Origin of the sequence: Pseudomonas oryzihabitans (assembly GCF_032027545.1) — a bacterium.
In the GTDB taxonomy this organism is placed as follows: domain Bacteria; phylum Pseudomonadota; class Gammaproteobacteria; order Pseudomonadales; family Pseudomonadaceae; genus Chryseomonas; species Chryseomonas oryzihabitans_F.
This window is the reverse complement of record NZ_JAVSJB010000003.1, coordinates 56,970-284,598: the sequence shown is the minus strand read 5'-3', so window position 1 is coordinate 284,598 and position 227,629 is coordinate 56,970. Positions and strand designations below refer to the sequence as shown.

Genomic DNA, 227,629 nt, shown 5'->3' with positions numbered 1-227,629 from the left:
ACCGCCAGGCAGTTGTCGATGGCGGCGGGGGTGGTGCCCCAGTCCTCGTGCAGTTTCAAGCCGATGGCGCCGGCGCGAACCTGTTCTTCCAGCGGCCCGGGCAGGCTGGCGTTGCCCTTGCCGGTGAAGCCGATGTTCATCGGGAAGGCGTCGGCGGCCTTGAGCATCTGCGCCATGTGCCAGGGACCGGGGGTCACGGTGGTGGCATAGGTGCCGGTGGCCGGCCCGGTGCCGCCACCGATCATGGTGGTGGTGCCGCTCATGAGCGCCTCTTCGATCTGCTGCGGGCAGATGAAGTGGATGTGGGAGTCGATGCCACCGGCGGTGAGGATCATGCCCTCGCCGGCGATGACCTCGGTGGCGGCGCCGATGGGCACGCTGACACCGGGCTGGATATCCGGGTTGCCGGCCTTGCCGATGGCATGGATGCGACCGTTCTTGAGCCCGACGTCGGCCTTGACGATGCCCCAGTGATCGACGATCAGGGCATTGGTGATGACGGTATCCACCACCTCGGCGGCGAGTAGCTGGCTCTGGCCCATGCCGTCGCGGATGACCTTGCCGCCACCGAATTTCACTTCTTCGCCATAGACGGTGTGGTCCTGCTCGACCTCGATCCAGAGATCGGTATCGGCCAGGCGCACCCGGTCGCCGGTGGTGGGGCCGAACATGTCGGCATAGGCTTGGCGGGAGATTTTCATAGGTGTGAATCCCGAATAAGGGTGGTCCGGTTTGCCCTCTCCCCGGCCCTCTCCCGGAGGGAGAGGGGGAAGAGCGAGTGGCACGGTATCTGTTCTCGAGCCCCCTCTCCCCCTGGGAGAGGGTTGGGGTGAGGGGCCCGCCCCTACAACTTGCCCATCACCCGCCCGGCGAAGCCGTAGACGGTACGCAGGCCTGCCAGCTCCACCAGTTCCACCTCGCGGCTCTGCCCTGGCTCGAAGCGTACGGCGGTGCCGGCGGCGATGTTCAGGCGCATGCCGCGGGCCAGGGCGCGATCGAACAGCAGGGCGTCGTTGGTCTCGTGGAAGTGGTAGTGGGAACCCACCTGGATCGGCCGGTCGCCGCTGTTGGCGACGGTGAGGCTCAAGGTGCGGCGGCCGGCGTTGAGTTCGATGTCGCCGTCCTGGATCTGGTATTCGCCGGGGATCATGGGCGTTGCTCCAGCATGAGTTGCATGAAGGTGAGGTCCAGCCAGCGACCGAACTTGGTGCCGACCTGGGGCATCTGCCCGGTGGTGAGGAAGCCCAGGCGTTCGTGCAGGCGGATGGAGGCCAGGTTGCCGCTCTCGATGGCGGCCACCATCACGTGCTTGTCGCAGGCGCGGGCGCGTTCGATGAGCACCGTCATCAGCCGCGGGCCGATGCCCTGGCCGCGCTGGTCGTTGCGTACGTAGACCGAGTGCTCGACGGTGTGGCGAAAGCCATCGAAGGGCCGCCAGTCGCCGAAGGCGGCGTAGCCCACTACCTCGCCTTCGGCGTTCTCGGCCACCAGGATGGGGTAACCCTGGTCGGCGCGCAGGTCGAACCAGGCCTGGCGGTTGGCCAGGTCGACGAGGTTGTCGTTCCAGATCGCCGTGGTGTTGGCCACGGCATCGTTGTAGATGGCCAGGACCGCCGGCAGGTCGGCGGGCGTGGCGTCGCGGACGATCAGGCTCATGTGGCCTCCCTAGGCGATGGGCTGGTGGACGGTGACCAGCTTGGTGCCGTCGGGGAAGGTGGCCTCCACCTGGATCTCCGGGATCATTTCCGGGACGCCTTCCATCACCTGGTCGCGGGTCAGCAGGGTGGTGCCGTAGTGCATCAACTCGGCCACGGTGCGCCCGTCGCGGGCGCCTTCGAGCAGGGCGGCGGAGATCAGCGCCATGGCTTCCGGGTAGTTGAGCTTCACACCGCGCGCCAGGCGGCGCTCGGCCACCAGGCCGGCGGTGAAGATGAGCAGCTTGTCTTTTTCGCGGGGCGTCAGGTCCATGGGTGTTCCGGTTTGGCAGGTTCGGTCAAGGGAAGTCGGTCGATCATCGCGGCCACGGGCCGCTCCTACAAGAGCGTTGCGGCCTCAGGTGCTCCAGATCCGCGGTGGCATGGCTACGCGGCCGAGCAGGGCCGGGCGCAGCAGGCGCCAGACTTCGATCAGCCAGGCGCGGGCCTGCAGCGATTCGGCGGCCAGGCAGCGGGCGACCACCAGGCCGGGCAACTGGGTCAGGTCACCGCGTACCGGCAGGGTGAGCGCGCGGCAGCGTTCCAGGGTGTCGGCGTCCAGGGTGCCGGTGATCAGCAGGGTGGCGAACACTGGTTGACCGGCGAGGCCGATGGGCGAGTCCAGCAGGCGATCCGCACCGATGAGACGCTGGCGTTCGTGCCACAGTGGAGTACCGTCGCGACGGATGTCCAGGTGCGCCTGGAACAGGCCCTCGGTGAAGCGCTCGGCACTGGCCGGACGACCCAGGGCGACGATGTCCCAGTAGCAGAGGCGGGCGTCACCTTCCAGCTCGATGCGGGTGGCGAGATGGGCCTGGGCGCCGGAGAAGACGATGGTCTCCTGGGGCAGCCATTCCAGGGTGGCGCCAGCGGCGACGCGTAGCTCGATCTGTTGGTGCGCTGCGCTGCCGGCGCGATACCACTTGGCTGCCCCCGGGCTGGTGAGCTGGGCCCAGGCTGTCTTGCCGACGCTGACCTCGATGTCCAGCCGATCACCGCCGGCGATGCCGCCTGGCGGGTGCACCAGGATGTGCTGGCAGACCTCGGGGCCTTCGGCGTGGAGGTGCTTCTGCACCCGCAAGGGGCCGAGGTGGCGGCGGGTGGTGGGGCGGGTCCAGTCACCCTGGCGGGCATAGGCCAGCTCCAGGCGCGCCAGCCAGGCCGGGGTGAAGAGGGCAGGGGGCAGGGCGGAGGTCATCGTGGGGTGGTTTCGTTGTTCTGGTTGGGGCGGTTTGGGTTGGCCTTGCAAGAATCTGACCGGGTGGATGGGATTGGGTGGGTGTTGGTGTTTGGATTGTTGTTGGGTGTCCTGGTTGATTACCAGTTGTTCGGCGGGTTTTCGTTTCGCTCACCTGGGCGAGTTGCTTTTGGCTGTTCGGTAGGTTGGTGTTGAGCGCAGCGAAGTCCAACAAGTCGCAGTTGATATTAGGTGCCTTAGCTGATTATCGAGTGCTTTGATGGTTTTTGTTTCGCCCACCCGGGCGACTCACTTTTTTCAGTCGCGAAAAAAGTAAGCAAAAACGCTTGCCCCGGTCATCCGGCCCTCCGCTACGCTGCGGGTCCGCTCACGCCAGCGCCGTTCCGGGGTCGGTCCAGACGGGCCGTCCATGGCCCGCTGGACCTCTCGCCGCCTCCATGCGGCTCGACCCCTGCACGGCGCTGGCGTGAGCCCTCCTGAACGGAGCGACTCGCTAGCCTGAAAGTTTCGGTTGAAGAGCCGTAACCGTCCGTAGCGTGGACAACGGCGAAGCCTTGTCCACCATGTTCAGCACTTCGCATAGCGGAAAACACTGCGGTTTTCCAGGCTACAAATCCTGTGAACACCGAACTCTCAGGCTGGCGCCCCGTCCCCGTCAGTGAGGCCGAGTGTAGGTGTCGCGGAGGGGGATGTGAGGCAGGAAGCCGAGCAAGGCGCGAGGGGCAGGATGCCCCTTCGTGCCGTGCCCCTGGAGCGGCACCGGGGCGAGGGGACCCGGAGCGTAGCGTAGGGCCGAAACGTGGGGACAGCGTTTTTGGTTACTTTTGTCCGGGGCGCGCAGCCGCGACTGGCAAAAGTGACTCGCCCGGGTGGGCGAAACAGAATCTCCCCCAAAAATTCGATAAGCAGCCAGAACACCGATAAGCCAGACCTGAAGCACTGTAATGCTGGACTTCGCTGCGCTCAGCGCCAACCCACGTCAGTTGGCGTTCGGCGCGCCGACCCTTTCCTACGAAATTCCCCGCCACTGCCTCGGACTTACCTGAAACCACCGCCGAAACGCCCGCGAAAAGGCGCTCGTCTCCGAGTACCCGAGCAGCGGAGCCAGGTCGGTGACCGGCAGTCGCTGCCGGAGGTAGTGCTGCGCCAGATCGCGGCGGACGCCCTCGACCAGGGCCGAGAAGCTCGCGCCCTGGTCGCGCAGGCGGCGTTGCAGCTGGCTGGTGGAGAGGTCCAGGCGCTGGGCGATGGTCTCCAGGCTGGGTTCGCCCAGGGGCAGCGCCAGGCGTACCGAGGCGCGGACTTCTTCGAGCAGTTCCACCTGCGGCAGGCGCTGGCCGAGTTGGCGAATGGCGTCCTGCACCACCAGGAGCAGCAGCGGATCGTGGTCGGGCATGGCCCGGCCGCGCAGGTCGGCCTTGGGTACCAGCATGGCGTTGCACGAGTGGCCGAAGCTGACCGGGGCGTCGAACAGCCGCCGGTGTTCGTGCCAGCCCTCGGGGCGCGGGTGTTCGAACTGCACCGCGCGCGGCGCCCAGGTCGGGCCGAGCACGTGGCGTAGCAAATTGAGCAGCATGCCCAGGGTCAGTTCGGCGTCCTGGCGGCGGGCGACGATGGCGCCGTGGCGGACCTGGTAGTCGAAGCGCCAGCAGTCGCCGGCGTCCACCAGCCGGATCAGGGTGCTGTGCTGATGGAAGGGAAAGGCGGCGGCGAAGTTCTGTAGCGCCGCTTCGGCGGTGGGCGAGCAGAGCCCCACGTAGCCCAGTAGTCCCAGCATCTGCGGTTTGAATTGCTGGCCGTAGTGCAGGCCGAAATTGTCGCAGCCGGACTGGGCGGCGGCTTCCTCCAACACCCGGCAGTAGTTGCCCAATCCCAGGCTCAGGGTGGGGTGCTGCAATTGCTCGGGATCGATACCGGCGGTACCGAAGATGCGGTCCACGTCGCCACCGTGGCTGGCGATGACGGCATCCAGACCGCTGGCGGCAGCGGAGAGCACGCCGAGGTTGCGCGACGGTGAGGTCAGGGCGGCGAAGCCGGAGGCGGCCAGGGGCATGGGTGGGGTCCATGGAGAGATTAGGCACGGATGAAGCAAAGGCTGTGCCCCTGGGCGAGGAATGTCCGCTGGGGACCGCCAAGACGCCGAGGGTTTCACGGTATTACGGCCCTTGGCATGCCTCATCGTAGGGCGGCTTCCGTGGAGGTGCACTCTGGTGGTGCGGTCTCGGGTAGCACGCTGGGAAGAGGGGTAACGCCGACTTGACCTGAGGTCGCAGCGACCGTGCTGACGGGTCAAGTCGGCGTAGCCCCAGGCTCGCTAAGCTCGAAAAAGCCGGGCATCGCGGGATCGCGGTTGCCCATTCGGATCACGTCGCTACAAGGGGAGTGGCCTGTCATGACCAACGAGAAACTCAAGCCGACCCTCGGCACCCTGCATCTCTGGGGTATCGCCGTGGGCCTGGTGATCTCCGGGGAATACTTCGGCTGGAGCTACGGCTGGGGCGTCGCCGGGACCCTGGGCTTTCTGATCACCGCCCTGGTGGTGGCGGTGATGTACACCTGCTTCATCTTCAGCTTCACCGAATTGACCACCGCCATTCCCCATGCGGGAGGCCCCTTCGCCTACAGCCGGCGGGCCTTCGGTCCGGTCGGCGGCACCCTCGCCGGGATCGCGACGCTGATCGAATTCGTCTTCGCCCCGCCGGCCATCGCCATGGCCATCGGCGCCTATCTCAACGTGCAGTTTCCCACCCTCGATCCCAAGCTCTGCGCGGTGGCGGCCTACTTCATCTTCATGACCCTGAATATCCTCGGGGTGAGCATCGCCGCCACCTTCGAGCTGGTGGTCACGGTGCTGGCGGTGATCGAGTTGCTGATCTTCATGGGCGTGGTGGCGCCGGGCTTCAGCCTGGCCAACTTCACCAGCGGCGGCTGGGCGGGCCAGGATCAGTTTTCCCTGGCCGCGGTGGGTGGCATGTTCGCCGCCATTCCCTTCGCCATCTGGTTCTTCCTCGCCATCGAGGGCGCGGCCATGGCCGCCGAGGAAGCCAAGGACCCCAAGCGCACCATTCCCAAGGCCTACATCGCCGGCATCCTCACCCTGGTGACCCTGGCCATCGGCGTGATGATCTTTGCCGGCGGCGTGGGCGACTGGCGTGCCCTGTCCAACATCAACGACCCGCTGCCCCAGGCCATGAAGGGCGTGGTGGGCGATAACTCGATGTGGCTGCACCTGCTGGTGGGCATCGGCCTGTTCGGCCTGGTGGCCAGCTTCCACGGCATCATCCTCGGCTACTCGCGGCAGTTCTTCGCCCTGGCCCGGGCCGGCTTCCTGCCCCATGGCCTGGCCAAGCTGTCGCGCTTCCAGACGCCGCACCGCGCGGTGCTGGCCGGTGGCGTGGTGGGCATCGCCGCCATCTTCAGCGACGGTGTGGTCAGCCTGCAGGGCATGACCCTGACCGCCGCCATGATCACCATGAGCGTGTTCGGCGCCATCGTCATGTACATCATGAGCATGCTCAGCCTGTTCAAGCTGCGCCGTAGCGAGCCCAACCTGGAACGCACCTTCCGCGCCCCCGGCTATCCGGTGGTGCCGGCCATCGCCCTGGTGCTGGCAGTGGTCTGCCTGATCGCCATGGTCTGGTACAACACCGTCATCGCCGTGGTGTTCCTGGGCCTGATGGTGATAGGGGCGCTGGTCTGCGGTCTCAGCCGTAGACAGGGCAACATCGCCCCCGACGCCGCCTTCGGCGAGGCCTGAGCAACGCGACCCCAGGAGGTAGCATGAGTGGTTTCCAGCACAGCGTGGGTGGCCAGACCTGGCGCTTCGCCGATCTCAAGGAGCTGTTGGCCAAGGCCACCCCGGCGCGTTCGGGCGATGTCCTGGCCGGCGTCGCTGCCGGCAGTGACGTGGAGCGGGTGGCGGCGCAGATGGCCCTGGCCGAGGTGCCGCTCAAGCGCTTCCTCAGCGAGGCGGTGATCCCCTACGAGGCTGACGAGGTCACCCGGCTGATCCTGGATACCCATGATGCCCAGGCCTTCGCCCCGGTCGCCCATCTCAGTGTGGGCGGCTTTCGCGACTGGCTGCTCGGCCCGGCGGCGGACGAGGCCAGTCTCGCTGCGCTGGCGCCGGGATTGACCCCGGAGATGGTCGCCGCGGTGTCCAAGATCATGCGCATCCAGGACCTGATCCTGGTGGCGCAGAAGGTGCGGGTGGTGACCCGCTTCCGCAACACCATCGGTCTGCGCGGGCGGCTGTCGACCCGCCTGCAGCCCAATCACCCCACCGACGATCCGGCCGGCATCGCCGCCAGCGTCCTCGACGGCCTGCTCTATGGCAACGGCGATGCGGTGATCGGCATCAATCCGGCCACCGACAGCACCAGCGGCATCTGCGAGCTGCTGAAGATGCTCGACGCGGTGATCCAGCGCTACGAGATCCCTACCCAGTCCTGTGTCCTGACCCATGTCACCACCAGCATCGCCGCCATCGAGCGCGGTGCGCCGGTGGACCTGGTGTTCCAGTCCATCGCCGGCACCCAGGGCGCCAACGAAAGCTTCGGCATCAGCCTGGCGCTGTTGCAGGAGGGCTATGAGGCGGGGCTGTCGCAACGGCGCGGCACCCTGGGCGACAACCTCATGTATTTCGAGACCGGGCAGGGCAGCGCCCTCTCGGCGGGAGCGCACCATGGCGTCGACCAGCAGACCTGCGAGGTGCGCGCCTACGCCGTGGCCCGTCAATTCAAGCCGCTCTTGGTGAACACCGTGGTCGGCTTCATCGGCCCGGAATACCTCTACAACGGCAAGCAGATCATCCGCGCCGGCCTTGAGGATCACTTTTGCGGCAAGCTGCTCGGCGTACCCATGGGGTGCGACATCTGCTACACCAACCATGCCGAGGCCGACCAGGACGACATGGACATGCTGCTGACCCTGCTGGGTGCGGCGGGCATCAATTTCATCATGGGCATCCCGGGGTCGGACGACGTGATGCTCAACTACCAGACCACCTCCTTCCACGATGCCCTCTATGCGCGCCAGGTGCTGGGCTTGCAGCCCGCCCCGGAATTCGCCGCCTGGCTGGACCGCCTGGGTATCCTGCGACTGGAGGATGGCCGCTTCCGTCTCGGCGAGGGCTTGCCCGCGCCGTTTCAGCGGGTGTTGGCGCAGTTGTAGGAAGGATCGCGGCCATGGGCCGCTCCTACCGATACGGAAGGAGCTTGTAGGAGCGGCCTATGGCCGCGATAAGGCTGCATCGGCGGACCGCTATGGCCGCGATAGCCCTTGCAGACAGACACCGAATCGCTCAGGAGTCTCCCCATGAATCCCAACGACACCGCCCGTCCCGACCCCTGGGCCGAACTACGTCGCCTGACCCCGGCGCGGATCGCCCTGGGCCGCGCCGGCACCAGCCTGCCCACCGCCGCCCAGCTGGATTTCCAGGCCGCCCACGCCCAGGCCCGCGATGCCGTGCACCTGGCCTTCGATCACCAGACCCTGCGTGAAGGCCTGACCGCCCTGGGCCGCGAGACCCTGGTGCTGAAGAGTGCCGCGCCGGATCGCCATACCTATCTGCAACGTCCCGACCTGGGCCGCAAGCTGTCCGAGGAGTCCGCTCGCGAACTCGGGGCCTATGCCGCCGACCATCCCGAGGGCTTCGACGTCGCCGTGGTGATCGCCGACGGCCTCTCCGCCCTGGCGGTGCATCGCCATGCGCTGCCATTCATCGAGCGCCTGGCCGACCAGGCCGAGGCCGAGGGCTGGCGCTGGGCCCCGGTGACCCTGGTGGAGCAGGGGCGGGTGGCGGTGGGTGACGAGATCGGTGGCCTGCTCAAGGCGCGGCTGCTGGTGATGCTGATCGGCGAACGCCCGGGCCTGAGCTCGCCGGACAGTCTCGGTCTCTACTTCACCTACGGTCCGCGTCCCGGGCTCAACGATGCCTATCGTAACTGCATCTCCAACGTGCGCCTGGAAGGCCTCGCCTATGGCCTGGCGGCGCACAAGCTGCTCTATCTGATGCGCGAAGCGAATCGCCGCAAGCTCTCTGGCGTACAACTCAAGGACGAAGCCGAGGTGCCGCTGCTGGAGGGCGGCGAGGAGAACGCGCGAATCGGCAATTTCCTCACCGACCAGTGAGCGAGCCTGGCGCTCAGTCCGGCCTGAGCGTCTTGCGCAAGAAATACCGTGCGAAGCCCGGCGGATAGTCCGCCAGCTCGCCGAACACCTCATAGCCCAGGCGTTCGTAGAAGCCCCGGGCCTGGAATTCGTGGGTGTCGAGCCAGGCGCCGTGACAACCGCGGCTGCTCGCTTCGGCCTCGGCGCGCAGCAGCAATTCCCGGCCAGCGCCCTGGCCGCGGACCGCCTCGTCCACCGCCAGCAGTTGTACATAGAGCCAGCCGTAGCTGGTATAGCCCCAGAGGCCACCCAAGGGGAGCCCATCGCGGGTCAGGGTAATCACCAGCGCGCGATAACCACTCGAACCGACCTGGGCCTCGTTGTAAAGGCGCAACGGTACGCCGATGGCCTGGCGCAGGTCCTCCCGTGCTTCGTCGGTGAGGTGGTAGTCCAGCGGCGTTGCAGCCACGGAGGTGGTCTCAGGGAGAGGATCGTCTGAGCATAGCGCACCCCTGCGGCGTGACCGGTGGGTTCTGCCGCTTTCGCCGCACCGGCCTTGGAGTAGCATGTACCTTCACCCATTTCGCGGATGAGCCATGGACATACGTGAAGGTCGTGCCCGGGTCGGCACGCTGGAGCTGGCCTACGAGGATTGGGGCGATCCCGCCGATCCGGCGCTGCTGTTGATCATGGGCTTCGGCGCCCAGTTGCTGCTCTGGCCGGAGGGCTTCTGCGAGGCCCTGGTGCGGCGCGGCCTACGGGTGATCCGCTTCGACAATCGCGACGTTGGCCAGTCCTCGCGGCTGAGCTGGCCGGGTGGCCGGCCGCCGTCGTTGTGGCCGGTGCTCGGGCGGGCCCAGTTGGGCAAGACCAGTCCGGTGCCCTATCGCCTGGAGGCCATGGCCGCCGACGCCGTCGGCCTGCTCGATCACCTGGGCATCGACCGCGCCTTCGTGCTGGGCGGCTCCATGGGCGGCATGATCGCCCAGATTCTCGCCGCCGACTGGCCGCAGCGGGTAACGCGGTTGGGCATCCTGTTCTCGTCGACCAACCAGCCGCTGTTGCCACCGCCGTCGTTCAGGCTGCTCGGCAGCCTGCTGTTGCGGCCGCCGGCCGAGCTACCGATGGACGCGGCGATCGCGCGGCAGAAGGCGCTGCTGCGGGGCATCGAAAGTCCCCGCTACCGGCAGAGCGACGCCGATCTCGAACGGCTGGTGCAGCGCATCCTGGCGCGCGGCGTGGACGTGGACGGGGTGCAACGCCAGCTGTTCGCCCTGCTCGGTAGCGGTGATCTAAGACCCTTCGCCCACCGCATCCAGGCGCCGACCCTGGTGGTGCACGGCGCCTGCGACCCGCTGCTCAAGCCCGCCTGTGGCCGCGCCGTGGCGCGCGCCATCCCCGGGTCGCGCTTCGAGCTCATCCCCGCCATGGCCCACGACCTGCCGGCGCCGCTGTGGCCGCGGTTGAGCCAGCTGTTCGCCGACTTCTTCCTGGCGTCCTGATCCCGCGCTCAGATGGCGGGACGGGGCCTCAGGCCCTCGATGATCAGGGTTTCGAGGCCTTGCAGAACTTCGTCGAAGAAGTCCGGATCGCTCAGGGTGCGCCCGCAGAGGGCCTGCACCTGCACGCGGAAGTCCGCGTAGTGTTGGGTGGTGGCCCAGATGCTGAAGATCAGGTGGTGCGGGTCCACCGGCGCCAGCTTGCCGGCGGCGATCCAGGCGCGGATCACCCGGACCTTTTCGACCAGCAGGTCGTGCAGACTGCTCTGCAACTCCGGCAGCAGCAGCGGCGCGCCCTGGATCATCTCCAGGCAGAACAGCCGGGACTCGGCCGGCCGGTCGCGGGACATCTCCAGCTTCTGGCGCAGATAGCCGCGCAGGGCGTCGAGGGGTTCCTGGTCTTCGCTGAAGGTGCGCAGTGGGCTTAGCCAGGTGGCGAGCAACTGACGCAGCACGGCCAGGTACAGCTCTTCCTTGTTGCTGAAGTAATAGAGGAGGTTGGTCTTGGAGACATCCGCCTGCAGCGCGACCTGATCCAGGCTGGCGCCATGCAGGCCGAAGCGGGAAAAGATGTCGAGGGCCGCACCGAGGATCTGCGCGCGCTTGGCCTCAATCTGCCGTAGCCGTCGCTGCTGGGCGGCCGGGCTGGGGGTACGGGACTTGCGTGGGGGTGAAACGTCACTGGCCTGACTCACGAACTGCTCCTTGGGCCTTATCGATGTCTGACGCGTGCCAGTCACTCGATGAACGGTTTCAGGCACGGTCGCTCGGTTCGCACCATCCTGGCGACGAACAAATGGCGGTCACCGTGATGGTCGCCAAGGGTTCAACTCTAGCATGTCGAATGGCCGTCCATGCCCCGGATTCGGGCGTCCTGCACAAACCAGGTGCTCCAGTGTGGACCAAATAGTCTGAAATTAATTCGGTACTTGATCCAAGTGTTTGATTGGGCTGAATTTTCAGAACTTGGCAAGCTTTCTGCTCTCATCCTGCAGCAACGGCGCCTTCGGGTGCGTTCCGGTTCCTGACTGTGGAGAGTGCGAGCGATGAACATCGGTGTCTTCATTCCCATCGGCAACAACGGCTGGCTGCTCTCGGAAAATGCGCCGCAATACCGGCCCACCTTCGAGCTGAATCGCGAGATCGTGCAGCGTGCCGAGCACTATGGCTTCGACTTTGCCCTGTCGATGATCAAGCTGCGCGGCTTCGGCGGTAAGACTGAATTCTGGGACCACAACCTGGAATCCTTCACCCTGATGGCGGGCCTGGCGGCGGTGACCTCGCGCATCAAGCTGTTCGCCACCGCCGCGACCCTGACCCTGCCGCCGGCCATCGTTGCGCGCATGGCATCCACCATCGATTCCATTTCCGGCGGACGCTTCGGCGTCAACCTGGTCACCGGCTGGCAGAAGCCCGAGTACAGCCAGATGGGCCTCTGGCCGGGCGATGAGTTCTTCGCCAGTCGTTACCAGTACCTCGGCGAATACGCCCAGGTGCTGCGCGATCTCTGGGGTACTGGTCGCTCGGACTTCCAGGGCGCGCATTTCCAGATGGACGACTGCCGGGTAAGTCCCCAACCCCAGGCGCCCATGGAGATCGTCTGCGCTGGAGCGAGCGATGCCGGCCTGGCGTTCGCCGCCGAGCACGCTGACTACAGCTTCGTCTTCGGCAAGGGCGTCAACACGCCCAAGGCCTTCGCCCCGGCGGTGGAGCGGTTGCAGGTAGCCACCGCCAAGACCGGGCGCGACGTCACCTCCATCGCCCTGTTCATGATCATCGCCGCCGAGACCGACGAGGCCGCCCGCGCCAAGTGGGAGCACTACAAGGCCGGTGCCGACGAGGAGGCCATCGCCTGGCTCGGCGCCCAGGCTGCCGCCGACACCAAGTCCGGCAGCGATACCAACGTGCGCCAGATGGCCGATCCGACCTCGGCGGTGAACATCAACATGGGCACCCTGGTGGGTTCCTTCGCCAGCGTGGCACGGATGCTCGACGAGATCGCCGAGGTGCCCGGGGCCAGCGGGGTACTGCTGACCTTCGACGACTTCGTCCAGGGCGTGACCGACTTCGGCGAGCGCATCCAGCCGCTGATGCACAGCCGCCGTCACATCGACCTGCTCAAGGAGAGTGCCTGATGAATGCCGTGGAAACCCTGGCGGGCTATGCCCTGCCCGCGAGCGACGCCGAAGCCCTGACCCTGCCGGCGCGGCCCGAGCCGCTGCGGCTCAAGGCCAGCGAGACGGCCCTGATCGTGGTGGACATGCAGAACGCCTATGCCAGCCAGGGCGGCTACCTGGACCTGGCCGGCTTCGACGTCTCCGCCACCGGGCCGGTGATCGAGAACGTCGCCGCGGTGGTGGAGACCGCCCGCGGCGCGGGTATCCAGGTGGTCTGGTTCCAGAACGGCTGGGACCCGGAGTACCGCGAGGCGGGTGGCCCCGGTTCGCCCAACTGGCACAAGTCCAATGCGCTCAAGACCATGCGCAAGCGACCCGAGCTGCAGGGGCAATTGCTGGCCAAGGGCGGCTGGGACTACGCCCTGGTGGATCGGCTGCAGCCGACGGCGGCAGACCTGGTGGTGCCCAAGACTCGCTACAGCGGTTTCTACAACACCAACCTGGACAGCCTGCTGCGCGCCCGCGGCATCCGTAACCTGGTATTCGTTGGCGTCGCCACCAATGTCTGCGTGGAGTCGACCCTGAGGGACGGCTTCTTCCTCGAATACTTCGGCGTCTGCCTGCACGACGCCTGCCACCAGGCCGGCCCACGCGCGGCCCATGACGCTGCGCTGTTCAATATCGAGACCTTCTTCGGCTGGGTCGCCAGCTGCGCCGACTTCCACACCACCTTCGCCAAGGACTGAGCCACCATGCCCAAGCAAGCCGTGATCCCCGCCGGTACCGGTACTCCCATCGCCCCCTTCGTGCCCGGCAGCCTGGCCGATGGGGTGCTCTATGTCTCCGGCACCCTGCCGTTCGATGCCCAGAACAACGTGGTCCATGTCGGCGACGCCGCCGCCCAGGCGCGCCATGTCCTCACCACCATCCAGGGCGTGGTGGAGGCGGCGGGTGGCTCCATGGCCGACGTCACCTTCAACATGATCATGCTCACCGACTGGGCGAACTACGCCGCCATCAACGCGGTGTACGCCGAGTTCTTTCCCGGCGAGAAGCCGGCGCGCTATTGCATCCAGTGCGGCCTGGTGAAGCCGGACGCCCTGATCGAGATTGCCAGCATCGCCCATGTCGGCTAGGACGAGCGCCGTACTCTGCCCCCGCTCCGTACCGCCCCCTCTCCCTCAGGGAGAGGGTTGGGGTGAGGGCATCGCCAACCACTGAACCACCGAGGACCGCCCATGCACGTCGAACTCCATGGCCGCCAGGATCCGGCGGCCGAGACCCTGCTGCTCAGCTCCGGGCTGGGCGGCGCCGGGGCCTTCTGGGCGCCGCAACTGGCGGCCCTGGGCGAACGCTTCCGGGTGGTGGTCTACGACCAGCCCGGCACCGGCAAAAGCCCAGCGGAATTGCCCGCCGACTATCGTATCCAGCACATGGCCGAGGACCTGCTGGCCCTGGCCGATCGCCTGGAACTCGACCACTGCCTGTTCATGGGCCATGCCCTGGGCGGCCTGGTGGGGCTGCAGGTCAATCTGCTGCGGCCGGGGCTGATCCGCCGCCAGGTGCTGGTCAACGCCTGGAGCCGGCCGAATCCGCATACCGCGCGCTGCTTCGCCCTGCGCCAACGGCTGCTGCGCGACAGCGGTGCCGCGGCCTACGTCCAGGCCCAGGCGATCTTCCTCTATCCGGCCACCTGGATCGCCGAGCACGACGAGCGCCTGGCCGCCGACGAGGCCCATGCCCTGGCGCACTTCCCAGGTGAGGCCAACGTGCTGCGGCGCATCGGCGCCCTGCTGGCCTTCGACGTGGACGCCGAGCTGGCGCGGATCGAGGTGCCGACCCTGGTGCTGGCCAACCGCGACGACGTGCTGGTGCCCTGGACCTCGTCCCAGCGCCTGGCCGCGGGTCTGCCCCGGGCCACCTTCCAGTTGCTGGAGTGGGGCGGCCACGCCTCCAGTGTCACCGACCCCACCACCTTCGACCAGGTGGTACTCGACTATCTCAGCCAAGCTCGCGAGGAATAGCGCCATGTCCGTTGCCCATGCCTTGCCGCCTGCCACGACGCCCGCCGTCCCGGTCGAGCGCGATCTCTTCCGCGGTGCCATGGCGCGCCTGGGCGCGGCGGTCAACATCGTCACCACCGATGGCCCGGCCGGACCGGCCGGTTTCACCGCCACCGCCGTGTGCAGCGTCAGCGACAGCCCGCCGACCCTGCTGGTCTGCCTCAACCGTGGTGCCTCGGTGCATCCGGCCTTCAGCGCCAACGGGGTGCTCTGCGTCAACGTCCTGGCCGCCGGCCAGCAGGCGCTGGCCAACCTCTTCGGCGGCAAGACCGCCATGCCCGAACGCTTCGCCGCCGCCAGTTGGACGCGCCTCGCCAGCGGCGCGCCGGTGCTGGATGGCGCCCTGGTGGCCTGCGACTGCCGTATTGCCGAGGTGCAGTCGGTGGGCAGCCATGACCTGTTGCTGTGCGAGGTCCTGGGCGTGGCCGAGCCGGGTGGCAAGGGGGGGCTGCTGTACTTCGACCGGCGTTATCACGAGCTGGGTTAGTCGGGGCTGTTGGGCTTCCGTAGGTTGGGCTGAGACTCGCGAAGCCCAACATCCCCAAGCTGCCAACCATCCGTATTCACTCCCTTCGCCCGTTCCCATCCATCCCCTGGCACCACCGCGAGCCACCCCGGTGCACGCTGATCGCTCAAGGTGCAGCGTGCCACTGACGGGTCACAGACTTTTTATCCAACCTGCTGTTTTCGTATGGTTTTTTAGTTTTTACCAAATGGTCCAAAGCTGGCACAACGGTTGCACTTGCCCTGCTGCCGTCCTGCCCGGTGAACGTGTGTCGCGCTGTCTCCTTTCGTCCCATCATCGCGAGGTCCGTCATGCCGCTGTCCAGTGTTCCCATCATCGATCTGGCCCCCTATTTCGACGGCTCGCCCGCCGGCAAGCAGGCGGTGGCCAAGGCTGTCGACCAGGCCTGCCGCGATATCGGCTTCCTGGTGATCACCCACCACCAGGTGCCCGACGAGCTGGTCGAGCGCGTCTCGCGCCTGTCGCGGGCCTTCTTCGATCTGCCGCTGGCGGAGAAGCGCAAGGCCGATCGGCCGCGCCCGGACCAGGTGCGCGGCTACAGCGCGGTGGCCGAGGAAAGCCTGTCCTACAGCCTGGAAGAGGCGGCGCCGGGAGATCTCAAGGAGTCCTTTTCCATCGGTCCGCTGGACGTCCCGGAGACGGCCTACTACCGCGGTCCCGAAGCTGGGCCGCACTTCGCGCCCAACGTCTGGCCCACGGCCATCCCCGGTTTTCGCGAGGCCTATGCCGAGTATTTCGCCGCCATGAGCGACCTGGCGCGCACCCTGATGCGCCTCTTCGCCCTGGGGCTGGAGTTGCCTGAGACCTACTTCGACAGCCGCATCGACCGCCACATCAGCATGTTCCGCACCCTCTGCTATCCGCACCAGAAGGAAGCGGCGCTGCCCGGCCAACTGCGTGCCGGCGCCCATACCGACTACGGCAGCCTGACCATCGTCCGCCCCGATGACGCCCCCGGCGGCCTCCAGGTGCGCAATGCCCAGGGCGAGTGGGTGGACGTGCCCAAGGTGCCGGGCGGCTTCGTGGTCAACATCGGCGACCTGATGATGCAATGGACCAACGACCGCTGGGTCTCCACCCTGCACCGGGTGGTGAATCCGCCGGCGGATGCCGGCTGCGATACCCGCCGCCAGTCCCTGGTGTTCTTCCACCAGCCCAACTACGACACCCTCATCGAATGCCTGCCCGGCTGCGCCACGCCCGGCACGCCGCCGCGTCATGCGCCCATCACCTCGGGCGACCACCTGAGGTCCAAGTTCGTCAAGCAGACCACCTTCGGCGGCACCCAGGCCGGCGTGCGGGTGGCCTGATGCCGAGCCTTTCCTACGTCAACGTCTTCGCCCATGACGTGGTGGCCCTGAGCGGCTTCTACCAGCGGGTGTTCGGCTTTGCGGAGATCGAGGCGATCCGCTCGCCGATCTTCCGTGGCCTGGACACCGGCAAGACCGCCATCGGCTTCAATGCGCCGGAGGCCTATGAACTGCTGGGGTTGGGCGAATTCGCCGGCAGTCAGGGTTGCCGTTTCCTGCTCAACCTGGAGGTGGGCAGCCGCGCCGAGGTGGACCTCCTGGTGCCGGTGGCCGAGGCCGCCGGTGCCCGCCTGTTGAAGGCGCCCTACGAAACCTACTACCACTGGTACCAGGCCGTGCTGCTGGACCCGGAAGGCAACGTGTTCCGTATCAACCACATGCTGTGAACAAGACTAAGGACGAGACGATGCTGAGCAGATGGCTGGGAAGAGTGGCGTGCGTGCTGGCGCTGGTAGGACTGGGCGCCGTGGCGCGGGCGGACGACGAGGGTTTCACCCTCAAGGGCGAGCCGAAGATCGCCATGCTGTATTTCACCGCCAAGAACGACGGCGGCTGGACCCAGGCCATGGACGAGGCGCGGGTGAAGATCGAGAAGGAACTGGGCATGAAGATCCAGTTCGTGGAAAACGTGCCGGAGACCGCCTCGGCCATCCGCCCGGCCGCCGAGCGCTTCATCAAGCGCGGCGCCAACATCGTCATCGGTACCGCCTTCGGCTATTCCGACACCTTCAAGCAACTGGCCGAGCAGTATCCCGAGGTGGCCTTCCTCAACGCCTCGGGCACCACCAACGGGCGTAACCTGGAATCCTTCTATGGCCGCACCTACGAGAGCCAGTACCTCTGTGGCATGGCCGCGGGCGCGGCGTCCAAGACCGGCAAGCTGGGCTTCGTCGCCGCCAATCCCTTCGGCGTGGTGAACTGGACCATCAACGCCTACGAGCTGGGCGCCCGGCAGATGAATCCCAATGCCACCCTCACGGTGATCTACACCGGCAGCTGGAACGATCCGGTCAAGGAGCGCGCCGCCGCCGCCGCGCTGATCGACCAGGGCGCCGATGTCATCGGCCAGCACGTGGACACCCCCACGCCGCAGATCGTCGCCCAGGAGCGTGGCGTCTACGGCACCGGCCACCACCGAGACATGCGCCAGTTCGCGCCCAAGGCCACCCTCTGTTCCTCGGTGTGGGTCTGGGATCGCTTCCTGGTGCCGGAGCTCAAGCGCGTCATCGCCGGCCACTGGAAACCCGCGCCCCACGGTGCCTTCGTCTCCATGGCCGATGGCGGCACCGACATCGCCGGCTTCGGCGACGGCGTGCCCAAGGCGGCCCAGGAGAAGATCCTCGCCGAGCGCGAGGCCATCCTCAAGGGCAAGCAGATCTACGCCGGTCCCTTGAGCGACCGTGACGGCAAGGAGCGCGTCGCCGCCGGTCAGGTGCCGTCCGACCCGGCGCTGTGGCAGATGGACTGGTTCGTCCAGGGCGTGACGACGCAGAAGTAGAGCGCCACCGGCGCGGCTGCGCGCCCTGGGTAGGGTGGAAAACCGCACAGCGTTTTCCACGCAAGCGATGCTTGGACCGATTTGGCGATCCCCATGAAAAGACACAACGCCCTGCACCTGCGTGGCGTCGGCAAGACCTTCGATGGCTTCCAGGCGCTGCAGCAGGCGGATTTCCTGGTGCGCTGGGGCGAGGTGCATGCGCTGCTCGGCGAGAATGGCGCGGGCAAGTCGACGCTGATGAACATCGCCGCCGGCCTCTATGCGCCGGAGACCGGCGAACTGCTGGTGGACGACAACCCGGTGCGGCTGCGCGGTCCGGCGGACGCCGCTCGGCTGCGCATCGGCATGGTCCACCAGCACTTCAAGCTGGTCCGGCCGTTCAGCGTCGCCGAGAACGTCCTGCTCGGTCTGCCAGCGGGGGAGGGCAGTCATCGACGCCGCCTGGCCGAGATCAGCGAGCGCATCCGCCAGCAGGCCGCCGCCCTCGGCTTCGCCATCCGCCCGGAGCAGCGGGTGGCGGAGCTGTCCATCGCCGAGCAGCAGCGGGTGGAGATCCTCAAGGTACTGCTGGCCGGGGCACGCATCCTCATCCTCGACGAACCCACCGCGGTGCTCACCGATGGCGAGGGCGAGCGGCTGTTGCAGACCCTGCGCGCCCTGGCGGCGGAGGGCGCCGCCGTGGTGCTGGTGACCCATCGCATGCAGGACGCCCTGACCTACGCCGACCGCCTCACGGTGATGCGTGGCGGTCGCACCCTGCGCAGCCTGGACCCCGCCGAGGTATCGGTGGACGAACTGGTGCGCCTCACCGTGGGTGACGCCCAGCCGCTGGCCGACACCCCGCGGCGCGCTGCCGGGGCACCGCTGTTGACGGTGCGCGGCCTGCGTACCCCCGAGCGCGGTGGCCGCCGCGCCCTGGACGGTATCGACCTGGAGCTGCGCGCCGGCGAGATCTATGGCATCGCCGGGGTTGGCGGCAACGGCCAGGGCGAACTGGCCGACGTCTTGATGGGCCTGCCGCAGCCCTACGAAGGCGAGGTGCGGCTGGAGGGCTTCGGCGATCTGGCCGCGGCCGCCAGCGCCCGACGCCGCGACCTGCGCATCGCCGCCATTCCTGCCGACCGCTATGGCAGCGCCCTGGCCGGAGGCCTGTCGGTGGCCGACAACTTCGCCATCGGCGCGGTGCACAGCGGTCGCTTTGGTGGTTTCGCCCGCCTGGATCGCCGCGCCCAGGAAGCGGCGACCCAGGCGGCGGTCACGCAATTCGATGTCCAGGGCGTGCGCTCGGTCCGGCAGAAGGCGGCGCTGCTCTCCGGTGGCAACGCCCAGAAGCTGGTGATCGCCCGGGAATTCGGTCGCGAGCCGCGGCTGGTGCTGGCCCACAGTCCCAGCCGCGGCCTGGACGTCCGTGCTGGTGCCGAGGTACAGGCACGGCTGCTGGCCGCCCGCGAGGCCGGCGCCGCGGTGTTGCTGATCAGCGAAGACCTGGACGAGGTACTGGCCCTCGCCGACCGCATCGGGGTGATGAGCGCCGGGCGCCTCGTCGCCGAATTCCAGCGACCCGCCGATCGCCAGGCGATCGGCCATGCCATGGTGAATCATGCTTGAACCCCTGAATCCTCCCCTGGCGCAGACCGCGGCCGCGCCACCGCGGCAACCGCTGTTCAGTCGTCGCTATACCCTGGAGATCCGCCAGCAATTGGCCTGGCCCTGGCAGGCGCTGATCCTGGGTCTGGCACTGCTGCTGGGTCTGGGCCTGTCGGCCGCCATTTTGGTCCTGGCCGGGGTACCGGCCGGCGAGTTGCTTAACGAATTCGTGGTCGCCACCCTGTTCGATGCCCAGAGTCTGCAAGCCACCCTGTTCCAGGCCGCGCCGGTGATCCTGGTCGGTCTGGCCGGCTGCCTGGCCTTTCGCGCGCGCTTCTGGAACCTGGGCCTGGAAGGCCAGATGATCTGGGGCGCCATCGGCGCCACGGCGGTGTCCCTGTTCGAGATCGGTCCGGAGGCCCTGCGCCTGCCGCTGATGCTGGTGGCGGCGCTGCTCGGCGGCCTGCTCTGGGCGCTGGCGCCCCTGCTGCTCAAGCTGCGCCTGGGGGTGAACGAGATCATCGCCTCGCTGATGCTCAACTACATCGCCGCCAACTTCCTGCTGCACCTGGTGTTCGGCCCCTGGAAGGACCCGCGCGACGCCTTTCCCTATTCGCCGCTGTTCCGCCCCTTCGAGCGGCTGCCGGAGTTGCTGCCCGGGCTGAGCCTGGCGGTGCCCCTGGCGCTGCTGGTGGCGGTGCTGGCCTGGTGGTTCGTGGCGGTGAGTCGCGCCGGGCTCTACCTGAGATTCGTCGACGCCAATCCACGGGTGGCCGGCGCCGTAGGCGTGCCGGTGCGCGCCACCATCCTCGCCACGGTACTGGCCTCCGGCGCCCTGGCCGGGCTGGCCGGCTTCGTGGTGGCGGCGGGGCAGGAAGGGCGACTGACCCAGTCCTTCTACCAGGGCTACGGCTTCTCCGGGATCCTCATCGCCTTCCTGGCGCGCAACAACCCGCTGGCCGCCGCGGTGGTGGCCTTCCTGGTGGCGACCCTGTTCGTCGCCGGCCGCAACCTGCAGGTGTTCTACCAGATCCCCTTCGCCATGGTGCAGCTGATCCAGGCGCTGATCGTCATCTGCGTGGCGTCCTCGGACTTCTTCATCCGCCATCGGCTCAGACGCAGCCAGGGAGGTGCCGCTTGAACCTGCTCGCCAGTTGGCTGGGTAACGTCCCCGACTTCGCCGTGCCCTACGCCCTGGCGGCGCTGGGGCTGATCCTCACCGAGCGCTCCGGGGTGCTGGCCCTGCACGCCGAGGGCCTTATGCTGGTCGGCGCCCTGTTCGGCATCGGCGCGCAACTGGCGCTGGGCAACGCCGGCCTGGCGCTGCTGGCGGCCATGGGCGCGGCGGCGCTGGTCTCGCTGCTGTTCGCCGTCATGGTGATCTGGCTGCGCATCAACCAGGTGATCGCCGGCCTGACCCTGGTGTTCTTCTGCCAGGGCCTCACCGGCCTGCTCGGCACCCTCTGGGGCTGGACCAACCAGCCGGTGGCCGGGCTGCCGGCGCTGGCGCTCTGGCCGCTGTCCGAGCTGCCGCTGGTGGGGCGGCTGTTCCAGCAGAACCTGCTGGTCTACCTGACCCCGCTGATCTTCCTCGCGCTGATCGCCTGGCTCGAACGCACCACCCCTGGCCTGCGCCTGCGGGCGGTGGGCGAGAACCCCCAGGCGGCCGATGCCGCGGGTCTCTCGGTGGCGGGCTACCGATTGCTGGCGATCCTCGCCGGCGCGGCCCTGGTGGGTCTTGCGGGCGGCTACATCGCCGTGCTCAGCACCAAGCTGTGGATCGCCGAGATGACCGGTGGCCGTGGCTGGATCGCCGTGGCCCTGGTGATCTTCGCCCGCTGGTCGCCCTGGCGCGCCCTGGCCGGGGCGCTGCTGTTCGGCTGCATCGAGGCGCTGATTCCGCAACTGGCCGCCGCCGGGGTGCGGCTGTCGCAATACTTCATCCTGATGGCGCCCTATGCCGTCACCCTGGGTGTGATGATCTGGGTGGCCCTGGCCGGGCGTGACCGCCTCAGCCAACCCGGCGCCCTGGGCGAAGCCTATGTTCGCGAGGAACGCCGATGAGCCTGCGCGCTTTCGTCTATGAAGAACCCCGGCTGCTGGCGCGGGCGGACTTCACCGATTACCTGGACCCCGCCACCACGGCGGTGCTGTCCATCGACCTGCACCGCGGGCACTTGGACGCCTCACCGGATTGCCCCTGCCCGGCGCCACGTGCCCGTGACCTGGTGGCACCGGTGGACGCCTTCCACCGCCAGGCCCGCGCCCTGGGCGTGCGCATCGTCCATGTGAAGTCGGTGCTGCGCGCCAATGGCGCCGACGACCTGGGCGGCATCCCCGCAGCCTGGCGGCGGACCTTCCCGCTGCACGTCGGGCCGATTCCCAACGCTGACGCCCATGCCCTGGAAGGCTCGCCCTGGACCGAATTGCTCACCGAGGTCCTGCCCGAGGATCTGCGGGTGGAGAACAAGCGGCGGCTGTCGGCCTTCTATCCCACCGACCTGGACTTCCTGCTGCGCAACCAGCGCATCACCACCGTGGTGCTGGATGGCGGCTTCACCGACTGCTGCGTGCTCAACACCGCCTTCGACGCCAGCAACCGCACCTACCGGGTGATCGTCCTGCGTGACCTGGTGCGGGGGACCGACGAAGGCCTGGAGCGGGCGGCGCTGAGCATGGTCTCCCTGCACCTGGGGCTGGTGATGGAGTCCCAGGACCTGCTCGCGGCCTGGGGTGTGGACGGCGCTGTCAGGGCAGCGTCGCCATCCGGCTGAAGGCACGGAAGCGCTCCTTGAGATTGCCGGGCCGGGCGCCCTGCCAGAGTAGCTGCCAGCCCGGCGGCACCGCCGTGGGTTCGTGCCACTCGTCCTGTACCACCAGCACCTGGCAGGGCACCTGGCGCAGGCTGGCCTGTTCCTGTGGTGGATAGCCACTGTAGACGTGCAGCATGGAGCGCTCCGACTCCCCCAGGCCGTAGCTGGCCACGCAATCCGTCTGTGGCAGCACCCGCTGCAGTTCGGTGAAGGGCCGGGCATAGCTGTTGCCCAGGTCGACCCAGGGCAGCCAGAGGCTGTTGGCCAGGGTCCAGCTGACGGTCAGGCCCACGAACCAGACGCTGGCGGCACCCAACTGCGCACGCAGCCCCAGGGTGACGCCCCAGCCGACCAGGGCCAGCAGGGCGACCGCCCAGGCAAGGATACTCAGCGACAGGCGTTCCGCGATCGGCAGGTGATCGCGGACCAGGTGCGGCCAGGGCAAGGCCCAGCCCAGGGCCAGGCCGATACCGCCCAGAGCCAGCAGGGCGATGAGGGGCGTCCAGAAGGCCACGCTGGCGTCACGCCCGAGGCGGGCGATGGCCGGTGGTGGCTCCAGCCGCGCGGCCAGTAACGCCAGGGCGGGAAACAGCGGCAGCAGGTAGAGGCTACGAAAGACCGCCGACTTGAGCAGCACTCCCAGGCAGACGATGGCATAGAGCGCCACCGTGGCCAGTCCCGGATGCCGGCCCAGCCGCTTCAGGGGGCTGCCGCCGCGGCGATAGAGCTGCCAGAGCGTGGCGCCGAGCAGGACCAGCCCGGTGGGAAAGGACAGCGCCGTCAGGTCCGCCAGGCTGGAGAGCAGGCCGTCGGTATCGCTGTTGCGTGCCTCCAGGCCGAAGAAGCGGCCAATGTTGTTGGTCCACAGCCAGGTATGGAACAGCTCGGGCGCCCGGTGCCAGAGCAGTGCGGGCCAGATCAGCAACCAGGGCAGGGCGGCCAGGGCCGCGGCGAGCAGCCAGCGGCGGTTGGCTGGCTCGACCAGGCGGTGGGGCCAGCAGAGGGCGCAGAGTCCGCCACAGAGGCCCAGCACCCCAGGCACCAGCAGGCCCTTGCTCATGAAGGCGATGCCCAGGCCGCTACCGAACAACAGGCCGCGCGCCCAGGGCTTCTGGCCGTCGTGCAGGTAGGCCGCCAGTCCCGCCAGGCCCAGGGTGGCGCCGGCCAGTTGCGGTACGTCAGCGATCAACAGATGGCTGTGCTGCACCACGCCGAGCATGCCCAGCAGGGCGAGCAACGCCTGGCGCGCGCGACCGGGCAGCAGCTGGTGGGTCAGCCAGGCCAGCGCGGCCAGGGTCACCAGCATCCAGCCCAGCACCGCCAGCCGCGCGCCGTCCGGCTCACCGAGCCAGGGCGAGAACAGCCGGGCGGTGAGGGCGCCGCTCCAATACATCAGCGGCGGCTTTTCCATGAAGGGCGCGTCACCGACCCGGGGGATCAGCCAGTCCGGGGTGGTGAGAAAATTCCAGACCATGCCGAAGGAGTAGGGCTCGTCGGCCTTCCACAACCCACGGCCGAACAGCCCGGCGAGCAGATAGGCGGCCAGGCAGCCGAGCAGCAGCGTCCGCTCCAGCTGTGCGGCTTTTGGGGAGGCAGAGGAAGAAGAGGGGAGCACGGCAGGGACTCTTGGCGGAATCCTGCCGGTATACGGGAGTTGGCTTAGAGGGGGCTTAAGGATGTGACGGGGGTGACTGGTATGGTGATTAGGGCCAATCGCGGCCATGGGCCGCTCCTACAAGGCCAATCCAGCCCTGTAGAAGCGGCCCATGGCCGCGATTGCTGATCTTTGTGCCTTTGCTACTTATGGAGGTCTGCTGAGGCTTTTTGTTTCGCCCACCCGGGCGAGTCACTTTTGCCAAGTCGCGGCTGCGCGCCCCGGACTACGTGCCCCGGACAAAAGTAACCAAAAACGCTTGCCCCACCATCCGGCCCTACGCTTCGCTCCGGGTCTGCTCACGCCAGCGCCGTTCCGGGATCGGCCTACACGGGCCGTCCATGGCCCGTTAGGCCTCTCGCCGCATCCATGCGGCTCGACCCACTCCACGACACTGGCGTTCGCCCTCCTGAACGGGGCGATTTCGCCAGCCTGAAAGTTTTGGTTGAATAGCCACAAAAGCCATAGCTCGTAGCGTGGACAACGGCGAAGCCTTGTCCGCTGCTCACGATCATCGGTGGAAAACTCTTCCCAACGACAACCTGACTCCGCTGGAATCGCGGCCATGGGCCGCTCCTACAGGCTGCGATGTTTTTCGTAGGAGCGGCCCATGGCCGCGATAAAGACTGCCAGTGGAAAACGCTGCGCGGTTTTCCACGCTACAGATACTGGAAATACCCAACTCTCAGGCTGGCGCCCCGCCCCGTCAGTGAGGCCGAGCTCCGGTGTCGTGGCGGGGGATGCGAGGCAGGACGCCGAGCAAGGCGCGAGGGGCAGGATGCCCCTTCGTGCCGTGCCCCTGGAGCGGCGCCGGAACGAGGGAAACGTAGCGAAGCGGAGTAACGGCCGCAGGCTGGCCCGAAGGGTGAGCGAAGCGAATCACCCGGAGCGCAGCGGAGGGCCGAAACGTGGGGTGTGCTTTCTTTTGCTTACTTTTCTTTGCACAAGCAAAGAAAAGTAAGTCGCCCGGGTGGGCGAAACCAAAACCATCCGAGCACTCGATAACCAGCTAAGACACCTAATGCCCAAGCCGTTGGGCTTCGCTCCGCTCAGCCCCAGCCTACGGACCCACCTGCCGCGGCATCAGGCCAGATGCCTCAACCGCTCCACCAACTGCCCGTGCAACTCCGGATCGCCACAGGCCAGGATGGCGCCACCCTGCTGGGCATCACCGCCATCCCAGGCCGTCATGCGCCCGCCGGCGCCTTCGATGATGGGGATCAGCGCCTGGACGTCGTAGGACTGCAGGCTGGCTTCGATGATCACGTCGACGAAGCCCGAGGCCAGCATGCAGTAGGCGTAGCAATCGCCGCCGAAGCGGGCCAGCTGCACCTCGGCGGCCACGGCGTCGAAGGCCGCCAGGCGTTCGGGGCTGTCGAAGATGTCGCGGCTGGTGCACATCAGCCGCGCCTGGGCGAGGCTGGCGCAGGGGCGGGTGCGCAGCGGCACGCCGTTGCGCCAGGCGCCAGCCGGGGTGCCCAGGTAGCGTTCGCCGGTGAAGGGCTGGTTCATCACCCCCACCACCGGGCGGCTGCCGTCGTTGAGCGCCACCAGGGTGCCCCACAGCGGCAGGCCGGTGATGAAGGCGCGGGTGCCGTCGATGGGGTCCAGCACCCAGGTCAGGGGGCTGCTACCGGCGACGTTTTCCTCTTCTTCACCGAGGATGCCGTGATCCGGATGCTCGGCCTGGATGAGTTCGCGCATGGCCCGTTCGGCGGCCTTGTCGGCCACGGTGACCGGGTCGTAGCGGCGTCCGGCGCTGGCCCCATCGCCCTTGTCGTCCACCGCCAGCTGGGCGCGGAAGTAGGGCTGGATGGCCACGGCGGCGGCGTCGGCCAGGCGCTCGGCGAAGCGTTCGTAGTAGGAAATCTCGGCAGCGGTCAGGCTCATGCTCATTTCACCAGGCGCGCGTCGAGGCTGTTCTGCGCCAGGCGCTGGGCCTGCTCGCGGGTCATGCCGAGGCCGTCGTGCAGGGCCATGAAGTTCTCGGTGACGTAGCCGCCGAAGTAGGCCGGGTCGTCCGAGTTGACGGTGACCTTGAGGCCGCGGTCGAGCATCTTCAGGATGGTGTGCTGGCTCATGTCGTCGAACACGCAGAGCTTGGTGTTGGACAGCGGGCAGACGGTGAGCGGGATCTGCTGGTCGATCAGGCGGGCCATCAGGCGCTCGTCCTCGAAGGCGCGCACGCCATGGTCGATACGCACCACCCCGAGCTGGTCCAGGGCCTCCCAGATGTACTCCGGCGGACCTTCCTCGCCGGCGTGGGCCACGGCCGGGAAACCCTCGGCGCGGGCACGGGCGAAGACGCGCTTGAACTTGCTCGGCGGATGGCCCTGCTCGGAGCTGTCCAGGCCGACGGCGATGAAGTGGTCGCGGAATGGCAGCGCCTGGTCCAGGGTGGCCTGGGCGGCGTCTTCGGACAGGTGGCGCAGGAAGCTCAGGATCAGCCCGCTGGTCACGCCCAGCTGCCTTTCACCGTCGGTCAGCGCCTGGGTGATGCCGCGCACCACCACCTCGAAGGGAATGCCGCGATCGGTGTGGGTCTGGGGATCGAAGAAGGGCTCGGTGTGGATGACGTTCTGCTCCTTGCACTTCTGCAGGTAGGCCCAGGTCAGGTCGTAGAAGTCCTGCTCGGTGCGCAGCACGTCGGCGCCGGCGTAGTAGAGGTCGAGGAATTCCTGCAGGTTGCCGAAGTTGTAGGCGGCGCGCAGGGCTTCGACATCACCCCAGGGCAGGGCGACGCCATGGCGCTCGGCCAGCTTGAACAGCAGCTCGGGCTCCAGGGTGCCTTCCAGGTGCAGGTGCAGTTCGGCCTTGGGCAGGGCATTGAGCCAGTCGTACATGGAAACCTCGAATCGCGTGTGGAATGGAACTGCTGATGATTGTCGCACGCTTTGCCCGGTCCTTCGCGGCCAGGCGGGTTCCCCCTGACCGATGTACGGTGGTTCGGGACCTCAGAAATTCCCAGCGCTCCACGCTTTGGGCCAGCAAAAGGCCATAACCCCTGCAGCGAGTCGTGATCTGACTACAATCGGGACGCATGGCTCCAAACACCAGGCGTGAGGTATCCGTGCAGACCGTTCAGGATCATGTTGGCGGCAAGAACAACAATCTCAATCTGATTCGCATGATCGCGGCGCTCGCCGTGGTCTTCAGCCACAGCTTCGCCATCTCCAGTGGCACCCCCACGGCGGAGCCCGGACGCGAGAGCCTGGGCATGACCCTCGGCGACATCGCCGTCGATATCTTCTTCATCACCAGCGGTTTCCTGGTCACCAAGAGCCTGCTCAGTCGGGCCGATATCATCGACTTCGTCTGGGGCCGCGCCCTGCGCGTGGTGCCGGGCCTGCTGGTGATGCTGGTGCTGACGGTGCTGGGCCTGGGTGCCTGGCTGACCCGGGCGCCCTTGCAGGACTACCTGAGCGACGGCCAGACCTGGCTCTACCTGCTGAAGAACACCGGCCTGATCGCCGGCGCCGAGTTCGACCTGCCCGGCCTGTTCGAGGGCAATCCGTTGCAGACCATCGTCAATGGCTCGCTATGGACGCTGCCCTTCGAGGTGGGCATGTACGGCGCCCTGGCGCTGCTGTGGCTGGCGGTGCTCTGGCTGCGGCTGGACAGTCGCCACTTCCAGCGCGCCATCCTGCTGTTCGCCGCGGGTGCCGCGCTGTTCAAGCTGTTCGCCTACTACTTCTTCGCCAGCGAATCGCACCTGCTGCGACTGTTCCAGATGTTCTTCCTGGGCGGCGCCTTCTATGTGCTGCGCGGCTACATCCCGCTGTCGCGCGCGGCCTTCGTCGCGGCCGTGGCGCTGCTGGCGGTGGCCACGCCGGACCGCGACAGCTTCTTCCTGGTCTACAACCTGGTACTGGGCTATGTGCTGCTCTACCTGGCCTTCGTCCCGGCCGGGCGCATCCGCGCCTTCAACGAGGTGGGCGACTACTCCTACGGGCTCTACATCTACTCCTTCCCGGTGCAGCAGACCCTGGCGGCGGTGATCCCCGGTATCGAGGCCTGGACGATGGTGATCCTGTCCATCGGCATCACCCTGCCGCTGGCGGTGGTGTCCTGGTACCTGGTGGAGCGCCATGCCCTGGGCTATCGCCAGGTCTGTGCCCTGGGTACCAGGGCGGTGTGGAGCCGCCTGGTGCCGCGCAGGTCAGGGGCGAACTGAGGCGCGGTCAGCGCTCGTCGACCCAGACGCGCATCTCGCCTTCACCACGATTGGCCCAGGCGTAGTAGGGGATGAAGGTGAGTCGTTGCGGACTGGCCTGGGGCGGCGCCGAAGCCTGGCGGTAGAGCGGCTGGGCGGCGCTGTCCGAGGCATTCCAGCGCAATCCCTCGGCGCCCAGCTGCACCACCTGCTGCAGGGGCGCACGGCCATGGATTTCCTGGAATCGGGCCGTCGGCGGCAGCGACAGGTTGTGCAGGTCGGCGCCGTTGTCCGCCTGTTCCAGGCAATAGACCAGCGGCCCGCGCTGCACCGCCACCTTGCCGGCCAGTTGGCGGACCTGCGGATGGGCGCGCAGGCGTTGCGGCGCCATGGGCAGGTCCAGTTCCACCCGGTCGCCGGTCCGCCACTCGCGGCACAGGTGGCAATAGCCGTCGCGGCTCAGGGGCGCCAGGTCGACCGGCTCGTCGTTGATCCGTAGCGCCGGCGCCGGGCACCAGTCGGGCAGGCGCAGGGCCAGGGTGAAGGTGCCGCCCTGGGACGCCCCGGCCAGCTCGAAAACGATGTTGCCCTGCCAGGGATAGTCGCTGCGCTGGCGCAGTTGCCAGCGTTGGCCGGCGAGGCTGAAGTCGAGATCGCTGCCCACGTAGAGATGCACATAGAGGCTGTCTTCGCGCTGCAGATAGACATAGTCCTCCAGCGAGCCCAGCAGGCGGGCGATGTTCGGCGGACAGCAGGCGCAACCGAACCAACGCTGGCGCACGGCGTGGACGTGGTCGTAGCGGTGGCTGCCGGCCAGGGTCGCGGGGTGTACCTCCAGTGGATTGACGTAGAAGAAGTGCCGGCCGTCCAGCGCCATGCCAGCCAGCACGGTGTTGTACAGCGCCCGCTCCAGGACGTCGGCGTAGCGGCCTTCCGGGCTGATTTCGAGCAGGCGCCGGGCGAACATCACCAGGGCCACCGAGGCACAGGTCTCGGCGTAGGCGGTGTCGCTGGGCAGGTCGAAGTCGCAGGTCAGGGATTCGCCGTGGCTCTGGGCGCCCACCCCGCCGGTGACATAGAGCTGGCGCTGGGTCAGGTTGTCCCAGATGCGCCGGCAGGCGGCGGCCTGCTCGGCGTCGCCGGTGAGTCGGGCGAGGTGGGCGACCCCGGTGTAGAGATAGAGCAGGCGCACCGCATGGCCGATCGCCTTGTCCTGCTGGAGGATGGGTGCGTGGGCCTGGCTGTAGGCCTTGTCCTTGATCATCCAGGCCGGGCCGTGACTGGGCCAGTGGAAGGTGCGGCCGCGGCGCTCGTATTCGGCGTCGTAATAGTGCGGCTGCTGGCCGCGCTGTTCGACGAAGTAGCGGCCCAGCGCCAGATAGCGCGGCTCGTCGGTGACCTCGTAGAGCCGCATCAGTGCCAGTTCGATCTCCGGGTGGCCTGGATAGCCGGGCAACTGCCCGGGGCGCGGACCGAATACCTGGTCGATGTGGTCGGTCAGGCGCCGGGCGATGTCCAGCAGGGCGGTCTTGCCGGTGGCCTGGTAGTAGGCCACGGCGGCCTCGATCAGGTGGCCGGCACAGTACAGCTCGTGGCATTCGGCGAGGTTGGTCCAGCGCGCCGCGGGGGCCTTCACGGTGAAGTAGGTGTTGAGGTAGCCGTCCGGTTGCTGGGCCGCGCCAATCAGGGCGATCACCTCGTCGGCAGTGGCTTCCAGCGCCGGGTCGGGCGCCTGGGCGAGTTGGTAGGCCACCGCCTCCAGCCATTTGGTCACGTCACTGTCCTGGAACACCATGCCGTGGTGTTCGCCCTGGCGCTGGCCGGCGGCGATGCGGAAGTTGTCGAGGGCGTGGCTGGGCTCGGCGGCGTCGACCCGGTCGTTGAGCGCTTCCCATTGGTAGGGGATGACCACGTCGCGGACCAGTTGCCGATAGGCGCTCCAGAAGGGGTCGTCGAGCCGGACGCGGGGCGTTTTGAGAAGGGGCGTTGACATGGAATCCTCCGGGGGAAGTCAGGCGGCCTGCAGGTCGTCGGCGAGACGCTGCATGAAGGGACGATCAAGCTTGCAGAAGGCCAGTACGCCGGCCAGCGCCAGGTGCAGCAGGGCAGGGACCAGGGTCTCCAGCAGGGTGATGGCGGACAGCGACGCCGGGGTCTGGGCGGCCTGGCCGGGATGGTAGGCCACCAGGGTGAAGAGGACGCTGATGATCAGGGCGCTGGAAGCCCAGGCCAGCTTGATGCAGAACAGGTTGGCGGCGAAGTTCAGTCCCGAGGAGCGCACCCCGGTCTTCCAGCGGCCGTAGTCGTCGGCGAAGGCCATGAAGGAGAAGTGCAGCGGCAGCGTCATGCCCTGGACCAGGCAGGTGGCGAAGATCAGGCCGAGCCAGAGCCGGGCGTGTTCGGCGCCGGTGGGCACCAGGTACAGCCCCAGGCTCCAGACCGCCAGCAGCAGGTTGATGCCCAGGTACAGCCGGAGTGGATCGATGCGCCGCGACAGTGGCGGTACCAGCAGGGCACCGCCGGTGGTGGCCAGGGCCACCATGGCGAAGAACAGCGAGGTATAGGCCGTGTCGCCATGCAGCACATAGGTGATGAAGTAGAGGTAGCCGCCGCCGCGCACGTTGAACACGTTGATCAGCAGGAAGGACAGCGCCAGCATCAGCAGGAGCTGGTCGTTACGTCTCATCGCGGCCAGGTGCTGGCGCAGTCCGAAGTTCCCCAGGGTGGCCAACGGCACGCGTTCGCGCACACTGAAGAAGCACCAGAGGAACATGGCCACCGCCACCCCGCAGAGTAGGGTCACGCCCCAGCGATAGCCCTGCGCCTGGTCGCCATGGCCGAAGGCGGCGACCATCCAGGGCAGGCCCACCGATACCAGCAGCCCGGCGAGGCCACAGAGCATGAAGCGCCAGGTCTGGCAGGACACCACTTCCTGCTGGCGGGTGGTCATGGCGTTGATCAGCGCGCAGTAGGGCACGTTGATGGCGCTGTAGCTGAGCGACAACGCCAGGTAGGTGAGAAAGGCGTAGACCAGCTTGGCGGTGGGGCCGAGATCGGGCGTGCTGAAGGTCAGGATACCGGCCAGGCCGATGGGCAGGGCGGCCCACAGCTGCCAGGGGCGGAAGCGACCGAAGCGGCTGTTGGTGCGGTCGGCGAGGGTGCCCATCAGCGGATCGGCGAGGGCGTCCACCACCCGCAGCACCAGGAACAGGGTGCCGACCACGGCCGGGGTGAGGCCGAAGATGTCGGTGTAGAAGAAGGTGAGGAAGTTGGCGATGAGGCAGGTGATGATGGTACCCCCGGCATCGCCGAGGCCGTAGCCGAACTTTTCCGCACGAGACAATTCCGCCGCCGACGTGGCCGGCGCGAGCGTAGCGGGGCTGAGGGCCGAGGTGGTCATGGTGGCTTCTCCCTTTCTTGTCATTATTGGAGGCGACCGTCGAAGAGGACGGTCAGGGCCGGTTCCTGCCGCCGCGAGGGCGGTTGGCCTGGAGACTAGGTTGGCATCGCCGGTCAAAGGCCGACAAGGGAGCCGGGACGTATAAAAACGGGACGATTCCGACTTATCTTGCTGGACTAGGCGAAGCGATGAATGCCGAAGGGGTGGCCATGCTGCAACTGAGTTTCACCAGTCCGCTGCGGGTACAGAACGGCGGCCATTTCATCTCCCGCGGGGTGGGGCGCCATCCGCGGCGCATCCTCGATTCCTACGAGTTGATCTACGTCGACCGCGGTGTGCTCGGCCTGCGCGAGGAAGAGGCGGAATTCGTCCTCGCTGCCGGTGAAGCCTTGCTGTTGCAACCGGGACGCCTGCACGAGGGCTTGGGCGACTTCGATCCCGAGCTGAGTTTCTACTGGCTGCACTTCGAGCTCGCCGCCGAGCCGCTATCGGGCAACGGCCTGACGGTGCCGCAACGCTCGCAGGTGCAGGCGCCGGAACGCTTCGTCGCCCTGCTGCGGTTATTTCTCGCCGAGCAGGAGGACGGCGCCCCGGCCGCGGCCCTGGAGTTGTTGTTGCTGGCTCTGCTGGAACGCCTGGCGCGCAGTCCCCTGGCCAGCGCCGCCCAGGGCGCCGGGGTGGCCCTGGCCTATCGTGCCCGCCAACTGATCAGGACTCGTTTCGGCGAGGCGCTCGGCGCCGCGACGCTGGCCAGTGCCCTGCGCTGCAATCCCGACTACCTCGGCCGGGTGTTCCGCCAGACCTTCGGCATCACCCTGACCGAGGCCATCCATCGCCAACGTATCACCGCCGCCGAGCGTCTGCTGCTCAACGCCGAACTGCCCTTGGCAGGCATCGCCGAGCGTTGCGGCTTCGGCGACAGCGCCTATTTCCGCCGGCTGTTCCGCCGCCAGCGTGGCATGACCCCGGCCGCCTACCGGCGGCTGTACTGCAAGGAGCACATCAACTCGGCGTGAGCGATCACCACTGCGCCGGAGATGCGAGCGTTTTATCATCCACGGCGGTCGTAACAAGGCATTGCTCACTCAAGGACGCTCTTCTCCATGCTCGCCGCCCTCAAAGACGAAACCCTGCTGCTGGTCGCCATCGGTGCCACGGTGCTGGCCTATGTGTTCGAACACGCGCTGCTCGGCGGTGGCCAGACCCTGGCGTTGGTCGCCGCCGGCGGCCTGATCGCCGCCATCATCTGTGCCGCCATGCGCGTGGCCCACCATGCCGAATTGCTGGCGGAAAAGGTCGGCGACCCCTACGGCACCATGATCCTGACGCTGTCCGCCGTGCTGGTGGAGGTGATCATCCTGGCGATCATGATGAGCCACGACCACTCGCCGACCCTGGCTCGCGACACCATCTACGCCGCGGTGATGCTGGACATGAACGGCATCATCGGCCTGGCCGCGCTGCTCGGCGGCCTCAAGCACGGCGAGCAGCCCTACAACGACGACTCCAGTCGCAGCTACGGGGTGATGATCATCACCGCGGTGAGCATCTCCATGCTGGTGCCGGAGTTCATTCCCTCGGCCCAGTGGCACGTCTATTCCTTCTTCACCATCGGCGCCATGGCGCTGCTCTATGGGCTGTTCCTGCGCATGCAGACCGGTCCGCACAGCTACTTCTTCAGCTACAACTACCCCGAGAAGAAACGCAAGCGCCCAGTCGTCGAAGGCCAGGAAGAGGCAAGCGGCCATGGCGAGAGCAGTGCGGCGCTGTCCATCGGGATGCTGATCGTCGGCATCGTCGCCACCGGTGCCCTGGCCGAGGTGATGTCCAAGTCGCTGGACACCGGCCTGGAAGGCCTGGCCGTTCCGGCGCTGGTGCCGGCCCTGGTGGTGGCGGTGATCTCCGCCAGCCCGGAGATTCTCACGGCGCTGCGCGCGGCCATGGCCAATCGCATGCAGTCGGTGATCAACATCGCCCTGGGCGCCAGCCTGTCCACCGTCATCCTCACCGTACCGGTGGTGGAAGCCATCGCCCTGTATAACGGCCAGCCGATCCAGATGGCCATGACCCCGGTGCAGACGGTGATGATGGCGGTGACCCTGATCGTCGCCGCCATCAACCTCAACGACGGCGAAACCAACGCTATCGAGGGCATGACCCACTTCGTGCTGTTCGGTACCTTCATCATGCTGACCATCCTTGGACTCTAGTGTGGCGTTTCAGAAGTTGACTGCACAATTTTGGCGGCGCTTTTTCGGCCTGGGCAGCGTTGCCACTCCTCGCCATAGCCCTGCTATGACTCGTCGCGGCGCCTTGCCAATCGGGGCGCCGAACCGACCAAAAAATCACTCGCCAATTCTTGTGCGAACTTCCGAAACACCACACTAGGACGACCCATGATCGACAGTGAGATGATCAGCAACTACGGCTATGGAGCGGCCGTTCTAGGCGCTCTGGTGGAGGGCGACGGCGTCGCCATCCTGGCTGGTATCGCTGCGCGACACGGGTACCTGATCTTCCCGCTCACGGCGGTCTGCGTGGCGCTGGGCGGTTTCATCGGTGACCAGACGTTGTTCTTTCTCGGGCGGCGCTACGGCGACAACATCCTGCGCCGTTTCAAGCGCCAGCAGGCGCGCATCGACTGGCTGCGCAGCCGCATCCATCGCCACGAGGCGTTGTGGATCATCGGCATCCGCTTCGCCTATGGCTTCCGCCTGATCGGCCCGCTGTTGATCGGCGCCAGCGGGATACGGCCGCGCCGCTTTCTGTTCTACAACATCATCGGCGCGCTGCTGTGGGGCTTTCTCATGACCGGCATCGGCTATGCGGTGGGGGAGATCCTGCGGGATTTTTTCGCCGAGCATCATGTGTCGAAGCGGTGGTTCTTTGCGGCGGCGATCTGTGTGGTGGTGTTGTTCGTGGGGGTACGGGCGGTGTTGCGGCGAAGGGAGGGGGTGTAGGGGAGGGTGGTTTCGTAGGTTGGGTTGAGCGCAAGCGAAGCCCAAAGCCTTGCTCTACCTGATTATCGAGTGCCTTGATGGTTTTGGTTTCGCCCACCCGGGCGAGTCACTTTTGTCAGTCGCGACAAAAGTAACCAAAAGCGCTTGCCCCACCATCCGGCCCTCCGCTGCGCTGCAGGTCCGCTCACGCCAGCGCCGTTTCGGGGTCGGTCCAGATGGGCCGTCCATGGCCCACTGGACCTCTCGCCGCATCCATGCGGCTCGACCCACTCCACGACACTGGCGCTCGCCCTGCTGAACGGGGCGATTCGCCAGCCTGAAAGTTCTGGTTGAGGAGCCCGTAGCGTGGACAACGGCTAAGCCTTGTCCACAAGGATCGGCGTTACGCGCCAGTGGAAAACGCTACGCGGTTTTCCACGCTACAACCTGTGAACACCCAAGCCTCAGGCTTGCGCCCCGTCCCCGTCAGTGAGGCCGAGTTCCGGTGTCGTGGCAGGGGTTGCGAGGCAGGACGCCGAGCAAGGCGCGAGGGGCAGGATGCCCCTTCGTGCCGTGCCCCCGCCACGGCGCCGGGACGAGGGTACCCGCAGCGCAGCGGAGGGCCGAAACGTGGGGACAGCGTTTTTGGTTACTTTTGCCGCGATTGGCAAAAGTGACTCGCCCGGGTGGGCGAAACAAAAAGCCTCAGCACACGTCGGTAAGTAGCCGGGCACTGATAGGCGCAAACTCTGCAGTGTTCGGCTTCGCTCCGCTCAACCCAACCTATCAAACCCTGCCGGCCAACGAAAAAGGCGCCCTGAGGCGCCTTTTTCGAACCAAGCCAACCCCCAAGTCAGACCTTGACGATCCAACCCTCCGGAGCCGGCTTGTCGCCGGTCTGGATACCGGTCAACTCCTCGTACAGCTTGCGCGTCACCGGGCCGACCTCGGTCAGGCTGTGGAAGACGTGCAGCTTCTCGCCGTACTGGATGCCACCGATGGGGGTGATCACCGCGGCGGTGCCGCAGGCGCCGGCTTCGACGAACTGGTCGAGTTGGTCGATGAAGACGTCGCCCTCGACCACCTCCAGGTCCAGGCGGTCGCGGGCCAGGTCCATCAGCGACAGGCGGGTCACGCCCGGCAGCACCGATTCGGAGCGCGGGGTGATGAATTTGCCGTCGCCGGTGATGGCGAAGAAGTTGGCCGAGCCGACTTCCTCGATCTTGCGATGGGTCAGGGGGTCCAGGTAGATGCAGTCGGCGAAGCCTTCGGCCTTGGCCTGGGCGCCGGGCATCAGGCTCGCGGCGTAGTTGCCGCCGACCTTGGCGGCACCGGTGCCCTGGGGTGCGGCGCGGTCGTAGCTGGAGATGACGAAATTGTGCGGGGTCATGCCGCCCTTGAAGTAGGCGCCGACCGGGATGCCGAACACCACGAAGTGGAATTCGGGGGCGGTGCGCACGCCGATGTTGTCACCCACGCCGATGACGAAAGGCCTCAGGTAGAAGGCGCCGCCGCTGCCATAGGGCGGAATCCAGGCCTCGTTGGCCTTGACCACCTGCCGGCAGGCGTCGATGAAGAGTTCGGTAGGCACCGGCGGCATCAGCAGGCGGGCGCAGCTCTTGTGCATGCGCGCGGCGTTGCGGTCGGGGCGGAACAGGTTGATGGAACCGTCCTGGCAGCGATAGGCCTTGAGGCCTTCGAAGCACTGCTGGCCGTAGTGGATGGCCGTGGAGCCTTCGCTGATGTGCAACTGGTTGTCGCGAGTCAGCTCGCCGGGTTGCCAGCTGCCGTTGCGATAGGTGGCGATGAAGCGGAAGTCGGTCTTGATGTAGTCGAAACCGAGGGTCTTCCAATCGATATCCGCAGCGCTCATAAATCCTCGCAGTGCTCTCCGGCGCCTCGGCCGGTCGTTCTAGGGGTGGCCGTACGCCTCACCGGCGACGGTTCAAGGAGGTGAACGAGACGGAACTCGTCCTCAGACTGTGAAAGATACCGCTTATCCAGACCGGCGGGGGCACCTTTCAGCCAATCGGGTCTCCAAACGGTGACGCTGGCCCTTTGCCGCCTCCACCTGTTGCCTCAGGCTAGGCGCGCCGGTCGCGACCAGGAGCTCGTCTTGAAAACAACGATGGCGTTGCTGGGTGCCCTCACCCTGCCAGCGCTCCCGGTGCAGGCCGCCGGAATCTTCACCGATGCCTTCGATCCGGCGCTCAATCGCCGGGTCATCGAATGGCGGGGTGCGCCTTCGCCCGAGGGCATCGTCTTCAGCGTGATCGCCAGTCAGTTCAAGACCAGCGCCGGCCACGCCACCACCGATTTCCGCACCCAGCTGTCCACCTTCGGCGACAAGGTGCGCTTCCATGGCTGCAGCGCCAGCCGCTGGGAGATGGACGGCCGGCTGTACCTGCCGCTCAAGGGCCAGTACCGCATGGCCGGGCTGGACGAGCGCTATGGCGAATACTTCGTCGCCCAGCCCACCCGCCAGGATCTGGAGTGGGTAGCCATGAACACCCGGGTTCACTATCGCCTCTGCCGCCTGCGCGAGACTCTCTCCGCCGAGGATCTGCAGGGCCTGCGCTGGGTGCTTCGGGCGGCAGAGGCCGACTAGCCCTGGCTAGTCGAAGCGGGTGATGACGGTCACCCCGGTCCCCTGGAAGCTGTCCATCTGCATCAGCGCCGCGCAGGATTCGGCCAGGCTGATCTCCCGACCGATCAGTTTTTCCGGCGCCAGGGTGCCGTGGCGCAGCATGGCCATCAGCACGTCGTAGCGATGGGCCTGCATGCCGTGGCTGCCGAGGATCTCCAATTCGTGGGCGATCACCAGGTTCATCGGCAGCGCCGGTGTGGCCTGGTCGCCCAGCAGCAGGCCGACCTGGACGTGCTTGCCGCGCTTGCGCAGGCTGGCGATGGAGTTCCAGCAGGTGGTGGGGTGGCCGAGGGCGTCGAGGGAAACATGGGCGCCGCCGCCGGTGAGTTCGCGTACCGCTTCGGGCACGCTGGCCACCTGGGTGGCATCGACGGTCGCCACGGCGCCGAGCTGGCGGGCCAGCGCCAGCTTGTCCGCGGCGATGTCGATGGCCACTACCTGGGCGCCCAGGGCACGGGCGATCATGATGGCCGAGAGCCCGACTCCCCCGCAGCCATGCACCGCCACCCACTGGCCGGCGCTGACCTTGCCCTGGTCGACCACGGCGCGAAAGGAGGTGACGAAGCGGCAGCCCAGGCTCGCCGCGGTGGCGAAGTCCAGGCTCTCGGGCAGGGCGACCAGGTTGAGGTCGGCCTGGTGGATGGCGACGTACTGGGCGAAGGAGCCCCAATGGTTGAAGCCGGGCTGGAACTGGTGATCGCAGACCTGCTGATGGCCAGCGTGGCACTGGGGGCAGGCCCCGCAACCGCCGACGAAGGGCACCGTCACCCGGTCGCCGATCCGCCAGCGGGTCACGTCCTTGCCCACGGCCTCGACGATCCCGGCCAGTTCATGACCCGGCACATGAGGCAGTTCGATATCGGGATCATGGCCGACCCAACCGTGCCAATCGCTGCGGCAGACACCGGTCGCCATGACCTTGAGCACCACGCCATGGGTGGCAGGAGTGGGGTCCGGCACCGTGGTCAGGCGTGGCGGCGCGGAAAAGGCTTCGTAGACGACGGCTTTCATGGGCTGGCCTCGGGAGGGATAGGGTCCTCCAGTATGGCAGCGCCTTGCCCGAGGTGGTTTGAATAGCCGTTCCCGGGCCAGGGGCTAGCGGTTGACTAGCGGGTTGGCGACTAGCCGGCCAGTGCCTGCAGGCCGTTCCAGGTGGCGGGTGCTTCGCCGGCCAGGGCCTGGACCAGGGCGGCCTTGAGGCGGCAGTCGGGCAGGGCACGGTGGGTGTCCTGCACCGTGACGCCCTGGTTGCGGGCGGCCATCGCCAGCGCTTTGCGCCGCCAGCCGTCCTGGCTGCGGCTGTCCAGGCTCGGTTCCTGCCAGAACTGGGCATAGAGTTGCATCAGGCAGTGCAGGCGGGTGCCGTCCACCAGTTGCACCGGCGGCGTCTCCCGTTCCAGCTCCGGTGGCAGCACCAGGCCGTGCAGCCGAGCGTTGTGCGACAGCAAGCGATAGTCGAAGGCCATGCCGTAGGCCAGCACGGTACGGCTCTGCAGCAGGGGCCAGAGTTGGGCGAACACCGCGGGAAAGGCGGGTGCCTGGGCCAGGTCGGCATCGGTCAGGCCGTGGATCAGCGTCGCCTCGCGCGGCACGGCGATGGAGGGGCGCACCAGGGTATTGAGCAGCACCCGACCGCTCAGGGTCATCACCGCGACCTCGATCAGCTGGGCGTCTTCACCGAGGCCGGTGGCCTCGGTGTCCAGCACCAGAACGTCCTGTTCCAGCCAGCGGCGGGCTTGCTCGCGCACGAGCGCTTGCTGGGTGTTGTAGCGGGACACGGCCCCGCTGGGAAAGGACGACGACAACGAATTCATGACACTGCCTGAAACGGTAACCAAGAAGACGCCCAGTAACCGAGCGAGTCGGCTCTACGACGGGTGTGGCCATTCGATGCAAGATCATCGCCATAGGACACACGGCAGTCCGTCGGAGCGACGAGCGGACCACTGGGCACCCCGGGGTCGCCCCGCCCGGCCAGCCTTGCGAGAATGGCGCCCCGAGCGACTTAAGAGGAGCGCGATGGCCGTGGCCGCCGCCCAGGGTTTTCTGCTGACACGCCTCTGGCACGAGACTCCAACCGGAACGGAACTGGTGTTCTGGTTCGCCACCGACGCGGGTCCGCGGCAACTGCGGGTACCAGGGCAACAGGTGGTGGCCTTCGCGCCTGCCGAGCGACGAGCGGACATCGAGCGCCTTTTGCCGGCAGGCGTGGAAGTGCGGGAATTGGCGCTCCTGGACTTCCAGCGGCGCCCCGTCCTGGGGCTCTATGCGCCGCGCCATCGCACCCTGCGCGACGTTGAGCAGCGGCTCACGGCGGCAGGCATCGAGGTCTACGAGGCGGACATCGCCCCGGCGGATCGCTTCCTCATGGAGCGTTTCATCACCGCGCCGGTCCAGTTGCCGGACGGCGAGTCCGCGCCGCTGCGGCCCGCTCCCGACTACCGTCCGCCGCTGCGCACCCTGTCGCTGGACATCGAGACCAGCGAGCACGGCGAGCTCTACAGCATCGGCCTGCACGGCTGCGGCCAGCGCCAGGTGTACATGCTCGGCCCACCCACCGGCGAAGAGGCGGCGGTGGACTTCGACCTGGAATACGTCGCCGACCGCGCTACCCTGCTCGAGCGCCTCAACGCCTGGCTGGCGCGCCACGATCCCGACGTCATCATCGGCTGGAGCGTGCTGCAGTTCGACATCCGCGTGCTCCACGAACATGCCCGCAAGCTGGGCGTGGCCCTGCACCTGGGCCGAGGTGCGCCCGAGGACGACCGCTACGAACCCGGCGGCCAGGGCCGGCCGTTCTCGGCGCTGCTGGCCGGGCGGCCGATCATCGATGGCGTGGAGGCGCTCAAGTCGGCGACCTGGGTATTTCCCTCCTACAGCCTGGAGAATGTCAGCCGCACCCTGCTGGGCGAAGGCAAGGCCATCGACAATCCCCATGACCGCATGGCCTCCATCAACCGGATGTTCGCCGGTGAGAAGAGCGCCCTGGCGCGCTATAACCTGGTGGACTGCGAGCTGGTCACCCGCATCTTCGCCAAGACCGAGCTGCTGCGCTTCCTCCTGGAGCGGGCCAGCGTCACCGGCCTGCCGCTGGAGCGGCATGGCGCCTCCATCGCCGCCTTCTACCACCTCTACCTGCCGTTGATGCACCGCCAGGGCTTCGTCGCACCCAACCTCGGCGCCCAGCCGCCCGAGGCCAGTCCCGGCGGCTTCGTCATGGATTCCCGGCCCGGGCTCTACGATTCTGTGTTGGTGCTGGACTACAAGAGCCTCTATCCCTCGCTGATCCGCACCTTTCTCATCGATCCGGTGGGCCTGGTGGAGGGGCTGGCGTTGCCCGAGGCCGAGACGGTACCGGGCTTTCGCGGGGCGCGCTTCCATCGCACCCGGCATTGCCTGCCGGAAATGGTGGCGCGGGTCTGGGAGGGGCGCGACGCCGCCAAGCGCGCCGGTAACGCGCCCCTGGCCCAGGCGCTGAAGATCATCATGAACAGCTTCTACGGGGTACTGGGCACGCCGCACTGCCGCTTCTTCGATCATCGCCTGGCCTCGTCCATCACCCTGCGCGGCCACGCGGTGATGCACCGCACCCGCGAGTTGATCGAGGCGCGCGGCCACCAGGTGATCTATGGCGACACCGACTCCACCTTCGTCTGGCTCGGCCGCGCCCACGGGGAAGCCGACGCCGAGCGCATCGGCCGCGAGCTGGCGGCGGCGGTCAACGCCCACTGGCAAGCGCACCTGCAGGCCGAGCTGGGGCTGGAAAGCCAGCTGGAGCTGCAATACGAGACTCACTTCGCCCGTTTCCTCATGCCCACCATCCGCGGCGCGGAGGAGGGCAGCAAGAAGAGATACGCCGGGCTCAGGCCCGGTGCGGACGGCCAGCCGGAGCTGGTGTTCAAGGGTCTGGAGACGGTGCGCAGCGACTGGTCGCCCCTGGCCCAGCGCTTCCAGCGCGAGCTGTACCTGCGCGTCTTTACCGGTGCGCCCCATGCCGACTATGTAAGGGACTTCGTCGCGCGTACCCGCGCCGGCGAGTTCGACGACCTACTGGTCTATCGCAAGCGCCTGCGGCGGCCGCTGGAGGAGTACCAGAGCAACGTCTCGCCCCAGGTGCGCGCGGCGCGGCTGGTGGACGCGGAAAACGCTCGCCTCGGTCGTCGTAGCCAATTCCGCCGTGGCGGCTGGATCAGCTACCTGATCACCACCGCCGGCGCCGAACCGGTGGAGCTGCCCCATGCGCCGCCGGACTACGACCACTACGAGCAGCGCCAGCTGGCGCCGGTGGCCGATGCCATCCTGCCCTTCGTCGGCGATCGCTTCGAGCGGCTGCTGGATCGGCAAATGGGGTTGTTCTGATGCGCCAGGCTGACAGCGGATTGGATGCCGAGGGTTTTATCCGCCAGGTGCCCAGGGTGTCCTTCCAGGCCGAGTACAGGGCGGTGCTGACTGCCGTGCGTAGCCAGTTGCCAACCTCCATGGGTAGTCATCTGGTAGCGCTCTATGTCTATGGCAGCGTGGCCGAGGGCTGCGCGCGACCGGGGCATTCGGACCTGGATCTCACGTTGATCCTGAGCGACGCCTGCCCGAGCGCCAAGGTGGTCGAGCTGGAGCATCTGCGGCGTGCGCTGGAGCTCAAGCATCCCGAAGTCAGCAAGATCGATTTCGACATCGGTCGCCGGGCCGAAGCCCTGGCCGCCGGTAGCCGTCTCAGTTGGGGCTTCTGGCTCAAGCATCATTGCCGCTGGATGTGGGGCGAGGACCTGGCACGGCGCTTCGCCCCCTTCAAGCCCGAGGTCGCCATCGCCCGGGCGGTGAGTGGCGAGGTGTTGCCGGTGCTGGAGGGTTATCTGCAGACCATGGCGGGGTGCACGCTGCCCGCCGAGCGCTTGCGCCTGCAACGGGAGGCTGCGCGACGGCTACTGCGCTCGCTCCTGGTGCTACGTCGGCCTGAGGAGATCGACTGGCCTTGGACCCTGGAGGATCATTGGGCGCGCGCCCTGCGGCTGCATCCCGAGCAAGGTAGCGCGTTGGTATTCTTCTATGCCGAAGCCCAGCAACTCCAGGCGGGCGCACCCGAATTCGGCCAGCGGTTGGCCGAATTCCTTAGCTGGTTCGCCCAGCAGCCGGTATCACCGGAATGCTAGCGCTAGATCCCGAACACCCTCACCCCAACCCTCTCCCGCACGCGGGAGAGGGGGCGGTCCGCGTAGGATCCATCGCGGCCATGCCGGTGCGCCTTAGCGACCGCTCCTACAGTGGTGTCCGTACCTGTAGGAGCGGCCCATGGCCGCGATAAGCCAAGGAGTGCGGAGCGGCCGCGATGAGCAGCCTATACAGAGTGACGACGCAGCCACATCCCAACACGCGGCTTCGCTCGCACTCGCCTCCGCTCCATCAGTCCGATTCCAGGGGGGGTAAACGTCGGCTAGGTCGCCTCTCTGCAGGATGATGCCCGTCCTCCCGGCGAGTGCTCGTTATACTGAGCGGCTAGGGGGTGTTTCCGCGTGAAAGGGATGGACGATCCGGCGGTGGCAACGGCGGCAACCACGATTCCTATGGATTTTCAGACGGCGGATAGATGAGCAACCAGGCGGATGTGGCCCGACCCAACAACTCCAGGAACCTGACCCCCAGCGACCTGCCGTTTCCGGTGGTGGGGATTGGGGCCTCTGCCGGGGGTATCCAGGCGCTGCTGCATTTCTTCGAAGCCCTGCCGGCCGATTGCGGCATGGCCTTCGTGGTGGTGATGCACCTGTCGTCCGAGCACCAGAGCAGTCTCGACGAGATCCTGCAGCGGGTGACCCGCTTGCCGGTGCAGCAGGTCACCCAGCCGGTGTCCATCCAGGCCGAGCACGTCTATGTGATCCCGCCCGGCTCCGATCTGACCATGAACGACGGCTACTTGCGACTGGCCCCGGCGGAGCGCCCCCAGGGCGATCATGTCGCCGTGGACCTATTCTTTCGTGCCCTGGCCGATGTGCACCGGACCCGCGCCATCGCCATCGTCCTGTCCGGTAACGGGGCCGACGGCTCGGTGGGACTGGGACGGGTCAAGGAGCAGGGTGGCGTGACCCTGGCCCAGGCACCGGAAGACGCCGAATTCGACTCCATGCCCAACAGTGCCATCGCCACTGGCGCCGTGGACTTCGTCCTGCCGGTGGTGGAGATACCGCAGAAGCTGCTGGAACTGGCCGCCACCATCAGTACCCTGAGCCAGGGCGAACTCCGCCATTTCGATGTCGAAGCCCGGGTGCCGGGGCCTTCGAGCAAGGCCATGCAACTGGCCCTGCGCGACATCCTCACCCTGCTGCGTACCCGCACCGGGCACAACTTCAAGCAGTACAAGACCGCGACCGTGCTGCGCCGGGTCGAGCGGCGCATGCAGGTGAACACCATCGCCGACATGCCCGCCTATGCGAGCTTTCTCCACGACCATCCCGAGGAGACTCCGGCGTTGCTCAAGGACATGCTCATCGGGGTGACCAATTTCTTCCGTGATCGCGAGGCCTTCGAAGCGCTGGAACGTGAGGTCATCCCGGCGTTGTTCGAGCACCTGCCGGTCAGCGAGGACGATCAGGAACTGCGCGTCTGGAGCGCTGCCTGCTCCAGTGGCGAGGAGGCCTATTCGCTGGCCATGCTGCTGACCGAGCAGGCCGAGTTGCGCCAGTCCGGGGCGCGGCTGCAGGTCTTCGCCACCGATCTCGACGAGCACGCCCTGGCGCTGGCGCGCTATGGCGTCTACCCCGCTTCCATCGTCACCGACGTCGCGCCCACCCGGTTGCGCCAGCACCTGCTCAAGGAGCAGAACCAGTACCGGGTGAAGAAGGAACTGCGCGAGAAGGTGCTGTTCGCCCAGCACAACCTGCTCAGCGATCCACCGTTCTCCCGGCTCGACCTCATCAGTTGCCGCAACCTGCTGATCTACCTCGACCGGGAGGTACAGGCCGAGATCCTGCACACCTTCCACTTCGCCCTCAAGCCGGGTGGCTTCCTGTTCCTCGGCAGTTCCGAGTCGGCCGATGTGCAGAGCAGCCTGTTCGCCACGGTGGACAAGAAGAACCGCATCTATCGCGCCAAGCACACCACCAGCGTGGTACGGCCCACGCCGCTGCTCAATCTCAATCCGGGGGTGCACAGCGTGCGCCTGCCACCGCACCAGGTCGGCCGGCGCAAGAAGGTGTCCTTCGCCGAGGTGCACCAGCGGGTGCTGGAGCAATACGCGCCGCCAAGCATCATCGTCGACCGCGAATCCAACATCGTGCACCTGTCCGAGCGGGCCGGGCGCTTCCTGCGCTATGTCGGCGGCGAGCCCAGCTACAACCTACCGGCACTGGTACTGGAGGAGTTGCGCCTGGAGCTGCGCACCGCGTTGTTCCAGGCGCTGCAGAGCAACAAGAGCGTCGAGGCGCGCCGCGTGCACATCCAGCGCGACGACCGCAGCTACTACATCAACATGGTGGTGCGGCCGTTCCGCGACGGCGACACCAGCACGGACTACCTGCTGGTGCTCTTCGACGAAGTCGAAGACGTCATGAGCACCGACTCCCCTAGTGATCACGTCGAGGCCAAGGACAGCGTCCTCACCCAGCTGGAAGCCGAGCTGCAGCGCACCAAGGAGCAGCTGCAACTGACCATCGAGCAGTCGGAGACCTCCACCGAGGAACTCAAGGCCTCCAACGAGGAGTTGCAGGCGATCAACGAGGAGTTGCGCTCGGCCACCGAGGAGCTGGAGACCAGCAAGGAAGAGTTGCAGTCGATCAACGAAGAGCTGATCACCGTCAACTACGAGCTCAAGGCCAAGATCGAGGAAACCGGCAAGATCAACGACGATCTGCAGAACCTCATCACCTCCACCGACATCGCCACGGTGTTCGTCGACCGTGGCATGCGCATCAAGAGATTCACCCCGCGCGCCGCCAGCATCTTCAACATCATCGTCAGCGATACCGGGCGTTCGCTGCTGGACATCACCCATCGGCTGGACTACCCGGAGCTGGCCACCGATGCCAACCAGGTGTTCGAGTCCCTCGGCCAGATCGAGCGCGAGGTGCGCAGCCACGATGACCACTGGTACCTGGCGCGGTTGTTGCCCTATCGCACCGCGGAGGACCGCATCGAAGGCGCGGTGCTGACCTTCATCGACGTCACCGAGCGCCGCCTGGCCCAGGATCGTGCCCGCGATGGCGAGGAAAACATGCGCCTCATGGCGCAGAACATCCATGACTATGCCATCGTCACCCTGGATGCTGGCGGCATCATCAACAGCTGGAACGGCGGCGCCACCCGACTGTTCGGCTATAGCGAACGCGAGGCGCTGGGGCAGCCCATAGGCCTGATTTTCACTCCGGAAGACCGGGCCGCCCAGGTTCCGGAAGCGGAGCTGCGCCAGGCCGACGAGCAGGGCGCCGCCCAAGATGAACGCTGGCTCAGGCGCAAGGATGGTAGCCGCCTCTATTGCACCGGGGTACTCAGTCGCATGAGCAATGCCTCCGGTGGCCGCGGCTACGCCAAGATCGCCCGCGACGCTACCGCCGACCACGTTCGTTCCAGCGAGGCCACTACCCAGCAGGCCCAGCAGCGCGCCCTGGGTCAGCTCAAGGACGAGTTCTTCGCGGTGATGTCGCACGAGCTCAAGCACCCGCTCAATCTCATCCAGCTCAACAGCGAGCTGCTGACCCGTTCGCCACTGCTGCGCGACGTGCCCCTGGCGCGCCGGGCCACCGAGGCCATCCAGCGCGCGGTGCGCAGCCAGGCGCAGATCATCGACGACCTCCTGGATCTGTCGCGCATTCGCACCGGCAAGCTCAAGCTGGAGCGCCAGAGCCTGGATCTGGGCCAGCAACTGCGCGAGATCGCCGAGGTGATCCGGCCGCTGGCAGGCGAGGTCGAGGTCAGCTGCGTGCGGTTGCCGCAGGCGCCGCTGTATGTCCAGGCGGATGCCACCCGCATCGGCCAGATCGTCTGGAATCTGCTCAACAATGCCATCAAGTTCACCCCGGCCGGTGGCCAGGTGCAGATCGCCCTGGGCGTGGAAGGCGAAGAGGCCCGCCTGGATGTCAGGGATACCGGCCAGGGCATCGACCCGGACTTCCTGCCGCGGGTGTTCGAGATGTTCGGCCAGGCGGAGATGAAATACACCGCCCGCGCCCAGCATGGCCTGGGCATCGGCCTGGCGCTGGTCAAGCAACTGGTGGAAGCCCATGGCGGGCGGATCGAGGCGCATTCCGCGGGGCTCGGCCAGGGCGCCCGGTTCAGCGTCTGGCTGCCGTTGTGTCACGCCGAGCAGCACCTCGCCCCCAGGGCGCAACCGGATGGGCAGTCCGTTGCCGGGCTGCGGGTACTGCTGGTGGACGACTCGCCCGATATCGTCGAGACCCTGCAACTGCTGCTGGAAGAGGAGGGGGTGCTGGTCACCGCGGCGACCGAATCCCGGCACGGCCTGACCCTGGCCCAGGCGCAGGATTTCGACGTCATCCTCTCCGACATCGGCATGCCGGAAATGGATGGCCACGACTTCCTGCGGCAGGTCCGCGCAGGCGATCGCAACGTCGGCACGCCGGCGGTGGCGCTGTCCGGCTATGGCACCCGGCTGGACATCGACAAGGCGCGGGCGGCGGGCTTCGCCCGCCATCTGAACAAGCCGGTCAGCTTCGAGGCGCTGATCGCCGTGCTGCACGAATTGCAGGCGTCCGGCTGAGGCCGGACCGCTGCGTGGGTGGTGACATAGTCAGACCATTCACGGCACACTCGGCCCCAGCCGAGGCGCCCGCCCATCCGGGTCGGACGCCCCGATTCCCGCCAGAGGAGCACCGCGATGACCCGTCTCACCGCCAAGGATTTCTCGCCCGAACTGCTCGAACTCTACGACTTCTACGTCCATGGGCGCATCAGCCGCCGCGATTTCCTCGACCGCGCCGGGGCCTGCGCCGCGGTCTTGGGGCTGTCGGCTACCGGGGTGCTGGCGGCGCTGAGCCCCAACTACGCCCTGGCCACCCAGGTGGAATTCACCGACCCGGACATCGTCGCCGAATACGTCTACTACCCCTCGCCCCGCGGCCACGGACGGGTGCGCGGCTACCTGGTGCGGCCGGCCAAGGCCAGCGGCAAGGTACCGGCGGTGGTGGTGGTGCACGAGAATCGCGGTCTCAATCCCTATATCGAGGACGTGGCCCGGCGCCTGGCCAAGGCCGGCTACCTGGCCCTGGCACCGGACGGCCTGACGTCCGTGGGTGGCTACCCCGGCAACGACGACAAGGGCCGCGAACTGCAGCAGCAAGTCGATCCCGCGAAGTTGATGAACGACTTCTTCGCCGCGGTGGAAACCCTGATGAGCCATGAATTCAGCAGCGGCAAGGTCGGCATCACTGGCTTCTGCTACGGCGGCGGCGTGGCCAATGCCGCCGCCGTGGCCTATCCCGAGCTGGCTGCCGCGGTGCCCTTCTATGGTCGCCAGCCGCGCGCCGAAGAGGTGGCCGCGATCAAGGCGCCGCTGCTGATCCATTACGCCGAGAACGATCCGCGCATCAACGAGGGCGCGGCCGCCTACGAAGAGGCGCTCAAGGCCCAGGGCAAGACCTTCGAGGTGCATCGCTATCCCGGCACCACCCACGGCTTCCACAACGATTCCACCCCACGCTACGACGAAGCCGCCGCGAAGCTGGCCTGGGATCGCACCCTGGCCTGGTTCGGCCGCTATCTGGCCTGATACCGCGCCGGAGACCCCGATGCCTTTCCCAGGGGGAGTCGGGTCCAGAGCTCTGTTGATCGCGGCCATGGCGGTCCGCCGATGCGGCCGCTCCTGCTGCTGAGCAATATCCATCGCGGCCATGGGCCGCTCCTACAGGTTAACCGGTACCCGTAGGAGCGGCCCATGGCCGCGATAATGTGAGCAGACAGTTGCTCCTACAGGCTCCGAGGTAACCGTAGGAGCGGTCGCTACGACGCACCGGCATGGCTGCGATGGCTACCTCACCGTAGCGTGGAAAACCGCGCAGCGTTTTCCACTGGCAAGCCCACCGTAAAACGGTGGATAAGGCTGCGCCGTTATCCACCCTACGCGGCCCAACCGCCCCCTCTCCCTGCGGGAGAGGACTGGGGGAGAGGGCGATCACGGCAGGAGTGTCCACTTTTGCTGGGCTTCGCTGCGCTCAGCGCCAACCTACGGGGGTGCGGTGGGGCGTTCAGGTCCCTTCGATCAGATCGCGGAGGCGGATCGCCAGGGCATCCATGGCGAAGGGCTTGGTCATCACGTGCATGCCGGGCTCCAGGTGGCCGTTGCCGACCACGGCGTTCTCGGCGTAGCCGGTGATGAACAGCACCTTGAGTCCCGGGCGGCGCTGGCGGGCGGCGTCGGCCATCTGCCGGCCGTTCATCCCGCCGGGCAGGCCGACGTCGCTGACCAACAGGTCGATGCGCACGTCGGACTCCAGCAGCCGTAGCCCGGAGCTGGCGTCGGCCGCTTCCAGGGCGGCGTAGCCGAGTTCTTCGAGGACCTCGGTGACCAGCATCCGCACCGTGGGCTCGTCGTCCACCACCAGCACCGTCTCGCCGTGGCCGACGCGGGGCAGTGCCGGTTGGCTGGCGGCCAGCTCGGCGCTGACGGGGGCGTCGCGGTGGCGCGGCAGGAACAGGGTGACGCTGGTGCCCTGGTCGACGTGGGAATGGATGCGCGCCTGGCCGCCGGACTGGCGGACGAAGCCATAGATCATCGACAGGCCCAGGCCGGTGCCGACGCCGATGGGCTTGGTGGTGAAGAAGGGATCGAAGGCCTTGGCGATCACCTCGGGCGGCATGCCGCAACCGTTGTCGGTCACGGAGAGGGCGATGTACTCGCCGGGCTCCAGGTCGCGCAGGCGCCCCATGCGCGCATCCAGGGCGCGGTTGGTGGTCTCGATGTAGATGCGTCCGCCCTCGGGCATGGCGTCGCGGGCGTTGATGCAGAGGTTGAGCAGGGCATTTTCCAGCTGCGGCGGATCGACCAGGGTCCACCAGAGATCGCTGGCCGCCACCACCTCGATCTGGATCGCCGGGCCCACGGTACGGCGGATCAGGTCTTCCATGCCGGCGACCAGCCGGTTGATGTCGGTCGGCTTGGGGTCCAGCGTCTGCCGGCGGGAGAAGGCCAGCAGCCGGTGGGTGAGGGCGGCGGCGCGGATGGCGGCACCCTGGGCGGCGGTGGTGTAGCGCTCGAGATTGTTCAGCCGGCCCTGGCCGATGCGCACGGTGAGCAGGTCGAGACTGCCGACGATGCCGGCGAGCAGGTTGTTGAAGTCGTGGGCCAGGCCGCCGGTGAGCTGGCCGACCGCCTCCATTTTCTGCGATTGGCGCAGTTGCTCTTCCAGCAGCGCCTGGGTTTCGGCGGCTTCCTTCTCCCGGGTGATATCGCGCCCGGCGCCGGTGAGGTGGTCCTGGTCGGGGTCCAGGGAGAGGGTCCAGGAAAGCCAGTGCCAGCTGCCGCTGGCGGCCAGCACGCGATTCTCCAGCCGCGCCGGCAGACCGCTGCGGCGCAGCTCGTCGAGGGCCGCCAGTACCTTCGGCAGGTCGTCGGGATGGATGAGTTCGGTGTAGGGCCGGCTGAGCAGTTCGGCCTCGGAATAGCCCAGGTGCCGGGACCAGGACGGACTCACCCGTAGGAGCTGCCCGGCGAAGTCGGCGACCAGCAGCAGGTCTTCGCTGAGGGCCCAGAGCCGGTCGCGCTCGGCGGTACGGGCCTGCACCTCCTGGCTGAGGCTCAGGTTCTGCGCCTGGATCAGCGCCTGGGCGTCGCGCTGGGTGGTGACGTCCTGGGCGAAGACGTAGAAGCCGTCCACGCTGCCCTTGGCGTCGCGCCGTGGCCGGTAGTGGATGTCGGCAATGCGGCGGCGGCCATCCGGCCAGGGCCAGGGCAGGTCGAGGCGCGCCGGGGTGCCGTCCAGGGCGGCCTGGATGGCCTGCTGGCGGGCGGCGAACAACGCGGGGGAAAAGACCTCGGGCATGCTGCGCCCGACGAGGCCGTCCGACCCTTCCTTGAACCACTTGGGGGCCTCGGCATTGGCAAAGCGATAGACCAGGGCGCGATCGACGAAGGCGATCAGGCAGGGCAGGGTGTCGGCCACCAGGCGCAGGTTCATCTCGCTGTCCTGCAGCGCGTGCTCCGCGGTGAGGCGGGCCGTGGCCGAGCGGGTGCGACTGGCGACCTCGCGGATGAACTGGAGTTCGTGCGGCGCCCAGTGGCGTGGGGTGCGGGAACTGACGTAGAGCAGGGCGACGAAACGGTGGTGTTCGAACAGGGGGGTGTTGACGAAGGCGCGGGTGTCCAGGGTCTGCAGGGCGGCGAGGTTGTCGCGGGTACGGGCATCTTCCTGGACGTCTTCGATCACCACGGTCTCGCCGCGCTTGAAATCCTCGATATAGCTGCCGTAGTCGCGGAAATTCAGGGCGCCCACCAGGCTCTGAGCCCCGGGGACGGTCCAGTCGCGCGCCACGGTGATGGTCTCGGCTTCGGCATCCACCAGGCCATAGCCCACCAGGTGGGCACCGAGGGTGGTGCCCAGGGTGGCGCAGGCCACCTCGGTGACGGCCGCGCTGTCGTCGAGGTGGCTGAAGCGTTCGCCGAGCTCCAGCAGCGCCAGGCGATAGCGCTCCTCGTGGCGCTTGGCCTGGGCGGCCAGTTCCCGTTCGGTGACCTCCAGGAAGAGCACCAGGAAACTGTCCGGGCCGGCCTTGTGCGCATGGCCTTCGTACCAGCGCCCGTCATGGTGGAATTGCCGCACGTAGCTGAACGACTGGCCGGTATCGACCACCCGGGTGAAATCCTCCACCCAGCTGTCTTCCAGCGCGGGAAAGAGTTCACGGGCGCGGCGGCCGATGGCCTGTTCCGCGCTGAGCCCAAAGTGGCGCGACCAGGCGCGGTTGACCTGGTCGTAGCGCCAATCCCGCCCTCGGCCCTGTTCATCGCGCAGGATGGTGCCGAGGATGAAACCTTCCTCCAACTGCTCGAACAGATCGCGCCAGTAGCGCTCGCTTTCCAGCAGGCGCCGCTGGACGTCGCCGAGGCTGACTTCGCTGGCGCGCAGGGCTTCGCCGGCCAGGTGCTGGGCGGTGCGATCACGCAGGATCTTGACGAAGCCGGTGTGGCGACCGGCTTCGTCGTGCAGCGGGTGCATCTCGCCGCTGGCCCAGAAGCGCGCACCGTCACGGCGCAGGTGCCAGCGCTCGTCCTCGGCACGGCCGTCGCGCAGCGCCAGCCGCATTTCCAGACCGGCGCGGTCGCTGCGATTGTCTTCCGGGGTGAAGAAGCGCTCGGCCGGACTGCCGCGCATCTCTTCGGCGGTCCAGCCCAGCAGGCGTTCGGCGCCACTGTTCCAGTCGGTGATGGTACCCGAGGGGTCGAGCACGATCATGGCGAAGTCGATGGCGCCATCGAAGATCGCCAGGCGCCGCTGGGTATCCTGCGGCTGCAGGGCGGAGCGCGCGTCGAGGGCGGCGCGGAGGCGGTGCACTTCCGCTTGGAGTTCAGCGTAGGAGGGAGTCTGTTCAGCCATGGGATCGTCGAGGCGGAGGGTAGATGACACCTAAGAACCTGTTCACGCTCTCGCGAGCTAGAGCCAGACAAGGCCTGGGCGGCCCCGCGAAAACAGCTGAGGGAAGCGGATCGGACCCGCGCTCAGGTTTACGCGTGGTAAATGAGCATTGCGACGGGGCCGCCTAGGCGGGGCTGGCCTTCCAGGCCATTTTCAACGCCGTTTGGCCGGCGCGCAGCAGATCATGAACAGGTTCTCAGAAAGGTTCAGCCTGGGAGTCGTAGATAACAGAGTCCAGCGGGAAGCGAGGATTCCGGTAAAATTTTCCGACCGGTCGGGAATTAAGTCGTCGCTGGCGCATCAGACAGGTGCGGACGGGTGGGGACCAGCCGTCCATCCGCATCCTGTGATCCAAGTCAGGTAAAGTCGGTCCATATTAGTCGTACTAATGAAGTAGCGTTGCCATGACCGATGCAATAACACCCGTTGCCATTGCCACCGTGCTGGTCGTCGAGGACGATCCGGTGCTGCGTTCCCTGGCGACGGAGGTGTTCGAGATGGAAGGCTACGCCGTGCAGTCCTTCGCCACCGCCGATGCCGCCTGGGCCTGGCTGGACGATGACCCTGCGCCGCCGGACCTGCTCTTCACCGACGTACGCATGCCCGGACGGCTCGATGGCCTGGCCCTGGCCAGGCAGGTGCGCCAGCGTTTCGCCGAGCTGCCCATCCTGGTCTCCTCCGGCTACACCGGCCAGCAGTACGCCGAGCGCGAGGAGCGCGCGCTGTTCCTACCCAAACCCTGGACCATCGACCAGTTGCTGCACGCCTGCCACAAGCTCGGTATCTAATGGGGTGTTGCAGCCATTGACGGCACCAGGTTGGCAGTGCTTGTTCGGCCACAGTGGCGGATCGTGCGGGCGGCATTGCCACTCCTGGCCACGGCGGCGCCTGGCCCCAGCCGAGCCGCCGGAAAATCACTCGCCCTCGCTTGCGCGACTTGCTGAAACGCCGCACCAGGTTCTGGACGAGCGCTGTCTAACGTCCGCTGGGGCGTCCTTGAGAAGGCCTGGCCTTCACCGACGGTTCGTCCTCACCTCGTCGCGTCCCTGGCGTGCCTGGGCCAGGTGGACCGCTGCATCCACCTGGTCGAGCGTCCAGGGTTTCTGCAGGAAGACCACCTGGGGCGGCAGCGCCGTAGTGATCTCGTAGCCGTATCCCGAGGTGATCACCATGGGCAGGTCTGGCCAGCGCTGACTCAGCAACTGCACCAGTTCAGCCCCTCTCAACTGGCCGGGCATGAGGTGGTCGGTGACCAGCAACACCGGCGGTGCCGGCCGCTGCAGCAGCTGGACCAGGGCGTCGTCGGCCGTGTCGAACCTTAGGCAGGTCCAGCCCAGGCTGGCTTCGAGGTGATGGCCCAGCAGCTCGCCGAGCAGCCCGTTGTCTTCGATGACGACGGCATAGGGAGGGGCGCTGGCTGGGTTCATCGAGCGTTCCGGAATTCACGCGGGGGCGACTTCCGGAAGCTTAGCAGGTTTATGGTATTACTAATTTAGATGTCCAGGACGATCTTGCCGAAGTGGCTGCCGTCCTTCTGGAAGGCAAAGGCCTGGGCGATCTCCTGCAACGGATAGTGGCGATCGATCACCGGCTTGATCCCGGTGCTCTCCAGGGCACGGATCATCTCCTGCTGATGGCGCCGGCTGCCGACGATCAAGCCCTGCAGGCGCTGGTGACGACGCATCAGGTGGGCGGTGGGGACCTGGCCCTCGACACCGGTGAGCACCCCGATCAGCGCCAGGTGGCCGTGGATGCGGGCGGCCTGGATCGACTGCGCCAGGGTCGCCGGCCCACCGACTTCCACCACGATGTCCACCCCGCGGCCGCCGGTGATGGCCTGCACCTTGGCCCCCCATTCCGGCTCTTCGCGATAGTTGATCAGGTGATCGGCGCCGAGGGCATAGGCGCGCTGCAGCTTCTCGTCCGAGGAAGAGGTGGCGATCACCATGGCACCCATGGCCTTGGCGAGTTGCAGGGCGAAGATGGACACGCCGCCGGTACCCATCACCAGCACGCTGTCGCCGGCCTTGAGACCGCCATCCACCACCAGGGCGCGCCAGGCGGTGAGCCCGGCGGTGGTCAGGGTGGCCGCCTCGGCGTGGCTGTAGCCCCGGGGCGCGCGGGTAAAGGCGGTGGCTGGACGCACCACCACCTCGCAGGCGAAGCCGTCGACGCCATCGCCCGGCGTGGTGGAAAAGTCGTCGAGGGGCGGCTCGCCGTCGAGCCAGGTGGGGAAAAAGGTGGACACCACGGGATCGCCCACGGCGAAGTCGCTGACGCCCGGTCCTACGGCCTCGACCACGCCGGCCCCATCGGACATGGGGATGCGACCGTCGGCGGCGGGCATCTTGCCGAGTACCACGCCGAGGTCATGGAAATTCAGCGAACTGGCCTTGATCCGCACACGGATCTCGCCGGCACCGGGCTGGCCGGGATCAGGCAGCTCGCAGTTCTCGAGCTGGTCGAGTCCACCGGGCTTGCGCAGGCGTATGGCTTTCATGGGGCATCCTCCAGACAGGGGCGAGCGAAGGCTCGCGGGTCTGTAGAGGACCACGGCAGGGAGCGCAGGATTCCCGGGCAAGACCTGCGCCCCGAACCTTACTTCACCGCTTTCTGCAGCTGTTGCAGCTGCTGGGTGCGGGTATTCAGGCGGGCTTCGCCGCGCTCGGCGTCGGTCTTCTTCAGCTCGGCTTCGGCCAGGCGCAGCTTGATGGTCTGCATGGCGGTCTGGATGCGCTGCTGGGTCAGGTAGGCCAGCTGGTCGACGGTCTTCTCGTTCTCACCGTCCTTGTAGGCCTTGTCGGCCTTGGCCAGCCAGGTACCGGCATCCTTGGTCTCCAGGGCAGCCAACTGGGCGGCCTGGGGCTGGGATTCCAGGGCGGCGTAGTCGTTGCGCGCCTTTTCCAGGTTGGGATTGGGCGGGGTGGCGCAGGCGGCCAGGGTGAGGGTCAGCGCCGACAGCACCGGAAGCAGGAAACGTTTACGCATGGTCTTGTCCTTCACGAGCGGGCAGCCTTACTGCTGCACCTTTTTCTGGAGATTCTGTTGCAGCTGGAGGTTGATCTGACCTTCCTCGCGCAGCTGCTGGATGCTGTCCTTGGCGTCCTTGAGCGCCGCGTCCGCCTTGGCGGCCTGGGTCTTGCGGGTAGCCAGGCGGGCGTCCCACTCGGCCTGCTCGGCCAGGCGCTTGGCATCGTCGTATTTCTCGTTGGAGAGGGCAGTCTGGGCCTGGGTCCACTTGTCCTGGGCCGACTTGGTCTCGATCGGGGCGTATTGGTTGCCGCCGGAGTTCACGGCTTCGTCGACGGCCGACTGGGTCACGGCCATCTGCTCGGTCGGCGGGTTGCCGGCACAGCCTGCCAGCAGCAGGGCGCCACCCAGGGCGAGGGAGGCGAGCAGTACCCGCGGCGTACGGCGGGTGGCGGGAAGAGCGGTCTTCATCGGGGTATTCCTGACGAGCCGCCCGAACTGGGCGGCGGTGCCATTCAGACGATGGAAAACGCTCGAGGTTCGCCGCGATCGCTCTATCGCAGTCTAAGCCCGCACCGCCTGGTAGAGGGCGCGGATCAGATCCGACTGGGTGATGATGCCTACCAGGCGCCGCGAACCGTCGATGATGGGGATGTGCCGGTGGCCGTTCTCGGAGAACACCGGCACCAGGTCGATCAGCAGGCGGTCGGCGCTGGCCACGCGCACGGTGCGGGTCATGATCAGGCCCACGGTACGGGCGCCCTGGCGGCCCCGCGGGCGGACCAGGGAGCGCAGGCGCCAGCCGAGGCCTTCGTGGACGTCCAGGTCGATCTGGCGCATGAAGTCGGCGACGGTGACGATGCCCAGCAAATGGCCCTGGCGATCGGTGACCGGCAACGCCTTGATGCGCCGGCCGCGCATCAGCGCCCAGGCTTCCTGCAGCGGCATCTCGGCACGGGCCACCACCAGCTCCCGGCTCATGACGTCGGCGCAGCGCAGCTCGCCCATCTTGCGCTGGTAGGCGCGCGCCTCCACCTGTTCGAGCAGTTCGGCCAGGTCGTCGCGGCTGATGTCCAGCACCTGGTTGTAGCGCGCCAGCACGGCGTCCAGGTCGGCGCGCTGCAGGCGCGTCTCGCTGCCGGCCTCGGCCGGACGCGGCACATGGGGCCAGGGGCGGCGGGTGAGGTTGTTGTAGAGCAGCCCGGCCGCCACCAGCAGCAGCGAATCCAGCGCCACCGGGCTCCAGGCATAGCTGAAGTCCTGGGCGCCGATCAGCACCATCAGCAGCGCCGAAGCGCCTCCCGGCGGATGCAGGCAGCGCAGGGCGAACATGGTGGCGATGGCCAGGGCGACCGCCGCGGCGGCGGCCAGGTTGGCCTCGGGAATCCACAGGGCGCAGGCGATGCCGATCAGCGCCGAGAGGGTATTGCCGCCCACCACCGACCAGGGCTGCGCCAGGGGGCTGGCGGGCAGGGCGAACACCAGCACGGCGCTGGCGCCCAGCGGCGCCACCAGGGCCAGCGCCAGGGCGCCATGCTGATGCACCGGCTGGCCTTCCAGCCACCAGGCCGCCAGCAGGGCGGCGAGCAGGATGCCGAGCCCGGCGCCCAGGCTGGCGCGCAGGCGCTCGCGGCCGTCGATGGGCAGCGGCGCCGGCCAGAAGGCGCGCAGGCCCTGGGCGAGGCGGGAGCAGCGGGTGGCAGCGGGCGACGGGGAATCCTGGGACATGGCACGGCGACGGGCGGGCAGAACGGGCGCTGATGGTCCTCCGCCAGGACGCCTCTGGCAAGGTCGTCGAGCCCGGACGGCGAGCGCGGTTTCGGCCGGCCCCGTGCCAGAGCGGTCGCCGGATTGGCGGCTGCGCAGCAAGGCCGGAGCGGTGTACCATCGGCGGCTGGGTGTCGCCGCAATGGTGCGGAAGGACAGGTTGAACTAAGCGCAGGTCGGGCCGCCGCGCGGAGTTCGGCTGCCCGTGACTTCCCCCCTCGCTCCGGCCAAGGCCCTGGCCTTTCTCAACAAATTCTGCGCCGCCGAGGCCGCGGGCGGCATCGTGCTGATGGTCGCCGCCGCCCTGGCCCTCGTTGTCGCCAACTCGCCCCTGGCCGATAGCTATTTCGCCAGCCTTCATTGGGACGTGGGCGGTCTGTCCCTCAGCCACTGGATCAACGACGGCCTCATGGCCCTCTTCTTCCTGCTGGTGGGCCTGGAGATCAAGCGCGAGCTGGCGGTCGGCCAACTGGCCAGTTGGGGCGACCGCGCCCTGCCGGGGCTGGCGGCCCTGGGCGGCATGCTGGTGCCGGCGCTGCTCTATGCCCTGGTCAATCGCCACGATCCCCAGACCCTCGCCGGCTGGGCGATTCCCGCCGCCACCGACATCGCCTTCGCCCTCGGCGTGCTGTCGCTGCTGGGGTCGCGCGTGCCGGTGTCGCTCAAGGTATTCCTCTCGGCGCTGGCGATCCTCGACGACCTCGGCGCCGTGCTGATCATCGCCCTGTTCTATACCAGCGATCTCTCCATCAGCATGCTGCTGGCCGCGGCGGGTCTGGTGGCGGTGCTGTTCGTGCTCAACCGCCTCAAGGTCACCGCCTTGCTGCCCTATCTGCTGGTCGGGGCGCTGCTGTGGTTCTGCCTGCTGCGCTCGGGCATCCATGCGACCCTGGCCGGGGTGATCCTGGCGCTGTTCATTCCCCTGGGCGACACCGAGGTCGACGCCGCCTCGCCGCTGCTCCGACTGGAGTCCGCCCTGCATCCCTGGGTGGCCTTCCTCATCGTGCCGCTGTTCGGCTTCGCCAATGCCGGGGTCTCCCTGGCCGGCATCTCGCCCGCTAATCTGCTGGACCCGGTGCCCCTCGGCGTGGCCCTGGGGCTGTTCCTCGGCAAGCAGGTAGGCATCTCGCTGCTGGTGCTGCTGGCCATCCGTAGCGGCCTGGCGCGGCTGCCGGAAGGCGCCAGTTGGCTGCAGCTCTATGGCGTGGCCCTGCTGTGCGGCATCGGCTTCACCATGAGCCTGTTCATTGGCGCCCTGGCCTTTCCCGCGGCGCCCTTCCTGGTGGACGAGGTCAAGATCGGCGTACTGCTGGGGTCCTTGCTGTCGGCCCTGGCGGGTGTCGCCGTGTTGCTGTTCGCTGCGCGTCGTTGAGAGGAAAGGTCATGCCCTATGCGCTGTTCGCGGTGATGCTCGGGGGGGCGGTAGGTAGCGCCTGCCGCTGGTGGATCGGTCTGCGGCTCAACGCCGTGCTCGCCCAGTTGCCCCTGGGAACGCTGCTGGTGAATCTGGTCGGCGGCTTCGTCATCGGGCTGGCGCTCGGACTCTTCGCCCGCTATCCGGGGCTGGACCCGCACTGGAAGCTGCTGCTGGTGACCGGCTTCTGCGGTGGCTTCACTACCTTCTCGACCTTTTCCGCCGAGGTGGTGAGCCTGTTGCAGGGCGGCCGCCTGGGCTGGGCGGCGCTCACCGTCAGCGCCCACGTGCTGGGTTCGCTGCTCATGACCCTGGCGGGCTTCGCCCTGGCCGCGCGGCTCGGCTGAGCCGGGCGGCCAGGCGTCCTCAGGGCTGCGGCGTGGATGATGCCAGGGCCTTGCGCCGCCGCTTGAATCTCAGGGCCGGCGCCTCGATCAGGTGCCAGGACAGCACCGCGAGGCCCAGCGTGAGGCCATAGCTCAGCAGCAGGAAACCGCCCAGCGAGAAGCTGTCGGGAAAGCTGTGCATGAGCAGTTGCTGTACCGGGAAGTTGAACAGGTAGAGGCCGTAGGAATAGTCGCCGCAGCGGCCGAAGCCGTGCAGCAGCGGCACCCGGGCCTGGGCCAGGTAAAGGCTCACGTAGGACAGCGACACCAGGTGCAGCACCGGCAGCGTCTGCCAGACGATGGCCGCCAGTGACAGCAGGCAGAACGCCAGGGCCAAGTCCAGGCGCCAGGGGATGCGCGGGCCCGCCAGCTGCAGCAGGGCGCCGGCGAAGAAGAACATCCCCAGGCTGAACACCTTGTGCAGCATGAAGCTGGCGACGCCCATCTGCGGCAGCAACAGGAAGTTGCCCAGCACCAGCACCACCAGGGTGGCCATGACCACCGAGCGGGTCAGCAGCCCCAGCACCCCGATGATCAGCACCGAGAGGTACATGAATACCTCGTAGGGCAGGGTCCAGTAGCTACCGTTCACCGTGTCGGGAAAGGGGTTGTCGGCGAACACCCCGGGCAGTTCGAAGCGCGTCAGCAGCAAGATGTTCTTGAAGAAGCCCAGGGTCTGGCGGTCGCTGAAATAGGCGCCGGTGTCGCGAGTGGTGGCGAGCCAGCCCACCACCAGCACCGAGAAGAGCACCGAGACGATCAACGCCGGAAAGATCCGCAGGGCGCGATTGGCGAGGAAGTCCAGCGGGTGGCGGCTGCGCTGGAAGGAGGCCGTGATCAGGAAGCCGCTGATCACGAAGAACAGGTAGACGGCGATGCTGGCGGCATCGGTGAAGCCGGTGAGTTGCAGGATGGGCTCGGCGTCGAGACGGCCCGAGAGCCAGAAGCCGTGGCCGATGACCACGGTGGAAGCGGCGGCGAAACGGAGGAAATCGAAGTTGTTGCGTCCGTGGGTGACGGGTGGGATAGGCATGGCTGCTCCTCGCGGCCTGGGTCACGGTCGCCCCTGGCGCCCGGCAATGACCGGCAGGCGCCAGGGGCGATATCGACCCAGGCAGGCGCGCTCGCCTCAGGGCGAGCGCAGGCAAAGGCCGCTGCCGGGGGTATCGGCAGCGGATGGGCGGCAGCCGGCGCGATCAGCGTGATCGGCCGGGCCGGCGAGGGCAGTGGACTATGGGGGGCTGAGCGGGGCGCGAGCGGACGGCGGCAGACGCCGGGGACGGGGGCAAGGCAGCCCTGCGGTGGCAACCCAGAACGAGGGACGCGCGCGCGTGGACGTGGACTGGGGCCTCCCGGCCGCCACGTCGGTTGCGCGCGTCCCGCGCATCAGGCGCTGGCCTGCAGCGGCTGGTCGAGGGTCACCGGCGGGGCGTGGTCGGCGAAGTAGAGGGCGGCGCTCTGCCGGGCGTGGTCGCCGAATTCCTGGGGATGCCGCATGACGATGCGTTCGAAGGCGCCGGGTTCCAGGCCGTCTTCGTAGAAACCGTTGTGGCACTGCAGGATGCCCGCGGCGCAGACGCTGCGCTCGACGGCGGCGATCAGGCCACCGGCTCTCAGGCTCTTGACGATGTTGTGCGGCAGCCGCCCGCGCCGGCGTAGATTGGCAGCGGTCTCGCTGAGGGTGTCGAGGATCTCGGTTTCGGCCGGGGTAAGCCGGCGCACGTCAAGCTTGGACTTCTGCACCAGGTAGCGCCGGGAGAGCAGGCGGGCCTGGTCGTTGAGCGCCTTGAGCACCGCGCCGCTGAGTTCACCGCGGGTGAACAGGCCGGTCTCCAGGGCGATCAGGTAGGACCAATCGGTGATGAGCGAAATCTTGCTGAGATCACGTTCCATGTGAGTGCCTTCGTCCATTTAAGTTGACTAAATTGAGGGCGTCACACCTCGATGGTTCCATAGCGCCAGTATAAGGCGACCAATGGCATGGAATTTGACGCTACTGACAAGAAATGTCGGTTTTTTGTCGAAGTGGATCACGCCTTGAGGATGCAACCTCAACGCTGCGCTTCGGGTCCCTAGCTAGAGCCTGGCGCGAGTCGGGTAACCCTCCGCAATGTCAGGTGACGTGATGAGTGACCCCGCACAGCCTTCGAACACCCCGGATCTCCACTGCGATGTCGCCGTGATCGGCGCCGGCACCGCGGGCCTCGCCGCCGAACGCGCGGCCCGTCGCCAGGGCGCTAGCACCCTGTTGATCGACGACCGTTGGGCCGGTACCACCTGCGCCTCGGTGGGCTGCATGCCGTCCAAGCTGCTGATCGTCGCCGGCGAGGCTCACCACGCCGTTCAGCGGGCCGGCACCTTCGGCATCGAGGTGGGTAGCGTCAGGGTCGATGGTGCGGCGGTCATGGCGCGGGTCCGTCGCGAGCGTGACCATTTCGTCGCCGCCACCCAGCAGGGTTTCGAGAAACTGCCCGAAGGTGTGGCCCAGCGCGCCACCGCCCGCTTCATGGCGCCGGACCGCCTGCAACTCAGCGATGGTCGGACTGTTCAGGCTCGTAGCGTGGTCATCGCCACGGGTTCCTATCCGCTGGTACCGGCTCCGTTCGACCGCCTCGGCGACCGTGCGCTGACCAATGATACGATCTTCGAGTTGCCGGACCTGCCGCGTTCCCTGGCGGTGATAGGCACCGGCCCGGTCGGCCTGGAGTTGGCCCAGGCCATGGCTCGCCTGGGGGTGGCGGTCACCCTGTTCGGGCAGGACGACGGTCTCGGTGCGCTCAAGGACGCCGAGGTGAAGGCCGAACTGCGCCAGATCCTGGAACAGGACCTGGCGCTGTACCTGAATGTCGAGGTGGATGCCCGGTGCGAAGGCGAGGGTGTGCGGCTGTCCTGGTCCGGCGCTACGAGCGGCGAGGGCGATTTCGACTACGTGCTGGTGGCCGCCGGGCGACCGCCGCGGCTCAAGGATTTGGGCCTGGACACCACTGGCCTCGAGCTCGACGACCATGGCACCCCGCTCTATGACCCCAAGACGATGCAGTGCGGCGCTTCATCGATCTTCATCGCCGGCGATGCCGACCACGACCGGCCCATCCTCCATGAAGCCTCCGACGAAGGCGCCATCGCCGGGCACAATGCCGCCTGCTACCCGGAGGTCCGGGCCACGCCCCGTTCGCCAGCGTTCTCGCTGATCTTCACCGATCCGCCGGTGGCCGTGCTGGGCAGTCCGCCGGACGAGGGCAGCCTGATCGGGAGGTCTTCCTATCACGACCAGGGCCGTGCCCGGGTCGAGGCACGCAACCAGGGCATCGCCCGCTTCTACGCCGAACCGGGCACCGGCAAGCTCACCGGTGCCGCCATGGTCGGGCCGGGCATGGATCACATCGGCCATCTGCTGGTACTGGCGCTGATCAACGGCGAGACCGCCAGCTCGCTGCTCGACATGCCATTCTACCATCCCACCCTGGAAGAGGGCCTCAAGAGCGGCCTGCGCGAGATCTGCCAGGCCGCCCATAGCAACCTCCGCAACGACCGCGACCAGGGTTCGCCGTCCGGGGCTTGAGGGGGGTATTGGGGTCGCATCGTAGGTTGGGGTGAGCGCAGCGAAGCCCAACGGGGTGGTCGACACTCGTGGAAAAGGCTGCGCCGTTTTCCGCGCTACGGTTTTGCTAGAGGCACCCTTACCCCAGCCCTCCCAGGGGGAGAGAGGGCCGTTCGGCGCAGTGGGTAGGTTCAACGTCCGTAGAGTGGATAACGGCGCAGCCTTATCCACGCATCACCAAACGCCCACCCAACAAAAAAGCCCCGCCGGAATCACCTGCGGGGCTGCTGCTACCACCAGGCAACCGGTCAGGCCTTGAAGCGGCGGACCAGGCTGTTCAGTTCGCCGGAGAGGTGCGACAGGCGCGAGGAGTCGTGGCTGGTGGACTGGGCCAGGCCTTCCACCTGCAGGGCATCGTCCTGGATCTGGGCGATGTGGCGGTTGATGTCCTCGGCTACCTGGTGCTGTTCCTCGGCCGCCGCGGCGATCTGCAGGGCCTGGTTGCGGATGTCGTCCACCGAATGGCGGATGCCTTCGAAGCTGCCGCGTGCCTCGCTGATCGAGGTCACGCTGGTCTGCGACAGCTGCAGGCTGGTCTCGATCTGGCGGGTGACCTCCTGGGTCTTGCGCGCCAAATTGCCCAGCAGGCCGTCGATCTCGCCGGTGGAGTCGGCGGTACGCTTGGCCAGAGCCCGCACCTCGTCGGCCACCACGGCGAAGCCGCGACCCTGCTCGCCGGCCCGTGCCGCCTCGATGGCGGCATTGAGCGCCAGCAGGTTGGTCTGTTCGGCGATGCCGCGAATGGTGTCGAGGATGGTGTTGATGTTCTGGCTGTCCTGCTCCAGCACGGCCATGGCCTGGGCCGACTGGGCCAGACTGCCGCTGAGCTGGTTGACGTTGCCGGTGGCCCGCTCGATCTGGCCGTAACCTTCCTGCACCTTGTGATGGCCGACGTCGGCGGACGCCGCGGCCTGGCTGCAGGAGCGGGCGACCTCGTTGGAGGTGGCGACCATCTCGTTGAAGGCGGTGGACACCAGCTCCACGGCTTCGCGTTGGCGACCGGCCACCTCGTTCATGCTGGCGGCGGCCTGGGTAGTGGTCTGGGACGCCTGCTGCAGGTCGCTCGAGGCCTGGCCGATGCGCTGTACCAACTGGCGAATACTGGCGAGGAACTGGTTGAACCAGCCGGCCAGGGTGGCGGTTTCGTCCTTGCCCTGCACGCTCAGGCTCTTGGTCAGGTCGCCTTCGCCCTGGGCGATGGATTCCAGACCCGCGGACACGCCGCGGATCGGCCGCACGATCATGCCGGCGAAGGCGGCGCCGAGCAGGGCGAACACCAGTGCCAGCACGGCGGTGATCCCGGCGATCTGCCAGGTCAGGCGAGTGGCCTTGCCCATCACCTCGCTGCGTTCGATCAGGCCGATGAATTTCCAGCCCAGGTTCTTGGCCTGATAGACGTTGACCATGTAGTCGGTGCCGCCCAGGGTGACTTCACCCAGGCCGCTCTGGATGCCGCTCAGGGTCTGGTAGGCGTCGCCCTGATCCTTGAGCTGCTTGAAGTTGTGCTTGGGATCGCGGGGGTCGACCAGCACGTTGCCGCTGTCTTCCACCAGCATCAGGTAGCCGCTCTGGCCGAGGGTGATGCTCTTCACCAGGTCAGTCAGCTGCTTGAGGGAGATGTCCAGGCCCACTACGCCACGCACCTTGCCGTTGGCGTCTTCCATCGTCCGCACCACGCCCATCAGGGAGACGTCATCGGCCGCCCAGTAATAGGCCGGCGTCCGCACCACCTTGCCTGGGTTGGCGATGGCGGCCTGATACCAGGGACGCACGCGTGGGTCGTAGTTGGCCAGCTTGGCGTCGTCCGGCCAGCTGACGTAGGTGCCATCGGCCAGGCCGACCGACAGGTAGGCGGTGGTGGGGTGGGTCTTGGCGAAGCGGGTGAAGTAGGCCAGTGTCTGCTGGCCGATTTCCGGCTGCGGAATCTGCGCGGCATCGGCACCGCTGTAGTTCTTCAGGCCTTCCAGCGCGACGATGTTCGGCTCCTTGGCCAGGAAGTCGACGTTCTGCTGGATGCCGGAGAAGAACTGCTGAATGTTGCGATCGATCTGGCGGATTTCGCGCCCGCTGCCGTCGAGGAAGTCGTCGGTGGCCTGGCTGCGCACGTTCATGATGACCACGCCGGCCACCAGGATCACCGGGAGGCAGGCGGTTACCGCAAAAAGCGAGGTGAGTTTCTGCTTGATGTTCATCGAAAGCCCCGATCGCGCCCCGGCGCGAAGAATGACGGCGACATGCCTTCACTCTGCATCGGCTTGGAAAGGTCCGACTTGACACGGGATGAGAAATTATTCCATTTGGTCCGTGGCAAGCCGGAGAATCGCCGATCGGTCCGCTAGCGACCCCCGCTATAGTTCTTTCTTCAAATGGCGCTCGATCTCTTCCAGGGACTTGCCGCGGGTCTCCGGCAGGCAGAAGAACACGAACACCAGCGACCCCAGGTTGATCGCGGCGAAGACGTAGAAGGTGTAGTTGCCGATGGCTTCCAGGGCCACCGGAAAGCTGAAGGCCACGGTGGCGTTGCACAGCCATTGCACGGCCACCGCCACCCCGGTGAGCAGGCCGCGGACCTGGTTGGGGAACAGCTCCGACATCAGCAGCCAGTACACCGGGGCGATGCACATCTGCATGAACAGCAGGAACACCAGGATGCAGGCCAGCGCCAGGTAGCTCTGGGTGAGATCCTGCGGCAGCCACAGCAGCACGCTGCCCAGCGCCAGTTGGGCCAGCACCACGATCACCAGGCCGATCAGCAGCAGGGTACGGCGTCCGGCGCGGCCGATGGCCCAGATGCCCAGCAGGGTGGCGATCACCGAGACCACGCCGTTGCCGATGGTGGCGGTGAGGGCCGCGCTGGTGCCCATGCCGGTGCTCTTGAGGATGATCGGGGTGTAGTACATGAAGGCGTTGACCCCGGTGAACTGGGCGACGAAGCCGAGGCCGATGCCCAGCAACAGCAGCTTGACCACCCAGCCCTGGCGCAGCAGCTCGCGCAGCGGCGGCCGGTGCTTGGCCTGCTCCTCGGCCTCGCGCATCTCCTGCACCTCGCGCTCCACCTCCTCAGGGGTGTCGCGCAGGCGCTCCAGCACCGCCTCGGCTTCTTCGATACGGCCCTTGGCCGCCAGCCAGCGCGGCGAGGTGGGCAAAAGGAAGGTACCGGCGAACAGCAGGATGCCCGGCACCATGGCGATGGCCAGCATGTAGCGCCAGATGCCGTTGTCATGCACCAGCCAGGCGAGCAGGGCGCTGAGCACATAGGCCAGCAACTGGCCGCTGACGATCATCAGCTCGTTGCGGCTCACCAGCCGGCCGCGGCGCTTGGGGCCGGCGATCTCGGCGATAAACACCGGCACCGTGGCCGAGCCGCCACCCACCGCCAGGCCGAGCACGAAGCGCGCGACCACCATCAGCTCCACCGAGGGCGCCACCGCGGTGCCCAGGGCGCCCAGGACGAACAGGATCGACAGCAGGCGCAGGGTGGTGCGCCGGCCATGGCGATCGGCGAGATAGCCCGCCGCCAGCGAGCCGAAGGCGGCGCCGACGATCAGGGCGGCGGTGACCAGCCCTTCGGTGTAGGCGTTGAGCCCCAGCCCGCCCTGGTCGGCCGGCAGGGTCATGAAGGGCAGGGCACCGGCGATGATGCCGGTGTCGTAGCCGAAGGCCAGGGCGCCCATGGTGGCGACCAGCACGGTGATGAAGATCAGCCGGCGGGCCGAGGCCTGCTGGTCGGGGGCAGCGGAAGCGGAAGCGGAAGCGGAAGCAGGGGCAGACATACGAATGGACTATCCTGGCAGACACGAAGAGAAGGCGACGCAGGCGCCCTGCCAGTGAGCGAAGCGACCGCGGGCGGCGCTTCGAGTCAGCAAGGGGGCGCCAGGAGTGCGGGCGTGGCTGATTAGGGGCGGGATGTGGGGTGGAGTTCCGCGCCCTCGTTCAGGACCCCAGGTGCTCCACCAGGAAATCCACGAACAGCCGCACCCGCGCCGGCATGGTGGCCCCGCCGACGAACACCGCGTGGATGGGCTCCTGGTCGCCCGGATTCCAGGCATCCAGCAACGGGACCAGGGCGCCGCTGTGCAGGTCGTCGGCCACGCTGAAGGCGCCGATGCGGGCGATGCCGGCGCCTTCCCGGGCCAGGTGTGCCAGGGCCTCGCCGCTGTTGCATTCGATGTTGCCGGCGATCTTCAGCGAGAATACCTGGCCGTCGCGTCGGAAAGGCCAGTCCGGTTCGGCCCGGCGGAAGTTGAATCTCAGGCAGTTGTGCCGCAGCAGGTCTTCTGGCACCTGGGGCGTGCCGTGACGGGCGAGATAGGCGGGCGAGGCCACCACCACCTGGCCGGTGACGCCGATGGGACGGGCGGTGAGGGGGCTGTCGGCCAGCTGGCCGAAGCGGATCGCCACGTCGGCCTGGCCGGCGAGGATGTCCACCACCTCGTCACCCAGCGCCAGGTCCACCACGATGTGCGGATAGCGGGCGCTGAAGGCGGCCACCAGCGGCACGATGGTCATCCGCCCGTGGCCCAGGGCGGCGCTGACCCTCAGCCGCCCCCGGGGCACGCCCTGGTCGGCGATGGCCTCTTCCACCTCGGCCAGATCCGCCAGGATGCGCCGCGCCGCTCGCAGATAGGCCTCGCCCTCGGCGGTGAGGGTGATGGCGCGGGTGGTGCGCAGCAGCAAGCGGGTGCCCAGGCGCTGCTCGGTGCGGGCGAGGGAGCGGCTCACCGCCGAAGGCGTCAGGCCGAGGGCACGCGCCGCGGCCGACAGGCTGCCGGCCTCCACCACCTGCACGAACACCGTCATCTCGCCGGATCGGCCCGCCAAGTCCATCTGTGACTCCTAGGCAAAGGTGCATGCCGCAACCGGTGTCTACCGGCTGCTGGGGTGGGAGCTTAGCATTCGTGGCATAGATAAGGAGTCTTTCCCATGCGTATCAATCCTCCCTTGCTGGCCTTGGCCACCGGTGCCTTCGGCATCGGCGTCACCGAGTTCGCCCCCATGGGCATGTTGCCGGGCATCGCCGCCGACCTCGGTGTCTCCATCCCGACTGCGGGCCTGCTGGTCAGCGCCTATGCCCTCGGCGTGCTGATCGGCGCGCCGCTGATGACCCTCACCACCGGCCGCATCCCGCGCCGCCAGCTGTTGATCGGCCTGATGGCCATCTTCACCCTCGGTAACCTGATGTCGGCCCTGGCCAGCGACTACACCAGCCTGCTGATCGCCCGGGTGGTGACCTCGCTCAACCACGGCGCCTTCTTCGGCGTCGGTGCCCTGGTGGCGGCCAGCGTGGTCGCCCCGGATAAGCGCGCCGGCGCGGTGGCGGCCATGTTCATGGGCCTGACCCTGGCCACCATCGGCGGGGTGCCCCTGGCCACCTGGTTCGGCGAACTGCTCGGCTGGCGCCAGGCCTTCTGGGGCATCGCCGGACTCGGCCTGCTGACCATGGCCGCGCTCTGGTTCGCCCTGCCCAACGTGGCCCTGCCGCCGAGCGATGGCGTGTTGGCCGAGATCCGCGTGCTGGGGCGTCCGCCGGTACTGGCCGCCCTGGCGCTGACCGTGGTTGGCTCCGGCGCCATGTTCACCGTCTTCACCTATATCGCGCCCATCCTGAGCAGCGAGACGCACGCGTCCACCGCCTTCATCACCGCCATGCTGGTGCTGTTCGGCGTCGGCCTGACCCTGGGCAATCTCTGGGGTGGCAAGGCGGCGGACAGATCCATCGACCGCACCTTGATCGTCTCCCTCGGCGTGCTGATCCTGGTGCTGCTGGCCTTCACCGTGCTGATGCGCTGGCCGCTGGCGGCTGCCGTGGCCATTCTCGTCTGGGGCTTCGCCAGCTTCGCCCTGGTGCCGCCGCTGCAGATGCGGGTGATGGAAGCCGCCAAGGACGCCCCCAACCTGGCCTCGGCGGTCAACATCGGCGCCTTCAACCTGGGCAATGCCCTGGGCGCGGCCCTGGGCGGCGCGGTGATCAGCGCCGGCCTGGGCTATCCGGCCATTTCCCTGGCCGGCGCCGGCATGGCCGCGCTGGGGCTGCTGATGGTGCTGGCCTTCGCCTGGCGCGGTCGGTCTGCGGACGGCGCGGTGGCGGGATAGCCCGCGTTTAGACCGGTCCGCGGCCTAATGCCTAGCGGGTCGGAACGACAGCAGCGGCTGTGTGCTAGCGGGCGGAGCTTGGATCTGGCTGCAGGCGTGCTATCGCGGCCATGGGCCGCTCCTACGGGGTATATCGTGCCTTTGTAGGAGCGGCCCATGGCCGCGATAGGCAGCGGTCCTGCTAGTGCCCCATGCAACAACCTGGCATGGGCCCACTGCCGATCGGTTACACAAAACGCCGCGTTCTGGCGCAGAGAACACGGCGTTCTTGTGGTCATCAAGGTAGCTGGAAGCGCCGTATGGACGGTGACCGAGGCTTGACTGACATTGGTCCGCGGCCTGCCTTATTCGGCGAAAGGGAGGGGCGCCTTGCTTCCCCGGTCGACCGCGAAGGCGTTCAGGGTCATGGCCACCAGGCTGTAGTAGCCATATACCCCGATCAACTCGACCATCCCGGCTTCGCCGAACAGCGTCACCCCTTGCTGGTAGACGTCATCGGGGAGGCGCCGGGTGTTGTAGAGCGCCATGCCGATGGCATGCACGCAGGTCTCCTCGGGCGTTTCGAAGGCCGGCACGTTGCGCTGCCGGAGCGCCTCGATCACCTCGTCCGAGAGCCCAGCGGAGCGGGCGATGGGTTCGTGGATCTGCCATTCCGCCTGGGAACGCCACCAGGCCGCGGTGGTGAGGATCGCCAGCTCGGTAAGCCGCAGCTCCAATCGCGTGCCGTAGCGGCAGAAGGCCCCCAATCGCTGTGCGTGGTCGGCCAGCGCCGGGCTGTGCACCCAGGCCAGGAAGGGGCCATCGAGATTGCCTCGCGGACCGCCGAGGATATCGGCCAGCACCCGCTGCTGTTCTGGCGTCATGCGCTGTTCGGACAGCGTTGTCAGGCGCGATGAGATCGCCATGGTGGTCATCCTCTAGCGGCTGGCGACTACGGCATCCAGGGTGTCCGACAGCTTCTCGACGATCTCGTCGAGATGGCTGTCGTCCAGGATGAAGGGCGGGGCCAGCAGGATGTGATCGCCGCGCTGCCCATCGAGGGTGCCCCCCATGGGATAGCACAGCAGGCCCAGCTCCATCGCGCGCTTCTTGAAGCGTGCGTGCAGCTTGAGTTCGGGGGCGAAGGGCGTCTTGCTCTCGCGGTCGGCGACCAGCTCGATACCGCGGAACAGCCCGCGCCCGCGGATATTCCCGACATGGGGATGCTGGCCCAGGCGTTCGACCAGCTTGGCCTGCAGGCTGTCGCCCAGCTGGTTGACCCGGTCCAGCAGGCCGCGCTGCTCGACGGCCTTCTGCACCGCCAGGGCTGCCGCACAGGCCGTGGCATGGCCGATGTAGGTGTGGCCGTGCTGGAAGAAACCGGAGCCCTGGGCGATGGCGTCGCGAATGCGACCGCTGAGCAGGGTGGCGCCGATGGGCTGGTAGCCGGCGCCCAGGCCCTTGGCGATGGTGATGAGATCCGCGGTGATGCCCTCCTGCTCGGCGGCGAACAGCGAGCCGGTACGGCCCATGCCGCACATGACCTCGTCGAGGATCAGCAGCACGCCATGGCGATCGCAGACCTCGCGGATCTTCCTGAAGTAGCCGGGCACGGCCGGCACCGCGCCCAGGGTGGCGCCCACCACCGGCTCGGCGACGAAGGCCATGACCTGGTCGGCGCCCAGGCGCAGGATCTCCGTTTCCAGTTCCTGCGCCAGGCGGGTGGTGAAGTGCTCGTCGCTTTCCCCCGCCTGCTGCTCGCGATAGGCATAGCAGGGGCTGACGTGGCTGACGTCGATCAGCAGCGGTTGGAATTGCTGGCGGCGCCAGGCGTTGCCGCCGGCGGCCAGTGCGCCCAGGGTATTGCCGTGGTAGCTCTGCCGGCGGGCGATCACGTGCTTGCGCCCCGGTTGGCCGATCTCGACGAAATACTGCCGGGCCAGCTTCAATGCCGTTTCCACGGCCTCCGAGCCACCCGAGACGAAGTACACCGACTCCAGGCCCGCCGGCGCCCGGGCGATCAGGAAGTCGGCCAGTTCTTCCATCACCTCGGTGGTGAAGAAGGAGGTATGGGCATAGGCCAGGGTGCCGATCTGCTGGCGCACCGCCTCGATGACTTCCTGGTCGCTGTGCCCCAGGCAGGACACGGCGGCGCCGCCACTGGCATCCAGATAGCGCCGGCCGTCGCGGTCGATCAGATAGGGCCCGTCGCCGGCGACTGCGGTGGGGTAGGTGTGGGTAAGGCTGCGGTGCAGTACGTGGCTCATAGACCCTCCTAGTGATGTGCAAATATTACTTGCATCGTTTTGCAAGGCAACGGATATTTGCATTCGAGCGACGCAAGCAGTCCTTGCGGGTTCGCGGCAATCGGCTCGCCGCCCGCTCTGGCCTGCCGCTGCCACCCATAAGAATTCGAGCCTACCCAACGCCCTTACTGCCGCTTTCCCTCGCACCGACCTGCGGTGACCGAGACCACCTTTTGCTGAGGAAAGACGATGAAGACCATCTTCAAAGCTTCGCTGGCCGCTATTGCCTTCACCCTTTCGTGCGCCACCCAGGCAGCGGGCAAGGAGTTGCTGATCGCGACCGACACCGCCTTCGTGCCGTTCGAGTTCAAGCAGGGCAACGAGTACGTGGGGTTCGATATCGATCTCTGGGCGGCGATCGCCAAGGAGCTGGGGGTGACCTACCAGCTCAAGCCCATGGACTTCAACGGCATCATCCCGGCGCTGCAGACGCGCAACGTCGATGCAGCCCTGGCCGGCATCACCATCAAGGAGGAGCGCAAGCAGGTCATCGACTTCTCCGACGGCTACTACGACAGCGGCTTCCTGCTGATGGTCAAGAGCGACAACGACAGCATCAAGGGCGAAGCGGATCTCGCCGGCAAGACCGTCGCGGTGAAGGCCGGCACCTCCGCGGCCGACTACGCCAAGGCCCACTTCAAGGCCAAGGAACTGCGCCAGTTCCCCAACATCGACAACGCCTACCTGGAGCTGCGCACCGGCCGCGTCGACGCCGCCATGCACGACACCCCCAACGTCCTCTACTACATCAAGACCGCCGGCGACGGCCAGGTGAAGACCGTGGGCACCCAGATGATGGCCCAGCAATACGGCATCGGCTTCCCCAAGGGCAGCGAGCTGCGCGAGCCGGTCAATGCGGCGCTGAAGAAGCTGCGTGAAGACGGCACCTACGCGCGTATCTACGAGAAGTGGTTCGGCACCCAGCCAAAGTAATCCTGTCCCGTAGCCAAGAGAGTCATCAGCATGAACTTCCAATGGAGCGCCATCTGGGATGCGCTCCCCGTCCTGCTGGACGGCGCCAAACTCACGCTCTGGATCTCCATCCTGGGCCTGATGGGTGGCGCCGTGATCGGCGTGGTCGCGGGCTTCGCTCGCGCCTACGGCGGTTTCCTGAGCAGCCGGGTAGCCCTCGTCTTCATCGAACTCTTCCGTGGCACCCCGATCATGGTGCAGGTGATGTTCATCTACTTCGCCCTGCCGTTGATGATCCCGGTGCGGATCGATCCCTTCGGCGCGGCGGTCGCCACCATCATGCTCAACTCGGGCGCCTATATCGGCGAGATCACCCGGGGCGCGGTGCTGTCGATCAATCGCGGTTTCCGTGAAGCGGGCCTGGCCCTGGGCCTGTCGCGGCGCGACACCCTGAGATACGTCATCGCCCCGCTGGCCTTCCGCCGCATGCTGCCCGCCCTGGGCAACCAGTGGATCGTCAGCATCAAGGACACCTCGCTGTTCATCGTCATCGGCGTGGCCGAACTGACCCGCCAGGGCCAGGAAATCATCGCCGGCAACTTCCGCGCGATGGAAATCTGGACGGCCGTGGCGGTGATCTACCTGGTCATCACCCTGGTCCTCAGCTACGCCCTGCGCGTCATGGAAGCGAGGATGAAAATCCTATGATCGAATTCAAGAACGTCTCCAAGCACTTCGGCCGCACCCAGGTGCTGCACGACATCGACCTGCGCATCGCCAGTGGCGAGGTGGTGGTGATCATCGGCCCATCGGGCTCGGGCAAATCCACCCTGCTGCGCTGCATCAACAAGCTCGAAGAGATCACCTTCGGCGAGCTGATCGTCGACGGCCTGAAGGTCAACGACCCCAAGGTGGACGAGCGCCTGATCCGCCAGGAAGCGGGCATGGTATTCCAGCAATTCCACCTGTTCCCGCAGATGACCGCCCTGGAAAACGTGGCGTTCGGTCCGATCCGCGTGCGGGGCGCGAGCAAGGCCGAGGCCCAGGCCCAGGCGCGGGAGCTGCTGGCCAAGGTCGGCCTGGCCGAGCGCGCCGATCACTATCCCTCGCAGCTGTCCGGTGGCCAGCAGCAGCGCGTCGCCATCGCCCGCGCCCTGGCGGTCAAGCCGAAGCTGATGCTGTTCGACGAGCCCACCTCTGCCCTCGACCCGGAGTTGCGCCATGAGGTGCTCACGGTGATGAAGGCCCTCGCCGAGGAAGGCATGACCATGGTCATCGTCACCCACGAGGTGGACTTCGCGCGCAAGGTCGCCAGCCGGCTGATCTTCATCGACAAGGGCCGGATCGCCGAAGACGGCGAGCCCAAGGCGCTGATCGCCAATCCGCCGAGTCCGCGCCTGCGCGAATTCCTCCAGCACGTTTCCTGAGGCCGCCCTGACCATGCTCGCTCGACTCCAGCTTTCCGGCAGCGCCCATGACATCGGCTTCGGCCTGGGTGAATTCGGTCGTGCCGCGGTGCATGCCAAGCTGCGCCCACTGCCGCTCTGGCAACACCTGGCAGGCCTGGCGGATAGCGCCAAGGCCCAGCGGATGCAGGCCCTGGTGCGCCAGCACTTCCCCCGTTATTGGCAGGAACTCGAAGGCCTCGCCGCCGGCCTGCAACTGCCGCTGGCGGAAGTCTTCCTGTGGAATTGCCGCGGCGACTTCCCCGGCCTGCCGGCGGTGGACGGATGCACCACGGTGTACGGCCGGACCGCCCGGGGCACCCTCATCGCCCATAACGAAGACGGCCTGCCGCAACTGCGTGACGACTGCGCCCTGGTCGAGGTCAGCCCCGTCGAGGGCGTGGCCTTCACCAGCTTCGTCTATCCGGGCTCCATCCCCGGCCACACCTTCGCGGTCAACGCCCATGGCGTCGTCGCCACGGTCAACAACCTGAGACCCAGCGACATCCCCGCCGGTGTGCCGCGGCAGATCCTCGGCCGTGCTTCCCTCGATGCCCGCTCGGTCGACGAAGCCATCGCCGCGGTCTCCTCCCAGCCGCGCGCCGGAGCCTTCCACCACATCTTCGGCCAGGCCGGCTCGGCGCGGGTAGTCAGTGTCGAGGCCAGCGCGGCCGCTACCGCCGTGGCCGAGATCGGCCGGCCCGGTGGCCACGCCAACCATATCGTCCACCCGGCGCTGACTGGGGTAGGGCAGCGCATCACCGACAGCTCTGGCGCGCGGCAGCGGCAGGTGGAGGCGCGCCTGGCGTTGCTCCCGGCCGATCTCTCGCCGGCCCAGGCCCTCGCCATCCTGCGCGACACCGCCGTGGCCGACTTGCCCATCTACCGCTGTGCCGCCGATGACCCGGACGACGAGAACACCCTGGCCACCGCCATCTTCATCCTCGGGGCCACCAAGGTAGAATGGCGCGTTCACACCCGCGCGGCGACGGAAACGGCCGACGCGGCGGGCGTGGTTTCCATTCCCCAATGACGGAAGGTCGATGAGCACAGCGAGCGCCCTGGCGCCTGACACGGTAGGCGGCTTGAAAGAGCTGCTCGCCGCTATCGAGAGCGGCGCGGTCGACATCGCCCTGGGCAGCAGTTCGGTGCGGGTGCTCACCGCCCTCATCGAATCGCCGCAACGGGCCGCGGTGTCGTCCATCACCGAGCTGGCCGAGCAGGTCAATGTCAACGCCTCCACCCTGTCGCGGCTCGCCCGGCGCCTGGGTTACTCGGGCTTCAGCAAGCTGCAGGACGTGTTCCGCCGCGAGCTGACCGAAGGCCGTAGCTTCTACAGCGACCAGGCCTCCCGGCTGGTGGTCGGTGCCGACGCCAAGGGTACCCTGGCGCAGCTCACCCGGTTGGGGCGCCAGGAGAGCGCCAACATCGCCAGTACCATCGAGCAGGTCGATCCGGCCACCTTCGAGGCGGTGGTGACCCTCCTCAGCCAGGCCAGGCGCGTGCGTATCCACGGCATGCGCCAGTTCAACTCCCTGGCGCTGTTCATGGCCTACGGCCTGGGCATGCTGCGCCCGGACGTCGGCGCCCTGGATTCCAGTCGCCAGGGCGTGGCCGATGCCCTGGCGCAACTGGAGACCGGCGATGTCCTGGTGGTCGCCAGCTGCTTTCCCTACACCCCCAGCGTGCTGGCCACCGCCGAGGTCGCGGCGCGCCACGGCATCACCGTCGTCGCCCTGACCGATTCGGCCAGCTCGCCACTGGCGAAGACCGCCCGGCACAGCTTCTTCGTGCCCAACCGCAGCCTGTTCTTCAGCAACAGCATGTGCGCCTTCATGCTGCTCGCCGAAGGGCTGCTCAGCGCCGTTGCCAGTTCGCTGGGCGAGGCCTCGGTGGAGGCACTCAAATACCGGGAAACCCTGATCGCCGAGCTCAATGCGTCCCTCTGAAGGTCGCAATCAGGCTGGCACCACCCTCGGCGGCTGATCACAATAAGGTCTGACCTTTCCCAGGGAGTCTTGGCGATGGACCGGACCTGCACCACCTTCTACCTCGAAATGACCTCCTCGGCCGAGCTGCGGGAGAAGCCGCAGCGGCCCGACCTGCACATCGTCGAATGCGAGGTGCCGCAACCCGAACTCAACCGCTTTCTCTACGCCCTGGTGGGCAAGGCCTGGGAATGGGGCGATCTCGACCGCTGGAGCGATGAGCAGTGGCGTGGGCTGGTGGAGCAGGACGGGCACCGCACCTGGGTCGCCTATCACCGTGGCGCCATCGCCGGTTACTACGAGCTGTACCGCCCGGATGGCCGCAACGTGGAGATCCGCTACTTCGGCCTGGCCGGCGCCTTCATGGGCCTCGGCTTCGGCGGGCCACTGCTGAGCCATGCCATCCGCAGTGCCTGGGACTGGCCCGGCACCGAGCGCGTCTGGGTGCACACCTGCACCCTGGACCACCCGGCTGCGCTGGCCAACTACCAGGCGCGCGGGCTGAAGATCTACCAGCAGGAAGAGACGCTGCTCTAGGCGCGGCTAGTCGGCGCCCTGGTCGACCAGTCCCAGCCGCGGCACCCGGGTGCCAGGGGCGAGCAGCGTGCCGGGCGCCAGCACCGCATTGGCGCCCAGTTTGCACCCGTCGCCGATGAGGGCGCCGAACTTGCTCACCCCGGTCTCGATCACCCGCTTGCCATGGCGGATGCGGATGGGCGCACCGTCGCTCTCGTTGCGGTAGTTGGCGACGATGGCGCCGGCTTCCAGATTCACCCCGGCGCCGATCAGCGAATCCCCGACGAAATTGAAGTGCGCCAGCTTGCTGCCGTCCAGCAGCAGGCTGCTCTTCACCTCGCACGCCGGACCTACACCGCAGCCCGCGCCGAGATAGACCCCGCCGCGCAGATAGGCACCGGCCGCCACGAAGGCTCCGGCGCCGATGATCAAGGGCCCTTTCAGTACCACGCCGGCTTCCACCACGGCACTGTCATGGATGGCCTGGTCCCCTACGCGCCGAAAGCCCGGGCCGAGTCGTTCCAGCAGGGCGCGGATGTGCACCTCGCACTCCTGGGTGATCCACCAGGGCTCGGCGGGCGCCAGGCCTAGTGTCCGCCAGCGGGCGATGAAGGTGCCGATGTCCAGAGGGCTCATGGCCGGGGCTCGCGGAACACGTTCGGCGTCGTGGTCGTCATCTTGGGTTGCGCCTCATGCTGTCGTGCATGGCAGCGAGCCTGGCCCGCTGTGCGAGCGGCCTGCCGCCTAAAGGGCTAGGGGAGTTTATCGACGAATTGCGCCAGCTCCGCTGCATAGAGTTTGGCCAGGCCGGTCGTGCCGTGCCCGCGCGTGTCGGCGCTACCTGGAATCAGCAGATACCGGGCGCTGGGCACCTGCTTCAGCGCCTCCTGCATGAGGCCCGTTTCGGGTGGATTGCGCTCGTCGTCCGCAGCATTGATGGCCAGCACCGGCACCTTGATCTTGCTCAGTCCCGGCATGGCGTCGTAGTCGGCCGAGGCCTCCCACTGGTAGATGAAGTCATTGGCGTCGACCGTGACCGGTGCGGCCAGGCGCTTGTCGATCAACTCATCGGCCTTGGCATGGGTGCCGGCGATCTCCTGGTAGTTCAGGGTGCCGCCACTGGTGGCGAACTCGAACATGGTCTTGGCCAGGCGGAGCGACGGCGGCTGGGTCTGGTAGTTACCGTGATCCCAGGCCGGGTCCTGCTTGATGGATTCCACCAGCATGCGCCTCATGATCCAGTTGCGTCCCGCCATCTCCGTCGGCTGCGCCGCCATGGGCACCAGGCCATCGGCGAAACCGGGGTGCAGGCCGCCCCACAGCCAGGTCTGCATGCCGCCCATCGAATTGCCGATGATCAGCCGTAGGTGCTTGATCCCCAGGCCCTGGGTGAGCAGCAGGTATTGCGCCTGCACCATGTCGGCGTAGTCGTACTGGGGAAAGGCGGCGCGCAAGCCATCCGACGGCTTGGTCGATTTGCCCGTACCTATCGCATCCGGGATCACGATGAAGTACTTGGCTGCATCCAGCGGCTGGCCAGTGCCGAACAGCTGGCCGCCCACATCCTTGCTCAACATCGCCGCGCCCTGCTGACCGGTGCCGTGCAGTACCAGGATCGCCGGGTTGCCTGGTTTGCCCAGCGTCAGATAGTGCAGACGGAAGTTGTCGAGGGTCTGACCGGTATGGAAGGTGAAGCGCGGCAGCTCGAAGTCGCCTTCGACCGGCTTGGGTGGCTCGTCCGCCTGGACGGTCAGGGTGGTCAGCAGAAGGAAGGTAACGGCAGAGCAAAGGCTGCCAATCGCGCGTCGCCAATCAAGAGCCCTGGTCATCGAAGGCTTTCCTATTGTTATTGAAGTTGACGATAGAGGGTTATAAAGCCAAACAGAGCCCCCGACAATTCGCTGCCGGGACGTGCGCCTTCCGGACCGGGTGGATCGGCCGCGGTGGGGGCGCGTGCGCCGCACGACCCGCCAGTGACCGTACCGCGCCGGCCATCACGGCGAGGCCGTGTCCTTCGCCGACTCCCCTTGGCCGGCGTTGGCAAGCGCAACGCTGGAACGCTTGCGCCAGCGGTCGAGTCGGAATGAGCAACAGTTCTTGGAGAACACCTGGCCTCATGCAAGCCCTTCGTACCCAGTTGGCGGCGCTGGACCCGCCCATCAAGCACGAGCTCCAGTCCCAGGGGGACAACCTGGTGATCGTCCTCATCGATCCGACCCGTCCGGCGCGGGTCAGTCGTACCCTCAACCAGACCCTGGTGCGCAACACCTCGCTGCTCTACGACGTGATCCGCGATGCGGTGAACGAACTGCGCGCCCTGGGCACCCATCCGGCCATCACCGACCAAGACATCTACCCCGACGATCGCCCCAAGCCGGTCGCTTCCGGTAGCGCCTGAGCATCCTCCCGCGCCGCCACCTCCTCGTCCGCCGGCAGAAGTTGCTGGCGGACTCCGGCGACTTCGCCCTGCGCTGCGACGACCTGGACGAGATCTTCACCCGCGGGTGGGCGAGGCGCTCGGTACCGACCTGGCCAAGGATCGAGGGCCTGGCCGCGCGGAACCGAGTTGCGGCTGGGTTGCAAGGTCAAGTAATAGCCGGTTAGGGCTCTTCCGCCACGGCTGGCGTCACCGCCGAACCCGCCAGCAAGCCGCCGTCAAGATTCAACTCGCTGCCGGTCATGTAGCTCGCCTCGTCGGAGGCCAGCAGAACTGCCAGAGCGGCCACTTCCTCGGGTCGACCGAAGCGCCGCAGCGGCGTATCCCGCACCAGGGCCGCCATGCGCGCCTCGCGCTCCGGTCCGTCGCCCAGCATGGGTTCCCACATCGGCGTGAGGATGGCGGCGGGGTGGATCGAATTGCAGCGGATGGCCAGACCCTGTTCGGCACAATAGAGCGCCACTGTCTTGCTGTGATTGCGCACCGCGGCCTTGGACGAGGCATAGGCCGCCGCGCCGGGAATACCCACCAACCCGGAGCGCGACGAGACATTGATGATGGACCCAGCCCCCGCCGGGCGCATGGCGCGGATGCCATGCTTGCAGCCAAGGAAGACGCCTTCGAGATTGGTGCGATGCACCGCCTGCCAGTCGGCCAGGCGGGCGTGTTCCGGATCGTGGGCCACCACGCCCTGCTCGAATCCGGTGATCCCGGCGTTGTTCACCAGCACGTCCAGCCGACCACGTTCGGTGAGGATCTGCCCGGTCACCTGCTGCCATTGCGCCTCGTCACGCACATCCAGGTGCAGATAGCGCCCCTGGTCGCCCAGCTCGGCCGCAACGACGCAGCCGAGCTCGTCGTTCAGGTCGGTGACATAGACGAAGGCACCTTCCGCCACGAAGGCCCGGGCGATGGCGGCGCCTATGCCCTGGGCCGCGCCGGTGATCAGCGCGGTCTTGGCGAGCAGCCTGTTGGCCATGGTGGATTCCTCAACGGTGCATGAGGCCCCAAGGGTAACCCAAGCCGCTGGGCACAGATCACGCCTCGGCGCTGACCTCACTGCTGCTGTCGCCGGCCTTCTTCAGCGCTTCGGTGTAGGCGGCATAGGCATTCATCAGCGCCGCGCTGGCGGCCGCCTGGGCTTCCTTGCTCTGGCCTTCCTGGCCTGACGATCCGTACCTTGCCCAGCCAAGAGACATCGAGTCTAGTCGCCTATCGTTCAGGGGCTAGTTCCGCTTACCCGGCACGGCGGGCACCGCCAGCGCGGCCTGGTTGAACGGCTCGCCCACGCTGATCACCTGGGTGGTGACTCTATAATCCGAATCGGCGCTGGGGACCTGTTCCAGCACGATGAAACCCCGATTGGGCCGATGGTCGTTCAGCGGCTCGGCCGCGAAGCCCCACGTCGTTCCCGCCGACCAGACGCACTGGCGCAAGCCATTGGGCTTGACCCATTCGTCACAGGGCTGCCCGGCCACCGTGCGCGAGGTCGGTCCCTGGAAATCACCCAGTGCGGCCGGCGCGCTCTTTTCCACCGGCATGCGGCTCAAGGCCTCTGGCGCCGCTGCCTCCTCGGTCTTCTCGCCCGTCGCCAGATCCACCCGCTGGTAGGAGGTGTCGGTGGTGGTTTCCTGGGTACCCGTGGTGTCCAGGCGGAACAGGCAGGTACCGCCTGGGCCGTCGTTGGCGACACTCCAACTCGTCTCGCGAACCACCTCGATATCCCGAGCGAACCAGAGCTCATAGCGGGTGGTGCCGAGCAAGGCGACGTCCTGATCGGCCAGCGCGCGGCTTTGCAATCCACCCGCCTGGCAGTCGCGCAGGGCCGCCAGATAGTTCGCCCGTGCCTCGTTGACGCCTTGGTAGGTCAGTTCCACGCTCTGGCGTACGTGGATCGGCGGCATCGAACGACGGGTGTCTTCCACGCTGTCCGGCTGAGCGTCCGCCCAGGCCATACCGATGTTGGCCAGTATCGACATCATCACGACGGCGCGGGAGGCTCGCATGGGGAGTGTCCTTGTGGTGAGTTATGACGGTGGCCAGGGCAGCAGCGCTGCCCGAGGAGGGTGCGCGGAAGTCGAGGAATGCTCAGTCAGTAAGCTAGGGCGTAAAGTGGTGGGCGCAATAGCGCAAAAGGGCTAGTGCGGTGTTGCCGAAGCTCGCGCAAGCCGTGGCGGGTGATTGTCGGCGCTCCGATGAGGACCAGGCGCCGCGCCGAGTCTTGGCAGGGCTATGCCAAGGAGTGGCAACGTCGCCCGCGCTCAAAAGGCGCCGCCAACCGGGTAGGGATCTCTTCCGAAACACCACGCCAGTGGCTGGAAAGCCCGATTGGCAGATGAGCGTGAGGGCTTCGTAGATGGCGAATGAGGCTCAATGCCGGTGGGTGTTTTCAAGTCGATGCGTTCGTCCCTGGACGAGCAGGAGCGCATTGAACGCGCCGCCGCCAGGCCGTCGCTCCGCCAGGTGGCGACCGGGAGTGACCGAGGCACTGCCCTCCCGGCCTGCCGCGACCGGTCTACTGGGTAATCACCGCGTGGTTAGAGAAGCCACTCTGGGTCAGGTTGATGGCATTGCCCGCCGTGGCCTGGGTCAGGTTGGCGGTGTGCTGGAAGCCGCTCTGATTGACGACGATGCTGGAGGCATCGCCCGTGACATAGGCCGTGACCCCGAGGCCGCTGCCCTGTTGATCCACCTTCAGTTGGCCGTCGTTGCCCAGGTAGTAGGCCGTGATGCCATTGCCGTCGCCAGTGGACACCAGGTCCAGCTGATTGCCCTCGCCGGAGACGATGGCGGAGGCGCCATTGCCGTCACCGGTCTGCGCCAGGGTCAGCTGGCTACCCACGCCATAGACATTCACTTCCGCGCGGTTGAGATCGCCGCGCTGGGCGATGTCGACGGTGCTGGGCTGGCCCAGGTTGCTGGAATGGCTCAGGCGGACATCGTTACCATTGCCCTGCTGGACCACCTTGGAATCCACTCGCTCACCGGCCTGCTTCAGGCCCACGTAGTTGTCGTTGCCGTTCTGCTCGATGAGGGTCGTGGAATCGTTGCCGTTCTGGTTGACCCAGGCCGCGTTGCGCAATCCGACGCTGACCACCTGCAGATCCAGCGCATCGCCGTACTGGCGCAGGTCCAGGGTGCCGTTCAGCCCGTTCTGCCGCACGCTGAGGGTATTGTCCCCCGCGCGCTCGCCGGTCTGGTCGATGGTGATCCGGTGCGAACCGCCATCCTGCTGCACCAGGGTGTCCTGCCGCAGACCGGTCTGCCGCACCACCGTCTCGTTGTCCGCGCCCGGCCCCTGGCTCACCTCCACCCGCCCGTAGCCGGCATCCACCTGCTCGACATCCACCCGCCGCCGCGCACCCCAGCTCTGGTTGACCACCGCCACGCTCCTGCCGCCGTCCTGCACCAGCCGGACGCTGTCATCGGCGTCGTTCTGCTGGATGACCTGGGCATTCAGGAAGCTGCCGCTCTGCTGGATATCCGCCGTATTACGCGCCGATAGCCCACTGCCCTGGTCCAGGTTCACCACATTGAAGCCACCGCTTTGCTGGACGTTCGCCGTCTGGGACGCGGCCCAGGTGGCGCCGGTATTGGCCAAGAGCAACAGCATCATGAGGGAGCGGGAGGTGGGCATGGGGACGGTCCTTGTGGAGGGCTTCGGTTGAAATGGGAGGGCTATGAACCTAGGAAAAGAATAGAGAAAAAGGGATTACGCAGAGATGTTCTAACTGATAAAGCCACATGCACAATAGATCTAAAGATTGATAATTTTACAGTTAATAAATTTGAGTTAATTTTTTGGATTATGCTGGAGGGATTTCCATTGTTTTGATAGGATATATCGGTTTATATTTTAAAATTTTGACTTCGCCAGCTGTTTATATTGTTCGATTAGATATGTGTTGTGTTGTGTTGTGTTGTGTTGTGTTGTGTTGTGTTGTGTTGTGTTGTGTTGTGTTGTGTTGTGTTGTGTTGTGTTGTGTTGTTTGCAAATATTAGATTGTGAATTGACTATGTCGAAAATCTCACTAGTTTTTAAATATGCTAGTGAGATTTTTTGGAGTTTAAAACGCTGCGGATTTTGCTGCTTGGTGATGCGTTAGTTTTGGGCGCCAATGCTTTTTAGAAGAGCTTGATATTGGTGTGGATCATTTTCCTTTATCCGCTCAATAATTAATTTGGCCGAAATTTTCATTTCAGGTATCTCGACTGGTGTTGCTCCTCGCTCAAAAACTCCCGCTAGGTGTGAATATTCGTTATTTATGCGATTGGTCAGTATGGCAGGTATGTTGTCACCAAAGAACTTTTCAATTGTTTCGTCACTCATTCCACGATCTGGATATTTGTAGTAAAGGTATATCTCAAAAAATTTTCTTGCGTTGTTTCCAAAGTTGTAGAAGGTAGTGTAGTTTCCATCGTCGATATGCTCAAGCTGCGAGCATTTGTAGATTTCACTAAATAAATAATTGAATTCTGTTACGTAGTTTTTTAGGTAATCAGGCATTATTCTTATTTGGCTGATGTTGTTTGTTCTGTTTATCGTGAAGTACTCGGAGGTTTTGTTGCTATTTGCGCCAGGAAGTCTCTTGAGATATTTTAGGAATTCTAGGTTGTGCGTCGATATAAAGAGCTGGCTATGCTTGGGGATGTTTTTCTCTTCGCCGTTTTCAATGCGGATTTCCGGTGACATTATCTCTGCATGTATCAGGCTGTATACGAAAAATATGTGATTCGAGTCAAGGCTGCAGATAGGATCATCAATCCAAATTATAGGTTGCTTTCCTTTTGTCTCATAGTCGCTGAGTTTTGCCATGAAATAACAAAATGCAATTAGGCTGCACTCACCTTCACTGAGATGGAAAGCTTTAGCTCCTTTACGACTCACCTCGAATCGAATGGATTTGTAACTCTCAGGGCTAGATTCTTCGATTGATGTTAGTTGAAGTCCTTGGTGCTCAAAGAATTTGTTTAAATATTCATTGACCTTTTCAGCGCCTTTGCTTTCATCCTTGAGTTGCGCCTGTAAAATTAAAATATTGTTTTTTAAAGTGTTGGCTTGATCAAGTAATAGATTTTTTTGAGCCAGATCAAATTGCTGTTCTTGTCCTAGTTTTTGGATTTCGTCTAGAGCGGACTGGTAGTCGATGTCTATCAAGAAAGTGAAAACCTCATGCAGCCTTAGAGCTCGCCGAGATTCCTGCTGCTTCGTACCCAAAATAGAAGAAAACTCGTTTGATTTTTTTATTATTTCTTCAAGGTCGTCCTGAGCTTTGAGAATTAATTCTTTAGGGTTTTTTACTTCCGTAAAGTTGAGTGGCTTGAATATATTCAAGCTTCTGCTGTAGAGCTGCGCCGCGACACTTTCAAGTGCGGTTTTATACTCAAGCTTGGCTGTTGAAAAAAGTGACTCTACAGTCTCCAGATCTTTTGAGAAAACCGAATAGAGTTCTGATGGCTTAGTCAGAGTGTGTTTTTCGACATTTTTCTGTTCAATATTTAGTGTGGATATAAGTTGCTGGATATCAACCCGTAAAGCTTCAGATTCTTGGTTGAAATGATTGTCTAGCTTTTGCCAAAGACTTTTGCTTATGGGGTTCCCACAAAAACCGCAATGATCTTTTTTGCCTTCGTGTATTAGCTTTCCTTGGCGGACCCAGTTCTCCAGCGTCGTATCATTTAGAAGTTCTTGCAGTCTATCGGATAAAGGGATTTTTTTCTCTGTAAGGAATTTTGCTTTCTCAAGTAACGAGTCTATTGATGTATCAATTTTTTTAGGTAGAGTGACCTCCGGTTTGAGTTCTTCCTTTAGAAGTGAGTGGTGCGCGCTAATCGCCTCGGAGTCGATATCAAGATAGCTTTCTAAGCTGACTGTTTTTATATCTGAGTTTAGCTTGTTGATGTTGTAGTTGGCGTCTCCAAAATATTTGTTATGTTTTATTCCTGTGCTGGGCTTGTTTGCCTTGTCCTTTAGTCGTGAGTCTAAGTGGCTTTCTTTTCTTTCAAGCTCGGTAGTGGTTGATAAATATTTTTGATTTGCAGTTTTCAAACTGCCTAAAACGCCTGAACTTTCGCTTTGACTTCCAAGCTCTAATTCAAGAGCTAAAATTTTCTCTTCGATCTTGGAGTTGTTTTCTCCTAAGACTGCAAATGGGCTTATAGATTGCGAGTCGTCAGAAATGAACTTTAGGTTCTCTTTAACAAAGTCTTCATTGAATACTCGGATATTTAGGGCGTGCTCGGTCTTTTTTGTATGGTTTGCAATTCCTTTTTCGTTGAAAATGACTTCAAATTCCGGGTTGTTGTAATTTTCAGATATGTTTCCGGTTTCCAAAGATCTTATTATTCTTGATAAGGTGGTTTTTCCGGAGTAGTTCCTTCCATATATTATGTTTAGTTTTTTAAATTCGGATACATTGTTTCCTTTGTCTCTGACAGATTTGGCCCAATCGAAATCGTCAAAGACAGCGATGTTTTTAATTTTTGAGATCTTATTTATCATTCCGTTCATCTCTATTCCCTGTTTGCGTATCCTAACCAAGATTTGGTTTTGGTAGCTCTTTATTGGCGCGGCTAAAAGGTCTCTTGATTTTTAATGATGGTTTCTGCCTTATACCTTTGATCAGACGTATGCTGCTGCACTTTAGGTGTATCTGGAAAGAAATTGAAATGTATAGCTTTGGATCGTATCCCGATTTGCGTATTTAGTTTCGAGTTAAAATGTGTGTGATGATCTTCCAATGTATGGCTCTTAAGTTTTCAATAATTGTGATAGCCATTTTTGGCTTGAAAACTCCATAGGAATGCAGATGACAAAATTTAGGTCCACATATTTGTGTGTAGCGCAGGAGCGATAGGCACCAGCAGCCAGATAAGCAGCAGGGGAGAGCGACGGGGCTTGCGGCGACGGTAGTTAGGAACGGCATCGAGTTCGGCGATGAGCGCGCTTCGGTAGTCTTGCGCGGTCTTGCCGTAGCGGTCTTTGGTGGGCATGGCGGCCTCCTGGCCGGGCCGGAGCGAGAGATCGTTCCAGCCACATCCTTGTGATGGATTTCACGTTAGATGGCAGGCGGGAGAGCGTCAAGGCTGGCGAAGGGCCGGAGTTGAGATCGTTTTTTCCGTTAAGTCCGACGATTTTGCGAACAATAGGGCTGAAACCGAGGATTGGCGGGGCTTCGGCTCAAGGCGAGAGCGGTGATAGCACCAGATCAGGAGCGTGCCGGACTCGACGAGCTGTCACCACCAGCATCCAGGCGGTCGCGGCATGAGTGAGTTAATCCGCTGACTTTAAGAGGTGTGGACTAGCGATGTCGGCCCGCCCCAGTCCTGGTCATGTGCGCCTATTCACTACTCACCTCGGGCTGGGCATCCGCGGCAGGGCAGTGAACCAATCCAACGCCCGATCCCACAGCGGCTCCGCACTGGCGCGGAAGTAGCCCATATGGCCGATGGCGCCGCCGTGCTGGCGGGGGTCGAGGTCTTCGCGTTGCAGGTCGGTGTTGTGATAGGCCTGCATGAAGGCGTCGCGCGACTGCGGGGTGGCCCAGAGGTCGTCCAGGGCGTTGACCGCGACGATGGGGGTGCGCACCGCGGCGAAGCCGACTTCGATGCCGCGCATGGCCGGGTCGTCGAAGAAGTAGTGGGGCAGGCTGCACCAGTGGCGCCATTGGCGATAGACGTCGCGCGGCAGGTCTTCGCCCAGGCCCAGGGCGCTCCAGGGGCAGTAGCCTTTCCACCAGGTCAGCACCGGCAGCACCAGTTTCCACATGGTCAGTACCTTGAGGCGCTCCAGCGGCGGCATGTAGCCGTACCAGCCGGCGCTGGTGCCGAAGACGTAGAAGCCGGCTACCTTGGCGTGATTGGGCAGCAGGCCGAAGGCGTGGCCGCCATAGGAGTGGCCGACCAGGTAGAGCGGCACCTCGCCCTGGGCCATGGCGTCCACGGCGGCGGCGAGGTCCTGGCGCGCCCAGTCCAGCAGGTCCATGCGAAAGCCCTTGAGCGAGGCCGGCGCCGAGCGGCCGATGCCGCGGTAGTCAAAGGTCAGGGTCTCGAAGCCGCGGGTGGCGGCATGCTGGGCGAAGCGGCGGTAGAAGCCCTGGGGCACGGCGGTAGCGCCGGCGACGATCAGTCGGCCCTGCAGTGGGCCCTGGGCGGGAAAGCGACAGGTGCTGAGGCGATAACCGTCCGCGGTGATCAATTCCTCGACGAGGGCGTCGCTGGGCATGGGGTGGTCCCTATGACAGTTGTTATAATGCCTGGACGGTAGATTATGACGACTGTCATAGCAAGGAGAATGGATGACCGAGCAGTCGAAGGTACGGCAGCGCGTCGTGGTGGCGGCCTCGGCCATGCTGGCGCAGCACGGCCTCAATGCCACCAGCATCCGCGAGACCATCAAGCGTGCCGAGGCGCCGCTGGGCTCCACCTATCATCACTTCCCCGGCGGCAAGCACCAGCTGGTGGTGGAGGCGGTGGAGCTAGCGGGGGCGCAGGTCAGCCGTGATCTGGAGCGGCAACTGCAGGCCGGCGCGCTGGCCGGTATCCAGGGCTTCTTGCGACTCTGGCGCGACATCCTCTTGGACTCGGACTTCCGCGTCGGCTGCCCGGTGATGGCGGTGGCGGTGGAAGAGCCGGTGGACGAGATCGCCCAGCGCGAGCTGGACGCCGCGGCGGGCATCTATCGCCGCTGGGAGGCGCGCTTGCAGGTGGCGCTGGTCGAGCATGGGCATTCGGAGGAGGCGGCGACTGGCCTGGCTACCCTGCTGGTGGCGGCGGTGCAGGGCGTGATCCCGCTGTGCCGCGCCCAGCGCAGCATCGAACCCTTCGACCGGGTGGCCGAGCGTCTGGTGGCGCTGGTCTGACGGGAACGCCGTCCGCGCCTACGGACTCCACCAGGGGTGCCTCTCTCACTGGAGTACCCATGAATCCCGAACCCGCGGACGACCAGCAGACGCCCCACGACTACGACGAATACGGCGACGTGCCGGATTCGGCCAATACCAGCACCACCGAAGAGCGCGAGGACCGTGACGACAGTCCCTTGAGTCCGAAGCGGTAGCGGGGCTTGGTGCCTGGTACGTGGACAAGGCTGCGCCGTTGTCCACGCTACGGGTGCCGGGCCTGGTGTGTAGGGTGGAAAACCGCGCAGCGTTTTCCACGCGTCCGTCGTGTACCCCACCCCGCCCCGAACGCCGATCCAGCCCCCTCTCCGGTGGGCGAGGATTGGGGGGAGGGCACCCACGGGGTCTTCCCAGCCCTTCTGTACGGCCACTTAGTCACCCGGCTGTAGCTGGCAGAGCAGCCCCGCCGCTGCGGACAATCGGCTCTTTGCCTACAGGAGTCTGCCGCCATGTCCCTCGTCTTCCATCAGGTCGATGTCTTCGCCCAGCGCCCCCTGGAGGGCAATGCCCTGGCGGTGGTCTGCGGCGCCGATGGGCTCTCCACCGCGCAGATGGCCGCCCTGGCGCGCTGGACCAACCTGTCGGAAACCACCTTCCTGCTGCAGCCAACCGATCCGGCGGCGGACTACCGGGTACGCATCTTCACGCCGCAACGCGAGTTGCCCTTTGCCGGGCATCCGACCCTGGGTAGCTGCCATGTCTGGCTGCGCGAAGGTGGGCGGCCGCAAGGCGTCGAGGTGATCCAGGAGTGCGGTGCTGGCCTGGTGCCGATCCGCGCGGCGGGTGAGGAACTGGCCTTCGCTGCGCCGCCATTGCTGCGCGGCGGGCCGGTGGAGCCCGAGGTGCTGGCGCGCATTGCCCGAGGCACCGGTCTGGCGCCTGAGCGCATCCAGGCCAGCCAGTGGGCCGACAACGGCCCCGGCTGGGTGGCGGTGCTGTTGGAGAGTCGCGAGGAGTTGCTGGCGATCCGCCCGGACTACAGCGCCCTGGAAGGACTGAACGTCGGACTGGTGGCGCCTTGGACGGGCGCGGAAGCCGAGGCGCAATTCGAGGTGCGTGCCCTGATGGGCGAGGAATTCGCCGAAGACCCGGTCACCGGCAGTCTCAATGCCAGCCTGGCGCAATGGCTGATCCCGGCCGGCCTGGCGCCGGAGCGCTACCTGGCCAGCCAGGGCACGGCCCTGGGCCGGCGCGGACGGGTGCGGGTGGCGCGGATCGACGGCCGTATCTGGGTGGGCGGCGCGGTGCAGGACTGCATCCGCGGCACCCTGACGCTTTAGGTTCCATACGAAAAGTGCCTGTGCTCGGTGATGCTTCGTTGAAAGAGGCCTGGATCGCCAGCCCGGCCAAGGGGCCCCATCGCAATGCTCATTTACCGCTCGTAAACGCGAGCGCGAGCCCGGTTCGCTTTCTCGCTGATTTTTGCCTTGCCTCACCTTCGCTCGGCGACTTTTCAGACAAGCCTTAGAACCTCTGTCTGTTCCAGGAGTGCACGTCATGTCCCTCGTCTTCCATCAGGTCGATGTCTTCGCCCAGCGCCCCTTGGAGGGCAATGCCCTGGCGGTGGTCTGCGGCGCCGATGAGCTCTCCACCGCGCAGATGGCCGCCCTGGCGCGTTGGACCAACCTGTCGGAAACCACCTTCCTGTTGCAGCCGACCGACCCGGCGGCGGACTACCGGGTACGCATCTTCACGCCGCAACGCGAGTTGCCCTTTGCCGGGCATCCGACCCTGGGCAGCTGCCATGTCTGGCTCCGTGAGGGTGGGCGGCCCAGGGGTGGCGAGGTGATCCAGGAGTGCGGCGCCGGCCTGGTGCCGATCCGGGCGGCGGGTGAGGAACTGGCCTTCGCCGCGCCGCCATTGCTGCGCGGCGGGCCGGTGGAGCCCGAGGTAATGGCGCGCATTGCCCGTGGAACCGGTCTGGCGCCTGAGCGCATCCAGGCCAGCCAGTGGGCCGACAACGGTCCCGGCTGGGTGGCGGTGCTGCTGGAAAGTCGCGAAGAGCTGCTGGCGATCCGCCCGGACTATGCCGCGCTCGGGAATCTGAGCCTGGGGGTGATAGCACCCTGGCAAGGCGCGGAGGCGGAAGCCCAGTTCGAGGTGCGAGCCTTCATGGGTAGGCAGTCTGGTGAAGACCCGGTCACCGGCAGCCTCAACGCCAGCCTGGCGCAATGGCTGATCCCGGCCGGCCTGGCGCCGGAGCGCTACCTGGCCAGCCAGGGCACGGCCCTGGGCCGCCGTGGTCGGGTGCGGGTGGCCCAGATCGATGGCCGCATCTGGGTGGGTGGCACGGTGCAGGATTGCATCCGCGGCACCCTGGATCTCTGAAGGCGGACGCTCCGCTGAGCGCCCGCCGCTCCCTTACAGCCCGACCGAACGGCCCTTGAAGCCGGCGACGTCGAAGTAGCGGGTGTCGCCCACGGTCTGGGTCTTCAGCTCGGTGACCAGGCCGTCCTGCGCCGGTTGCGAGCGCTGTTCCTGGTGGCTGGCCTTGACCGGCTTGCCGCCTTCGAGGCTTTCGTCGAGCACCCGGCCGACCAGTTGGCCCTTGGCCGGAATCTGCAGGTGCAGCAGGTGCGCCAGGGTCTGGCCGACGTCGGCGTTGCTGGCCGGGCTCAGGTCGACGAAGCCCTTGCGGAAGTCCGGGCCGATGGCCGCCATGAAGTTGTGGGTATCGCCGCGGCTGAAGCTGCCGTGCATGCCCTGGCCCTGCTGCAGGCCGGTGTCGGCCACTTCCACGGCGCAGACGTCGGGCTTGCCGCAGCCGCTGTCGTAGGAGCGGAAGTTGACCACGATGGCCGGGTAGGGAGTGAGTGCCGAGCCCTTGAGGTTGATGGCCGACAGCGGCAGGGTGCCGGGGATCTTGCCCAGGTCGTCGTCGACGAACAGGCCGCTGACGTAGTCCTGCTTGAGCAGGGCGGCGACCACCTGGGGGGCCAGCGCCTTGGCATCGGCCTGGGGCAGGTAGACCAGGTCGGAGCCGCCATTGGCTGCCACCACCACCTCGGGCTTGGCCGGGTCCGGGCCGATCAGGCCGTTGGCCTTGCTCGGGTGCTGGCCCTGGCTCTTGTCCACCCCCGCGCCCTTGGCGTCCGGGTCGAGCAGCGGCAGGTGCAGGGCGTCGGCCAGGTCGAGGGCGAGGAAGCCCGGCGGCAACTGGCCCTTGGGCACGTCGGTGTAGCTGGTCTGGGCGGCCGGACTGGTCTCGCTCTCCTTGGAGATGGTGGAGAAGCCGTGGTCGGCGCTGACGAAGATGTCGGTGTTGGTGTCCAGGCCCAGTTCCTTCAGCCGGGCGCGCAGGGCGCCGAGGTTGGCGTCGACGTTGCGGATGGCGGCGAGGCTGGTGGGTCCGTTGATGCCGGGGGTGACCTTGCCCAGGCTGTCGCCCTGGTTGTGCTGGGTGCCATCCGGGTCACGCGACCAGAACACCAGCACGAAGGGCTTGCCGCTCTCCTTGAAGCGCGGCAGCAGCACCTGGTTGGTGACGTCGAGGAAGTAGCGCTGCTGCTCGACGTTGGCACTCAGGGTGCCCGGCGTGGTGGCGTTGCCGGCCTTGCCGTTGGCGCCCCGGCTCGGGGCTTCCAGCGGCAGGCCGGCCTGTTTCAGAGCGTCCTGCATGGCCGGGCTGAGGGGGATGCCGGTGGGATGGCCGGTGGAGTCGTCGACGATCACGGTCTTCTCGCCGTCGCGGGCGGTCACGTCCTGGATGGCCACCGGGCCGAGCTTGCCCACGGCGGCGGTGGACAGCCCGGCCTGGCGCGCGGCGGCCAGCAGGGTCTCCTCGTCCAGGTAGTTGCCGGCGAAGTGCTCGTCCACGTCGCCCAGCACCTCGTCGTTCTCCAGGAAGGGGGTGACGCTGCCGCCCGCTCCCGGAACCGGGAAGCCGGTGTAGATCGTGTTACCGAAATCCCCGGTATCGCCCAGGTAGTGCCCGGTGGCCATGGCCGAGGCATTGGGCGTGGTGAAGGTGGGGAAGAGCGAATGGCTGTTCTGGAAGTTCACCCCTTCGCGGCGCAGCTGGGCCAGGTTCGGTGCGGTCTGCTCATCGACGATGCCGGCGCGCAGGCCGTCGGGGATGAAGAGGATCACGTTGCGCGCCGGCGCGGCGGCCATGGCGGCCGAACTGGCGAGCAGGGTAAGGCAGCAGGCGCGGGCGAGCAGGGTGGGGATGAACGCCATGGAAGGATCCCTGAGAGTCGTAGAATGAAGGAAGAGGTGTAACAAGAGATTGCTGCACTTTTATGATGACAACGAGGTGACAGGCCCTCGGCATCCTTTGTGCAGCGTTCCGGCCTCTTTGAAAGGAGCTTTCCATGGCCCACGCCTTCGACCGCACTGCCCGTACCCCTGCCTCGCCCCGGGATCTCGATACCCCGGCCATCCGCCAGGCGCGTATCGATCTGGCCGCCTGTTTCCGCATGGCCGCCCGCCTGGGCCTGGGCGAGGGGATCTGCAACCACTTCTCCTTCGTGGTGCCGGGGCATGACGAGCTGTTCCTGGTCAATCCCTACGGCCTGGCCTTCGCCGAGGTCACGGCCTCCTCGCTGCTGATCTGCGATTTCGCCGGCGGCGTGGTGACTGGCGAAGGCGCGCCCGAAGCCACCGCCTTCTATATCCACGCCCAGTTGCACCGGCTCAACCCGCAGGCGCGGGCGGCCTTCCACACCCATATGCCCAACGCCACGGCGCTCTGTCTGCTGGAGGGCGACCCCTTCGTCTGGGCCGGGCAGACTGCGCTGAAGTTCTATGACCGTCTCACCGTGGACGAGGATTACAACGGCCTGGCGCTGGACTATGCCGAGGGCGAGCGCATCGCCCGGGCTGCCGGGGACGCCGCCGTGGTGCTGCTGAAGAACCACGGTCCGCTGGTGCTCGGCCCGAGCATCGCCGAGGCCTGGGACGACCTCTATTACCTGGAGCGCGCCGCGGAGGTGCAGCTCAAGGCCATGGCCAGCGGTCGACCGCTCAAGCCGGTGACCGCGAGCATCGCCCATGCCGCCTGCCAGCAGATGCTGCAGGGCAACGCCGACAGCGCCCGGCTGCACCTGGAAAGCGTGAAGCGCCAGCTGTTGCGCCTGGAACCGGATTACCTGTACTGATGCCCGCGGCGGCGCATGGGCTGCTGCGCGAAGGAGTCGCTGGCCTCAGCGCCGCTCTGCAGGGCAGCCAGGGCTAGTTCGCCGTCGAGTCCGGCCACCAGGCGCTCGCGCAATTGCTGCTTGATGGCGCGGCCGACGTCGCGCTGTCCGTGATGATCCAGGGCCAGGAAACCTCGACGCAGGATCTCGAGGGAGAGCGACGGCACCTCCACCCCCAGCGGACAGACGTCGTAGGTGAGCGGTAGAGCGGAAGCGGACGGCATCCTGGTGATCATGGGGTGTCCCTCCTGGACGAGAAATTCATCATGCCAGGGCCTGCCGGTCGGGCCGCAGTGGCAAACCTTCGAGGCGTGGACTGCTGCTCAATTTTTGCGCAGACGAAAAAAAGCCCGGGTCCTACCCGGGCTAAAGCGCAGATGTCAGCTTCTACGATGCCATGACGGCATGGGTACAGACTGACAGCTGCGGCTTAGGACTGGCTTAACGCCTGCCCACCGCAACGGAAAATGTCCAGCGGCGGGGGGAGGCCGCGGCCTGCCTAGCGAATCTGGGCGGCGAGGAGCGCCATGCCGGCGATCACGCCGAAGATCAACAGCAGTTTCAGGGGGGAAAGCTTGTCCATGGGCTTCTCGCGGGACGGCCATCATCGTTCGGCTGATGATAGCAAAAAGCCACTACTGGGTGCCGGCGTCGCCGCCCGCGGCGTGCGGATCGCCCAGCATCAGCTGGACCCGGCGTTCGAGCGTATCGAGGGTGAAGGGTTTGATCAGCACGCGCATGCCGGCGTCGAGATCGCCGTCGCCGATGGCGTGGCTCTCCGCGTAGCCGGTGATGAACAGCACCGGTAGCTGAGGCCTCAGGGTGCGCACCGCATCGGCGAGCTGGCGACCGTTGAAGGCGCCGGGCAGGCCGACGTCGGTGACCAGCAGGTCCACGGCGACTCCGCTCTGGATCAGGTCGAGGGCGGTGGCTCCCTCGGCCGCTTCCAGCACCTGGTAGCCCTGGGCGGTCATGGCTTCCGTCACCAGGGCGCGGATGGTGGGTTCGTCATCGACCACCAGCAGGGTCTCGCCGTGGCCCGGCACCCGGGGTTGCTGCTCGGGGTAGACGGGCGTCGGCTCGATCGGCACGAGGTGGTGGCGCGGCAGGCAGAGGTGGACCCAGGTGCCGGCGCCGGGTGCGGATTCGATCTGGATACTGCCACCCGACTGCAGGACGAAGCCATGCACCATGGACAGGCCCAGACCGGTGCCCTGGCCGAGGGGCTTGGTGGTGAAGAAGGGGTCGAACACCCGCGCGCGGATGTCCTCGCTCATGCCGCTGCCGGTGTCGCCCACGCTCAGGCGCACGTAGTCGCCTTCGGCCAGGCTGCAGCGCCGGGCGCTGTTTTCGCCCAGGCGTTCGTTGGCCAGCACGATGCGGATACGCCCACCCTCCGGCATGGCGTCGCGGGCATTGAGGCAGAGGTTGAGCAGGGCGTTCTCCAGTTGTGAGGCATCGATGTGGGTCAGCCAGAGCTCGGGATCGGCCTCGCGTTCCAGCACGATCTGCGGACCTATGCTGCGCTGGATGAGGTCTTCGAGTCCGATCACCAGTTGTTCCAGGGCCACCGGCTGGGGATCCAGGGTCTGCCGGCGGGAGAAGGCCAGCAGGCGATGGGTGAGGGCGGCGGCGCGCTGGGCGGCGCTGCGGGCGGTGCCCGTGTAGCGGTCGAGATCCTCCAGGCGGCCCTGGCGCAGGCGCAGGTCGAGCATTTCCAGCGAACCCAGGACGCCGGTGAGCAGGTTGTTGAAGTCATGGGCGATGCCACCGGTGAGCTGGCCGACGGCTTCCATCTTCTGGGAATGCCGCAGTGCCTCTTCCATGACCCGGATGCGTTGCTGCTCCTCCAGGCGGGTGGTGACGTCGTAGGCGAATTGATAGGCGCCGAGGGCACGGCCGTCGGCGTCGCGCAGCACGCTGAACTGCAATTCGTAATGGCGGGGTGTCGTCCCCTTGCCGACACTGATGATCTCGCTGAACTCTTCTCCGGCGAAGGCGCGCCGCCACATCGGCAGTACCTGGTCGCGCAGGTCGGGATGGCCATCCAGGGCTTCCAGGAAGGAGTCCCCGATATGTGGCCGCACGCCGATCAGCCGCTCGAACACCGCGGCGCCCGTGCCATTGACCGCCAGCCAGCGGAAATTGAAGTCCAGTACCTGGATGAGGGCAGCGGCGCCGTCCACCACGCTGGCCAGGATGCGGTTGGCGGCCAGGGTCGCCTGCACCCGCTCCTCCAGCGTCTCGTTGAGCTGGCGCAAGGCCGCCTCGGCGCGCTTGCGCGGGGTGACGTCCTGGAACAGCACCGCGACCTGGCGCCGGCTGGCCGGCTCGATGCGAAAGGCGGTCACGTCGAGGTAGCGCCCGGTGGCCACCAACTCCTGCTCGAAGCGGATGGATTCGCCGGTGCGCAGCACGTGGCCGTAGCGGTCGAGCCAGGCCTGGGCCTCGGCACCGACCATGTCGCGCAGCTTCTGGCCCACCACGTTGGGGATGCCGGCGTGGGCGGCATAGGCCGGGTTGGCCTCGACGTGGATGTAGTCGCTCAGCGGGCCATGGGGGCCGTCGAGGAATTCGATGATGCAGAAACCCTCGTCCATGGCGTTGAACAGGAACTGGTAGCGCTCGCTGGCCAGGGCCGAGGTCCCCACCGGCGGCTGGTCGCGAGCCTCGAGCTGGCGGCGCAGCTCGTCGTTGCTCTGTTCCAGCTGCGCGAGACGGGCCATCAGGGCGGGTAGGTCTGCGAGGGACACGACACTCTCTGCAACGGGAGGAGGGAGGCGAAGACTTGGCTTCACGAGGTGCGCATTAGACGCTGCCATGCGGAAAAGTGCCAGGCACTTCACGGAGCGCTCTGGACGGCGCGTCTTACGGGATGAGCGGAGGCTCCAGGCTTCGCGGATAGCGCCTGTGTGATCTTCCGGCCACTGGGCCTTGGGTGGATTGACACCTCGGAAACTCACTCATACGATGTCATATGAATATCTGGTAACAGCTTTCCAACGACCCCGGTTCACGCCGGCCATAACAACAAGTCAGGAAGCCCACTACATGACTATCCAGGTCACTCCCGGGACGGAGTCCGCCCCGCGGCCGCAGGTCCCGCCCGTCGCCTCCGCGCAACAAACCTCCCGCTTCACCCGCTATCGCTGGCTGATCTGCGCCCTGCTGTTCATCGCCATCGGCGTCAACTACATCGACCGGCAGATGATCGGCATCCTCAAGCCCACGCTGCAGACCGATCTGGGCTGGACGGAGACCGACTACGCCAAGATCGTCTTCTGGTTCCAGTGCGCCTACGCCATCGGCTTCCTCACCTTCGGCCGCATCATCGACAAGGTGGGGGTGCGCATCGGCTATGCCCTGGCCTTCACCATCTGGACCATCGCCAGCATCGGCCACGGCATCGCCCATACCGTCACCCACTTCGTGCTGGTGCGCTTCACCCTGGGTTTCGGCGAGTCCGGCAGCTTCCCGGCCAGCCTCAAGGCGGTGTCGGAATGGTTTCCGCAGAAGGAGCGTGCCCAGGCCACCGGCATCTTCAACGCCGGCACCGCCATGGGCCCGATCATCACACCTTTGCTGGTGCCGGCCATCACCCTGGCCTGGGGCTGGCGTGCGGCCTTCATCTCCATCGGCATCGTCACCGCGCTATGGCTGATCGCCTGGCTGCTGATCTATCGCCGCCCCCACGAGCATCCCAAGGTAAGTCGTGAGGAATTGGCCTACATCCAGGCCGACGATGGCTCCCCGGTATCGGCCAAGCCGGCCGTCGAGACCAAGATCTCCTGGTTCAAGCTGCTGACCTTCCGCGAGACCTGGGCCTACGCCGCCGGCAAGTTCCTCACCGATCCGATCTGGTGGCTGTACCTGTTCTGGCTGCCAGACTTCCTCGGCAAGACTTACGGTCTGAATCTGAAATCCTTCGGTCCGCCGCTGATCGCCATCTACATCCTCGCCGACATCGGCTCGGTGATGGGCGGCTGGGGCTCGTCCAAGCAGATGAAGCTCGGCCGCAGCGCCAACCTGGCGCGCAAGACCACCATGCTGCTCTGCGCCCTGGCGGTCGTGCCCATCGTCACCGCCCAGTTCGTCTCCAGCCTGTGGCTGGTGGTCGGCATCATCGGTCTCGCCGCTGCGGCTCACCAGGCTTGGTCGGCCAACCTGATGACCCTGCCGTCGGACCTCTTCCCCAAGGAAGCCGTAGCCTCGGTGATCGGCATCGGCGGCACCGCTGGCGCCATCGGCGGCATGCTCATGACCACCTACAACGGCTACATCCTGGAGATCTTCAAGTCCTACCAGCCGATCTTCATCGTCGCCGGCAGCGCCTACCTGGTGGCCATCGTGGTCATCCATGTGCTCACGCCGCGCCTCAAGCCGGTGCCGCTGGAACGCATCGCGGTGGGCTGACCTGGGGTCGCTGACAGAGAAGCCGCCGGGTCATTCCCCGGCGGCTTTTTTCATGCCGCTGGCTGTCCGGATCGCGCAGGGGACTGTCCTGTTCGCGAGCGCAGCGGGCCGGTGAGGCGGTCAGACTCTGAGGCCCAGCCCTGGAGTCCCCCATGCTCAAGCAACCCCAGACCAAGTACCGCGCCTTTACCGCGCCCCCGTTACCCGACCGCCAATGGCCGGGCCGCCAGCTGACCAGCGCGCCGCGCTGGTGCTCCACCGATCTGCGCGATGGCAACCAGGCACTGATCGAGCCCATGGGGCTGGAGCGCAAGCGACGCTTCTTCGCCCTGTTGCTGGCGATTGGCTACCGGGAAATCGAGGTGGCCTTTCCGGCGGCGTCCCAGACCGATTTCGATTTCGTGCGTGAACTGGTTACCGCGGACGGACTGCCGGACGATCTCTGGCTGCAGGTGATGACGCCGGCACGCAGCGAGCTGATCGAGCGCACCTTCGCGGCGCTGGTGGGCGTACCCCGCGCCATCGTGCACCTCTACAACGCCACCGCGCCGCTGTTTCGCCGGGTGGTGTTCGACCAGGATCGCGCCGCCACCCTGGCCATGGCGGTAGCTGGTACCCGGCAGGTGCGCGCCCTGTGCGACGCCCAACCGGAGACCGCCTGGACCTATCAATACTCGCCGGAAACCTTCTGCTTCACCGAAGCGGACTTCGCCCTGGAGATCTGCCAGGCGGTGCGCGAGGCCTGGCAACCTTCGGCGGACCGCCCGCTGATCCTCAATCTGCCGGCGACGGTGGAAGTGGCCACGCCCAATGTCTATGCCGATCAGATCGAAGGCTTCATCCGCGGCCTGGGCCCGGCGGCCCATGTGACCATCAGCGTCCATCCGCACAACGACCGTGGTACTGGCGTCGCCTGCGCCGAACTGGCCCAGCTGGCCGGGGCCACGCGCGTGGAGGGCTGCCTGTTCGGCAATGGCGAACGCACCGGTAACGTGGACCTGGTGACCCTGGCGCTGAATCTCTACAGCCAGGGGATCACGCCGGGGATCGACTTCTCCCGCCTGGAAGAGGTGGCCAGCGTGGTGGAAGCCTGCAACCAGCTGACCATCCATCCGCGCCATCCCTATGGCGGTCGCCTGGCCCTGGCCGCCAATACTGAGCAGGGCGCGGCCCTGGGACTCGTCGATCCGGCCGAGCTGGGGCTCAGGGCGCGGCGGAGCTGACCGGGTCGGGCAGGTCAGCCTGGCCGCGATAGGCCGAGGGCGATACCCCCAGCACCTGGCGGAAACGGGTGGCGAAGGCACTGGGGCTGGCGTAGCCGTGGTCCAGGGCGACGTCGACGATGGCGTGGCCGGCGGCCAGGGAGGTCAGGCTGGAATCCAGCCGCGCCCGCTGCAGCCACTGGCCGAAGGTCAGGCCGGTCTCCTTGAGGAACAGCCGGCTCAGGGTACGCTCGCTGACCGCCAGTCGCGCGGCGGCGCCGGTCAGCGTCCAGCGTTCGCCCGGGTGCTGGCGCAGGTGGCGGCAGAGTTCAGCGAGGGTGGCATCCACCGGCCAGGGCAGGTGCAGTCCGGCGGTGGGCGAGCCCTGCAACTCGTCGAGCATCAGCTGCAGAATATGGTAGGCGCGCCCTTCGGCAAGTCTGTCGGCAGGCAGGGGCAGGGCGGCCAGGATGAGTTCGCGCAGGAGCGGCGAGACGGCGATCAGCTGGCAGCGTGTCGGCAGCTCGGCCCGTACCTGCGGATCGACGAACAGGGTGCGCACCTCGACGCGGCCCAGCAGGTGCAGGTCGTGCTCTTCGCCGGCGGGCACCCAGACGCCCCGTCCGGGCGGCACCACCCAGCGCCCCTGGGCGGTGTTGACGATCACGATGCCGCAGAGCGCATGGATCAGCTGCGCCTGACGATGGCTATGGGGCGGCACCCGTTCGCCATGGGCATAGTCCTGGGCCACGGCGTGCAAGCCGTTGCATGAGCTGAAGTCGATGAGCATGGCGTCAGGCCGTCGCGCGGCTGGCCAGCCACTTGCCCAGCAGGGCGTCCAGCTGCTGCTGCTCGGCCTCGCTGAGCGTCGCCAGGGCCCGGCGCTCGTTGTCGACGTGGGCGGCCATCAGGCCATCGATCAGGGCGAAGCCGTCCGCGGTGAGGGCCACCAGGGTACTGCGGCGATCCTCGGGATTCTTGCGCCGCTCGATCAGGCCGGCTCGCTCCAGGCGGTCGAGGCGATTGGTCATGCCGCCCGAGGAGATCATGGCCGACTCATAGAGCACCGTGGGACTCAGGGCGTAGGGCTCGCCCGCTCGCCTCAGGGTCGCCAGCACATCGAACTCGCCATAGTGCAGTCGGTGCTCGTCGAAAAATGGCTGCAGCACATCGCGATTGAGCACCTGGGCCACTTCACCCAGGCGGCCCACCAGGCGCATGGGCAGGGCATCCAGGTCGGGGCGCTCGCGATGCCACTGGTCAACGGCGAATTCGGCGCGATCGGCCATTGGCTTACCTCGGGAATATATCTTGATGTTAAGATACTTCTCATCAAGAGAAATACCGAATCTTGCTGGAGATTGTCCATGCTTTCCGCGTCATCATCATCCCCGACCATGGCCGCACCGCGCCAGGATGCCTTCCTCGCCGTGTTGCTGGTGCTGCTGGTCGGCTTGAATCTCAGACCCATCCTGGCGGCCATCGGTCCGCTGCTGGATGGCATCCAGGCGGCCACCGGCCTGGAGGGCAGCGGCGCCGGGGTGCTGACCACCCTGCCCATCGCCGCCATGGGCCTCTGCGCCCTGGGTGGCGCCCGTCTGCAGGCCTGGCTCGGTGAGCGCCGGGGCATCGCCCTCGGTCTGCTGCTGCTGGCGCTGGCCAATGCCGCGCGCTGGGAGGAGCCCGGCAGCCTGGGGCTGATCCTCACCGCCGGCCTCGGCGGCGTCGGCATCGCCCTGGTGCAGGCGCTGATCCCGGCCTACATCCGCCGCTGCTATCCCGCCCGCACCAGCACCCTGATGGGGCTCTATACCACCGGCATCATGGGCGGCGCAGCCGTGGCCGCCGCCACGGCTGCGCCCCTGGCCGAACAACTGGGTTGGGGCCAGGGCCTGGCGGTCTGGACCTTGCCGGTGCTGCTGGCCCTGGGTATCTGGCTGGCCCTGGCGCGGCCGGATGCGCCGTTGGTGGCCGCTGCGCCCCGCGCTCAGGCCTGGCGCTCGCGGCAGGCCTGGCTGTTGCTGGCCTTCTTCGGCATCGGCACCGCTGCCTACACCCTGGTGCTGTCCTGGCTACCGCCGTACTACACGGGCCTTGGCTGGCGTCCGGCCGACAGCGGGCTGCTGCTGGGCGGCGTGAGTCTCGCCGAGGTCAGCGCCGGCCTCCTGCTGTCGGCCACCATCGCCCGCTTGCGCCATCGCCGGCCGCTGGTGCTGGGCGTGCTCGGCGTGGTGCTGGTTGGCCTGCTGTGCCTGGCCCTGGCGCCGTTGCGCCTGGCGATCCCCACCGCCATCCTGCTCGGCCTGGGCATCGGCGCGCTGTTTCCGCTGTCGCTGATCCTGGCGATGGACCAGGTGCGCGATCCCGCCGACGCCGGCGCGCTGCTCGGTTTCGTCCAGGGCGGTGGCTACCTGATCGCCAGCCTGGCGCCGCTGGCCGCCGGCATCCTGCGCGACCATCTGGACAGCCTGGCCAACGCCTGGCTGCTGATGGCCCTGGGGGTGCTGCTGCTCATGGGCCTGGGGCTGCGCCTGACCCGGCCCGAGCAGCCGGTGCTGGCGACGCGCTGCCAGGAGGCCTAGGTCGCGCGCGGCAGGCGCAATTCCACGCAGAAGCCGCCGCGTGGGCGGTTGCGAAAGCTCAGGGCGCCGCCCAGGCGGCGGGTGATGGTCTCGACGATGGCCAGGCCCAGTCCGGCGCCCTGGGGATTGCCGGAACTGTAGAAGCGGTCGCACAGGCGTGCCAGTTCGGCTTCGTCCACCCCCGGGCCGCTATCCTCGACCCGTAGCAGCACGCCATCGTCGTGACCGGCTTCGATACCCACCTCCACCGCGCTGCCGGCCGGGGCGAAGGCCAGGGCGTTGGTGACCAGGTTCTGCAGGGCGATGGCGATGGCATCCGGATCGCCCAGCACTGGCGGTCCGGCCTGGGCCGCCAATACCAGCTCCACCTGATGCTTGAGCGCCAGGGGCGTCAATTCGGCCAGCTCCTCACGCACCAGGGGTTCCAGGGCCAACGCCTGGACCTGGCTGGCGCCGGGTTCCAGGCGTGCCAGAGTCAGCAACTGGCTGGCCAGGCGGGTAGCCCGGCTGACGCCCTGGCGCAGATAACCGAGGGCTTCGTCGCGCTCCGCCGCGGTCTCGGCGCGCTGGGCGTTCTGCGCATGGAGGTCGAGGATCGCCAGGGGCGTGCGCAATTCGTGGGCGGCGTCGGCGATGAAGCGCCGCTCGCGGTCGAGCAGGGCGCGCAACTGGGCGAGCAGGTGATCGAGGGCGCTGCGCATGGGTTGCAGTTCCGGCGGTAGCGGACCGGCCGGCAGTGGCGCCAGGCTGTGCTGGTCGCGTTCGCGCAGGCCACGGGCGAAGTCCTGCAGCGGGCGCAGGCCCCAGCCGAGCAGCAGCCAGAGCACCGCGACCAGCAGCGGCAGTCCGACCAGGGTCGGCCATAGCGTGTGGCTGACGATGCGCTGGATCAGGTCCTGGCGCAGGTCCTCGCGCTCGCCGACCCAGATGCGCAGGCCTCCGTTGGCCGTGCGCACCAGCATCCCGCACCATTCGCGGCCGTTTTCGAAGACCTCGTGCAGGCCCTCGGGCGGCACCTCGCTCAACCGGGGTGCGTTACCGGAGCGCACCAGCAACTGGTCGTCCGAGGTCCAGATCTGGAAGGTCAGCTGGTTCTCGTAGGGATGCGCCGCCACGCCGGGAGCGGGTTGCATGGCGCGGTCGAACACCCGGGTCAGGGCGGGCCAGTTGTCCGCCGTCGGCAGGCCGGTCTGCAACAGGCCTTCCAGCAGGCGCGCGCCCTGTACCAACTGGGCGTCGTAGATGCCCTCGATCTCGCGATGACTGTCGCGCAGGGCCAGTAGGGCGAGGGCCAGGCTGCCGGCCATGACCAGGGCCAGGGTAGGGGCGAGGATGCGGGTGCGGATGGCGATCATGGCTGGCGCTCCAGCAGGTAGCCGACGCCCCGCACCGTGCGGATGAGGCTACTGTCGAGCTTCTTGCGCAGATTGTGGATGAGTACTTCCAGGGTGTTGCCCGAGGCCGCTTCCTGCCAGCCGTAGAGGGCGTTGCTCAGCCGCTCTCGGGTGATGACGGCACCGGGGCGCAGCAGCAACTGGTGCAGCAGCTGGTATTCCATGGGTGTCATGCTCACTTCGGCGCCGCGGAAGCGCACCGCCTGGCTGGCCGGGTCGAGGCTGACGCCGCCGTATTCCAGCAGCGGCTGGGCACGCCCGCAACTGCGACGGATGAGGGCGCGGATACGGGCCTTGAGTTCGTCAAGGTCGCAGGGCTTGACCAGATAGTCGTCAGCCCCGGCATCCAGGCCCTGGATGCGGTCGGCCTTGGCGTCGCGGGAAGTGAGCACCAGCACTGGCACCTGGCCCTCGGGCTGGCTGCGCAGGCGCCGCAGCAGTTCGAGACCGTCCAGCCGCGGCAGGCCCAGGTCCAGCAGCACCAGGTCGAAAGCCTCGGAAGCCAGGGCGTGCTCGGCGGCCAGGCCATCGGCTACCCAGTCCAGGGTATAGCCCTCGCCGCGCAGGGCCATGCGGATACCCTGCGCCAGGGCCGCGTCGTCTTCCACCAGGAGTACCCGCACGGCTTTTTCCTCCACTCGCTGCACCGGTAGCCGCCCATCATCGCCGCCGCATCGCGGACCCGGGTACACCAACTGTTACCAGGCATTGCGCCCTAAGATTGCATTAAGGTTCGGCGCCGAGCCTGGGCTTCCCCAACAAGAGGAATCCCATCATGCGCCGTTTGCTGCTTCCGCTGCTCTTCGTCAGCCCCCTGACCCTCGCCGCCGAGCCCCAGTGCACCCAGGCGGACAAGTCCACCTGGCAGAACGCCGAGCAATTCCAGGCCAAGCTGCGCGAGCAGGGTTACGAGATCAAGAAGTTCAAGATCACCAAGGGCAACTGCTACGAGATCTACGGCTTCGACAAGGACAGGCGCAAGGTCGAGATCTATCACGATCCGGTGAGCGGCAAGGCGGTCAAGACCGAGATCGACAGCTGATGAATGCAGCGACCGTACGGCTCTGGGATCCGTTGATACGGCTGTTCCACCTGTCGGTCGCCGCGGCCTTCTTCGCCAACTACTTCTTCAACGAACAGGGCGCCTTCTGGCACCGCTGGATCGGCTACTACGCCAGTGCCTGGCTGCTGGTACGGCTGATCTGGGGCTTCATCGGCCCGCGCAGCGCGCGCTGGAGCGATTTCTGGCCAAGCCGCGCCCGCCTCGGAGCCCATCTGCGTGACCTCTGGCAGGGGCGTCCCCACCACCGCCTTGGCCATTCGCCGCTCGGCGCCCTGGTAATGCTGCTGATGATGGCCGCCATCGGCGCGCTCGGTGTGACCGGATTCCTCATGCGCGAGGTAGACGCCCTCTGGGGCGCCGACTGGCCCCAGGACCTGCACGCCTGCTTCGCCAACGCGCTGCTCGCCCTGGTCTGCCTGCATGCCGTGGCGGCGGTGGTGGAAAGCCTGAGAGTGCGCGACAACCTGCCGCTGTCGATGCTGACCGGTCGCCGGCGCCCCCTCGACGAAGACGTCCGGCGTCCCTAAAAGCCTGTTCATAATCTCGCGAGCTAGAGGCAAACAAGGCGAAAATGGCTGAGGAAGCGGAGTTTACGAGTGGTAAATGAGCATTCCGAAGCCATTTTCAACGCGGTTTGGCCGACGCGCAGCAGATTTTGAACAGGCTCTAAGCGCAGTGCCCACCGAGGGTTCCGGGCGGGTCCACCTGCACCGTCACGTGTTGCAGCCCGTGTCGACTGCGCAGCACCTCGCCCACCAGAGTGGGCAGTTGCAGCGGATCGCTACCTGGCGCCGGGGTGATGTGCAGGGTGGCGATACGGGTTTCGTCGGTCAGGGTCCAGACGTGCAGGTGGCCCACCTCGGCGACGCCGGGCAGATCCTGGACGGCCGCCGTGGCGCCGGCGGTGTCGAATTCCCGGGGAGCCGCCTGCAGCAGCACTGCGCCGGCATCCCGGACCAGCGACCAGGCCGACTTGACGATGAGCAGGGCGACCAGGATCGACAGCGCCGGATCGAGCCAGGTCCAGCCGGTCCAGAGAATCCCCAGGGCGGCGAGGATGGCGCCGACCGATCCGAGCAGGTCGCCGGCCACGTGCAGCAGGGCACCGCGCAGGTTGCTGTCATCCTTGTGCCCGCCGTTGAGCACCGCGAAGCCGACCAGATTGACCACCAGGCCGATCACCGCCACCACCAGCATGGGGCCGGACAGCACCTCGGTGGGCTCGCGCAGCCGCGTGATGGCTTCCCAGCCGATCCACAGCACCAGCAGCAGCAGGGCGACGCCATTGGTCAGGGCCGCCAGGATGCGCACCCGATGGAAGCCATAGGTGAAGCGGGCATTGGCCGCCTTGGCTGCCACGCGATAGGCCACCAGGGCCAGCAGCAGGGCGGCGGCGTCCGAGATCATGTGACCGGAGTCGGCGATCAGCGCCAGCGAGCCGGACCACCAGCCGCCCAGCGCCTGTACGATGGCGTAGCCGAAGGTCAGGGCGAAGACCAGTTTGAGCTTGCGCTCGTTGCTGGCCGTGACCCGCGGCGCATGGGAATGGCCATGCCCGTGAGCCTGTCCGTGGTCATGCTGATGATCGTGATCGTGATCGTGATCGTGATCGTGATCGTGATCGTGATGGTCGTGGTGGGTGGAGCCACTCATCGATAGGTCTCTCGTTGGTAAGGGAACGGGTGCCGCTAGGTCTGCAGCCTGAAGCCTGAAGTCACTTCAGGGTCAAGGGCTTCAGCGCGCCGTCGGCGACCGGACAGTGATCTGTAACCTCAGGTTAGCCACTAAGACTGCATTAAGGTTCGTCCCTCAGGGTGGCGGCTTCCCATCGCTGGAGCCCGGCCATGCCTGTTCGTTCCCTTCCGCAGTCGCCGTGCGAGCCTTGCTGATGCTCGTCCTGCCGCTCCGCACCTCTGCCACCGGCCGGCGTCCCTGGCGCAACCTGGTGTTGCTCGCCAGCCTGAGCTGCCTGCTGCTGCTGGCCGACGACTTCCTCCAGCAGCTGTTCACCCCCAACAACCGCGCCGAACTGGAGGCGGGCTACGTCGCCGCGCTCTGGGTGTTCAGCCTGGCACTATGGCTGTGCAACCTGCCGCGGCTGGCGGCAGCCATCCTGTTCACGTTCGCGGTGATGCAGCTGCTGCAGCTGGGCAACCTGAGCTTCTTCGGCGAGCCGCTCAGCGCCATCGACATCCAGGCCATGCTGGGCGACACCGCCGAGGTGCGCCAGGCGCTCTGGCTCAGCCTGCCCGAGCACTGGCCGGTACTGCTCTGCGTGGGCCTGCCCTATGGCCTGTTGATCGCCCTGCATCTCTACCTGCCCGGCCGGGTACCACTGCCCGCGAGCCGCTGGGCGCTGATCCTGATCGCCGCGGTGCTGCTGTCCAAACCCTATCGCGCCACCTACCGCAACCTCGATGCCTTTGTCCCCAGCCCGGCTCGCAGCGGACTGCACAATAGCCTCAACGCCTTTTCCGCCTGGGCGGTGCGCCTGGCCGGGCGTGACGATGTCGTGCTGCCGCCGACAGCCTATGCCCCCTACCAATTGGCCCAGGTGCCGAGCACGGCACGCCACGTCTGGCTGGTGGTGGCCGATTCGCTGCGCAGCGATCGCCTGGGTGCCTTCGGCTATGCAAGGAACACCACGCCCAGGCTATCGGCCTATCTCGAGGGGAATCCCCAGGCGCTGACGCGGCCCGGCGTGGCAGCGGGGGTCGCCACCGACGTGAGCCTGCCCTATCTGCTCAACCCGATCCGCGAGCCGGGGCAGGACCAGCGCCTGCGCACCGGCGAGATCAACCTGTTCCGCTTCGCCCAGGCCGCCGGCTTTCGCACCTACTGGCTGTCGTCCCAGGAGTCCAAGCTGCTGGCGCACCTTGGCAGTCGCTACCTGGACGTCTCCATCACCCGCGAGGACCATCCGCTACGCTTCCTGCAACGCCAGGACCGCGCCCTGCTGGACATCCTCGACGAGCAGCGCTGGGCCCCGCGCAATTTCGTGGTGCTCAACCTGCGTACCGCGCACCTGCCCTATGCGCAGAACTACCGGCACGAGACCACGCCGGCGCCCTGGCCGGACCAGGGCGCCGAGGGGCAGGCCAACGCCTACGACAATTCGCTGCATTATCTGGATGGCCTGCTCGCCGAGATCCTCGCCGACTTCGACCGCCTGGAGGGCGAGCGCTACCTGATCATCACCGGCGACCACGGCCAGCGGCTGGGGGAGGGTGGCCACTGGGGCCATAACGACCTGGTACCCGAGGTCAGCGACGTCCCGGTGATCGTGGTGGCACGGGACGCCCCGGAGCAGGCTCTGGCCAGTCTGCAGGGCGAGCGCTGGATCAGCCATTACGAGGCCGGCAGCTGGCTGGCGGAACGCCTGGGCACTCGAATCGACAATCCCAATCGCCGGCCGGACGAGCACTTCGTCCACGGCAAGCTGCTGTTCAGCGACAACTTCGTGCAGCGCGTCTGCGAGTCGCCTACCGGCCTGGTCCACCAACCGCCGCAGCAACTGAGCAAGCTGCTGCTGGATACCCCCAGCAACCCCTGTGGCTAGCCTCTCGGGGGTCTTACTCTCTCCCTTCGGGCGCCGCTACACTGCTGGCGCCCGTTCACGTTCATCGCGCAAGGACTTCGCCATGTCCACCGGTTCTTCCCCTTCCCGCTATGCCCGCAGTGCCCGACGACTGCATTGGCTCATGGCCCTGCTGGTGCTCCTGGCCTATGGCCTGATCCTCAGCCGCGGACAGTTCGAGCGGGGTTCCCTGGAGCGCCAGTGGGTGGTGCTCAGTCATTTCTGGGTGGGGCTGCTGGTGCTGGCGCTGGTGCTGCCGCGGCTCTGGGTGCGCCACCGGCATCCGGTGCCGCCCATCACGCCGCCGCTGGCACGGAGCCTGGAGACGGTCGGCCGGCTGACCCACTACGCTCTCTATGGCTTCCTGCTGGCCCAGCCGCTGCTCGGGCTGTTCACGGTGTGGCTAACCATCGGCGCGGTGAAGATCCCTTCCAGCACCTGGGCGCTGCCTTCGCCCTTCGCGGTGGACCCTGAGCTGGCCAAGTCGCTCAAGGGCGTACACATCTGGCTGGGCACGGCGTTCTATTGGGTGATCGGCCTGCACGTGCTGGCGGCGCTATGGCACCACCTGATCCGGCGCGACGACACCCTCAAGCGTATGCTCTAGCGCCAGCGCGCCGTGGCCTAGCGCGGATAGAGCGCGATGATGCGATCCCGGCCGCCTTCGGCCAGCAGGTAGCCGTCACCCCTGGGCAGCAACGCCTGGGGCGCGCGCAGAAAGGTGAGGATGGCGCGCGGGGCGGACTGGCGATCCCAGAGCAGCAGGCGAGCGCGGTGGGTGGAGTCTTCGCTGATCCACAGGCCGCGACGGTCGCAGAGCAAGAAGCTGGGCTCCCGCAGTTCGCTCAGGGCGGGCGGATCGCGACCGTCGTCGCTCAGTTGGCGCACCAGCCCGCGGGCCTTCTCGGTATAGAAGGCGCGGCCATCGGGGCAGCGGGTGAAGGACTCGGCTTCGTCCAGGCGGTCGCGCAGTACGGTCAGGCTGCCGTCGCGGGCGTCGTAGCGCAGCAGGCGGCCCTCGCCCTTGCGATCTTCCACGGCGTAGAGGTGCTCGCCTTCGGCCCAGAGTCCCTGGGCATTGATGCCAGTGAAGAGATCGCGGCTGGCGGTGGCGTCGAACCAGCGCACCGGATGGGTACCCCCTTCCTGGCTATAGGCGAAGCCGTCGCGGTAGGGGATCAGTCCATCGGGCTTGGACAGCCCCTCGCGCACTACCTGGCGCTGGCCCCTGGCGTCGATACGCAGGAGGCGCCCCTTGCCGTCCTTGAGTTCTTCCGCGGCGAGCAGGGCATCACCCTGCCAGGCCAGGGCGCTGGCCTTGGCGACGTCGGCATAGGCCACCTCGTAGCGCCAGCCGCTGGCGGCCTGGGCCGGCCAGAAGCGCTGCCAGGCGAGGAAGCCGACCGCTGCGAGCAACAGCGCGGCCAGGGCGCCGAGACCGTAACGCCAGCCGCGTACCATCACGAGGCGACGGTCCCCAGGTGTTCGTAGAGGATGGCGGCGCCGATCACGATCAGCACCACGCCGCCGAGCATTTCCGCGCGTTTGCCGACCAGGTTGCCCATCACCCGACCCAGCATCACTCCGGTGGTGACCATGACCATGGTGGCGAGGCCGATGGCCAGGGCCGCGGTGACGATGTTGACGTCGATGAAGGCCAGGCCCACGCCCACGGCGAGGGCGTCGATGCTGGTGGCCACGGCGGTAAGGGCGAGCAGCAGGAAGGAGTGCTGGCGCGGCTTTTCCTCTTCGGCCTCGGGGGCGCCGAAGCCGGCCCAGATCATGCGCAGGCCGAGCACGGTGAGCAGGGTGAAGGCGATCCAGTGATCCCAGGGCTGCACGTATTGGGCGGCGGTCAGGCCGATGGCCCAGCCGATCACCGGGGTGACGGCTTCGATGACGCCGAAGATGGCCCCGGTGCGCAGGGCTTCGCGCAGGTGGGGCTTGTGCAGACTGGCGCCCTTGCCCACGGCGGCAGCGAAGGCGTCGGTGGACATGGCGAAGGCCAGGAACATCAGGGAAGCAGGGTTCATCGTCACAGCGCCGACCGGGCTCGATCCATAAGACACCCCCGCACGCCCGGTATGGCACGGTGATGTCTCTGGTCTCGCCAACCCTGACTGGCTGTCCTGACCACGGCGGTTGCCGAGTATGTTGACCAGGACGCTTTCCGCCGCGACGGAAGCAGGCTACTCCCCAAAGAGGCCGCCACCTTACCTAGCCGGATAGAGAAAGTCTATCTTGTAGATAGTTCTAATATATATAGCCTTGGCTAAATCTTCTGCCGTCGCTAGGGCTATGACCTCCTGAGTGCGCCCGAAAACGGCGTTCTAGACGTATGGAGTTGGCGGCACGGGATGCCGGCGAGGTGCGGCACAGGCGGCTACCGACCCCAGGGCATGTCGTTAGTCGATCGCTGGAAGTCGCCCGCGCAGGGGACGAAGGCTGCGTCGAAAAGGAGGCAACCTCTCTTTCGAGGAGACCGGACAGGGCTGCGGACGCCGCCCGGCACCGGGAATGACGCTTCATTCGCACGCTCGGTAGGAGCGACGGGCATGGCTATGGTGGCGCTCTGCCGTCCCCGTTTCGTCATGGCGCTGACACCTAATTGTCACATTTCGGCAATAGCCTAGCGCCAGCCCTCACTAAGGTAATGGAGCAACCAATGAAACGCACGTTCAGCCTCTCCCTGTTGTTGTCGGCCTTTTGCCTGAGCACTGCCGCTCACGCCGTGGATGTCACGGGCGCAGGCTCGAGCTTCGTTTACCCGGTCCTGTCGAAGTGGTCGCAGACCTTCAGCGAGAAGACCGGCAACCGCATCAACTACCAGTCCATCGGTTCCGGCGGCGGCATCGCCCAGATCAAGGCGGCGACCGTGGACTTCGGCGCCACCGACGCCCCCATGAGCACCGAAGACCTGCAGAAAGGCGGCCTGGGCCAGTTCCCGACCATCATCGGCGGTATCGTGCCGGTGGTGAACGTGGAAGGCATCGAGCCCGGCAAGCTGAAGCTCGACGGCCCGCTGCTGGCCAAGATCTTCATGGGTGAGGTCAAGACCTGGAACGACCCGGCCATCGCTGCCCTGAACCCCGGCCTGAAGCTGCCCGACAGCGCCATCACCGTGGTCCGTCGTTCGGACGGTTCGGGTACGTCCTACAACTTCACCAACTACCTGGCCAAGGTCAGCCCGGAGTGGAAGGAGAAGTTCAACTTCGGCACCACCGTCAACTGGCCGGTCGGCGTGGGTGGCAAGGGCAACGAGGGTATCGCTGCCTACGTGAAGCAGATCAAGGGCTCCATCGGCTACGTCGAGTACGCCTATGCGCTGACCAACAAGATGTCCCACGTGCAGCTGAAGAACGCCGCCGGCAACTTCGTGCAGCCGGATGCCAAGAGCTTCCAGGCCGCCGCCGCTACCGCCGACTGGAAGAGCGCCAAGGACTTCAATCTGCTGATGACCAACGCCCCGGGCGCCGACGCCTGGCCGATCACCGCCACCACCTGGATCGTGATGTACAAGGAGCCGAAGAACGAAGAGCGTAGCAAGGTCGCCTTCGACTTCTTCAAATGGTCCCTGGAAAACGGCCAGAAGGAAGCGTCTGCCCTGGACTATGTCCCGGTCCCCGATGCCCTGGTCAAGCAGATCGAAGGCTACTGGGCGTCTGACTTCAAGAAGTAAGCAAGACCGCCTGCCGTCCGGGAACCCCCAAGGGGCCCGGGCGGCTTCGCGCATCCCGATCTGCTGACCGGAAATCGCCATGACCGATCAAACCCTTCCCCTTTCGGCCGCTCAGGAAGAGCGTATCCGTCGGGATACCCGCGCGGACACCTGGTTCCGGCGCCTGCTGTTCTCTGCCGCCCTGCTGGTCCTGCTGGTGCTGGTCGGGGCAGCCCTGTCCACCCTCTGGGGTGGCCGCCTGGCCTTCATGACCTTCGGCCTGGATTTCCTGACGTCCGCCGAATGGGACGTCGGTGCCGAGAAGTTCGGTGCCCTGGTGCCCATCTACGGCACCCTGATGACGTCGCTGATCGCCCTGCTGCTGGCCGTGCCCACCAGCTTCGGCATCGCCCTGTTCCTCTCCGAGATCGCCCCCACCTGGCTGCGTGGCCCGGTGGCGACCGCCGTCGAACTGCTCGCCGGCATTCCCTCGATCATCTACGGCATGTGGGGCCTGTTCGTCTTCGGCCCCTTCATGGCCGCGCACATCTCGCCCTTCATCAACGACTACCTGGGCGCCATCCCGGTCATCGGCGTGCTGTTCCAGGGCCCGCCGCTGGGCATCGGCATGCTCACCGCCGGCATCATCCTGGCGATCATGATCCTGCCCTTCATCACCTCGGTGATGTACGAGGTGTTCCGCAGTGTGCCGCCCCAGCTCAAGGAGTCGGCCTACGCCCTGGGTTCCACCACCTGGGAAGTCTGCTGGGACATCGTGCTGCCCTACACCCGCTCGGCGGTGGTCGGCGGTGCCTTCCTCGGCCTGGGCCGCGCCCTGGGCGAGACCATGGCGGTGACCTTCGTGCTGGGCAACGCCCACCAGTTCTCCGCGTCGCTGATGATGCCGAGCAGCTCCATCGCCTCGGTGATCGCCAACGAATTCAACGAGGCCTACACCGATCTGCACCGCTCCGCGCTGATCGCCCTGGGCTTCCTGCTCTTCGTGGTGACCTTCTTCGTGCTACTGGCAGCGCGTCTGATGCTGTCGCAACTGTCACGCAAGGCAGGTAACTGATGCAAGTCGACGCCTATCTCTATCGCAAGCGCCGGATCAAGAACGGCATCGCGCTGATCCTCGGCAGCGCCGCGGCCGTGCTCGGTCTCGGCTTCCTCGTCTGGATTCTCGGCACCACCCTGATCAAGGGCATGAGCGCCCTGAGTCCGAGTCTCTTCGTCGAGATGACCCCGCCGCCCGGCGCTACCGGCGGTGGCCTGGCCAACGCCCTGTTCGGCAGCGTGCTGATCACCCTGCTGGCCACCGCCATCGGCGCGCCCATCGGCATCCTGGCCGGTCTGTGGCTGGCGGAATACGCGCGCCATTCCAAACTCGGTCTGGTGGTGCGCTTCGTCAACGACATCCTCCTGTCGGCGCCGTCCATCGTCATCGGCCTGTTCATCTACACCGCCGTGGTGGTGCAGCTCAATCATGCCACCGGCGGCAGCATAGGTTTCTCCGGTTTCGCCGGGGCCCTGGCGCTGGCCATGCTGGTGGTGCCAGTGGTGACCCGTACCACCGACGAGATGATGCAGCTGCAACCCTCGGCCATGCGTGAAGCGGCCCTGGCCCTGGGCATCCCCCAGTGGAAGGTGACCCTGCAGGTCCTGCTGCGCGCCTCCCGTGCCGGCGTGGTGACCGGGGTGCTGCTGTCCATCGCCCGCATCACCGGCGAGACCGCCCCGCTGCTGTTCACCGCCTTCGGCAACCAGTACTGGAACGCGGACCTGCTCAAGCCCATGGCCAGCGTCCCCGTGACCATCTTCCAGTTCGCCATGAGTCCGTTCGAGAACTGGCAGCAACTGGCCTGGGCCGGCGCCCTGCTGCTGACCCTGTTCGTGCTGTTCCTGAACCTTTCCTCTCGCTTCTTCTTTCGCAACCGGGATTCCAAGTGACTACCATGCAGACGCAGATACCGGAACTGCAGGCGCGCGACGTCGGCTTCCGTTACAAGGGCCACCAGGCGCTCAAGTCGATCAACCTGGACATCGCGGCCAAGCAGATCACCGCCATCATCGGCCCGTCCGGATGCGGCAAGTCCACGCTGCTGCGGATCTTCAACCGCATCTACTCGGAATACCCGGGGCTGGAAGCGACTGGCGAGATCCTCATGGACGGGGAGAACATCCTCGATCCCAAGTACTCGCTGAGCCGCCTGCGCAGCACCATCGGCATGGTGTTCCAGAAGCCGGTGCCCTTCCCGATGTCCATCGCCGACAACGTCGCCTACGGCATCCGCCACCACGAGCGACTGTCGCGCGTGGAATTGCAGGATCGTGTCGAGCAGGCCCTGCGCGGCGCCGCGCTGTGGGATGAGGTGAAGGACAAGCTGAACCAGAGCGCCCTGGGCCTCTCCGGCGGTCAGCAGCAACGCCTGTGCATCGCCCGTACCATCGCCCTGCGGCCGCGGGTGCTGCTGCTGGACGAACCCACCTCGGCGCTGGACCCCATCTCCACCGCGCGCATCGAGCAGTTGCTGGCCGAACTCAAGCAGGACTTCACCGTGGTCATCGTCACCCACAACATGCAGCAGGCGGCGCGCTGTTCCGACGTCACCGCCTTCATGTACCTGGGCGAGCTGATCGAGGTGGACAAGACCGACAAGATCTTCACCAAGCCGGACAAGAAGCAGACCGAGGACTACATCACCGGTCGTTTCGGCTGAGTCTCGCCGCACCTATACAGAAGGCCACTCCTCGGAGTGGCCTTTTTCATGGGCGCAGGAAGGCGACGGGGTACAGCGGCCTTGCCACCAAGTAGCACGCGTCATTGTTCCAGCGAGCGATAAGCATCGTTGCCACAACGGCAATGTATGGCACTTCTATTAAATCTTTTCCTTATATTTCAATGGCTTGTATTAAAAGTTTTAACTTTTTGCAGGCAAAACGACATCTCTTCTGCCGAGACTGGCCTCGCTTTGTGAAGGGCTGCACATCAGCCGTCATTGCCTGGACTGTCCTGAAAGGAGATCTCCGATGTCTATTACCCCTTATCGATTCACGGCGCTGTTCTCGGGCGTACTTTTGGCCACCTGCTCGGCCGCTGCGAGTGCCGCTGTCGATGAGAAGCTGCTCGACATGCTCAAGGCCAACGGCTCCATTACCCCCGCGCAGTACGCCGAATTGCGCGGGGACCTGCAGCAGGAGCAGCAGGCGCGCGCCGCCCAGGTCGCCCAGCAGCAGAAGACCTCCGACTTCGAGAAGAAACTGGCCTGGGCCGCCAAGACCCAGATCAAGGGCGATGTACGCGTCCGCCATGAGAGCATCGACATCGCCGGCGAGCCCGACAACGGCCGGGATCGCGACCGCCAGCGCATCCGGGCCCGGCTGGGCGCCTACAGCGAGATCAATCCGCAGGTGGATACCGGCATCCGCATCGCCACCGGTGGCGGCGACGATGCCCGCTCCACCAACCAGGACCTGAACAACTACTTCAACAAGAAGCAGATCTGGCTGGACCTGGCCTATATCGACTACCACCCCACGGCGCTGCCCAACCTGCACCTGGTGGGCGGCAAGATGGCGCAGCAGTGGGTCAGCACCGGTGATGTCATCTGGGACAGCGACATCAACCCCGAAGGCCTGGCCGGTACCTACAAGTACGACCTGGGCAGCGGTGCCGAGTTGTTCGGCAGCACGGGCTACTACGTGCTCAAGGACAACGTCGACGGCGAAGGCTACGAGTTCAAGCACGACCTGCGCCTCTACGCCGGCCAGCTGGGCAGCCGCTTCCAGCTGGGCGATGCCGCCAAGCTGATGGTAGGGGGCAGCGTCTATGCCTACGACAAGGACCAGGACAGCGCCTGCCCGACCACCGGCTCCGTCACCTCGCCCTGCGCCCTGGCAGCCAACGGCAACACCACCGACCGCTTCCAGCTCTACGAGGGCTTCGCCCAGCTGGACCTGACCAAGTTGTGGGTGCCGCTGTCCTTCTATGGCCAGTACGTGGTCAACGACAAGGCCGACGACGGCCAAGACACCGCCTGGCTGGTGGGCGCCAAGACCAAGCTGATGCAGCGGGTCGGCCTGGAGTACAACTACCGCGACGTGCAGCGCAACGCGGTGGTGGGGGCCTTCACCGACTCCGACTTCGGCAACGGCTCGACCGGCGCGCGGGGGCACAAGCTCAAGCTGGGCTACGACATCGACAAGAACTTCGGCGTCGGCCTGACCTACTTCCTCGCCGAGTCCGACACCGCCAGCCGCTTCCGCGACAACGCCGACGTCAAGACTCTGCAGTTGGACCTGGAAGCCAAGTTCTAAACCCCACGGCCCTCAGGCCGTGCTCCTCTTGAACCGCCCGCGTGGCGGTTCTTTTTTGTCTGCAGGAGCAACTATCCTATCGCTGTGGGGATACGTCACGTAGCGTGGAAAACGGCGCAGCCTTTTCCACTGGAGACTTGGTGGCGAGGAGGCCCTCACCCCAACCCTCTCCCCAACCCTCTCCCGAGGGGAGAGGGGGCTATCCGAGCAGGCGTTCAGTTTCCATCAGTCATAGCAAAGATCATGCCAAACCGGCGTATCTCTTCCTGTAGGAGCGGCCCATGTCTGCGATAGAGTGCACAAAGACAGTTGCTGCCATGGGCGGGGGCACCAAGGCCGATCACGAGTTCGCCGGGGCCGATGGAGCTGAATGCCTGGGCGGGGTGCGGGCGCCTTCGCCACGAAGCCCAGTGGAAGAGGTTGCGCCGTTTTCCAGGCTACGCTGCTTTAGGGGCACTTGCCTTATCGTGGCCATGGGCCTCCTACCGGTACGGGCTAGTCCGTGGAACAACAGCCTTATCGCCTGAGCGACCGAAGACGAGCATCCGCTCAAGGCCCCCTCTCCCTCTGGGAGAGGGCTGGGGTGAGGGAACCTCGGCGGCGAACTCTTCGTGGAAAAGGCTGCGCCGTTTTCCACACTACGTCTGTAGGAGCAACGGCATCGGCGGACCGCCATGGAGCTTCGCCACCAGAACACAACCCCCGGTCCCTAACGCACCAACCTGATCTCCACCAGCTTGCCGTCGATGAATTTCAAATGGCGCAAGGCGCCGTTCTCCGGGCCATAGGTCCAGAACTGGGTCTCGGCCGCGTCGAACTTGGGCACGCCGTTGTTGCGCAGCGCCGGTGGGTTGACCTGGCGTTCGGCCGGCGCGCCGCAGGCAGCCAGGACCTGGTCGACGCTGTCGCCTTCTTCGACGAGGTTCTGACCGCAGCGCAGGCTGGCCTGGGCGAGGAGGGGGAAGAGCAGGAGACATAGCGATAGATAGCGAGTGCGCATCGAGACCCTGGGAGATTGCGGCAGAGGCCATTGCCTTCAGCCTAGCCGTTATCCAGCAAAGGAACGGCTTTGGCGAAGCCACGGCTGAGGTAGCGGGAGCCGGCCAGGCCGAAGCGCCAGGGTACCTCGCGGGCACGGGTAATGCCGATGCGCGGACCCTGTACCACGGCTACCTCGGCAGCGGCTGGTTCCAGCAGGAAGGGCGGCTCGTCCAGCGGCAGGCCGTCGTGGCTACCGTCGATGCCCAGCGCCTGGCAGAGCCGACCGGGACCGGCGCAGAGCAGGCGGTCGGCCAGCCCGCCACGGCGTTCGCGCATGAGTTCCAGGCCCCAGAGCGGCTCCAGGGCGCGGATCAGCACCCCAGCGCCGTGGCCGGCCTCGCGGCAGACCAGGTTGAAGCACCAGTGGATGCCGTAGGAACGATAGACATAGGCGTGCCCGGGCGGGCCGAACATGGCACGGTTACGCAGGGTCGGGCCGGAAAAGCTATGGGAGGCCGGGTCTTCGCCGTCGTAGGCCTCGGTCTCGACGATGAGGCCGCCCACGCCCTCGACCGCCAGCGTGGCGCCGATCAGCTGGCGGGCGACTTCAGCCACCGGACGGCTGAAGTCCACTGTTGTCACGCCTTGGGCTCCGGTGCTTCGAGGATCAGCGCGGCATGCACCAGGGCCAGATGGCTCAGGCCCTGGGGGAAGTTGCCCAGGGCTGCGCCATCGTGCGGATCGCGCATCTCGGTCATCAGGCCGACGCCATTGAGACTGGCGGCCAAGACCTCGCGCATCAACTTCCGCGCCTGGTCGACCTCGCCCAGTACGGCATGGGCCTCGACCATCCAGTAGGAGCAGGCCAGGAAGGCGCCTTCTTCCTGCTCGGCACCGCTGTAGCGATAGACCAGCGGACCTCGGGTCAACTCGCGGCGAATGGCGGCCAGGGTGCTGACCGAACGCTCACCGCCGTCGAAGCCGAAGCGAATCCCGAGCAGTAACCCGGCATCCAGTCGCTCGGTACCGGCATAGAAGGTGTAGGCCTGCTTGCGCTCGCTCCAGCAGTGCTCATTGACCCAATCACGGATGCGATCGCGCTCGCGTTGCCAGCGGCCGCACATGGCATCGGGGATATGGCCGTCGCGGGCAAGGGTCACGGCGCGATCCAAGGCGAACCAGCAACCCAGCTTGGACAGGGTGTAGTGCCGCTCTTCGGGGAGCTCCCACATGCCGGCATCCGGCTGGCGCCAGCTGTCCGCGCAGAGATTGGCCAGGTCGGTGAGCAGGCTGGCGGTGGCGAAATCCAGCACATGACCCTTGCTGGCATAAAGGCGGAAGGTTTCCAGCAGATCGCCATAGAGACTCAGCTGGCACTGGGCGCTGGCGCGATTGCCGACGCGCACCGGCTGGGAGTCGCGATAGCCCGGTACGGAGAGGGTGCGCTCCTCGGGCGCCAGCTCGCCTTCCAGGGTGAAGCAGGTGTGCAGGCGATTGCCGTGGCGGCGGATAACGTTCTGGATCCAGGCCAGCGCTGCCTGGGCCTCGCCCAACGCGCCCAGGTAGAGGAAGGCCTTGATGGTGAAGACCGCATCGCGCACCCAGGCATAGCGGTATTCATAGTTCTTGTCGCCGCCGATCCGTTCCGGCAGCGAGGTGGTAGCCGCGGCTACGATGGCGCCGGTGGGCGAGTAGAGCAGCAACTTGAGCGCCAGGGCCGAGCGCTTCACCTCGCTGAGGAATTCACCGCGGTAGACGAAACCTTGGGCCCATTCGCGCCAGGCTTGGTCGCTGCGGTCTATACGCTGGTCGACCTCTTCCAGGGTGGGGACGATCAGCGGTTCGTTCTCGGTCGCGGTCAAGGCCAGGACGCTACGCTGGCCGGCCTCCAGCACCAGGCGCGCCAGCAGGCGGCGGTCATCGCACTGGAGGATCTCCAGGCGCTCGCAATAGCGCAGGGTAGCCATCACGCCATCGACGTGCATCACCTCGCCATTGGGCGTGCGGCGCATCCACGGCGAGACGGTCTGGCCCTGGGTACCCGGCACCAGTTCGATCCGCAATTCGACCCGCCCGGAAAGGCCTTCCAGCCGACGGCCCAATTCGCACCAGGGCAGGCGCCCGGCCGAGCCACTGTTGAGCGATTCGGTCAGGCGCACGCTGCCGTCCGCGGTATGGAAGCAGGTTTCCAGTACGTTGCTGTCTTCGCGATAGGCGCGCTCGACGCGATAGTCGGCCACCGGGGCAATGGCGAAGAAGCCGCCGGCCGGGGCATCCAGCAGGCGATCGAACAGCGGGGCGGAGTCCATGTTGGGCACGCACCACCAGTCCAGCGAGCCGTCCGGTGCCACCAGGGCCACCGAACGACCGTCGGAGAGGGCGGCGTAACCCGCCAGGGGCGCGTAGCCGTCCTGGCGAGCGGGATCGAAGGCCGCCACAGCCGTCAGCCCATGCCTCCGGTGGCGCCATAGACTTCGCCGGTCACATAGCTGGATTCCTGGGAGGCCAGCAGCACATAGATGGGCGCCAGTTCCGCCGGCTGGCCCGGGCGCTTGAACACCGTTTCACCGCCGAAGCTGGGAATCTTCTCCTGGGGCTGGCCGCCGCTGGGTTGCAGGGGCGTCCAGAACGGACCGGGGGCCACGGCGTTGACGCGAATGCCCTTGGCGGCCACCTGCTTGGCCAGTGCCTTGGTGAAGTTGGTGATGGCTGCCTTGGTGGAGGCGTAGTCCAGCAGGAACTCCGACGGCTGGGTGGCCTGGATCGAGGTGGTGTTGATGATGGCGGCACCGGCCGGCAGGTGCGGCAGCGCGGCCTTGCATAGCCAGAACAGGGCATAGACGTTGGTCTTGAAGGTCGCGTCGAACTGCTCGGTGGTCAGCTCGGCGATGTCTTGCACGGCGGTCTGCTTGCCCGCCACGTTGACCAGGATGTCGAGGCCGCCAAGGGTTTCCCTGGCCTTGCTCACCAGCTGGTTGCAGAAGGCTTCGTCCTTCAGATCGCCTGGTACGCAAAACGCCTGGCGGCCTTCGGCTTCCACCAGCTGCACCACTTCCTGGGCGTCGGCCTCTTCCTCGGGCAGGTAGTTGAGCACCAGGTCGGCACCCTCGCGGGCATAGGCGATGGCAGTCGCCCGACCGATCCCCGAATCCGCACCGGTGATCAGCGCTTTGCGCCCGGCCAGGCGCCCGAAGCCCTTGTAGCTGGTCTCGCCATGGTCGGGACGCGGCTGCATGACCTGGGCCAGACCCGGTGCCTCCTGGGGCTGCTTGGGAAACTCCGGTTGGGGATACTGGGTGAGGGGGTTCCGCATGGCGTACTGGTTGTCGCTGGACATGACATCTCCTGAGGCGGTGAGAAGGGTACCGAATGGGCACCTTTTCGATGACGTTCAAGGAAATGGAAAGGCAAACCGCGGATGAGGTTCCCTGCGATCATCAGAAGACGTATCTGTTTCGACAGTCTTCTTACCCAGGCTTTACTCCCGGCTACGGTGCTTTCGCCAGCGCCCGGCGTCCAAGGACAGGAACGAGGGAAGGTCCCTCGCGGCAGGAGAAGGTCGATGTGGGTGAAGAGCTGCAAGGTGGCCGTGCTGGCCGTACTACTGTCGCTGTCCGGTTGCTGGTGGTTCATGCCACCGCCCGGCGGCGGCCATGGCGGGCCAGGTGGGGGGCCGGGTGGTCACGGTGGGCCCGGGGGCGGCCCGGGTTTCGTCGGTCCGCGCTAGGCTTTGTCTGAAAAGTGCCTGCGCATCGGTGATGCTGCGTTAAAAATCAACTCGGAATGCTCATTTACCACTCGTAAACTCCGCTTCCTCGCTGATTTTTGCCTTGCCTCACCTTCGCTCGGCGACTTTTTAGACAAGCCTTAGGGCTCGACGGGCTCTAGCCGCAGGGCGGCACCGGTGCGCCTGAGGGTGAGGATGTCCGCCTCGCGACAGCCGATCAGGTCTCCCGCGGTGGTGCGCAACTGGTCATCCTCCAGCTGAGCGTAGGGCGCCGGCTGGGCGCCGTCGCCCGCGACCATGATGTACAGCTGACCACAGAGCAACTGACCCGCCAGCCGACCATCGTCCAGGCTGATCAGGCGATAGCTGCGGCGAGCGTCGTAGGTGAAGCGCATGGGAGCATCCATTCAGGGTGTCCAGCTCAGAACCGCGCCGCCGCGCAATGTTCCCACGGACGCGTCGGCCCGCTGAGGCGACGGCGCTACCGGGGGCTCAGAGGCGGAACTGCGCCACCAGTCCCTGGAAGGACGTCGCCAGGCGTGACAGTTCCTGGCTGGAGGCGGCGGTCTGCTGCGCCCCGGTGGCGGTCTGGGTCGACAGGTCCTGGATGTTCACCAGGTTGCGATCCACCTCGCGGGCCACCTGGGCCTGCTCCTCGGCAGCGCTGGCGATCACCAGGTTACGTTCCTCGATGCGCGCCACGCCTTCGGTGATGCGCTGCAGCGCCTCGCCTGCGCGATTGGCACGCTGCTGGGTGTCGTCGGCCAGGGTCTGGCTCTTGTGCATGGCACTCACCGCTTCTTCGGCGCTGCCGCGCACGGCGCTCATCATGCGTTCGATCTCACCCGTGGAGCCCTGGGTCCTGTGGGCCAGGGCGCGGACCTCGTCCGCCACCACGGCGAAGCCGCGACCCTGCTCGCCGGCGCGGGCCGCTTCGATGGCGGCGTTGAGCGCCAGGAGGTTGGTCTGCTCGGCGATGCCGCGGATCACTTCCAACACCTGGCCGATCTCGCGGACCTGGCCCTCCAGGGTCTGCACCTTCTGGGTGGAGTCGGTGATCTCGCGGGTCATCACCGTCATGGCCTGGGCAGCCTGCAGCACCTGTTCGCGGCCCAGCTGGGCCTCGCGGCTGGTTTCCTGGGAGGCGGTGGAGGTGGAGACGGCATTGCGCGCCACCTCTTCCACGGCTGCGGTCATCTCGTTGACCGCGGTGGCGGCCTGCTGCACCTCGTCGTGCTGGCGCACCTGGCCACGAGAGGTCTCTTCGGTGACCACCTGCAATTGCTCGGCAGCCGCGGCGAGCTGCCCCGAGGCGCCGGCCATCCGCTGCACGGTGTCCTTGAGGCTGCGCTGCATGCCGCCCAGGGCCTGCAGCAACTGACCGGCTTCATCGCGGCGGGTGCTCTGGATGGCCTGGGTCAGATCGCCCTGGGCAACCCGCGCGGCACTGGTCACCGCTGCGCGGATCGGCGTGACGATCATCCGGGTGATGACGATACCCAGCGCCAGGGCGCAGACCAGGGCCAGCAGGATGCCGCCGCTGAGGGTCCAGAGCGCCTGGTGGTAGGTAGTGACCGCCAGGACGCCGGATTCACTGCTCTGACGCTTGTTGGAATTCACCATGATCTTGAACGAGGCCATGGTCTTGCGATAGATGGGCTGTACCTGGTCGTTCAGCAGTTGCGCGGCGCCCTGCGTATCCTTGGCGGCCAGCCGTGCCAGGACGCTCTCGACTCCGGCGAGGTAGCTTTGCCAGTCCTGCAGGAAGGCGTCGCCAGCGGCTTTCTCATCGGGCTCCAGGGGCGTCTGGCGATAGTCGGCGAAGGGCTTCTCGGCATCGGCCTGGTTGGAGCGCATGGAGGCGATGACCCGATCCTGCTCGGCCTGGGGAGCATTGCCATAGACCATCGACAGCAGGCGGAACAGATCGCGGTTGTGGCCGATCACGTTGCTCTTGGTGTCGTTGAGCTGGGTGATGGATACCAGGTTGTCGTTCAGCACCGAGTCCAGCAGGGTATTCAGGCTGCCGATGCCGCGCAGGCCGATCGCTCCGATGCCGAGGGTGATGAGGCTGCACAGGCCGAAGGCGATGGCCAGCTTCTTCGCCAGCGCCAGATTGTTGAACCAGATCATGGACGTGTCCTTTGAGCCGAGGAAACTACGCCCTGGCTATCGGCACATGTCAGACGAGCTTTAATTCAGTCAGACGATTTGCCGGGGCGTCGCCGGCCACTCAGGTTCGCCGGTAGAGGTCGTCCAGCAGGCGATTGGCCGCCAGGGCGTCGGCCAGGTTGGCTAACTCGGGGCGCGTGCGGCCAAGCAGGTGATCGAACACCGCCATGGCGCCCTGCGGGACCCCGGGCACCACGTCCTCGGCCAGCACTCGTTGGTTTCCCTGGGCGTCGTGCCACAGCAAGCGTCCCGCGGCGAGTTCCAGGGTCGCCTCCGTGCCGTCCAGGCGAATGGCCAGGCGTGGCCCGCGCAGGATGGCGCTGGTACGCAGGTGGATCGGTAGGTCGCCGGCCCACAGCAGCGCCTCGCCGCCATGATCCAGCGGCCAGCGCGCGTCCTGCTCCCGCCGGCAGTGCTCCACGGTCAGGGGCCGAGCGGTCAGCCAGGCGGCGAAGTCGAGCAGGTGCGCCGCCAGGTCGCCGAAGGCGCCATAGCCCATGCGCGTCTCGTCCAGATGCGCCGGCCAATCGCTCAGCCAGCCCTCCAGCAATCCTGGATGGCCCGCGGTCAACGACAGGTGGGTGAGGGTGCCGATGGCGCCATCCCGTGCGAGCTGACGCAGGCGCTGCAGGGCCGGATCGGTGCGCAGGTAGAAGCCGCTGAAACAGGTGCGGCCGGCCAGTTGCGTGGCCAAGGCAGTGGCCCGCTCGGCCGAGACGGCCAGCGGCTTTTCCACGAACAGGTGGCGGGCGCGGGGCAGGAGGGCCGCTACTGCCGCCTCATGGTCATCGATGGCGGTGGTGACGAAGGCCAGGTCCACTTCGGGCAGCCGGGCGAAGTCGTCCAGCACGGGCAGGCCATGAGGCGCAGCCAGCCGCTGCGCCCGGGCGGGATCGCGTTCGCTGGCTACGGCCACCACCCTTACCCGCGGATCGGCCAGGCTGGTGTCCAGGTAATCCTGGGCGTGGATCTGTTCGCAACCGACGATGGCGACGCTGAGCATGAAAAGGGCCCTCTAACGGTGGTTGTTCCGTTATGGACCCCTTAGGCGCCGAGAAACTTCCCCGATCAGGCCGGCTGGTAGGCCTTGCCAAAACGGTTGGCCAGGAAGGCGTCCATGTCCACCTGTTCCTGGGCGATGAAGCCACGCTGCGGCAACTTGCCTTCGCGGAACAGATCCAGGGCGGTGCAGATGCCGGCGGCGGTGGTGATCTGGATGGCGCTGGTCAGGCGACCGTCGCGCTCGGCGGCAAAGATCTTGCGGCTGAACACCTCCTGCACCAGCTTGCCGCCACGCATCCCGCTGACGGTGACGAACACCAGCACCACGTCCTGCATGGTGGTGGGCACGGCGCCGCGCAGGATGTCCTTGAGCTGCTCTTGGTCATTCGCCAGGCGCAGGTCTTCCAGCAGGAACTTCATCAGGTCACGGTGACCGGGATAGCGCACGGTCTTGTAGTCCAGGGTTTCCACCTGGCCCTGCAGGGTCTCGCAGAGGGTGCCCAGGCCGCCCGAGGTGTTGAAGGCCTCGTATTCCACGCCGTCCAGGGAAAAGTGCTCCAGGCCTTCCAGCGGCTGCACCAGTTGCAGCTCGCCGTTACGCACCGCTTCGCACGGGTGGCAATACTCGTTGACCAGGCCGTCGACGCTCCAGGTCAGGTTGTACTTCAGGGCATTGGTGGGAAACTCCGGCAGGGCGCCGACGCGCATCTTCACCTCGCGCACACTGTCGAAGCGCTTGGCCAGGGAGTGAGCGGCGATGCCGATGAAGCCGGGCGCCAGGCCGCACTGGGGCATGAAGGCGTTGCTCGCACCCTCGGCCAGTTGGCGGATGGCCTTGGTGGCCTTCACGTCTTCGGTCAGGTCGAAGTAGTGGGTATTGGTGGCCTTGGCCGCCTGGGCCACGGGAATCGCCAGGTGATAGGGCAGGGCGTTGAGTACCACGTCCTGATCGTCCAGGGCGGCGGCCAGGGCGCTGGCATCGGCGGTATCCAGGGGGCGGGTCTGTACGCCCAGGGCCGCGATGGCCGCCAGGGCGCGTTCGTCACGATCCGCCACCGTCACCTGGTAGTCGCCACTGGCATGCAGCAATTGCGAAATGGTGTAGCCGATGTGGCCAGCGCCGAGCAGGGTGACTTTCATGGCGGATCCTCCGTGGTTGAAGGCTCCAGCTTAAAAAGTGGCGCTGTCGGATGTGAGTGTCAGAGCGTCGAATCGTTGTCTCTTATTTGACGAGCCGTCGGAATTTTCGTCGTTTCGACGAGGCGGCTCGCTTGTGGGTGAAATCGCTGCTACTGAAAGGTGGTTTTCGCGCCGAACCTTGATCGCGCCCATGGCGGTCCGCCGCTGCGGCCGCTCCTACGGGACATTCGGCTGCTGTAGGAGCGGCCCATGGCCGCGATAAGCCGGACGCTCGATGCTCGCTCAGGCGCCGCCGCCTTAATCCGGCACCACCCGCAGCACCTGGCCTTCCTCGCCATCCGTGAGCAACCAGAGATTACCGTCCGGTCCACTGCGCACGTCGCGCAGGCGCTGGTCCAACTCCCGGAACAGCACCTCCTGCTCACCGGGCGCGCCGTCCACCAGCGGCACCCGCCGCACCGACTTCTCCCGCAGCGCCGCCACGAACAGGCTGCCGCGCCAGGCGGGAAAGCCCATCCCGTCGTACCAGGTCATACCGGCCGGAGCGATGGAGGGCGTCCACTCCAGCAGTGGTGGCGTGATGCCCGGCAACTCGCGAAAGGGGGTGATGCGCGCGCCGGTGTAGTCCACGCCGCCGGTGGTCAGCGGCCAGCCGTAGTTGGCACCGGCGCGGATCAGATTCAGCTCGTCGCCGCCCTTGGAGCCATGCTCGTGTTCGTACAGCGCCTGGCGCTCGGGCACCCAGACCAGCCCTTGGGGATTGCGATGGCCGAGGCTGTAGATCTCCGGCAGGGCACCCGGCCGGTTGACGAAGGGATTGTCCGCTGGCACGCCGCCGTCGCGGGTCACCCGCACGATCTTGCCCAGGTGGGTATCCAGTCGCTGGGCGTCGGTCCGCTCCACGTTGCCATCACCCAGGGCGATGGCCAGGGTCCCGTCGCCGAGCAGCGCCATGCGTGCGCCGAAGTGCTGACCAAAGGCCTTGGCCGGCTGGCTGGTGAACAGGGGGCGGACGTCCTGCAGGCGCCTGCCATCCAGCCGCGCGCGCACCACCTTGAGGTGATTGGCCTGGCGCGTGCCTGAAGCGTAGGAGAGGTAGAGCAGCTGGTTATTCCTAAAGTCCGGGTCCGGCAGCACCTCGAACAGCCCAGCCTGGCCTTCGTCATACAACTCGGGCAATCCGCTCACGGCCTCCGCCTGCAGGCTGAGCCGGCCCTGGCCATCCGGCACCAGCACGCGCAGCCGTCCGGCACCCTCGGTCAACAGCGCCCGGCCATCGGGTAGAAAGGCCAGCGACCAGGGCCGTTCGAGTCCGGTCGCCACCGTCTCGATCCGGTAGGCAGGTGCCGCCGTGGCCAGCGGACCTCCCAGCACAACCATTAGCAACACAAACCCGGCCCAGCACCGGGAAGCTTTACATGACGGCCGAGGTCTACCGCAGGCATCCGCTGTCGCTACCATCATTACCTCTCTTCGAGAATGTCCGCTCATGTCCAAACCGCTCTGGCGCGCCTTGTTCAGACCCCGCCCGCTATTGGCGTTCGCCGCCGCCCTGTTGCTGGCCACCGCCTGGGGCAGCCTGGTGCAGACCCAGTACAACCTGGCCGCGCTGCAGGGTCTGGGGCAGTCGATAGACGCCGCCACCCGCTGGCAGACGTCGCTGCAGGATCTGCTGGGCTTCGGACCCGTCTATGCCGCCATCGTGCTCGCCGCTTGGTTACCAGCCTTAGCCGCGGCCTTCTGGCTCGGCCGTCGCAAGGGGGCCTACCGCGCCGGTCTGGTACCGCTGGCCACCGGTGTCAGCCTGATCGCTGCCATTCGCCTGATTGACGCCTTTGCCCCCATGCCAGTACTCATCTACGCCACCCGCACCCTGGATGGCCTGCTGGCAATGGCCGTGGGCGGCCTGGTGGGAGGCTTGCTGTTCATCTGGCTGGTCCGACCGCAGGCGGACCGGGCAGGTGTGCTGTACTAGGGGAGAGTGATCTCAGGACGAGGTCAGCTTCATCAACACCAGTCCGCTGACGATCAAGGCCGCGGCCAAGATCCGCAGGGGGCTGGCGGCCTCGCCCAGCACCCGGATGCCCACCACGAAGGCGCCGACCGCGCCGATGCCGGTCCAGATCGTATAGGCCATGCCCAGCGGCAGGCTGCGCATGGCGATCGATAACAGCGCCACGCTCGCCACCATCGCGACCAGAGTGATCACCGTCGGTATGACCCGGGTGAAGCCCGCCGACTGCTTCAGATAGAACGGCCAAACCACCTCGAGCAGTCCCGCACAGACCAGATAGAGCCAAGCCACGGACGGCCTCCTGTGCAACCCGGCCTGCCCGCCGATCCTCAGGGTCGTCCCCAGGGGCTATGGAAGAGGCGGTGATCAGAGTCACCGCCTGATCGGCGCGGCTATCCGAGCTGCCTGCGCCCAGGTCTTTCGACCCGCCGTCGTCTCTAAGAGCCTGTTCAAAGTCTCGCGAGCTAGAGACAAACAAGGCGAAAAGGCCTGAGGAAGCGGAGTTTACGAGTGGTAAATGAGCATTCCGACCAGGCTGGCGACCCAGGGCATTTTCAACGCCGTTTGGCCGACGCGCAGCAGACGTTGAACAGGCTCTAAGGGCGTTGGCAGATCTGTACGGCGATCCCATCGAACGTCCGGTCGAAGCTCGCCCGCTCGGCGGCACTGAGGAAGCCTTGCTGTTGCACCAGGGCGTCGCTCTGGCCACGCACCTGGGCGATGCGCTCACTGAACGCGTTCGCCTGCTCCTGACTGATCCGCCGCGCCTTGCGCGCCGTGCTCACGTCCGCCTGCAGCACATTGGCGCGCATGGAGATATGCGCCTGGAGCGGATCGCTGATCGAGCCACCCAGCTCGCCAGGCAGTGCACGCTGCTGCTCCAGGTTGCAGCTGGGCAGGCCGAGATCGTCGGATCGGCCTTGCTCCTTGGTGCAGGCACCCAGGGCGAGGGGTAACAGCAGCAGGGGGATTAGGGATTTCATCCAGGTCTCCTCGAGAGTGGCCGTAGACTGAGACCTTGAGAGCCTGCGACAGGCGCTTGGTTCAGGCGCTATGGCTCTGGCAAGCGCTTTTCGGCAAAGAATGGCCTACGTTGGGCCTGGCCTGCTGGGGTGGCCAGTGTGAAGCGTGAGGCAGCGCCAACTCAGCCCAGCGATTCGTCGAAGTAATCGCTGTCCAGCCTGGGCACCTTGTAAAGCTGCGAGGTGACACCGACCTCATGGTCGAGCATCAGGCCGACCAGGCGTTTCCCGTCCACCAGCACCAGGCCTTCGACCGAGCGCGCGAAGTCGACCGCCTGGGCGGTGAAGCCGGAGGTGGTGATGAAGACGCCACGTTTGGCCTTCTGCCCGGCCAGGGCGCCATAGAAGGCCTGCAGGTCGGGGCGGCCGACGGTACTCTGCCAGCGCTTGGCCTGTACATAGACCTTTTCCAGCCCCAGGGCATCCAGCGAGATCACCCCATCGATGCCGCCGTCACCACTACCGCCTACTTGCTGCAGCGCCTGGCGATTCGCGCCGTAGCCCAGGCGGTGCAACACGTCGAGCACGATATGTTCGAAACGCGTTGGGCTGGCCTGCAGCAGGTTATCCAACAGATCGCCCGCCACACTGGTGCGCAGTTCGAGGATGGCCTGGTTTAGGCGCTCCTGGGGACTGCTGGTGGCCAGATCGGCCTGAACGAGCGGAGCGGACGCGTCGTTACCCTCATCCAGCGAGGCAGCATCTGGTGCCGGCTTGAGCTGCACGCTGATGAAGTTCAACGCCAGATGCTCGACCTGCTCCTGGCTCAATGGTGTCGGGTTGGCCTGGGCAAAGGCGCGGCCACTGTCGGTCAATTGCCAATAGCCACGCTTGGCGCTACTGGAATAGCCGGCGCGCTTGAGTCGATCATGCGCCCACCCCGAGCGGTTCTTGTAGGTAGGCTGGCCACTAGCTATGGTCTCCTGTCGTTGCTTCTCACTGAGGCCCAACGCCTGTGCAGCCGCTTCGTGAGCCTCACCTGCCGTGGCGCCTTCCGGGCGGACGGCGAGAAAACGCAGGATGGGTTCGATGAACTGGTCGTAGGTCGGCACGGACATGGTTCGTTCTCTTCCTTGAAGGGTTTAGCTCAACTGAGTGGCCTGCTGATCGCGTCCGGGCGACTTAACGGGCATTTCGAGCTGGCCGGCGAAGAAGTTGTTCGACACGGCAGGCTACGCCCTTTGAAAAAACGAAGTTACTGCTCTCTGCCATGTTCCATCCCTTGAGTTCTTCAGCCTCACTGCGGAAGTGACGGTGTTGCAGGGCATGATGCCAGACACAATGGCGGATGTGTTTAGCTAGCCGCCGCTCAACCTTTGAACGTCGAACAGCTTAGTACGGGATAGGGGAAAGCTGCGCTGCGCTTCGATAAGTGGAAGTCTTGGCGGCATTCCGGAAACGAAAAAGCCCGCTCGATGGCGGGCTTTTTTGACGTTCACCGGACCATGACGGCCGTGAACGGAAGATGGCGCACTCGGCGGGATTCGAACCCACGACCCCTGCCTTCGGAGGGCAGTACTCTATCCAGCTGAGCTACGAGTGCAGCGATTCGGTGACGCTGAATCGGTCGCCATCATACTCACCTTGCCGCGGACCGTCCATGCCCGAATGCACGATGTTGTTGATTTTGAACGAGTGTTTCTTCGGTGGCAGGCGAGCCTGGATAAACAGTGGGACAGCCGGTGAGAAAACCTCCCGATCGCTCTTGCACAGGGGTTCAGGATTCTCCTAGGATGCGTTCAATATTTCGAACGCTTGCGGCGGTTCGGACGTTTAACGCGGGCACTGAACGGTGGCGAACCCACCGGTTCCAAGCCTGACCTTATCGCAGGCGCAGGGGTGATCCGCCCTTGCTTCCGGCCCTTTCAGCCCAGGAGACCGTAATGCAGCTCAAAGATGCTTCCCTGTTCCGCCAGCAAGCCTATGTCGACGGCGCCTGGATCGACGCCGACAGCGGCGACAGCGTCAAGGTGGACAACCCCGCCACCGGCGAGACCCTGGGTACCATTCCCAAGCTCGGCCGCGCCGAGACCAAGCGTGCCATCGATGCCGCCAATCGTGCCCTGCCGGCCTGGCGCGCCCTGACCGCCAAGGAGCGTTCGGCCAAGCTGCGTCGCTGGTACGAGCTGATGATCGAGAACCAGGACGACCTGGGCCGCCTGATGACCCTGGAGCAGGGCAAGCCGCTGGCCGAGGCCAAGGGCGAGATCGCCTATGCCGCCTCCTTTATCGAGTGGTTCGCCGAGGAAGCCAAGCGTATCTATGGCGACACCATCCCCGGCCACCAGGCCGACAAACGCATCCTGGTGATCAAGCAGCCCATCGGCGTCACCGCCGCCATCACGCCGTGGAACTTCCCCACCGCGATGATCACCCGCAAGGCCGGCCCGGCCCTGGCTGCCGGCTGCACCATGGTCATCAAGCCCGCCAGCCAGACCCCGTACTCGGCGCTGGCCCTGGCCGAACTGGCCGAGCGCGCCGGCATTCCCAAGGGCGTGCTGAGCGTGGTCACCGGTTCCGCCACCGAGATCGGTGCCGAGCTGACCGAAAATCCCATCGTGCGCAAGATTTCCTTCACCGGCTCCACCGAGATCGGTGCCAAGCTGATGGAGCAGAGCGCGCCCACCATCAAGAAGCTGTCGCTGGAACTGGGCGGCAACGCGCCCTTCATCGTCTTCGACGACGCCGACCTGGACAAGGCCGTGGAAGGCGCCATCGCCTCCAAGTACCGCAACGCCGGTCAGACCTGCGTCTGCGTCAACCGCCTCTATATCCAGGATGGCGTCTACGACGCCTTCGCCGAGAAGTTCAAGGCCGCCGTGGCCAAGCTCAAGGTCGGTAACGGCCTGGAAGAGGGCGTCACCATCGGCCCGCTGATCGACGCCAAGGCCGCGGCCAAGGTCAAGGAACACATCGACGACGCCGTGAGCCAGGGCGCCAAGGTCATCGCCGGGGGCAAGGCCCACGCCAACGGTGGCAGCTACTTCGAGCCGACCATCCTCGCCGAGGTGCCGCGCAGCGCCAAGGTATCCAAGGAAGAGACCTTCGGCCCGCTGGCGCCGCTGTTCCGCTTCAAGGACGAGGCCGAGGTCATCGAACTGGCCAACGACACCGAGTTCGGTCTGGCCTCCTACTTCTATGCCCGTGATCTGTCCCGTGTGTTCCGCGTCGCCGAGGCGCTGGAGTACGGCATGGTCGGCATCAACACCGGCCTGATCTCCAACGAAGTCGCTCCCTTCGGTGGCGTCAAGGCCTCGGGCCTGGGCCGCGAAGGCTCCAAGTACGGCATCGAGGACTATCTCGAAATCAAGTACCTCTGCCTCGGCATCTGAGCCCCTCCTGGGTTGGGTGAGACGGCTCCAGCGTCGACGCCCAACCAGGCTGAGTCTGCGTCGCTCGGGCTCAGCCCCACCCGTTTTTCCCGGCGCGGACGCCGGGCCGTTGGCAGTCGATCATCGTATGCTGCCCGGAATCCGGTCCGCGTTTCTCCCGTAGCCGGCCGCACGATGAGCGGCCATCGAGGACTGCAATGAGCCACACCAATGATTCCCTGATGCACCGCCGCAGTGCCGCCGTCGCCCGTGGCGTCGGCCAGACCCACCCGATCTTCGTCGCCCGTGCGGAGAACGCCAAGGTCTGGGACGTCGAGGGCAACGAGTTCCTGGACTTCGCCGGCGGCATCGCCGTGCTCAATACCGGCCACCTGCATCCGCGCGTGGTGGCGGCCGTGCAGGAGCAACTGACCAAGGTCTCCCACACCTGCTTCCAGGTGCTGGCCTACGAGCCCTACGTCGAAGTCTGCGAGAAGCTCAACGAGCTGGTGCCGGGCAACTTCCCGAAGAAGAGCGTGCTGTTCAACTCCGGCTCCGAAGCCGTGGAGAACGCCATCAAGATCGCCCGCGCCGCCACCCAGCGCGCCGGCGTCATCGCCTTCTCCAGCGCCTATCACGGTCGCACCATGATGACCCTGTCGCTCACCGGCAAGGTCGCGCCCTATTCGGCCGGCATGGGCCTGATGCCCGGAGGGGTCTATCGCGCACTCTATCCTTGCGAACTGCACGGCATCAGCGTCGATGACGCCATCGCCAGCGTCGAGCGCATCTTCAAGAACGATGCCGCGCCCGGCGACGTGGCCGCCATCATCCTCGAGCCGGTGCAGGGTGAGGGCGGCTTCTATGCCGCGCCCAAGGATTTCATGCAGCGCCTGCGCAAGCTATGCGACACCCATGGCATCCTGCTGATCGCCGACGAAGTCCAATCCGGCGCCGGTCGTACCGGCACCTTTTTCGCCATGGAGCAGATGGGCGTGGATGCCGACCTGGTGACCTTCGCCAAGTCCATCGCCGGTGGCTTCCCGCTGTCGGGCGTGACCGGTCGCGCCACGGTGATGGATGCCGTCGCCCCTGGCGGCCTGGGCGGTACCTATGCCGGTAGCCCCATCGCCTGCGCCGCGGCCCTGGCGGTGATCGAGACCTTCGAGCAGGAGAACTTGCTGGACCGCTCCAAGGCCGTGGGCGAGCGCCTCACCGCTGGCCTGCGTGAGCTGGCCGCCAAGCACCGGCAGATCTGCGACGTCCGGGGTCTGGGTGCCATGATCGCCATGGAGCTGGGCAAGGGCGGCGACGTCGAACAGCCCGACGCCGAGCTGACCAGCCAGATCGTCGTCCGCGCCCGCCAGAAGGGCCTGATCCTGCTCAGCTGCGGCAGCTACGGCAACGTGCTGCGCATCCTGGTGCCCCTGACCGCCAGCGATGAAGAGCTGGACCGCGGCTTGGCCATTATCGGCGAGTGTTTCGCCGAATTGGCCTGAGTGCTAGCCGGCCGCCCTCGAAAGAGGGCGGTTCGGCTGTGACGGGCTTGGCAGAAAGCTCGCGTTTGACGCATCATCCGCCGCTTCGCTTACCTCAAGCAGGAGTGGGTTGGGATGCCGCCCCTGATACTCATCGTCGACGCCAATCCTTGGACCCGTGACCTGCTCAAGTCACTCATCCTGGCCGTGCGCGCCGATGCCTTGGTCCACGAATATGGCCATGGCTACCAGGCGCTTGCCGAACTGGATCGTCGTAAGAGATGCGCCCTGGTCATCATCGAAAGTCCCGCCGACGGCGATGGACTCGACCTGCTGCGACGCATTCGCCAGCGTGGTGCCCAGCCCCTGCAGCCAGTCATCCTGCTTTCCGACCAGGCCGATGCCGCCTATGTGCGCGCCGCGCTGCGCCTGGCGCCCACCGCCTATCTGGTAAAGCCTTACGCCGCCGAAGAGGTGTTGCGCCGCTTGGGCAGCCTGTTGCCGCCCGCTGACGATGATTCCCATACCGGTCAGGCCGAGTTGCAGGGAACGCTGGACGACTATCTGCAACGACTGGCGGCCGAGATCGATGCCGTACCGCTGTTCGCCGATCTGCCCGGCATCATCCAGCGCTGCCGTGATAGCGCGAGTTGCAGCCTGGGCGAGCTGGAAACGGAGTTCGGCCAGGACCCGTTGGTCACCGCGACCCTGATCGCCGCGGCCAACAGCGCCTCCCAGCGCGTGGGGCAATCCTGTCAGACCCTCAGCCAGGCCCTGCCGCGCCTTGGGGTCGGCTTCACCCTCAATCTGGTCCTGGGCCTGAGCCTCAGGCGGGCGACGCGGCTCGACCATCCCCTGCTGGCCGAGCGCGCCGAGCGCTATTTGCAGTTCGCCCAGCGCGCCGCCGACTGCGCCCGGCTGCTGGCACTGCGCTATGCCCGCGAAGACGCCGAACGCTGCTATACCGGTGGCTTGCTGCATCGCCTGGGTGAGTTGGCCGTGTTGCAGGGGCTGCAGCGTTGGTGCGACGGCGGTGGCCTGATCGATGAGGCGGCGGTGGAGCGCGCCCTGATGAGCTACAGCCTGGAATTCTCCGCAGAGCTGCAACGACATTGGCGCCTGCCGCTGGAGTTGCGTGAGCTGGTAGCGGCGGTGCACAGCCTGCACGGGGTGCTGCCGAAGCCGTCGCTGATCCTGCATCTGGCCGCCCATGCCGCGAGCCTGCCGCCGGACGATGCCCTCGACGACCTCGTCGAGCACAAGGCCGGGCGCATGCTCGGCCTGGAGGCGCCGGTGTGGAAGCTGGCCGTCAGCCAGCTCAAGCTCGCCTAGCTGGCTTTATCGGGTCGATAACCCAGGCGCAGTCCACCCCAGTGACGGCCGTTCACCAGGATCGGCACCGAGAGATCATGCATCACCTCGCCGGTATCCCTCATGTAGGTCTGCAGCAGCAGCCGCTGTTGATGGCTGCCGCAGCGCCTGCCGGTGCGGTCGCCGAAGATGCGCTTGCTGCGGCTGCGTGCCGTGTCCGCCGCCAGGTCGCCGGTGGGCGCATGGGCGAAGGCTCTGTTGTGGGTGGGCACATAGCCTTCCGGGGTACAGGCGATGACGAATACCAGGCCGGGATGTTGCTCCAGCAGCGGTTCCTGGATCGTCGGCAGCACACCATCGGTGTAGCTGTCGAAGCGGGTCCGGTACTTCGGCGGCTGGCAGCCGGGGATGGGCTGGTACTGGCGGTCGAAGAGGGCGTCCTGGGTGATGCGGCCAGCGGCGAGGTCTTCCTCGAAGCGCCGGCCGATGGCGTCCGCCCCCTGGCGAGCCAGTTCAAAGATGCGTTGGTGATAGCTGTCCAGGCCGATCTCGGCCAGGCGTTCGCTACTGGCTTCGGCCATGTCCACCAGCTCGTCGGCAGCCGTGCTCAGGCGACTGGTCTGGCGCTCGCTGTCAGCCAGATCGGCGTGCACCTGATCCACCGCCTGGGCCAGGCTTTCCAGTTGGCTGAGATTGGCCGCGGTACCCAGGGCGATGTCCGCGGCCTGGCGTTCGGCGGTCTGCGCTAGGTGGGCGATTTCCTGCAGGCCTTCGCCGGTGCGCTCCACCTGGCGCACGCCATCCTCCAGGGCCGCGGCCAACTGCTGGATTTGCTGGACCACCGCGCCGGTCTGCTGGCCGATATCGGCGACGATCAGCCCTACCTCGCCGGTGGCGCTGGACGTCCGTGCCGCCAGGCCACGCACCTCGTCCGCCACCACGGCGAAACCGCGTCCGTGCTCGCCGGCACGCGCGGCTTCGATGGCGGCATTGAGCGCCAGCAGGTTGGTCTGGCTGGCGATGGCCTGGATGACCTCGGTGACCTGCTGGATCTTGTCGGTGCGGGCGCTCAGGCCGGCGATCAGCTCCCGGCTTTCGCGGGCATGATCGCTCAGGGCGCGGATGGCACTGATCGCCGAATTCAAGGCGTCGCGCCCGGCCTCGCTGCGCTGGTGCACCTGCTGCGCCACCTCCAGGGCCTGGCGGGCGCTGCCGGCGCTGTCCTGTTCGGTCTGGGTGAGGGCTGCCGCACTGCTGGAGATCTGTGCGGCGGCGCTGGCCTGGGACTGCACCTTGCCTGCCAGTTGCTGGGCGGCAAAGGCGACCCCGGCGATGGCCACGGCGTTGCGCGCCGTGCTGCGCGAGAGATCGCGGGTAAGGTCATCGAGCGCCGGGGCAGGCGTCGTGGGCGGTGCGGAGGACCGTCTTGCCAGCCAGGGCCAGAGACCCGCCACCAGCGTCAGGCCGATGCCCACCGCGGTCGGCCAGGCCAGCGTCTGCCAGAGCAGTAGGGCGCCGACGACGGTCAGCAGATGCAGCGGCAGTACCAGTTGCCAGCGCGGGGGCATGCGACCTCCTTGTTCTTGTGCTCAGGTCGAGGTCGACACCGTGATGGGGTCGCCAGGGTTCGATCATGGAGCCAGCTTTCCAGAGGTTGCAATCGTTGTCTGACGATAGCGGCTACGACTTTCGTCGCAGCCGTCCGATGATTCGCTTCAGGGCGTACGCGGCAGGAAGTGCAGGGCGGTGCCGCGCTGCAGGCCAGCCAGCACCGGATGGTCCTTGACCAGCTCGACCTCGATCACCTCGGTCTGCTCCGGCACCCGCAGGGTTACCCGGGTGATGGCGCCGAGCGGACGGATGTCACGCACCTCGGCGGCGTGATAGCCCGGACGGGGCTCCCGCTCGAGCTCCACCTCGTGGGGACGGAACAGCAGTTCCTGCTCCCCCAGCGCCAGGCGATTGGAGTCGCCGAGGAAGTGGTAGACGAAGTCACTCGCCGGCTGTTCGTAGACCTCACCCGGCGAGCCGACCTGCTCGATCTGCCCCTTGTTCATCACCACGATGCGATCGGCCACTTCCATGGCCTCTTCCTGGTCATGGGTGACGAACACCGAGGTCAGGTGGATCTCCTCGTGCAGCCGCGCCAGCCAGCGGCGCAGTTCCTTGCGCACCTTGGCGTCCAGCGCGCCGAAGGGCTCGTCCAGCAACAGGATCTTGGGCTCCACCGCCAGGGCGCGGGCCAGGGCGATGCGCTGGCGCTGGCCGCCGGAGAGCTGTTCGGGATAGCGGTCGGCCAGCCAGTCCAGCTGCACCATGTTCAGCAGTTCGTGCACTTTGCTGGCGATCTGTGCCTCGCTGGGTCGCTCGCGGCGCGGCTTCATGCGCAGGCCGAAGGCGACGTTGTCGAACACCGTCATGTGGCGGAAGAGTGCGTAGTGCTGGAACACGAAACCGACGTTGCGATCGCGCACGTCGCGCCCGGAGACGTCCTCGCCGTGGAAGCCGATGTTGCCGGCATCCGGCGCTTCCAGGCCGGCGATGATGCGCAGCAGCGTGGTCTTGCCACAACCGGACGGGCCGAGCAGGGCGACCAATTCGCCGCTCTCGATGTGCAGGTTGATGTCCTTGAGCGCCTGGAAGGCGCCGAAACGTTTGTTGATACCCTGGATCTCGATGCTCATGGCGCCTTATTCCTCATCACGGTGCTGCAGTTGGCGGCTCAGGCGACTTTCGCTCCACTGCCGTAGCAGCAGGATCACCAGGGCCATCAGCAGCAGCAGGATCGCCACACTGAAGGCAGCGACGATGTTGTATTCGTTGTAGAGAATCTCGATGTGCAGCGGCAGGGTGTTGGTCAGGCCACGGATGTGTCCGGAGACCACCGACACCGCGCCGAACTCACCCATGGCCCGGGCGGTGCAGAGCACCACGCCATAGATCAGCGCCCATTTCACATTGGGCAGGGTCACGTGCCAGAACAGCTGCCAGCCATTGGCGCCCAGCAGCCGTGCCGCCTCTTCCTCCTGGGTGCCCTGTTCCTGCATCAGCGGGATCAGCTCACGGGCCACGTAGGGGAAGGTAACGAAGATGGTCGCGAGCACGATGCCGGGCACGGCGAAGACGATCTGCACGTTGACGCTCTGCAGGTAGGGGCCCATCAAGCCCTGGGCACCGAACAGCAGTACATAGACGAGACCGGCGATCACTGGCGAGACCGAGAAAGGCAGGTCGATCAGGGTGACCAGCAGGCTCTTGCCGGTGAACTCGAACTTGGTCACGCACCAGGCCGCGGCCAGGCCGAAAGCCAGGTTCAGAGGTACCGAGATGGCGGTGGCGAACAGCGTCAGCTTCAGGGCCGAGAGGGCATCCGGTTCGCTGATGGCATCCCAGAAGGCGCCGATACCATTGGCCAGGCCCTGGGACAGCACCATATATAGAGGTAGGACGAGTATCAGCAGAAAGATCAGCCAGGCACTGGCGATCAGCGCGATGGCCACCGGCGTCCGCTGCTTCTGGGTGCGGGCATCCGCCTTGGTCGAAGTCATGAGGCTCATGCGGACGTCCTTAGATGTTGGGCTGGATGCGGCGCTGCAGCAGGTTGATCAGCAGCAGCATGACGAAGGACACCAGCAGCATGAACACCCCGATGCCGGTAGCACCGGTGTAGTCGTACTGGTCCAGCTTGGAGACGATGAGCAGCGGCAGGATCTCGGTCTTGAATGGGATGTTGCCGGCGATGAATACCACCGAGCCGTATTCGCCCACGCCGCGGGCGAAGGCCAGGGCGAAACCGGTCAACCAGGCCGGCAACAGGGTCGGCACCAGCACGTAGCGGAACACCTGCCAGGGGCGGGCGCCCAGGCAGGTGGCGGCTTCCTCGATCTCCTTGGGGATGTCCGCCAGCACCGGTTGCAGGGTGCGCACCACGAAGGGCAGGGTGACGAAGATCAGCGCCAGGGTGATGCCGAGGGGGGTATAGGCGATCTTGAAGGGAAATAGCGAACCTATCATCCCGTTGGGTGCATAGAGCGCGGTGAGGGCGATGCCGGCCACGGCGGTGGGCAGGGCGAAGGGCAGGTCGACCATGGCGTCGATCAGCTTGCGGCCGGGAAACTCGTAGCGCACCAGCACCCAGGCCAGCAGGGTGCCGAGGATGCCGTTGACGAAGGCCGCGAGCAGCGCGGTGCCGAAGGACAGCTGCAGGGCCGCGAGTACCTGGCGCCCGGTGATCAGCGACCAGAACTGCCCGAGGGTCAGCTGGCTGGCGTGGAGGAACATGGCGCCCAGCGGGATCAGCACGATCAGCGCGAGGTAGCTCAGGGTGAATCCCAGGGTCAGCCCGAAGCCGGGTATGACCGGGGAGAGACGGCGAGACATGAGGCGTCCTTCTGCAAGGCGCCCCGGCGAGACGTTCGCCAGGGCGCAGAGGGGGCAACGATACCTGTTCCGGGCCGGTCAGCGGGAGCCGTCCCGGCGCGGAGGTTACTTGTTGATGTCGGCGAAGATCTTGTCGAACACGCCGCCATCGGCGAAGTACTTCGGCTGCGCCTCTTTCCAACCGCCGAACTCCTTATCGATGGTTACCAGCTTGACTGGCTTGAACTGGTCCTTGAAGTCCGCTGCCACCTTGGCATCGCGGGGTCGATAGAAGTTCTGCGCGGCGATGCGCTGGCCCTCGGGACTGTAGAGGTACTGCAGGTAGGCCTCGGCCTGCTTGCGGGTTCCCTTCTTGTCGACCACCTTGTCCACCACCGCGACCGGCGGCTCGGCCAGGATCGACAGCGATGGGGTGACGATTTCCAGCTGGTCGCCGCCCTCTTCCTTGAGCGACAGATAGGCTTCGTTTTCCCAGGCGATCAGCACGTCGCCCAACTGGCGCTGCACGAAGCTGATGGTGGCGCCGCGAGCGCCGGTATCCAGTACCGGGGCGTGGCGATAGAGTTCGGTGACGAACTTCAATGCCTCGGCATCGCTGCCGTACTTGGCCTTGGCATAGGCCCAGGCGGCGAGGAAGTTCCAGCGGGCACCGCCGGAGGTCTTGGGATTGGGGGTGATGACCTGGACATCCTTCTTCACCAGATCGTCCCAGTCCTTGATGCCCTTGGGATTGCCCTTGCGCACCAGGAAGACGATGGTGGAAGTGTAGGGCGTGCTGTTGTCTGCCAGCCGCTTCTGCCAGTTCGGATCGACCAGTTGCTGGTGCAGATTCAGCGCATCGATATCGCCCGACAGCGCCAGGGTCACCACGTCGGCCTGCAGGCCATCGATCACCGAGCGTGCCTGCTTGCCGGAGCCGCCGTGGGAATTCTTGATGGTCACGTCTTCACCGGTCTCGGCCTTCCAGTGCTTGGCGAAAGCGGCGTTGTACTGCTGATAGAGCTCGCGGGTCGGGTCGTAGGACACGTTGAGCAGCTCGACGGCGTGGACCGAGCTGGCGAACAGGGCACTGGCCAGCGCGGCCAGGGCGAAACGGCGAATGGACATGGAAACGCTCCTTGAAGTTGGAAAGCCGGACACCGTCTGGCAGGCGCCTTGCCCGCTCGTCCGCTAACCTCGAAAACTCAGTGCTTGTTTGCTTGGCCGGTCTGGGGCCGGAATTTTTCCTTACGCTCGATCTGCACCACCTGACCATTGTGCACGGTGATCTCGATGGCGCCGAACCTGAGGCCACTCAGGGCCTGCTGAATGTCGCGGAGCAGTGCGGTTTCGTCCTGGTTTTCCAGGCTGCGGAACGGAACGGGGCTCATGGGATGGCGTCCTCGGATGAGGTGGTTGGCGAAGAGGTGGCGCCATCTTAGGGGGTCGATATTTATTTCTTAAAATTGCTAATAATGCTTTGTTTATGCATTTTTAGAATTAACGCTCTGTGAAGGACACGTTGTGTAGCAAAAGGGAGGGCTGGATTTCTCGCCCATGCCGGCAATAATGCGCGAACACCTGTTCACTGAACTTTCCGTGACAGCTGCATTACCCATCTCGCGCGAGGTCCTCTGCGTCCATGAGCTATAACGGCCTGCTCGACCTGACGGTTTGGCAACTGGTGGTAGTCACCCTGGTGCTGACTCACCTGACCATCGTCAGCGTCACCGTCTACCTGCATCGCTACTCCGCCCACCGTTCGCTGGAGCTGCACCCTGCGCTCAAGCACGCCTTCCGCTTCTGGCTGTGGCTGACCACGGCGATGAACACCCGAGAGTGGACTGCCATCCACCGCAAGCACCACGCCAAGTGCGAAACCGTGGACGATCCCCACAGCCCGGTGCACAAGGGGCTGGCCACGGTGGTTCGCCGTGGCGCCGAACTGTACAAGGCCGAGGCGAGCAACGCCGAGACGCTGCGTATCTACGGCAAGAACTGCCCGGACGACTGGATCGAGCGCAAGCTCTATTCCAACCCGCGCACCCGCAACCTGGGCGTCGTCCTGCTGCTGCTGATCGATGTCGCCCTGTTCGGGGCCCTGGGCCTCACCGTCTGGGCGATCCAGATGGTCTGGATTCCCTTCTGGGCCGCCGGTGTGGTCAATGGCCTGGGCCATGCGGTGGGTTATCGCAACTTCGAATGCCGCGACGCCGCCACCAACCTGGTGCCCTGGGGCATCGTCATTGGCGGTGAAGAGCTGCACAACAACCATCACACCTATCCGAATTCGGCCAAGCTGTCGGTCAAGCGCTGGGAATTCGACATGGGCTGGGCCTGGATCAAGCTGTTCACCTGGCTGCGCCTGGCCAAGGTCAATCGCATCGCGCCCATCGCCCATCGCATCGAGGGCAAGGGACAGCTGGACATGGATACCGCCATGGCCATCCTCAACAACCGCTTCCAGATCATGGCCCAGTACCGCAAGCAGGTGATCGGCCCGTTGCTGCGTCAGGAACGCGGCAGCGCCGCCGCCGCCCAGCGTCCGTTGTTCCGCCGTGCTCGTGGCCTGCTGGCGCGCGAAACCAGCCTGCTCAAAGCCCGTCATCAAGTACGTATCGATGAACTGCTCGAGCACAGCCAGGCGCTCAGGCTGATCTACGAAAAGCGCCTGGCGCTGCAACAGATCTGGGCGCGCACCAGTGCCAACGGACACGACATGCTGGCCGCGACCCGGCAGTGGATCGGCGAGGCGGAAGCCAGTGGCATCCAGTCCCTGCGGGAGTTCGCCGAGCAACTGAAGACCTACTCCCTGAGGCCTGCCGGGACCGCCTGAGAAGGGCTTCACAAAAGCCCGCCGAAGCGGCGGGCTGCGCCGTGCACTGATTGAACCTGGCGGGCTCTGATCGGCTCTAATTCCCTCAGGACCCCGCGTAGGCGCATTTGTATATGGACGAACAACCCCTGCTGTCTGCTCTTCCCACCCCGGAAGAGAATCTTCTGGCTCTGCTGCATGCCCGGGCCGAGACAGACCGCCTGCGTGATCGTGAGCAGCTGTTCAGCGCGCTCCTAGAAAGCGTCAACGCCGTGCTCTGGGCACTGGATTGGCGCACGCGGCAGATCATCTACGTCAGCCCCGCGTACGAACAGATCTTCGGCCGCTCCCAGTCGCTGGTGCTGAGCGACTACAGCACCTGGCTCAACAATATCTACCCGGATGACCTCGAGTACGCCCAGCGCACGCTGGAGCAGGTGATCGAGCAGGGCGCCGTGGAGTCGCGGGAGTACCGTATCATCCGCGCCGACGGCGAGATTCGCTGGCTCAGCGACAAGTGCTTCGTCAGCCAGCGCAGCGAGGCTGGCATGCCCCTGCTGGTGGTAGGCATCGCCGAAGACATCACCGAAAAGAAGCGCATGGAGGAGGAGCTGCAGCGGCTTGCCACCACCGACGTGCTGACTCGCAGCAGCAATCGCCGGCATTTCTTCGAGAGCGCGCAGCGCGCCTTCGAGTTCGCCCAGAGCGAAGGCGAGTCCCTGGCTTTCCTGTTGCTCGACATCGACGACTTCAAGAAGATCAACGACCGCTTCGGCCACCAGATGGGCGATCAGGTGTTACAGCGTGTTGCTGAATGCGGGGTCCAGACCACCCGCCGCGGCGACCTGTTCGGCCGCATCGGCGGTGAGGAGTTCGCATTGCTGCTGCCCGGTTGCGATGCAGAGCTCGCCCTGCAGATCGGAAGCCGTCTACAACGCGCGGTTCGGCAGCTCGCGGTCCCCACGACCGATGGTCCACTCAAAGTAACCATCAGTCAGGGTTTGGCTGTACTGCGTGAGGGGGATGTTTCGCTGGATACCCTCTACGTACGCGCGGACGAGGCCATGTACCAAGCCAAGCGGCAAGGTAAAGATCAGATCGTTCACGGCTAGACGAAACGCTTTTTTGCAATTAGCTTTCGCAACGTGGAAGACAGTGGCGGGGGGACTGTGCTGGAGATCGCAATCAAAAAGTCGATCAGGCACGGAAAATTCCTCAAATTGAAACAAAAGCCCTCTAGCTTTCCCTTCCGCATGGCCCGTCGGGCATTTCACCAGCAGGCGCTGACACCTCTGGTGACTGCATAACAACGATTTACCCTTGGAGCACATATGGTCAAGAAGCCCTTGGTGGTTGCGGTCTCCGCAGCCTGCCTGAACCTGTCCCTGATCGCCGCCTCGCAAGCCGCCGGCTTCATCGAGGACAGCAAAGCCACGCTGAGCCTGCGCAACTTCTACTACAACAACGACAACCGCAACGAAGCCTCCTACGCTGCCCGTAATCCCTCCAAGGTCGAGGAGTGGGGCCAGGGCTTCCTGCTGAACTATCAGTCGGGCTTCACCCAGGGCACCGTCGGTTTCGGTGTCGACGCCATCGGCATGCTGGGTCTGCGCCTTGACGGCAGCGGCCATGCTGGTCGCTCCACCAACTCCAACCAGCCGGGTACCATGTTCCCGCGTGAGACGGACAACAGCTCCGTAGACGAGTTCTCCAGCCTTGGTGCTACCGCCAAGATGAAGATCTCCGAAACCGAGTTCCGCTACGGCACCCTGATGCCCAAGCTGCCGGTTGTGGTCTTCAACGACGGTCGTCTGCTGCCGCAGACCTACCAAGGTGCTCAGGTGACGTCCAAGGACATCAAGGACCTGACCCTGACCGGCGGCCAATTGCAGAGCGCGAAAAACCGTAACTCCACCGATCAGGACCAACTGTCCATCGCTGGCTCCAACAGCGGTACCACTGCACGTGACAGCAACAAGTTCAACTTCATCGGCGGTGACTACAAGGTCACCAAAGACCTGACCCTACAGTACTACTTCGGTCAGCTGGAAGACTTCTACAACCAGCACTTCCTGGGTCTGACCCATGCCGTCAAGCTGGGCGACGGTACCTTCAAGACCGACCTGCGCTACTTCAATAGCAAGGGCAATGGCGATAACAAGGACGCCGATACCCAAGGCGCCCTGTATGCTTCTTCTGGCTACTATGGTGGCACCCGTACCCGTGGCGAAGTGGATAACCGTCTCTACAGCGGCCTGTTCACCTACTCCATTTACGGCCACACCCTGGGTCTGGGCTACCAGAACACCAGCGGCGACAGCAACTTCCCGTATCTGAACGAGGCTGGTGGCGCTTCGACCTACACCATCACCGATATCCAGATCAACAACTTCACCCGTTCCGGCGAAGACACCTGGCAAGCTCGCTACTCCTATGACTTCGGTCAGCTGGGCGTGAAGGGCCTGACCGCTGGTGTCATCTATCAGCGCGGCGACAACATCCGCACCTCCGCTGGCAGTGATTTCATGGAGTGGGAACGCGACCTGACCGTCAGCTACGTCATTCCGGAAGGCCAGCTGAAAGGTCTGGGCTTCACCTGGCGTAACGCCATGCTGCGTACCGACCTGCCGGCCGCTACCCAGCGTGATCAGGACGAGAACCGTCTGATCGTCAGCTACACCCTGCCGCTGCTCTAAGCCGCGTCCAGGTCAAGAAAAAGCCCGTCGCAAGACGGGCTTTTTCGTTTCCGCCAGACTTAGCGACCGGTCGGCTGCTGCTGGGTGATGCAGTGGATGTTGCCACCCCCCAGCAGGATCTCACGACCGGGCACCTGCACTACTTCATGGTCCGGGAAGCAGGCCTGCAGGGTGCGCAGGGCTTCGGCGTCCTCGGGGACGTCGAAGGTCGGGGCAATGATGCCGCCGTTGACGATGAGGAAGTTGACGTAGGAGGCTGCCAGGCGCTCCCCGGCACGGCGGGGCTGGGTGCCCAGGCAGGCGTCCACGTCGCGGCATTCCTCCTCGCGGGCGAACAGCGGGCCGGGAGTGACGATGCGGTGGACCTTGAAGGGGCGACCGCGGGCATCGGTCTCGCGCTCCAGCACGGCCAGGGCCTCGCGGCAGCGGCTGTAGTTGGGATCCGCTTCGTCGTCACACCAGCTCAGCAGTACCTCCCCAGGCCGCACGTAGCAGCAGAAGTTGTCCACGTGGCCGTTGGTCTCGTCGTTGTAGAGGCCGTGGGGCAGCCAGACTACCTTGTCCACCGCCAGGTAGTCGCTCAGGTAGCCTTCGATCTCGGCGCGATCCAGATGTGGATTGCGATTGGGATTGAGCAGGCATTCCTCGGTGGTAATCAGGGTACCTTCGCCGTCCACGTGGATGGAGCCGCCCTCGAGGACGAAGTCCGGCGTGCGATAGCCCTGCAGGTTCTCGATCGCGAGGATCTTGCCGGCCACCTGGTCGTCGCGCTGCCAGGGGAAGTACAGGCCGCCGTCCAGGCCGCCCCAGGCATTGAAGCTCCAGTCCACGCCACGCACGCCGCCCTGGCCGTCACTGACGAAGGTGGGACCGGTGTCGCGGCACCAGGCGTCGTCGTTGCTGATTTCCACCACGCGGATATTCGGGTGCTGCAGGCGCGCCCGGGCATTCTCGTATTGGCCTGCGGAGGCACCGACGGTGACCGGTTCGAAGCGAGCGATGGCCTGGGCGACCGCGGTGAAGGCTGCCTGCGCTGGCTTGCCGCCGAGGCGCCAGTTATCGGGGCGCTCGGGCCAGACCATCAAGATCTGGCGCTGGTCGGCCCATTCGGCCGGCATGTGGAAGCCGTCGGCACGCGGCGTGGTGAGGGTGGTCATGGCAAGGCTCTCCGTCAGAGTCTTCGGGCGTTGGAGGGTGCGGGGCAGTCGGCGCGGGAGCGTCCGAGAGGGCTGCAGCCGGCGCGTAAAGGGGCGCGCGAGGTCCGCAGTCTATCTCCTGAGTGGTACGGAGCGTCAGCGATGCGGGAGGCAACGGCGCCACGGATCGCGAGTGGAGGAGCCTTGCCGATCGATTCAAGAGCGACCGGCAAGGCGGGGCTCACACGGTATGCAGGTACCAGTTGTACTCGAGGTCGGAGATGGAGTGTTCGAATTCCTCCAGCTCGTGCTCCTTGCAGGCGACGAATATGTCGATGTACTTGGGATCTATGTACTCGGCCATCACCGAGCTGTCGTCCAGGTAGCGCAGGGCGTCGCGCAGGTTGTTCGGCAGACTCTGCTCGTGCTGCTCGTAGGAGTTGCCCTCGGTGACCGGGCCGGGCTCGATCTGCCGCGTGATGCCGTGGTGCACGCCGGCCAGTACGCCAGCCAGCAGCAGGTAGGGGTTGGCGTCGGCGCCTGCCACCCGGTGCTCGATGCGGTGGGCTTCCGGGGTGCCGGTGGGTACGCGTAGGGCGGTGGTGCGATTGTCCAGGCCCCAGCTCGGTGCATTGGGCACGAAGAACTGCGAACCGAAGCGGCGGTAGCTGTTCACGTTGGGGCAGAGGAAGGCCATGCAGGCGGGCAGGGTCTCGAGCACACCGCCGATGGCGTGACGCAAGGCGGCGTTCTGCTCGGGATCCTCGCCGGCGAAGATGTTGTGACCGTCCTTGTCCAGCAGCGAGATGTGCACGTGCAAGCCGTTGCCCGCCTGGCCCGGATAGGGCTTGGCCATGAAGGTGGTGTCCATCTCATGGTCGTAGGCGACGTTCTTGATCAGGCGCTTGAGCAGCACGGCGTAGTCGCAGGCCTTGATCGGATCGGCGACATGCTTGAGGTTGACCTCGAACTGGGCCGGAGCGGATTCGGCGACGATGGCGTCGGCCGGGATGCCCTGGGCGCGGGCGCCGTCGATGATGTCCTGCAGGCAGTCGGCGTATTCGTCGAGATCGTCCATGGAATAGACCTGGACCGACTGGGGCCGCTTGCCGGAAATGGGCGAGCGTGGCGGTTGCGGCCGGCCGTTGATGTTCTCCTGATCGATCAGATAGAACTCCAGCTCGAAGGCGGCGCAAACGGTGAGGCCGAGTTCGTCGAAGCGTTGGACGACCTGACGGAGGACTTCACGGGGGTCGGCGAAGAAGGGCTCGCCTTCCATCTCGTGCATGGTCATCAGCAGTTGCGCGGTAGGGCGCTTCTGCCAGGGCTCCATACATAGGGTGTCGGTGATGGGGAAGCAGACGCGGTCGGCGTCGCCGATGTCGAGGCCGAGACCGGTGCTTTCGACGGTGGAGCCGGTGATATCGAGGGCGAAGAGCGAAGCGGGGAGGTTGATTCCTTTCTCGAAGACTTTGGGCAGATTGTTGCGCTCGATGCGTTTGCCACGCACCACGCCATTCATATCCGCAATCAGAAGATCGACGAACTGGACCTCGGGGTGTTCCCTGAGGAAGTCGGTCGCTTCATCCAAACGAACGGCACGCGGGGGTACCGACATGATGAAACACCTTTGCTTTTGGCTGCGCTCGACAAAACGGTTAGCGCCTGACGCGCCTGTTTGCCCAGTGGGCCAACCGCAGTGAGGGCACGAGTGCCCGCTGTCGATCCGACAGCGACCTGAGAGTACGGTCTCGCCTGCGCTCCGACGCTTTGTCAGCGCCCCTGTTAAAAATATCAATCAGCGGAGTTACCACATTGGAGTCAATCCGAAAGGCAGGCCAAAGTCAACTGGGGTCGAGCCTGCCCGCAGGTGGTGCGCGAGCGCCTGTTTTTGGCGCATTCCCCGGTCGTAAATGACCCGCTTCAAGGCCCGTCTGTGCAGAATCTCGAAAGTTTTTGCCGGTGGTTGTGAAAAAAAACGAACAAGACTAGGCTCGGATGATTCCAGATCGCCCCGGTGTCCCATGCCCGTGCTGCCGCTCATAGGTGTCACAGCCTGTACCAAGCAACTTGGCCTGCATCCCTTCCACATCGCTGGTGACAAGTACCTGCGAGCGGTGGTGGAGGGCGCCGGTGGCATGCCGCTGGTGATCCCGGCCCTGGCCGATCTGATCGCCACCGAGGCGCTGGTGGAGCGGCTCGATGGCCTGTTGTTCACCGGCTCGCCCTCCAATGTCGAACCCCTCCACTACCAGGGTACGCCCAGCGAACCCGGTACCCTGCACGACGCCGCCCGTGATGCCGTGACCTTGCCGCTGCTGCGCGTCGCCGTGGCGGCAGGCGTGCCGGTACTGGGCATCTGCCGGGGCTTCCAGGAGATGAACGTGGCCTTCGGCGGCAGCCTGCACCAGAAGGTCCACGAAGCCGGTCCCTTCATGGATCACCGTGAGCGTGGCGAAACGCTGGAAGAGCACTATGGCCTGCACCATCCGGTCGAGGTCCAGCCGGGTGGGTTATTCGAGTTCCTGGACCTGCCGGCGCGCTTCGAGGTGAATTCCATCCATGGCCAGGGCATCGACCGTCTCGCCCCCGGACTACGCGCCGAAGCGCTGGCCCCCGATGGCCTGATCGAGGCTGTCTCGGTCAAGGACGCTCGCACCTTCGCCTGCGGCGTGCAGTGGCACCCGGAATGGAAGGTGCGCAGCCATCCCGTGTACCTTGCCCTGTTCAAGGCGTTCGGCACCGCTTGCCAGGAGCGCGCTGCCGGTCGTTGATGCTGTCTATCCCGCTCGAACCTTCGAGGTCTTTATGAGCACCCCCCTTGACCGGCTCACCGCCTGGTTGAAAGAACGCAAGATCACCGAAGTGGAATGCCTGGTCGCTGACCTGACCGGCATCGCCCGCGGCAAGATTTCTCCCACCGCCAAGTTCCTCAACGAAAAGGGCATGCGCCTGCCGGAGAGCGTGCTCTTGCAGAGCGTGACCGGCGATTACGTCGCCGACGATATCTACTACGAGTTGCTCGACCCGGCCGACATCGACATGCACTGCCGGCCGGACGACCGCGCGGTGTTCCTGGTGCCCTGGGCACTGGAGCCCACCGCGCTGGTGATCCACGACACCTACGACAAGCGCGGCATCCCCATCGAGCTGTCGCCACGCAACCTGCTCAAGAAGGTGCTCAAGCTCTACGCCGAGCGTGGCTGGCAACCCATCGTCGCGCCGGAGATGGAGTTCTACCTGACCAAGCGCAGCGATGATCCCGACTATCCGCTGCAACCGCCGGTGGGTCGTTCCGGCCGCCAGGAGACCGGCCGCCAGTCCTTCTCCATCGACGCCGCCAACGAATTCGACCCGCTGTTCGAAGACATGTACGACTGGTGCGAGGCCCAGGAGCTGGATCTGGATACCCTGATCCACGAGGAAGGCACCGCCCAGATGGAGATTAACTTCCGTCACGGCGATCCGCTGCACCTGGCCGACCAGATCTTCGTCTTCAAGCGCACCCTGCGCGAGGCGGCGCTCAAGCACAACGTCACCGCCACCTTCATGGCCAAGCCCATGACCGGCGAGCCCGGCAGCGCCATGCACCTGCACCAGAGCGTGGTGGACTCGAAGACCGGCAAGACGGTGTTTTCCAATCCCGACGGCAGCATGAGCGAGCTGTTCCTGCACCATATCGGCGGGCTGCAGAAGTACATCCCCGAGGCACTGCCGCTGTTCGCGCCCAACGTCAATTCCTTCCGCCGCTTCCTGCCCGACACCTCGGCGCCGGTGAACGTGGAGTGGGGCGAGGAGAACCGTACCGTCGGCCTGCGGGTACCGGAATCCGATCCGCAGAATCGCCGGGTGGAGAATCGCCTGGCTGGTGCCGATGCCAACCCCTATCTCGCCCTCGGCGCCAGCCTGCTGTGCGGTTATCTGGGCATGGTGGAAGGCGTGGAGCCGAGCGCGCCGGTTCAGGGGCGTGGCTATGAGCGACGCAATCTGCGCCTACCGCTGACCCTGGAGGCGGCGCTGGAGCGTATGGAGCAGTCGGCGACCCTGGAACGCTACCTGGGCAATCGCTTCACCCGCGGCTACGTCGCGGTGAAGCGCGCCGAACACGAGAACTACAAGCGCGTGATCAGTTCGTGGGAGCGGGAATTCCTGCTGCTCAGCGTCTGAGCGCGATCCGAGGAGAGGCTTCGTGACTACCTTTACCACCGCCCATTGGCAGGACCTGAGTCGCCGGCATCTGCTGGCGCCCTTCACCGACTACCGCCAGCTCAACGAAAAGGGCGCACGCATCATCACCAAGGCCCAGGGCGTGCACCTCTGGGACAGCGAGGGCCAGCGCATCCTCGACGGCATGGCCGGGTTGTGGTGCGTCAACGTCGGCTATGGGCGTGAGGAGCTGGTGGAAGCGGCCAGCCGCCAGATGCGTGAATTGCCCTACTACAACCTGTTCTTCCAGACCGCCCACCCGCCGGTGCTGGAGTTGGCCAAAGTCATCGCCGAGCTGGCCCCGGAAGGCATGAACCATGTGTTCTTCACCGGTTCGGGCTCGGAAGCCAACGACACCGTGCTGCGCCTGGTGCGCCATTACTGGGCGATCAAGGGCCAGCCGGAGAAGCGGGTGGTCATCGGCCGCTGGAACGGCTACCACGGCTCGACCATGGCCGGCGCCAGCCTCGGCGGCATGGCGGCGATGCACGAGCAGGGCGGCCTGCTGCCCGACATCGTCCACATCCCGCAGCCCTACTGGTTCGGCGAGGGCGGCGAGATGAGTCCGGCGGAGTTCGGCGTCTGGGCTGCCGACCAGCTGGAGCGAAAGATTCTCGAGGTGGGCGAGGAGCGGGTCGCCGCCTTCATCGCCGAACCGATCCAGGGCGCCGGTGGCGTGGTCATCCCGCCGGAAAGCTACTGGCCGCGGGTACGCGAGATCCTCGCCAAGTACGACATCCTCTTCATCGCCGACGAGGTCATCTGCGGCTTCGGCCGCACCGGTGAGTGGTTCGGCAGCCAGTACTATGGCAACGCGCCGGACCTCATGCCCATCGCCAAGGGCCTTACCTCCGGCTACGTGCCCATGGGTGGGGTGATCGTGCGCGACGAGGTGGTCAAGGTGCTGGACGAAGGCGGCGAGTTCTATCACGGCTTCACCTATTCCGGGCATCCAGTGGCGGCTGCCGTGGCGCTGGAAAACATCCGCATCCTGCGCGACGAAGGTATCGTCGAGCGGGTCCGCAGCACCACGGCACCTTATTTGCAGAAGCGCTGGGCAGAGCTGGCCGACCATCCGCTGGTGGGGGAAACCCGCGGCGTGGGCATGGTGGCGGCGCTGGAACTGGTACGCGACAAGAAGACGCGGGCGCGGTACCCCGGCGGGGCAGGCATGCTCTGTCGCGAGCACTGCTTCCGCAACGGTCTGGTGATGCGCGCGGTGGGCGATACCATGATCATCGCACCGCCGTTGGTCATCACTCCGGAGTCCATCGACGAACTCGTCATCCTGGCTCGTCGCAGTCTCGATCAGACCCACGCGCTGCTGCGCGAGCGTGGCTGATGGCCTGCAAGGCTTGAGCCGAGCGGCGGACCTTGCCAGACTGCGCGCGGGCGCTGGCCGCGCACCAAGAAAAACAGACCAAACGATGACTTGAGGAGCACCACCGCATGAATGTTTTTGGCAAGACTCTTCTAGCACTGAGCCTGGCCGGCCTCTTCGCCGGCAACGCCTCGGCGGACCCCAAGGTGCTGCACGTCTACAACTGGAACGACTACATTGCCGAGGACACCATCGCCAACTTCGAGAAGGAGTCGGGCATCAAGGTGGTCTATGACGTCTACGACAGCAACGAGACCCTCGAGGCCAAGCTGCTGGCCGGCCGTTCCGGCTATGACGTGGTGGTGCCGTCCAACTCCTTCCTGGCCAAGCAGATCAAGGCCGGTGTCTACCAGCCGCTGGACAAGTCCAAGCTGTCCAACTACGGCAACCTCGATCCGCAGCTGATGAAGACCCTGGAAGTCAGCGATCCGGGCAACCAGTACGCCATCCCCTACCTGTGGGGCACCATCGGCATCGGCTACAACCCGGCCAAGGTCAAGGCTGCGCTGGGCGACAACGCCCCGGTGGATTCCTGGGATCTGATCTTCAAGCCCGAGAACCTCTCCAAGCTCAAGGGTTGCGGCGTTGCCGTGCTGGATTCGCCCACCGAGATCATCCCGGCCGGCCTGCACTACCTCGGCTACAAGCCGGATAGCCAGGATCCCAAGGAGATCAAGGCCGCCGAGGAGCTGTTCCTCAAGGTGCGTCCGTACATCACCTATTTCCACAGCTCTAAGTACATCTCGGACCTGGCCAACGGCAACGTCTGCGTGGCCGTCGGCTACTCCGGCGACATCGCCCAGGCCAAGGCCCGTGCGGCTGACGCCAAGAACGGTGTGACCGTGGCGTACAATATTCCCAAGGAAGGCGCCGGTACCTTCTTCGACACCATGGCCATTCCGAAGGACGCCGAGAACCCCGAGGGTGCGCTCAAGTTCATCAACTACATCATGGAGCCCAAGGTGATCGCCGCGATCAGCGACTACGTGCAGTATCCCAACGGCAACAAGGCGGCGACCCCGCTGGTGGCCGAAGAGATCCGCACCAACCCCGGCATCTACCCGACCCAGGAAACCATGACCAAGCTGTACGCCTTCCCGGACCTGCCGGCCAAGACGCAGCGTCTGATGACGCGCACCTGGACCACCATCAAGTCCGGCAAGTGATGCCTGCCGCCTCGTGCGGATGAAAGGACGGCACGCCGGAGACACCTCCGGCGTGCCGTACGTCTGTCTGGACCGCTGAAAGGGCATCGCCCCGCGACGCTCACCAAGAAAGGAGCCGCCCGTGCTTTCGTTGCGTAAAACCCTGCTGGCCGTGACCACCCTGACCGTCATGGGCACCGCTGTCGCCGAGCCGACGGTGCGCGTCTACAACTGGAGCGACTACGTCGGCGAGACCACCCTGGAGGACTTCCAGAAGGCCACCGGCATCACTCCGGTGTACGACGTCTTCGACTCCAACGAGACCCTCGAAGGCAAGCTGTTGGCCGGCCATACCGGCTACGACGTGGTGGTGCCCTCGAGCAACTTCCTGGCCAAGCAGATCAAGGCGGGCGCCTTCCAGAAGCTGGACAAGAGCCAGCTGCCGAATTGGCAGAATCTCGATCCGGCGCTGCTCAAGCAACTGGAGAAGAGCGATCCGGGCAACCAGTACGGCGTCCCCTATCTGTGGGGGACCAACGGGATCGGCTACAATGTCGACAAGGTCAAGGCCGCGCTGGGGACCGACAAGCTCGATTCCTGGGCCATCCTATTCGAACCCGAGAACCTCAAGAAGCTGAGCAAGTGCGGCGTTTCCTTCATGGATTCGCCCGATGAGGTCTATCCGGCCGTCCTGCAGTATCTGGGGCTCGACCCCAACAGCACCAATCCGGACGACTACAAGAAAGCCGAGGCGCAACTGCTCAAGGTGCGGCCTTACATCACCTACTTCCATTCCTCCAAGTACATCTCGGACCTGGCCAACGGCAACATCTGCGTGGCCTTCGGTTATTCCGGCGATGTGTTCCAGGCGCGTTCGCGTGCCGAGGAGGCGAAGAAGGGCGTCAACATCGGCTACGCGATTCCCAAGGAAGGCGCGAACCTCTGGTTCGACCTCCTGGCCATCCCCAAGGACGCCAAGAACGTGAGGGAGGCCCATGCCTTCATCAACTACCTGCTGCAGCCCGAGGTGATCGCCAAGGTCAGTGACTACGTCGGCTACGCCAACCCCAATCCCAAGGCCGGCGAGTTGATGAATGCCGAGTTGCGGCAGGACGAGACCGTCTATCCCCCGCAAGCGGTGATGGACAAGCTGTACGTCATGAAGGAGCTGCCCCCGCAGATCCTGCGCCTGGAGACCCGGAGCTGGACGCGAGTCAAGTCCGGCAAATAACCAACGCTAAGCGGACCGGCCGGGCCGGTCCCCGATTTTCCTGGGAGATGTACATGGCGACCGCCACCAGTGCCTTCAAGAAAGCCGCCACCGGCGACAAGAAAGCCAAGGAAGTCCTGGTCAAGATCGACCGGGTCACCAAGAAGTTCGATGAAACCGTCGCTGTCGACGACGTCTCCCTGACCATCAACAAGGGTGAGATCTTCGCCCTGCTCGGCGGCTCGGGCTCGGGAAAATCGACCCTGCTGCGCATGCTGGCCGGTTTCGAGCGGCCGAGCGAAGGGCGCATCTTCCTCGATGGCGTGGACATCACCGACATGCCGCCCTACGAGCGGCCGATCAACATGATGTTCCAGTCCTATGCGCTGTTCCCGCACATGAGCGTGGAGCAGAACATCGCCTTCGGCCTCAAGCAGGACAAGCTGCCCAAGACCGAGATCGACGCCCGCGTGGCCGAGATGCTCAAGCTGGTGCACATGACCCAGTACGCCAAGCGCAAGCCGCACCAGCTCTCCGGTGGCCAGCGCCAGCGGGTGGCCCTGGCGCGCTCCCTGGCCAAGCGGCCCAAGCTGCTGCTGCTCGACGAGCCCATGGGTGCCCTGGACAAGAAGTTGCGCTCGCAGATGCAGCTGGAGCTGGTGGAGATCATCGAGCGCGTGGGGGTGACCTGCGTGATGGTGACCCACGACCAGGAAGAAGCCATGACCATGGCCGAGCGTATCGCCATCATGCACCTGGGCTGGATCGCCCAAGTGGGCAGCCCCATGGACATCTACGAGACCCCGGCGAGCCGGCTGGTCTGCGAGTTCATCGGCAGCGTGAATATCTTCGACGGTGAGCTGACCGACGACGGCGCCGACCACGCCATCATCCAGAGTGCGCAGTTGGAGCGGCCGATCTACATCGGTCACGGCATCAGCACCCGCGCTCAGGAAAAGCAGATCACCTTCGCCCTGCGCCCGGAGAAGCTGCTGATGGGCACCAGCCTGCCGGCGGACCACGAACACCCCGACTACAACTGGTGCAGCGGCACCGTGCACGACATTGCCTACCTGGGCGGTCATTCGGTGTATCACGTCAAGTTGGTGACCGGACCCATCGTTCAGTGCTTCATCGCCAACGCCGAGCGCCTCGGTAAGCGACCCACCTGGGACGATCCCGTGGTGGTGTACTGGGAAGACGACAGCGGCGTGGTACTGCAAGCATGACCAGACCTCCCTTGCTCAAGCGCCTGCTGGATGGCCGCCGCCTGACCATTGGCGTGCCCTTCGTCTGGCTGTTCCTGTTCTTCCTGCTGCCGTTCCTGATCGTGCTGAAGATCAGTTTCTCGCTGGCGGACGTGGCCATCCCGCCCTATACCGAGTTGTTCAGCTACGCCGACCAGCAACTGGATATCGCGCTCAACTTCGGCAACTACCTGATGTTCGCCGGCGATCCGCTGTATCTGGACGCCTATCTCGGCTCGCTGAAGATGGCCGGTATCAGTACCCTGATCTGCCTGGTGGTGGGCTATCCCATGGCCTATGCCATCGCCCGTGCCAGCCGCGAGAAGCAGACGGTCCTGCTGCTGCTGATCATGATGCCGACCTGGACCGCCATCCTCATCCGCGTCTACGCCTGGATGGGGCTGCTGTCCACCAATGGCTTGATCAACAGCTTCCTGATGAATCTCGGGATCATCAGCAGTCCGCTGCAGATGCTCAACACCAACTTCGCGGTGTACCTGGGCATCGTCTATTCCTATCTGCCGTTCATGATCCTGCCGCTGTTCGCCAACCTGGTGAAGCACGATCTGACCCTGCTGGAAGCGGCGGGTGACCTCGGTGCCAGCCGTTTCACCAGCTTCTGGAAGATCACCGTGCCGCTGTCGAAGAACGGCATCATCGCCGGCTGCATGCTGGTGTTCATCCCGGCGGTGGGCGAATTCGTCATTCCCGAGCTGCTGGGTGGCCCGGAGACCCTGATGATCGGCCGCGTGCTCTGGCAGGAATTCTTCAACAACCGCGACTGGCCAGTGGCCTCGGCCCTGGCGGTGGTGATGCTGCTGATCCTCATCGTGCCCATCGTGCTGTTCAACAGAAACCAAGCCAAGGAACTGGAGGGCAAGCTATGAGAGGCCTCAAGTTCACCAACCTGATGCTGGTACTGGGACTGCTGTTCATCTACCTGCCGATGGTCATCCTGGTCATCTACTCCTTCAACGAGTCGCGCCTGGTGACGGTCTGGGGCGGCTGGTCGGTGAAGTGGTACGTCGGCCTGCTGGACAACAACCAGCTGATGAGCGCGGTGTTCCGTTCCCTGGAGATCGCCTTCTACACGGCCATCTCCTCGGTGATCCTCGGTACCCTGGCGGCCTTCGTGCTGACCCGCATCCCGCGCTTCCGCGGCCGCACCCTGTTCGGCGGCATGGTCACGGCGCCGCTGGTCATGCCCGAAGTCATCACCGGTCTGTCGCTGCTGCTGCTGTTCGTCTCCATGGCGCAGCTGATCGGCTGGCCCCAGGATCGTGGCGTGGTGACCATCTGGATCGCCCACACCAGCTTCTGCGCCTCCTACGTGGCGGTGGTGGTGTCCGCTCGCCTGCGCGAACTGGACCTGTCCATCGAAGAGGCGGCCATGGACCTGGGGGCGCGGCCGTGGAAGGTGTTCCTGCTGATCACCATACCCATGATCGCGCCGTCGCTGGCGGCGGGCGGCATGATGTCCTTCGCCCTGTCGCTGGACGACCTGGTGCTGGCCAGCTTCGTCTCCGGCCCCGGCTCGACCACCCTGCCGATGGAAGTGTTCTCCGCCGTGCGCCTGGGCGTGAAGCCGGAGATCAACGCCATCGCCAGTCTCATCCTGCTGGCGGTCTCGCTGTTCACCTTCCTGGCCTGGTACTTCACCCGTCGGGCCGAGAAGAAGCGCATACAGGGCTTGCAGGAGGCCATGGACGCCACTACCGCCGAAATCACCCAGCGCGAACGCGAAACGGCGACCCTCACGGCGCCGCCGGCCAGCAGCTGAGGGCTACGGGTAGTAAGAGCTACGGAAAGCGGCCTTCGGGCCGCTTTTTTTGTGTTCCAAGGCTGGCTGCGACAAGCGCGACAGCTCCCGCGAGGCGCGATTTGGTACCATTTGCCTTTTGCCAGGTAGCGCTCCCGCCATGAAACAGTACCTCGACCTGATGCGCCATGTGCGCGACCACGGCACCTTCAAGAGCGACCGCACCGGCACCGGCACCTACAGCGTGTTCGGCTACCAGATGAGATTCGACCTGGCCGAGGGCTTCCCCCTGGTCACCACCAAGAAGTGCCACCTCAGATCCATCATCCATGAGCTGCTGTGGTTCCTGCAGGGCGATACCAACATCCGCTACCTGAAGGACAACGGCGTTTCCATCTGGGACGAATGGGCCGACGAGAACGGCGAGCTGGGCCCGGTCTATGGCTACCAGTGGCGTAGCTGGCCGGCACCGGACGGCCGTCACATCGACCAGATCGCCGGAGTGGTGGACATGATCCGCGCCAAGCCCGATTCACGCCGGCTGATCGTCTCGGCCTGGAATCCGGCGCTGGTGGACGAGATGGCCTTGCCACCGTGCCATGCGCTGTTCCAGTTCTACGTGGCCGACGGTCGCCTGAGTTGCCAGCTGTATCAGAGATCCGCCGACATCTTCCTCGGTGTGCCCTTCAACATCGCCAGCTACGCGCTGCTGACCCTGATGGTGGCCCAGGTCACCGGCCTGCAACCGGGTGAATTCATCTGGACCGGCGGCGACTGCCATCTCTACGCCAACCACCTGGAGCAGGCCGATCTGCAGCTGACCCGCGAACCGCTGCCGCTGCCTACCATGCAGCTCGATCCGGCGGTGCAGGATCTGTTCGCCTTTCGCTTCGAGGACTTCGAGCTGCAGGGCTACCAGGCCCATCCGCACATCAAGGCACCGGTCGCCGTTTGAGCTTGCGGCCGGATCGCCTCAGAGCCTGTTCAAAGTCTGCTGCGCGTCGGCCAAACGGCGTTGAAAAGCCCTTCGGAATGCTCATTTACCACTCGTAAACTCCGCTTCCTCAGGCCTTTTCGCCTTGTTTGGCTCTAGCTCGCACGACTTTGAACAGGCTCTCAGGCGGCGCGGTCGTGCGCCAGCACCTCGTCCACCAGCTGTTCCGGCGGCTTGCGCACGTCCAATACCTGGGCATCCAGGTTTCCGGGAGCTTCCAGGGTATCGAGCTGGCTCTGCAGCAGCTTGGGATCGAAGAAGTGGCCACGGCGCTCGCCGATGCGCTCGGCCAGCAGTTCCGGCGAACCCTTGAGAAATAGCAGGCGAACGCCTTCGAGTCCGTCCAGCAGCCGATCGCGATAGACCTGCTTGAGTGCCGAGCAGGCGAACACCCGCGTCGTGCCCTCAGCCTGGGCCTGCTGCATGGCCGCGTGGATGGCGTCCAGCCAGGGCCAGCGATCCTCGTCGGTGAGGGCGATGCCCTGGGCCATCTTGTCCTTGTTGGCCTGGCTGTGGAAGGTGTCGGCGTCGTCGAAACGACAGCCCAGTCGGCTGGCGAGCAATTCGCCCAGGGTGGTCTTGCCACTGCCCGAGACACCCATTATCAGGTAGATCATCGTCGGCACTCCGCGTGAGGGTTCGCCTCGCTATAGAGTCCCTAGAGCGGCGTTTGCTCCGGCCGCAGACGACTGCTCCAGGTGGCACCGATCGAGGCGGCGATGATGCAGGCCAGCGCGAACCACTGCGGCAGGCCAAGGATCTCGCCGAGGAATACCCAGCCGGAGAGGGCGCCCAGCGCGGGCTCCAGACTCATCAGGGTGCCGAAGGTGGACGCGGGTAGGCGGGTCAGCACAACCATTTCCAAGGCATAGGGAATCGCCGTGGACATCAGTGCCAGGCCCAGCGCCAGGGGCCAGATCGTCGGTTGCAGCAGGCTGCTGCCGCTGTACAGGATGCCGATGGGCAGGATGACCAAGGCGCCGATGGTGGCGCCGAAGGCTACCGTCCCGGTACCGTGTACCGCGCCCGCCCGTTTGCCCAGCACGATGTAGATCGCCCAGCAGGCCCCGGCGCCCAGGGCCAGGGCGGTACCCAGGGGGTCGAGTGCCGAGGTGTCGTGGCCGAAGGGCAGCAGCACGGCCAGGCCGGCGATCACCAGGGCGATCCACAGCAGGTCCAGCCAGCGGCGCAGGGCGCAGATCGCCACCACCAGCGGCCCGACGAATTCCAGGCCTACGGCGATGCCGATCGGCAGGCGTTGCATGGCGAGGTAAATCGTCAGGTTCATCACACCCATGGCGACGCCATAGCCCAACAGACTCCCCAGGGCCTCGCGGCGAAAGGTCCGCCAGGGCCGCAGTACGGCGAGCAGTACCAGGGCGGCGAAGATCAACCGCAGGGTGGTGACGCCCACGGGGTCGAGACGCAGGAAGAGGGTCTTGGCCAGGCTGGCACTGGTCTGGATCGAGGTCATGGCGACCAGCAGCAGGGCAACGGCGAACAGCGGGGAGCGGGAAGACATCGGCAGGGCTCGACTAGCGGGCCCGCCAGCATAGGTCATCCTATCTGTGCCGCAAATTCAGCTGCGACCTCAATGTGTTTTTGAGCGCAGATGCAATTGCTCAGGGCTTTCGCGATTCTCGTGCACCTGCTCGAGGTAACGCTGCTGCTCCTCGCTCTGCGCGACCTGCACGCAACGGGCGTAGCCGGCGTCCCAGCCCTGCTGGTAGGGCTTCTCCGCAGCGAAGCGGCGCAAGTCCTTGTGCACGTAGCCGATGCCATTGACCGCCTGCTTGCCGGTCTGGCAGCCGTCGCTGAAGCCGTCGGCATAGGCGGGAGGATAGCCCTGGGCGATCAACTGATCGTGATAGCTGGCACAGGCCGTCAGAGCGGACAGCAACGCGGACAACAGGACAACGCGACGGAAGATAGCCATGGGGCCTCCTCGCGGGATACTACAACCGATCCCTATACCTACAGCTTAGCCAGCGCCCCGTGAGAAATTCGTCAAAAAACGCAGCGGCGACAACTTGCCGACGGACGTCGTGGTGGGCGACGACAAAATGCGTGGCAGAGCACCTCTTACCTTGCCTCCGTCGTCGCCCCGGTCGCAGAATGCGGGCACTGCCTGCATGCCTGACAAGGACTTACGATGCACGATCCCGTCGCGGCCGGTCTCCGGCTCGCTCCCGATGAGCTGACCCGCCCCTTCGCTCCCGAGCAATTTTCCTTCACCGATACCGATCAACTCGAACCCTTCCGCGGCATCCTCGGCCAGGAGCGGGCGGTGGAAGCCTTGCAGTTCGGGGTGGCCATGCCGCGGCCTGGCTACAACGTCTTCGTCATGGGCGAGCCGGGCACCGGTCGCTTTTCCTTCGTCCAGCGCTATCTCAAGGCCGAGGCGAAGCGCCAGCCCACACCCAACGACTGGGTCTACCTGAATCATTTCGATGAACCCCGCGCGCCCAGCGCCCTGGAGTTGCCGCCTGGCGAAGGCGAAGCCTTCGTCGCCGACATGGCGCACTTCATCGACAACCTGCTGACCACCTTCCCGACGGTGTTCGAGCACCCGGCGTTTCAGCAGAAGAAGAATGCCATCGAGCGGGCCTTCAACCAGCGCTACGACCAGGCCCTGGACGTGGTGGAAAAGCTCGCCCTGGAAAAGGACATCGCTCTCTACCGCGATGCCAACAACGTCGCCTTCACCCCGATGAAGGAGGGCAAGGCGCTGGACGAGGCCGACTTCGCCCAGTTGCCTGAGGCCGAGCGCGAACGCTTCCATGCCGACATCTCCAGCCTGGAAGAGCGCCTCAACGAAGAGCTGGCCAGCCTGCCGCAGTGGCGGCGCGAATCGAGCAACCAGTTGCGGGCGCTGAACGAGGACACCATCATCCAGGCCCTGCAGCCGCTGCTGGCGCCGCTGTCGGAGAAGTACAACGACAACCCCGGCGTCTGCGCCTACCTGCAGGCCATGCAGGTGGACCTGCTCAAGACCGTGGTCGAGCAACTGGCCGACGATGCCAAGCCCGACATGCAGCGGCGCAAGGAACTGCGCGAGCAGTACGAGCCCAATCTCATCATCGGTCACCACGCCACCGGCGGTGCGCCGGTGGTGTTCGAGTCCCACCCGACCTACGACAATCTGTTCGGGCGTATCGAGTACCAGTCCGACCAGGGCGCGCTCTACACCAACTATCGCCAGCTGCGCCCGGGCGCGCTGCATCGCGCCAATGGCGGCTTCCTCATCGTCGAGGCGGAAAAGCTGCTGACCGAGCCCTTCGTCTGGGACGCCCTCAAGCGCGCCCTGCATTCGCGCCAGCTGAAGATGGAATCACCGCTGGCCGAACTGGGGCGCCTCACCGCCATGAGCCTGGCGCCGCAGCAGATCCCGCTGCAGCTCAAGGTCATCATCATCGGCTCGCGCAATATCTACTACACCCTGCAGGAGGTCGATTCGGACTTCCAGGAGATGTTCCGGGTGCTGGTGGACTTCGACGAAGAGCTGCCGCTGCGTGACGAAAGCCTCGAGCAGTTCGCCCAATTGCTCAAGACGCGCACCTCGGAGGAGGGGATGGCGCCCCTGACCTCCGCTGCCGTTGCCCGCCTGGCCACCTACAGCGCACGGCTGGCCGAGCACCAGGGACGGCTGTCGGCGCGTATCGGCGACCTCTTCCAACTGGTCAGCGAGGCCGACTTCATCCGCCACCTGGCCGGAGACGCCCTTACCGACAAGGGCCATGTCGAGCGAGCCCTCAAGGCCAAGGAGACCCGTACCGGACGCGTCTGCGCCAGGGTGCTGGACGACATGCTCACCGGCCTGATCCTCATCGACACCCAGGGCGCGGCGGTAGGCAAGTGCAACGGCCTCACCGTGCTGGAGGTGGCCGATTCCGCCTTCGGCATGCCGGCGCGCATCTCCGCCACCGTCTACCCGGGCGCCAGCGGCATCCTCGACATCGAGCGCGAGGTCAGCCTCGGCCAGCCGATCCACTCCAAGGGCGTGATGATCCTTACCGGCTACCTGGGCAGCCGTTATGCCCAGGAATTCCCCCTGTCCATCTCGGCCAGCATCGCCCTGGAGCAATCCTACGGCTATGTGGACGGAGACAGCGCCTCCCTCGGCGAGGCCTGTACCCTGATCTCCGCCCTGTCGCGCACGCCGCTCAAGCAGTGCTTCGCCATCACCGGTTCCATCAACCAGTTCGGCGAGGTGCAGCCCGTCGGTGGAGTGAACGAGAAGATCGAAGGCTTCTTCCGCCTTTGCCAGGCGCGTGGCCTGACCGGCGAGCAGGGTGTGATCATCCCGCGCGCCAACGTGACCAACCTGATGCTGGACGAGACCGTGCTGGAAGCCGTCCGCGAGGGGCTGTTCCACGTCTATGCCGTACGTCAGGCGGACGAGGCCCTGTCGCTGCTGGTGGGCGAGCCCGCCGGAGCGCCGGATGCCAAGGGCCGCTTCCCCGACGGCAGCGTCAATGCCCGGGTGGTACAGCGTCTCAAGGAAATCGCCGAGCTCGAGCTGGAAGATGAACTAGCCGACAAACTCAGTGATAACTCCAAGGCAAAAGGGAAAAACAACGAAGCGGAGTAGAACTGAGTCCCAGGGGGCCGGTCGGATTTTGTACAAGGCGCTGCAGCCCAAGTAGCACGGCGCCCAGACCCGCTTGCCCCCTGTCGACCAACAGGGTTGTCCACAGCCTCTGTGGATACCTCTGGCTTTAGGATCGGCGAGCATCGAGCGCTGCGAGAGGATGACGCCATGTCCCGTACCATCACCCTGATCCGTCCCTGCCTGGGCCTCGTCACCCGTATCGAGTGCGAGATCAAGCCGCTCGGCCAGGAGCAGGGCCTTTGGACGTTGCTGTGCGCTGCCGGCCTCAATGGCCAACAGCCTACCGCCATCAAGGCGCAAGGGCCTTTCCACGGACCCAAGGCCGCCGAGGGCGTAATGACCGCCATCGCCGAGAACCTGGTGGAACAGGGGTATATTCAGGTCGAGGAGACCCAGATCTGGCGCCTGCACATGCAGGGCGAGTTGCGCAAGATGAACGGCGAGCGTGCCCACCATCAGGTGCGTTTCCAGGTTGGTCCCGATGCCTGACGACAAGGCGTCGCATTGTCGTCGGTAGTGGTGTAGGTATACTCGCGCGGCCGTCCTGAACCGAGCGAGTCTGCATGGAACGTCTGATCGAGAAAGTCCTTTACGCCTCCCGTTGGCTGTTGGCACCCATCTACATGGGCCTGTCGCTGGCGCTCATCCTACTGGCGCTGAAGTTCTTCCAGGAAGTCTTCCACGTCCTGCCGCATATCTTCGAGTCCACCGAAGCCGAACTGATCCTGCTGGTGCTGTCGCTCATCGACATGGCGCTGGTCGGTGGATTGCTGGTCATGGTGATGATCTCCGGCTACGAGAACTTCGTCTCCCAATTGGATATCGACGAGGGCTCGGAAAAGCTCAGCTGGCTGGGCAAGATGGATTCGGGATCGCTGAAGAACAAGGTCGCCGCTTCCATCGTCGCCATCTCCTCGATCCACCTGTTGCGCATCTTCATGGATGCCCAGAACACCAATCCCGAGTACCTGAAGTGGTATGTGATCATTCACCTGGTATTCGTGGTGTCGGCCTTCGCCATGGGCTATCTGGATCGCCTGACCAAGCACTAGAAGGCGCCGCTCGTCCGGCCCTGGCATCTCCGCTTACGCTTTGTGGATTGCGCCGCTGCGCCTGCCTGGCCTAGGTTGTCCAATGCGTGCAGCAGCCACTCGGTGCCGCTCCCGGCGCCGAGCTCGACCCGGAGGTCCCCATGCAGTTGACGGAATTGACTCAGCGCGCCCAGGCCGGAGAGGTCCGGGAGCTCAATCTGCTGTCCATCGAGGGCGGCTTCTATGTGCTCGAGGTGCTCACCCAGGAAGGCCGTACGCAACTGACCGGGCGTGACGGCCATTTCTATCGCCTGGGCTCGGCAGCCCAGGCCCGACGGCTACTGGCCGACCTGCCAGTGTTGCCGTGCTTTCTCATCCAGCACAGTGCCTACGACGAAATGGTCGGCATGGCGCCGCGCGCCAGCGAGCCCCTGAAGATTCCTCTGAACTACCGGAACGCTTCTTGAGACCGGGCGCCGTTCGGCGCCTGCTGCCGGTCTTCGGCGACCAGCTCTCGCCCCGGCTGGCATCCCTGCGCCAGGCCGATCCTGCGCAGGACGTGCTCTTGCTGGCGGAGGTCCCGAGCGAAACCTCCTACGTCCCCCATCATCCGCGCAAGATCGCCTTCATCCTCAGCGCCATGCGGCACTTCGCCGAAGAGATGCGCGAGCGCGGCTTCCAGGTCGCATACCGCCAGCTGGACGATCCGGATAACCAGGGCTCGCTGCCGGCCGAGATCACCTACTGGACAGCTGCCCTGCAGGCGACCGAGGTGCATCTCACCGAGACCGGCGAATGGCGGCTGGAGCAGGCCCTGCACGGACTCGAATTGCCCGTGCCGCTGCACTGGCACGGTGACGACCGTTTCCTCTGCAGCCGTGCCGCCTTCGCCCGCTGGGCCGGGGCCAAGCCAAGTCTACGCCTGGAAACCTTCTATCGCGGCATGCGCCGGCGCCATGGCTGGCTGATGGCCGGGCCGGACGAACCCTGTGGCGGCGCCTGGAATCTGGACAGGGACAATCGCAAGGCGCTACCGAAGGCCTATGTCGTCCCCGAGCCCTTCGCGTCTCCCCCCGATGCCTGTACCCGCGAAGTCCTTGCCCTCGTCGGCCAGCGCTTCGCCCACCACTATGGCCGGCTGGAGGGTTTCGACTATCCGGTGACGCGCGGGGACGCCGAACGTCTCTGGCGGCTCTTTCTCGCCGCGGGCCTGCACGACTTCGGTGACTACCAGGACGCCATGGCCCGTGGCGAACCCTATCTCTACCACGCCCGTATCAGTGCAGCGCTCAATGTCGGTCTGCTGGACCTGCGGCAACTGTGCGAGGACGTGGATGCGGCCTATCGCCAGGGGCGGGTGCCGCTGAACAGCGCGGAGGGTTTCCTGCGCCAGCTCATCGGCTGGCGAGAGTACGTGCGCGGCATCTACTGGCTGCGCATGCCGGAATATGCCGAGCTCAACGTCCTGGGCAACCGGCGCTCCCTTCCGGAGTTCTACTGGACCGGCGAGACACTCATGGCCTGTATGCGCGAAAGCATCGGTCAGACCCTGGAGCTGGCCTACGCCCACCATATCCAGCGGCTGATGGTCACCGGCAACTTCGCCCTGCTCGCCGGCATCGTGCCCCAGGCCATCGGCGAATGGTACCTGGCGGTCTATCTCGATGCCTTCGAGTGGGTCGAGCTGCCCAATACCCAGGCCATGGTCATGCATGCGGATGGTGGCTATCTCAGCAGCAAACCCTACTGCGCGAGCGGCCAGTACATCCGGCGCCAGTCCAACTACTGCAAGGGATGTCACTACCAGGTCAGCGAGGCGCTAGGCGAAACAGCCTGTCCCTTCAATGCGCTTTACTGGCACTTCCTGATCCGTCATCGCGGGCGCTTCGCCAGCTATCCGCGGATGCGTAACCTCTACCGCAATCTCGACCGCCAGGCCCCCGAACGACAGCAGGGACTGTGGCAGCGGGGCGAGGCACTGCTGGCGCGGCTGGACGCAGGAGAAACCCTGTGAAGAAGAGCGACCTGCCGACCAAGATTTGCCCGGTCTGCCAGCGTCCTTTCGCCTGGCGCAAGAAATGGGAACGCAACTGGGACGAGGTGCGCTATTGCTCCGAGCGCTGTCGCCGCCAGCGCAGCGGTACGGGCGGCGGGCCCGGCCGTTGATGTGCTAGGCTCGGCTCTTTTTTCGCCATGGACAAGCCGCTATGAACGACATCCTCCTCGACACCGACGAAGCCCGCGTCAGTTACGGTATCGGCCGCCAGCTGGGTGATCAGCTACGCCAGAATCCGGTCCCCGGCATGCAGCTGGCCGCCGTGCTCGCCGGCCTCACCGAGGCTTTCGCCGGCCAGGCTTCCAAGGTGGACGTCGAGGCGTTGAACGCCAGCTTCCGCGTCATCCGCGAGCGCATGCAGGAAGAGGCCAAGGTCAAGGCCGCGGCCGCAGCCCAGGAAGGCGTCGACTACCTGAAGGCTAACGCCGAGCGTCCCGGTGTGGTGGTCCTGCCCTCCGGTCTGCAGTACGAGGTGCTGACGCAAGGGGAGGGCGCCACGCCCACCCGCGAAGACCAGGTGCGTACCCACTACCACGGTACCCTGATCGACGGCAGCGTGTTCGACAGCTCCTACGAGCGCGGCCAGCCCGCCGAGTTTCCGGTGGGCGGCGTCATCGCCGGCTGGACCGAGGCCCTGCAACTGATGCCGGTCGGCAGCAAGTGGCGCCTGCACGTGCCCAGCGAACTGGCCTATGGCGCCCAGGGCGTCGGCGGCATCCCGCCGCACAGCGTGCTGGTGTTTGACGTCGAGTTGCTCGACGTCCTCTAAGAGCCTGTTCTAAGGCTGCTGCGCGTCGGCCAAACGGCGTTGAAAATGGCCTGGAAGGCCAGCCCCGTCGGAATGCTCATTTACCTTTCGTAAACTCCGCTTCCTCAGCCATTTGATTCGCTAGCGCTCACCCTTCGGGCCAGCCGTTGGCTGTTACTCCCGGTGGTCGTTGCGCCTTGTTTGTCTCTAGCTCGCGAGCCTTCGAGCGTCTCTAAGGGCTCAGGCGTCCAGGCGCAGCAGCTCGTTTTCCGGGCGCAGCGCCAGGGCGTAGCTGAAAAGGAAGACCTGGCGGATCTGTTCCTTCACCACCCGCGGCTCGCTGGAGGTGAGGCTGTGCAGATCCAACTCGCCCAGGTCCCTGAGTTCCTTCAAGGCCATTTCGTCCAGCTCCGCACAGACCTTGCCGGTTTCCCGGTCGAGGATGCGCAGATAGGGATGGGGGTGGTCCAGCCAGGCGTCGATCAGATAAGTCATGGTAGTCGCTCCTGAGTTGCTATTTATGAGAATAATTCTTATTCAATAAATAGCAAGCCGATTACCTGACTTTTTTGGTCGGATATGAAAAAGCCCGCGGTCTTTCGACGGCGGGCTTTTTTTCACTGCGCTATCAGTGGGTGCGCGCGACCGAGAAACGACCCAGCTCGGCCAGGGCATCTCGATAGGGGCTGGCGGGCAGGACTTCCAGGCAGGCGATGGCCCGCTCGGCGAATTCCTGAGCCTTGCGCGCGGTGTAGTCGAGGGCACCGGCGGCTTCGACGGCGGCTCGTACGCTTTCCAGGTCCTGGCTACCGCCCTGGCGGATCGCCTGGCGCACCAAGGCAGCCTGCTCGGCCGTGCCTTCGCGCATGGTCACGATCAGCGGCAGGGTAGGCTTGCCTTCGGCCAGGTCGTCACCGACGTTCTTGCCCAGGGTCGCCGCATCGCCCTGATAGTCGAGCAGGTCGTCGACCAGCTGGAAGGCGACGCCCAGATGGTCGCCATAGCGACGCAGGGCTTCCGCCTGCTCGGCGCTGGCGCCGGCGAGGATGGCCGCGCTGTGGGTGGAGGCTTCGAAGAGCATGGCGGTCTTGGCACGGATGACCTCCATGTAGATCTCTTCGGTGGTGCTGGCGTCGCGGATCTTCGACAGCTGCAGCACTTCGCCCTCGGCGATGACCCGGGTCGCCTGGGAAATGATGCGCATCACCTCCATCGAGCCCAGCGCTACCATCATCTCGAAGGAGCGGGCATAGAGGAAGTCGCCTACCAGCACACTTGGCGCATTGCCCCAGAGGGCGTTGGCGGTGGAGCGACCGCGGCGCATCCCCGAGGCGTCGACGACATCGTCGTGCAGCAGGGTGGAGGTGTGCAGGAACTCGATGGTGGCCGCCAGCAACTGCAGGTCGTGGTCGGCACGCCCGAGCGCCTTGCCGGCCAGCAGCACCAGCAGTGGACGCAGGCGCTTGCCACCGGCGGAGACGAGGTAGTCGCCAATCTTCTCGACCAGCGGCACGCGCGAAGTCAGCTGCTGGCGGATGATGCCGTCTACGGCGGCGAAGTCGTCCGTCACCACGCGATAGAAGGACTGGGATTGCTGCGTCATTGAGAGGTGTCCACTGGAGTTCCGGGCAAGATTCAGGCGGCCGGATGGCGCATCACCGCCAGACTATGCCCTAGGGACCGGCCCGAGTGCCATGCCCAGGGAAGCCTTCGCGCTCCCACGGCTGCCGATTTCGAGCCAGCTCCGGCCCGGCATGGCTGCTGAACGAGGTTGCGCGGCATGCTAGGGGTGGGGTGGGGGCCTGTCAAGGCGCGGGCCAGCGGCTCTTGCCTCCTGCTCGCTGCTTGCGTAGAATCGCGGGCCCTGAACATTCCTAGGGTTAACCCCCTGTCTTACGCAATTGCGCGGCGCTCCTTCCGGTCCCGCGCAGCCATGCCGGTCGACGATACCTCCTATAAAGCACCGGGTGAGCAGGTTAAACGGAGATTTACCATGTCCTACGCAGTTATCGTTACCGGTGGCAAGCAATACAAGGTCGCCGAAGGCGAATACCTGAAGGTCGAGAAACTCGACATCGCCACCGGTGAAACCGTCACCTTCGACCAGGTTCTGCTGGTTGGCAACGGTGACGACGTCAAGATCGGTCTGCCGGTCGTTGATGGTGCCAAAGTGACCGCCGAAGTGACCGCCCAGGGCCGTCACGACAAGGTCACCATCATCAAATTCCGTCGTCGTAAGCATCACATGAAGCGTCAGGGCCACCGTCAGTGGTTCACTGAAATCAAGATCACTGGCATCCAGGCCTGATCTCGCCTCTAACGGAGAATTGACTCATGGCACACAAAAAAGCGGGTGGTTCTACTCGTAACGGTCGCGATTCCGAAAGCAAACGCCTTGGCGTGAAGCTGTACGGCGGCCAGGTCGTCAAGGCCGGCAACATCATCGTGCGTCAGCGCGGCACCCAGTACCATGCCGGTTACGGCGTGGGCCTCGGCAAGGATCACACCCTGTTCGCGAAAGTGGACGGCGTGATCAAGTTCGACGTGAAGGGCGCCTTCGGTCGTCGTTACGTGAGCATCGTCGCCGCCGCCTAAGGCTCGCGACGAGAAGAAAAGCCCTGTCTACCCGACGGGGCTTTTTCGTTTGTAGTTAAGCTATTTCCTTGTTTGCAGCGGCCCGCGAGCGCGGGAGGTCCAGATGAAATTCGTCGATGAAGTATCCATACACGTAAAAGCGGGTGACGGCGGCAACGGCATGATGAGTTTCCGTCGGGAGAAATTCATCGAAAAGGGTGGCCCCAATGGCGGTGACGGCGGCGATGGCGGTTCGATCTGGCTCGAAGCCGACATCAACCTGAACACCCTGGTCGATTATCGTTACACCCGCCGCTTCACCGCGCAGAACGGTGAGAAGGGCGGCAGTACCGAGTGCACGGGCGCCAAGGGTGAAGACCTGGTGCTGCCGGTACCCGTAGGTACCACGGTGATCGACGCGGCGACCCAGGAAATCATCGGTGACCTGACCCAGCCGGGCCAGCGCATCCGTGTCGTCCAGGGTGGTTGGCACGGCCTGGGCAATACCCGTTTCAAATCCAGCACCAACCGCGCGCCGCGGCAGACCACGCCCGGCAAGCCCGGCGAAGAGCGCGATCTCAAGCTGGAGCTCAAGGTGCTGGCGGACATCGGTCTGCTCGGCCTGCCCAATGCTGGCAAGAGCACCTTCATCCGTGCCGTTTCGGCGGCCAAGCCCAAGGTGGCGGACTATCCCTTCACTACCCTGGTACCCAACCTGGGCGTGGTCAGCGTGGGGCGCTTCAAGAGCTTCGTGGTCGCCGACATTCCCGGGCTGATCGAGGGGGCCGCCGAAGGCGCCGGTCTGGGTATTCGCTTCCTCAAGCACCTGGCGCGGACCCGGCTGCTGCTGCACCTGGTCGACATGGCGCCCCTGGACGAGAGCGATCCGGCCGAAGCGGCCGAGACCATCATCAACGAGCTGACCAAGTTCAGCCCGTCGCTGGCCGAGCGTGATCGCTGGCTGGTGCTGAACAAGGCCGACCAGTTGCTCGACGAGGAACGCGACGAGCGCCTCAAGGCGGTCGTCGAGCGCCTGGATTGGCAAGGTCCGGTCTTCGTCATCTCCGCGCTGGAGCGCGAAGGCACCGAGGCGCTCTGCCAGGCGATCATGCAGTACCTGGACGAGCGCTCCCTGCGCATCGCCGAGGATCCGGCCTACGCCGAAGCCCTGCAGGAACTCGATCAGCGGATCGAGGACGAGGCGCGGGCGCGGTTGCAGGCGCTGGATGATCAGCGTGCCTTGCGCCGCTCGGGCGTCAAGGCGGTGGACGAAGACGACGACTTCGATGATGACGAAGATGACGGCGACGGTCCGGAAATCATTTACGTACGGTAAGAAAGGAGCTTGCCCATGCGTGATCAGGTGTCTGGCGCCCAGCGTTGGGTGGTGAAGATCGGCAGTGCCCTGCTGACTGACGACGGCCGTTGTCTGGATGGTGGGGCCATGGCTGGCTGGGTCGAGCAGATGGTGGCCCTGCACCAGGCGGGTATCGAGTTGGTGCTGGTGTCCTCGGGCGCCGTGGCCGCCGGCATGAGCCGGCTCGGCTGGGCGCAGCGCCCGACCGCCATCAACGAGTTGCAGGCGGCTGCGGCGGTAGGGCAGATGGGGCTGGTGCAGGCCTGGGAGTCCAGCTTCGCCGAACATCGGGTGCAGACCGCGCAGATCCTGCTCACCCATGACGACCTCTCCGATCGCAAGCGCTACCTCAATGCCCGCAGTACCCTGCGCACCCTGGTTGATCTGGGTGTGGTGCCGGTGATCAACGAGAACGATACCGTCGTCACCGACGAGATCCGCTTCGGCGATAACGACACCCTGGCCGCCCTGGTGGCCAACCTGGTCGAGGCCGACCTGCTGGTGATCCTCACCGACCGAGACGGCATGTTCGACGCCGATCCGCGCAGCAATCCCGACGCCAGCCTCATCAGCGAGGCGCGGGCCGACGATCCGGCCCTGGATCTGGTCGCTGGCGGCACGGGTGGCGCCCTCGGGCGCGGTGGCATGCAGACCAAGCTGCGTGCTGCGCGCCTGGCCGCGCGTTCCGGTGCCTATACCGTCATTGTCGGTGGGCGTATCCAGCAGGTGCTCAGTCGCCTGCAGCAGGGCGAGCAACTGGGTACCCTGCTGTCACCTGAACGTGGTCTGGTGGCGGCACGCAAGCAATGGCTGGCGGGGCACCTGCAGGTGCGCGGCACGCTGCGGCTGGATGCGGGTGCGGTCCAGGCTCTGGTGGGTGGGCATCGCAGTCTCCTGCCGGTGGGTGTGCAGGAGTTGGAAGGCAGCTTCCGTCGCGGTGAGATGGTCGCCTGCGTTGGGCCCGATGGGCGCGAGGTGGCGCGGGGGTTGGTCAACTACAGTGCGGCCGAGGCGCGCCGGATCCTGGGGCGGCCGTCCGATGCCATCGTCGTCGAGCTGGGCTACGTCTACGAACCCGAGTTGATCCACAGAGACAATCTGGTTCTGGTCTGATGCCTGATGTATCCGGTGCTCTTGCGGGAGTGCCGGATACGCCAAATCCCAGGCAATAAAAAACCGGCCTAGGCCGGTTTTTTATTCGAACGCTTATCAGGCAGCGGCGGGAATAGCCAGGGCCTTGATGTGCGCGTTCAGGCGGCTCTTGTGACGAGCGGCCTTGTTCTTGTCGATGATGCCCTTGTCGGCCATGCGGTCGATGACCGGAACGGCAGCAACGTAAGCGGACTTGGCTTTTTCCAGGTCCTTGGCTTCGATCGCCTTGACGACGTTCTTGATGTAGGTACGCACCATGGAGCGCAGGCTCGCATTGTGGCTGCGACGCTTCTCAGCCTGTTTGGCGCGTTTTTTGGCGGAGGGGGAGTTAGCCACCGTGGAGCTCCTTCGAAAAAGACTGTATTAGGTACAGAGCGAACTCTGTAGCAAGTACAGAGCTAAATTAAGGTCGCGAATCTTGACGTCCCTGGGGGCGCCTGTCAAGGGCGTTGGGAGGGATATCCGACTGGTCGTCACCTTGCGGGATGGTTACACTCGCGAGCCGTCAATATACGGTTAATTCGACCACTATATGGCTAAATCGCCGGTGCCTGGCTGGCGGGCCGCTCGGTGAGTGGGTCGATCAGTTCCCCAGGCACGAGCCTTCACCGTCAATAACTGCTTAATTCGTCGCCATTGATTCGGATCTGCGGTCGCCGCCGTGCTCCCTCGCCATCGAGTCCCTTCATGAATCTGCTCAAGTCCCTGGCCGCCGTCAGTTCCATGACCATGCTGTCCCGCGTGCTGGGTTTCGTCCGTGACACCATCGTCGCCCGTACCTTCGGCGCCGGCATGGCCACCGATGCCTTCTTCGTCGCCTTCAAGCTGCCCAACCTCTTGCGGCGGATCTTTGCCGAAGGCGCCTTCTCCCAGGCCTTCGTGCCCATCCTGGCCGAGTACAAGGCCCAGCAGGGCGAGGAGGCCACCCGTACCTTCCTGGCCTATGTCAGTGGCCTGCTGACCCTGGTACTGGCGGTGGTCACGGTATTGGGCATGCTGGCGGCACCACTGGTGATCTGGATCACCGCGCCGGGCTTCGCCGATACGCCGGAAAAATTCGCCCTCACGTCCGATCTGCTGCGGGTGACCTTTCCCTACATCCTGCTGATCTCCCTGGCGTCCCTGGCCGGTGCGGTGCTGAACACCTGGAACAGATTCAGCGTACCGGCCTTCGTGCCGACGCTGCTCAACATCAGCATGATCGTCTTCGCGCTGTTCCTGACGCCCTATTTCAACCCGCCGATCATGGCCCTGGCCTGGGCCACGCTGGTGGGTGGCCTGGCGCAATTCCTCTATCAGTTGCCGCACCTGAAACGCATCGGCATGCTGGTGCTGCCTCGGCTGAATCTGCGCGACAGCGGCGTCTGGCGGGTGATGAAACAGATGGGGCCGGCGATCCTCGGGGTGTCGGTCAGCCAAATCTCGCTGATCATCAACACCATCTTCGCCTCCTTCCTGGCCGCCGGCTCGGTGTCCTGGATGTACTACGCCGACCGGCTGATGGAGTTGCCCTCCGGGGTGCTGGGGGTGGCTCTGGGGACCATCCTGTTGCCGGCGCTGTCGCGCACCTATGCCAAGGCCGATCGCCAGGAATACTCACGGCTGCTCGATTGGGGCCTGCGGCTGTGCTTCCTGCTGGTACTGCCCTGCGCCGCTGCCCTGGCGCTACTGTCCGAGCCGCTGACCGTCTCGCTGTTCCAGTACGGCCGCTTCGATGCCCACGATGCCCTGATGACCCAGCGAGCACTGGTCGCCTACGCCGTCGGGCTGCTCGGTATCATCCTGGTGAAGGTGCTGGCGCCCGGCTTCTATGCCCAGCAGAACATCAAGACGCCGGTGAAGATCGCCATCTTTACCCTGGTGGTGACCCAGGTACTCAACCTGATCCTGATCGGCCCGCTGCAGCATGTCGGCCTGGCCCTGTCCATCGGTCTGGCGGCCTGTCTCAACGCGGGCCTTTTATTCTGGCAATTGCGTCGCCATAACCTGTTCATCCCCCAGCCCGGCTGGTCGAGCTTCCTGCTGCGCCTGCTGGTGGCCGTGGTGGTGATGAGTGCGGTGCTGTTCGGCCTGATGCAACTGCTGCCCAGCTGGAGCGAAGGCCTGATGTGGCAGCGCCTGCTGCGTCTGGGCGCCCTGGTGGCGGCGGGTGTGCTGGCCTATTTCGCCAGCCTCTTCCTGCTCGGCTTCCGCCTGCGGGACTTCAACCGGAAGGCGCTGATCTAGCCCGCCGGAGGATTGCACGAAGCCGGGGCGTGCGCCTGTCCTCGGCGCGGGCATCCAGATATAATCGATTAATTTCTGAGCAATCCCTATCCATGCAGCTGTTTCGCGGTCTCCATCATCTCGATGCCCTGCCCAAGGGCTGCGTTGCCACCATCGGCAACTTCGACGGGGTTCACCTGGGGCACCAGGCCATCCTCGCGCGGTTGCGTGAGCGGGCGGCGGAGCTCGGTGTGCCCAGTTGCGTGGTGATCTTCGAACCCCAGCCGCGCGAATTCTTCCTGCCTGACGTGGCGCCAGTGCGCTTGACCCGCTTGCGCGAGAAACTGGAGTGCTTCGCCCGCCTGGGCGTCGACAACGTGCTGTGCCTGAACTTCAATCGCCGGCTGCGCGAGTTGTCCGCCGAGGCCTTCGTCCAGCAGGTACTGGTAGACGGTCTGGGCGTGAAGCACCTGGAGATCGGTGATGACTTCCGTTTTGGCTGCGACCGCGCCGGTGACTTCACCTACCTGAACCTCGCCGCCCGCGACCACGGTTTCACCCTGGAAGCTGCCACCACCGTCGAGCTGGATGGCCTGCGGGTGAGCAGTACCCTGATCCGCCAGGCCTTAGCCGAGGGTGATCTGGGCTTGGCGGAGCGCATGCTGGGCCGGCCCTACAGCCTCTCGGGCCGGGTATTGCACGGCCAGAAGCTGGCGCGCCAGTTGGGCTGGCCGACCGCCAATGTCCAGCTCAAGCGTCGTCGGCCGCCGCTGCGCGGCGTCTACCTGGTCAGCAGCCTGATCGATGGGCGGGTGGTACCGGGTGTGGCCAACATCGGCCAGCGACCCACGGTGCAGGGCGATGGTCGTCCGCATCTGGAGATCCATCTGCTGGACTTTGCCGGTGACCTCTATGGTCGCCACCTCAGCGTGACCTTCGTGCAGAAGGTCCGCGACGAACAGAAATTCGCCTCTCTGGAGGCCCTCAAGGCGGCGATCGAAGCGGACGTCGCCACGGCCCGCGCCTTCTGGCAGGGGCAACCGTCAACGAGCCTGGACTGACATGACCGATTACAAAGCGACGCTCAATCTGCCGGAAACGGCATTCCCGATGAAAGCCGGCCTGCCGCAGCGCGAGCCGGAAGCGCTCAAGCGCTGGCAGGACATCGACCTGTACGGGAAGCTGCGCGCCATCGGCAAGGGCCGGCCGACCTTCATCCTGCATGACGGTCCGCCCTATGCCAACGGCAGCATCCACATCGGTCATGCGCTGAACAAGATCCTCAAGGACATCATCACCCGTTCCAAGACCCTGGCCGGCTTCGATGCCCCCTATGTGCCGGGCTGGGACTGCCATGGCCTGCCCATCGAGCACAAGGTGGAGACCACCTTCGGCAAGAACCAGCCGGCGGATCTGACCCGCGAGCGCTGCCGCGCCTATGCCAGCGAGCAGATCGAAGAGCAGAAGGCCGGCTTCATCCGCCTGGGCGTGCTCGGCGACTGGAGCAATCCCTACCTGACCATGAACTTCGCCAACGAGGCCGGCGAGATCCGCGCCCTGGCGGAGATGGTCAAGAACGGCTTCGTGTTCAAGGGCCTCAAGCCGGTCAACTTCTGCTTCGACTGCGGCTCGGCCCTGGCCGAGGCCGAGGTGGAGTACCAGGACAAGCGATCCGATGCCATCGACGTGGCCTTCCCCGTTGCCGATACGGATAAGCTGGCGGCCGCCTTCGGCCTGGGTAAGCTGCCCAAGGCCACGGCCATCGTCATCTGGACCACCACCCCCTGGACCATTCCGGCCAACCAGGCGCTCAACGTCCATCCCGAGTTCACCTATGCGCTGGTGGACGTCGGTGATCGCCTGCTGCTGCTGGCCGAGGAGCTGGTCGAGAGCTGCCTGGCGCGTTACGGCCTGCAGGGCGAGCTGATCGCCACTGCGCCTGGCGTGGCGCTGGACCTGATCAACTTCCGTCATCCGCTGTACGAGCGACTGTCGCCTATCTACCTGGCCGACTACGTCGAGCTGAGCGCGGGCACGGGTATCGTGCATTGCTCGCCCGCCTATGGCGAAGACGACTTCCGCATCTGCAAGCAATACGGCCTGAACAACGACGACATCCTCAATCCGGTACAGAGCAACGGCGTCTACGCCGAATCGCTGCCGCTGTTCGGTGGCCAGTTCATCTGGAAGGTGAATCCGGCTATCGTCGCCAAGCTGGAAGAGGTGAACGCCCTGCTCAAGCATGAGGTGATCAACCACAGCTACATGCATTGCTGGCGGCACAAGACCCCGCTGATCTACCGCGCCACCGCCCAGTGGTTCGTCGGCATGGATAAACAGCCCAACGAAGGCGCCACCCTGCGTGAGCGCTCCCTGGCAGCCATCGAGCAGACCCGGTTCGTCCCGGCCTGGGGCCAGGCGCGGCTGCACGGCATGATCGCCGGCCGTCCCGACTGGTGCATCTCGCGCCAGCGTAACTGGGGTGTGCCGATTCCCTTCTTCACCCACAAGGAAAGCGGCGAGCTGCATCCGCGTACCGTCGAGCTGATGGAAGAGGTCGCCCAGCGCGTCGAGCGCGAGGGCATCGAAGCCTGGTTCAAGCTGGATCCGACCGAGCTGCTCGGCGACGAAGCCGGCCAGTACGACAAGAGCCGCGACACCCTCGACGTCTGGTTCGACTCGGGCACCACGCATTGGCACGTGCTGCGCGGCTCCCATGCCGAGCTGGCGCACCAGCAGGGTCCGGTGGCCGATCTCTACCTGGAAGGTTCGGACCAGCACCGTGGCTGGTTCCATTCCTCGCTACTGACCGGCTGCGCCATCGATGGCCATGCGCCCTACAAGGAGCTGCTGACCCACGGCTTCACCGTGGACGAGCAGGGCCGCAAGCAATCCAAGTCGCTGGGCAACGTGGTCGCCCCGCAAAAGGTCATCGACAGCCTGGGCGCCGACATCCTGCGCCTCTGGGTCGCCTCCACCGACTACACCGGCGAGATGGCGGTCTCCGATCAGATCCTGCAGCGCAGCGCCGATTCCTATCGCCGCATCCGCAACACCGCGCGCTTCCTGCTCTCCAACCTGTCCGGCTTCGATCCGGCGGTCAATCGCATCGCCCCCAAGGACATGATCGACCTGGACCGCTGGGCCGTGGATCGCGCCCTGCTGCTGCAGAAGGAAATCGAGCAGGCCTACGCCGAGTACCGCTTCCTCAACGTCTACCAGAAGGTGCACAACTTCTGCGTGCAGGAGCTGGGCGGCTTCTATCTGGACATCATCAAGGACCGCCAGTACACCACAGGTGCCGACAGCCTGCCGCGGCGCTCCTGCCAGACCGCGCTGTACCTCATCGCCGAGGCCCTGGTGCGCTGGATCGCGCCCATCCTGTCCTTCACCGCCGACGAGATCTGGCAGTACCTGCCGGGCGAGCGAGAGGAATCGGTGATGCTGGCCACCTGGTACGACGGCCTCTTCGCCCTGCCCGAAGGCGCGTCGCTGGATCGCGCCTACTGGGATCAGGTCATGGCGGTCAAGGCGGTGGTCAACAAGGAGCTGGAGAACCAGCGTGCCGCCAAGACCCTGGGTGGCAGCCTGCAGGCGGAGATCACCCTCTATGCCGACAGCGCCCTGCAGACCGTGCTGGAAGCCCTGGGCAACGAGCTGAGATTCGTGCTGATCTCCTCCCAGGCCGCCGTGCAGCCGCTGGAACAGGCACCGGAAGGCGCCGTGTCCAGCGAGCTGAGCGGCCTCAAGCTGATGGTGCGCAAGTCCGAGGCGCCCAAGTGCGCCCGCTGCTGGCATCACAGCCACAGCGTCGGTCAGCACGCCGAGCACCCGGAGATCTGCGAACGTTGCGTGACCAACGTCTATGGCGCCGGTGAGGTGCGCGAGCATGCGTGATGCCCAGCGCTTCGGCGCCTTGCCCTGGTTGGCCTTGAGCGTGGTGGTGATCCTGCTGGATCAGCTGACCAAACTCTATTTCCAGGCCAATCTGTCGCTCTACCAGAAGGTGCCGGTGATTCCGGATATCCTCAGCTGGACCCTGGCCTACAACCCAGGTGCGGCCTTCAGCTTCCTGGCCGACCACTCCGGCTGGCAGCGCTGGTTCTTCGCCGGCATCGCCGCGGTGGTGAGCGTGGTGCTGGTGATCTGGCTCAAGCGCCTGCGCAACGACACCTGGACCGCCATCGCCCTGGCGCTGATCCTCGGCGGTGCCCTGGGCAATCTCTATGATCGCCTGGTGCTTGGCCACGTCATCGACTTCATCCTGGTGCACTGGCGCCAGGAGTGGTACTACCCGGCCTTCAACCTGGCCGACAGTGCCATCACCGTCGGTGCCGTGATGCTGGCCTTGGACATGTTCCGCAAGAAGAAGCCCGAGGAAGCCCATGGCTGAGATCACCATCGGCCCGGACACCCGGGTCACCCTGCATTTCGCCATCAAGCTGCAGAACGGCGACGTGGTGGACAGCACCTTCGACAAGGCGCCCGCTACCTTTACCGTGGGCGATGGCAACCTACTGCCCGGTTTCGAGCAGGCACTGTTCGGCCTCGAGGCCGGCGCCAAGACCAGTCTTACCATCCCGCCGGAGCGCGGCTTCGGCCAGCCTAACGACGGTAACCTGCAAACCATGACGCGCGACGACTTCAGCGACATGGAGCTGTCCCCAGGCCTGCTGATCATCTTCAGCGACGCCGCCGGTGGCGAGATGCCTGGCGTGGTCAAAAGCTTCGACGACGAGCAGGTCATCATCGACTTCAACCACCCGCTGGCTGGCCGTGTGCTGACCTTCGACGTGGAAATCCTGGCCATCGAGCCTGCCGTCTCCCATTGATCTACCGCCGCCCGTGAAGCGGGCAGAGGAGCCTATGCAGATCAAGCTCGCCAATCCCCGCGGCTTCTGCGCCGGCGTGGACCGCGCCATCGACATCGTCGACCGGGCGCTGGACGTCTTCGGCCCGCCCATCTACGTGCGGCACGAAGTGGTGCACAACAAGTTCGTGGTCGACAACCTGCGTGCCCGCGGTGCCGTCTTCGTCGAGGACGTGGCCGACGTACCGGATGACGTCATCCTCATCTTCAGCGCCCACGGCGTCTCCCAGGCCGTGCGCCGCGAGGCCGCCGAGCGGGGCCTCAAGGTCTTCGACGCCACCTGCCCGCTGGTGACCAAGGTGCACATGGAAGTGGCGCGCTACAGCCGCGACGGCCAGGAATGCATCCTCATCGGCCACGCCGGACATCCGGAAGTGGAGGGCACCATGGGCCAGTACGACGATCGTGCCGGTGGTGCCATCTACCTGGTGGAAGACGAGGAAGACGTGGCCAAACTCGAGGTGCGCAACCCCGAAGCCCTGTTCTACGTCTCCCAGACCACCCTGTCGATGGACGACACCCGCAAGGTGATCGACGCCCTGCGCGCCAAGTTTCCGCACATAAATGGCCCGCGCAAGAACGACATCTGCTACGCCACCACCAACCGCCAGGACGCCGTGAAGACCCTGGCGCTGGAGAGCGACGTGGTGCTGGTAGTGGGCAGCCCCAGCAGCTCCAACTCCAACCGCCTGCGCGAACTCGCCGAACGCCTGGGCACCCCGGCCTATCTCATCGATGGTGCCGAGGATATGCAGCAGAGCTGGTTCGAAGGTGTACAACGCATCGGCGTCACCGCTGGCGCCTCGGCCCCCGAGGTGCTGGTCCGCGGCGTCATCGACCGGCTACAGAGCTGGGGTGCCACCGGTGAGGTTGAGTTGGAAGGCGAACCGGAGAACATCACCTTCACCCTGCCGCGGGAACTCAGGGTAAAGGCCGTCTAGGACTGAACCTTTGGCGCCCTAGCGGCGCCAGCAGTCGGCGTTGTTGGCGGTACCGGTTTGGCCTCGCAAACCGGTGTTGTTGATCGTCAGATTGCCGCATCGGTCGCCCGCCATGGCGCCACCCGCGCGCGGGGTAGCTTGAAGGGTGTAGGTGGTCGTCGTCACGGTAGCCAGACTCAAATCGTAAATGGCTCTGTTACCGTCTTTAGGTGAGGTAAGGAACGGCAGCACGGGAGCCGTATTGCCGGCCGCATCCTGCGTATAACGACCGGTCCGGGTATAGTTGCGCTCCATGAACTGCGCCAACTCCATCAGGGACGCTTGGGCATCAGCTCTATTTCCTCGGCGCACGTACTCTGAGTAAGACGGATAGGCAATGGCGGCAAGAATTCCAACAATGGCCACTACAACCATTATTTCGATGAGGGTGAAGCCATGCAAATGTGCGGGGGATGCCGCTCGAGTCTTAGTCATTATCTGATCTCTCGCCAATTTAGGCGCTTGGAGCCGCCCATTAAATTCTGCGCATCATCGCAGGTGGCAGATCCGCTAGCGGTTGAATAGCATACTCGCAAGCGCTGACCCTGTTGGCCACTAGAGAGGTCGCCTCCGCTCAAGATGGCAGGTGTCTTGGTCATTCCGCTTTCATCGTTCAAAATCCCGGAGAACGGTACTTTGGTACCATCACTCAGAGTCTTGTAGTCACCAGCGTCCAAGCGACCATCGCCGTTATAGTCGAAGAAAGTGAATTTCAAGGCGCCACCGGTGAGGACATCAAGCGTCATCGTCCAGCTTGTACCGCCGCCACTGCACGGGTCCGTATTGGGCGTAATGGTGTTGAAGATCAGTACGCCATTCTTCAATAGGGATCGAGAGACTACTCTTTCACTGGTTAGAGTGCCTGCTCCGCCATTAGCGCTTTTCCAAACCAGATCAATGTACCATCCGGATTTTTCGGTAGGTACGTTTATAGAGGTTACTGCTCGTGCACGCCGATTGTTCGCGACCGTTTGCTGCGCAATGATTGCTTGCTCAACCAAGTCGCTGCGATTTATCTGCCTACCTTTATCAATGAGGCCGTAATAGGTTTCCATACGGGGGGTGGCAGGTACTTCATTGTCTCCGATTTGGTAATAGCTTCCGGTACCGAAGAGTACGATGGTGTTACCATCGCTATTTAGCGCTGCCTTTAGTGGGGCGGTAATGGGTTGCACCGGGTTGCTGGTACTATTACCTGCTCTTGCAGTGAACAATGGCAGGATGCCTTGCGAGTTCTTGAGGTTGGCTGGAGCATCCCAATTGACAGGATCTGTGCCTCTAAGATCGAAGCGCCAGATATTTCCAACGGTATCTCCCACATAGAGTCGGTCTGCGACCCGATCACTATTGGTATCGATGGCAAGAGGCTCCCCCAGACCGCCCGTGGTGGAAAGGGTGAAGGTTTTGATGACGCTGCCATTGGCGGCATCGAGAATCCAGATAGTGCCTTGGCTGACGGTGCTATCGCTAAAGCCACTGGAGACGATCACGCCAAATTTGCCGTTTTCCAAGGGGACTAGGGTAGGCTGTTGGATGGGATAGCGCATGTCTGGCGCGGAGAACTCCCAAAGCACTTTCGACGCCCCCATATTGCTCGGATCACTGACGTCAAGAGCGAAGACTGTGTTTCCACCTGCACCAGCCGTACCTACGACCAGTGATTTCCAGCTGCCGTTGATCCATGCATCGCCAGCACCGGGCGGGCCATCCACGTAATACCGGTGGACGTAATTTGGATCAGCGAGGCGATAAAGTTCGCCCATTAGCATACGAGGAACATAGGCAAACAGCTCAGTGCCACCCCCCTCTCCTAGGCCTGCATCGAAGCCATGCAGCATGCCATCGTTGGCACCAACGATTACCAATGCTTTGCGGCCCTGGTACGCTGCGCTTTGCCGATAAGTTAGGTAGGCGTCTCCAGCAGTACCCCAAACAGAGCCGGTAAGGCGGTTATAGCCATAGTCAGGCTTGCCAATATAGAGGGGATCGGAGTTGACAATGTCACCCAGCCGACTCTTGCGTTTTCGCAATGGATTACTACTGACAGACTCTTGACTGCGCTCACCGCGTAGATAGTTCAGGCGTCGCTCTCCCTCTGTAGCACCGACACTTACTGAGTCAGTCGAGGTTCTCTGTAGAGCTGCCTTACCCGCCTCGTCGAGGCTTGCCCACAGAAAGTCGACACCTTGAGCAGTGGCGAGAGAGTACGTATTCCCACTCTGGGCTACGAGGGTGTTACTAGTGAAAATCTTGCGGCTCGATGCCTGAGCGGCATCAAGTTTAGTGGCTGCACTCCAGAGGTTGGAAGCACTAAAACCCGTCGTGGTCAGGTTCTTTGCGACCAGGTCGCCGCTCCAGAATTTGGGCTCGAAAAGGGACTGGAAGACGCCACTACCCGTGTCGAATTGCTGGCCGTTGGTACCCAGCGAAGCGGTAGAGTTAGTGGATTCCTGGGCAATCTTGGCGAAGGCTGCTTTGAGCCCTTTGATCATGTTGGGAGCATCACTAGCAACGAAAAAATTGTCGGGTCTTTTATCTCCGGTCGACAAGGTTTCCCCGTTAGTCCACCACATGTCATCTGCAATGGCGGCTGAAGTAGCCGAGCTGCTCGAGAACTGATTCGGTACGGTGAAACCACCATATTTTGCCGCCAGCCAGTATTGATTCGATCTGCGCCCAGCCAATGTTTGGTCTTCTCGAACATCCATCCAGTAGGTTGAAATCGTTTGGCTGCCGGCTTTGTCGCTACGCTGATCTCGGGTATGGGCGTCGTAGGCAAGGCCAGCAATGTAAGCGGAGTTTCCCCGGCCCGTGAAGGGCGTGCTGATAGGTATATCTTCGAGGCTGGCAACCTTCTGCGTTGCTGTTTCCACGTTCACCGAGGTATCGCTGGAGACCTGCGGTGGAGTAGCGGGTTCTCCACCCGAAGAAGTGACGCCGCCGGGAAGGTTTTTATCGTTCCAGGTGTTGGTGTCGCCAATACCAAGAATGACATTTTTCTGGCAGGAGTAGGTAATAGGGTCCCGCCAATTTGTGACTACAGGAAAACCGTCTGCTTGAGCATATCTGTCAGTGTCGCTCGATCCGCTCAAGTTGCTGTAGGCAGGTATGTTGCCTTGATTTTTAAAATAACGCAGAGCAGTGTAGTAAAGCTCGCTTACCGGGTCATTGCTTTTCAGTTTCAGATAGCTGTTTGGAGCGTAAGGCATCGAGCCGAACTTGTTCAGGTAGTTTATGACGCCGCTGTCTACCACGCCGTTGCCGGTTGCCGATGCCTCGCCGCTTGAAGGGTTACGTACCAGAATGCCGGTTTGCGGATCCCACTCGGCTCGCGTGGAGTTGCTACTGAGGTCTGGCTTCAAAGGACCGATGAAGCTTTGGTTCGCTCGCAAAACGCCCCCATCACGAGTGGCACTGGAATCGTTCAAATAGCTGAATACCGAGTAGCGCAATTTGTCAGAATACTGCTGTAGAAGACCTTCTGGCTTGTAGTTGCTTGTCGAGTACCTCTTGCAGTTACTTTCGAGACCAATGCTGGGGTCGCATACCTTAACCTGAACCCTCACCCGATAAACACTGTATCGAGTGGCATTCCTAGCATTGCTGGTAGTGTAGTCCGCTCTGAGCTGATCTCCATTCCACTGACTGCTGTTGTTCGGGTCCAGATTGACCCAAACGCTAGACATGTTGTTTCCAGCGCCATAGTCGGCAGATCCACCACCACCGATTCGGTCGTTCCAGTTGGAAAACAGCATGTCGAAACCTTGGTCTTCAAGACGGACGTAGAAGCTACCCCAATTTGCGGCGAAAGGAGTCGCGCCGGCTATCTCGGACTGAGGAAGTAGTCCCTGATCGCTATTTAAGCGGTTGCCCGCGGAGCTTTGCCCGCTGTGGCGAGCCTTCTGTAGAACGGTAAGGCCAACTTCGTCCCGTACTCTGGCGCCGCCCGTCAGAGCGCTACGAAAGGGATCGATGGTGGGTGTGGCCGCCCAATTGAGGAAGTTGCCGCTCCATTGCCTGGCGCCACTGCAGCGACGGGCACTGGCCGCGCTCACGGGATTGAACCAACTGTTGTCCAGCGTGCTACCCAGTGCATAGGTGTAGCACTTGTCCGAGTCGAAGTATCCGCTGTAGATATTATTGGAGCTGTAACTGTAGAGGTTGGCCACGGAGAGAACTGTGGGCCATTCCACTGAGGGTACCAACGCCAGGCTGCCCGGGATGTCTCCGCCCACTGCTAAGGGTGTCTGCGAGACGACTGCGTTACCTGTGCCAGCAAGCGACAGTAGCAGTATTACCGTAGGCGCGTTCCACTGCAGAAACCTTGAGCGAGAAGGCATGATCTTTCTCCGACTGCCTATTGCCTGACGAATATGGTATTCACGGAAACCTGAGTGCTGGCAGTGGGCGTAGCTGAGTTGTCACTGGCCGCGCCAGCGCCTTGGGTCTCGATGCGAAGCACACTGGTCTCGATCGGCTTGATGCCCTGGTCTCCGCCAATCGCGCTAACCTCTATGCCAGGTAGAGGATTGATGCGATAGCGAGCTTGGTAGGGGAGGTCCTGCAGAGCATCCGCGTTACTCCAAGCAGTCGTCTGAGCGGTGTTTTGCCAGTCGCTGACACCCTTGGTGCGAGCGAAGGCTTCAGCCTGTCGTTGCGCCATTTCAGCGGACTGGAAAGCCAGGCTCTGGTCGCGGCTATTACTCGCCATACGCTCCTGAAGCGTTGTGCCCCTCATGCTGCCAAGGGCAATAAGGGTCATGAGAAGGAGCATCACCAAGGTGACGATCAAAACGGCGCCGCGCTGCCCGCTTACCGAGGGTGGGGTCATGGTAGATGATTCCGGATGCTGACGGTCTGGGTGAAGACCTGACCCAGACGGCCATTTGCCAAGGTCACGTTATTGCCTCGAAAGGTGAACTGCTGATTCGGCACCACGGCGCGAGTATCTCGACTCACCGCGATCAGGCTGATCTGTGCCGAAATCACCGAGGACCAGTCGGTGATCAACTGAGCATCGTGATAGTCGCCCGTGATTTGCCCGGTGGCGTCGCCTTGGGCATATTGAATCTGCAGGTCTTGGATGCCGGTGACTAGTTCTTCATCCACTTCCAGGGCCGCGAAGGTGCTCGAAGACAGATAGCGGATTCGGCGTAGCGCTGGAATATCGGCAGAGATGTTGCTGGGACCTATGTAATACAGGGTGCTTTGATAGCTGGAAACGATTGCCGTGCGCGGATAGGCACGGTTCATCGTGATCGGCGTCGAAAGTGTTGTGTCGGTGCTTGCATTCTGATTGACGAAAAGCGTGCAGCCGGCAGCATCGGAAATCACCAGCAAACTACCTGGCGGCTGCCCGGTTGCTGCCGTTGCCGTAAGGATAGTGGCGCCATTGTCTACGGGATTGGCTAGTTCGATGCCGGTCGCACCGGCGGCATGCTTGAGCAGGATGAGGTCGGTGCCGGTACTGTGTTTGGCGGGATCTATGTAAAGGGTATTCAGCCAACTGGGTACGTTGGTTTCGTCTGTACCGTTCCAGCCTTCGATACCTGATCCGAGTTCGTAACGTAAGTCGTTTTTAGGGAGGGTAGCGGGCGTCCTATCAACTGGCCTTGCGGAGATGCATTCGCCCCCATAGCCTGCGTTTTTCAAGTCATAGGCTAAAAAATCCAAGGCGAAGCGTCCTGCTTCCTGGACTTGTGATAGCGCCGAGTTGGTCTGATATGTCTGGCGAGATGAAAGGAAAACCTGCATCACACCGCCCATGAGCAGCAAACCCAAGAGCAGGGCAATCATGAGTTCGATGATGGAAAGGCCAGCTTGGTGGCGAGGAAGCCGGGCTTTCATAGGCGGGTCCTGTAGGCGAAGGTTTCCAAACGGTTCGCTTCGGCCTGCTCGGCGGTTTCGTTGGCACTTTTTATCCGGGCGCGTGCATCTTCCCAGCGAATGCTGATGGTGACGATGTTGCCATCGGTCACTATGGTGCCTGTGCCTTGTGGTAGGGTCGTCGCCAGAGTATTCAACCACTGCGCACGATCCCGTTGAACGGAATCACTACTCAACGCATTGCTGCTAGACGAGTCTGGAAAGCTACTGATCGTATAGTTTCCAGCTAGGGCTGCCGCGCGATTTGCGCGCATACGCTCTGCCATGTCGTTGGCTAGGATCGTGGCCTGGGAGCGATAGTAGGCGCCATGGTTGCTTTGGACGCTGACGGTTTGCAGCCCGGCAAGCCCGAGTAGACCGATAGCGAGGATGACCATGGCCACCAGTACTTCGATCAGGGTGGCGCCTGTTTGTTTCTGCATGGGTCTCATGGTGATAGGCAGCCGTTCTGATTGACGAAGGCGTTGCCGGTAAGAACCATTGATATGGCACGGCGACAAGTTGCGGTATTGACGCTGAAGGCTTGTGGATCGGCAATGGAGGTCATGCCATTGCTGTGGTAAGTCACACCGCTATTGACCCCTGTCAAGACGATGCCGGTGGTAGGCTCCCACGCGCGAATGACATTGTTGCCTTGGATCAGTAGCCAGCCTGCCGTCCAGTCGGTTCCATTCTCACAGGCGTTACCTGCCACGTTGCGGCGACACAGCATGACGTCCATTCGTCGCTTCAGGGCTTCGGAGCGAGCCATTTGCAAGGCACCTAGCAGCTCGTTACTCATGACCGCCGCTCTATTGCTTTGCAGCATGCGGGTAAAGGACGGCGCGGCGATGCTGATCACGATCGCCAAGATGGCGATCGCTACCATCGTTTCGATAAGAGTGAAACCGTACTGGGTACGCATCGTCGACATTCGCCATGTTGGGATTCGTAGCATGGGGGATTCTGCTGCTAGGGAGTAGCTGGCTACGGATGTCCGGTCGAAAGAGCAAGGTGTCTGGTACGCGGGTTTAAGCGCAGCGATCGCTCTCGCGGAGATTCGCCGGTTCGATCCGTCCGGCTTTGTTCAGGACGAGGCGGGCGAGCGGAGCGTCGCCCCGACAGAGGATGAAGCTGCCATTCAGGGAATCGGTGGTGCCGTTACTCAGGAAGGTGAGATGGGGCTGCTGGCGAAAGTTGTTCCAGCGCCAGTGCAGGCCTTCCGGCAGTTCGCTGACCAGCAGCGTCGCCTCTTCGGCGGACTGCAGCCCATCACGATCAAGATCGGGAAAGACGCGCATCGCGGCCGACCAGAGGCTGGTGGCTTCGCAGGTATCCGCTGGCGCATGGCAGATGGAAACCGTGCTTTTTCTGGTGATGGCGGCGGTGCGGGCGAAGTTGACCGTTTCCCTCAGATGTTCGATGGCGATCTGCTGGCGGTTACGTTGCAGCAGTTCGCCGAACGCAGGCGCCGCCAGCGCCGTGACAATGCCGAGTACACTGAGACAGATGAGCAGTTCGAAGAGGCTGACGCCTCGCGCGTTGCGGTGTGCCATGTCGACGTCCTTGCGTAGTCTTCCGGCCTTCCTGGCCGCAGAAGCCATGTAATGTCGTTGTGCTGGCGAGTCAATTCCAAGGTGCTAGAGGTGTGACGTGAGTTTCGATGTGGCTGTGGTAGGGGCCGGTGCCATCGGGTTGCTGTCGGCCTATCACCTGTCCTTGAGCGGTCGGCGGGTGGTGTTGGTGGAGCGGGGCGAGCCTGGACGGGAAGCGTCCTGGGCGGGTGGCGGGATCGTCTCGCCGCTCTATCCATGGCGCTATCAACCTGCCGTGACGGCATTGGCGCACTGGTCCCAGGATTTCTATCCGGTGTTGGGCGAACGCCTGCGGCAGGAAACGGACATCGATCCGGAGGTCGAGGTGACCGGCCTGTACTGGCTGGACCTGGAGGACGAGGCCGAGGCGCTGCAATGGGCCCGGCGCAACGTCAGGCCGCTCTCGTCAGTGTCGATGGACGAGGTGCGCGGTCGGGTACCGGTGCTGGGGGCTGGCTACGAGCGCGCGGTATTCATGGCCGGGGTGGCCAATGTGCGCAATCCGCGCTTGGTGCGTTCCTTACGCGAAGCCCTGTTGCGCATGCCCAACGTGACGCTATTGAGCGAGTCGCCAGTGACAGGCTTCCTGCGCCAGGGTGAGCGCGTAACAGGGGTGCAGACGGCGCGCGAGGCCATCCATGCCGAGTCTGTCGTGGTCTGTGCCGGCGCCTGGAGCGGCGAGTTGCTGCGCACCCTGGGCCTGGCGGTGCCGGTGAATCCGGTCAAGGGCCAGATGCTGCTCTATCGGCAGCCGGTGGGTTATCTGAGCAGCATGGTGCTGGCCAAGGGACGCTACGCCATTCCGCGCCGCGATGGTCATATCCTCATCGGCAGCACCTTGGAGCACGCCGAATTCGACAAGACGCCGACCGCCGAGGCGCTGGCCAGTCTGCAGGCTTCGGCCGCCGAGCTGCTGCCGGCGCTGGCCGGCCAGGCGCCGGTGGGGCATTGGGCGGGACTGCGGCCAGGGTCGCCGGATGGCGTACCCTTCATCGGGCCGGTGCCGGAGCTGTCCGGGCTGTGGCTCAACTGCGGGCACTATCGTAACGGCCTGGTGCTGGCACCGGCCTCCTGCCAGCTGTTGACCGATCTGCTCACCGAACGCACGCCGATCATCGATCCGGCGCCCTATGCGCTAGGCACGCGGCTGAGGCTCGGGTGATCAGTCGATGCCGAGCTTCTTCAGTCGGTAGCGCATGGAGCGGAACGACAGACCCAGGCGTTCCGCGGCGGCGGTGCGATTCCAGCGGGTTTCCTCGAGCGCCTGCATGATCAGCTGGCGTTCGATGGATTCCAGATGGTCTTCGAGATTGGCGATGTTGGCCAGACTGGCCTCGCCGTTGGCGGTCGTGGCAGGTGCATCGGCCAGCCGCAGGTCGTTCGGCCGGATGATGTCGCCCTCGCAGAGGGTATAGGCGCGCTCCAGCATGTTTTCCAGTTCGCGGACGTTGCCCGGGAAGCGGTAGCTCTTGAGCTTGGCCAGGGCATCCTCGCCAAGCGTCGCCGGGGCGAGTCCGGAATCTCGTGCCAGGCGATGGAGCATGTGGCTGACGAGCGCGCCGATGTCTTCACGGCGCTCGCGCAGGGCCGGTACCTGCAGCTCGATGACGTTGAGGCGGTAGTAGAGATCCTGGCGGAAGGTGCCGGCGGCGACTTCCGCAGCGAGATCCTTGTGGGTAGCGCTGAGGATGCGCACGTCGAGGCTGATCTCCTGCTGACTGCCTACCGGACGCACGGCCTTTTCCTGGATGGCGCGCAGCAGCTTGACCTGCATCGGCAGTGGCAGGTCGGCTACCTCGTCGAGGAACAGGGTGCCGCCCTGGGCCGCCTGGAACAGGCCCTGCTTGTCTTCGATGGCACCGGTGAAGCTGCCCTTGCGATGACCGAAGAACTCGCTCTCCATCAATTCCGAGGGGATGGCCCCGCAGTTGACCGGGACGAAGGGCTTGCCGGCACGGGGACCCTGTTCGTGGATCAGGCGTGCCACGCGCTCCTTGCCGCTGCCCGATTCGCCGCTGATGTAGACCGGCGCCTGGCTGCGCGCCAGCTTGGCGATCTGGGTGCGCAGGGCCTGCATGGGCGGCGACTCGCCGAGCAGTTGCGTCTCGCTGGCGCCGGCGGCCGGACTGGCAGGGCCGGACAGACGCAGGGCGGTACCCACCAGCTCGCGCAGGCGCGGCAGGTCCACCGGCTTGGTGAGATAGTCGAAGGCACCGGCCTTGAGCGCCTGGACGGCGGTTTCCAGGCTGCCGAAGGCGGTGATCATGGCCACCGGCAACTGTGGCAGGCGCTGCTGGATGAACTGGATCAGTTCGAGGCCGGAGCCATCGGGCAGGCGCATGTCGGTCAGGCAGAGGTCGAAGCTTTCCCGCTCGAGGATGGCGCGCGCATCGGCGATGTTCTTGGCGCTGGCAGTGTCGAGCTTCATCCGGCCGAGGGTGATTTCCAAGAGTTCGCGGATATCGGGTTCGTCATCGACGATCAGGACTTTCTGTCTGGCCATGCTCAGCTCATTGTGCGGGGATGGGCGAAGGTGATGCGAAAACAGCTGCCGTTCGCCAGGGGATGATAGCCAAGTCTGGCCTGATTGCTTTCGCAAAGCTCACGGGAGATATACAGGCCCAGCCCGGTCCCCTTGTTCTCCGTGGTGAAGAAGGGCTCGAAGAGGTGGTCGAGCTGCTCGGCGGCGACCCCCGGACCGTCGTCCACCACGTCGAGGATGGGCAGATCGCTCTCGGGATCGCGATAGACGCTGAGCCAGACCTGGCCGGTGCCGCTGTAGCGCAGGCCGTTCTGCACCAGGTTGGTGAGGATCTGCCCCAACTGGTGGGGGTCCATGTGGGTCTGCAGGGTGCCAGGTTCGGTCTTGACGTGCAGCGTCTGGCCGGCGGGCAGGGTAGGGCGCAGCTCGCCGGCGAAACGGTGGGCCCAGTAGCGCAGGTCGATCAGTTGGGGGGCCGACTGCCGCCGTCTGGAAAGTTGCAGGACGTTTTCCACCACCCGGTTCATCCGCCGCGACTGGTCCTGGATGATCTGCGCCAGGCGCCGGTCCGGTGTGGTCAGCTCCTCGGATTCCTGCAGCAGTTGCGCCGCGTGGCTGATGGCGCCCAGCGGATTGCGGATCTCGTGGGCGATGCCGGCCGTCAGGCGGCCGAGGGAGGCGAGCTTGAGTTGCTGCGCCTGCTGGGCGATTCGCGAGACATCTTCGAGAAAGGTCAGGATGCGCTCGCCCTCACCCTGTTGCAGGCGGGCGAAGGTCGGCTGCAACGCGGGACCATTGGCATAGGCGCGCAGCGTTGCGGGGCGGATGCTGGGGTTGCGCTCCCACTCTTCCAGACGCTGGGCCAGCCCCGAGGTCAGCGGGGTGATGGCGGTATCGTCGTCGACCCCGAGCAGGCGCCGGGCGGCGGGGTTGGCCAGCAGCACCCGATACTCGGTATCGAACACCAGGATGCCGGTGCGCATCCGCTCGAGGATGAGGGCGTTGAGCGCTTCCAGTTCGGCCACGGCGGTGGCGCGTGTCTCGGCCAGGGCCTGGCTGTCCAGCAGGCGCCGCACCAGCCACTGCACCAGCAGTGCTGTGGCGAAGCACAGTGTCCCCAGGCCAGCCGCCTGCACGTAGCCAATGCCGCCATCACCGCGTCGCATATCGAGATAGGTGGTGGCGAGCAGCAGGGCGATGGCGGCCAGGGCCGCGATCAGCAGGCCGCGACGCCCGCGGATCAGGACATTGGAAACCCCGACGGTCACCACCAGCAGGCTGCCCATGCCGCTGGCGATCCCTCCCGCGAGGAAGAACAGCCCGCCCAAGGCCAGGATGTCGATCAACGCCAGGACGAACGCATGGCCGCGCCAGTAGTGCTGGGTGGCCGCCAGGGCGATGTTGATGGCGAGATAGGCCCAGCTGGACTGGCGGAACAGCTGGCCGTCCACCGTACGCAGCCACTGCTGGTCCAGATCGCTGGAAATCAGCACGACCAGCGCCAGGCCGATGACGATGCGGTAGAGGTGGTAGAGCCGCAGGACCGCCTCGGCTCTCAGGAGGCTCGTGTCAGTTTCGCGGCTCATGCTGCAACCGGCGATGTTCGGCGCTGCAGTACCAGCGCTGGTTGTCGCCGTCGGGCAGTGCCCGCTCCTGCGGCACGTGGACCCCGCAATGGGCACAGCGCACCATGGGATTGGGCGGCAGCGGTCGCGCCTGGTTGGCCTGCGGTCGTGTCTTGCCGCGCCACCAGCGTCTGACCATCCAGAACAGCGCGCCCAGCAGGACGAGCCACAACAGCAGGCGAAGCAGACCCATGGACGATCTCGCGGCGTAAATGATGGGGGAGTTTAGCAGGGCGGCCCGGCGGCGGGAGCGCGCCGTGCGGCATCGATTGTCCGGCTTGGCCGCATGCGGGAAAATGCCGCGATCAACCGGGCAAGGAAGTATGCATGAGTCAGCTGCTGAACGTCGTGATGGCGCAATTGAACCTCAAGGTGGGCGACATCCATGGCAACGTCGATCGCATCATCGCGGCGGCCTGCGAGGCGCGCGACCAGCTGGGAGGCGATCTGATCGTCTTTCCCGAGCTGTCGCTGTGTGGCTATCCCCCCGAGGATCTGCTGCTGCGTTCCAGCATGCAGAGGCGCATCGAGCAGGGCCTGCAGCGAATTCGCGTGGAAGTCGCCGGTATCCATGTGCTGGTGGGCTTTCCCTGGCAGGAGGACGGGCGGCGCTGCAACGCCTGCGCGGTCTATCGCGATGGTGCCGAGCTGGCCTTCTATCGCAAGCAACAGTTGCCGAATTACCGGGTGTTCGACGAGAAACGTTATTTCGAGCCAGGCGATAGCGCGGCGGTGTTCGACTACCAGGGCGTGCCCATCGGCGTCACCATCTGCGAGGACATCTGGTTCGCCGAGCCGATGGCCAAGGCACGCGCTGCCGGGGCGCGGCTGATGCTCAACCTGAACGCCTCGCCGTTCCACGGCGGCAAGCAGCCCGAGCGCGAGGCGGTGGTGGCCGAGCGGGCACGGGAGGGTGGCATGCCGGTGGTCTACGTCAACCAGGTGGGTGGGCAGGACGAGCTGGTGTTCGACGGCCATTCCTTCGTGGTGGATGCGGCCGGCCAGGTCACCCAGCGGGCACCGGCCTTCGTCGAGGGGCTCTATCCGGTCGTCTTCGCGGCGAATCTGCAGCCGCAGCCCGCCGAGCTCGCCGCCGTGGCATCGCTGGAAGCCAGCGTCTACGACGCCCTGGTGCTCGGCGTGCGCGACTATGTGCGTAAGAACGGCTTCAAGGGCGTGGTGCTGGGACTGTCCGGCGGGATCGACTCGGCTCTGGTGCTGGCAGTGGCCGCGGATGCCCTAGGCGCGGAACAGGTGGAGGCGGTGATGATGCCCTACCACTACACCGCCCAGATCAGCCTGGAAGACGCCGAGGCCGAAGCTCGGGCGCTGGGTGTGCGCTACAGCGTGCTGCCCATCGCGCCCATGGTCGAGGCCTTCCAGCAGACCCTGGCCGGCGAATTCGCCGGACTCGGGCGCGATACCACCGAAGAGAATCTGCAGGCGCGGTGCCGTGGCACCCTGTTGATGGCCATTTCCAACAAGAAGGGCTATCTGGTGCTGACCACCGGCAACAAGAGCGAGATGGCGGTGGGGTACGCCACCCTCTATGGCGACATGGCCGGCGGCTTCGACGTGCTCAAGGATGTGCCCAAGACCTTGGTGTTCCGCCTCTGCGAGTACCGCAATCGCGATGGCGTGGTGATTCCCCAGCGCGTCATCGACCGGCCACCGTCCGCCGAGTTGTCGCCCGACCAGAAAGATGAGGACTCGCTACCGCCATATCCGGTGCTCGATGAGATCCTGCGCCTTTACGTCGAGCAGGATCTTTCGGCGGTGGATATCGTCGCCGCCGGCTTCGCCGAGGAAACGGTGCGCAAGGTGCTGCGCCTGGTGGATCTCAACGAGTACAAGCGGCGCCAGGCCGCGGTCGGCGCGCGGGTAACCCAGCGTGGCTTCGGCCGCGACCGGCGTTACCCCATCACCTCGGGCTGGCGCATCGGCGACTGAACCCCGTTCGCGCCGGGTCTCGCGACCCGGCGCCCAAGGCGCCGTCGGGCACAATGAAAAAGGGGAAGCCGACCGGCTTCCCCTTTTTCATATCCCGTGCGGGATCAGTCGAACAGACCGAAGGTCAGGCGGCTGAACCAGGAGCGCTTGGCGGGCGCGGGCGTCGCGCCGCCGGCCTTCTCGGCTTCCGCCGGGTCAACGATGCGCAGCTCGGGCGCCAGGTTGTCACGCTCTTCCTGGTACTTGCGCTGGATGTCCTGGCTGGCGCGGGTCTCGCCGGGCGGCAGTGGATCGTTCGGGCGATCGATCAGGCCCAGGGTCGCGCGAGTCAGCCAGGAGCGCTGCTCGTCCTTGTCATCCGGTTCGCGCAGCTGGAACTCGCCATTCTTCAGGCTGACGTTGTCCGGATAGTTCAGCTTCAGGGTTTCCAGGCTGGAGGCGGCCAGATCGTTCAGCCCCATGTGCTGGTAGGCCTCGGTCATCAGCGCCAGGCCATCGCCCACGGACGGGGTGCCCTGGAAGTTCTCGACCACGTAACGACCGCGGTTGGCAGCGGCAACGTAGGCCTTGCGGGTCAGGTAGTAGTGGCCGACGTGGATGTCGTAGGCCGCCAGCAGGTTGCGCAGGTAGACCATGCGCGCCTTGGCGTCGGGGGCGTAGCGGCTGTTGGGGAAGCGGCTGGTGAACTGGGCGAAGTCGTTGAAGGAGTCACGCGCGGCGCCCGGGTCACGCTTGGTCATGTCCAGCGGCAGGAAGCGCGCCAACAGGCCGCGGTCCTGTTCGAAGGAGGACACGCCCTTCATGTAGTAGGCGTAGTCGACATTGGGGTGCTGCGGATGCAGGCGGATGAAGCGATCCGCTGCCGTGCGCGCCGCCTCGGGCTCAGCATTCTTGTAGTTGGCGTAGATCAGCTCGAGCTGCGCCTGTTCGGCGTAGCGGCCGAAGGGATACCGCGACTCCAGGGCCTTCAGCTTGCTGATGGCGTCGGTGTAGCTGCTGTTGGAGATATCGCGCTGGGCCTGGGTATAGAGCTCGCCCTCGGGCAGATTCTCCGGAACCTCGGGCGCTTTCGAGGAGCAGGCGGCGGTGAGGACTAGGCTGGTGACCAGCAGCAGGTGCTTCAATTGCATGGCGGCTTGGATTCCCCGAAACGGTCGGCGGTGCAGGGATGAGGGCGGAGAGCTCTCACCTAGCCTGTGACGGGGCCGGAACCGTCCTGTTATGATGATCGACCCGGAATGCCGGGGCAAAAAAGTCGCCGTATTTAACCACAGGGTCGGGCCGATTCCAAAAGCCCTGCCATTGCCCGCGCAGATCCATGTCCGAATCCATCGTTCTCAATGCCGAAGTCCCCTCCGAACTCGGGGGCCAGCGCCTCGACCAGGTCGCTGCCCAACTGTTCGCCGAACATTCCCGCTCGCGTCTCGCCGCCTGGATCAAGGACGGCAGCCTGACCGTCGACGGCGCCGTGCTGCGCCCGCGCGATACCGTCCATGGCGGCGCCCAGCTGGCGCTGCGCGCCGAGCGCGAGGCCCAGGGTGAGTGGGTGGCCCAGGACATCGAGCTGGACATCGTCTACGAGGACGACCACCTGCTGGTGCTCGACAAACCGGCCGGCTTGGTGGTCCATCCGGCTGCCGGCCATGCCGACGGCACCCTGCTCAATGCCCTGCTGCACCACGTGCCTGGCTTGGAGAGCGTGCCGCGGGCCGGCATCGTCCATCGCCTGGACAAGGACACCACCGGCCTCATGGTGGTGGCCAAGACCCTGGAAGCCCATACCCATTTGGTCGCCCAGCTGCAGGCGCGCTCGGTGAGTCGCATCTATGAAGCCGTCGTCGCCGGGGTGATCGTCGCCGGAGGTACGGTCGACGCACCCATCGGCCGGCATTCTCAGCGGCGCCAGCAGATGGCGGTGATTGCCGGCGGCAAGCCCGCGGTCAGTCACTATCGGGTGCTGGAGCGCTTCCGCGCCTATACCCATACCCGGGTCAAGCTGGAGACCGGGCGGACCCATCAGATCCGCGTGCACATGACCCATGTCGGCTTCCCACTGGTGGGCGATCCGGTTTATGGCGGGCGCTTCAAGATCCCGCCGGCGACCAACCCGACGCTGATCAAGACCCTGCGCGAATTCCCGCGCCAGGCGCTGCACGCGCGCTTCCTCGAACTGGATCATCCGGTGACCGGCGCGCGCCTGCGCTGGGAATCGCCGCTGCCGGAAGACCTGGTCTGGCTGTTGGACCTGCTGCGGCAGGACCGGGAATCCTTCGAATGATCGGCGCCGACTGGCTGCGGCCGGACTGGCCGGCGCCGGTCGGTGTCCAGGCCTGCGTCACCACCCGCGTGGGTGGTGTCAGCCAAGGGCCATTCGCCAGCTTCAATTTGGGCATCCACGTCGATGACGATCCGGCTGCGGTCGCCGAGAACCGCCGCCGCCTGGGTGAGGCCCTTGGCTGCCGCCCCGCCTGGCTCGAACAGGTGCACGGGACCGACGTCGTCGAGGCCGACCCCGAGCGGGTGCTGCGGGCCGATGCGGCCTGGAGCGAGACGCCCGGCATCGCCGTGACCATGATGACCGCCGACTGCCTGCCGGCCTTGTTCTGCCGCCGGGACGGCTCCCGGGTCGCCGCCGCTCATGCCGGCTGGCGCGGTCTGGCCGGTGGCGTTCTGGAAGCCGCCGCGGCCAGCCTGGAGGTGGCGCCCGCAGAGGTGCTGGTCTGGCTAGGCCCAGCCATCGGCCCGGCCAGCTTCGAGGTCGGCGCCGAGGTGCGCGAGGCCTTCATCGCCCAGCATGCCGCAGCCGAGCATTGTTTCGTGGCGCGGGGAGGGGACAAGTACCTGGGCGATCTCTATGCCCTGGCCCGCCTGCGTCTCGCTACCCGCGGCATCACGGCGGTGTATGGCGGCGGTCTGGACACCTTCACTGACCAAGAGCGTTTCTTCTCCTATCGCCGCTCTTCCCGCACCGGTCGCTTCGCCAGTCTGATCTGGATCAAGTCCTGAATATTTTTTGGGATGTCAAGCCTCACTGGCTTGAATCGTCACGCATCGCCCCTATCTAAAGATCATTCCCGCGGGTAATCGAAAGCGCCTTCTGCCGCGCCGTCCCGCGTTTCAGATAGGACCTTACCCATGCGTATAGATCGTTTCACCAGCAAATTGCAGCTCGCTTTGGCGGATGCCCAGTCCCTGGCCGTTGGCCATGACCATCCTGCCATCGAGCCGCTGCACCTGTTCTCCGCGCTGCTCGACCAGCAGGGCGGTTCCATTTCCCCGTTGCTGCGCCAGGTCGGCTTCGACCTCGCCAGCCTGCGCAAGACCCTCGCCGAAGAGCTGGACAAGCTGCCCAAGATCCAGAATCCCACTGGCGACGTGAATCTGTCCCAGGACCTGGCGCGACTGCTCAATCAGGCCGATCGCCTGGCCCAGCAGAAAGGCGACCAGTTCATCTCCAGCGAGTTGGTGCTGCTCGCTGCCATGGATGAGAACACCCGCCTCGGCAAGTTGCTGCTGGGGCAGGGCGTTTCGCGCAAGGCACTGGAGAACGCCATCAACAACCTGCGCGGCGGCGAGGCGGTCAACGACCCCAATGCCGAGGACAGCCGCAAGGCCCTGGACAAGTTCACCGTCGACCTCACCAAGCGCGCCGAAGACGGCAAGCTCGACCCGGTGATCGGGCGGGACGACGAGATCCGCCGGACCATCCAGGTCCTGCAGCGGCGGACCAAGAACAATCCGGTGCTGATCGGCGAGCCCGGCGTGGGCAAGACCGCCATTGCCGAGGGCCTGGCCCAGCGCATCATCAACGGCGAAGTGCCCGACGGCCTCAAGGACAAGCGCCTGTTGGCCCTGGACATGGGCGCCCTCATCGCCGGTGCCAAGTTCCGCGGTGAATTCGAAGAACGCCTGAAAGGGGTGCTCAACGAACTGGGCAAGCAGGAAGGCCGCATCATCCTGTTCATCGACGAACTCCACACCATGGTCGGTGCCGGCAAGGCCGAGGGCGCCATGGACGCCGGCAACATGCTCAAGCCGGCCCTGGCCCGCGGCGAGCTGCACTGCGTCGGTGCCACCACCCTCGATGAGTATCGTCAGTTCATCGAGAAGGATGCCGCTCTGGAGCGACGCTTCCAGAAGGTGCTGGTGGACGAACCGAGCGAGGAGGACACCATCGCCATCCTGCGTGGCCTCAAGGAGCGTTACGAGGTGCACCACAAGGTGGCCATCACCGATGGCGCCATCATCGCCGCGGCCAAGCTGTCCCATCGCTACATCACCGACCGCCAGCTGCCGGACAAGGCCATCGACCTGATCGACGAAGCCGCCAGCCGCATCCGCATGGAAATCGACTCCAAGCCCGAGGCCCTGGATCGCCTGGACCGCCGGCTGATCCAGCTCAAGGTGGAACGCCAGGCGCTGAAGAAGGAAGAAGACGAAGCGGCGCGCAAACGCCTGGAAAAGCTCGACGAGGACATCGCCCGTCTCGAGCAGGAATATGCCGATCTGGAGGAAATCTGGAAGGCCGAGAAGGCCGAGGTGCAGGATTCCGCCCAGTTGCAGCAGCGCATCGAGCAGGCCCGTACCGAGCTGGAGGCCGCCCGCCGCAAGGGTGACCTCAACCGTATGGCCGAGCTGCAATACGGCACCATCCCCGATCTGGAGCGCAGCCTGCAGATGGTCGACCAGCACGAGAAGCCGGCCAACCAGCTGCTGCGCAACAAGGTCACCGAGGACGAGATCGCCGAGGTGGTCTCCAAGTGGACCGGCATCCCGGTGAGCAAGATGCTCGAAGGCGAGCGCGACAAGCTGCTGCGCATGGAAGAGGCCCTGCACAACCGGGTGATCGGCCAGGACGAGGCGGTCACCGCCGTGGCCAACGCCGTGCGGCGCTCGCGGGCGGGGCTGTCCGATCCGAACAAGCCCAGCGGCTCCTTCCTCTTCCTCGGCCCGACCGGGGTGGGCAAGACCGAGCTGTGCAAGTCGCTGGCGGAATTCCTCTTCGATACCGAGGACGCCATGGTGCGCATCGACATGTCCGAGTTCATGGAGAAGCACTCCGTGGCCCGTTTGATCGGTGCACCGCCCGGCTATGTCGGCTATGAGGAGGGCGGCTACCTGACCGAGGCCGTACGGCGCAAACCCTATTCGGTGGTCCTGCTGGACGAGGTGGAAAAGGCCCATCCGGACGTCTTCAACATCCTCCTGCAGGTGCTGGACGACGGGCGCCTGACCGACAGCCAGGGCCGCACCGTGGACTTTCGCAACACGGTGATCGTCATGACCTCCAACCTGGGCTCGGCGCAGATCCAGGAGCTGGTCGGTGATCCCGACGCCCAGCGCGCAGCGGTGATGGATGCGGTGGCGAGCCATTTTCGCCCCGAGTTCGTCAACCGTATCGACGAGGTGGTGGTGTTCGAGCCCCTGGGCCGTGAGCAGATCGCCGGCATCGCCGAGATCCAGCTGCAGCACCTGCGTCAGCGGCTGGCCGAGCGTGACCTGCAGTTGGAACTGGCGCCGGAAGCCTTGGACAAGCTGGTCGCGGTTGGGTACGACCCGGTCTATGGCGCGCGGCCGCTCAAGCGGGCGATCCAGCGCTGGATCGAGAACCCGCTGGCCCAGCGCATCCTGTCCGGCGCCTTCGCGCCAGGCAGCCGTATCCAGGGTCGGGTGGAGGGCGACGAGATCGTCTTCGCCTGACGGAACACCGGGCGACTCAGTGTCGCCCGGTGTTTCGCATAATTTTGTGAAAAAACAGCGGGCTAGGTGTTGACGTCCGTTTCATCTTCCGTAAAATGGCGCACCTCACTTACGGCAAAGCCTGAAAGGCCTTGAAGTAAGCGGGGTTGGAAGAGAGAAATTCCGCGATAGCTCAGTCGGTAGAGCAAATGACTGTTAATCATTGGGTCCCTGGTTCGAGTCCAGGTCGCGGAGCCACTTCCAGTTTCGGGGTATAGCGCAGCCCGGTAGCGCGCCTGCTTTGGGAGCAGGATGTCGGGAGTTCGAATCCCCCTACCCCGACCACTTTTGGGTCGTTAGCTCAGTTGGTAGAGCAGTTGGCTTTTAACCAATTGGTCGCAGGTTCGAATCCTGCACGACCCACCATCTTCACCAGAAACCCTCCGCCAGGAGGGTTTTTGCGTTTCTGGGCCCTTGTTTTGTCCTGCCTTTGGGCTCAGGCCGTCTTCCTCCATGCCGATACTTCGCGGGTTGGGGCCTGGCTACGACCAGGTTCGGCCCCCCGAACTCGCCGGGCTAGTCTCCTTGCCAGCAAGAGGCCGACCACGATGCCGGCCAGGAAAGGGCTCTAATCCGCTCACCTGCATCGATCACCTGGATTCAAGCGGCGTGCTGCCGACAGCAAGGCGATAGTCGGTAGTAGTGACCCCCAATCACCTGACTACTATCAAGGAAGGAACATGGTTTTCAGGGCGGTGGAATGCGGTCGAAACGCCTGTTGGGCTTCACCCTCATCGAGGTCTTGGTCGTCGTCGCCTTGCTGGGCATCGTCACTGCCCTGGCGGCGCCGGGCTTCGCCAGCCTGGTGCAGAACAATCGTATCCAGGCCGCGGCGGGCGAGTTGCAGCGAGCGCTGTACTACGCCCGTAGCGAGGCCATGAGCAGGGGGGTGAACGTCATCGTCACCACCGATCCGGAGGATGCCAATGGCTGGACCGGCGCCTTGAAGATCAGCACCGTCAAGACCGTGGTGCTGCCTACTGCCGAGGTGCTACGCCAGTACAGTGGCGGCCTGGGTACCGGCGTCAACGGTACCGGCAGCGTGGGAGGAAGCCCCTTGACCAGTCTGACCTTCCAGCCCAATGGCAGTGTACGCATCGCTGCGGATGCCACCCTTCTCATCTGTGCCACCAATGCGCTTACCCCCGGCAAGCAATTCACCCTTAGCCTCGGCGGGGTCCTCACGGTGACCGACTTCGCGCCGACCCGGGCCAGTGCCGTGGGGTGCGGCTAGGTGAGGCGGGGGCAGCGGGCGTTCAGCATGATCGAGGTGCTGGTCAGCCTGGTGATCATCTGCCTCGGGGTGCTGGGCATGGTCGCCTTGCAGACGCGCAGCGTCGCCCTGTCCCAGGATTCCATACAGCGCAGCAACGCCATGGTACTGGCCAATGATCTGCTCGAGCTGATGCGCAGCAATCGCGACCAGGTCCTGGCGAGCGACAAGGTGAAGCCCGATGGGGTCTATGCCAAACAGGCGGGTGGCAACTTCCGCACCAGGGCACTGGATGCCGGCAAGACCTGTCTGACCCGGGATCGCTCGGCCGGTGGCGAAACGGTCGCCGGTCAGGATCTCGGCTGCTGGCTGGCGCAGGTCAAGGCGCTGCTGCCGGTGAGCGACGCCCTGATCACCAGCAGTTTCGCCGTTTGCCCGGCGTCCGGGGTGCCACCCTTGCCGGCCAGCGATACCTCGGGGAATACCACACCGCTCAATGCATGCGAGACCACGGCGCGTGCAGCGGTAATGGTGGTGATCGCCTGGCAGGACGTCAGCAACGATTCGGTGAACTGCCCCAGGGGCGTCTGCTACTACGCCCTGCGCTCGGAGCTTTGAGCATGAATCATCGGTTTCCCGGGCGAGATCGGCTGAAGGGATTTTCGCTCATCGAGATGATGATCGCCCTGACCGTGGGCGCCTTCCTGGTGCTGGGCGTCTCGCAGATCTACCTCGACAACAAGCGCAGCTTTCTCTTCCAGCAGGGGCAGACGGGCAACAGAAACAACGCCCAACTGACCCTGCAGTTGCTCGACCGACAGCTGGCCCGCACGGGTTTTCGCGCCGATATCCGCTACCAGAACAGTCTGGCGGCGGCCTTTCCCGCCGTGGGTGCCGTGGCGGATGCCGATGGCATCAGCTGTCCGGCCTTCGCTGCCGGGGTCACCTTCGCTGCGACCACCGATAGCGTCAATGCACCCACAGGGGTATGCATCCGCTACCAGGGCGCGCTGGATGGCAAGGATCTGGATTGCCTCGGCAACGTCATTCCCCGGGTGAATCTCAATACCGGTGGCAACGTCCTGCTCAAGCTGCGTTACCTGGCGAGCGCCACGCCCGGCACCGGAACCCTGAATTGCACCGTCTGGAGCGAGCGGGCAGGAGCGCTGACGCGCAAGGGCAGTGCCGTGCTGGTGCAGGGGCTACGGGATTTCCGCTGGTCCATCCCGCCGAAGGCGGACGCCCCGGCCGTTCGCTACGCCGCTCTGCTCAGCACCAGCGATGCGGTACCGGGCGATGTCGCCAGCAACGCCGCGGCCAACTGGCAGACCCTGACCGGCCAGCAGCTCGACGAGACGACCCGGTCCATGCAGATGGTGCAGAGCACCGTCACCCTGAGGAATCTCGCGCTATGAGTCGTATCCCGATCGGGCAGCGGGGCGCCACCTTGCTGGTCACCCTGGTGATGTTGCTCCTGCTGTCGCTGCTGGCGGCGTCCAGCATGCGTCAGACCCTGCTGCAGACCCGTAGCGGTGGCGCCGCCCTGGAGAATGTCCAGGCGTTCAATGCCGCGGAGGCGGCCTTGCGCGAAGGCGAGCGGCGTCTGGTCGCGCTCAGCCAGCAGCCGACCTTCACCGCCTTCAGCGCGGGATTCGCCAGCTGTAGCGAAAGTGTGGCGGCCGTCCGCGGGGCCTTTGCCAATCCCCCAAGTGGCGATCTGTGCATCCTGGGCAAGGCCAGCGATCTCAATACCAGTGCCCTGACCCAAACCTGGGCGGCGACCGCCCTGCAGGCGACCGACAAGACGCCGACGGCGCGTTCGGTGACCTACAGCGGCTCCGATGGCAGCTCGACGTTCGCCCGTACGCCGCGCTGGGTGGTGACCGCCATCGGTAGTAATTCCGTCGATGTCTCCGCACCGGCCAACAAGCTGTTCCGGGTCACCGCCATCGCCCAGGATCGCGGCGGCCGCTTCCCGGTGATCCTGCAGAGCGTCGTTTCCCTGGAGGTGCCATGAGCCGAGCCATACTGGCATCCACCGCTCTGTTGGCCGCCGTCGTCACCAGCGGCGTCCAGGGCGCGGCCCTGAATCTCAGTCAGCAGCCCCTGTTCCTCACCAACAGCGTCGGCCCCAATCTCTTCGTCACCCTGGACAACTCCACCAGCATGCAGATGGCCGTGGTGCCGGATGCCTCCAACACCGATGCCATCCGGCCGACCCGACGCGCCAAGTCGGCGGCCTTCAACAGCCTCTACTACAATCCGGCGATCAGCTATCCCGCGCCCTATGCGGTGAGCTATAGCGCTACTACCGGCCTGACTCGCACACGCCTGACCAGCGGCTTTACCAGTGCCTACGTCAATGGCTTTCGACCCGGCCTGGGCAGCGTGAATCTTGCCAGCGACTACCGGGTGAGCTGGAGTTACAACCCCAATCTGGTGACCACCGATCCCAATGTGGCGCGCGGCAACACCTACGGCAATCCGGGATTGCAAAACAACAGTCCGAGCATGCTGGCGGAGAATCCGTCGCAGGATTTTCAAAGTGCAGGTACCTACCAGGGAACCAGTGCCAGTTATGGCCGGGTGACGCTGCTGGACATCCTCCTGGGTGGCGGCTTCACCGAAACCATCAATGGCGCCCAGGTCTCCATCAGCGACTCGTCCCTGCTCGGTTGGTTGTTGCGTGGGCAGTCGATGACAGGATGCACGGCGACCATCGCCAACACCGCGTCTATCACCTACAGCAACGTGACCTGCACGCGGAACGTGAACTACGGTGTGGGCGGTGTGTTTTCGTCGGTGACCTACACCATCACGGCCAATACCAATACCTCGACGGCCATCGCGGGCGTCCCGGCCTACTACTATCTCTACGACACCACCCTGAACACCTGTACCCCGGCCTCCCTGCAAACCGATGGCTGCTATCGGCGCATCTCGGTCAGTGCCACTTCCGGTCCGAACGGCACGGACGAACGGCAGAACTTCGCCAACTGGTATTCCTTCTATCGCAGTCGTGCCTTGGCCGCGCAGACCGCCACCAACCTGGCCCTGGCGGATGCCTCGGAAAACATCCGGGTCGGCTGGCAGGCGCTGGGTACCAGCGACAGCTGCATCCTGGTGACGGCCAATGCCAACTGCCGCGGGATCGTCAGCGCGAGCACGACGACCTATGACAATCGCCTGCGGCCGTTCACCGGCGCGCAACGGGCTGCCTTCTTCACCTGGCTGGGCGATGTCTACTACAACCAGAGCACGCCCCTGCTGCAGGCGGTCGCTCGGGTCGGGGAGCTGCTCAAGACCACTGGCAGCGAAAGTCCCTACGCCTTTCAACCGGGAACCAGCGAAGCGCCGGTCTATGGCTGCCGGGCCAGCTACAGCCTGGTGGTGACCGACGGCATCTGGAACGCGGCTTTCACCACCAGCAACGTCGATGGCACGGCCGCCACCCTGCCGGATGGTCAGCAATATTCGCCGCAGGCGCCGTTCCAGGACAGTACGGCCAGTACCCTGGCCGACCTGGCCTTCCTCTACTGGCGTACCGACGCCCAGCCCAACCTGGACAACAAGGTGTCGCCCTACAACACCGTGAGCAGTGACGAAGCCCAGGGCAGCCGCACCCTCACGCCCTATTGGAATCCACGCAACGATCCTGCTACCTGGCAACACCTCACCAGCTTCTACGTGGGCATCGGCCTGAGCAGCGCCCTGGTCAACCCGGCTTGGGGTGGCGACACCTTCGCTGGGGGCTATGCCGGGCTGGCGGCGGGTAGCACGGCTTGGCCGGTCGCCGGCGCGGACAACTCGGTGAACCAGAACAACGTCTACGATCTCTGGCACGCGGCGATCAACTCGCGTGGGGAATTCTTCAGCGCGGAAAACGCCAGCGATCTCATCACCTCCCTGAGCGAGGTGGTCTCGCGCATCAGCCAGTCCACCAGTGTCGGCGCCAGCCAGACCGTCTCGCCGACCCAGGAGGGCGACAGCACCGCGCTCTATACCTATGTACCGTCGTTCTCCAGCACCGACTGGAGCGGGGACCTGATCAAGTACCAGCGCACGGCGACCAACCGGACGCGTATCTGGAGTGCGGGTCAGCAGCTCGACAGCCGTTTCCCGCTGGGCAATACCGGCTACGCCAGCCGGACGATCTACTTCGCCAGCCGCGGCGCCCTTACTCCCTTCACCTGGGCGAGCCTGACCGCCACCCAGCAGGGCTATCTCAATCGCACCGCAGCCGGCACCACCGATACCTACGGCAGCCGCCGCGTGGATTACCTGCGGGGTGACCGTGGCCAGGAGGCGCCTGGCGCGACGCCGTCCTTTCGTCCGCGCAACCATATCCTCGGCGACATGGTGAACTCTTCGCCCGTGGTGGTCGGTACCCCCAACAGCCCCATCGCCCTGATGAACGCCACGGTCGGCGATACCTCCTATGCGGATTTTCGCAACGCCAACCTGGGACGCGAGCGGCGTATCTACGTGGGGGCCAACGACGGCATGTTGCACGCCTTCAACGATCAGGGCGCGGAAGTCTTCGCCTTCATCCCCAGCGCAGTCATCCCGACGCTCAACAAGCTGACCGATCGCGGCTACAACGGCGGCCACCAGTCCTACGTCGACAACACGCCCGTGGTGGGTGACGTCTACAGCGGTGGCAGATGGCGTACCGTGCTGATCGGTACCCTGCGTGGGGGAGGGCAGGGTATCTTCGCCCTGGACATCACCAACCCGAACGCACCCACACTGCTCTGGGAAAAGTCCGCCAGCGATGCCGACTACGCCGACCTGGGCTTCACCTATGGAAGGCCCGTCATCACACGGCTGCACACGGGTGGCTGGGGCGTAGTGCTGAGCAATGGCTACAACAGCGCCAGGGACAACGCCGTGCTGTACGTGATGAACGTCGCCGACGGCAGCCTGATCAAGGCCCTTCCGGTGAGCGATGCCCTGACCACTGCCAATGGCCTGGGTGTACCCTTCGTGGCCGATGTCGACGGCGATCTGATCGGCGATTACGCCTATGCCGGCGACCTGCGGGGTAACCTCTGGCGCTTCGACCTGATCGGTACCTCCCTGAGCGCGGTCGCTGCGGCGGACAATTTCCGGGTAGCCTTCGGCGGCAGCCCGCTCTATACCGCACGGGCCAGCAGCGTGGCGTCCGGCACCACCAATCTGGTCCAGCCCATCACCGCCAGCCCGACGGTGATCGCCCATCCCACCGGCACGGGGCATCTGGTGATCTTCGGTACCGGCAAGTACCTGGAGACCGGTGACGCCATCGCCAATCCCAGCAAGGCCATGACCCTCTACGGCATCTGGGATCGCCAGACCGATGGCTCGGCGGCGGGTAGCACGCCCAGTCTGACGGTGGCCAATCTGCAGCAGCAGACCCTGGGGATCGACCAGCGCATCAGCTATACCGGTGCCGGTGGCTCCAGTGTCAGCAGCACGGCGAACGTCGTTTCCACCAATTCGGTCAGTTGGTACGATCCCGCGACGGCCGCCAGTGGCAAGCAGGGCTGGTACCTCAACCTGCCGCTCAACGGCGAGCTGGTCATCAACAAGCCCCAGCTCTTCAGCGGTACCCTGCTGATGAGTTCGCTGATACCCAGCACCGATGCCTGTACTGCCGGCGTCACCACCTATCTCTATGCCCTTGACCCCTACACCGGCGGCAACAACAACGGGTTGTTCAACCTGGGCGTGGACACGGCCTATGGGCGGATCCAGCTGGACGGCCTGCTGGGCGGCATCGTGCCCTTCCTCTATGGCAACGGCAATTTCAGCGTGGAAGGTACCCTGGCCGACTCCGCGCTCTTCGGCAGCGATGGTGGTCCCCAGCGGGAAGGCTTGACCGGCAAGCAGCCGCCCAGCCGGCGGCAGACCTGGCGGGTCATTAGCAACCAGGATTAGCCAGGGACTGGCATGACGAGCGCCCATGAAAAAGCCCGGCACTGGGCCGGGCTTTTTCATGGAACGATGCGTCTCAACGGGCGTAGGTCAGCAGCACGTCGCCCGGGATCTGGAAGTCCACCGACATCATCACGGAGAGCGCGGTGATGGCGATGATGGAGAACCCGAACAGCTTGCGTGCCCACTGCACGTCGTTCTCGGCCTGATAGCCCATGAACGCCAGACGCAGCCACCAAGCGCCGATCACGAAAGCCACCGCCAGATAGACGTAGCCGGCGTAGCCGAGCACGGTCAGCAGCAGGGTGGCAGCCAGGAAGGCCACGGTGTACCAGACGATGTGCCGCTTGGTCACCGAGATGCCCTTGGCCACCGGCAGTACCGGAATCGAAGCCGCGGTGTAGTCCTTGAGACGGAAGATGGCGATGGCGTAGGAGTGCGGCATCTGCCAGAGGCAGAAGATCAACAGCAGCACCGCGGCGCCGCTGTCGAACTGGCCGCTGGCGGCGCAGTAGCCGATCACCGGCGGCGCGGCACCGGACAGGCTGCCGACCAGGGTGCCGTACACCGAGGTGCGCTTGAGCCAGAGGCTGTAGAGCCCCACGTACACCACGAAACCCATCACCGCGAAGGCGGTGGCGACCAGGTTGGTCGCCCCGTACAGCAGTCCCACCCCGGCCAGGCCGAGGAGGGTGGCATAGGCCAGCGCCACCTTCGAGGAGATCGTGCCCTGGACCAGGGCACGATTGCGGGTCCTTTCCATCTTCTGATCGATGTCCCTATCGATCACGTTGTTGAACACACAGCCGGAAGCAATGACCAACGATACCCCGATGGCCGTTGCCAGCAGCAACAGCGGGTCGATGCTTCCTTTGGAAGCCAGGAAGAACCCGCCGGCAACCGAGATCAGGTTGCCGAAGATGATGCCCGGCTTGGTCACGAGGAGGTACTTCTTGATCATCACGTCGGCCCGGTTCAGTGGATCATCATGTTCTGGTGCATGTGGTACATGATCCACAGGGATCCCACGACCACGATGCCGACGATGACCACGGTGAACCCGAAGGAGATCACGTTCCAACGCTGCTCTTCGGAGGTGTTCAGGTGCAGGAAGAAGTACAGGTGCACCAGCAGCTGTACCACCGCCATGATCACCACGATCGCCAGGGTCGCGCCCTTGGAGAAGGTGGGGAACATCACCAGGCCGAAGGGAATGACCGTCAGGATGACCGACAGGATGAAACCGACCATGTAGCTCTTGAAAGTGCCATGGCTCTCGGCGGTGTGCCCGTGGGCGTTATGGTCGTGCGCCATTACAGAACCCCCATCAGATAGACGATGGTGAAGACGAAGATCCAGATGATGTCCAGGAAGTGCCAGAACAGGCTCAGGCACGACAGGCGGGTCACGTTGGTGGTGGTCAGGCCCTTGGAAGCGACCTGCAGCATCAACACGATCATCCAGATCAGACCGGAACTCACGTGCAGACCGTGGGTGCCGACCAGTGCGAAGAAGGACGACAGGAAGGCACTGCGATCCGGACCGTAGCCCTCTTCGATCAGGTGATGGAACTCATAGACTTCCATGCCGATGAAGCCGGCACCGAACAGCCAGGTGATCGCCAGCCAACCGAGGACGCCGCCCTTGCTGCCCTTATGCTGGGCGATCATGGCGAAGCCGTAGGTGATACTGGAGAACAGCAGGAGGAAGGTTTCCACCAGGACGAACGACAGTTCGAAGATGTCCTTCTGCGAGGGGCCATCGGCATGGGCCCCGCTCAGCACTGCATAGGTCGCGAACAGCGTCCCGAACAGAATGCAGTCGGTCATCAGGTAGGACCAGAAGCCGAACGTCTTCATCGATCCGGCGTCGTGGTGCCCATGCTCCTCGGCATGGGCGACTTCGTTATGCATAACTTGATTCGCCATTGGGTTAGGCCTGCTTCAATTTCGCCAGGGACTGGATGCGGGCGGTTTCGATGCGCGCCACTTCTTCCGCTGGTACGTAGTAGTCGACGTCTTCGTCGTAGCTGCGGACGACCGCGCTGACAATGGCGCCCACGAAGCTGGCGATGGCCAGCCACCAGATGTGCCAGATCAGGGCGAAGCCGAGGATCAGGGCGAAGAAGCTGATCACGATGCCGGCGCCGGTGTTGCGCGGCATGTGGATCTGCTTGTAGTCCGCATCCTTCTTCTCGGTGATGCCTTTTTCCTTCATGCCCCAGTAGGCGTCGATGTCGTGCACTTCCGGCACTTCAGCGAAGTTGTAGAAGGGCGGCGGCGAGGAAGTCGACCATTCCAGGGTACGGCCATCCCACGGATCGCCGGTCACGTCCATGTTCTCCGGCAGATTGCGGTCGCGGATACTGACGTAGAACATCCACAGCTGGCTGAGGATGCCGAGGGCGATGATGCCGGCGCCGATGGCGGCGGTCACCAGGAAGGGGTGCCAATCGGGGTTGTCGTAGTGGTTCAGACGACGGGTCATGCCCATGAAGCCAAGCATGTACAGCGGCATGAAGGCGACATAGAAACCGATCAGCCAGCACCAGAAGGCTTGCTTGTTCAGACGCTCGTTCAGCTTGAAGCCGAACACCTTCGGGAACCAGTAGATCATGCCGGCGAAGTAGCCGAACACGGCGCCGCCGATGATCACGTTGTGGAAGTGAGCGATCAGGAACAGGCTGTTGTGCAGCACGAAGTCGGCACCCGGTACCGCCAGCAGGACGCCGGTCATGCCGCCGATGCTGAAGGTCACGATGAAGCCCAGGGTCCAGAGCATCGGTGAGGTGAACTGGATGCGGCCCTGGTACATGGTGAACAGCCAGGTGAAGATCTTCACACCCGTCGGGATCGCAATGATCATGGTCGCGATGCCGAAGAAGGCGTTGACGTTGCCGCCCGAGCCCATGGTGAAGAAGTGGTGCAGCCAGACGATGAAGGACAGCACGGTGATCGCCACGGTGGCCCAGACCATCGACACGTAGCCGAACAGCCGCTTCTTGCTGAAGGTGGAAGTCACTTCCGAGAACACGCCGAAGGCCGGCAGGATCAGGATGTAAACCTCGGGGTGGCCCCAGGCCCAGATCAGGTTGGTGTACATCATCTGGTTGCCGCCGGCTTCCGCGGTGAAGAAGTGGAAGCCCAGGTAACGGTCCAGGGTCAGCAGCGCCAGGGTCACGGTCAGGATCGGGAACGCGGCCATGATCAGGATGGCGGTGCAGAACGAGGTCCAGGTGAAGATCGGCATACGCATCAGGGTCATGCCCTTGGTACGCATCTTCAGCACGGTGACGAAGAAGTTCACGCCGGTCAGGGTCGTCCCGATACCCGATAGCTGCAGCGCCCAGATGTAGTAGTCAACCCCCACCCCTGGACTGTACTGAATGCCCGACAGCGGTGGATAGGCCACCCAGCCGGTCGCGGCGAACTCGCCCACGAACAGCGACAGCATCACCAGCACGGCACCGGCCACGAACAGCCAGAAGCTCAGCGAGTTCAGGAAGGGGAAGGCCACGTCGCGGGCACCGATCTGCAGCGGTGTCACCACGTTCATCAGGCCGGCCACGAAGGGCATCGCCACGAAGAAGATCATGATCACGCCGTGGGCGGTGAAGATCTGGTCGTAGTGATGCGGTGGCAGGTAGCCCTCGGCGCCGCCGGAGGCGATGGCCTGCTGGCTACGCATGAGGACGGCGTCGGAGAAGCCGCGCAGCAGCATGACGAGCGCGACGATGAAGTACATCACGCCGATTTTCTTGTGGTCGACGGTGGTCAGCCACTCTTTCCAGAGATAGCCCCACTTGCCGTAGTAGCTGATCGCGCCCAGTAGCCCTAGGCCGCCAAGAGCGACCACGACGAACGTCACGAGAATGATCGGCTCGTGATACGGAATATCCGCAAGAGTTAATTTACCGAACATAACTTATTCCTCGGTACCGTGTTGACCGGCGTGCTGGGTCATGTCCATCACGTGGTCGGTCTGCTTGCTGAAGTCGGACTTCATGAACTTCTTGATGACCGTTCTGAACAGGTCCGGCTCGACCGCCGAGTAGTAGGCGACCGGCTGCTTCTCGCTGGGCTTGGCCAGCTCGGTGTAGCTCGCCTGGTCCAGCGTCTTGCCACCCGACTGCTTGACCTTGGCCACCCAGGCGTCGAAGTCGCCGGCGGTGGGGACCGCGTGCACGGTGAAGATCATGTCGGAGAAGCCGGCGCCGCTGTAGTTGGCCGAGCGACCTTCGAAGACGCCGGGATGATCGGCGATCAGGTGCAACTGGCTCTGCATGCCGGACATGGCGTAGATCATGCCGCCCAAGGCCGGGATCGACAGGGTGTTCATGACCGACTCGGAGGTGATCTTGAACTGCACCGGACGGTTGACCGGGATGGCGAGCTCGTTGACCGAGGCGATGCCCTGCTCCGGATAGATGAACAGCCATTTCCAGTCCATCGAGACGGCTTCGATCACCAGCGGCTGCTCGGGATGATCCAGCGGCTTGAAGGGATCGAGTTCGTGGGAGGTCTTCCAGGACAGGATGCTCAGGAACACCACGATGGCCAGGGGGACCAGCCAGACCACGGCTTCGATCTTGTAGGAGTGAGCCCAGTTCGGGGTGTACTTGGCTTCCTTGTTATCGGCGCGGTACTTCCAGGCGAACAGGAAGGTCATCACGATGACCGGGATCACCACGATCAGCATGAGGCCGAACGCTGTGTAGATGAGGTTGCGTTCTTGCACGCCGATGGAGCCTTTCGGATCCAGCAGCACGGCGTCGCACCCGCTGAGCAGCAGCGCGGCGGCACCGGCTAGAAGCCAACCGGTTGGTTTTAGATACTTCGTTAGTTTCATCTCACGACCTCAGTAGAGCGGCTCATCGTGGTTATTCTCTCAACGTGCCTGTCGCCAGCCTCACGCTCCGCAACGGACAGGCATCCGTGCGGCAGGCTGATGGATTGCGGAAATTGCGGGATTTCGCAGCGCGGTATGGTGCCACAGAGGGGAGGGATATTCGACCCTTTGGTCAGCCGCCATTCAGGTATTGCCGGCCGTCAAGAAAGGCCTAGACCGCTGGCGTAAGGCACTGTCATGCGCTGGGTAAGAGTAGCCGAGCGGAGCGCGGCCGCCAGTTTGGCAGACGCTTTTCGACGACGCGGCTGGGCGTTCGCCAGGCTGAAAAATCGCTCAGGAAGACGCGCTCCAGGGCGGCTAAGGCCTTGAAGGCTTTGAAAAGGCAAAGGATAGAAGCGTTGGGAAGGTGGTGCCGGAGATAGGAGTCGAACCTACGACCTTCGCATTACGAATGCGCCGCTCTACCAACTGAGCTACACCGGCACGAAGCCTAAAATCTTACATGTTGCTCGCCTCAGCACGCAAGCTTTGTGTCTGTTGCGCGTGGAGTGAGTGTGGCGATATGTCGCAGCTCTGTTTGGTTCGCGAATTGGTTCATCTACCTGCATCGAGCGAGTGAGCTAACCCGCAGGGCTTCAACGTTGAATGTGGTGTCGGGCGAAGGGGCTGCAGTTAACTCGCTAGGCGCATGGGACGCCTTCAAAGAGTTAGTATTTACTCGTGCCTGTTTGAATGGTTTCTGCATTTTTTTCTTCTTAGAACCTGTTCGCGATCTCGCGAGCTAGAGCCAAACAAAACGAAAAAGGCTGAGGAAACGGAGTTTACGAGTGGTAAATGAGCATTGCGACAGGCCGCGCAGGAGAGGCTGGCCTTCCAGGGAATTTTAACGCCGTTTGGCCGACGCGTCGCGGATCGTGAGCAGGTTCTTAGGCTCTCACGGGCATGAGGGAATGACGCTTAGTTGGTAAAGGTTTTTTCCCGCATCGCTGACCGCTGCATTTTCCATATCGGAATTTATTTGTCCTTGTTTCTCTGCTGGAAAGCCTTTTGTGTCATCTAGCAATACATGAGTGCTCTCTTTGGGATAGGCCTTGAATCTGCTATTCATGACGGATGCTGCTAGCTTATCTTGGTCTATTGTATATAGCTCAATGGCAAGTTTGTCCAGTAGCGTGAAGGTTGGTAATTGCTTGCTGAGATCCGCTAAAAGACAAAGCCGCATTGTTCCGCTGCCTATTGGGATGTGATTTAGTGTGGAGAGCTCGGCTGAGAATTTTAAGTATGGATTTGCGGCTATAGTATTGAATTTTGAAATCCGCTCCATGTTCTCCAGGGGGTCAGCGCTTTTGAAGGCGTTCTGCGCTAAGTATTTGTATTGTAAGATTGTGGTAAGGCAGCCTAGGGCGATTACGAGCGCTGTGCTGGATATAAGGATGCGGCTTATTTTTGATGTTGCTATTTCGATTCTTCTTAGGTGGCTTGTGTTAATTATTAAGACTAGGAGGATGAAGAATTGAGCGTACCAAAGCGGGTATTCAAGTAAGCTGTGCGCGCCAAGTGTAATTATGGCTAGGGCTGAGAAGTAGTTTTCTTTTTTTTTGATGGATGACCTCGTGATGCTGAAGGCTAAGTATAGGATGATTGCTATTAAAGGGATGGCGGCTGCTCCTAGTTCGCACAGTAGGTTTAGGAATATGTTATGCGAATGGATCCAGGTTAAATCTTGTGCGGCGCTGGAGCCCTTTATCTGCTCTAGGAAGCTGTAGTGGGGGTAATTTCCCCATCCTATGCCCGATGGGAAGTATTCAGATATTATCTGATATGTTTTTTTCCATTCTGCAATTCGAATGGGTTCGCCTTCTGAAGCACGCTTGAGTCCGGTTTTATAAGGAAGTAGGGTCTTCGGTATTGTTTGGCATGCCATGAGCAAGATGACAAAGTAAAGTGTTATTTTTGAGAACTTCTTTGTGTATTGGCAGTAGGGGGCTTTGTAGTTTGCTGCCAGTAAAAATAGAAGTGCAGAAAGCGTGTATAGAACTGTCGATCTTGAAGCTGAAAACGTTAAGGGTGGGATGATTAAGGTTAGGAAGAGAAGTAGTATATTTTTTTGGGTTTGGCTTGGTTTTTCTTGTGAGTATAGTTGTGCGGCTGCAAGGAACCCCAAGAAAAGGTATGTTGTGAAAAGGTTTCTTTGGGCGATATTTCCATATACTGTTGTTTCTAGAACGCTTGGGTCTCGAAAAATCAAGCCGCCCAAAGTAATTGTCTCGTCGGAGAGTTGGGTATAGCCCGCTAAAGCATTTATTGAGGCACCAAATATTATTCCCCAGAGTATTGGGGGCATGTCTCTTTCCTTGATGAAAGAGATTAGCATTGCAGGAAGTATTGCTATAAGTGCAGCGCTTGATCGGCTGTTGCTGTCAAGGTTGAAAAGTAAGACGATGCTTAGGTAGGCTAGGGTTATGGAAAGTGTTGATGGACTTAGTTTCGTTGTTTTTATATATAGTGCGAACACTAGCGCTGCTGAAGTCAGTACTGCAATTGATTGGCTTAGCACGTCTCCATCTGGGTAGAAGTGGATAGGGTTGATGAATGGGAATGATGCAATTGCAAAGTTTAATGTCTTTCTAGTGTCTGTGATTTTCATTTTAAAATAAAAAAGGCCTTTCGGCCTTTTTTACTCATGGCCTAGATTTAAGGGCGGCACTCAGAAGGGACATACTTGGCTTTGGTAGTGTCGGTTACAGCGCATGTCCAAGTGATTGCGCTTGGAGGAACGGTACCTGCAGTAATTGCTGTGCCGCTTGATTTTGGGGTGAGTGTGAGTTGAACAGAGCCAGCTTTCGAGGTTGTATTGATCGTGATAACCCCGGTATTGCTTGCAACGGTAACAGAGCTAACGTTCGCAGTGGCGCCAGGGGCAGACCATCCGGCACCTAGATCGGTTGCCCCATTTGCTGCGTTTTCGGCGACTGCAGTCCTAGCAGGTGATGCCAGGCTAAGACCTTCAGACACTCGAGCTCGGACTGTGTAATCTTGATAGGCCGGTATTGCAACAGCTGCCAGGATGCCAACGATCGCGACCACGATCATCAGCTCGATCAAAGTAAAGCCTTTTTGAGCGTTCATTCCAAATCTCCGAGGTTGGGGCAGGCCAACATGCCTGTCTGGAGTAAAGCATAGGTCATGCCAAATAAAAGTGCCGACTGCAGCACGCTCTCGGTGTGATGTGTTTCAGCAAAGGGTCACGTCATGACAAAAAATGTCAGCCATCCGGCGCCATTTTGCGGGCGGAGCGGGGGGGTGCTATAAGGCCTGCTAACGCAAGCGCAGGTGACGGATGATGAACGAGACGGTGATGCTGTCGGGACTAGCGCGCCAGCTGGTGGATGCGCAACTGCTTGCTGAGCCCGCAGCCCAGCAAGCAGTGGTCAAGGCCAAGCAGGCCAAGGTGCCGTTGGTAACCTACCTTGTTCAGCAACGCCTGGTGCAGAGCCGTCCGCTGGCGGAGCTGGCAGCCCAGGAGTTCGGCGTGCCTTTCCTCGATCTCGCCGCCATCGACAAAGAGCAGTTGCCCAAGGACATCGTCAACGAGAAGCTGATGCAGCAGCATCATTTTCTGCCGTTAAGCAAAAGGGGCAACAAGCTCTTCATTGCACTCTCCGATCCAACCAACCAGCAGGCCATCAACGATGTGTCCTTTGGCAGCAAGCTGGCGGTCGAGGTGGTGCTGGTCGAAGACGACAAGCTGCATCAGGCCATCGAAAAGTATCTCGATGGGGGTACCGGCGGGCTGGACCTTGGCGACATTGATCTCGATGTGGACCTGGACAGTGGCGAGCGGCCCCAGGAAGCCGTGGCCGGTACCGATGCCGACGACGCGCCGGTCGTGAAGTTCGTCAACAAGATGCTGCTCGATGCCATCAAGAAAGGGTCGTCCGACCTGCACTTCGAGCCCTATGAAAAGATGTACCGGGTACGCTTTCGTACGGATGGTGTCCTGCATGAGGCTGCGCGACCGCCGGTGCAGTTGGTGTCGCGGATCTCGGCGCGGCTCAAGGTGATGTCCAATATGGATATCTCCGAGCGGCGCAAACCCCAGGACGGCCGGGTCAAGCTCAAGGTGTCCAAGACCAAGTCCATTGACTTCCGGGTCAACACCTTACCCACCCTCTGGGGCGAGAAGATAGTGATGCGGATTCTGGATTCTTCCAGCGCCCAGATGGGGATCGACGCCCTGGGCTACGAGGATGTGCAGAAAGAGTTGTATATGCAGGCGCTCAAGCAGCCGCAAGGCATGATTCTGGTAACCGGGCCAACCGGCTCGGGTAAGACGGTCTCCCTTTATACCGGCCTCAATATCCTCAATACCGAAGACATCAATATTTCCACCGCGGAAGACCCGGTGGAAATCAACCTGGAAGGCATCAACCAAGTCAACGTCAATCCTCGACAGGGACTGGACTTTTCCCAGGCACTACGTGCTTTCCTGCGTCAGGATCCTGACGTGATCATGGTGGGTGAGATTCGCGATCTCGAGACGGCGGAGATCGCCATCAAGGCAGCCCAGACCGGCCACATGGTGATGTCGACCCTACACACCAACAGCGCGGCGGAAACCCTGACGCGTCTGCGCAACATGGGCGTGCCAGCCTTCAACCTGGCCACCTCGGTCAATTTGATCATCGCCCAGCGCCTGGCCCGTAAGCTGTGCAACAAGTGCAAGCGCGTTAATGAGGTGCCCCATGAGGCGCTGCTGGCCGAAGGATTCAGAGAGGATGAGGTGGGTAGTTTCACCCTCTACCAGCCTATTGGCTGCGAAGAGTGCAACGCCGGCTACCGTGGGCGAGTGGGGATCTATGAGGTGGTGAAGATCACCCCGGCGCTACAGCAGATGATCATGGAGGAGGGCAACTCCATCGAAATCTCGGCGCGGATGAGAGCGGAGGGCTTCAATGACCTGCGGCGGTCTGGCCTGGTGAAGGCGATGCAGGGGATTACCAGTCTGGAAGAGATTAACCGGGTGACCAAGGACTAACAGACTCCCTCACCCTAGCCCTCTCCCGGAGGGAGAGGGGACTTATCGGAGCGTTGGTTAATCTTCGTCATGGGCCTCGGACACCTCAGAGTGCGAAAATTGCCCGTGTTTGGCGCGATGCTTGCCTCCAACGCTGCAGCACGCTCTGCGAAGAGCATTCTTTTGACGGGTCCGCCAACGCGGGCCGAGCTTTTGACGAGTCGAGGCCATGGCCGATAAAGCGATCAAGTTGGGCAACTTCACCTGGGAGGGGACCGATCGCAAAGGGACCAAGGTGAAGGGCGAGATGACGGGCTTGAATCCGGCGCTGATCAAGGCGCAGTTGCGCAAGCAGGGCATCAATCCGACGCGGGTGCGCAAGAAGTCGGTGTCCTTGTTCAGCAAGGGCAAGAAGATCAAGCCCATGGACATCGCGCTGTTCACCCGGCAACTGGCCACCATGATGGGCGCCGGGGTGCCGCTGTTGCAGGCCTTCGACATCATTGGCGAGGGCTTCGACAACCCCAACATGCGCAAACTGGTGGACGACATCAAGCAGGACGTGGCCGCGGGTAACAGCCTAGCCAACTCCCTGCGCAAGCAGCCGCAGTATTTCGATGACCTCTATTGCAACCTGGTGGATGCCGGTGAGCAATCCGGTGCGTTGGAGACCTTGCTGGATCGGGTTGCCACCTATAAGGAAAAGACCGAGGCGTTGAAGAAGAAGATCAAGAAGGCCATGACCTATCCGGCGGCCGTGGTCGTCGTCGCGGTGATCGTCTCGGCCATTCTGTTGATCAAGGTGGTGCCGCAATTCCAGTCGGTATTCGAAGGCTTTGGTGCTCAACTGCCAGCCTTTACGCTGTTCGTGATCGGTATTTCCGAGATTCTGCAGGAGTGGTGGCTGCTGGTGCTCGGGGCGTTGTTCGTGCTGGGCTTCGTATTACGGCATTTCTACAAGAAGTCGGAGAAATTCCGCGACGCCACGGATAGGGGGTTGCTGAAGATCCCGCTGATCGGTTCGATTCTCTACAAGTCGGCCATCGCTCGTTACGCCCGTACCTTGGCGACCACTTTCGCGGCCGGTGTGCCTCTGGTGGATGCGCTCGATTCGGTTGCCGGCGCGACGGGCAACGTGGTGTTCCGCAATGCTGTGGAGAAGATCAAGGCCGATGTCTCCACCGGTATGCAGCTCAACTTTTCCATGCGTACTACGGGGGTGTTCTCCTCCATGGCCATCCAGATGACGGCCATCGGTGAGGAGTCGGGTTCGCTGGACGAGATGCTGTCCAAGGTCGCCACCTTCTATGAGGATGAGGTCGACAACATGGTCGACAACCTCACCACCCTGATGGAGCCGATGATCATGGCGGTCCTCGGGGTGTTGGTCGGTGGTCTGATCATCGCCATGTACTTGCCAATCTTCCAGCTCGGCTCGGTGGTCTGATGGCGCTGCTGGACTTTCTGGCCAGCGCGCCGCTGGCCGCAGCCTTGTGTGCGCTGATCCTGGGGCTGCTAGTGGGCAGCTTTCTCAATGTGGTGGTCTATCGTCTGCCAGTAATGCTGAGACGCGATTGGCAGGCGGAGGCGCGCGAGGTGCTGGAGCTGCCGGTTGAGCCGGCTGGAGCCCCCTTCAATCTGGCACGACCTGCTTCGCGTTGTCCTCATTGCCAGCGTACCGTACGCCCCTGGGAGAACGTGCCGGTGCTGAGCTATCTGCTCCTGCGCGGTCGTTGTAAGGGCTGTCAAGCGACCATCAGCCTGCGCTATCCACTGGTCGAGCTTGCCTGCGGACTGTTGTCTGCCTGGGTGATCTGGCATCTGGGCGTGAGCTGGCAGGGTGGGGCTTTTCTGCTGCTGACCTGGGGGTTGCTGGCGGCGAGTCTGATCGATGCCGATCATCAGCTCCTGCCCGATGTAATCGTCCTGCCACTATTGTGGCTCGGTCTGATCGTCAACCAGTTCGGGCTATTCGCCAGTTTGACTGACGCTGTCTGGGGCGCAGTGGCGGGGTATCTGAGTCTGTGGCTAGTGTTCCAGCTGTTCCGCCTGGTGACCGGCAAGGAAGGCATGGGCTATGGCGATTTCAAGTTGCTGGCGCTGCTCGGTGCCTGGGGGGGCTGGCAGATCCTGCCTCTGACCATCCTGCTGTCTTCGCTGGTGGGTGCCATCCTGGGCGTCATCACCCTGCGGCTGCGGCGGGCGGAAACCAGTACGCCGCTGCCCTTTGGTCCCTATCTGGCAATGGCGGGGTGGATTGCCTTGCTCTGGGGTGATCAAATAACCGGCTTGTATCTGAATTTCGCCGGATTCCGATGACTTCTACCTGGACCCTCGGCCTGACCGGGGGCATCGGCAGCGGCAAGAGCGCCGCTGCCGAGCACTTCACCCAGCTGGGCATCACCTGTGTCGATGCTGACCAGGCTGCCCGTTGGGTGGTCGAGCCGGGACGACCGGCACTGGCCGAGATCGTCAGGCATTTTTCGCCAGCCGTCTTGCAGCCAGACGGCAGCCTGAATCGAGCGGCGCTACGGGCGGCGATCTTTGCCGATCCGGCCGAGCGGCGCTGGCTGGAAGCCCTGCTGCATCCCATCATTCGTCAGGAGATCCTGGCGGTCTTGGCCCAGGCAACCTCGCCCTATGCCATCCTGGTGTCGCCGCTGCTGTTCGAATCGGGGCAGCGGGCGCTGGTCCGCCGCGGCCTGGTGATCGATGCGCCGGAAGAGCTGCAGCTCGAACGGGCCATGCGCCGCGATGGCGTCGACGAAGCCCAGGTGCGGGCCATCCTGGCGGCGCAACTGCCGCGAGCCGAGCGGCTGGCCAAGGCCGATGACGTCATCTGCAACGATGGCGATCTCGCCAGGCTCCACGCCGAGGTGGAGCGACTGCATTCCTTTTATCTGACCCTTGACGGAGGCCAAGCATGAGTACTCTTACCGTGGACTGCCCCACCTGCGGCGCACCCGTGGAATGGAGCGAGAAGAGTCCCAATCGGCCCTTCTGCTCCGACCGCTGCAAACTGATCGACCTGGGTGCCTGGGCTGCGGAAGAACATGCCATCCCCGGCAATGAGCTCGAAGACGACCTTTATTCAGAAGACCTCAATCGGCGCGGCCACTAAGGCGCGCCTGCTCCTACAGTCGTTGCGCCCAGGCCTTGGCAGTCGCCAAGGCAGCCTGGTGCAACTTGGCTGCTAGTTCAGGCTTTTCGTATTCCAGTGGGCTGGAAGCCGTCACCGTATGGATACGGTCGCGCTTGATGAAGAACACCTGGGTGCCCAGCAGCGGCTTGCTGCAGGCGCTGGCACCTTCGCCGAGGCCGTCGACGGCCTTGCAGTCCAGTTGCTCGCTGAGCGATTGCACCTGCCGGCGCAGCTTGGGCAGCGCCCGGCCGCCATTCTCATAGCCCGCTGACAGACCCAGCAGGTAATTGGCGGGCTGGCCGGTGTCGCGATCGGTGAAGGCACAGCCACCGGCGATCTGGCGGGCATAGGCCAGGGGGAGGTTGGAGGTCTGCTGGAGCAGGGGCAGCGGCAATTGGGCCTGCAGGCTGGCGCAGTCGACTGGAGCTGTGTCGGCGGCGTGGGCGAGGGCGGCGCCTAGGAGCAGGGGGAGGGCAGCGATGAAGCGCATGAAAACGTCCTGTCGATGGCCGGCGGCCGATAGGCGGTGAGTCTACCGGCTGGAAGCCCGTTGCAGGCGGGTGGAAGAGGCGGCTGTGCACTGCGTCATGCGCAGGCGAGCACATCGTGGGCTGGTGTCCCGGGCGGGTGATCCTTACCCTTGTCGCAGATAGCGAACAGCGAGGCGTAGGATGTCCGAGGCGCTCACTCCCGGATTCATGGTGGTACACGGCAATCGGCTCGAAGAGCTGCGCAGCCTGGCGGTCGGCTGGATGCGTCGTTATCCCCTGGCGCCACTGGAAAACGAACAGGTGCTGGTGCAGAGCAACGGCATCGCCCAGTGGCTCAAGCTGGCGCTGGCCGAGGATCCGCGCGGCGACGACGAGGGCGGCTGCGGCGTGGCCGCGGCGCTCGAGGTGCAGTTGCCGGCGGCCTTTCTCTGGCGAACCTATCGCCAGGTGCTGGGCCGCGACAGCGTGCCGCCCTCCTCGCCCCTGGATAGAGCGCCCCTGACCTGGCGGCTGATGCGCCTGCTGCCGACCCTGCTCATGCAACCGGACTTCGCCACGCTGCGGCGCTTTCTCGATGATGACGGCGATTTGCGCAAGAGATACCAGCTGGCCGAGCGCCTGGCCGATCTCTATGACGGCTACCAGGTCTATCGTGCCGACTGGCTCAACGACTGGGCGGCGGGCCGGGATCTGCTGGCCAGCCTGCGCGACAGTCGGCGCCCCTTGCCGGAGAGCTGCCGCTGGCAGGCGCAACTGTGGCGGGCCCTGCTGGCGGATGTGGGCGATGGCGGGCTGGCCCAGAGTCGCGCCGGCGTGCATCGGCGCTTTCTACAGGTGATGCAGGCGGCGACCGAGCCACCGGCCGGGCTGCCGCGGCGGGTGGTGATCTTCGGCCTGTCGGCGATTCCGGCACAGACCCTCGAAGCCCTGGCGGCGCTGGCCCAGTTCAGCCAGGTGCTGCTCTGCGTGCACAATCCCTGTCGCCATCACTGGTCCGACATCGTCGCCGACCAGGATCTGCTGCGGCAGAACTATCGCCGCCAGCAGCGCAAGCCGGGCATGCCCCAGACCCTGGATGCCGAGGCGCTGCACCAGCACGGCCAGCCGCTGCTGGCGAGCTGGGGCAAGCAGGGGCGCGACTACATTCACCTGCTGGACGAATTCGACGAACCCGATGGCTATCGCCGCCTGTTCGAAGACCTCAACGGCGGGCGCATCGACCTCTTCGCCGAGACCGAGCCGCAGCATCTTCTGGGCCAGTTGCAGGACGACATCCTCGAATTGCGGCCGCTGGCCGAGACGCGCCAGCGCTGGCCGGCGGTCGACCCGGTGCGGGACAGATCCATGCGCTTCCATGTGGCCCATAGTCCGCAACGCGAGGTGGAGATCCTCCACGACCAGCTCCTGGCGCGCTTCAACAGCGATGCCAGCCTGAGACCGCGCGATGTCATCGTCATGGTGCCGGACATCGACGCCTATGCGCCGCATATCCGCGCGGTGTTCGGTCAGCTCGAACGCCAGGATCCGCGCTTCATTCCCTTCAGCCTGGCCGACCAGCACCAGCGTGGCTTCCAGCCGCTGCTGATCGCCCTGGAGCATCTGCTGCAGCTACCCGACAGCCGCTTCGCCCTGAGTGAGATCCTCGATCTGCTGGACGTCCCGGCGTTGCGCGCTCGCTTCGGCTTGCGTGAAGGCGATCTGCCGACCCTGCATCTCTGGCTGGAAGGCGCCGGCGTGCGCTGGGGGCTGGATGCCGAGCAGCGTAGTCGCCTCGACCTGCCCGCGGGCCTGACGCAGAACACCTGGCGCTTCGGCCTGAGGCGCATGCTGCTGGGCTATGCGGTGGGCGGTGGCGCGGCCCTGGGCGATATCGAGCCCTTCGACGAGGTGGGCGGCCTGGACGCGGCGCTGGTCGGGCCGCTGGTGGATCTGCTCGATGCGCTGGACGCGGCCCAGGCGGCGTTGGCGCAACCGGCCCGGCCGGCGGAGTGGGGCGCCCGGCTGCAGGCGCTGCTGGCGCTGTTCTTCAGCGCCCAGAACGAGCACGACGAATACCTGCTGGAGCAGTTGGAAAATCTGCGCGAGCGCTGGCTGGAGTTGTGCGAGGACGTGACGCTGGAGGAAGAATTGCCGCTTACCGTGGTCCGCGAGGCCTGGTTGGCCGGGCTGGATTCTGGCGGCCTGGCCCAGCGCTTTCTCGCCGGGGCGGTCAACTTCTGCACCCTGATGCCCATGCGTGCCATTCCTTTCCGGGTGGTCTGCCTGCTGGGCATGCACGACGGGGCCTATCCGCGCATCCAGCCGCCGCTGGATTTCGACCTCATGGCCCAGGACTATCGCCCCGGTGATCGTTCGCGGCGCGAGGACGACCGCTATCTGCTGCTGGAGGCGCTACTCTCGGCGCGCGACCAGTTCTATGTCAGCTGGGTGGGGCGCAGCATCCGCGATAACAGCGAGCGCCCGCCCTCGGTGCTGATCGCCCAGTTGCGTGACCATCTCCAGGCCGGTTGGCGCCTGGCGGGTCATGAGGAGGAACCCGAGCGTCTGCTGGCGGCGCTGACCCAGGAGCACCCGTTGCAACCCTTCAGCGCCCGCTATTTTCGCGGCGAGCGCGGCTATTTCAGCTTCGCCGCCGAGTGGCTGGGTGTGCACGACCGCACCACGCGTGACGAGGATTCCCTGTTGCCGCCGTTGGTGCTCGAGGAGCCGCTGGGTCTCGACGACCTGGCGCGCTTTCTGCGCGGGCCGGTGGATCTGTTCTTCGCCCATCGACTCAAGGTGCATTTCGAGGCGCCCGATGCACCGGCGGAAGACGAGGAGCCCTTCGGCCTGGACGCCCTGACCCGCTATCAGTTGGGCGAAGACCTGCTGGCGGCGGCGCTGGCCGAGCCTGCCGCGCCGGACCGGGCACTGGCCGCCGCGGCCGAGCGCTTGCGTGGCAGCGGTCGCCTGCCGCTGGCGGGGTTTGGCGAGCGCGCCGGACGGGCGCTCCGTGAGCCGCTGCCCGCCGTGGTCGCCCAGGTCGAGGCCTTGACGCTGCGCTGGCCCGAGCCCCTGGAAGAGGCCGTGACCCTGGACCTGGAGCATCGCGAGCTGCCACTGGTGGCCAACCTCGAACGGTTGCGCCGTGGACCCGAGGGGCTGCTGGCGCTGAGCGCCCAGGCCAATGGCCTGGGCAATGCCCGTACCCGCAAGTGGCACCGGTTGCTGCGACCCTGGGTGCAGCATCTGGTCGCTGCAGCCGGTGGCCTGCAGCTGACCACCGCGGTGGTGGCGACCGATCTGACCCTGCTGCTTGCGCCCCTGGACGCCGACCTGGCCCGTCGTCAGCTGAACGAATTGCTCGACGCCTGGGCGCTGGGCCAGCGGCGCCCACTGCCGGTGGCGCCGCGTACCGCCTTCGCCTGGTTGGCCAACGAGCCGGAGAAGGCCTTGACCGCGGCCGAGCAGGCCTATCAGGGGGAGGCGGCGACCCATCCGGCGTTGCGTCGGCAGTACCCGGACTTTACTGCGCTGCTGGCCGACGAGGAATTCGATGGCTGGTGCCAGACGCTCTATGCGCCGGTATGTAGCGCCGGTTGGCAGGCCGTCGGCGGGGAGGGGCAGGCATGAGTCAGCGTCCGCTCGCCCTGCGCTTTCCGCTGCAGGGCAACCAGCTCATCGAGGCCAGTGCCGGGACCGGCAAGACCTTCACCATTTCCGCGCTCTATGTCCGCCTGGTGCTGGGCCATGGTACGCCCGAGACGGCGTTCGGCCGCGAGCTGTTGCCGCCGCAGATCTTGGTGGTGACCTTTACCGAGGCCGCCACCCAGGAATTGCGCGACCGCATTCGTCATCGCCTGGCCGAAGCCGCGCGTTTCTTCCGCGACGAGATCGCCGCGCCCGATCCTCTGCTGGAAGCCTTGCGCGAGGACTTCCCGGTCGAGGGCTGGGCCGACTGTGCCCGCCGTCTGGACATCGCCGCCCAATGGATGGACGAGGCGGCCGTCTCCACCATCCACAGCTGGTGCCAGCGCATGCTGCGCGAGCACGCCTTCGACAGCGGCAGTCTGTTCGTGCAGAGCCTGGAGCAGGACCAGAGCGAATTGCTCGCCCAGGTGGTGCGCGACTACTGGCGACGCTTCTGCTATCCGCTGGAAGGGGAAGCGCTGGACTGGGTGATCGAGCACTGGGGCGAGCCCCGGGCCCTAGCGGCGCGTCTGCGATCCCTGTTGAGCGAGGCGCTGGGTGCACCCCAGGGCGAACCCGCTACCTTGCTGGCCACGGCCCTGGCCGAGCGACAAGAGCGGTTGGCACGCCTCAAGGCCCCCTGGGCCCAGTGGGCGGAAGAGCTGCGCGACCTCTGCCAGGCTGGCTGCGATGCCAAGGTGGTCGATGGCCGCAAGTTGCAGAAGAGATTCTTTGGTCCCTGGTGCGACAAGCTGAGCGCCTGGGCCAAGGATCCCGCCAGTGAAGCGCTCGATATCGGGACCGGCTTCACCCGCCTCACCGAGGAGGGCTTCGCCGAGCTCTGGACCAAGGCCAGTCCGCCGGATCATCCGGCCCTGGCGGCCATGGCGCGCCTGCCGGGGCAACTGGCCGAGCTGCCCAGCCCCGAGGTGCCGCTACTGGAGCATGCCGCGGCCTGGGTACAGCAGAAATTCGAGCGCGAGAAGCTGCGCCGCGCCGAGCTGGGCTTCGACGACATCCTCACCCGCCTGGACAAAGCCTTGCAGGCCGATGGCGCCGGGGCGCGGCTGGCGGCGCTGATCCGCGAGCAATTCCCGGTAGCGCTGATCGACGAGTTCCAGGACACCGACCCGGTGCAGTACCGCATCTTCAGCACTGTCTATGGCGCGGGAGAGGGCACCGGACTGTTCCTGATCGGCGATCCCAAGCAGGCCATCTATGCCTTCCGCGGTGCCGATATCCACACCTACCTGCAGGCCCGCCGCGCCAATGCCGGCCATCTGCATTCGCTGGACACCAACTTTCGCTCCACCGCCGCCATGGTGGCCGCGGTCAACCAGGTCTTCCAGCATGGCGAGACCACGGCGCCCCGGGCGGCCTTCCTGTTCCGCCAGGGCGAGGACAATCCGGTGCCCTTCGAGCCGGTCCGTGCCCAGGGCCGGCGCGAGATGTTGGAGATCGACGGTGTACCCGGCGCGGCCCTGACCTTCTGGCAGCTGGCCGGCGACGAGCCCCTGGCCGGCACCGCCTATCGCGCCGCCCTGGCCGAGAGCACCGCCAGCGAGATCGTCCGACTGCTGACCCTGGCCGCGGCTGGACGCGCAGGCTTTCGCCACGAAGACGGCGAGCTCAAGCCCCTGCGGCCCGCCGATATCGCCATCCTGGTACGCGCCGGCAGTGAGGCCCAGGCGGTGCGCCAGGCGCTGGTGCGGCGCGGGGTGCGCAGCGTCTATCTATCGGACAAGGACTCGGTATTCGCCGCCCAGGAAGCCCGTTGCCTGCTGGACTGGCTCAAGGCCTGCGCCGAGCCCGACGTGGATCGCCGCCTGCGCGCGGCCCTGGGCAGCCTGACCCTCGACCTGCCGCTGGCCGAGCTGGATGCCCTCAACCATGACGAACAGGCCTGGGAGGCGCGGGTGCTGCAATTCCGCGGCTACCGCCAGCTCTGGCGCGGCCAGGGTGTGCTGCCGATGCTGCGCCGCCTGCTGCAGGATTTTCGCCTGCCGCAGCGGCTGATGGCCCGCGCCGATGGCGAGCGGGTGCTGACCAATCTGCTGCACCTCGCCGAACTGCTGCAGCGCGCCGCCGGCGAGCTGGACGGCGAGCAGGCACTGATCCGTCACCTGGCCGAGCAACTGGCCGCCCAGGGCGCTGCCGACGAACAGATCCTGCGCCTGGAAAGCGATGCCGAGCTGGTCAAGGTCGTAACGGTGCACAAGTCCAAGGGCCTGGAATATCCGCTGGTGTTCCTGCCCTTCGCCTGTGCCTATCGCACCGAAGAGGGCGCCACCCTGCCGCTGCGCTATCACGACGACCACGGCCAGCTGCGCCGGACCTTCCGCCCCTCGGCCGAGGAACTGGCCCGCGCCGACGACGAACGCTTGGCCGAAGACCTGCGCCTGCTCTATGTCGCCCTGACCCGTGCTCGCCATGCCTGCTGGGTTGGCGTGGCCGATCTCAAGCGCGGGCGCAGCAAGGAGTCCGGCTTCGCCCGTAGCGCCCTGGGCTATCTGGCCACTGGTGGCGAACCCCTGGCGAGCTCGGCGGCGCTGACCGCTGTCTTGACCACCTTGATCGGCGCCCGGCCCGACACCCTCGTGCTGCCGTTGCCCGAGGCCAGCCCTGACCGGCTGCCGGAGCCGCGTGAGGCACCCACGCCGCTCAAGGCGCTGACTGCCCGCCGTGCGGCCCGCGAGGACTGGTGGATCGCGTCCTATAGCGCCCTGCGCATCGGCACGCGCCTGGGTGAAGCGCGGGAAGAGGGCCAGCTGACGCTGGAGCTGGACCTGGATACCCCCGCGGCGCAGAAGCTGTTCGACGACGACCGCCTCGCCCCGGACGAGGCTCGCCAGCCCGCGGCTGGCGAAGACCTGCATCGTTTTCCCCGCGGCCCTGGTCCGGGCACCTTCCTGCATAGCCTGCTGGAGTGGGTCGGCGAGGAGGGCTTCGCTGCCATCCAGGCGGCGCCCGAGCGCCTGGACGACCTGATCGCCCGGCGTTGCCAGCGCCGCGGCTGGAACCACTGGATTCCGATCCTGCAGCGCTGGCTGCGCCAACTGCTGGCCCTGCCGCTGCCCTTGCCCGGCGGCGCGCAACGGCTGGGCGAGCTGGCCCGCTACCAGGTGGAGATGGAATTCTGGTTCGCCACCCATGGCGTCGACCTGGAACGCCTCGATGACCTGGTCCGCCGCGGTACCCATGGCGGCCAGGCGCGACCGCTGCTGGAGCCGGGGCAGCTCAATGGCCTGTTCAAGGGCTTCATCGACCTGGTTTTCGAGCACGAGGGGCGTTATTTCGTGGTGGACTACAAGTCCAACTGGCTGGGCGCCGAAGCCGGGGCCTATACCCGCGCGGCCATGGAAACGGCCGTCCTGGCCAAGCGCTATGACCTGCAATACGTGCTCTACAGCCTGGCCGTGCACCGCCTGCTCAAGGCGCGCCTGCCCGACTACAGCTACGAGCGTCACTTCGGTGGCGCCGTCTACCTCTTCCTGCGCGGTTGCGATCCGGCCGGCCACGGCGTCTTCGTCGAGCGTCCTGCCCAGGCCCTGATCGAGACCCTGGATCTGCTGTTCAGCGGTGCGGAGAATGCCCATGTCTGACTTCAGCCCTGCCACCGAACGGCTGTTGCGCCTGGCATCCCTGGTTCCAGAAGGCCAGTTGTCTCCCTTGGACCAGCGTGACGATCTCTTTCGCCTGCTGGAACTCTGGGTACAACGCGGCTGGCTGCGCCAGGTGGACCGGGCCTTCACCAGTTTTCTCGGTGAACTCGAACCGGAGGGTGAAGCGGCGGTGCTGCTGGCCGCGGCCCTGGCCAGCCATCAACTGGGCCATGGCCATGTCTGCCTGGATCTCGCCGCCACCCTGCGCAATCCGGACGCGGCCCTGTCGCTGCCCCCCGAAGGCGACGAGGCGCGCAGCTCGCTGCTGCCGTCGCAACTGCTCCAGGGCTATGGCCTGGAAGCCTGGCGCCAGGCGCTGCTGGCCAGCGCCCTGGTCGATGGCGACGGCAGCGCGCCGGAACGGCCCCTGGTGCTGGGCGGTGAGCGTCTCTACCTGCGCCGCTACTGGAACTACGAGCGCGAGGTGGCCGCCAGCCTGCGCCAGCGCCTCGCCACCCCGGAGCCGCTGCCGGCGGATCTCGCCGAACGTCTCGACCTGTTGTTTCCGCCGGATGCCGAGGCCGGCGGTGAGCCCGACTGGCAGAAACTGGCCTGCGCCCTGGCGGTAAGGGGGGCCTTCAGCATCGTCACCGGCGGCCCCGGCACCGGCAAGACCACCACCGTGGTCCGCTTGCTCGCGCTGCTCCAGGCGCCAGCGGTGGCGGCCGGTCGACCCTTGCGCATCCGCCTGGCTGCGCCCACCGGCAAGGCGGCCGCGCGCCTCACCGAATCCATCGGCGGCCAGGTCAGTCGTCTGCCGGTGGACGAAGAGCTGCGCCGGCACATCCCCACGGGAGTGACCACGGTTCACCGCTTGCTGGGCAGTCGGCCCAATACCCGCCACTTCCGTCATCATCGCGGGCAGCCGCTGCCGCTGGACGTATTGGTGGTGGACGAGGCATCGATGATCGATCTGGAGATGATGGCCAGCCTGCTGGCGGCCCTGCCGCCGCGCGCCCGACTCATCCTGCTCGGCGACAAGGACCAGCTGGCCTCGGTGGAGGCGGGGGCGGTGCTGGGCGATCTCTGTCGCGATGCCGAGGCCGGGCGCTACAGCCCCGCCACCCGCGCCTGGCTGGAAGCGGTGAGCGGCCAATCACTGGCGGCCACCACCCTGGCCGTTGGGGAGGATCAAGCCGACGCCCTGGCCCAGCAGGTGGTGATGCTGCGCCGCTCGCGGCGCTTCGGCGCCGGCAGCGGCATCGGCCAGTTGGCGCGGCGCGTCAATGCCCAGGATGGGCTGGGGGCCCAGCAGGTACTGATCGACGGCGGCTACGCCGACCTGCATCGAGTGCTGCTCAAGGGGCCGGAGGATCGCGCCCTGGAGCGCCTGGTGCTGGAGGGCCGCGGGCGCGCTCGCGGCTATCGCCACTATCTGGAGGTCTTGCGGCAGGCACGGCCCCAGGCCGACACCGTGCTGGAGGATCCGGCCTGGACCCTCTGGGCCGGCCAGGTACTGGCCGCCTTCGACGACTTCCAGTTGCTGTGTGCCGTGCGCAAGGGGCCCTGGGGCGTGGAAGGTCTGAACCTGCGTATCGCCAGCGCTCTCTTGGCGGCCGGCTTGCTGGCGGGCGAACACGGTTGGTACGAAGGTCGCCCGGTGCTGGTGACGCGCAACGACTACAGCCTGGGCTTGATGAACGGCGACATCGGCATCACCCTCTGCCTGCCCGACGCCACCCAGCCCGGGCGCAAGGTGCTGCGGGTCGCCTTTCCCCGCGGGGATGGCAGCGGCGGACTGAGATTCGTCCTGCCCAGTCGTCTCGCGGCGGTGGAGACGGTCTTCGCTATGACGGTGCACAAGTCCCAGGGATCGGAATTCGCCCATACCGCACTGCTGCTCCCTGAGCAGCTCAGCCCGGTACTGACCAAGGAGCTGGTCTACACCGGCATCACCCGGGCGCGCGATGACTTCACCCTCATCGAGGCGCGCGGGGGCATCTTCGCCGAGGCGGTGGCGCGCCGGGTCCGTCGCGTCAGTGGGCTGGACCTGGATTTGCGAAACACTGTGTAAATGTACAGATAAACGCTGGACGCTCCCGCCTGGCCTGCCTAAGGTGAGGGGGAGCCGTCCGTGATGAGAGCGCCATGACTTCCCTGCCTTTCGTTTCCCTTGTGCTTCCTCTGTTGCTGCTGGCCGGCTGGGCCGGTTCGGCCGTCTGGCTGACCGGGCGCCAGCGCTATCTGCAACAACAGCTCGACAGCGCTGCCGAGCGCTACGACATGCTGCGCGACGACCTGCAACGGGCCGAGCTGGCCAACGGTCGCCAGGTGGTGGAGCTGGGCGCCGAGCGCGAACGCACTGCTACCCTGCAGCGCCAGTTGGAGGCCAATCGGGAACTGGAGGCTGAACTGCGCCAGCAGACCCGGCAGGCCCAACTGCAGGCCGCCGAACAGCACGCCCTGGCCGAAGCCACCCGCGCCCAACTGCAGGGGATCCAGGAGCAACTCGCCGAACTGCGCGAGCGCCAGCAGCGCGAGCAGCAACTGCACGCCGAGGTGCAGGAGCGCCATGCGCGCCTGGCCGAAGAGCACGCCACCCTCAAGACCACCCTGGAGCAGAAGGAACAGCACTTCCAGGCGCAGCACCAGCTACTGCGCGAGAGCCGCGAGCAACTCAAGCTGGAATTCGAGCAACTGGCCGGGCGTATCTTCGAGGCCAAGGGCCAGGCCTTCGCCCAGCACAGCCAGCAGTCCCTGGATGCCCTGCTGCGTCCCTTCCGCGAGCAGATCGAAGGCTTTCGCGCCAAGGTCGAGGACATCCACCACAAGGACGTCCAGCAGCAGGCCGCGCTTGGCCAGCAACTGCTCGACCTCAAGGAGCTCAATCGCCAGATCACCCAGGAGGCCCATGACCTGGCCACCGCCCTGCGCGGCCAGAAGAAGGCCCAGGGCAACTGGGGCGAACTCATCCTGGAGAACGTGCTGGAGCGCTCCGGCCTGCGCGAGGGCCGCGATTTCGTCCGCGAGCGCAGCTTCACCACTGAGACCGGCCGCCGTCGGCCGGACGTGCTGGTCCATCTACCGCAGAAAAAGCACCTGGTGGTGGACGCCAAGGTGTCGCTCAATGCCTATACCCGCTACGTCAACAGCGAGGACGACGGCGAGCGCCGCCTGGCCCTGGGCGAGCACGTGCGTGCCGTGGGCGAGCGTATCCGCGAGCTGGCCGACCGCGAATACTTCAGCCTGCCAGGACTGAATTCACCGGAGATGGTCTTCCTGTTCATCCCCATCGAATCGGCCTTCGTCGAGGCGCTCAAGGCCGACGAAAGCCTGTTCCAGCGCGCCATCGAGCAGAACGTACTGGTGGCGACACCGACCACCCTGCTCACCAGCCTCAACATCGTCCGCCAGCTCTGGCGTTTCGAAGACCAGAATCGCCACACGGCGGAACTGGCCGAGCGCGCCGCCAAGGTCTACGACAAGCTGCGCACCTTCCTCGGCAGCATGGACGGCATCGGCAAGAGCCTGGACAAGGCTGGCGAAGCCTATCGCAAGGCCTGCGGGCAACTGGTGGGTGGGCCGGGCAACCTGGTCAAGCAGGTGGCCGACTTCAAGGAACTGGGCGTGGCGGTCCGCACCGAGCTGGATGGCCAGTGGACCGAGCGGGCGGAGTTGGAGCTCAATGTGGTGGAGTTGGAAACCGCGGCCGAGTCATCCGACCACGGCTGAGCTGGGGAGGGGCAGGCGGCCTGGCGGTGCCCAGACCGGCGCGAGGTGCACGGGTCTGGGCGTGAGGCTTAGTGGTGCTCGCGGGTGGCGCGGAATTTGATCTCCGGCCAGCGCTCTTCCATCAGCGCCAGGTTGACCCGGGTCGGCGCCAGGTAGGTGAGGTGACCGCCACCATCCACCGCCAGGTTCTCGAAGGCCTTGGTCTTGAAGTCCTCGAGCTT

The 227,629-nt window shown here is 65.1% G+C and carries 199 protein-coding genes, 5 tRNA genes, 3 pseudogenes and 1 riboswitch (2 of these 208 only partly in view); of the genes and pseudogenes, 110 read left to right on the top strand and 97 right to left on the bottom strand.

Annotated features, from left to right (window positions below):
- The 6 genes from ureC to RND78_RS06225 form a co-directional block, all read right to left on the bottom strand.
- Window positions 1-701, bottom strand: partial view of an urease subunit alpha gene (gene ureC / locus RND78_RS06250; protein WP_312726901.1) — the beginning only. The gene continues 1,000 nt to the left of window position 1, outside the view; 701 of the gene's 1,701 nt are visible here — the first part of the coding sequence; the start codon lies at window positions 699-701; the stop codon falls past the left edge of the window.
- Between the two features lie 143 nt (window positions 702-844).
- Entirely contained in the window at window positions 845-1,150 is a 306-nt protein-coding gene (locus RND78_RS06245; protein WP_064307547.1) for an urease subunit beta, read from the bottom strand.
- Complete coding sequence (locus tag RND78_RS06240; protein ID WP_312726898.1) at window positions 1,147-1,656, bottom strand: N-acetyltransferase family protein; 510 nt, start codon at window positions 1,654-1,656, stop codon at window positions 1,147-1,149. Before RND78_RS06240 ends, RND78_RS06245 begins: the two co-directional genes overlap by 4 nt.
- A 9-nt stretch (window positions 1,657-1,665) precedes the next feature.
- The gene (gene ureA, locus RND78_RS06235; protein ID WP_007162996.1) at window positions 1,666-1,968 is read right to left on the bottom strand and encodes an urease subunit gamma; all 303 of its coding nucleotides are present in this window, start codon (window positions 1,966-1,968) and stop codon (window positions 1,666-1,668) included.
- An 84-nt stretch (window positions 1,969-2,052) separates the two neighbouring features.
- On the bottom strand, window positions 2,053-2,892 hold the full coding sequence (locus tag RND78_RS06230) for an urease accessory protein UreD (protein WP_312726897.1): 840 nt from the start codon (window positions 2,890-2,892) through the stop codon (window positions 2,053-2,055).
- 1,009 nt (window positions 2,893-3,901) lie between these two features.
- Complete coding sequence (locus RND78_RS06225) at window positions 3,902-4,945, bottom strand: AraC family transcriptional regulator (protein WP_312726896.1); 1,044 nt, start codon at window positions 4,943-4,945, stop codon at window positions 3,902-3,904.
- A 339-nt stretch (window positions 4,946-5,284) separates the two neighbouring features.
- Here RND78_RS06225 and eat point away from each other — a divergent pair, with 339 nt between their 5' ends.
- From eat to eutC, 3 genes are all read left to right on the top strand, one after another.
- Entirely contained in the window at window positions 5,285-6,649 is a 1,365-nt protein-coding gene (gene eat / locus RND78_RS06220) for an ethanolamine permease (protein ID WP_312726895.1), read from the top strand.
- 23 nt (window positions 6,650-6,672) lie between these two features.
- Window positions 6,673-8,064 (top strand): ethanolamine ammonia-lyase subunit EutB, encoded by a 1,392-nt coding sequence (locus tag RND78_RS06215; RefSeq protein ID WP_312726894.1) that lies wholly within the window; start codon window positions 6,673-6,675, stop codon window positions 8,062-8,064.
- A 144-nt stretch (window positions 8,065-8,208) separates the two neighbouring features.
- A complete protein-coding gene (gene eutC / locus RND78_RS06210) occupies window positions 8,209-9,024 on the top strand; it encodes an ethanolamine ammonia-lyase subunit EutC (protein ID WP_312726892.1) in 816 nt (271 codons plus the stop codon).
- Window positions 9,025-9,037: 13 nt separating this feature from the next.
- On the opposite strand, the gene RND78_RS06205 is transcribed toward eutC, so the two are convergent.
- On the bottom strand, window positions 9,038-9,472 hold the full coding sequence (locus RND78_RS06205; RefSeq protein WP_312726890.1) for a GNAT family N-acetyltransferase: 435 nt from the start codon (window positions 9,470-9,472) through the stop codon (window positions 9,038-9,040).
- A 127-nt stretch (window positions 9,473-9,599) separates the two neighbouring features.
- Here RND78_RS06205 and RND78_RS06200 point away from each other — a divergent pair, with 127 nt between their 5' ends.
- Window positions 9,600-10,505: an alpha/beta fold hydrolase gene (locus tag RND78_RS06200; protein WP_312726889.1), complete on the top strand. Its 906-nt coding sequence runs from the start codon at window positions 9,600-9,602 to the stop codon at window positions 10,503-10,505.
- An 8-nt stretch (window positions 10,506-10,513) separates the two neighbouring features.
- Here RND78_RS06200 and rutR read toward each other — a convergent pair whose 3' ends face one another.
- Complete coding sequence (rutR, locus tag RND78_RS06195) at window positions 10,514-11,197, bottom strand: HTH-type transcriptional regulator RutR (protein WP_312726887.1); 684 nt, start codon at window positions 11,195-11,197, stop codon at window positions 10,514-10,516.
- Window positions 11,198-11,548: 351 nt separating this feature from the next.
- Here rutR and rutA point away from each other — a divergent pair, with 351 nt between their 5' ends.
- The 12 genes from rutA (at window position 11,549) to RND78_RS06135 (ending at window position 22,377) form a co-directional block, all read left to right on the top strand.
- Window positions 11,549-12,637: a pyrimidine utilization protein A gene (gene rutA, locus RND78_RS06190; protein ID WP_312726885.1), complete on the top strand. Its 1,089-nt coding sequence runs from the start codon at window positions 11,549-11,551 to the stop codon at window positions 12,635-12,637.
- Window positions 12,637-13,365 (top strand): pyrimidine utilization protein B, encoded by a 729-nt coding sequence (gene rutB, locus RND78_RS06185; protein ID WP_312726884.1) that lies wholly within the window; start codon window positions 12,637-12,639, stop codon window positions 13,363-13,365. Before rutA ends, rutB begins: the two co-directional genes overlap by 1 nt.
- Window positions 13,366-13,371: 6 nt before the next feature.
- On the top strand, window positions 13,372-13,755 hold the full coding sequence (gene rutC / locus RND78_RS06180; RefSeq protein WP_017642623.1) for a pyrimidine utilization protein C: 384 nt from the start codon (window positions 13,372-13,374) through the stop codon (window positions 13,753-13,755).
- A gap of 102 nt (window positions 13,756-13,857) precedes the next feature.
- Window positions 13,858-14,643 carry a pyrimidine utilization protein D gene (rutD, locus tag RND78_RS06175; protein ID WP_312726879.1) on the top strand — a complete coding sequence of 262 codons (786 nt, stop codon included), beginning with the start codon at window positions 13,858-13,860 and terminating at the stop codon, window positions 14,641-14,643.
- A gap of 4 nt (window positions 14,644-14,647) precedes the next feature.
- The gene (locus RND78_RS06170) at window positions 14,648-15,169 is read left to right on the top strand and encodes a flavin reductase (RefSeq protein ID WP_312726877.1); all 522 of its coding nucleotides are present in this window, start codon (window positions 14,648-14,650) and stop codon (window positions 15,167-15,169) included.
- A gap of 329 nt (window positions 15,170-15,498) precedes the next feature.
- Window positions 15,499-16,518 (top strand): 2-oxoglutarate and iron-dependent oxygenase domain-containing protein, encoded by a 1,020-nt coding sequence (locus RND78_RS06165; RefSeq protein WP_312726875.1) that lies wholly within the window; start codon window positions 15,499-15,501, stop codon window positions 16,516-16,518.
- On the top strand, window positions 16,518-16,904 hold the full coding sequence (locus RND78_RS06160; RefSeq protein WP_312726873.1) for a VOC family protein: 387 nt from the start codon (window positions 16,518-16,520) through the stop codon (window positions 16,902-16,904). Before RND78_RS06165 ends, RND78_RS06160 begins: the two co-directional genes overlap by 1 nt.
- Before the next feature lie 20 nt (window positions 16,905-16,924).
- Window positions 16,925-18,016 (top strand): BMP family ABC transporter substrate-binding protein, encoded by a 1,092-nt coding sequence (locus RND78_RS06155; RefSeq protein WP_312726871.1) that lies wholly within the window; start codon window positions 16,925-16,927, stop codon window positions 18,014-18,016.
- Window positions 18,017-18,109: 93 nt separating this feature from the next.
- Window positions 18,110-19,624, top strand: coding sequence for an ABC transporter ATP-binding protein (locus RND78_RS06150; protein ID WP_312726869.1), 1,515 nt, complete (start codon window positions 18,110-18,112; stop codon window positions 19,622-19,624).
- A complete protein-coding gene (locus tag RND78_RS06145) occupies window positions 19,617-20,744 on the top strand; it encodes an ABC transporter permease (RefSeq protein ID WP_312726867.1) in 1,128 nt (375 codons plus the stop codon). Before RND78_RS06150 ends, RND78_RS06145 begins: the two co-directional genes overlap by 8 nt.
- Window positions 20,741-21,667 carry an ABC transporter permease gene (locus RND78_RS06140; protein WP_312726865.1) on the top strand — a complete coding sequence of 309 codons (927 nt, stop codon included), beginning with the start codon at window positions 20,741-20,743 and terminating at the stop codon, window positions 21,665-21,667. The genes RND78_RS06145 and RND78_RS06140 overlap by 4 nt, the downstream gene beginning before the upstream one ends.
- The gene (locus RND78_RS06135; RefSeq protein WP_312726864.1) at window positions 21,664-22,377 is read left to right on the top strand and encodes an isochorismatase family cysteine hydrolase; all 714 of its coding nucleotides are present in this window, start codon (window positions 21,664-21,666) and stop codon (window positions 22,375-22,377) included. Before RND78_RS06140 ends, RND78_RS06135 begins: the two co-directional genes overlap by 4 nt.
- Here the strand turns inward: RND78_RS06135 and RND78_RS06130 are convergent.
- The 3 genes from RND78_RS06130 to RND78_RS06120 all read right to left on the bottom strand — a co-directional run bounded on the left by RND78_RS06130 (window position 22,352) and on the right by RND78_RS06120 (window position 26,913).
- Window positions 22,352-24,031, bottom strand: coding sequence for a hypothetical protein (locus RND78_RS06130; protein WP_312726862.1), 1,680 nt, complete (start codon window positions 24,029-24,031; stop codon window positions 22,352-22,354). The two genes, RND78_RS06135 and RND78_RS06130, sit on opposite strands and share 26 nt — an antisense overlap.
- Window positions 24,032-25,153: 1,122 nt before the next feature.
- The gene (hisN, locus tag RND78_RS06125; RefSeq protein ID WP_312726860.1) at window positions 25,154-25,960 is read right to left on the bottom strand and encodes a histidinol-phosphatase; all 807 of its coding nucleotides are present in this window, start codon (window positions 25,958-25,960) and stop codon (window positions 25,154-25,156) included.
- 2 nt (window positions 25,961-25,962) lie between these two features.
- A complete protein-coding gene (locus RND78_RS06120) occupies window positions 25,963-26,913 on the bottom strand; it encodes an adenosine deaminase (RefSeq protein WP_312726859.1) in 951 nt (316 codons plus the stop codon).
- A 227-nt stretch (window positions 26,914-27,140) separates the two neighbouring features.
- Here RND78_RS06120 and RND78_RS06115 point away from each other — a divergent pair, with 227 nt between their 5' ends.
- On the top strand, window positions 27,141-28,244 hold the full coding sequence (locus RND78_RS06115) for an acyltransferase (RefSeq protein WP_312726857.1): 1,104 nt from the start codon (window positions 27,141-27,143) through the stop codon (window positions 28,242-28,244).
- Window positions 28,245-28,251: 7 nt separating this feature from the next.
- Here the strand turns inward: RND78_RS06115 and RND78_RS06110 are convergent, their stop codons facing one another.
- Window positions 28,252-30,216 carry a beta-L-arabinofuranosidase domain-containing protein gene (locus tag RND78_RS06110; protein ID WP_312726856.1) on the bottom strand — a complete coding sequence of 655 codons (1,965 nt, stop codon included), beginning with the start codon at window positions 30,214-30,216 and terminating at the stop codon, window positions 28,252-28,254.
- An 18-nt stretch (window positions 30,217-30,234) separates the two neighbouring features.
- Window positions 30,235-31,623, bottom strand: a complete 1,389-nt coding sequence (locus RND78_RS06105; RefSeq protein WP_312726853.1) for an MFS transporter — start codon at window positions 31,621-31,623, stop codon at window positions 30,235-30,237.
- A gap of 188 nt (window positions 31,624-31,811) precedes the next feature.
- On the opposite strand from RND78_RS06105, the gene RND78_RS06100 reads away from it, so the two are divergent.
- From RND78_RS06100 to RND78_RS06090, 3 genes are all read left to right on the top strand, one after another.
- Window positions 31,812-32,639, top strand: a complete 828-nt coding sequence (locus RND78_RS06100; RefSeq protein ID WP_312726851.1) for an AraC family transcriptional regulator — start codon at window positions 31,812-31,814, stop codon at window positions 32,637-32,639.
- 87 nt (window positions 32,640-32,726) lie between these two features.
- Entirely contained in the window at window positions 32,727-33,833 is a 1,107-nt protein-coding gene (locus RND78_RS06095) for a calcium:proton antiporter (protein ID WP_312726849.1), read from the top strand.
- A 186-nt stretch (window positions 33,834-34,019) separates the two neighbouring features.
- Entirely contained in the window at window positions 34,020-34,583 is a 564-nt protein-coding gene (locus tag RND78_RS06090; protein WP_312726847.1) for a DedA family protein, read from the top strand.
- Window positions 34,584-35,415: 832 nt separating this feature from the next.
- On the opposite strand, the gene RND78_RS06085 is transcribed toward RND78_RS06090, so the two are convergent.
- A complete protein-coding gene (locus tag RND78_RS06085; RefSeq protein WP_312726845.1) occupies window positions 35,416-36,435 on the bottom strand; it encodes a branched-chain amino acid aminotransferase in 1,020 nt (339 codons plus the stop codon).
- Between the two features lie 243 nt (window positions 36,436-36,678).
- On the opposite strand from RND78_RS06085, the gene RND78_RS06080 reads away from it, so the two are divergent.
- The gene (locus tag RND78_RS06080; protein WP_312726844.1) at window positions 36,679-37,170 is read left to right on the top strand and encodes a hypothetical protein; all 492 of its coding nucleotides are present in this window, start codon (window positions 36,679-36,681) and stop codon (window positions 37,168-37,170) included.
- A 6-nt stretch (window positions 37,171-37,176) separates the two neighbouring features.
- Here the strand turns inward: RND78_RS06080 and RND78_RS06075 are convergent, their stop codons facing one another.
- Together RND78_RS06075 and RND78_RS06070 are read right to left on the bottom strand one after the other, a co-directional pair.
- Entirely contained in the window at window positions 37,177-38,220 is a 1,044-nt protein-coding gene (locus RND78_RS06075; RefSeq protein ID WP_312726842.1) for a zinc-dependent alcohol dehydrogenase family protein, read from the bottom strand.
- Window positions 38,221-38,330: 110 nt separating this feature from the next.
- A complete protein-coding gene (locus RND78_RS06070) occupies window positions 38,331-39,023 on the bottom strand; it encodes a 3'-5' exonuclease (protein ID WP_312726840.1) in 693 nt (230 codons plus the stop codon).
- A 211-nt stretch (window positions 39,024-39,234) separates the two neighbouring features.
- Here RND78_RS06070 and RND78_RS06065 point away from each other — a divergent pair, with 211 nt between their 5' ends.
- The 4 genes from RND78_RS06065 (at window position 39,235) to yghX (ending at window position 47,917) form a co-directional block, all read left to right on the top strand.
- A complete protein-coding gene (locus RND78_RS06065) occupies window positions 39,235-41,568 on the top strand; it encodes a DNA polymerase II (protein ID WP_312727282.1) in 2,334 nt (777 codons plus the stop codon).
- Complete coding sequence (locus RND78_RS06060) at window positions 41,568-42,356, top strand: nucleotidyltransferase domain-containing protein (protein WP_312726839.1); 789 nt, start codon at window positions 41,568-41,570, stop codon at window positions 42,354-42,356. The genes RND78_RS06065 and RND78_RS06060 overlap by 1 nt, the downstream gene beginning before the upstream one ends.
- Before the next feature lie 434 nt (window positions 42,357-42,790).
- Window positions 42,791-46,909: a CheR family methyltransferase gene (locus tag RND78_RS06055; protein ID WP_312726838.1), complete on the top strand. Its 4,119-nt coding sequence runs from the start codon at window positions 42,791-42,793 to the stop codon at window positions 46,907-46,909.
- A 117-nt stretch (window positions 46,910-47,026) separates the two neighbouring features.
- The gene (yghX, locus tag RND78_RS06050; RefSeq protein WP_312726837.1) at window positions 47,027-47,917 is read left to right on the top strand and encodes a YghX family hydrolase; all 891 of its coding nucleotides are present in this window, start codon (window positions 47,027-47,029) and stop codon (window positions 47,915-47,917) included.
- Window positions 47,918-48,392: 475 nt separating this feature from the next.
- Here the strand turns inward: yghX and RND78_RS06045 are convergent, their stop codons facing one another.
- Window positions 48,393-51,734 (bottom strand): PAS domain S-box protein, encoded by a 3,342-nt coding sequence (locus RND78_RS06045; protein WP_312726836.1) that lies wholly within the window; start codon window positions 51,732-51,734, stop codon window positions 48,393-48,395.
- Between the two features lie 443 nt (window positions 51,735-52,177).
- Between RND78_RS06045 and RND78_RS06040 the strand changes: the two genes are divergently transcribed.
- Window positions 52,178-52,561: a response regulator gene (locus RND78_RS06040; protein WP_312726835.1), complete on the top strand. Its 384-nt coding sequence runs from the start codon at window positions 52,178-52,180 to the stop codon at window positions 52,559-52,561.
- Window positions 52,562-52,786: 225 nt separating this feature from the next.
- Here the strand turns inward: RND78_RS06040 and RND78_RS06035 are convergent, their stop codons facing one another.
- The 5 genes and pseudogenes from RND78_RS06035 to RND78_RS06015 all read right to left on the bottom strand — a co-directional run bounded on the left by RND78_RS06035 (window position 52,787) and on the right by RND78_RS06015 (window position 56,471).
- Window positions 52,787-53,200, bottom strand: coding sequence for a response regulator (locus RND78_RS06035; RefSeq protein WP_312726834.1), 414 nt, complete (start codon window positions 53,198-53,200; stop codon window positions 52,787-52,789).
- 65 nt (window positions 53,201-53,265) lie between these two features.
- Window positions 53,266-54,273 (bottom strand): NAD(P)-dependent alcohol dehydrogenase, encoded by a 1,008-nt coding sequence (locus RND78_RS06030; protein ID WP_312726833.1) that lies wholly within the window; start codon window positions 54,271-54,273, stop codon window positions 53,266-53,268.
- Between the two features lie 113 nt (window positions 54,274-54,386).
- Window positions 54,387-54,761: pseudogene (locus RND78_RS06025) on the bottom strand (DUF4398 domain-containing protein); the annotation flags it as partial.
- Between the two features lie 27 nt (window positions 54,762-54,788).
- Complete coding sequence (locus RND78_RS06020) at window positions 54,789-55,214, bottom strand: DUF4398 domain-containing protein (RefSeq protein WP_312726832.1); 426 nt, start codon at window positions 55,212-55,214, stop codon at window positions 54,789-54,791.
- A 93-nt stretch (window positions 55,215-55,307) separates the two neighbouring features.
- Window positions 55,308-56,471 (bottom strand): HPP family protein, encoded by a 1,164-nt coding sequence (locus RND78_RS06015; protein WP_312726831.1) that lies wholly within the window; start codon window positions 56,469-56,471, stop codon window positions 55,308-55,310.
- Window positions 56,472-56,715: 244 nt separating this feature from the next.
- Here RND78_RS06015 and nhaA point away from each other — a divergent pair, with 244 nt between their 5' ends.
- Window positions 56,716-57,882, top strand: a complete 1,167-nt coding sequence (nhaA, locus tag RND78_RS06010) for a Na+/H+ antiporter NhaA (protein ID WP_312726830.1) — start codon at window positions 56,716-56,718, stop codon at window positions 57,880-57,882.
- Window positions 57,883-57,893: 11 nt separating this feature from the next.
- Complete coding sequence (crcB, locus tag RND78_RS06005; protein ID WP_312726829.1) at window positions 57,894-58,271, top strand: fluoride efflux transporter CrcB; 378 nt, start codon at window positions 57,894-57,896, stop codon at window positions 58,269-58,271.
- A 19-nt stretch (window positions 58,272-58,290) separates the two neighbouring features.
- On the opposite strand, the gene RND78_RS06000 is transcribed toward crcB, so the two are convergent.
- A complete protein-coding gene (locus RND78_RS06000; protein WP_312726828.1) occupies window positions 58,291-59,343 on the bottom strand; it encodes an acyltransferase in 1,053 nt (350 codons plus the stop codon).
- Window positions 59,344-59,696: 353 nt separating this feature from the next.
- Window positions 59,697-60,203 carry a hypothetical protein gene (locus RND78_RS05995; RefSeq protein ID WP_059230943.1) on the bottom strand — a complete coding sequence of 169 codons (507 nt, stop codon included), beginning with the start codon at window positions 60,201-60,203 and terminating at the stop codon, window positions 59,697-59,699.
- 232 nt (window positions 60,204-60,435) lie between these two features.
- Between RND78_RS05995 and RND78_RS05990 the strand changes: the two genes are divergently transcribed.
- Window positions 60,436-61,872 carry a dihydrolipoyl dehydrogenase gene (locus RND78_RS05990; RefSeq protein WP_312726827.1) on the top strand — a complete coding sequence of 479 codons (1,437 nt, stop codon included), beginning with the start codon at window positions 60,436-60,438 and terminating at the stop codon, window positions 61,870-61,872.
- Window positions 61,873-62,159: 287 nt separating this feature from the next.
- On the opposite strand, the pseudogene RND78_RS28175 reads toward RND78_RS05990, so the two are convergent.
- From RND78_RS28175 to RND78_RS05975, 4 genes and pseudogenes are all read right to left on the bottom strand, one after another.
- A pseudogene (locus tag RND78_RS28175) lies at window positions 62,160-62,696 on the bottom strand (methyl-accepting chemotaxis protein); the annotation flags it as partial.
- Window positions 62,697-63,014: 318 nt separating this feature from the next.
- Window positions 63,015-64,022: pseudogene (locus RND78_RS28170) on the bottom strand (sensor histidine kinase); the annotation flags it as partial.
- 237 nt (window positions 64,023-64,259) lie between these two features.
- On the bottom strand, window positions 64,260-65,684 hold the full coding sequence (locus tag RND78_RS05980) for a sugar porter family MFS transporter (RefSeq protein ID WP_312726825.1): 1,425 nt from the start codon (window positions 65,682-65,684) through the stop codon (window positions 64,260-64,262).
- A gap of 160 nt (window positions 65,685-65,844) precedes the next feature.
- Complete coding sequence (locus RND78_RS05975) at window positions 65,845-66,738, bottom strand: LysR family transcriptional regulator (protein WP_312726824.1); 894 nt, start codon at window positions 66,736-66,738, stop codon at window positions 65,845-65,847.
- Window positions 66,739-66,834: 96 nt separating this feature from the next.
- Between RND78_RS05975 and RND78_RS05970 the strand changes: the two genes are divergently transcribed.
- The gene (locus tag RND78_RS05970; protein ID WP_312726823.1) at window positions 66,835-68,004 is read left to right on the top strand and encodes an MFS transporter; all 1,170 of its coding nucleotides are present in this window, start codon (window positions 66,835-66,837) and stop codon (window positions 68,002-68,004) included.
- Between the two features lie 344 nt (window positions 68,005-68,348).
- Here RND78_RS05970 and RND78_RS05965 read toward each other — a convergent pair whose 3' ends face one another.
- Both RND78_RS05965 and RND78_RS05960 read right to left on the bottom strand, forming a co-directional pair.
- Complete coding sequence (locus RND78_RS05965) at window positions 68,349-68,909, bottom strand: carboxymuconolactone decarboxylase family protein (protein ID WP_312726822.1); 561 nt, start codon at window positions 68,907-68,909, stop codon at window positions 68,349-68,351.
- Between the two features lie 12 nt (window positions 68,910-68,921).
- Window positions 68,922-70,250: an aspartate aminotransferase family protein gene (locus RND78_RS05960; RefSeq protein WP_312726821.1), complete on the bottom strand. Its 1,329-nt coding sequence runs from the start codon at window positions 70,248-70,250 to the stop codon at window positions 68,922-68,924.
- 228 nt (window positions 70,251-70,478) lie between these two features.
- Between RND78_RS05960 and glnH the strand changes: the two genes are divergently transcribed.
- The 6 genes from glnH to RND78_RS05930 all read left to right on the top strand — a co-directional run bounded on the left by glnH (window position 70,479) and on the right by RND78_RS05930 (window position 75,171).
- A complete protein-coding gene (gene glnH, locus RND78_RS05955) occupies window positions 70,479-71,222 on the top strand; it encodes a glutamine ABC transporter substrate-binding protein GlnH (protein WP_312726820.1) in 744 nt (247 codons plus the stop codon).
- 30 nt (window positions 71,223-71,252) lie between these two features.
- Window positions 71,253-71,909, top strand: coding sequence for a glutamine ABC transporter permease GlnP (glnP, locus tag RND78_RS05950; RefSeq protein ID WP_312726819.1), 657 nt, complete (start codon window positions 71,253-71,255; stop codon window positions 71,907-71,909).
- Entirely contained in the window at window positions 71,906-72,628 is a 723-nt protein-coding gene (gene glnQ, locus RND78_RS05945) for a glutamine ABC transporter ATP-binding protein GlnQ (protein ID WP_312726818.1), read from the top strand. The genes glnP and glnQ overlap by 4 nt, the downstream gene beginning before the upstream one ends.
- Before the next feature lie 13 nt (window positions 72,629-72,641).
- Window positions 72,642-73,679: a C45 family peptidase gene (locus RND78_RS05940; protein ID WP_312726817.1), complete on the top strand. Its 1,038-nt coding sequence runs from the start codon at window positions 72,642-72,644 to the stop codon at window positions 73,677-73,679.
- Between the two features lie 10 nt (window positions 73,680-73,689).
- Complete coding sequence (locus RND78_RS05935; protein WP_312726816.1) at window positions 73,690-74,595, top strand: MurR/RpiR family transcriptional regulator; 906 nt, start codon at window positions 73,690-73,692, stop codon at window positions 74,593-74,595.
- Between the two features lie 75 nt (window positions 74,596-74,670).
- Window positions 74,671-75,171 carry a GNAT family N-acetyltransferase gene (locus tag RND78_RS05930; protein ID WP_312726814.1) on the top strand — a complete coding sequence of 167 codons (501 nt, stop codon included), beginning with the start codon at window positions 74,671-74,673 and terminating at the stop codon, window positions 75,169-75,171.
- Between the two features lie 6 nt (window positions 75,172-75,177).
- On the opposite strand, the gene RND78_RS05925 is transcribed toward RND78_RS05930, so the two are convergent.
- Both RND78_RS05925 and RND78_RS05920 read right to left on the bottom strand, forming a co-directional pair.
- The gene (locus RND78_RS05925) at window positions 75,178-75,786 is read right to left on the bottom strand and encodes a transferase (RefSeq protein WP_312726812.1); all 609 of its coding nucleotides are present in this window, start codon (window positions 75,784-75,786) and stop codon (window positions 75,178-75,180) included.
- 116 nt (window positions 75,787-75,902) lie between these two features.
- On the bottom strand, window positions 75,903-76,979 hold the full coding sequence (locus RND78_RS05920) for an alpha/beta fold hydrolase (protein ID WP_312726810.1): 1,077 nt from the start codon (window positions 76,977-76,979) through the stop codon (window positions 75,903-75,905).
- Window positions 76,980-77,266: 287 nt separating this feature from the next.
- On the opposite strand from RND78_RS05920, the gene RND78_RS05915 reads away from it, so the two are divergent.
- Window positions 77,267-77,548: a hypothetical protein gene (locus tag RND78_RS05915; RefSeq protein ID WP_312726809.1), complete on the top strand. Its 282-nt coding sequence runs from the start codon at window positions 77,267-77,269 to the stop codon at window positions 77,546-77,548.
- Window positions 77,549-77,750: 202 nt separating this feature from the next.
- On the opposite strand, the gene RND78_RS05910 is transcribed toward RND78_RS05915, so the two are convergent.
- The 7 genes from RND78_RS05910 to RND78_RS05880 form a co-directional block, all read right to left on the bottom strand.
- Window positions 77,751-78,566, bottom strand: a complete 816-nt coding sequence (locus RND78_RS05910) for an SDR family oxidoreductase (RefSeq protein ID WP_312726808.1) — start codon at window positions 78,564-78,566, stop codon at window positions 77,751-77,753.
- A 58-nt stretch (window positions 78,567-78,624) separates the two neighbouring features.
- Complete coding sequence (locus tag RND78_RS05905; protein WP_312726807.1) at window positions 78,625-78,786, bottom strand: hypothetical protein; 162 nt, start codon at window positions 78,784-78,786, stop codon at window positions 78,625-78,627.
- 27 nt (window positions 78,787-78,813) lie between these two features.
- Window positions 78,814-79,593, bottom strand: coding sequence for a hypothetical protein (locus RND78_RS05900; protein WP_312726806.1), 780 nt, complete (start codon window positions 79,591-79,593; stop codon window positions 78,814-78,816).
- A gap of 509 nt (window positions 79,594-80,102) precedes the next feature.
- A complete protein-coding gene (locus RND78_RS05895) occupies window positions 80,103-81,224 on the bottom strand; it encodes a hypothetical protein (RefSeq protein ID WP_312726805.1) in 1,122 nt (373 codons plus the stop codon).
- Between the two features lie 465 nt (window positions 81,225-81,689).
- The gene (locus RND78_RS05890) at window positions 81,690-84,098 is read right to left on the bottom strand and encodes an AAA family ATPase (protein ID WP_312726804.1); all 2,409 of its coding nucleotides are present in this window, start codon (window positions 84,096-84,098) and stop codon (window positions 81,690-81,692) included.
- A 308-nt stretch (window positions 84,099-84,406) separates the two neighbouring features.
- Window positions 84,407-84,580 carry a hypothetical protein gene (locus RND78_RS05885; protein ID WP_312726803.1) on the bottom strand — a complete coding sequence of 58 codons (174 nt, stop codon included), beginning with the start codon at window positions 84,578-84,580 and terminating at the stop codon, window positions 84,407-84,409.
- Window positions 84,581-84,938: 358 nt separating this feature from the next.
- A complete protein-coding gene (locus RND78_RS05880) occupies window positions 84,939-85,811 on the bottom strand; it encodes an alpha/beta fold hydrolase (protein ID WP_312726802.1) in 873 nt (290 codons plus the stop codon).
- A gap of 73 nt (window positions 85,812-85,884) precedes the next feature.
- On the opposite strand from RND78_RS05880, the gene RND78_RS05875 reads away from it, so the two are divergent.
- The 4 genes from RND78_RS05875 (at window position 85,885) to RND78_RS05860 (ending at window position 88,815) form a co-directional block, all read left to right on the top strand.
- Window positions 85,885-86,448, top strand: coding sequence for a TetR/AcrR family transcriptional regulator (locus RND78_RS05875; RefSeq protein ID WP_312726801.1), 564 nt, complete (start codon window positions 85,885-85,887; stop codon window positions 86,446-86,448).
- Between the two features lie 59 nt (window positions 86,449-86,507).
- A complete protein-coding gene (locus RND78_RS05870; RefSeq protein ID WP_312726800.1) occupies window positions 86,508-86,645 on the top strand; it encodes a hypothetical protein in 138 nt (45 codons plus the stop codon).
- 291 nt (window positions 86,646-86,936) lie between these two features.
- Window positions 86,937-87,767 carry a PhzF family phenazine biosynthesis protein gene (locus RND78_RS05865; RefSeq protein ID WP_312726799.1) on the top strand — a complete coding sequence of 277 codons (831 nt, stop codon included), beginning with the start codon at window positions 86,937-86,939 and terminating at the stop codon, window positions 87,765-87,767.
- A gap of 217 nt (window positions 87,768-87,984) precedes the next feature.
- Window positions 87,985-88,815 carry a PhzF family phenazine biosynthesis protein gene (locus tag RND78_RS05860; RefSeq protein ID WP_312726798.1) on the top strand — a complete coding sequence of 277 codons (831 nt, stop codon included), beginning with the start codon at window positions 87,985-87,987 and terminating at the stop codon, window positions 88,813-88,815.
- 33 nt (window positions 88,816-88,848) lie between these two features.
- Here RND78_RS05860 and RND78_RS05855 read toward each other — a convergent pair whose 3' ends face one another.
- The gene (locus RND78_RS05855; protein WP_312726797.1) at window positions 88,849-90,666 is read right to left on the bottom strand and encodes an alkaline phosphatase family protein; all 1,818 of its coding nucleotides are present in this window, start codon (window positions 90,664-90,666) and stop codon (window positions 88,849-88,851) included.
- Window positions 90,667-90,800: 134 nt separating this feature from the next.
- Here RND78_RS05855 and RND78_RS05850 point away from each other — a divergent pair, with 134 nt between their 5' ends.
- Entirely contained in the window at window positions 90,801-91,586 is a 786-nt protein-coding gene (locus tag RND78_RS05850) for an aldolase (protein WP_312726796.1), read from the top strand.
- On the opposite strand, the gene RND78_RS05845 is transcribed toward RND78_RS05850, so the two are convergent.
- Complete coding sequence (locus RND78_RS05845) at window positions 91,574-91,861, bottom strand: hypothetical protein (protein WP_312726795.1); 288 nt, start codon at window positions 91,859-91,861, stop codon at window positions 91,574-91,576. The genes RND78_RS05850 and RND78_RS05845 overlap by 13 nt on opposite strands.
- 399 nt (window positions 91,862-92,260) lie before the next feature.
- Complete coding sequence (locus RND78_RS05840; protein ID WP_312726793.1) at window positions 92,261-94,378, bottom strand: ATP-binding protein; 2,118 nt, start codon at window positions 94,376-94,378, stop codon at window positions 92,261-92,263.
- A 298-nt stretch (window positions 94,379-94,676) separates the two neighbouring features.
- On the opposite strand from RND78_RS05840, the gene RND78_RS05835 reads away from it, so the two are divergent.
- Both RND78_RS05835 and RND78_RS05830 read left to right on the top strand, forming a co-directional pair.
- Entirely contained in the window at window positions 94,677-96,038 is a 1,362-nt protein-coding gene (locus tag RND78_RS05835) for an MFS transporter (protein WP_312726791.1), read from the top strand.
- Window positions 96,039-96,190: 152 nt separating this feature from the next.
- Complete coding sequence (locus tag RND78_RS05830; protein ID WP_312726790.1) at window positions 96,191-97,261, top strand: 2-isopropylmalate synthase; 1,071 nt, start codon at window positions 96,191-96,193, stop codon at window positions 97,259-97,261.
- Here the strand turns inward: RND78_RS05830 and RND78_RS05825 are convergent.
- Both RND78_RS05825 and RND78_RS05820 read right to left on the bottom strand, forming a co-directional pair.
- Window positions 97,242-98,030, bottom strand: a complete 789-nt coding sequence (locus RND78_RS05825) for a helix-turn-helix transcriptional regulator (protein ID WP_312726789.1) — start codon at window positions 98,028-98,030, stop codon at window positions 97,242-97,244. The genes RND78_RS05830 and RND78_RS05825 overlap by 20 nt on opposite strands.
- 4 nt (window positions 98,031-98,034) lie before the next feature.
- The gene (locus RND78_RS05820) at window positions 98,035-98,529 is read right to left on the bottom strand and encodes a MarR family winged helix-turn-helix transcriptional regulator (protein WP_166655912.1); all 495 of its coding nucleotides are present in this window, start codon (window positions 98,527-98,529) and stop codon (window positions 98,035-98,037) included.
- A gap of 78 nt (window positions 98,530-98,607) precedes the next feature.
- Between RND78_RS05820 and RND78_RS05815 the strand changes: the two genes are divergently transcribed.
- Entirely contained in the window at window positions 98,608-99,822 is a 1,215-nt protein-coding gene (locus RND78_RS05815) for an MFS transporter (RefSeq protein WP_312726788.1), read from the top strand.
- Here RND78_RS05815 and RND78_RS05810 read toward each other — a convergent pair.
- Entirely contained in the window at window positions 99,819-101,177 is a 1,359-nt protein-coding gene (locus RND78_RS05810; protein ID WP_312726787.1) for an ATP-binding protein, read from the bottom strand. The two genes, RND78_RS05815 and RND78_RS05810, sit on opposite strands and share 4 nt — an antisense overlap.
- Window positions 101,174-101,839, bottom strand: coding sequence for a response regulator (locus tag RND78_RS05805; protein WP_312726785.1), 666 nt, complete (start codon window positions 101,837-101,839; stop codon window positions 101,174-101,176). Before RND78_RS05805 ends, RND78_RS05810 begins: the two co-directional genes overlap by 4 nt.
- 152 nt (window positions 101,840-101,991) lie before the next feature.
- On the opposite strand from RND78_RS05805, the gene RND78_RS05800 reads away from it, so the two are divergent.
- Both RND78_RS05800 and RND78_RS05795 read left to right on the top strand, forming a co-directional pair.
- Window positions 101,992-102,258, top strand: a complete 267-nt coding sequence (locus tag RND78_RS05800) for a PepSY domain-containing protein (RefSeq protein ID WP_312726783.1) — start codon at window positions 101,992-101,994, stop codon at window positions 102,256-102,258.
- Complete coding sequence (locus RND78_RS05795) at window positions 102,258-102,806, top strand: cytochrome b/b6 domain-containing protein (RefSeq protein WP_312726782.1); 549 nt, start codon at window positions 102,258-102,260, stop codon at window positions 102,804-102,806. The genes RND78_RS05800 and RND78_RS05795 overlap by 1 nt, the downstream gene beginning before the upstream one ends.
- 139 nt (window positions 102,807-102,945) lie before the next feature.
- Here RND78_RS05795 and RND78_RS05790 read toward each other — a convergent pair whose 3' ends face one another.
- A complete protein-coding gene (locus tag RND78_RS05790) occupies window positions 102,946-103,932 on the bottom strand; it encodes a cation diffusion facilitator family transporter (RefSeq protein ID WP_312726780.1) in 987 nt (328 codons plus the stop codon).
- Window positions 103,933-104,167: 235 nt separating this feature from the next.
- Here RND78_RS05790 and RND78_RS05785 point away from each other — a divergent pair, with 235 nt between their 5' ends.
- Window positions 104,168-105,838, top strand: a complete 1,671-nt coding sequence (locus RND78_RS05785) for a phosphoethanolamine transferase (protein ID WP_312726779.1) — start codon at window positions 104,168-104,170, stop codon at window positions 105,836-105,838.
- Between the two features lie 82 nt (window positions 105,839-105,920).
- Entirely contained in the window at window positions 105,921-106,463 is a 543-nt protein-coding gene (locus tag RND78_RS05780) for a cytochrome b (protein WP_312726778.1), read from the top strand.
- 17 nt (window positions 106,464-106,480) lie between these two features.
- On the opposite strand, the gene RND78_RS05775 is transcribed toward RND78_RS05780, so the two are convergent.
- Both RND78_RS05775 and mntP read right to left on the bottom strand, forming a co-directional pair.
- Window positions 106,481-107,317, bottom strand: coding sequence for a hypothetical protein (locus RND78_RS05775; protein WP_312727279.1), 837 nt, complete (start codon window positions 107,315-107,317; stop codon window positions 106,481-106,483).
- Complete coding sequence (gene mntP, locus RND78_RS05770; protein WP_312726777.1) at window positions 107,317-107,889, bottom strand: manganese efflux pump MntP; 573 nt, start codon at window positions 107,887-107,889, stop codon at window positions 107,317-107,319. The genes RND78_RS05775 and mntP overlap by 1 nt, the downstream gene beginning before the upstream one ends.
- A 5-nt stretch (window positions 107,890-107,894) precedes the next feature.
- Window positions 107,895-108,061, bottom strand: a riboswitch (yybP-ykoY riboswitch).
- A gap of 448 nt (window positions 108,062-108,509) precedes the next feature.
- On the opposite strand from mntP, the gene pstS reads away from it, so the two are divergent.
- The 5 genes from pstS (at window position 108,510) to RND78_RS05745 (ending at window position 113,831) form a co-directional block, all read left to right on the top strand.
- Complete coding sequence (gene pstS / locus RND78_RS05765) at window positions 108,510-109,535, top strand: phosphate ABC transporter substrate-binding protein PstS (RefSeq protein ID WP_082707053.1); 1,026 nt, start codon at window positions 108,510-108,512, stop codon at window positions 109,533-109,535.
- 79 nt (window positions 109,536-109,614) lie between these two features.
- A complete protein-coding gene (gene pstC, locus RND78_RS05760; RefSeq protein ID WP_312726776.1) occupies window positions 109,615-110,589 on the top strand; it encodes a phosphate ABC transporter permease subunit PstC in 975 nt (324 codons plus the stop codon).
- Window positions 110,589-111,464: a phosphate ABC transporter permease PstA gene (gene pstA / locus RND78_RS05755; protein WP_312726775.1), complete on the top strand. Its 876-nt coding sequence runs from the start codon at window positions 110,589-110,591 to the stop codon at window positions 111,462-111,464. The genes pstC and pstA overlap by 1 nt, the downstream gene beginning before the upstream one ends.
- 5 nt (window positions 111,465-111,469) lie before the next feature.
- Window positions 111,470-112,234: a phosphate ABC transporter ATP-binding protein PstB gene (gene pstB / locus RND78_RS05750; protein WP_059316941.1), complete on the top strand. Its 765-nt coding sequence runs from the start codon at window positions 111,470-111,472 to the stop codon at window positions 112,232-112,234.
- A gap of 310 nt (window positions 112,235-112,544) precedes the next feature.
- On the top strand, window positions 112,545-113,831 hold the full coding sequence (locus RND78_RS05745) for a putative porin (RefSeq protein WP_312726773.1): 1,287 nt from the start codon (window positions 112,545-112,547) through the stop codon (window positions 113,829-113,831).
- 709 nt (window positions 113,832-114,540) lie between these two features.
- On the opposite strand, the gene RND78_RS05740 is transcribed toward RND78_RS05745, so the two are convergent.
- Genes RND78_RS05740 through RND78_RS05725 form a run of 4 tightly spaced genes read right to left on the bottom strand, consistent with a single transcriptional unit; the run spans window position 114,541 to window position 118,149 of the window.
- Window positions 114,541-114,831, bottom strand: coding sequence for a DUF2845 domain-containing protein (locus RND78_RS05740; RefSeq protein ID WP_312726771.1), 291 nt, complete (start codon window positions 114,829-114,831; stop codon window positions 114,541-114,543).
- 41 nt (window positions 114,832-114,872) lie between these two features.
- On the bottom strand, window positions 114,873-115,454 hold the full coding sequence (locus tag RND78_RS05735) for a DNA-3-methyladenine glycosylase (RefSeq protein ID WP_312726769.1): 582 nt from the start codon (window positions 115,452-115,454) through the stop codon (window positions 114,873-114,875).
- Window positions 115,451-117,250, bottom strand: a complete 1,800-nt coding sequence (locus RND78_RS05730; RefSeq protein ID WP_312726767.1) for a glycoside hydrolase family 15 protein — start codon at window positions 117,248-117,250, stop codon at window positions 115,451-115,453. The genes RND78_RS05735 and RND78_RS05730 overlap by 4 nt, the downstream gene beginning before the upstream one ends.
- 5 nt (window positions 117,251-117,255) lie before the next feature.
- Window positions 117,256-118,149: an SDR family oxidoreductase gene (locus RND78_RS05725; RefSeq protein WP_312726765.1), complete on the bottom strand. Its 894-nt coding sequence runs from the start codon at window positions 118,147-118,149 to the stop codon at window positions 117,256-117,258.
- A gap of 225 nt (window positions 118,150-118,374) precedes the next feature.
- Here RND78_RS05725 and RND78_RS05720 point away from each other — a divergent pair, with 225 nt between their 5' ends.
- Complete coding sequence (locus RND78_RS05720; protein WP_295467814.1) at window positions 118,375-118,539, top strand: hypothetical protein; 165 nt, start codon at window positions 118,375-118,377, stop codon at window positions 118,537-118,539.
- Between the two features lie 140 nt (window positions 118,540-118,679).
- Here the strand turns inward: RND78_RS05720 and RND78_RS05715 are convergent, their stop codons facing one another.
- The 5 genes from RND78_RS05715 to RND78_RS05695 form a co-directional block, all read right to left on the bottom strand.
- The gene (locus RND78_RS05715; protein ID WP_312726762.1) at window positions 118,680-118,934 is read right to left on the bottom strand and encodes a hypothetical protein; all 255 of its coding nucleotides are present in this window, start codon (window positions 118,932-118,934) and stop codon (window positions 118,680-118,682) included.
- A 97-nt stretch (window positions 118,935-119,031) separates the two neighbouring features.
- A complete protein-coding gene (locus tag RND78_RS05710; protein ID WP_312726760.1) occupies window positions 119,032-120,672 on the bottom strand; it encodes a methyl-accepting chemotaxis protein in 1,641 nt (546 codons plus the stop codon).
- A 100-nt stretch (window positions 120,673-120,772) separates the two neighbouring features.
- Window positions 120,773-121,714, bottom strand: a complete 942-nt coding sequence (locus RND78_RS05705; RefSeq protein WP_312726759.1) for a Gfo/Idh/MocA family oxidoreductase — start codon at window positions 121,712-121,714, stop codon at window positions 120,773-120,775.
- A gap of 65 nt (window positions 121,715-121,779) precedes the next feature.
- The gene (locus RND78_RS05700; RefSeq protein WP_312726757.1) at window positions 121,780-122,853 is read right to left on the bottom strand and encodes a saccharopine dehydrogenase C-terminal domain-containing protein; all 1,074 of its coding nucleotides are present in this window, start codon (window positions 122,851-122,853) and stop codon (window positions 121,780-121,782) included.
- A 297-nt stretch (window positions 122,854-123,150) separates the two neighbouring features.
- Window positions 123,151-124,233, bottom strand: coding sequence for a PQQ-dependent sugar dehydrogenase (locus RND78_RS05695; protein ID WP_312726756.1), 1,083 nt, complete (start codon window positions 124,231-124,233; stop codon window positions 123,151-123,153).
- A gap of 109 nt (window positions 124,234-124,342) precedes the next feature.
- Between RND78_RS05695 and RND78_RS05690 the strand changes: the two genes are divergently transcribed.
- A complete protein-coding gene (locus RND78_RS05690; protein ID WP_312726755.1) occupies window positions 124,343-124,828 on the top strand; it encodes a hypothetical protein in 486 nt (161 codons plus the stop codon).
- A 12-nt stretch (window positions 124,829-124,840) separates the two neighbouring features.
- Here RND78_RS05690 and RND78_RS05685 read toward each other — a convergent pair whose 3' ends face one another.
- The 4 genes from RND78_RS05685 to RND78_RS05670 form a co-directional block, all read right to left on the bottom strand.
- Window positions 124,841-125,158, bottom strand: a complete 318-nt coding sequence (locus RND78_RS05685) for an SMR family transporter (protein WP_312726754.1) — start codon at window positions 125,156-125,158, stop codon at window positions 124,841-124,843.
- 305 nt (window positions 125,159-125,463) lie between these two features.
- Window positions 125,464-125,850 carry a hypothetical protein gene (locus tag RND78_RS05680; RefSeq protein ID WP_312726752.1) on the bottom strand — a complete coding sequence of 129 codons (387 nt, stop codon included), beginning with the start codon at window positions 125,848-125,850 and terminating at the stop codon, window positions 125,464-125,466.
- Between the two features lie 161 nt (window positions 125,851-126,011).
- Window positions 126,012-126,947 (bottom strand): restriction endonuclease, encoded by a 936-nt coding sequence (locus RND78_RS05675; RefSeq protein ID WP_312726751.1) that lies wholly within the window; start codon window positions 126,945-126,947, stop codon window positions 126,012-126,014.
- Between the two features lie 408 nt (window positions 126,948-127,355).
- Window positions 127,356-127,432 (bottom strand) — tRNA-Arg (locus RND78_RS05670).
- A gap of 340 nt (window positions 127,433-127,772) precedes the next feature.
- Here RND78_RS05670 and gabD point away from each other — a divergent pair.
- From gabD to RND78_RS05655, 3 genes are all read left to right on the top strand, one after another.
- The gene (gene gabD / locus RND78_RS05665; protein WP_312726749.1) at window positions 127,773-129,221 is read left to right on the top strand and encodes an NADP-dependent succinate-semialdehyde dehydrogenase; all 1,449 of its coding nucleotides are present in this window, start codon (window positions 127,773-127,775) and stop codon (window positions 129,219-129,221) included.
- 197 nt (window positions 129,222-129,418) lie between these two features.
- Entirely contained in the window at window positions 129,419-130,699 is a 1,281-nt protein-coding gene (gene gabT / locus RND78_RS05660; protein ID WP_312726748.1) for a 4-aminobutyrate--2-oxoglutarate transaminase, read from the top strand.
- Window positions 130,700-130,813: 114 nt separating this feature from the next.
- Window positions 130,814-132,010 (top strand): HDOD domain-containing protein, encoded by a 1,197-nt coding sequence (locus RND78_RS05655; RefSeq protein WP_312726747.1) that lies wholly within the window; start codon window positions 130,814-130,816, stop codon window positions 132,008-132,010.
- Here RND78_RS05655 and RND78_RS05650 read toward each other — a convergent pair.
- From RND78_RS05650 to oscA, 6 genes are all read right to left on the bottom strand, one after another.
- The gene (locus RND78_RS05650) at window positions 132,007-133,557 is read right to left on the bottom strand and encodes a methyl-accepting chemotaxis protein (RefSeq protein ID WP_312726745.1); all 1,551 of its coding nucleotides are present in this window, start codon (window positions 133,555-133,557) and stop codon (window positions 132,007-132,009) included. The two genes, RND78_RS05655 and RND78_RS05650, sit on opposite strands and share 4 nt — an antisense overlap.
- A gap of 147 nt (window positions 133,558-133,704) precedes the next feature.
- Window positions 133,705-134,673 (bottom strand): sulfate ABC transporter ATP-binding protein, encoded by a 969-nt coding sequence (locus RND78_RS05645; protein ID WP_312726744.1) that lies wholly within the window; start codon window positions 134,671-134,673, stop codon window positions 133,705-133,707.
- A gap of 6 nt (window positions 134,674-134,679) precedes the next feature.
- Window positions 134,680-135,537 carry a sulfate ABC transporter permease subunit CysW gene (cysW, locus tag RND78_RS05640; protein WP_312727276.1) on the bottom strand — a complete coding sequence of 286 codons (858 nt, stop codon included), beginning with the start codon at window positions 135,535-135,537 and terminating at the stop codon, window positions 134,680-134,682.
- A gap of 19 nt (window positions 135,538-135,556) precedes the next feature.
- Complete coding sequence (gene cysT, locus RND78_RS05635) at window positions 135,557-136,369, bottom strand: sulfate ABC transporter permease subunit CysT (protein ID WP_312726743.1); 813 nt, start codon at window positions 136,367-136,369, stop codon at window positions 135,557-135,559.
- 105 nt (window positions 136,370-136,474) lie between these two features.
- Window positions 136,475-137,476 carry a sulfate ABC transporter substrate-binding protein gene (locus tag RND78_RS05630; protein WP_312726742.1) on the bottom strand — a complete coding sequence of 334 codons (1,002 nt, stop codon included), beginning with the start codon at window positions 137,474-137,476 and terminating at the stop codon, window positions 136,475-136,477.
- A 77-nt stretch (window positions 137,477-137,553) separates the two neighbouring features.
- Entirely contained in the window at window positions 137,554-137,739 is a 186-nt protein-coding gene (oscA, locus tag RND78_RS05625) for a sulfur starvation response protein OscA (RefSeq protein ID WP_312726741.1), read from the bottom strand.
- Between the two features lie 251 nt (window positions 137,740-137,990).
- On the opposite strand from oscA, the gene desA reads away from it, so the two are divergent.
- The 3 genes from desA (at window position 137,991) to RND78_RS05610 (ending at window position 141,859) form a co-directional block, all read left to right on the top strand.
- Entirely contained in the window at window positions 137,991-139,184 is a 1,194-nt protein-coding gene (desA, locus tag RND78_RS05620; protein ID WP_312726740.1) for a delta-9 fatty acid desaturase DesA, read from the top strand.
- Between the two features lie 113 nt (window positions 139,185-139,297).
- Window positions 139,298-140,275 carry a sensor domain-containing diguanylate cyclase gene (locus RND78_RS05615; protein WP_312726739.1) on the top strand — a complete coding sequence of 326 codons (978 nt, stop codon included), beginning with the start codon at window positions 139,298-139,300 and terminating at the stop codon, window positions 140,273-140,275.
- Window positions 140,276-140,494: 219 nt separating this feature from the next.
- Entirely contained in the window at window positions 140,495-141,859 is a 1,365-nt protein-coding gene (locus RND78_RS05610; protein ID WP_312726738.1) for an OprD family porin, read from the top strand.
- 59 nt (window positions 141,860-141,918) lie between these two features.
- On the opposite strand, the gene aguA is transcribed toward RND78_RS05610, so the two are convergent.
- A complete protein-coding gene (gene aguA / locus RND78_RS05605) occupies window positions 141,919-143,016 on the bottom strand; it encodes an agmatine deiminase (RefSeq protein WP_312726737.1) in 1,098 nt (365 codons plus the stop codon).
- A gap of 220 nt (window positions 143,017-143,236) precedes the next feature.
- The gene (locus RND78_RS05600; RefSeq protein WP_312726736.1) at window positions 143,237-144,613 is read right to left on the bottom strand and encodes a glutamine synthetase family protein; all 1,377 of its coding nucleotides are present in this window, start codon (window positions 144,611-144,613) and stop codon (window positions 143,237-143,239) included.
- 406 nt (window positions 144,614-145,019) lie between these two features.
- On the opposite strand from RND78_RS05600, the gene RND78_RS05595 reads away from it, so the two are divergent.
- The 9 genes from RND78_RS05595 to RND78_RS05555 all read left to right on the top strand — a co-directional run bounded on the left by RND78_RS05595 (window position 145,020) and on the right by RND78_RS05555 (window position 154,898).
- A complete protein-coding gene (locus tag RND78_RS05595; RefSeq protein WP_312726735.1) occupies window positions 145,020-145,769 on the top strand; it encodes a gamma-glutamyl-gamma-aminobutyrate hydrolase family protein in 750 nt (249 codons plus the stop codon).
- Window positions 145,770-145,803: 34 nt separating this feature from the next.
- A complete protein-coding gene (locus RND78_RS05590) occupies window positions 145,804-147,162 on the top strand; it encodes a glutamine synthetase family protein (RefSeq protein WP_312726734.1) in 1,359 nt (452 codons plus the stop codon).
- A gap of 22 nt (window positions 147,163-147,184) precedes the next feature.
- Window positions 147,185-148,543, top strand: coding sequence for an aspartate aminotransferase family protein (locus tag RND78_RS05585; RefSeq protein WP_312726733.1), 1,359 nt, complete (start codon window positions 147,185-147,187; stop codon window positions 148,541-148,543).
- 107 nt (window positions 148,544-148,650) lie between these two features.
- Complete coding sequence (locus tag RND78_RS05580) at window positions 148,651-149,748, top strand: polyamine ABC transporter substrate-binding protein (RefSeq protein WP_312726731.1); 1,098 nt, start codon at window positions 148,651-148,653, stop codon at window positions 149,746-149,748.
- Between the two features lie 169 nt (window positions 149,749-149,917).
- A complete protein-coding gene (locus tag RND78_RS05575; RefSeq protein ID WP_312727274.1) occupies window positions 149,918-150,958 on the top strand; it encodes a polyamine ABC transporter substrate-binding protein in 1,041 nt (346 codons plus the stop codon).
- Window positions 150,959-151,011: 53 nt separating this feature from the next.
- On the top strand, window positions 151,012-152,166 hold the full coding sequence (potA, locus tag RND78_RS05570) for a polyamine ABC transporter ATP-binding protein (RefSeq protein WP_312726729.1): 1,155 nt from the start codon (window positions 151,012-151,014) through the stop codon (window positions 152,164-152,166).
- Entirely contained in the window at window positions 152,163-153,071 is a 909-nt protein-coding gene (locus RND78_RS05565) for an ABC transporter permease subunit (RefSeq protein WP_312726728.1), read from the top strand. The genes potA and RND78_RS05565 overlap by 4 nt, the downstream gene beginning before the upstream one ends.
- Entirely contained in the window at window positions 153,068-153,964 is an 897-nt protein-coding gene (locus RND78_RS05560) for an ABC transporter permease subunit (RefSeq protein ID WP_312726727.1), read from the top strand. Before RND78_RS05565 ends, RND78_RS05560 begins: the two co-directional genes overlap by 4 nt.
- Before the next feature lie 139 nt (window positions 153,965-154,103).
- A complete protein-coding gene (locus RND78_RS05555) occupies window positions 154,104-154,898 on the top strand; it encodes a thymidylate synthase (RefSeq protein ID WP_312726726.1) in 795 nt (264 codons plus the stop codon).
- A 161-nt stretch (window positions 154,899-155,059) separates the two neighbouring features.
- Here the strand turns inward: RND78_RS05555 and RND78_RS05550 are convergent, their stop codons facing one another.
- From RND78_RS05550 to RND78_RS05540, 3 genes are all read right to left on the bottom strand, one after another.
- Complete coding sequence (locus RND78_RS05550; RefSeq protein ID WP_312726724.1) at window positions 155,060-155,554, bottom strand: gluconokinase; 495 nt, start codon at window positions 155,552-155,554, stop codon at window positions 155,060-155,062.
- A 41-nt stretch (window positions 155,555-155,595) separates the two neighbouring features.
- A complete protein-coding gene (locus RND78_RS05545; RefSeq protein ID WP_312726722.1) occupies window positions 155,596-156,459 on the bottom strand; it encodes an EamA family transporter in 864 nt (287 codons plus the stop codon).
- Between the two features lie 69 nt (window positions 156,460-156,528).
- The gene (locus tag RND78_RS05540; protein WP_312726721.1) at window positions 156,529-156,873 is read right to left on the bottom strand and encodes a hypothetical protein; all 345 of its coding nucleotides are present in this window, start codon (window positions 156,871-156,873) and stop codon (window positions 156,529-156,531) included.
- 216 nt (window positions 156,874-157,089) lie between these two features.
- Between RND78_RS05540 and RND78_RS05535 the strand changes: the two genes are divergently transcribed.
- From RND78_RS05535 to RND78_RS05505, 7 genes are all read left to right on the top strand, one after another.
- A complete protein-coding gene (locus RND78_RS05535; RefSeq protein WP_312726719.1) occupies window positions 157,090-159,528 on the top strand; it encodes a Lon protease family protein in 2,439 nt (812 codons plus the stop codon).
- Between the two features lie 168 nt (window positions 159,529-159,696).
- Window positions 159,697-160,038 (top strand): hypothetical protein, encoded by a 342-nt coding sequence (locus RND78_RS05530; RefSeq protein WP_058760768.1) that lies wholly within the window; start codon window positions 159,697-159,699, stop codon window positions 160,036-160,038.
- 74 nt (window positions 160,039-160,112) lie between these two features.
- A complete protein-coding gene (locus RND78_RS05525) occupies window positions 160,113-160,601 on the top strand; it encodes a TIGR00645 family protein (RefSeq protein ID WP_295467888.1) in 489 nt (162 codons plus the stop codon).
- An 86-nt stretch (window positions 160,602-160,687) separates the two neighbouring features.
- Window positions 160,688-161,047 carry a DUF6482 family protein gene (locus RND78_RS05520; RefSeq protein WP_312726711.1) on the top strand — a complete coding sequence of 120 codons (360 nt, stop codon included), beginning with the start codon at window positions 160,688-160,690 and terminating at the stop codon, window positions 161,045-161,047.
- The gene (locus tag RND78_RS05515; RefSeq protein ID WP_312726709.1) at window positions 161,044-162,594 is read left to right on the top strand and encodes a cryptochrome/photolyase family protein; all 1,551 of its coding nucleotides are present in this window, start codon (window positions 161,044-161,046) and stop codon (window positions 162,592-162,594) included. The genes RND78_RS05520 and RND78_RS05515 overlap by 4 nt, the downstream gene beginning before the upstream one ends.
- Window positions 162,591-162,746, top strand: coding sequence for a DUF2256 domain-containing protein (locus RND78_RS05510; protein ID WP_312726707.1), 156 nt, complete (start codon window positions 162,591-162,593; stop codon window positions 162,744-162,746). The genes RND78_RS05515 and RND78_RS05510 overlap by 4 nt, the downstream gene beginning before the upstream one ends.
- Window positions 162,747-162,787: 41 nt before the next feature.
- Window positions 162,788-163,405 (top strand): FKBP-type peptidyl-prolyl cis-trans isomerase, encoded by a 618-nt coding sequence (locus RND78_RS05505; protein WP_312726705.1) that lies wholly within the window; start codon window positions 162,788-162,790, stop codon window positions 163,403-163,405.
- Window positions 163,406-163,624: 219 nt separating this feature from the next.
- Here RND78_RS05505 and RND78_RS05500 read toward each other — a convergent pair whose 3' ends face one another.
- Both RND78_RS05500 and RND78_RS05495 read right to left on the bottom strand, forming a co-directional pair.
- On the bottom strand, window positions 163,625-163,879 hold the full coding sequence (locus tag RND78_RS05500) for a hypothetical protein (protein WP_312726703.1): 255 nt from the start codon (window positions 163,877-163,879) through the stop codon (window positions 163,625-163,627).
- 133 nt (window positions 163,880-164,012) lie between these two features.
- Window positions 164,013-164,987, bottom strand: coding sequence for a polyprenyl synthetase family protein (locus RND78_RS05495; RefSeq protein ID WP_312726702.1), 975 nt, complete (start codon window positions 164,985-164,987; stop codon window positions 164,013-164,015).
- A gap of 390 nt (window positions 164,988-165,377) precedes the next feature.
- On the opposite strand from RND78_RS05495, the gene rplU reads away from it, so the two are divergent.
- The 4 genes from rplU to proB all read left to right on the top strand — a co-directional run bounded on the left by rplU (window position 165,378) and on the right by proB (window position 168,428).
- Window positions 165,378-165,692 (top strand): 50S ribosomal protein L21, encoded by a 315-nt coding sequence (gene rplU, locus RND78_RS05490; protein WP_007160791.1) that lies wholly within the window; start codon window positions 165,378-165,380, stop codon window positions 165,690-165,692.
- 26 nt (window positions 165,693-165,718) lie between these two features.
- On the top strand, window positions 165,719-165,979 hold the full coding sequence (rpmA, locus tag RND78_RS05485; protein ID WP_007160792.1) for a 50S ribosomal protein L27: 261 nt from the start codon (window positions 165,719-165,721) through the stop codon (window positions 165,977-165,979).
- Between the two features lie 103 nt (window positions 165,980-166,082).
- Complete coding sequence (gene cgtA, locus RND78_RS05480; RefSeq protein WP_312726699.1) at window positions 166,083-167,294, top strand: Obg family GTPase CgtA; 1,212 nt, start codon at window positions 166,083-166,085, stop codon at window positions 167,292-167,294.
- A gap of 15 nt (window positions 167,295-167,309) precedes the next feature.
- A complete protein-coding gene (gene proB, locus RND78_RS05475) occupies window positions 167,310-168,428 on the top strand; it encodes a glutamate 5-kinase (RefSeq protein WP_312726696.1) in 1,119 nt (372 codons plus the stop codon).
- A 96-nt stretch (window positions 168,429-168,524) separates the two neighbouring features.
- On the opposite strand, the gene rpsT is transcribed toward proB, so the two are convergent.
- Window positions 168,525-168,803 (bottom strand): 30S ribosomal protein S20, encoded by a 279-nt coding sequence (gene rpsT, locus RND78_RS05470; protein WP_058760758.1) that lies wholly within the window; start codon window positions 168,801-168,803, stop codon window positions 168,525-168,527.
- Window positions 168,804-169,154: 351 nt separating this feature from the next.
- On the opposite strand from rpsT, the gene murJ reads away from it, so the two are divergent.
- The 6 genes from murJ (at window position 169,155) to ispH (ending at window position 176,483) form a co-directional block, all read left to right on the top strand.
- Window positions 169,155-170,693: a murein biosynthesis integral membrane protein MurJ gene (gene murJ / locus RND78_RS05465; protein ID WP_312726693.1), complete on the top strand. Its 1,539-nt coding sequence runs from the start codon at window positions 169,155-169,157 to the stop codon at window positions 170,691-170,693.
- A 92-nt stretch (window positions 170,694-170,785) separates the two neighbouring features.
- Window positions 170,786-171,733 (top strand): bifunctional riboflavin kinase/FAD synthetase, encoded by a 948-nt coding sequence (gene ribF, locus RND78_RS05460; protein WP_312726692.1) that lies wholly within the window; start codon window positions 170,786-170,788, stop codon window positions 171,731-171,733.
- Window position 171,734: 1 nt separating this feature from the next.
- Entirely contained in the window at window positions 171,735-174,569 is a 2,835-nt protein-coding gene (gene ileS, locus RND78_RS05455; RefSeq protein ID WP_312726690.1) for an isoleucine--tRNA ligase, read from the top strand.
- Window positions 174,562-175,065: a signal peptidase II gene (gene lspA / locus RND78_RS05450; RefSeq protein ID WP_312726688.1), complete on the top strand. Its 504-nt coding sequence runs from the start codon at window positions 174,562-174,564 to the stop codon at window positions 175,063-175,065. Before ileS ends, lspA begins: the two co-directional genes overlap by 8 nt.
- Window positions 175,058-175,504 carry an FKBP-type peptidyl-prolyl cis-trans isomerase gene (fkpB, locus tag RND78_RS05445; protein ID WP_059231431.1) on the top strand — a complete coding sequence of 149 codons (447 nt, stop codon included), beginning with the start codon at window positions 175,058-175,060 and terminating at the stop codon, window positions 175,502-175,504. Before lspA ends, fkpB begins: the two co-directional genes overlap by 8 nt.
- A gap of 34 nt (window positions 175,505-175,538) precedes the next feature.
- Entirely contained in the window at window positions 175,539-176,483 is a 945-nt protein-coding gene (gene ispH, locus RND78_RS05440; protein ID WP_059231434.1) for a 4-hydroxy-3-methylbut-2-enyl diphosphate reductase, read from the top strand.
- 18 nt (window positions 176,484-176,501) lie between these two features.
- Here ispH and RND78_RS05435 read toward each other — a convergent pair whose 3' ends face one another.
- From RND78_RS05435 to RND78_RS05405, 7 genes are all read right to left on the bottom strand, one after another.
- Window positions 176,502-176,957 (bottom strand): type IV pilin protein, encoded by a 456-nt coding sequence (locus RND78_RS05435; protein WP_312726685.1) that lies wholly within the window; start codon window positions 176,955-176,957, stop codon window positions 176,502-176,504.
- Complete coding sequence (locus RND78_RS05430; RefSeq protein WP_312726684.1) at window positions 176,957-180,691, bottom strand: PilC/PilY family type IV pilus protein; 3,735 nt, start codon at window positions 180,689-180,691, stop codon at window positions 176,957-176,959. The genes RND78_RS05435 and RND78_RS05430 overlap by 1 nt, the downstream gene beginning before the upstream one ends.
- Before the next feature lie 188 nt (window positions 180,692-180,879).
- Complete coding sequence (locus RND78_RS05425) at window positions 180,880-181,353, bottom strand: PilX N-terminal domain-containing pilus assembly protein (protein WP_312726682.1); 474 nt, start codon at window positions 181,351-181,353, stop codon at window positions 180,880-180,882.
- Window positions 181,350-182,369, bottom strand: coding sequence for a PilW family protein (locus tag RND78_RS05420; RefSeq protein WP_312726681.1), 1,020 nt, complete (start codon window positions 182,367-182,369; stop codon window positions 181,350-181,352). Before RND78_RS05420 ends, RND78_RS05425 begins: the two co-directional genes overlap by 4 nt.
- The gene (gene pilV, locus RND78_RS05415; protein ID WP_312726680.1) at window positions 182,366-182,830 is read right to left on the bottom strand and encodes a type IV pilus modification protein PilV; all 465 of its coding nucleotides are present in this window, start codon (window positions 182,828-182,830) and stop codon (window positions 182,366-182,368) included. Before pilV (RND78_RS05415) ends, RND78_RS05420 begins: the two co-directional genes overlap by 4 nt.
- Window positions 182,831-182,835: 5 nt before the next feature.
- Window positions 182,836-183,312 carry a GspH/FimT family pseudopilin gene (locus RND78_RS05410; RefSeq protein ID WP_312726679.1) on the bottom strand — a complete coding sequence of 159 codons (477 nt, stop codon included), beginning with the start codon at window positions 183,310-183,312 and terminating at the stop codon, window positions 182,836-182,838.
- Between the two features lie 106 nt (window positions 183,313-183,418).
- The gene (locus tag RND78_RS05405) at window positions 183,419-183,943 is read right to left on the bottom strand and encodes a GspH/FimT family pseudopilin (RefSeq protein ID WP_312726677.1); all 525 of its coding nucleotides are present in this window, start codon (window positions 183,941-183,943) and stop codon (window positions 183,419-183,421) included.
- Window positions 183,944-184,040: 97 nt separating this feature from the next.
- Here RND78_RS05405 and thiO point away from each other — a divergent pair, with 97 nt between their 5' ends.
- Complete coding sequence (gene thiO, locus RND78_RS05400) at window positions 184,041-185,144, top strand: glycine oxidase ThiO (protein WP_312726675.1); 1,104 nt, start codon at window positions 184,041-184,043, stop codon at window positions 185,142-185,144.
- Here thiO and RND78_RS05395 read toward each other — a convergent pair whose 3' ends face one another.
- Genes RND78_RS05395 through RND78_RS05385 form a run of 3 tightly spaced genes read right to left on the bottom strand, consistent with a single transcriptional unit; the run spans window position 185,145 to window position 188,282 of the window.
- Window positions 185,145-186,485, bottom strand: a complete 1,341-nt coding sequence (locus tag RND78_RS05395) for a sigma-54 dependent transcriptional regulator (protein ID WP_312726673.1) — start codon at window positions 186,483-186,485, stop codon at window positions 185,145-185,147.
- Between the two features lie 2 nt (window positions 186,486-186,487).
- Complete coding sequence (locus RND78_RS05390) at window positions 186,488-188,050, bottom strand: ATP-binding protein (RefSeq protein WP_312726672.1); 1,563 nt, start codon at window positions 188,048-188,050, stop codon at window positions 186,488-186,490.
- A complete protein-coding gene (locus RND78_RS05385; protein ID WP_312726670.1) occupies window positions 188,034-188,282 on the bottom strand; it encodes a PP0621 family protein in 249 nt (82 codons plus the stop codon). The genes RND78_RS05390 and RND78_RS05385 overlap by 17 nt, the downstream gene beginning before the upstream one ends.
- A 134-nt stretch (window positions 188,283-188,416) precedes the next feature.
- Between RND78_RS05385 and RND78_RS05380 the strand changes: the two genes are divergently transcribed.
- Window positions 188,417-190,039, top strand: a complete 1,623-nt coding sequence (locus tag RND78_RS05380; RefSeq protein WP_312726669.1) for an NAD+ synthase — start codon at window positions 188,417-188,419, stop codon at window positions 190,037-190,039.
- 104 nt (window positions 190,040-190,143) lie between these two features.
- Here the strand turns inward: RND78_RS05380 and RND78_RS05375 are convergent, their stop codons facing one another.
- Complete coding sequence (locus tag RND78_RS05375) at window positions 190,144-191,169, bottom strand: outer membrane protein assembly factor BamD (protein WP_059231457.1); 1,026 nt, start codon at window positions 191,167-191,169, stop codon at window positions 190,144-190,146.
- A 188-nt stretch (window positions 191,170-191,357) separates the two neighbouring features.
- Between RND78_RS05375 and rluD the strand changes: the two genes are divergently transcribed.
- The 11 genes from rluD to RND78_RS05320 all read left to right on the top strand — a co-directional run bounded on the left by rluD (window position 191,358) and on the right by RND78_RS05320 (window position 202,910).
- A complete protein-coding gene (gene rluD / locus RND78_RS05370; protein WP_059231459.1) occupies window positions 191,358-192,317 on the top strand; it encodes a 23S rRNA pseudouridine(1911/1915/1917) synthase RluD in 960 nt (319 codons plus the stop codon).
- Window positions 192,314-193,045: a peptidoglycan editing factor PgeF gene (gene pgeF, locus RND78_RS05365; RefSeq protein ID WP_312726663.1), complete on the top strand. Its 732-nt coding sequence runs from the start codon at window positions 192,314-192,316 to the stop codon at window positions 193,043-193,045. Before rluD ends, pgeF begins: the two co-directional genes overlap by 4 nt.
- Before the next feature lie 129 nt (window positions 193,046-193,174).
- Entirely contained in the window at window positions 193,175-195,739 is a 2,565-nt protein-coding gene (gene clpB / locus RND78_RS05360; protein WP_312726661.1) for an ATP-dependent chaperone ClpB, read from the top strand.
- A 161-nt stretch (window positions 195,740-195,900) separates the two neighbouring features.
- Window positions 195,901-195,976 (top strand) — tRNA-Asn (locus tag RND78_RS05355).
- A 10-nt stretch (window positions 195,977-195,986) separates the two neighbouring features.
- Window positions 195,987-196,063, top strand: a tRNA-Pro gene (locus RND78_RS05350).
- Window positions 196,064-196,068: 5 nt separating this feature from the next.
- Window positions 196,069-196,144: transfer RNA gene (locus RND78_RS05345), tRNA-Lys, on the top strand.
- A 334-nt stretch (window positions 196,145-196,478) separates the two neighbouring features.
- Window positions 196,479-197,012 carry a GspH/FimT family pseudopilin gene (locus tag RND78_RS05340; protein ID WP_312726659.1) on the top strand — a complete coding sequence of 178 codons (534 nt, stop codon included), beginning with the start codon at window positions 196,479-196,481 and terminating at the stop codon, window positions 197,010-197,012.
- Entirely contained in the window at window positions 197,013-197,609 is a 597-nt protein-coding gene (gene pilV, locus RND78_RS05335; protein ID WP_312726657.1) for a type IV pilus modification protein PilV, read from the top strand.
- A 2-nt stretch (window positions 197,610-197,611) separates the two neighbouring features.
- A complete protein-coding gene (locus RND78_RS05330; RefSeq protein ID WP_312726656.1) occupies window positions 197,612-198,406 on the top strand; it encodes a PilW family protein in 795 nt (264 codons plus the stop codon).
- Window positions 198,403-199,008 (top strand): PilX N-terminal domain-containing pilus assembly protein, encoded by a 606-nt coding sequence (locus RND78_RS05325; protein WP_312726655.1) that lies wholly within the window; start codon window positions 198,403-198,405, stop codon window positions 199,006-199,008. The genes RND78_RS05330 and RND78_RS05325 overlap by 4 nt, the downstream gene beginning before the upstream one ends.
- Entirely contained in the window at window positions 199,005-202,910 is a 3,906-nt protein-coding gene (locus tag RND78_RS05320) for a pilus assembly protein (RefSeq protein ID WP_312726654.1), read from the top strand. Before RND78_RS05325 ends, RND78_RS05320 begins: the two co-directional genes overlap by 4 nt.
- 73 nt (window positions 202,911-202,983) lie before the next feature.
- Here RND78_RS05320 and cyoE read toward each other — a convergent pair whose 3' ends face one another.
- From cyoE to RND78_RS05280, 8 genes are all read right to left on the bottom strand, one after another.
- On the bottom strand, window positions 202,984-203,871 hold the full coding sequence (gene cyoE / locus RND78_RS05315) for a heme o synthase (protein WP_295467976.1): 888 nt from the start codon (window positions 203,869-203,871) through the stop codon (window positions 202,984-202,986).
- 11 nt (window positions 203,872-203,882) lie between these two features.
- Entirely contained in the window at window positions 203,883-204,221 is a 339-nt protein-coding gene (gene cyoD / locus RND78_RS05310) for a cytochrome o ubiquinol oxidase subunit IV (RefSeq protein ID WP_059226334.1), read from the bottom strand.
- The gene (locus RND78_RS05305) at window positions 204,221-204,835 is read right to left on the bottom strand and encodes a cytochrome o ubiquinol oxidase subunit III (protein WP_059226333.1); all 615 of its coding nucleotides are present in this window, start codon (window positions 204,833-204,835) and stop codon (window positions 204,221-204,223) included. Before RND78_RS05305 ends, cyoD begins: the two co-directional genes overlap by 1 nt.
- Window positions 204,836-204,839: 4 nt before the next feature.
- Complete coding sequence (gene cyoB, locus RND78_RS05300) at window positions 204,840-206,828, bottom strand: cytochrome o ubiquinol oxidase subunit I (RefSeq protein WP_312726650.1); 1,989 nt, start codon at window positions 206,826-206,828, stop codon at window positions 204,840-204,842.
- A gap of 3 nt (window positions 206,829-206,831) precedes the next feature.
- On the bottom strand, window positions 206,832-207,755 hold the full coding sequence (cyoA, locus tag RND78_RS05295; RefSeq protein WP_312726649.1) for a ubiquinol oxidase subunit II: 924 nt from the start codon (window positions 207,753-207,755) through the stop codon (window positions 206,832-206,834).
- Between the two features lie 407 nt (window positions 207,756-208,162).
- A tRNA-Thr gene (locus RND78_RS05290) sits at window positions 208,163-208,238 on the bottom strand.
- A gap of 451 nt (window positions 208,239-208,689) precedes the next feature.
- Window positions 208,690-210,402: a Wzy polymerase domain-containing protein gene (locus tag RND78_RS05285; protein WP_312726648.1), complete on the bottom strand. Its 1,713-nt coding sequence runs from the start codon at window positions 210,400-210,402 to the stop codon at window positions 208,690-208,692.
- 47 nt (window positions 210,403-210,449) lie between these two features.
- Window positions 210,450-210,884 carry a pilin gene (locus RND78_RS05280; protein ID WP_312726647.1) on the bottom strand — a complete coding sequence of 145 codons (435 nt, stop codon included), beginning with the start codon at window positions 210,882-210,884 and terminating at the stop codon, window positions 210,450-210,452.
- A 214-nt stretch (window positions 210,885-211,098) separates the two neighbouring features.
- On the opposite strand from RND78_RS05280, the gene pilB reads away from it, so the two are divergent.
- The 5 genes from pilB (at window position 211,099) to yacG (ending at window position 215,893) form a co-directional block, all read left to right on the top strand.
- Complete coding sequence (gene pilB, locus RND78_RS05275; protein WP_312726646.1) at window positions 211,099-212,793, top strand: type IV-A pilus assembly ATPase PilB; 1,695 nt, start codon at window positions 211,099-211,101, stop codon at window positions 212,791-212,793.
- Between the two features lie 208 nt (window positions 212,794-213,001).
- Entirely contained in the window at window positions 213,002-214,219 is a 1,218-nt protein-coding gene (locus RND78_RS05270; protein WP_312726644.1) for a type II secretion system F family protein, read from the top strand.
- Window positions 214,219-215,091, top strand: coding sequence for an A24 family peptidase (locus RND78_RS05265; protein ID WP_312726642.1), 873 nt, complete (start codon window positions 214,219-214,221; stop codon window positions 215,089-215,091). The genes RND78_RS05270 and RND78_RS05265 overlap by 1 nt, the downstream gene beginning before the upstream one ends.
- Window positions 215,088-215,699 carry a dephospho-CoA kinase gene (coaE, locus tag RND78_RS05260; protein ID WP_312726641.1) on the top strand — a complete coding sequence of 204 codons (612 nt, stop codon included), beginning with the start codon at window positions 215,088-215,090 and terminating at the stop codon, window positions 215,697-215,699. Before RND78_RS05265 ends, coaE begins: the two co-directional genes overlap by 4 nt.
- Window positions 215,696-215,893 carry a DNA gyrase inhibitor YacG gene (gene yacG / locus RND78_RS05255; protein WP_058767413.1) on the top strand — a complete coding sequence of 66 codons (198 nt, stop codon included), beginning with the start codon at window positions 215,696-215,698 and terminating at the stop codon, window positions 215,891-215,893. The genes coaE and yacG overlap by 4 nt, the downstream gene beginning before the upstream one ends.
- A 13-nt stretch (window positions 215,894-215,906) precedes the next feature.
- Here the strand turns inward: yacG and RND78_RS05250 are convergent, their stop codons facing one another.
- Window positions 215,907-216,404: a hypothetical protein gene (locus RND78_RS05250; RefSeq protein WP_312726640.1), complete on the bottom strand. Its 498-nt coding sequence runs from the start codon at window positions 216,402-216,404 to the stop codon at window positions 215,907-215,909.
- Window positions 216,405-216,585: 181 nt separating this feature from the next.
- Between RND78_RS05250 and recC the strand changes: the two genes are divergently transcribed.
- From recC to rmuC, 4 genes are all read left to right on the top strand, one after another.
- Window positions 216,586-220,017: an exodeoxyribonuclease V subunit gamma gene (recC, locus tag RND78_RS05245; RefSeq protein ID WP_312726639.1), complete on the top strand. Its 3,432-nt coding sequence runs from the start codon at window positions 216,586-216,588 to the stop codon at window positions 220,015-220,017.
- Window positions 220,014-223,676 (top strand): exodeoxyribonuclease V subunit beta, encoded by a 3,663-nt coding sequence (gene recB / locus RND78_RS05240; RefSeq protein WP_312726638.1) that lies wholly within the window; start codon window positions 220,014-220,016, stop codon window positions 223,674-223,676. The genes recC and recB overlap by 4 nt, the downstream gene beginning before the upstream one ends.
- The gene (gene recD / locus RND78_RS05235) at window positions 223,669-225,750 is read left to right on the top strand and encodes an exodeoxyribonuclease V subunit alpha (RefSeq protein ID WP_312726636.1); all 2,082 of its coding nucleotides are present in this window, start codon (window positions 223,669-223,671) and stop codon (window positions 225,748-225,750) included. The genes recB and recD overlap by 8 nt, the downstream gene beginning before the upstream one ends.
- 74 nt (window positions 225,751-225,824) lie before the next feature.
- Entirely contained in the window at window positions 225,825-227,408 is a 1,584-nt protein-coding gene (gene rmuC / locus RND78_RS05230) for a DNA recombination protein RmuC (RefSeq protein WP_312726635.1), read from the top strand.
- 68 nt (window positions 227,409-227,476) lie between these two features.
- Here the strand turns inward: rmuC and RND78_RS05225 are convergent, their stop codons facing one another.
- Window positions 227,477-227,629 carry the 3' end of a peptide chain release factor 3 gene (locus RND78_RS05225; RefSeq protein ID WP_312726634.1) on the bottom strand. Its footprint extends 1,431 nt past the window's final position, so 153 of the gene's 1,584 nt are visible here — the last part of the coding sequence; the start codon falls outside the window, past its right edge — the gene reads right to left on this strand; the stop codon is at window positions 227,477-227,479.

Excerpts from the sequence above, each read along its gene's own strand:
- RND78_RS05590 (WP_312726734.1), top strand. The coding sequence starts at position 145,804 with ATGAGCACCCCCCTTGACCGGCTCACCGCCTGGTTGAAAGAACGCAAG.
- RND78_RS05815 (WP_312726788.1), top strand. The coding sequence starts at position 98,608 with ATGCTTTCCGCGTCATCATCATCCCCGACCATGGCCGCACCGCGCCAG.
- hisN (WP_312726860.1), bottom strand. The coding sequence starts at position 25,960 with ATGAGCCTGACCGCTGCCGAGATTTCCTACTACGAACGCTTCGCCGAG.
- RND78_RS06150 (WP_312726869.1), top strand. The coding sequence starts at position 18,110 with ATGAAAAGACACAACGCCCTGCACCTGCGTGGCGTCGGCAAGACCTTC.
- rpmA (WP_007160792.1), top strand. The coding sequence starts at position 165,719 with ATGGCACACAAAAAAGCGGGTGGTTCTACTCGTAACGGTCGCGATTCC.
- murJ (WP_312726693.1), top strand. The coding sequence starts at position 169,155 with ATGAATCTGCTCAAGTCCCTGGCCGCCGTCAGTTCCATGACCATGCTG.
- RND78_RS05855 (WP_312726797.1), bottom strand. The coding sequence starts at position 90,666 with ATGGCGTTCATCCCCACCCTGCTCGCCCGCGCCTGCTGCCTTACCCTG.
- RND78_RS05790 (WP_312726780.1), bottom strand. The coding sequence starts at position 103,932 with ATGAGTGGCTCCACCCACCACGACCATCACGATCACGATCACGATCAC.
- gabT (WP_312726748.1), top strand. The coding sequence starts at position 129,419 with ATGAGCCACACCAATGATTCCCTGATGCACCGCCGCAGTGCCGCCGTC.
- RND78_RS05880 (WP_312726802.1), bottom strand. The coding sequence starts at position 85,811 with ATGCCCAGCGACGCCCTCGTCGAGGAATTGATCACCGCGGACGGTTAT.
- eutC (WP_312726892.1), top strand. The coding sequence starts at position 8,209 with ATGAATCCCAACGACACCGCCCGTCCCGACCCCTGGGCCGAACTACGT.
- RND78_RS05865 (WP_312726799.1), top strand. The coding sequence starts at position 86,937 with ATGTCCCTCGTCTTCCATCAGGTCGATGTCTTCGCCCAGCGCCCCCTG.
- RND78_RS05525 (WP_295467888.1), top strand. The coding sequence starts at position 160,113 with ATGGAACGTCTGATCGAGAAAGTCCTTTACGCCTCCCGTTGGCTGTTG.
- RND78_RS06160 (WP_312726873.1), top strand. The coding sequence starts at position 16,518 with ATGCCGAGCCTTTCCTACGTCAACGTCTTCGCCCATGACGTGGTGGCC.
- RND78_RS05405 (WP_312726677.1), bottom strand. The coding sequence starts at position 183,943 with ATGGCACACCGCAACGCGCGAGGCGTCAGCCTCTTCGAACTGCTCATC.
- RND78_RS05565 (WP_312726728.1), top strand. The coding sequence starts at position 152,163 with ATGACCAGACCTCCCTTGCTCAAGCGCCTGCTGGATGGCCGCCGCCTG.
- RND78_RS05395 (WP_312726673.1), bottom strand. The coding sequence starts at position 186,485 with ATGGCCAGACAGAAAGTCCTGATCGTCGATGACGAACCCGATATCCGC.
- RND78_RS06000 (WP_312726828.1), bottom strand. The coding sequence starts at position 59,343 with ATGCCTATCCCACCCGTCACCCACGGACGCAACAACTTCGATTTCCTC.
- RND78_RS06055 (WP_312726838.1), top strand. The coding sequence starts at position 42,791 with ATGAGCAACCAGGCGGATGTGGCCCGACCCAACAACTCCAGGAACCTG.
- RND78_RS06225 (WP_312726896.1), bottom strand. The coding sequence starts at position 4,945 with ATGCCCCTGGCCGCCTCCGGCTTCGCCGCCCTGACCTCACCGTCGCGC.
- RND78_RS05320 (WP_312726654.1), top strand. The coding sequence starts at position 199,005 with ATGAGCCGAGCCATACTGGCATCCACCGCTCTGTTGGCCGCCGTCGTC.
- RND78_RS05265 (WP_312726642.1), top strand. The coding sequence starts at position 214,219 with ATGGCGCTGCTGGACTTTCTGGCCAGCGCGCCGCTGGCCGCAGCCTTG.
- RND78_RS05795 (WP_312726782.1), top strand. The coding sequence starts at position 102,258 with ATGAATGCAGCGACCGTACGGCTCTGGGATCCGTTGATACGGCTGTTC.
- RND78_RS05645 (WP_312726744.1), bottom strand. The coding sequence starts at position 134,673 with ATGAGCATCGAGATCCAGGGTATCAACAAACGTTTCGGCGCCTTCCAG.
- RND78_RS05420 (WP_312726681.1), bottom strand. The coding sequence starts at position 182,369 with ATGAAAGCCCGGCTTCCTCGCCACCAAGCTGGCCTTTCCATCATCGAA.
- RND78_RS05580 (WP_312726731.1), top strand. The coding sequence starts at position 148,651 with ATGAATGTTTTTGGCAAGACTCTTCTAGCACTGAGCCTGGCCGGCCTC.
- RND78_RS06110 (WP_312726856.1), bottom strand. The coding sequence starts at position 30,216 with ATGTCAACGCCCCTTCTCAAAACGCCCCGCGTCCGGCTCGACGACCCC.
- RND78_RS05890 (WP_312726804.1), bottom strand. The coding sequence starts at position 84,098 with ATGAACGGAATGATAAATAAGATCTCAAAAATTAAAAACATCGCTGTC.
- RND78_RS06170 (WP_312726877.1), top strand. The coding sequence starts at position 14,648 with ATGTCCGTTGCCCATGCCTTGCCGCCTGCCACGACGCCCGCCGTCCCG.
- RND78_RS05545 (WP_312726722.1), bottom strand. The coding sequence starts at position 156,459 with ATGTCTTCCCGCTCCCCGCTGTTCGCCGTTGCCCTGCTGCTGGTCGCC.
- RND78_RS05535 (WP_312726719.1), top strand. The coding sequence starts at position 157,090 with ATGCACGATCCCGTCGCGGCCGGTCTCCGGCTCGCTCCCGATGAGCTG.
- RND78_RS05695 (WP_312726756.1), bottom strand. The coding sequence starts at position 124,233 with ATGGTTGTGCTGGGAGGTCCGCTGGCCACGGCGGCACCTGCCTACCGG.
- RND78_RS05380 (WP_312726669.1), top strand. The coding sequence starts at position 188,417 with ATGAGTCAGCTGCTGAACGTCGTGATGGCGCAATTGAACCTCAAGGTG.
- RND78_RS05775 (WP_312727279.1), bottom strand. The coding sequence starts at position 107,317 with ATGGTACGCGGCTGGCGTTACGGTCTCGGCGCCCTGGCCGCGCTGTTG.
- RND78_RS05920 (WP_312726810.1), bottom strand. The coding sequence starts at position 76,979 with ATGACCAGGGCTCTTGATTGGCGACGCGCGATTGGCAGCCTTTGCTCT.
- clpB (WP_312726661.1), top strand. The coding sequence starts at position 193,175 with ATGCGTATAGATCGTTTCACCAGCAAATTGCAGCTCGCTTTGGCGGAT.
- RND78_RS06040 (WP_312726835.1), top strand. The coding sequence starts at position 52,178 with ATGACCGATGCAATAACACCCGTTGCCATTGCCACCGTGCTGGTCGTC.
- RND78_RS05700 (WP_312726757.1), bottom strand. The coding sequence starts at position 122,853 with ATGAAAGTCACCCTGCTCGGCGCTGGCCACATCGGCTACACCATTTCG.
- RND78_RS05375 (WP_059231457.1), bottom strand. The coding sequence starts at position 191,169 with ATGCAATTGAAGCACCTGCTGCTGGTCACCAGCCTAGTCCTCACCGCC.
- pstB (WP_059316941.1), top strand. The coding sequence starts at position 111,470 with ATGCAGACGCAGATACCGGAACTGCAGGCGCGCGACGTCGGCTTCCGT.
- RND78_RS05930 (WP_312726814.1), top strand. The coding sequence starts at position 74,671 with ATGGACCGGACCTGCACCACCTTCTACCTCGAAATGACCTCCTCGGCC.
- RND78_RS06060 (WP_312726839.1), top strand. The coding sequence starts at position 41,568 with ATGCGCCAGGCTGACAGCGGATTGGATGCCGAGGGTTTTATCCGCCAG.
- RND78_RS05540 (WP_312726721.1), bottom strand. The coding sequence starts at position 156,873 with ATGGCTATCTTCCGTCGCGTTGTCCTGTTGTCCGCGTTGCTGTCCGCT.
- desA (WP_312726740.1), top strand. The coding sequence starts at position 137,991 with ATGAGCTATAACGGCCTGCTCGACCTGACGGTTTGGCAACTGGTGGTA.
- RND78_RS05710 (WP_312726760.1), bottom strand. The coding sequence starts at position 120,672 with ATGATCTGGTTCAACAATCTGGCGCTGGCGAAGAAGCTGGCCATCGCC.
- pilB (WP_312726646.1), top strand. The coding sequence starts at position 211,099 with ATGAACGAGACGGTGATGCTGTCGGGACTAGCGCGCCAGCTGGTGGAT.
- RND78_RS05830 (WP_312726790.1), top strand. The coding sequence starts at position 96,191 with ATGCTCAAGCAACCCCAGACCAAGTACCGCGCCTTTACCGCGCCCCCG.
- oscA (WP_312726741.1), bottom strand. The coding sequence starts at position 137,739 with ATGAGCCCCGTTCCGTTCCGCAGCCTGGAAAACCAGGACGAAACCGCA.
- RND78_RS05595 (WP_312726735.1), top strand. The coding sequence starts at position 145,020 with ATGCCCGTGCTGCCGCTCATAGGTGTCACAGCCTGTACCAAGCAACTT.
- cysT (WP_312726743.1), bottom strand. The coding sequence starts at position 136,369 with ATGTCTCGCCGTCTCTCCCCGGTCATACCCGGCTTCGGGCTGACCCTG.
- RND78_RS05720 (WP_295467814.1), top strand. The coding sequence starts at position 118,375 with ATGTGGGTGAAGAGCTGCAAGGTGGCCGTGCTGGCCGTACTACTGTCG.
- RND78_RS06155 (WP_312726871.1), top strand. The coding sequence starts at position 16,925 with ATGCTGAGCAGATGGCTGGGAAGAGTGGCGTGCGTGCTGGCGCTGGTA.
- RND78_RS05885 (WP_312726803.1), bottom strand. The coding sequence starts at position 84,580 with ATGCCCACCAAAGACCGCTACGGCAAGACCGCGCAAGACTACCGAAGC.
- aguA (WP_312726737.1), bottom strand. The coding sequence starts at position 143,016 with ATGACCACCCTCACCACGCCGCGTGCCGACGGCTTCCACATGCCGGCC.
- RND78_RS05915 (WP_312726809.1), top strand. The coding sequence starts at position 77,267 with ATGCAAGCCCTTCGTACCCAGTTGGCGGCGCTGGACCCGCCCATCAAG.
- RND78_RS05530 (WP_058760768.1), top strand. The coding sequence starts at position 159,697 with ATGTCCCGTACCATCACCCTGATCCGTCCCTGCCTGGGCCTCGTCACC.
- RND78_RS06095 (WP_312726849.1), top strand. The coding sequence starts at position 32,727 with ATGCTCGCCGCCCTCAAAGACGAAACCCTGCTGCTGGTCGCCATCGGT.
- RND78_RS05250 (WP_312726640.1), bottom strand. The coding sequence starts at position 216,404 with ATGCGCTTCATCGCTGCCCTCCCCCTGCTCCTAGGCGCCGCCCTCGCC.
- RND78_RS06120 (WP_312726859.1), bottom strand. The coding sequence starts at position 26,913 with ATGTACGACTGGCTCAATGCCCTGCCCAAGGCCGAACTGCACCTGCAC.
- cysW (WP_312727276.1), bottom strand. The coding sequence starts at position 135,537 with ATGACTTCGACCAAGGCGGATGCCCGCACCCAGAAGCAGCGGACGCCG.
- RND78_RS05965 (WP_312726822.1), bottom strand. The coding sequence starts at position 68,909 with ATGGCGATCTCATCGCGCCTGACAACGCTGTCCGAACAGCGCATGACG.
- RND78_RS05905 (WP_312726807.1), bottom strand. The coding sequence starts at position 78,786 with ATGTCTCTTGGCTGGGCAAGGTACGGATCGTCAGGCCAGGAAGGCCAG.
- eat (WP_312726895.1), top strand. The coding sequence starts at position 5,285 with ATGACCAACGAGAAACTCAAGCCGACCCTCGGCACCCTGCATCTCTGG.
- RND78_RS05825 (WP_312726789.1), bottom strand. The coding sequence starts at position 98,030 with ATGCTCATCGACTTCAGCTCATGCAACGGCTTGCACGCCGTGGCCCAG.
- RND78_RS05895 (WP_312726805.1), bottom strand. The coding sequence starts at position 81,224 with ATGCCCACCTCCCGCTCCCTCATGATGCTGTTGCTCTTGGCCAATACC.
- RND78_RS06090 (WP_312726847.1), top strand. The coding sequence starts at position 34,020 with ATGATCGACAGTGAGATGATCAGCAACTACGGCTATGGAGCGGCCGTT.
- glnP (WP_312726819.1), top strand. The coding sequence starts at position 71,253 with ATGAACTTCCAATGGAGCGCCATCTGGGATGCGCTCCCCGTCCTGCTG.
- RND78_RS05785 (WP_312726779.1), top strand. The coding sequence starts at position 104,168 with ATGCTCGTCCTGCCGCTCCGCACCTCTGCCACCGGCCGGCGTCCCTGG.
- RND78_RS05410 (WP_312726679.1), bottom strand. The coding sequence starts at position 183,312 with ATGCGTACCCAGTACGGTTTCACTCTTATCGAAACGATGGTAGCGATC.
- RND78_RS05900 (WP_312726806.1), bottom strand. The coding sequence starts at position 79,593 with ATGCGAGCCTCCCGCGCCGTCGTGATGATGTCGATACTGGCCAACATC.
- RND78_RS05715 (WP_312726762.1), bottom strand. The coding sequence starts at position 118,934 with ATGCGCTTCACCTACGACGCTCGCCGCAGCTATCGCCTGATCAGCCTG.
- RND78_RS05740 (WP_312726771.1), bottom strand. The coding sequence starts at position 114,831 with ATGCGCACTCGCTATCTATCGCTATGTCTCCTGCTCTTCCCCCTCCTC.
- pgeF (WP_312726663.1), top strand. The coding sequence starts at position 192,314 with ATGATCGGCGCCGACTGGCTGCGGCCGGACTGGCCGGCGCCGGTCGGT.
- RND78_RS05875 (WP_312726801.1), top strand. The coding sequence starts at position 85,885 with ATGACCGAGCAGTCGAAGGTACGGCAGCGCGTCGTGGTGGCGGCCTCG.
- mntP (WP_312726777.1), bottom strand. The coding sequence starts at position 107,889 with ATGAACCCTGCTTCCCTGATGTTCCTGGCCTTCGCCATGTCCACCGAC.
- RND78_RS05505 (WP_312726705.1), top strand. The coding sequence starts at position 162,788 with ATGAACGACATCCTCCTCGACACCGACGAAGCCCGCGTCAGTTACGGT.
- RND78_RS05425 (WP_312726682.1), bottom strand. The coding sequence starts at position 181,353 with ATGACCCCACCCTCGGTAAGCGGGCAGCGCGGCGCCGTTTTGATCGTC.
- ileS (WP_312726690.1), top strand. The coding sequence starts at position 171,735 with ATGACCGATTACAAAGCGACGCTCAATCTGCCGGAAACGGCATTCCCG.
- RND78_RS06245 (WP_064307547.1), bottom strand. The coding sequence starts at position 1,150 with ATGATCCCCGGCGAATACCAGATCCAGGACGGCGACATCGAACTCAAC.
- RND78_RS05910 (WP_312726808.1), bottom strand. The coding sequence starts at position 78,566 with ATGGCCAACAGGCTGCTCGCCAAGACCGCGCTGATCACCGGCGCGGCC.
- RND78_RS05845 (WP_312726795.1), bottom strand. The coding sequence starts at position 91,861 with ATGATCACCAGGATGCCGTCCGCTTCCGCTCTACCGCTCACCTACGAC.
- RND78_RS05820 (WP_166655912.1), bottom strand. The coding sequence starts at position 98,529 with ATGGCCGATCGCGCCGAATTCGCCGTTGACCAGTGGCATCGCGAGCGC.
- RND78_RS05835 (WP_312726791.1), top strand. The coding sequence starts at position 94,677 with ATGACTATCCAGGTCACTCCCGGGACGGAGTCCGCCCCGCGGCCGCAG.
- fkpB (WP_059231431.1), top strand. The coding sequence starts at position 175,058 with ATGGCTGAGATCACCATCGGCCCGGACACCCGGGTCACCCTGCATTTC.
- RND78_RS05330 (WP_312726656.1), top strand. The coding sequence starts at position 197,612 with ATGAATCATCGGTTTCCCGGGCGAGATCGGCTGAAGGGATTTTCGCTC.
- RND78_RS06105 (WP_312726853.1), bottom strand. The coding sequence starts at position 31,623 with ATGACCACCTCGGCCCTCAGCCCCGCTACGCTCGCGCCGGCCACGTCG.
- RND78_RS06045 (WP_312726836.1), bottom strand. The coding sequence starts at position 51,734 with ATGGCTGAACAGACTCCCTCCTACGCTGAACTCCAAGCGGAAGTGCAC.
- RND78_RS05960 (WP_312726821.1), bottom strand. The coding sequence starts at position 70,250 with ATGAGCCACGTACTGCACCGCAGCCTTACCCACACCTACCCCACCGCA.
- ribF (WP_312726692.1), top strand. The coding sequence starts at position 170,786 with ATGCAGCTGTTTCGCGGTCTCCATCATCTCGATGCCCTGCCCAAGGGC.
- RND78_RS05745 (WP_312726773.1), top strand. The coding sequence starts at position 112,545 with ATGTCTATTACCCCTTATCGATTCACGGCGCTGTTCTCGGGCGTACTT.
- recB (WP_312726638.1), top strand. The coding sequence starts at position 220,014 with ATGAGTCAGCGTCCGCTCGCCCTGCGCTTTCCGCTGCAGGGCAACCAG.
- RND78_RS06215 (WP_312726894.1), top strand. The coding sequence starts at position 6,673 with ATGAGTGGTTTCCAGCACAGCGTGGGTGGCCAGACCTGGCGCTTCGCC.
- RND78_RS06145 (WP_312726867.1), top strand. The coding sequence starts at position 19,617 with ATGCTTGAACCCCTGAATCCTCCCCTGGCGCAGACCGCGGCCGCGCCA.
- pstS (WP_082707053.1), top strand. The coding sequence starts at position 108,510 with ATGGAGCAACCAATGAAACGCACGTTCAGCCTCTCCCTGTTGTTGTCG.
- RND78_RS05935 (WP_312726816.1), top strand. The coding sequence starts at position 73,690 with ATGAGCACAGCGAGCGCCCTGGCGCCTGACACGGTAGGCGGCTTGAAA.
- RND78_RS06135 (WP_312726864.1), top strand. The coding sequence starts at position 21,664 with ATGAGCCTGCGCGCTTTCGTCTATGAAGAACCCCGGCTGCTGGCGCGG.
- RND78_RS06200 (WP_312726889.1), top strand. The coding sequence starts at position 9,600 with ATGGACATACGTGAAGGTCGTGCCCGGGTCGGCACGCTGGAGCTGGCC.
- RND78_RS05990 (WP_312726827.1), top strand. The coding sequence starts at position 60,436 with ATGAGTGACCCCGCACAGCCTTCGAACACCCCGGATCTCCACTGCGAT.
- RND78_RS05705 (WP_312726759.1), bottom strand. The coding sequence starts at position 121,714 with ATGCTCAGCGTCGCCATCGTCGGTTGCGAACAGATCCACGCCCAGGAT.
- rutC (WP_017642623.1), top strand. The coding sequence starts at position 13,372 with ATGCCCAAGCAAGCCGTGATCCCCGCCGGTACCGGTACTCCCATCGCC.
- RND78_RS06240 (WP_312726898.1), bottom strand. The coding sequence starts at position 1,656 with ATGAGCCTGATCGTCCGCGACGCCACGCCCGCCGACCTGCCGGCGGTC.
- RND78_RS05500 (WP_312726703.1), bottom strand. The coding sequence starts at position 163,879 with ATGACTTATCTGATCGACGCCTGGCTGGACCACCCCCATCCCTATCTG.
- rplU (WP_007160791.1), top strand. The coding sequence starts at position 165,378 with ATGTCCTACGCAGTTATCGTTACCGGTGGCAAGCAATACAAGGTCGCC.
- cyoA (WP_312726649.1), bottom strand. The coding sequence starts at position 207,755 with ATGAAACTAACGAAGTATCTAAAACCAACCGGTTGGCTTCTAGCCGGT.
- RND78_RS05725 (WP_312726765.1), bottom strand. The coding sequence starts at position 118,149 with ATGTCCAGCGACAACCAGTACGCCATGCGGAACCCCCTCACCCAGTAT.
- RND78_RS06035 (WP_312726834.1), bottom strand. The coding sequence starts at position 53,200 with ATGAACCCAGCCAGCGCCCCTCCCTATGCCGTCGTCATCGAAGACAAC.
- RND78_RS05870 (WP_312726800.1), top strand. The coding sequence starts at position 86,508 with ATGAATCCCGAACCCGCGGACGACCAGCAGACGCCCCACGACTACGAC.
- cyoB (WP_312726650.1), bottom strand. The coding sequence starts at position 206,828 with ATGTTCGGTAAATTAACTCTTGCGGATATTCCGTATCACGAGCCGATC.
- cgtA (WP_312726699.1), top strand. The coding sequence starts at position 166,083 with ATGAAATTCGTCGATGAAGTATCCATACACGTAAAAGCGGGTGACGGC.
- potA (WP_312726729.1), top strand. The coding sequence starts at position 151,012 with ATGGCGACCGCCACCAGTGCCTTCAAGAAAGCCGCCACCGGCGACAAG.
- RND78_RS05800 (WP_312726783.1), top strand. The coding sequence starts at position 101,992 with ATGCGCCGTTTGCTGCTTCCGCTGCTCTTCGTCAGCCCCCTGACCCTC.
- RND78_RS05860 (WP_312726798.1), top strand. The coding sequence starts at position 87,985 with ATGTCCCTCGTCTTCCATCAGGTCGATGTCTTCGCCCAGCGCCCCTTG.
- ispH (WP_059231434.1), top strand. The coding sequence starts at position 175,539 with ATGCAGATCAAGCTCGCCAATCCCCGCGGCTTCTGCGCCGGCGTGGAC.
- RND78_RS05340 (WP_312726659.1), top strand. The coding sequence starts at position 196,479 with ATGCGGTCGAAACGCCTGTTGGGCTTCACCCTCATCGAGGTCTTGGTC.
- RND78_RS05270 (WP_312726644.1), top strand. The coding sequence starts at position 213,002 with ATGGCCGATAAAGCGATCAAGTTGGGCAACTTCACCTGGGAGGGGACC.
- cyoD (WP_059226334.1), bottom strand. The coding sequence starts at position 204,221 with ATGGCGCACGACCATAACGCCCACGGGCACACCGCCGAGAGCCATGGC.
- RND78_RS06100 (WP_312726851.1), top strand. The coding sequence starts at position 31,812 with ATGAATGCCGAAGGGGTGGCCATGCTGCAACTGAGTTTCACCAGTCCG.
- recC (WP_312726639.1), top strand. The coding sequence starts at position 216,586 with ATGTCCGAGGCGCTCACTCCCGGATTCATGGTGGTACACGGCAATCGG.
- pilV (WP_312726680.1), bottom strand. The coding sequence starts at position 182,830 with ATGCAGAAACAAACAGGCGCCACCCTGATCGAAGTACTGGTGGCCATG.
- RND78_RS05970 (WP_312726823.1), top strand. The coding sequence starts at position 66,835 with ATGCGTATCAATCCTCCCTTGCTGGCCTTGGCCACCGGTGCCTTCGGC.
- rutA (WP_312726885.1), top strand. The coding sequence starts at position 11,549 with ATGAACATCGGTGTCTTCATTCCCATCGGCAACAACGGCTGGCTGCTC.
- RND78_RS05925 (WP_312726812.1), bottom strand. The coding sequence starts at position 75,786 with ATGAGCCCTCTGGACATCGGCACCTTCATCGCCCGCTGGCGGACACTA.
- rutD (WP_312726879.1), top strand. The coding sequence starts at position 13,858 with ATGCACGTCGAACTCCATGGCCGCCAGGATCCGGCGGCCGAGACCCTG.
- yghX (WP_312726837.1), top strand. The coding sequence starts at position 47,027 with ATGACCCGTCTCACCGCCAAGGATTTCTCGCCCGAACTGCTCGAACTC.
- RND78_RS05675 (WP_312726751.1), bottom strand. The coding sequence starts at position 126,947 with ATGTCCGTGCCGACCTACGACCAGTTCATCGAACCCATCCTGCGTTTT.
- pstA (WP_312726775.1), top strand. The coding sequence starts at position 110,589 with ATGCAAGTCGACGCCTATCTCTATCGCAAGCGCCGGATCAAGAACGGC.
- RND78_RS06030 (WP_312726833.1), bottom strand. The coding sequence starts at position 54,273 with ATGAAAGCCATACGCCTGCGCAAGCCCGGTGGACTCGACCAGCTCGAG.
- crcB (WP_312726829.1), top strand. The coding sequence starts at position 57,894 with ATGCCCTATGCGCTGTTCGCGGTGATGCTCGGGGGGGCGGTAGGTAGC.
- RND78_RS05940 (WP_312726817.1), top strand. The coding sequence starts at position 72,642 with ATGCTCGCTCGACTCCAGCTTTCCGGCAGCGCCCATGACATCGGCTTC.
- RND78_RS05630 (WP_312726742.1), bottom strand. The coding sequence starts at position 137,476 with ATGTCCATTCGCCGTTTCGCCCTGGCCGCGCTGGCCAGTGCCCTGTTC.
- RND78_RS05975 (WP_312726824.1), bottom strand. The coding sequence starts at position 66,738 with ATGGACTTGGCGGGCCGATCCGGCGAGATGACGGTGTTCGTGCAGGTG.
- RND78_RS05680 (WP_312726752.1), bottom strand. The coding sequence starts at position 125,850 with ATGAAATCCCTAATCCCCCTGCTGCTGTTACCCCTCGCCCTGGGTGCC.
- proB (WP_312726696.1), top strand. The coding sequence starts at position 167,310 with ATGCGTGATCAGGTGTCTGGCGCCCAGCGTTGGGTGGTGAAGATCGGC.
- pstC (WP_312726776.1), top strand. The coding sequence starts at position 109,615 with ATGACCGATCAAACCCTTCCCCTTTCGGCCGCTCAGGAAGAGCGTATC.
- yacG (WP_058767413.1), top strand. The coding sequence starts at position 215,696 with ATGAGTACTCTTACCGTGGACTGCCCCACCTGCGGCGCACCCGTGGAA.
- RND78_RS05495 (WP_312726702.1), bottom strand. The coding sequence starts at position 164,987 with ATGACGCAGCAATCCCAGTCCTTCTATCGCGTGGTGACGGACGACTTC.
- RND78_RS05850 (WP_312726796.1), top strand. The coding sequence starts at position 90,801 with ATGGCCCACGCCTTCGACCGCACTGCCCGTACCCCTGCCTCGCCCCGG.
- RND78_RS05390 (WP_312726672.1), bottom strand. The coding sequence starts at position 188,050 with ATGAGCCGCGAAACTGACACGAGCCTCCTGAGAGCCGAGGCGGTCCTG.
- RND78_RS05655 (WP_312726747.1), top strand. The coding sequence starts at position 130,814 with ATGCCGCCCCTGATACTCATCGTCGACGCCAATCCTTGGACCCGTGAC.
- RND78_RS05650 (WP_312726745.1), bottom strand. The coding sequence starts at position 133,557 with ATGCCCCCGCGCTGGCAACTGGTACTGCCGCTGCATCTGCTGACCGTC.
- RND78_RS05555 (WP_312726726.1), top strand. The coding sequence starts at position 154,104 with ATGAAACAGTACCTCGACCTGATGCGCCATGTGCGCGACCACGGCACC.
- RND78_RS05810 (WP_312726787.1), bottom strand. The coding sequence starts at position 101,177 with ATGATCGCCATCCGCACCCGCATCCTCGCCCCTACCCTGGCCCTGGTC.
- lspA (WP_312726688.1), top strand. The coding sequence starts at position 174,562 with ATGCGTGATGCCCAGCGCTTCGGCGCCTTGCCCTGGTTGGCCTTGAGC.
- RND78_RS05995 (WP_059230943.1), bottom strand. The coding sequence starts at position 60,203 with ATGGAACGTGATCTCAGCAAGATTTCGCTCATCACCGATTGGTCCTAC.
- RND78_RS05325 (WP_312726655.1), top strand. The coding sequence starts at position 198,403 with ATGAGTCGTATCCCGATCGGGCAGCGGGGCGCCACCTTGCTGGTCACC.
- RND78_RS06165 (WP_312726875.1), top strand. The coding sequence starts at position 15,499 with ATGCCGCTGTCCAGTGTTCCCATCATCGATCTGGCCCCCTATTTCGAC.
- RND78_RS05550 (WP_312726724.1), bottom strand. The coding sequence starts at position 155,554 with ATGATCTACCTGATAATGGGTGTCTCGGGCAGTGGCAAGACCACCCTG.
- coaE (WP_312726641.1), top strand. The coding sequence starts at position 215,088 with ATGACTTCTACCTGGACCCTCGGCCTGACCGGGGGCATCGGCAGCGGC.
- gabD (WP_312726749.1), top strand. The coding sequence starts at position 127,773 with ATGCAGCTCAAAGATGCTTCCCTGTTCCGCCAGCAAGCCTATGTCGAC.
- glnQ (WP_312726818.1), top strand. The coding sequence starts at position 71,906 with ATGATCGAATTCAAGAACGTCTCCAAGCACTTCGGCCGCACCCAGGTG.
- recD (WP_312726636.1), top strand. The coding sequence starts at position 223,669 with ATGTCTGACTTCAGCCCTGCCACCGAACGGCTGTTGCGCCTGGCATCC.
- RND78_RS05690 (WP_312726755.1), top strand. The coding sequence starts at position 124,343 with ATGTCCAAACCGCTCTGGCGCGCCTTGTTCAGACCCCGCCCGCTATTG.
- RND78_RS05385 (WP_312726670.1), bottom strand. The coding sequence starts at position 188,282 with ATGGGTCTGCTTCGCCTGCTGTTGTGGCTCGTCCTGCTGGGCGCGCTG.
- RND78_RS06020 (WP_312726832.1), bottom strand. The coding sequence starts at position 55,214 with ATGAAGACCGCTCTTCCCGCCACCCGCCGTACGCCGCGGGTACTGCTC.
- RND78_RS06075 (WP_312726842.1), bottom strand. The coding sequence starts at position 38,220 with ATGAAAGCCGTCGTCTACGAAGCCTTTTCCGCGCCGCCACGCCTGACC.
- glnH (WP_312726820.1), top strand. The coding sequence starts at position 70,479 with ATGAAGACCATCTTCAAAGCTTCGCTGGCCGCTATTGCCTTCACCCTT.
- RND78_RS05280 (WP_312726647.1), bottom strand. The coding sequence starts at position 210,884 with ATGAACGCTCAAAAAGGCTTTACTTTGATCGAGCTGATGATCGTGGTC.
- RND78_RS05285 (WP_312726648.1), bottom strand. The coding sequence starts at position 210,402 with ATGAAAATCACAGACACTAGAAAGACATTAAACTTTGCAATTGCATCA.
- RND78_RS05305 (WP_059226333.1), bottom strand. The coding sequence starts at position 204,835 with ATGGCGAATCAAGTTATGCATAACGAAGTCGCCCATGCCGAGGAGCAT.
- RND78_RS06085 (WP_312726845.1), bottom strand. The coding sequence starts at position 36,435 with ATGAGCGCTGCGGATATCGATTGGAAGACCCTCGGTTTCGACTACATC.
- RND78_RS05560 (WP_312726727.1), top strand. The coding sequence starts at position 153,068 with ATGAGAGGCCTCAAGTTCACCAACCTGATGCTGGTACTGGGACTGCTG.
- rutB (WP_312726884.1), top strand. The coding sequence starts at position 12,637 with ATGAATGCCGTGGAAACCCTGGCGGGCTATGCCCTGCCCGCGAGCGAC.
- RND78_RS06015 (WP_312726831.1), bottom strand. The coding sequence starts at position 56,471 with ATGTCCCAGGATTCCCCGTCGCCCGCTGCCACCCGCTGCTCCCGCCTC.
- RND78_RS06230 (WP_312726897.1), bottom strand. The coding sequence starts at position 2,892 with ATGACCTCCGCCCTGCCCCCTGCCCTCTTCACCCCGGCCTGGCTGGCG.
- RND78_RS06070 (WP_312726840.1), bottom strand. The coding sequence starts at position 39,023 with ATGAATTCGTTGTCGTCGTCCTTTCCCAGCGGGGCCGTGTCCCGCTAC.
- RND78_RS05980 (WP_312726825.1), bottom strand. The coding sequence starts at position 65,684 with ATGTCTGCCCCTGCTTCCGCTTCCGCTTCCGCTTCCGCTGCCCCCGAC.
- ureA (WP_007162996.1), bottom strand. The coding sequence starts at position 1,968 with ATGGACCTGACGCCCCGCGAAAAAGACAAGCTGCTCATCTTCACCGCC.
- RND78_RS05435 (WP_312726685.1), bottom strand. The coding sequence starts at position 176,957 with ATGACTAAGACTCGAGCGGCATCCCCCGCACATTTGCATGGCTTCACC.
- rmuC (WP_312726635.1), top strand. The coding sequence starts at position 225,825 with ATGACTTCCCTGCCTTTCGTTTCCCTTGTGCTTCCTCTGTTGCTGCTG.
- RND78_RS05600 (WP_312726736.1), bottom strand. The coding sequence starts at position 144,613 with ATGTCGGTACCCCCGCGTGCCGTTCGTTTGGATGAAGCGACCGACTTC.
- rluD (WP_059231459.1), top strand. The coding sequence starts at position 191,358 with ATGTCCGAATCCATCGTTCTCAATGCCGAAGTCCCCTCCGAACTCGGG.
- RND78_RS05615 (WP_312726739.1), top strand. The coding sequence starts at position 139,298 with ATGGACGAACAACCCCTGCTGTCTGCTCTTCCCACCCCGGAAGAGAAT.
- RND78_RS05610 (WP_312726738.1), top strand. The coding sequence starts at position 140,495 with ATGGTCAAGAAGCCCTTGGTGGTTGCGGTCTCCGCAGCCTGCCTGAAC.
- RND78_RS05575 (WP_312727274.1), top strand. The coding sequence starts at position 149,918 with ATGGGCACCGCTGTCGCCGAGCCGACGGTGCGCGTCTACAACTGGAGC.
- RND78_RS05780 (WP_312726778.1), top strand. The coding sequence starts at position 105,921 with ATGTCCACCGGTTCTTCCCCTTCCCGCTATGCCCGCAGTGCCCGACGA.